Origin of the sequence: Pseudacidovorax sp. NFM-22 (assembly GCF_021401245.1) — a bacterium.
Lineage (GTDB): Bacteria > Pseudomonadota > Gammaproteobacteria > Burkholderiales > Burkholderiaceae_C > Xenophilus.
Genome location: NZ_JACBFY010000002.1, coordinates 54,576 through 278,768, shown reverse-complemented (window position 1 = coordinate 278,768; position 224,193 = coordinate 54,576). Strand labels below are relative to the sequence as shown.

Here is a 224,193-nt window from a genome sequence, read left to right as displayed (position 1 = left end):
CTGGGTGCGCCCCCCTCCAAGCCAAAGGCGCGAGAGAGGGGGGAGCCGCGAAGCGGCATGGGGGGAGCCCTCTCATGTTTTGTTGTCCATCGCCGAACGCAAACCGTCCGAGAGCAGGTTGAAGGCGATGGAGGTGATGAAGATCATCACGCCCGGCAGCGCCGCCACCAGCGGTTGCGTATAGATCGCGGTGCGCAGCGTGTTGAGCATCAAGCCCCATTCCGGCTCCGGCGGCTTCACGCCCAGGCCCAGGAAGGAGAGGCCCGAGGCCAGGATCATCGACACCGCCACCAAGCTGGTGGCGTACACGAAGATGGGCCCGAGCACATTGCCCAGCACATGCACCCGCACGATGGTGAAGCCGCTGGCACCCGAGGCGCGCGCCGCCTCCACGTAGTCGCGCCCGCGCACCTGCGTGGTCACGGCCTCGGCCACGCGCGCGATCTGCGGGATGAACACGATGGTCAGCGAGATCAGCGAATTGGTGATGCCCGCGCCCAGCGTGCCCGACAGCGCGATGGCCAGCAGCACCGACGGGAAGGCATAGAACACGTCGATGGTGCGCATGATGGCCGTGTTGACCAGCCCGCCCGCATAGCCCGCCAGGATGCCGATGCCCGAGCCGACCACGAAGGCGCACAGCACCGGCGCGATGCCCATGAACAGCGACAGCCGCGCGCCCACGATCAGGCGCGACAGCAGGTCGCGGCCCAGCTCGTCGCTGCCCAGCGGCAGGCCGGGCGTGCCTACCGGCTTGAGGCGCTTGAACATGGAGGACTGGTACGGATCGGCTGGCGCGAGCCAGGGGCCGAGGAGGGCCATCAGCACCAGCAGCAGCACCACGAGGGCGGCGGCCATGGCCACCGGGTCGCGCACGAAGCGCGCACCCACCGAGGCCCAGTAGCCGCGCGTGCGCTGCGCCGGCAGCGGCTGAACATCGGCGGGAGATGAAAGAACGGCAGACATCGGTTCAGCTCCGGGCGATGCGCGGGTCGAGCAGCGTCTGCAGCACGTCCACCGCCAGGTTGAGCAGCACGAAGAACAGCGCCAGCACCAGGATCGTGCCCTGCAGCAGCGGCAGGTCGCGCTGGAAGATGGCGGTGTTGAGCAGGAAGCCCGTGCCGGGCCAGGAGAACACCGTCTCGATCAGGATCGAGCCGCCCAGCAGGTAGCCCAGCTGCAGACCCATCACCGCCAGGGCCGTGGGCGCCGCGTTCTTGACCACGTGGCGAAAGACGCCGAACTGCGTCAGCCCCTTGGCCTTGAGGCCGACGATGAATTCCTGCGCCAGCAGCTCGGCCACCAGCGCCCGCACCGTGCGCGCGATGATGCCCATGGGAATGACCGACATGGTCAGTGCCGGCAGCAGCATGAACTGCACGTGGGCCCAGTCCCAGGCCCATTCGCCGGAGCCGCCCGGGCCGGCACCGGTGGCTGGCAGCCACATCAGCTGCGACGAGAACACGATGACCATCACCATGCCCAGCCAGTAGTGCGGCGTGCTCACGCCCAGCACCGACAGCAGCGAGGCCAGGCGGTCGATGACGGAGTTGCGGAAGTAGCCCGCCACGAAGCCGAACAGCGAACCGAGCAGGAAGCCGATCGCCGTGGCCAGCACCGCCAGCCGCAGCGTGTTGACCACGGCGCGCATCACTTCGCCTGCCACCGGCCGGCTGGTGGCGATCGACATGCCGAGGTCGCCATGCAGCGCCCGCCAGACCCAGCGCACGAACTGCTCCGGCAGCGGCCGGTCGAAGCCATAGACCGTGCGCAGCTGCGCCTGCAGCTCGGCCGAGGCATCGGCCGGCAGCACTGACACCAGCGGATCGCCCGGCGCGATGTGCACCAGGGCAAAGCACACCAGCGTCACGCCCAGCATGATGGGCACGGTGTAGAGGATGCGTCGGAGCAGGTAGGCGAGCATGGCGGGGTCGTTCAGGCCGTCTCGGTGAAGCGGCGGCAGGCCGTCACTGCATCTTCATCGTGGCGATGTCGATGAACCAGCTCTTGGGTTGCACCACGTTCTGCACCTTGGGCGAGAGGGCACGCGGGCCCACGTCGTGCGCGACGAAGAGGAAGGGCGCCTCGTCCACCACGCGGGCATGCAGCTCGGCCAGGGCGGCGTCGCGCGACTTGTCGTCGAAGCTGGTGCGGGCCTTCTCGACCAGGGCGTCGGTCTTGGGGTCGCTGTAGTAGCCCCAGTTCTGTGCCACCGGCGGCTGGGCCTTGGTGCTGACGAAGCGCACCATGGCGAAGAAGGGGTCCATGGTGGCGGCGCTCACGTTGGTGGCATGGGCGCCGTGCGCGCCCGGATCCTTGGCGCCCAGGCGCCAGCCGGAGAACAGGGTGTTCCACTCCACCACGTCGAAGTCCACGTCGAAGTAGCAGTCCTTCAGGCTCTGCTGGATGAACTCGTTCATGGGCAGCGGCTGCATCTGGCCCGAGCCGGAGGCCGAGGTCTGCACCTTCACCTTCGCCGGCTTGGCGGCCGAGTAGCCGGCCTGCTGCATCAGCTTCTGGCCGGCGGCCACGTCGTACTTGATCTGGAAGGTGGGGTGGCCGCGCCACGGGTCGCCCGGCTCGGCGATGCCGGTGGCCTCGACCATCATGCCGCCCAGCAGCTCCTTGAGGGCCGCGCGGTTGAGGCACAGGTTGGCGGCCTGGCGCACCTTGAGGTCCTTGAAGGGCGAATCGGGCAGCAGCGAGAACTGCCAGGGCCACAGGTGCGGCTGCAGGTTGGAATACACCTTGAAGCCGCGCTGCTTGATGGTGGCCAGCGCATCGGGCGCGGGCGCCTCGATCCAGTCCACCTGGCCCGACAGCAGGGCGGCGGTGCGCGAGTTGGCCTCGGGCAGCGGCAGCAGCACCACGCGGTCGATCTGCGGGCGGCGGGCGGCGTCCCAGTAATCGGGGTTCTTCACCATCTCCAGACGTTCGCGCGGCACGAACTTGGAGGCCTTGAACGGGCCGGTGCCAGACGGATCGGCAGCAAACGCGGTCCAGGCCTGCTTGGCGCGCTCGGCCTTGTCGGTCACGCTGGCCGGCACGGCGTCGAACTTCTTCTGCCAATGGGCCGGCGAGGCCATGAACAGGTTGGTGAGGTTGATCGGCAGGAAGGAATCGGGCTCGCTGGTGGTCAGCTCCACCGTCAGGTCGTCGACCTTGCGGGCGGTGCGCAGCGTGGGCATGCGCGAGGCCGTGACGCCGATCTGGGCGGGGTCGTACTGCGGGGCGGCCTTGTCGAGCACCTTGCCCACGTTCCAGACGACGGCGTCGGCGTTGAAGGGCGTGCCGTCATGGAACTTGACGCCGGGGCGCAGCTTGAAGAGCCACTTGGTCTTGTCCTTGGCATCCACCGCCCACGACACCGCCAGGTCGGGGATCACCACGCTGGGCTTGGTAGCCGAGCTCAGGTCCCACTGCGTGAGGCTGTCGTACATGGGGATGCCGGTGAAGCGGTTGCCTTCGTAGCCCTGGTCGGGCTGGCCCGAGGTGCGCGGGATGTCGGCGGCCGTCATGGCGATGCGCAGCACCTTCTCCTGCGCATGGGCAGCGCCCAGACCGAGGGCGAGGGCAGCAGCCAGCGCGCTGGCGCGCAGGGCGGAGACACGGAAGGACGGACGGGCGGGGCAGGGCATGGAGCGGCCTCGAAGGTTGAGAGATGCCTCTGCATTGCAAAGCGCGTGCCTGCCCGCGTGAATCGGTAATAGCTATTTTTGTATCGATAGTCGATACGTTTCGTCGTCGCGGTGCATGGCCGCACCGCGGCGGGTGCGTGGTGGGCGGACGTGGTGCGAAGCGGGTGAAAGAAGAGCGGCAGCGAGGCGACGCAGCCCCGGTGCGCGCCCCATCGCCCCCACCCGTTCGGGCTGAGCCTGTCGAAGCCCTGGCGCGGCTCGCCCTCAGCCCCTCAATGCGGCAGCGCGCTCGCAATGGCGCGCGCGCACTCGATCACCATCGGCGCCAGCTTCTTCTGCGCCGCCTCCAGCGTCCAGCGGCTGGTGGGCGGTGAGACGTGTACGGCGCCATGCGGCCGGCCGCGCCGGTCCACGATGGGTGCGGCGATGCCCATGTCGCCGAGGAACAGTTCCTCGTCGTTGGTCGCATAGCCCAGCTTGCGGCAGGCCGCGATGCGCGCCTGGATGGCGGCGATGCCGGTCAGCGTGGCGGGCGTGCGTGCCACGCGCGTGGAGCCCTGCAGCAGCGCGCGCACCTGATCGTCGGGCAGGCAGCTCATCCAGGCGCGGCCGCTGCTGGTGCAGTACATGGGAATGCGCATGCCCACCGGCGTCAGCACCGGGATGAACTGCGTGGTCATGCGCTGCGCCACATAGAGCATGTCGAAGTCCAGCGGTTCGGTGAGGCTGGCCGTCTCGCCGCTGGCGCTGGCCAATTGCGCGAGGTAAGGGTTGGCCGCCTGCACCAGTGGATGGCTGGCCACGTAGTTGAAGCCGATGTCCATGCTGCGCGCCAGCAGGCGGAAGCGCCGCGTCTGGCCGTCCTTGCCCACGTAGCCCAGCACCTGCAGCGTGTGCACCGTGCGCTGGGCCGAGGCGCGGGTCATGCCGGTGCGCTCGGCAATCTCGGCCAGCGTCATGGTGCGGTGCGCGGCGTCGAAGCTGCGCAGCACCGCCAGGCCCTTCTCCAGCGACTGGTTGTAGAGCGGGTCGGCCGCATCGGCAGCCGGTGCGGCAGCGGCGGGGACGGTGCGGGGGCGTCGGGCGGGCGGGGCCATCGGGGCGAGGCGGAAAGGAACCATCGATTCTGCGCGAGGCAAGGCCCGTGCCGGGCCCGATGGGACAATCCCGCGCCATGACCGACACCCTCACGATCACCCGACCCGATGACTGGCACCTGCACGTGCGCGACGGCGCCGCCCTGCGCGACGTGGTGCCGCACACCGCGCGCCAGATGGGCCGCGCGCTGATCATGCCCAACCTGCGCCCGCCGGTGACCACCGCCGAGCAGGCTCTGGCCTACCGCGACCGCATCCTGGCCGCCGTGCCCGAAGGCGAGCAGTTCGAGCCGGTGATGTCGCTCTACCTCACCGACAAGCTGCCGCCCGAAGAGATCGCCCGCGCCGCCGCCGCGGGCGTGCGGGCCCTCAAGCTCTACCCGGCCGGCGCCACCACCAACAGCGATGCCGGCGTCACCGACATCCGCAAGACCTACGCCACGCTCGAGGCCATGCAGAAGCACGGCCTGCTGCTGCTGGTGCACGGGGAGGTGACCGACCCGGCCATCGACCTGTTCGACCGCGAGGCCGTCTTCATCGACCGCGTGCTGCGCCCGCTGCGCGCCGACTTCCCCGAGCTGCGCATCGTGTTCGAGCACCTGACCACGCGCGAGGGCGCGCACTATGTGCGCGACGAGGGTGGCGACCACACGGCCGCCACCATCACGGCGCACCACCTGCTCTACAACCGCAACGCCATCTTCACCGGCGGCATCCGGCCGCACTACTACTGCCTGCCGGTGCTCAAGCGCGAGGAGCACCGCCAGGCGCTGGTGCAGGCCGCCACCAGCGGCAGTCCGCGCTTCTTCCTGGGCACCGACAGCGCACCGCATCCGGCGCACCTGAAGGAGCACGCCACCGGCTGCGCCGGCTGCTACACGGCCCTGTCGGCCATCGAGCTGTACGCCGAGGCCTTCGACCAGGCCGGGGCGCTCGACAAGCTGGAAGGCTTCGCCAGCTTCCACGGCCCCGACTTCTACGGCATGCCGCGCAACACCGACACCATCACCCTGCGCCGCGAAGCCTGGACGCTGCCCGAGACGGTGCCCTTCGGCGAGGCCACGCTCAAGCCGCTGCGCGGTGGCGAGACGGTCGGCTGGAGGCTGGCATGAGCACGGCGCCGCTGTCCGGCGGCAAGGTGATGCTGCTGGTCGACGCCGACAACGTGTCGGCCGACGTGATGGAGCAGGCGGTGCGTGGCGTGCTGGCCGAGCATGGGCACCTGCATGTCCGGCGTGCCTACTGCACGCCCGAGGTGGCGCTGCGGCAACAGGGCCTGTTCAAGCGCCTGGGCATGCGGCCCATTGTCAACCTGGCGGCGGGTAAGAACAGCACCGACATCGCGCTGGCGGTGGATGCGCTGGATCTCGCCATCGCCGAGCGGCCGCAGGTGGTGTACCTGGTGTCCTCCGACTCCGACTTCGCCCCGCTGGTGCTGCGCCTGCGCGAGAAGGGCTGCCGTGTCTGCGGCATCGGCCAGCGAGGCAAGACGGGCGACGAGACGCGGGCCGCCTACGACCATTTCATCGACCTGGTCCACAAGGGGGGCGAGGCGGTCGCGGTGGCCGCACCCGGCCCGGCGGCGACGCTGGCGCGTCCGCCTGCCGCACGCAAGGTGGCGGCGAAGAAGGCGCCCGCGGCCAGGAAGACGTCGCGCCGCGCCGCTGCCGTGCCTGCGGCCGAGCCAGCGCCCGCACCGGCGCCGGCAATGCAGCCGTTACCGGCACCGGCACTGGCCCCTGCGCCAGCGGCGGCGCCCGCCAGGAAGAAGGCGAGTGCGTCCCCTGCCGCCAGGAAGACGCGCAGCGCCGGCACCCGCGGCGAGCGCGTGATCGAAGCGGCGCCACCGGCCGAGGCGCCGGCCGTCGCACGCAAGACGGCTTCGGGCCGCCAGGACGCCTTGGTGGATGCCGACGCCATCCTCGGTGCCGTGCCCGCCCTGCGCGGCGGCGCCGAAGTGGCCCTCAACGACGTGGCCCAGGCCCTGCGCGCTGCGCGGGTGCTGGGCAAGAACGCCAGTTCGATCAAGCTCTTCGACAAGCTGCCGGCGGACTTCCAGGTGCTGCATCAGCCCGACCGCATCCGCTGGAAGGGCGCGGCCGGCCGTTGAGCCCGCTGCCGGCCATCGACTGGGCCCACCCCGGGCTGGCCTTCTGGCGCCGCTGGGGCGAGCCGGCGCATGCCGGCGCCATGCGGGCGGTGCACGAGGGGCTGCAGGCGGTGTCGGCCCCGCCGCAGCCCACCTTCGTGCCGCAGTCGGCGCTGCCGCCGGACGAGCCCTACGAAGCCTTCATCCACCGCACCGGCCGCGTGCCGACGCGCGACAACCTGCACGACTTCTTCAACGGCCTGGTCTGGCTGGCCTTTCCGCAGGCCAAGCGCCAACTGAACCGGCTGCAGGCGGCGGAGATCGCGACGCGCGGCATCGGTCCGGTGCGCGGCCGGCTGCGCGATGCCATCACGCTGTTCGACGAGCACGGCGCGGTGCTGCAGGCACCGCCCGCCCTTTGGGCCGCCCTGCAGGCGCGCGACTGGCGCCGGGCCTTTGTCGATCTGCGGCCCCTGTGGGCTGAAGCGCGCCTCACGGTCTTCGGCCATGCGCTGATGGAGAAGCTGATCGCCGGCCAGAAGTCCGCCACGGCGCATCTGCTGCTGGGCCCGGACCCGCACGATCCCTCGCTGCCGGCCGACGACGGGCGCCTGTCCGATGCGCTGGCCGCCGACTGGCTCGTGCGCAAGCCCTTCACCCCGCTGCCCGTGGCCGGCGTCCCCGGCTGGCACCCGGGGAACACGAACTTTTGCTTTTATGATGACTCGGAGGTCTTCCGACCTCGCCGCGCTGCAGACCCAGAACAACTTACAACGGTGCGGCATGCCGTGATGCTTGAAGCGGGCCGGGGGGCCCCCAACTTCACGGCGTCCCTTCCTCCCACGGAGAAACCGACTTGAAACGCATCTTCCTGTTCGTGCTCACGAACGTCCTGGTGGTCGCCGTCCTCGGCGTTGTCGCCAGTCTGCTCGGCGTCAACCGCTACCTGACGTCCAACGGCCTCAACCTCGGCGCGCTGCTCGGCTTCGCGCTCATCATGGGCTTCGGCGGCGCGATCATCTCGCTGCTGATCTCCAAGCCCATGGCCAAGATGAGCGCCGGCGTGCGCATCATCAACGAGCCCCAATCGCCCGACGAGGCCTGGATCGTCGCCACCGTGCGCAAGTTCGCCGACCAGGCCGGCATCGGCATGCCCGAGGTCGGCATCTTCGAAGGCGAGCCCAATGCCTTCGCCACCGGAGCCTTCAAGAACTCGTCGCTGGTGGCCGTCTCCACTGGCCTGCTGCAGAACATGACGCGCGACGAGGTCGAGGCCGTCATCGGCCACGAGGTGGCGCACGTGGCCAACGGCGACATGGTGACGATGACGCTGATCCAGGGCGTGATGAACACCTTCGTCGTGTTCCTGTCGCGCGTGATCGGCTACTTCGTCGACAGCTTCCTGCGCCGCGGCGACGACCGCGAGAACAGCGGCCCCGGCATCGGCTACATGGTCACGACCATCGTGCTGGACATCGTGCTGGGCTTCGCCGCCGCCATGGTGGTGGCCTGGTTCTCGCGCCAGCGCGAGTTCCGCGCCGACGCTGGCGCCGCCAAGCTGATGGGCCGCAAGCAGCCCATGATCAACGCCCTGGCCCGCCTGGGCGGCCTGCCCGCCGGCGAACTGCCCAAGGCCGTCGAGGCCATGGGCATCACCGGCAGCATCGGCAAGCTGTTCGCCACGCACCCGCCCATCGAAGAGCGCATCGCTGCGCTGCAGGCTGCGCAGCAGGGCTGATGCAGCGGGGGCCGGGGCGCGAGCGCCCCTGGGCCGCTGACCAAGAGAAAGGCGCCTCCATCGAGGCGCCTTTTTCGTGGGCGGGCGTCGTTCAGTGGCGGCGCCCAAGGGTCCGATGGACTGCCGTTTTCAGCGCGGATCGAGCACAGACGCCCGCTTGCTGCGGCGATTGATACGAGCCTCATCAATCGCGTCGAGTTGCTGGCCAACCTGCGGTGCCCGCTGCCTCAGCAAGTTCGTGTCGACGGCATCGAGGAGTTCGATCCGATGCTCCTTGAGGAGCCTGCGCCCCACTTGGCTATGCGCCAACGTGTAGATGTCCTGAAGCCTGCGGCCGATACGGTCCTTCGAAGCCGGGTCGTCGGCAAGCCGTACCAAGGCGGCGGATGCCACCTGGATTGCCCAAAGGGCCTGGGTCAGGACATGTGGCCCCTTCGCCTCGATGAGGCCGACGGCGTTCTGGGCTCTTGATTCGAGGACGTCGAATGGGTCCATTACCCGAATCCGCCGGCCAGCCCGCCACTCGACTTCGACGCTGTTCCGGATGACGCGCTCCGTGAAGATGGTCGACTTCTTCAGACCCTCCACGGTGTACAGCTTGTGCAGCACATCGATATTGCGTTCCTTGCCATTCGGCGCCGGCAACCGGAGTTGGGCGACGATCGCGGTTCGGCTTGTCGAGTGGGGCATTTCGACGCGGGCATGGATGGCATCGGCCAGTTCTTTTGCGCGGGTCACTTTCCCTAGCGCGTCGCCGTCGTTGGAGATGGCCACGCCCCCGTCGGTCTCGATGCCGAAGCGGCTCATCCAGAAGCCGAGCGCCTGGCCGCCGACCAGGATCATGTCTGTCCCCATGTTCGAGAGGAGCAGGTCGACCGAGGCTTCGTCCAGCGGCGCTTCGTCGGTTGGCAGAACGGGTTCGGTCGCCATGGGCGTCAGTAGGGCGAGTCGATCAGCTTGAGGCTCTGAGCCTTGCCACCCGAGAACCAGCTGAGTTGCGCCTGCGTCACCCTGCCGTCGGTTGCGGCCACAATGTCTTGCTGCTGCCGCTGGCGCTTGAAGGCCCAGAGATTGGCATCCCCAGTACCCTGGCCGGACGCTCTCAAGAGCGAGGTGACTTGACCGACGGTGAGTCCGCATGACTCGAGCGAGGCGCCGAGCTTGGCCCAATGCTCTATCTGTTGAGCGGTCGAGCGCGACTGCACCGCGCCCTCGGCGCGCGCGGCCTCGTACAGATTCGCCTCGACGCGGATGGAGTTGGATGGCATGCGTGGTAAGTTACCACGCATTCCGGGTTGCGTGCGGTCTGCGATGTCTTTGATCGGGCGCCCCGCGCCCTGGGTTCAGGCCTCGCTTGCCGCGGGAGCCGCAGCGGCCGCGCCCTTGCCGGGCTGCTTGCCCAGCACCCGCCGCGCTTCGCCCAGGTCCATGCCGTACATGGCGGCGAAGGCCTCGACCGTGGGCTGGCCGCTGGCCTCGAAGGCGCGCTGCAGCGCCTCGCGCCGGGCCAGTCGGCGGCCGTGTTCGGTGAAGGCTTCGTCGATCAGGGCCAGGGCATCCGGCTGCGCCACGCGCACCTGCTGCACATAGTCCATGCGTTCCAGGCCGCTGGCGCCGATGGCGTCGGCCAGGCGGGCCACCAGTTGCGGGCGCAGGTCCTCCTGCGTGCGGCCCTGCCGGCGCTTGAAGAGTTCGACGATGGCATGGTGCACGTGGTCGGGCGCCAGCTCCTCCACCGGCTGGCCGTCCAGGTCGTGGCGCGGGACGCGGTTGGCGATGGCGTCCAGGTAGCGGGTGGAGCGCGCATGCTGGCCCAGCGCCACCTTCAGCTCGTCGCCCGGCAGCACTTCGGCATGGCGGGCCAGCAGGTCCTCGTAGATGCCGCGCTTGAGCGGCAGGAAGCGCGCGCCGAACAGGTGGGGATACAGGCCAGCCAGCGTCTCCAGCAGCGGATGCACCTTGCGGCCGGCGTTGCGCTGAGCCGCGTTCTGGCCCTTGGCCGGGTTCTGGCGCTGGGCCTGCGGCTGGCGCTCGGGCTGGGTGCCGTCGGCGGCGGGTCGGCCCGCACCACCGTTGCCCTGGCCACGGCCGCCGCGGCGGCGCCGTTGGCCACGTTCACCGCGTTCTTCGCCGCGTTCGCTGCGTTCACCGCGCGTGAGGCCGGCTTCCGGGGTCGGGGCCGGCCCCGCAGCTGCTGTGCCGTCCGCGGTCGGCGCGGCGTCGGTGTTGCCGGCAGGGGCATGGCCGGCGGATGCCGATGCAGCGCCGCTGTCCGGCGTGGACGCGCTCGAAGCGGCTGCCGGGGCCGACGCTGCGGCGGTGGGCGTGGCGTCGGCGCTCGAAGGCGCGGCATGCGCGGGCGTGTCGTGGAACGGCGTGTCGTTGTGGTCGCTCATATCGGTCGCAAAGCGCCTGCGCCAGGGCAGGCGTGAAAAAGAGGATGAAAAGACTCAGGCGGAGGCGCGCAGGCCCCCCGCCAGCTGGCGGGCGATCAGCAGCCGGAAGGGCAGCAGCATGCCGGCGCCGACGGCCAGCTTGACCGCCAGATCGCCGACGGCCCAGCTGAGCCACGGATCGGACGTGCCCGCGAAGGCCACGCCCCAGAAGATGGCCGTGTCGAGCACGGCGGCCAGCAGCGTGGCGGCCAGCGGCGCGCGCCACCAGCGTCCGCGCCGCAGGCGGTGGAAGACGCCGATGTCCAGCAGCTGCGAAGCGATGAAGGCCAGCCCCGAGGCCGCGGCGATGCGCGGCGGCGCGAGCAGCGCCGACATGGCCACCGCCACCGCGAAGCCGACCCAGGCCACGCGCCGGGCCAGGGTCGGGCCATGCAGCCGGTTGACCACCTCGCTCACCAGGAAGGCGGCCGGGTAGGTGAAGGCGCCCCAGGTCAGCCAGTCGTTGATCGGGAACTGCACCAGGACGTTGGAGGCCAGCACCACGGCCGCCATGGCGGCGATGGCCGGCGCGAGCGAGCGCCACGGGGTGAAGGCGGTGCGCACATTCATGCCGGCACCCGCTGTGCTTCGGCCTCGGCCGCGACGGCGCGGGCCACGGCCTCGGCCACCTTGATGCCGTCCACGCCGGCCGACAGGATGCCGCCCGCATAGCCCGCGCCTTCGCCGGCCGGATACAGGCCGGCCAGGCCGGGGCACTGCAGCGTCTCGCCGTCGCGGGCGATGCGGATGGGCGAGGACGTGCGCGTCTCCACGCCGGTCAGCACCGCATCGTGCAGGTCGTAGCCGGGCAGCTTGCGCGCGAAGGCCGGGAAGGCCTCGCGCATCGCCTCGATGGCATAGCCGGGCAGGGCGGCATGCAGGTCGCCGGGCAGCACGCCCGGCTTGTAGCTGGGCACCACCTCGCCGAGCGCGGTGGAGGGCCGGCCCGCCACGAAGTCGCCCAGCAGCTGGGCCGGCGCGCAATAGTCTCTGCCGCCGAGCACGAAGGCCTGCGACTCCAGCCGCCGCTGCAGCTCGATGCCGGCCAGCGGATGCGGCTTGCCGCGTGCGGCCTCCTGCAGCTCGGGCGACAGCGGCAAGTGCTGGTAGTCGGTCGGGTAATCGCGCGGCTCGATGCCCACCACGATGCCCGAGTTGGCATTGCGTTCGGCGCGCGAATACTGGCTCATGCCGTTGGTCACCACGCGGCCGGGTTCGCTGGTGGCGGCCACCACCGTGCCACCGGGGCACATGCAGAAGCTGTAGACGGCGCGGCCATTGTTGGCGTGGTGCACCAGCCGGTATTCGGCCGCGCCCAGCGCCGGATGGCCCGCATGCCGGCCCCAGCGGGCGCGGTCGATCAGGCCCTGCGGATGCTCGGCGCGGAAGCCGATGGAAAAAGGCTTGGCCTCGATGGGCGCGCCACGGGTGTGCAGCATGCCGAAGGTGTCGCGGGCGCTGTGGCCCAGGGCGATCACCACATGGTCGGCGCGCAGTTCGTGCACCTGGCCGCTGGCCTGGTCGATGGCGGTGACGCCGCGCACCCGGCCGCCCTCGACCTGCAGGTCGGTCACGCGGTGCTGGAAGCGGATCTCGCCGCCCAGGGCAATGATCTCGGCGCGCATGGTCTCGACCATCTTCACCAGGCGGAAGGTGCCGATGTGCGGATGCGCCTCCCACAGGATGTCCTCGGGCGCCCCGGCCTTGACGAACTCGTTGAGCACCTTGCGGCCCAGGTGGCGCGGGTCCTTGATCTGGCTGTAGAGCTTGCCGTCGGAGAAGGTGCCGGCGCCGCCCTCGCCGAACTGCACGTTCGACTCCGGATGCAGGTTCTTGCGCCGCCACAGGTCCCAGGTGTCCTGCGTGCGCTCGCGCACGGCCTTGCCGCGCTCCAGCACGATGGGCCGGAAGCCCATCTGCGCCAGCAGCAGCGCCGCGAAGATGCCGCAGGGCCCGAAGCCCACCACGATGGGCCGCAGCCGGCCCTCGGGCGCGCGCACTGGCGCCACGTAGCGCATGTCGGGCGCGCGCTGGATGTGGGGGTTCTTGGCGTGGCGCTGAAGCAGCGCGGCTTCGCCGGCCGGATCGGCCAGCGCCACGTCCACGATGTAGACGGTGAGCAGCTCGGCCTTGCGCGCATCGAAGCTGCGCTTGTGCACCGAGTGCGTGGAGATGTCGGCAGGCGCGACGCCCAGCGTGGCGGCGATCAGGGCCGGCAGCGCCTCGGGCGCGGGGTCGAGGGGAAGCTTGAGTTCGGAAAGACGGATCATCGGCGCGGGGCCCGTGGTGATCGGGCAGAGGGCGGTGAAGGGCGCGATTGTCGCCGAGGTGCGAGGGCTGTGTCGTGCAGCCGCTCGAACGGGTCGATGCGCCGGCGACCGTCCCGCCGCGACAGCGGGGGCGCACATCGTACGCAAGGCAGCGCGCGGGGCTCCGCTCGCGACGTTGAGCGGCGTGCGCTCCGGTCGTCGATCAAGGGATGATGGCGGCCCCGTCCACTTCATCGACGCCTGGAGCGGCAAGGAGCAAAGGATGCAGATCAAATGGCTGGAGGATCTGGTCGCGTTGGCGCAGACACGCAGCTTCACGCGTGCGGCCGAGTTGCGGCATGTCACGCACCCGGCCTTCGGACGCCGGATCCGTGAACTGGAGCGGTGGGCGGGCGCACCGCTCGTGGCGCGTGGAGGTTCGCCGGTGACGCTGACGGCGGCCGGGGAGCGGCTTCTGCATCATGCCAGGCAGACGGTGGACGGCCTGGCCGCGGCACAACGCGAGCTGCGCAGCGGCACGAGCCACGGGCAGCCGGTGTTCACGCTGGGAACCGGACGCACGCTGGCGCGCACCATCGCTGCCGACTGGCTGTGGCGGGTGCGGGGGCTGACGGCCGAGGCGATGGTCCATGTGCGCACCGGTTCGATGGCCGATGCGCTGCATCGGTTGGAGCAGGGCGAGATCGACTTCATGCTGAGCTACCACCATCCGCTGATCGCCTTGCGCCTGCGGCCCGCCCAGCACCTCCAGCACACGGTGGCGCACGACCGGCTGGTGGCGGTGTCGCGCGCACAGGCCAGCGGCCAGCCCCTGTTTCGCCTGGACGGCAGTCGACCGGCGCCCTTTCTGGCATATGCCGGCACGCTGGCGCTGGGCCACCTCGTGTCCGACCACTTGGCCAATCATGCGCAGGCACCCCGGCTGAGGCAGATCCTCGAGGCCGACTCGGCCGATGCCTTGCTGGAGTACGTGCGCAAGGGCCTGGGCGTGGCATGGCTGCCCTGGTCGCTCGCGGTGGGGGCCTGCCAGGAGAAGAAGATCGTGCCGCTGGGGGGCAAGGCGATGGAAATCGGGTTCGAGGTGCGCATGGTCCGCGACAAGCGCCGCCTGTCGCCCGTGGCGGAGCGGCTTTGGGAGGCCGTCGTGCCTGTCTGAGCGGCCTGCCTTCGCTGCATCGAGCGCGCAGAAGGCACGAGGTCGTGCCGATCGGGCACGGCCGACGGGCGGGCCGGCAGAAGAATCCGGGTTCTCGGAAACAAGACAGGAGACACCATGCCACCCCTTCGCCGACTTCGGGCGCTCATGCTGCCCGCCCTTCTCGCCGCGCTCCTGCTGCCGGCCGCACGGGCGCAGACGGATCCCTATCCCAGCCGGCCCATCACCCTGGTGGTCGGGTATCCGCCCGGCGGCAGCACGGACCTGACCGGCCGGGCGGTCGCGGACCAGCTGGGCAAGGTGCTCGGCGTCCCCGTCGTCGTCGAGAACCTGGGCGGTGCCGGGGGCACCATCGGTGCGCAGAAGGTCGTCCGGGCCGCGCCCGATGGCTACACGCTGCTGCTGGGCGCGAACAACGAGATCGCGATCGCCCGGCTCGTCTCGCCCGCAGTCAAATACACGCCGCGGGACTTCACGCCGATCGGCCTGGTGGCGTCGCAGCCGATGGTGCTGGTGGCTTCGACCGCCAGCGGCATCCGCAGCGTCGACCAGTTGCTGCAGGCCGTCCGGGCACGCCCCGGCCATTACAGCTATGGCAGCTCGGGCGTCGGCACGGCGCTCCATCTGGCCGGCGAGATGCTCAAGCAGCAGGCCGGGCTGTTCATGACGCACATTCCCTATCGCGGGGTGGGGCCCCTGACCACCGACCTGATCGGCGGTTCGCTCGATCTCGGCGTCTTCGTGCTGTCCAGCGGCCTGCCGCAGATCCGCAGCGGCAAGGTCGTGGCCCTGGGCCTGACGCAGAAAGACCGGTCTGCCGTCGCCCCCGACATTGCCCCGCTGGCCGACCATGCGGCCCTTAAGAACATCGACATCGGCGTCTGGTTCGCGTTGATGGCGCCGCCGCAGCTGCCCGCACCCGTCGCCGCGCGCCTGCGGTCGGCCCTGGCCGAGGCCCTGAAGGCGCCGGAACTGCGCAAGAAGCTGGAGGACAGCGGCTCCTCGATCACGCCGGTGGCCGTGGACATGCCCACCTTCCTGGACGCCGAAACCGCCAAATACCAGCGGATCGTCGACTTCGCGAAGATCCGCGAATGAGCCCCGCTTCAACCCCACTGTCTCCGCCCGACATCGCTGCCTGGCGTGCCGGCAATACCGGCGTCGAGGGCGTCTGGCACTTCGAATCCGGGCTGCCAGGGCCGCGCGTCATGGTCAGTGCCCTGGTGCATGGCAACGAACTGTGCGGCGCCTGGGCCGTGCTGGGTCTGCTCCAGGCGGGCGTGCGACCGGTGCGCGGCGGGCTCACGCTGGCCTGGTGCAACCTGGAGGCCTTCGACCTGTTCGACGCGCACCGGCATGACGCCTCCCGCTTCGTCGACGAGGACATGAACCGCCAGTGGACGGTGGAGCGCCTAGCCGACGGGCGCTCCCGGGAGCGCCGGCGGGCCGCGGCGTTGCGGCCGTTCGTCGAAGCCGCGGACTGGCTGCTCGATCTGCATTCCATGCACGAGCCGGGGCCGGCGCTGGCCCTGGTCGGCCTGCAGCCGCGCAATCTCGCCCTGGTCCGGCAGATGCGTGCCCCGGCGCACGTGGTGGTGGACGCGGGACACCAGGACGGCGTGCGCATGCGCGACTTCGGCCGATTCGGCGCCTCCGATGCGCAGCAGCCCGGCACCCGCTCGCTGCTCGTCGAATGCGGGTTCCATGTCGATCCGGCGAGCCTGAGGGTGGCGCGCGACCAGTGCGTGCGCTTCCTGGACGTGGCCGGCACGCTGCCGCGCGCGGCAGCCGATGGCCTGTTGGCCGGTTGGCGCCAGCCCGATGCCCCGAGGCAGTGGGCCTTGCATGTCACCGGTGCGGTGGTGGCCCGCAGCGAGCGCTTTCGCTTCTCCGAGGACTTTGCCGGCCTGCCGCTGGTTCCGCGCACCGGCACGGTGATCGGGGACAACGACGGCGAACCGGTGACCACGCCCTACGACGACTGCGTGCTGGTCATGCCTTCCACCCGGCAGGCGCGGGCCGGCGTGACCGTGGTGCGTTTCGCCCGTCGCGAACCGCTGGACTGACGCCTGCGGAGGCTGGGGGCCGCGCAGCGCACCCAGCGGCGCTGCGCACGCACCTGCTCAGGCCGGCAGGAAGCCTTCCACCGACAGGTAGCGCTCGCCGGTGTCGTAGTTGAAGCCCAGCACCACCGCGTCGGCCGGCAACTCGGGCAGCTTCTGGGCGATGGCCGCCAGCGTGGCGCCGGAGGAGATGCCGACCAGCATGCCTTCCTCGCGGGCGCAGCGGCGGGCCATCTCGCGCGCCGGCTCGGCGTCGACCTGGATGATGCCGTCGAGCAGGTCGGTCTTCATGATCTGCGGCACGAAGCCGGCGCCGATGCCCTGGATCGGGTGCGGTGCCGGGCTGCCGCCGGACAGCACCGGCGAGGCCACCGGCTCGACGGCGAAGACCTTGAGCTTGGGCCACTTCTTCTTGAGCACCTGCGCGCAGCCGGTGATGTGGCCGCCGGTGCCCACGCCGGTGATGATCGCGTCGATGCCGTCGGGGAAGTCGGCCGCGATCTCCTCGGCCGTGGTGCGCACGTGCACGTCGACGTTGGCCGGGTTGTTGAACTGCTGCGGCATCCAGGCGCCGGGCGTGCTGGCCACCAGTTCCTCGGCGCGGGCGATGGCGCCCTTCATGCCCTTTTCCTTGGGCGTCAGGTCGAAGCTGGCGCCGTAGGCCAGCATCAGGCGGCGGCGCTCGATGGACATGCTCTCGGGCATCACCAGCACCAGCTTGTAGCCCTTGACGGCCGCCACCATGGCCAGGCCGACGCCGGTGTTGCCGGAGGTGGGCTCGATGATGGTGGCGCCGGGCTTGAGGGCGCCGGACTTCTCGGCGTCTTCGATCATGGCCAGGGCGATGCGGTCCTTGATGGAGCCGCCCGGATTGCCGCGCTCGGACTTGATCCACACCTGCTGCGTGGCATTGCCGAAGAGCTTGTTGATGCGCACGTGCGGCGTGCGGCCGATGGTGTCGAGGATGCTGCTGGCTTTCATGGCGTCGTCATCTCCTTGGAAGGTTCGGGCGGACAGGAATGGAACCGGCCATTGTGGCGAGATTCGGCCGCGCGCCTGTGTCGGCGGCTTTCCCGCGGCGGCGATCACGGATAATCGCGCCCGTGAAGCACGCCAGACCGCCGCTGGTGCAATCGCCGAAAGGCGGCACTGGAGGAACGTCCGGACTGCACAGGGCAGCGCAGGAGCTAACGGCTCCCCATCGCGAGGTGAGGATCAGAGCAACAGAGACGAGCCGATTCAGTTCGGGTGAAACGGGCAATCTCTGCGCGCAGCAATACCAAGTAGGTGAACGTCGAGGCGGCCCGCTGAGTTCACGGGTAGGTAGCATCGAGCCGTCCGGGTGACCGGCGGCCCAGACAGATGGCGGTCACACCGCGGGCAACCGCGGTGCACAGAATCCGGCGTATCGGCGCGCTTCACAACTTACACCCCCACGAAACGCCAGCTTGCTGGCGTTTCGTCTTTGTGGCGGCCGTGGGGCGCGCTAGAAGCGCTCGCTGGCCCGCAGCAGCCGCCACTGTCCCGGTGCCAGTCCTGCCAGCGGCACGCGGCCGATGCGCAGCCGGCGCAGGCCGACCAGCCGCAGCCCCGCGCGGTCGCACAACTCGGCGACGCGGTGGGCATCGGCACCGGCGATCACCAGCCGCAGTCCTGTGGTGCCGCCACCCTGGCGCGCAAGGCTGGCGGCGGCGGGGCGCAGCGCCGCCAGTTGCGCTGGCTGCGGCTCGCCCTGCACCTCGGCCAGGAACTCGTGCTCCACCAACCCCGCCTCGTCCACCAGCCGGCGCCAGACGCCGCGCACCTGCGTGTGGACGACCAGGCCGCTGGCCGCATCGCCCAGCGCGGCGGCGCAGTGCTGCTGCATGAAGAGGCCCGGCGCCGTGGGCGCCTGCGGATGGGCATCGACGCGTTGGTCGACGGCCCAGTCCTGGGCATCGGCCGGCACGCCCGCGGGCTTGTGCCACAGCAAAGTGGCGGGAGGCAGGGCACGCGGCTGCGCGCGCTCGTCGACCTCCACCTGCTGGCCCGGCGTGACGCGCTGCTGCGGCGCCACGGCCGGCTGGCCATCCACGCGCACGGCGCCCTGGGCGATCAGCATTTCGGCATCGCGCCGCGAGCAGCCGCGCAGGGCCGCCACGCGCTTGGCCAGGCGCTCGCCGTCTTCGGGGGCCGGGGGGGCGGAAGCGGCCGCGCTGCGGGCTGCGTCCCTGCGTGGCGGCGCATCGTCCGGCCGGCGCGCGGCGCGCACGCGCGGTGGGCGATCGGGCGGGTTGTTCATTCGGGTGCGAAGCTGGAGGGCTGCGGCGCCGGCTCGGAGGCGCGCACCAGGATGCGCTCGATGTGCGCCTCCAGCGAGCGCGCGGCCACCGGCCACAGGTGGCGCGGCGTGTCGGCGTAGGCCATCTCCAGCCAGTCCTGCGGCGTGCCGCTGGGCTTCTTGCGCATGGCGGCGGCGATCTTCGCCTCGCGCTGCAGCCGGTGGGCCTTGAGCCGGGCGATGGCGGTGCGGGCCGCGCCCAGCACGTAGCCGTGGGCCGGCAGGATGTGCTCGACGTGGAAGGCCGCGCAGGCTTCGTCCAGCCGGTCCAGCGACTCGAGGTAGTCGCTCATGTTGCCGTCCGGCGGATCGATGACGGTGGTGCTGCCGTTGAGGATGTGGTCGCCCGAGAAGAGCAGGCCGTCCTCCTCCAGCACCACGCAGAGGTGGTTGGCCGCATGCCCGGGCGTGTGCAGGACGCGCAGCGTGTGTGCAATGCGCTGGCCGCTGCCGTCGTCGGCCGGGCCGCCTTCGAGCTTGAGGCTCTCGCCGTCCGCCAGGGCGCGGTCGGGCGTGAAGCGCGCGGTGGGCCGGGCGGTGGGCGCCGAGGGCAGGCCCAGGATGGGCGGGCGCTTCTCGCACAGCGCCTGCAGCGGCAGCGCGCCAGGCGAATGGTCCGCGTGCGAGTGAGTGCAGACGATGGCGCGGATGTCGCCCTGGGTGGCGCGCCAGAGCCGGCCGATGTGGTCGAAGTCGTTCGGGCCCGGGTCGATCACGATGTAGCCGCTGTCCCGGTTGCCCACGAGGTAGCTGTTGGTGCCGGGGCCGGTCATCACGCTGCCGTTGGGCGCTGTGAGGCGCTGCACGTTGTGCAGCAGCGGCACGGGGGCCTCGTGCTGCCAGTCGAGCGCATGGCCGATCTGGCCGTCGGGGCAGACCAGGGCCAACTCGCCGTACGGCGACTCGTGCTCCATGTAGCGCGCTTCCTCGCCCTTGAGCAGGCCGGCGCGCGGGCAGCTGCTCCACAGCGGACGCTCGCCAGCGCAGGCTTCGAGCACCGCATGCACGTTGGGAAAGGTGGCCAGCCGCTGCAGCGTGCGGATGGTGGGAAAGATGATGTCGAAGCGGCCGGCGGCATGGCGCTCCAGCGCGTCGGCCGGGCGAACCCAGCTGGGCTCGAATTGCTCGGACTCGTCGGCCTGCGGCGTCTGGCCGGGCGGCATGCGGGCCACCAGGAAGAGCACGTCGAAGCGCTTGGGCAGGTCGCGGTCGGTGATCCAGTGCGCGAAGGCGAACACGCGGTCGGTGGCCAGCCGCAGGCCGCGCTGCGCGCACTGCTGCGCGAAGGGCACCGCCGGCGGCGTGCTGCGGTCCATAGCGGCGACCTCGGCGGCGCTCACGGGGCGGCCATCGGCATGCTCGGCCAGCAGCACGCCCAGTTCCTCGAAGGCCTCGCGCACCGCGGCGATGGCGTGGGTGAGTTGCACCCGGGGCTGGGTGCGGCGGCGCAGGGCGATGCGGCGGGTGTCGGTGTCCTCCTCGTCCACGCGACCGCCGGGGAAGACGTAGGCGCCAGGGGCGAAGCTGGCCGTGGCGGAGCGCCGGGTCATCAGCACCTCCATGCCCAGCTCGGTGTCGCGCAACAGCAGCACGGTGGCGGCCGCCCGTGCAGGGGCCGGTTCGCGTGGGGGATGGAGTTGCTGGGAGAGCCGGGGCATCGCCGCATTATCAGCAGCGCGGTCGATGCGCGCATGCCCGTCGTCGCGGCCTTGTCGGCGCGATGGCATGATGGCCGCTTTGCCCCGAAGCCGGGCGGCGCGCCCGGCTGCCGCCGGCCCCGGCCGACGGGCCCCGAGGAGAGCCGGATGGATCTGACCCGCGCCACGGACGCGCCCTGGTTGCTGCGCTGCGTGCGGCCGATGGGGGGCGCTGCAATCGATGTGCTGGTGCAGGCGGGACGGATCGCCGCGATCGGCCCTGAACTCGCCCCACCCGCCGGCACGCCGGAAGAAGAGGGCGGCAACGCCCTGCTGCTGCCGGGCCTGGTGGAGTCGCACACCCACCTCGACAAGACGCTCTGGGGCCTGCCCTGGTACCGCAACGCGGTGGGCCACCGGCTGATCGACCGCATCGAAAACGAGCGCGAATTCCGCGCCGCCAGCGGCCACGACGCCGCCACGCAGTCGATGCGGTTGGCGCGCGCCTTCCTGGCCGCCGGCACCACGCGGCTGCGCAGCCATGTGGACATCGACACCCAGGCCGGCCTGCGCCACCTGGCGGGCGTGCAGCGCACCGCCGCGGCGCTCGCGCCCTGGCTGCAGATCCAGACCGTGGCCTTTCCGCAGTCCGGCCTGCTCGGGCGACCCGGCACCGCCGAGCTGCTGGGCGCCGCACTGGCCGAGGGCGCCGATGTGCTGGGCGGCCTGGACCCCTGCGCCATCGACGGCGACCCGGTGCGTTCGCTCGATGTGCTCTTCGGCCTGGCCGAGCGCCATGGCAAGCCGCTGGACATCCACCTGCACGAGCCGGGCGCCATGGGCGCCTTCTCGCTCGGGCTGATCCTGGAGCGCACCGCCGCGCTGGGCATGCAGGGCCGCGTCGCGGTGAGCCATGCCTTCTGCCTGGGCGATCTGCCCGCGGCCGACGTGCAGGCCCTGCTGGCGCGCCTGGCCGAACTGGACGTGGCCCTCATCACCAGCGCGCCGCCCTCGCGGTCCGTGCCGCCGCTGCTGGCCGCCCGCGCCGCCGGCGTGACGGTGGCCGGCGGCAACGACGGCATCCGCGACACCTGGACGCCCTACGGCCGCCCCGACATGCTGGCGCGCGCCATGCAGATCGGCCTGCGCTACAACCTGCGCCGCGACGACGAGATCGATGAGGCGCTGGCGTGCGTCACCACTGCCGGCGCGCGGGCCTGCGGCTTCGCGGCCTACGGGTTGGCACCAGGCTCCCGGGCCGACCTGGTGCTCGTCGAGGCCGAGACGGCGGCCGAGGCGGTCGTGGCCCAGCCGCCGCGCCGGCTGGTGGTGGCGGGCGGGCAGATCGTCGCGCGTGACGGCGAAGTGCTGGCCGGACTTCCCGGCGGCTGAGGCCGATCGCTGGCGTCGCTGTCGATGTCCCTGCGCGCTGCGCGGGCCGTGCCCGCCTCGGGCCGCCGCCGATAATCCGCCGATGCGAATCCGCTTCACCAAGATGCAGGGCGCGGGCAACGACTTCGTCGTGCTCGACGAGACCGCCGGCCCCCTCGGCCTGACGCCCGGCCAGTACCGATTCCTGGCCGACCGCCATTTCGGCGTCGGCGCCGACCAGATCCTCAGCGTGCGGCCCTCGCCCGCCGCGGGCGTGGACTTCCAGTACGTCATCCACAACGCCGATGGCGGCGAAGTCGAGCAATGCGGCAACGGCGCGCGCTGCTTCATGCGTTTCGTGCGCGAGCGCGGTCTGACCGACAAGGACGTGGTGCGCGTGCAGACGCTGTCGGGCGTGATCGCGCCGCGCATGACAGCCGACGGCCGCGTCACCGTCGACATGGGCCCGCCGGTCTTCGAGCCCGCGCGCGTGCCCTTCGACACCGCGGGCCTCGACCCGCAGCCCGACGGCGGCTGGCACACCTGGCACCTGGCGCTCTCCGCCGAGGCGGACGGGCCCATCGTGCCGGTGGCCGTGCTCTCCATGGGCAACCCGCATGCCGTGCAACTGGTCGACGACGTCGAGACCGCGCCGGTGGCCGAGCAGGGCCCGCGCATCGAGCACCATCCGCGCTTTCCGCAGCGGGTCAACGCCGGCTTCCTGCAGGTGGTGGACCGCACGCACGTGCGCCTGCGCGTGTTCGAGCGCGGCGCGGGCGAGACGCTGGCCTGCGGCACCGGCGCCTGCGCGGCGGTGGTGGCCGGCATCCGCCTCGGGCGGTTGGACCGCCGCGTTGACGTCGAGACCCGCGGCGGCATCCTCACCATCGAATGGGCCGGCGGCGAGGCCGACTCCGTGCTCATGACCGGCCCCGCCGTCACCGTCTTCGCGGGCGAGATCGACGTGCCCGACGAACTCTGACGCTTTTTTCTTCTTTTTTTGGTGCGGCGCCGACGGCCCGCATCCACCGACCGCCTGCCGCCATGAATCCCATCACCGAAGACGACATCGCCAACTACCTGGCCAACACGCCCGACTTCTTCGAGCGCCATGCCCAGTTGCTGGCCGAGGTGCAGCTGACCAGCCCGCACGGCCAGCGTGCCGTAAGCCTGCAGGAGCGCCAGGCCGAGATGCTGCGCGAGAAGATCAAGGCGCTGGAGCACCGCATCATGGACATGGTGCGCCACGGCACCGAGAACGTGGTCACGGCCGACCGGCTGCAGCGCTGGACGCTGTCGCTGCTCACCTGGCGCGACCTGCGCGGCCTGCCCTGGGAAATCATCAAGGGTCTGCACCAGCAGTTCATGGTGCCGCAGACGGCCATCAAGCTCTGGGACCTGGACCCGGCCTACGCCGCAGAGGGCTACAGCCAGGGCGTGAGCGACGACGTGAAAGCCCTGGCCACCTCGCTGACCACGCCCTACATCGGCCTCAACGCGGGCTTCGAGGCCACGGCCTGGCTCAACGAGCCGCAGCAGGCCCAGTCGCTGGCGCTGATCCCGCTACGCACCGCCGCCGACGCGCCGGCCTTCGGCCTGCTGGTGCTGGCCTCGCCCGATCCGCAGCGCTACAACGCCGAGATGGGCACCGACTTCCTGGAGCGCATCGCCCAGTTGGCTTCGGCCGCGTTGTCGCGCCTGCGTCCTTGAGGCGCACGGCTCGCGCCGGGGGAGGGCGACGCGTGGGGCTCGTCCTTGCCGTCCTGGGCCTGGTGGCGGGCATGGCGATCCACATCGTGGTGACGCGGCACGGCGCGCACGTGCTGGCCAACCCGCCGTCGCGCGATGCCGACGCGGCGCTGGTGCTGGGCAACCGGGCCTTCATCGACGGCGCGCCCAACCCCTGCCTGGCCTCGCGCGTCGATGCGGCGGTGGCGCTGGCCCAGGCGGGCCGCGTCAAGCGGCTGGTCATGAGCGGCGGCGTGGACCATGAAGACGGCCGCATCGAGGCCGAGGCCATGGAGGGCCTGGCCCGCGCGGCGGGCTACACCGGCCCGGTGCTGCGCGAATCCGCCTCGCAGTCGACGCGCGAGAACCTGCGGCTTTCGCGGCCTGTGCTCGAAGCCGCCGGCGTGCGGCGCGTGATCGTCGTTACCGAGCCCTCGCACCTCTGGCGTACCCGCCAATTGGCGCGCGGCAGTGGCTTCGAATCTGCCTTCGACGTGCAGTACGCCGCCGCCCCCGCGCCCTGCCGGCGCTGGGACCGCGCCGCGCGTGCGTCGCTGCGCGAGGTGGCGGCGGTCGTCAACAATGCCCTCCGTGGTGACTACTGATCCTTCGTCCACCGCGGATGCCGACCGCGCCCTGGTCGACCGCTACCTCGCCCATGTGCGGGTGGAGCGGCGCCTCGCCGAGCGCACCGTCGAGCTGTATGCGCTGCACCTGGCCGAGCTGCTGCAGCGCGCGGCCGATGCCGGCCTGCCGCTGCAGCGCGTGGCCACCGCCCACATCCGCCGCTGGATGGCCCAGTTGCATGGCGCCGGACGGGCGCCGCGCGGCATCGCGCTGGTGCTGTCGTGCTGGCGCAGCTTCTACCGCTGGCTGGGCCGCGAGGGCCTGGTGCCGGGCAACCCGGTGCAGGACGTGCATGCGCCCAAGGCGCCGCGGCCGCTGCCGAAGGCGCTGGGCGTGGACGATGCCGTGCGCCTGGCCGAGCACCAGCAGCCCGAGGCCGATGCCTGGACCGAGGCGCGCGACCGCGCCATCGTCGAACTGCTCTACGGCTGCGGCCTGCGCGTGAGCGAGCTCACTGGCCTGGACCGCGACCCTTCCGCCGAGGCGCGCGGCTGGCTCGACCTGCCCTCGGCCGAGGTGCATGTGCTCGGCAAGGGCGGCAAGCGGCGCAGTGTGCCGATGGGCGGCCCGGCCGTGCAGGCCGTGGGCGCCTGGCTGGAGCAGCGTGCGCTGCGGCCGGTCGATTCGCCCGCGCTCTTCGTCGGCCTGCGCGGCGGCCGCTTCGGCCCGCAGGCCGTCTGGCAGATGCTGCGAGCGCGCGGCATCCAGGCCGGGGTGGCAGCGCCCGTGCATCCGCACATGCTGCGCCATTCCTTCGCCAGCCACCTGCTGCAATCCAGCGGCGACCTGCGCGCTGTGCAGGAGCTGCTGGGCCACGCGAGCATTTCCACCACCCAGATCTACACGCGGCTGGATTTCCAGCACCTGGCCAAGATCTACGACGCCGCGCACCCGCGGGCGCATGCGCGCACCGGCCGCGACGACGACAAGAAACCCGACACCCCATGAAAGTCCTGCGCCTCAAGCCCGGCAAGGAGCGCTCGCTCCAGCGCCGCCATCCCTGGATCTTCGACGCCGCCATCGCCAAGGGCGGCGGCGATGCGGGCGAGACGGTGCGCATCGAATCGCACGACGGCCGCTTCCTGGCCTGGGCAGCCTGCAGCCCGGCGTCCAAGATCCGCGCCCGCGCCTGGAGCTTCGACGAGGGCCAGCGCATCGACGCCGCCTTCTTCGCCGCCCGCTGCCAGGCCGCCGTGCAGGCGCGCGGGCTGTTCGACATTGCAAGCGACGGTCAGCGCCTGGTGCATGGCGAGGCCGACGGCCTGCCCGGGCTGATCGTGGACCGCTACGGCGACACGCTGGTGGCGCAGTTCCTGTCGGCCGGCGTCGAGCGCTGGAAGGCGGTGCTGGCCGATGCGCTGCTGGCCGCCACCGGCCTGACGAAGCTCTACGAACGCTCGGACGCCAGCGGCCGCGAGCGCGAGGGGCTGCCTGCGGTCACCGGCTGGCTGCGCGGCGAAGGCCCGACCGAGATCACCATCCAGGAACACGGCTGGCGCCTGAGCCTGGACGTGGCCACCGGCCACAAGACCGGCTTCTACCTCGACCAGCGTGACAGTCGCCGGCGTTTTTCGGAGCTGGCGCGGCACCGGCGCTTCGCCCGCGTGCTGAACTGCTATTGCTACACCGGCGGGTTCACCGTCGCCGCGGCGCAGGGGCTGGCGGCGGCCGGGGCGCTGCAGGGCGCCGAGCTGGTGTCGGTCGATTCCTCGCAGCCGGCGCTGGACCGGGCACGGGCGCACCTGGCGCTGAACGGCTTCGAGGCGGCCAACGCCCAGTTCCTGGATGCCGACGTCAACCAGACGCTGCGCCGCTTCATCGACGAGGGCCGGCAGTTCGACGCCATCGTGCTCGACCCGCCCAAGTTTGCGCCCACCGTGGCGCATGCGGACCGCGCCGCCCGCGCCTACAAGGACATCAACCGGCTGGCCCTCAAGTTGCTGCCGCCGGGCGGCGTGCTGCTGACCTTCTCGTGCTCGGGCGGTATCGGCGCCGACCTGTTCCACAAGATCGTGGCCTCGGCCGGCATCGACGCCGGCGTGGACGGCTACATCGCCGAGCGCCTGGGCGCGGCGCCCGACCATCCCATGACCATCCAATTCCCGGAGGGCGAGTACCTCAAGGGCCTGGTGGTGGTGCGCAAGTAGCCGCATCCGCAAAGAGCGCCGGCCGGCCGAGTTTTTGCGGCCGGCCTAAACTTTCGCCCCTTCCCCGTTTCCACCGTCGTCCCCGACATTCCCGGAGCGTTTCCATGGCCCTCATTCCCGCCACCATCCTCACCGGCTTCCTCGGCTCCGGCAAGACCACCCTGCTCAAGCGCGTGCTGACCGAGTCGCACGGCCACAAGATCGCCGTCATCGAGAACGAGTTCGGCGAGGAGAACATCGACTCCGACATCCTGGTCACCGAGTCGAAGGAGCAGATCGTGCAGATGAGCAACGGCTGCGTCTGCTGCACCATCCGCGAGGATCTGCGCGAGGCGCTGCAGCTGCTGGCCGCCAAGCGTCGCAAGGGCCTGCTGGACTTCGACCGCGTGATCATCGAGACCACCGGCCTGGCCGACCCCGGCCCCGTCGCCCAGACCTTCTTCATGGACGACGAGATCGCCGAGAGCTACCTGCTCGACTCCATCGTCACGCTGGTGGACGCCAAGCATGCCGCGCAGCAGCTCAACGACCGCCAGGAGGCGCGCCGCCAGGTGGGCTTCGCCGACCAGATCTTCCTGTCCAAGACCGACCTGGTGAGTGAGGAAGACACCGAGGCGCTGATCCACCGCCTCAAGCACATGAACCCGCGCGCGCCCATCGAGAAAGCGCACTTCGGCGAGGTGGCCATCGCCAAGGTGCTGGACCTGCGCGGCTTCAACCTCAATGCCAAGCTCGACATCGATCCCGACTTCCTGAAGGCGGACGACCACGACCACGCGCATGACCATCACGACCATGACCACGAGCATGGCGAGCACTGCGACCATCCCTCGCACCAGCACGACCATGGTCACGGCCACCACCATCACGTGGACGACGACGTCAAGAGCTTCGTCTACCGCGCCACGCGGCCCTTCGACCCGGCGCGGCTGGAGGACTTCCTGGGGGCCATCGTCAACATCTACGGCCCGCGCATGCTGCGCTACAAGGGCGTGCTCGACATGAACGGCACGCAGCGCAAGGTGATCTTCCAGGGCGTGCACCAGCTCATGGGCAGCGACCTCGGCCCCGAATGGGGCGAGGGCGAAGCGCGGGAGAGCCGGATGGTGTTCATCGGCATCGATCTGCCCCGCGACATCCTGGAGCAGGGTCTGGATCAATGCCTGGTGTAGGACGTTCGCGCTAGGCCGATCGCCGTCACCTTTTTGCAGGGTGCTTTCTCTATACAATCGCGCGCCTGTTGCGGTCCGCCACCCTCGGCGCTGCCCGTCAGGCAGGGAAGACCGCAGCCAGTGAAGGAGCCCGCCACGTGAAGAAAACCGCCCCGGCCAGCGCCGGCCTCGATGCCAAGACGCCGGTCGCCGTCGATGCAGTGCCGTCCCCCGATGCGCTGCCTCCGCGGGCGCGTCCTTCGGCCCGGTTGTCGCAATTGACCGTTCCGTCCATGCCTCAGGCGGTGGCCTCCACCGCACCCAAGGCCAGTTTCTCAACGACCATGTCCACGGCCCTCGTTCCCCCGCCCCTCCTGTCCGTCAAGAAGGACCCCAAGCTCGCGAACAACTGGAAGACCAAGCCGGTCGAGGAGCTGACCGATGCCGAAGTCATCGCGATGCCCGACAGCGAGTACATGAACGACACGCAGCTGGCCTTCTTCAAGCTCAAGCTGCAGCAGCTCAAGCAGGGCATCCTCGACAACGCCGGCGAGACGACCGAGCACCTGCGCGAGGACACCGTGGTCGTGCCCGATCCGGCCGACCGCGCCACCATCGAGGAAGAGCACGCCCTGGAGCTGCGCACCCGCGACCGTGAGCGCAAGCTGCTCAAGAAGATCGAGCAGTCCATCGCCCGCATCGACGCCGGCGACTATGGCTACTGCGACGAGACGGGCGAGCCCATCGGGGTCGGCCGCCTGCTGGCCCGCCCGACGGCCACGCTCTCGCTCGAGGCGCAGCAGCGCCGCGAGCTCAAGCAGAAGATGTTCGGCGACTGAGTTCGCACGGCAGGCCGGGCCGGGTCCGGCCTGCGCAGCCCGCAACGACGCCAGCCTTCACCCACTTTCTCGCAGCACGGGGCATGTCCAAGGACGACGCGGGAGGCCTGTTCTCCAAGGTCGCCAAGTTCGTGCGCAACCCGCTCAAGGACTGGTCCGAGCTCGAAGGCACGCCCGGCGCGGGTGCCTCCGACTTCGGCTACAGCCGGGAGGCGCTCAAGGAGCTCATGGAGCGCCGGCAGCGCAACGACTTCGTGCGCCGGCGCGAGTTCGACATGCTGCGCAAGCTGCGTCAGCGCGGCGGCACTGAAGACCCCGGCAACATCTCCTCGTCGCTGCCCTCCAGCGACCGCATGACCGACCGGCGTGCGCTCACGCTGCGCAAGATCGACGAGATCGAGGCGCAGATGTCTCAGCAGTGGTGGACCTCCGAATCCGCCGCCACCGTCCCCGATGGCGCCGACACGGTGCCGGCCGGCACCCCTGCGGGGGATGCCTCTTTGGCCGAGCACCACGCGCGCGCCTATGCCGATACCGCGCCGGTCGTGCCGACCGATCTGCAGCCGCCGCGTGAGGCCATGGCGCCTGCGGCGCCCGAAGTGCTGCTGCCGTCCTTCTCCACGCACCGGCCGGCGTACACCGCGGCGCCGCGCCTGGCCTTCGACACGCCCCTCGAAGAAGCGGCCGTCCGCTTCGCTCAGGGCGATGACCCCGGCGCCGAAAGCGCGCTGCGGCAGGCCCTGGTGCCCGGCAGCGCCTTTGCCGACCAACTCCAGACCTGGCGCGCCCTGCTCGACTTCTACCGCGCCACGGGCGACGCGGAGCGCTTTGCCGAGGCGGCTGCCCCCTATGCCGAGCGCTTCGGCCTGCCGGTACCGGCCTGGGTGTCGCTGCGGACGCTGGCGCGGGATGCGCGCACGGGCGAGGTGGCGCAACGCCTGGATGCGCGCACGGAGACCGACTGGCAGGCGCCCGCCCGATTGGACCGCCCGGCGCTGCTGGCGCTCACGCAGGCCCTGTCGCGGGCGAAGGGCAGCGTCTGGCGCCTGGACTGGCGCGGCCTGGGCCAGATCGAGGCAGATGCCGTGCAGCCGCTCACGACGCTGGTCACGCACTGGGCGCTCTCGCCAGTGCAGATGGGTTTCCTGGGCACCGATGACTTGCTGGCGGTGCTGGCTGCCGCCACCCCGTTGGGTGAGCGCGGCGTCGACGCGGGCTGGTGGAGCCTGCACCTGGCCGTCCTTCGCCTGCTCAATCGCCTGGACGACTTCGAGCTGGTGGCCCTCAACTACTGCATCACCTACGAGATCACGCCGCCCTCGTGGCAGGCGCCGCGCGGCACCGTGGCGGAGATGGGCGACGCGGGGCTGTCCAGCACCCGTGCCGCGCTGGATCCGGCGGCGGCGCGGGGCGCCTTCCTGGCCGGCGAGCTCGCGGGGGCCGACAGCCTGCCCTGGTCCAGTATCGAGGAGGCGCTCGACCGGGCCGGTGCCGGCCCCGAGATCGACTGCGCCGCGCTCGTGCGCATGGACCTGGCGGCCGCCGAGGCCCTGCGTGCCCGGCTGGGTGCCCGGCCGGGCCTGCGGCTGCTGGCGGTGCATGGGGTGCTGGCCGAGTTCCTGCGGCTGACCGGCGTGGATCGCTGCGCCGTGGTCGTGCCCCGCGCGGGCTGACGGCCTGGGCCTGGGAGCGGCGGCCAGGGCTGCGCCGACAGAAAAAATCCCGCGCCGCCCTTGTGCAGCCCCGGAACGCCCCCAGGTGGCTGCGATGGAACAATTTCATGGAACCACCATCGTCAGCGTGCGCCGCAGCACGCCGCAGGGCGAGCAGGTCGCCATCGGCGGCGACGGCCAGGTGACGCTGGGCAACATCGTCTTCAAGGGTTCGGCGCGCAAGGTACGCCGGCTCTACCAGGGCAAGGTGATCGCCGGGTTCGCGGGTGCCACGGCCGATGCCTTCACGCTGTTCGAGCGCTTCGAGGCCAAGTTGGAGAAGCACCAGGGCCAACTCTCCCGCGCCGCCATCGAGCTGACCAAGGACTGGCGCACCGACCGCGTGCTGCGGCGCCTGGAGGCGATGCTGGCGGTGGCCGACCGCACCACCTCGCTCATCATCACCGGCAATGGCGATGTGCTGGAGCCCGAGCAGGGCATCGTGGCCATCGGATCGGGCGGCGCCTATGCCCACTCGGCGGCCAAGGCGCTGGTCGAGAACACCGATCTGTCGGCCGAGGATGTGGTGCGCAAGTCGCTGGAGATCTCCGGCCAGCTGTGCATCTACACCAACATGCACCACACGATAGAAACACTTTGACCACCCCCAGGCTGCGCGCTTCGCGCTCCGCCAACCCCCTGCGAGGGGGCGCCGCCGGCGGCCTGGCGAAGCCAGTTCCGCGGCGGCCGCTGGCGTGGCCTGCTCCGCGGCCGTCTGACCGCGCCAAGGCGCATCTTTTTCCGTGCCGTGTGCGGCGCGTGCTTCATTGAATGGATAGGAACCCGATGTCCGCCATGACCCCCCAGGAAATCGTGTCCGAGCTGGACAACCACATCGTCGGCCAGAAGGAGGCCAAGCGGGCCGTGGCGATCGCGCTGCGCAACCGCTGGCGCCGCCAGCAGGTCGACGAGAAATTGCGGCCCGAGATCACGCCCAAGAACATCCTCATGATCGGCCCCACCGGCGTGGGCAAGACGGAGATCGCCCGCCGGCTGGCCCGGCTGGCGGACGCGCCCTTCATCAAGGTCGAGGCCACCAAGTTCACCGAGGTGGGCTACGTGGGCAAGGACGTGGATTCGATCATCCGCGACCTGGCCGAGGTCTCGGTCAAGCGCACGCGGGAGGCCGAGGTGGCCAAGGTGCGGGTGCGCGCCGAGGACGCGGCCGAGGAGCGCATCCTCGACGCACTGCTGCCCGCCGCCCGGGATGCAGAAGGCCGCGTAGTGGCCAGTGACAGCGCAAACGCCACCCGCCAGGCCTTCCGCAAGAAGCTGCGCCAGAAGGAGCTGGACGACAAGGAGATCGAGATCGAGGTGGCCGAGGCGCGGCCCGCGATGGAAATCATGGGCCCCGCCGGCATGGAGGAGATGGCCGAGCAGCTGCGCGGCATGTTCAGCCAGCTGGGCCAGGGCCGTCGCAAGACGCGCAAGCTCAAGATCGCCGAGGCGCTGCGCCTGCTGACCGAGGAAGAAGCCGGCAAGCTGCTCAACGAGGAGGAGATCCGTGCCCAGGCGCTGGTCAACGCCGAGCAGAACGGCATCGTCTTCATCGACGAGATCGACAAGGTGGCCACCCGCAGCGAGGCGCAGGGTGCCGACGTCTCCCGCCAGGGCGTGCAGCGCGACCTGCTGCCGCTGGTGGAGGGCACGGCCGTCACCACCAAGTACGGCGTGGTGCGTACCGACCACATCCTGTTCATCGCCAGCGGCGCCTTCCACCTGGCCAAGCCCAGCGACCTGATCCCGGAGCTGCAGGGCCGGCTGCCGATCCGCGTGGAGCTGCAGTCGCTGTCGGTGGCGGATTTCGAGAGCATCCTCACGCAGACCCGCGCGTCGCTGGTCAAGCAGTACGAGGCGCTGCTGGCCACCGAAGGCGTCACGCTGGCCTTCACGCCGGACGGCATCACCCGGCTGGCGACCATCGCCTTCGAAGTGAACGAGCGCACCGAGAACATCGGCGCGCGGCGCCTGTCGACCGTGATGGAGCGGCTGCTGGACGAGGTGAGCTTCGACGCGGCCAAGCTCTCGGGCCAGACGGTGAGCATCGATGCCGCCTATGTGGATGCACGGCTGGACATGCTCAGCAAGGACGAGGATCTGTCGCGTTTCATTCTCTGAGCGCGCGAAAGACTCTTGACAGTTCGACGGCCCGGGTGGCGACGCCCGGGCCGTTGCCTTTTGATGCAGGCCTGGGCCTACACCAGCTAACGCGGAACTTCCACTGTGGTAGCTAAGTGCTTCATCAGCAAAGAGAAATGAGGGCTGAAGCCGCAGGAAAGTTGTGCTCTAAGTCATTGATTCCATTACAAAAAATACCTCGTAACAGTCGATTGGCGGCAGGTGTTTCCTGCTACAGTGCAAAAAAGTGCAGGAAAGTGGGAAAACGTGGGTTAGGCCCCGTCCTACTCGGCAGTTCGCCGACCGCTTTTTCGGGAGTTATGGGTTCGTGTTTCAGGGCACGTCATCGCTGAATCTGGATGCCAAGGGGCGGCTGTCGATGCCTGCCCGGTATCTGGACGCCCTGCGCACGGAGGCCGGTGGTCAGATCACCGTGACCCGCAATCCCGACGGTGGCCTGAACCTGTACCCCCGCCCGGTGTGGGAAGAGGCGCGCGCCAGCCTGGCGGCGCTGCCGTCCTCCGAGCAATGGCTCAAGCGCTTCTACCTGGGCAGCGCCTCCGACGTGGAACTCGACGGCACCGGCCGTGTGCTGATCTCGCCCGAGTTGCGTGAGCTCGCGGGCATCACCCGCGACGTGCTGCTGCTCGGCGTGGGCCACCGCTTCGAGCTGTGGGACAAGGCGGCCTACCAGGCCAAGGAAGCCGCGGAGATGATGGAGAACATCCGCAACTCCGAGGCGGCCCGGATGCTCAAGCTGTGACCCAGATGGCCGCATCCTTCCTCCACACAACCGTGCTGCTCGAAGAGGGCGTGCGCGCCGTGCTCGGCGATGCGCCGGCGCCCGACGGCACCTTCGTCGACGCCACCTTCGGTCGCGGCGGTCATTCGCGGCTGCTGCTGGAGCGGCTGGCGCCAGGCGCCCGCCTCGTGGCCTTCGACAAGGATCCGGAGGCGGTGGCGCAGGCCGGCACCATCGCCGACCCGCGCTTTTCCATCCGGCACCAGGGCTTCACCCACCTGGGGGAGCTGCCACCCGGCAGTGTGGCCGGGGTCCTGATGGACCTCGGCGTCAGCTCCCCCCAGATCGACAACCCCGCCCGGGGTTTTTCTTTTCGTTTGGACGGCCCGCTCGACATGCGCATGGATCCCACGCGCGGCCAGAGCGTGGCCGACTGGCTGGCCACAGCCGAACCACAGCAGATTGCAGAGGTGATCCGTGACTATGGCGAAGAACGGTTTGCTGTTCAGATTGCAAAGGCGATTGCTGCTCGCCGACAAGAACGGGGCGCAATTTCAACCACCGCCGAGCTGGCCGAGCTCGTGGCTGGCACGGTCAAAACCCGCGAGCCGGGCCAGAACCCTGCAACGCGCACATTTCAGGCTCTTCGGATTTTCATCAACGCCGAGCTTGAAGAGCTGCAACAGGCGCTGAGCGCCAGCCTGTCGGTGCTGGAGCCGGGAGGGCGGCTGGCGGTGATCAGCTTCCATTCGCTGGAAGACCGCATCGTCAAGCAGTTCATCGCCGAGCACTCCAAGGAGGTCTACGACCGCCGCGCGCCTTTCGCCGCGCCCAAGCCCATGAGGCTGCGTGCGCTCGAGCGCATCAAGCCCTCGGCCGAAGAAGTGGCGGCCAACCCGCGTGCGCGCAGCGCGATCCTGCGCGTGGCCGAGCGCACCGAGGTGCCGGCGTGATTACCCGGTTGAACCTCCTGCTGCTGCTGGCCGTGATCGGCACCGCGCTGCTGCTGGTGCACACCCAGTACCAGTCGCGCCAGCTCTACGGCCAGTACTACCGCGCCCAGGCCGAGGCCCGCACGCTGGAGACCGAGTACGAGCGCCTACAGGTCGAGCGCCGCGCGCAGGCCACGCCGCTGCGCATCGAGACGCTGGTCAAGGACAAGCTCAAGATGCGCACCACCACGCCCGCCATCACGCTGTACGTGCGGGCGGATGGCACGGTGATCCCCGCCGTGCCGCCAGCACCGCCCGTGGTGCCCGCCGGTGCGCCGGCCGCCGCACCCAGGAGCACGCGATGAGCCGCGGCCCTTCCGTCCGCTACACGACCAGCCCGCTGCTGGCCAGCAAGACGCCGGTCTGGCGCAGCAAGTTCATCGTGGCCGCCATCGCGATGGGCTTCGTGGTGCTGGCCGGCCGCGCAGCCTATGTGCAGGTGATCGGCCAGGACTTCTTCCAGCGGCAGGGCGAGGTGCGCTTCACCCGCACCATCGAGCTGCCCGCCAGCCGCGGCCGCATCCTGGACCGCAACGGCCTGATCCTGGCCTCCAGCGTGATCGCCCCCAGCGTGTGGGCGATTCCCGAGGACATCGACCGCAACGATCCCGAGACCCGGACCAAGCTGCGCCGCGTCGCCCAGTTGCTCGGCATGAAGCCGCAGGACCTCGACCAGAAACTGGCCGACGAGGACAAGAGCTTCGTCTGGATCCAGCGCCAGGTCGACGAGCCCATCGCCAAGGAGATCGCTGCGCTGGGCGTCAAGGGCCTCTACCAGACCCGCGAATACAAGCGCCAGTATCCCGAGGGCGAATCCGCCGCGCACGTGGTGGGCTTCACCAACGTCGAGGACCACGGCCAGGAAGGCATCGAGCTGGCCTTCGACAAGGACCTGGGCGGCAAGCCCGGTTCGCAGCGGGTGATCAAGGACCGCCTGGGCCGCGTGGTCGAGGGCGTGGGCGAACGCGTGCCGCCCCTGGACGGCAAGGACATCCAGCTGTCCATCGACTCCAAGGTGCAGTTCTTCGCCTACCAGAAGCTGCGCGACGCCGTGACCAAGCACCGGGCCAAGGCCGGCAGCGTGGTGGTGCTCGACGCCGTGACCGGCGAGGTGCTGGCGCTGGCCAACTACCCCAGCTACGTGCCCGACAAGCGCCGCAACCTCACCGGCGAGCAGTTGCGCAACCGTGCCATCACCGACACCTTCGAGCCCGGCTCGACCATGAAGCCGATCACCGTGGCCATGGCGCTGGAGGCCGGGCGCGTCAAGCCCAGCACCATCATCGACACCACGCCGGGCCGCTACCAGATCGGCGGCTTCACCATCAGCGACACCCACAACTATGGCGTGCTGACGGTGGAGGGCGTGATCCAGAAGTCCAGCAACGTCGGCGCCCTCAAGATCGCGCAGAAGATGAGCCCCAGCGAGATGTGGGAGACCTACACCGCGCTGGGCTACGGCCAGAAGCCGCAGATCACCTTCCCCGGTGCCGCGCCGGGCCGCCTGCGTCCCTGGAAGACCTGGAAGCCCGTCGAGCAGGCCACCATGGCCTACGGCTACGGCCTGTCGGCCTCGCTGCTGCAGATGTGCCATTCGTACACCGCCTTCTCGCACGACGGGAAGGTGCTGCCGCTGACCATGCTCAAGAGCAACGAGGAGCCGCCGGGCGTGCGCGTGTTCTCGCCCTCCACCGCGGCGTCCATCCGCAAGATGCTGCAGATGGCCGCCGGCCCCGGCGGCACCGGCCAGCTGGCGCAGACCGTGGGCTACTCGGTGGGCGGCAAGTCGGGCACCGCGCGCAAGCAGGTCGGCAAGGGCTATGCGGCAGGCAAGTACCGCGGCTGGTTCACCGGCATGGCGCCCATCGACAAGCCGCGCATCATCGTGGGCGTCATGATCGACGAGCCGAGCGACGGCAACTTCTACGGCGGCACCGTGGCCGGCCCGGTGTTCAGCGAAGTGGTGCAGCAGACGCTGCGCATGATGAACGTCGCGCCCGACCTGGCCGTCAAGCCGCTGGTGCTCACCCAGGGCGTGGACGAGAGCTTCTGATGGCGCTGCACCGTCTCCACTCCCCCGACGAGGCCGCCGCCTGGTTGTCCGCGCGCGTGCGCGGGCAACTGCAGGTGGACAGCCGCGCCGTGGGCGCGGGCGACGGCTTCATCGCCTGGCCGGGCGCGGCCACCGACGGCCGGCGTTTCGTGCAGTCGGCATTGGCGCAGGGCGCCGCCGCCTGCCTGGTCGAAGCCGACGGCAGCGAGGCCTACGACTTCGCCGACGAGCCATCCGTGGCCGCCTACGAAGGTCTGAAGGCCGCCACCGGCCCCATCGCTGCTGCCTGGTGCGGCCGGCCGGCCGACGCCATGACGTTGCTGGCCGTCACGGGCACCAACGGCAAGACCTCCACCGCCTGGTGGCTGGCCCAGGCGCTCGAAGGCAGCGCCTTCGGCCCCTGTGCCGTCGCTGGCACGCTGGGCATCGGCGTGCCGCCGGCCGTCGACTACAACGGCCTGACCACGCCCGACCCGGTGACGCTGCACCGCGCGTTGCGCGACCTGGTGGCGCGGGGCGTCAAGGCCTGCGCCATGGAGGCCTCGTCCATCGGCATCGCCGAGCGGCGGCTGGACGGCCTGCGCTTCGACGTCGCCATCTTCACCAACTTCACGCAGGACCACCTGGACTACCACGGCGACATGGCGAGCTACTGGGCGGCCAAGGCCGAGCTGTTCCGCTGGCCGGGCCTGCGCGCGGCCGTGGTCAACATCGACGACCCGCAAGGGGCGCGGCTGGCCGGCGAGCTGCTCGACATGGCGCTCACCGAGTTGTGGACCTGCTCGGCCGCGGGCGCGCCTGCGCGCCTGTCGGCCCGCGATGCCGGCCACGGTCCGCAGGGCCTGCGCTTCCAGGTGGTGGAGCAGGGCGGCGCCGAGGCCCTGGTCGCCACCACGCTGGTGGGCGACTACAACGTGGCCAACCTGCTGGGCGTGATCGGCACGCTGCGCGCGCTCGGCATGCCGCTGGGCGACGCCGCCGCGGCCTGCGCCCGCCTGGGCAGCGTGCCCGGCCGCATGGACGTGGTCCCGGCCGATGCCGGCCTGCCCCTGGTGGTGGTGGACTATGCCCACACGCCCGATGCGCTGCAGAAGGCGCTGGCCGCGCTGCGCCCCTTCGCCGCAGCGCGCGGCGGCCGGCTGTGGTGCGTGTTCGGTTGCGGCGGCGACCGCGATGCCGGCAAGCGCCCGCTGATGGGCGCGGTGGCCGAGCAGGGCGCCGACCGCGTCGTGGTCACCAGCGACAACCCCCGCAGCGAATCGCCGCAGGCCATCGTCGACCAGATCGTGGCCGGCCTGGCCGCGCCGCAGGCGGCCCGCGTGGTGGTCGACCGCGCCGCCGCCATCGCCAAGACCCTGGCCGGGGCCGCCGCACAGGACGTGGTGCTGCTCGCCGGCAAGGGCCATGAGGACTACCAGGAAGTCGCCGGCCGGCGACTTCCCTTTTCCGACCGCGCCCAGGCGCAGGCGGCGCTTGCCGCCAGGAGCCGGTCGGCATGAACGCTTCGATGGAATTCTTGTTCACGCTGTCCGAGGCTGCCGGCTGGGTGCCGGGTGCGCGCGTGGTGGGTGAGGGCAGCCGCGCGGTCGCGCGGGTGCACACCGACTCGCGCACGCTGGTCGCGGGCGACCTCTTCGTCGCGCTGCGCGGCGAGCGCTTCGACGCGCACGACTTCCTGCCACAGGTGCAGGCCCAGGGCGGCATCGCCGCCGTGGCCGAGCCCGGGCGTCTGGCGCCGTTGGGCCTGTCCGGCCTGGAAGTGCCCGACACCCTGGCCGCGCTGGGCGCTATCGCCGCCGGCTGGCGCGCCCGCTTCACGCTGCCGCTGGTGGCGGTGACGGGCAGCAACGGCAAGACCACGGTCACGCAGATGGTCGCGTCCATCCTGCGCGCCGCCGCGCCGCAGGCCAGCCTGGCGACACAGGGCAACTTCAACAACGAGATCGGCCTGCCGCTGACGCTGATGCGCCTGCGGCCCGCGCATCGCCTGGCCGTGGTCGAGCTGGGCATGAACCATCCGGGCGAGATCGCGCGGCTGGCCGCCATCGCCCGGCCGACGGTGGCCCTGGTCAACAACGCGCAGCGCGAGCACCAGGAATTCATGGCGACGGTCGAGGCCGTGGCGCGCGAGAACGGCTGCGTGCTGCAGGCGCTGTCGGCCGGCGGCACGGCGGTCTTTCCGCACGGCGACGATTACACGGCGCTCTGGCGTGGCCTGGTGCCGGCCGGTGCCGGCTGCCTGCTGTTCGGCGAATCGCCCGAGGCCGACGTGTCGCTCGCCGAGGCCGAGTGGGACGGCGAGGCCTGGCGCTTCGTGGCCCGCTCGCCCGCCGGCAGGGTGCAGGCGCGTCTGGCCATTCCCGGCCGGCACAACCTGCGCAATGCGCTCGCCGCCACGGCCTGCGCGCTGGCCGCCGGCGTGACGCCCGAGGCCATCGGCGCCGGCCTGTCGGCCTTCGAGCCCGTGGGTGGCCGTTCGCGGGCGCAACTGCTGCAGCGCCCCGATGGCCGCCGTCTCACGCTGGTGGACGACAGCTACAACGCCAATCCCGACTCGGTGCGCGCCGCCATCGACGTGCTGGCCGAACTGCCCGGCCCGCGCCTGCTGGTGCTGGGCGACATGGGCGAGGTCGGCGACCAGGGGCCGCGCTTCCATGCCGAGGTGGGCGACTGGGCGCGCCAGCGCGGCATCGACGCGCTGTTCGCGCTGGGCGATGCCAGCCGCTACGCGGTGGACGCCTTCGGCGCGGCCGGTCGCCACTTCGAGGCCATCGAGGCCCTCAACGCCGCGGCGCTGGCCCAGGCCGGCGCCGCATCGAGCGTGCTCGTCAAGGGTTCGCGGTTCATGAAGATGGAGCGCGTGGTGCAGGCCCTGGTGGCCGGCGCCGCCGGCTCGAACAACAACAAGGAGCCGGTCATGACGCATGACACGGACGCCCGCCCATGCTGATGAGCCTGGCCCAATGGCTGCAGACGCTGTCGCCCGAACTCGGTTTCCTGCGCGTCTTCCAGTACCTCACCTTCCGCGCGCTGATGGCCGCCCTGACCGCGCTGGTGGTGGGCCTGGCCGCCGGTCCGGCGGTGATCCGCCGGCTGCGCGCCCTCAAGATCGGCCAGCCGGTGCGCGGCTATGCCATGGAGACGCATCTGGCCAAGAGCGGGACGCCCACCATGGGCGGCGTGCTGGTGCTGTTCGCCATCGCCATCGCGACGCTGCTGTGGTTCGACCTGTCCAACCGCTTCGTCTGGATCGTGCTGTGGGTGACGCTGGGCTTTGGCGCCATCGGCTGGGTGGACGACTGGCGCAAGGTGGTCAACAAGGACCCGGAGGGCATGCGCTCGCGCGAGAAGTACATGTGGCAGTCGCTCATCGGCCTGGTGGCAGCCTTCTACCTGCTCTTCTCCATCTCCGAGAGTTCCAACTGGCGCGTGCTGGAGCTGTTCGGCAACTGGGTGCGCTCCGGCTTCGCGATGGACTTCCCCACCAAGACCAACCTGCTGGTGCCCTTCTTCAAGGAGATCAGCTATCCGCTGGGTGGCATCGGCTTCGTCATCCTCACCTACCTGGTGATCGTGGGCGCGAGCAACGCGGTGAACCTCACCGACGGCCTGGACGGGCTGGCCATCATGCCGGTGGTGATGGTGGGCTCGGCCCTGGGCGTGTTCGCTTATGTCACGGGCAATGCGATGTATTCGCGCTACCTGCTGTTCCCCTCCATTCCCGGTGCGGGCGAACTGCTGGTGTTCTGCTCGGCCATGGCGGGCGCGGGCCTGGCCTTCCTGTGGTTCAACACCCATCCGGCGCAGGTCTTCATGGGCGACGTGGGCGCGCTGGCGCTCGGCGGTGCCCTGGGCACCGTGGCCGTGATCGTGCGGCAGGAGATCGTGTTCTTCATCATGGGCGGCATCTTCGTGGTCGAGGCGATCTCGGTCATGGCCCAGGTGAGCTGGTTCAAGTACACCAAGCGCAAGTACGGCGAAGGCCGTCGCGTGCTCAAGATGGCGCCGCTGCACCATCACTTCGAGAAGTCCGGCTGGCGCGAGACGCAGGTCGTGGTCCGCTTCTGGATCATCACCATGCTGCTGTGCCTGGTGGGCCTGTCCACGCTCAAGCTGCGTTGAGGCCGGGACGACCATGAAGCATCTCGCCGACCTGCATGTGCTGATCCTGGGCCTGGGCGCCTCGGGCCTGGCCATGGCGCGCTGGTGCGCCCGCCATGGTGCGCATGTCACGGTGGCCGACACGCGCGAGGCGCCGCCGCAGCTGGCCACGTTGAAGGCCGAATTGCCGCAGGTGCGCTTCGTCGGTGGGCCGCTCACGGCCGCGCTGGTCGAGGGGCAGCCGGTGCGCGCCGTCTACCGCTCGCCGGGCCTGTCGCCTGCCACCCTCGCGCCCGTGGTCGACGCGGCGCGCGCCATCGGACTGCCGGTGGGCGGCGAGCTGGACCTGTTCGCGCAGGCGCTGGCCGACCTGCGGCTGCCACCGGAGGCAGCGCCCGGCGAAGACGCCACGGAGGAAGATGCCGCGCCCGATGTGCCCGGCGATGCCGAGGCGTCCGCCGCCGTGCCCGCGTCCTCCACCGACGCGGCAGAAGCCGTCGTGGACGTCGCCGCTGAGCCCTTCGACGACGGCGAAGCCGCGGCCTTGCCGTCGGCAGTGGCGGCCGACGATGCCGCCGCGGACGACGAGCCGACCGACGAGGCGCCCGCCCCCCTGCCCATCGCGCCGCCGCCGGCCCCCGAGCCCGGCTACCGCCCCGCCGTGCTGGCGATCACCGGCACCAACGGCAAGACCACGGTGACCTCGCTCACCGGCCAGCTGGTGGAGCGCGCCGGCAAGACCGTGGCCGTGGCCGGCAACATCGGCCCCTCGCTGCTGGACACCCTGTCGGAGCGCATGGACGCCGACGCCCTGCCGCAGGTGTGGGTGCTCGAGCTTTCCAGCTTCCAGCTCGATGGCGTGCAGGGCTTCGAGCCCGCCGCCGCCGCGGTGCTGAATGTCACGCAGGACCACCTGGACTGGCATGGCGGCATGGAGGCCTATGCCGCCGCCAAGGCGCGCGTCTTCGGCCAGACCGGCCTCATGGTGCTCAACCGCGACGACGTCCGTGTGATGGGCATGCTGCCCGCGCCAGTCAAGGTGCGGCTGCAGCGCCCGCAGCTGCGCGCCCATGTAACCTTCGGCGCCGACCTGCCGCAGCGTCCCGGCGACTACGGCATCGAGCGCGTCAACGGCCTGGCCTGGCTGGTGCGCGCGCACGAGGCCGACGAGACCCTCAAGCGCCGCCGCCGCGCCGCGGCGCAGGAAGAGATCCACCTGCAGCGCCTGATGCCCGCCGATGCGCTGCGCATCCGTGGCCAGCACAACGCGCTGAACGCCCTGGCCGCCCTGGCGCTGGCCAGCGCCGCCGGCTGCGCGCTGGCGCCCATGCTCTACGGCCTGCGCGAATACCGTGGCGAGCCGCACCGCGTGGAGCCCATCGCCATCGTGGACGAGGTCGAATACTTCGACGACAGCAAGGGCACCAACGTGGGCGCCACGGCGGCCGCGCTGCAGGGCCTGGGGCTGGAGCGCAAGCTGGTCGTCATCCTGGGCGGCGACGGCAAGGGCCAGAACTTCTCGCCGCTGGCGCCGCTGGTGCGCCAGTACGTGCGCGCCGTGGTGCTGATCGGCCGCGACGGCCCCGCCATCGGCGAGGCCCTGGCCGAGACCGGCGTGCCGCTGCTCGCCGCCGCCACGCTGCCCGAGGCCGTCGGCCTCTGCGCCGACCAGGCCCAGCCCGGCGACGCCGTGCTGCTGTCGCCCGCCTGCGCCAGCCTGGACATGTTCCGCGACTACGCGCACCGGGCGGACGTGTTCCGCGAGGCGGTCGAGGCGCTGGCCGACGAGGAGGCCTACGAATGAGCGCCGCCCGGCCGTTCCGCAGGCGCTCGCATCCGCAGTGCGCAGCACGGAGGATTCCAGAATGAGCGCCCGCCTGCCCGCCGCCGCCACGCCCAACGAGGGTGGCAGCCGCTTCTTCGGCTGGTTCCGCCGTGCCGCCAAGAGCGGCATGGACGCCCTGCCCATGCACCTGCCGGTGCGCCTGGGCGGCGCCGACATCGCCCAGACCCGCGCCGCGCCGGTGCGTGTGGCCGGCTTCGACCAGCCGCTGGTGTGGGTCACCATCGCGCTCTTGATGTGGGGCCTGGTGATGGTGTTCTCGGCCTCCATCGCCATGGGCGACAACCCGCGCTTCAACCGCGTCGGCGGCTACAGCGAGTCCTATCACCTGATCCGCCACGCCATCTCGCTGGTGTTCGCCTTTGTCGCTGGCCTGATCGCCTTCCAGGTGCCCATGCGCACCTGGGAGCGCACGGCGCCGTGGCTGTTCGTGGTGTCGCTGCTGTTGCTGGTGGTGGTGCTGATCCCGCACGTGGGCATCAACGTCAATGGCGCTCGCCGCTGGCTGCCGCTGGGTTTCATGCGCTTCCAGCCTTCGGAGCTGGCCAAGGTGTCCATGGTCTTCTATGCGGCCAGCTACATGGTGCGCAAGATGGAGATCAAGGAGCGCTTCTTCCGCGCCGTGCTGCCCATGGGCGTGGCCGTGGTGGTGGTCGGCATGCTGCTGCTGGCGGAGCCCGACATGGGCGCCTTCATGGTGATCGCCATCATCGCCATGGGCATCCTGTTCCTGGGCGGCGTGAATGCGCGCATGTTCTTCCTGATCGCCATGCTGGTGGTCGTGGCCTTCGCCACCATGGTGGCGGCCAGCCCTTGGCGGCGCGAGCGCATCTTTGCCTACCTCGACCCGTTCAGCGAGGAGCATGCGCTGGGCAAGGGCTACCAGCTCTCCCATTCGCTGATCGCCATCGGCCGCGGCGAGATCTTCGGCGTCGGCCTGGGCGGCAGCGTCGAGAAGCTGCACTGGCTGCCCGAGGCGCACACCGACTTCCTGCTGGCCGTGATCGGCGAAGAGCTGGGCCTGGTCGGCGTGCTGATCGCCATCGCGCTCTTCCTGTGGCTCACCCGCCGCATCATGCACATCGGCCGCCAGGCCATCGCGCTGGACCGCGTGTTCGCCGGCCTGGCCGCGCAGGGCGTGGGCGTGTGGATGGGCTTCCAGACCTTCATCAACATGGGCGTGAACCTGGGCGCGCTGCCCACCAAGGGCCTGACCCTGCCGCTGATGAGCTTCGGCGGCTCGGCCATCCTGATGAACGTGGTGGCGCTGGCGGTGGTGCTGCGCGTCGACTACGAGAACAGAGTCTTGATGCGAGGGGGCCGCGTATGACCGGCGCCCGCACCGCGCTCGTGATGGCCGGCGGCACGGGCGGCCACATCTTCCCGGGCCTCGCCGTGGCGGAAGAGCTGCGCGCCCGCGGCTGGCGCGTGCACTGGCTGGGCGCGCCCGGCAGCATGGAAGAGCGCCTGGTGCCGCCGCGCGGCTTCGCCTTCGAGCCGATCCAGTTCGGCGGCGTGCGCGGCAAGGGTCCGCTCACGCTGGCGTTGCTGCCGCTGCGCCTCTTGCGCGCCTTCTGGCAGAGCTTCAAGGCCGTGGGCCGCGTCCAGCCCGACGTGGTGGTCGGCTTGGGCGGCTACATCAGCTTTCCGGGCGGCATGATGGGCGTGCTGCGCGGCCGTCCGCTGGTGCTGCACGAGCAGAACTCGGTGGCCGGCCTGGTCAACCGCGTGCTGGCGCGCATCGCCGACCGCTGCTTCAGCGCCTTTCCCGACGTGCTGCCGAATGCCGCCTGGGTGGGCAATCCGCTGCGCGGGCCCTTCCTGTCGCAGGCCGCGCCGGCCGAGCGCTTCGAAGGCCGCAGCGGCCCGCTCAAGCTGCTGGTGGTGGGCGGCAGCCTGGGCGCCAAGGCGCTCAACACCGTGGTGCCGCAGGCCCTGGCCCGCATCGCGCCGGCCGAGCGGCCCGTGGTGCTGCATCAGAGCGGCGAAAAACAGATCGACGAGCTGCGCGCCAACTACGCCGCTGCCGGCGTCGAGGCCGAGCTGGTGCCCTTCATCGACAACACGGCCGAGGCCTTCGCCGCGGCCGATCTCATCGTGGCGCGCGCCGGCGCCAGCACCGTGACCGAGATCGCCGCGGTGGGTGCCGCCGCGCTCTTCGTTCCCTTTCCCTTCGCGGTCGACGACCACCAGACAACCAATGCCCGCTTCCTGGCGGACGCGGGCGGCGCCTGGCTGGTGCAGCAGACCGATCTCACGCCTGAACTCTTGTCCGACCTGATCCAGAAGACGACGCGCGCCGAGCTGCTCGAGCGCGCGCAGCGCGCCCATTCGATGCGCAAGACCGATGCCGTGGCCCAGGTGGCCCTGGCCTGTGAGGAGCTGGTCAAGCCATGAAGCACGCGATCCGCCACATCCATTTCGTCGGCCTGGGTGGCTCGGGCATGAGCGGCATCGCCGAGGTGCTGTTCAACCTGGGCTACGGCGTGTCGGGCTCGGACCTGGCCGACAGCGCCACGCTGCGCCGCCTGGCCGATCTGGGCATCCGCACCTTCGTGGGCCACGATGCCGCCAACATCGCCGGTGCCGATGCGGTCGTGACCTCCACTGCCGTGCAGGCCGACAACCCCGAGGTGATCGCCGCCCGCGCGAAGAAGATCCCGGTGGTGCCGCGCGCGCTGATGCTGGCCGAGCTGATGCGCCTGCGCAGCGGCATCGCCATCGCCGGCACCCACGGCAAGACCACCACCACCAGCCTCGCCGCCAGCGTGCTGGCCACGGCCGGGCTGGACCCGACCTTCGTGATCGGCGGGCGCCTGAACAGCGCCGGCGCCAATGCGCGGCTGGGCCAGGGCGAGTACATCGTGGTCGAGGCCGACGAGTCCGACGCCTCCTTCCTCAACCTGCTGCCCGTGATGGCGGTCGTCACCAACATCGACGCCGACCACATGGACACCTATGGCCACGACTTCGGCCGGCTGCAGAAGGCCTTCGTCGACTTCCTGCACCGCATGCCCTTCTACGGCACCGCCATCCTGTGCGTGGACGATCCGGCCATCCGCCAGATCCTGCCGCAGGTGACCTGCCCGGTCACCAGCTACGGCTTCAGCGAGGACGCGCAGGTGCGCGCCATCGACGTGCGGGCCGTGGGCGCGCAGATGCACTTCACCGCCCAGCGCCGCAACGGCGTGGTGCTGCCGGACCTGCCGGTGGTGCTCAACCTGCCGGGCGAGCACAACGTGCGCAATGCGCTGTCGGTGATCGCCATCGCGGTCGAGCTGGGCCTGCCCGACGAGGCGGTACAGCGCGGCCTGGCCGAGTTCAAGGGCGTGGGCCGGCGCTTCCAGCGCTATGGCGAGGTGGCTGCCGCCAGCGGCGGGCGCTTCACGCTGATCGACGACTACGGCCACCACCCGGTGGAGATGGCCGCCACCATCGCGGCCGCGCGCGGCGCCTTCCCGGGCCGGCGGCTCGTGCTGGCCTTCCAGCCGCACCGCTTCACCCGCACCCGCGACTGCTTCGAGGACTTCGTCAAGGTGCTCGGCGGCGCCGATGCGGTGCTGCTGACCGAGGTCTACGCCGCCGGCGAGGCGCCCATCGTGGCCGCCGACGGCCGCAGCCTGGCGCGCGCACTGCGGGTGGCCGGCAAGGTCGAGCCGGTGTTCGTCGACGACGTCCGCGCGCTGCCGCAGTCGGTGCTGGACAACGCCCGCGACGGCGACGTGGTGCTGTGCATGGGCGCCGGCTCCATCGGCGCGGTCGCTGGCCAGGTGGTGGAACGCGCCCAGCAACCAGGACAGCCTGCATGAACCCGCAGTTCGTCTTTCCCCCGTTGCCCGACGCCGCCGACATGGGGCGCGTGGCTGTGCTCTTCGGCGGCCGCTCGGCCGAGCGCGAGGTGTCGCTGATGTCCGGCACCGGCGTGCTGCAGGCGCTGCGCTCGCTGGGTGTGGACGCGCATGCCTTCGACCCCGCCGAGCGCGAGCTGGCCGAGCTGCGCCACGAAGGCTTCGACCGCTGCTTCATCGCGCTGCACGGCCGCCACGGCGAGGACGGCACGGTGCAGGGTGCGCTCGAACTGCTGGGCATTCCCTACACCGGCTCGGGCGTGATGGCCTCCAGCGTGGCCATGGACAAGACCATGACCAAGCGCGTGTGGCTGGCCGAGGGCCTGCCCACGCCGCGCCATGTGCTGCTGCAGGCCGACGGCCAGGCGCGCGAGCGGGTGCGCGAGGTGCCCGACAACCTGGGCCTGCCGCTGATCGTCAAGCCGCCGCACGAGGGCTCGTCCATCGGCGTCACCAAGGTGCAGGGCTATTCGCAGATGCAGGAGGCCGTGCAGCTGGCCGCGCGCTACGACCCTGAGGTGCTGTGCGAGGAATTCATCGACGGCGACGAGCTGACCTGCGCCGTGCTCGGCACGGGCGCTGGCGCCGTCGCGCTGCCGGTGATCCGCATCGCCGCGCCCGAGGGGGCCTACGACTACCAGAACAAGTACTTCACCGACGACGTGAAGTACCACTGCCCGGCCGGCCTGCCCGACGCGCTGGAGGCGCAGGTGCGCCAGCTGGCCATCGCGGCCTACCGCAGCCTGGGTTGCCGCGGCTGGGGCCGGGCCGACTTCATGGTGCGCGCACGCGACCAGCAGCCCTTCCTGCTGGAGATGAATACCTCGCCCGGCATGACCAGCCATTCGCTGGTGCCGATGGCGGCGCGCGCTGCGGGCCTGAGCTACGAGCAGCTGTGCCTGCGCATCCTGGCCCAGGCGGCGCTGGACACCCGGCCCGTCCCCAAGGAAGGTGCCTGACCCATGGCCGACGGCATCGCAGTCCCGCTGGACGTGCGCCTCATGAACCTCACGGCGACCGTCCTGTACGCGCTGTGCGGGCTGATGCTGCTCGCCGCCGGCGGCTGGTGGGTGCTGCGCCAGCCCTTCCTGCCGCTGGGTGTGATCCGTGTGGATGGCGACGTGACGCACAACAACCCGATCACCCTGCGCGCCAACGTCGCGCCGCGGCTGGCGGGCAACTTCTTCACCGTGGACCTGCAGCGCGCCCGCGTGGCCTTCGAGTCGGTGCCCTGGGTGCGCAAGGCCGTCGTGCGGCGCGAATTCCCGAACGCGCTGCGCGCCACGCTCACCGAGCATGTGCCGGCCGCGCTGTGGGGCGCCGAGGACGAGTCCCGCATGATCAACACCTTCGGCGAGGTCTTCGAGGCCAACACCGACGAGGCCGGCGACGACCTGCCGCGGCTGGAAGGCCCCGACGACCAGGCCAGCCAGGTGCTGGGCATGTACCGCGAGCTGGCCCCGGCCTTCGACGGCAGCGGCCTGAAGCTCACCGAGCTGCGGCTGTCCACCCGCGGTGGCTGGCAGGCGGTGCTCGACTCCGGCGCCACCGTGGAGATCGGCCGCGGCACGCCCGAGGAGGTGGTGGCGCGCGTGCGGCGCTTCCTGCTCAGCGCCCGCCATGTGGCCGCCCAGTACGGCCGCAGCATCGAATCCATCGAAAGCGCCGACCTGCGCCATGCCGACGCCTATGCGGTGCGCATCCGCGGCGTCACCACCGTCTCGGCCGATGCACCTGCCGCCGCCGCGGCACGGCGGCGCTAGGCCCGACGCACAGACAGACAGAACGAACGAGAGCCCCGAGGGAACACTCACACATCATGGCCAAAGACTACAAGGACCTGGTCGTCGGACTCGACATCGGCACCGCCAAGGTGATGGCGGTGGTGGCCGAGGTGCTGCCGGGCGGCGAGCTCAAGCTCGCCGGCCTGGGCGTGGCGCCGTCCAACGGCCTCAAGCGCGGCGTGGTGGTCAACATCGACGCCACCGTGCAGAGCATCCAGCAGGCGCTCAAGGAAGCGGAGCTGATGGCCGACTGCAAGATCGGCCGTGTCTACACCGGCATCACCGGCAGCCACATCCGCGGCATCAACTCCAGCGGCATGGTGGCCGTGAAGGACCGCGAGGTCAGCACCACCGACGTGGCCCGCGTGGTGGAGACGGCGCGCGCCATCAACATCTCCAGCGACCAGCGGCTGCTGCTGGTGGAGCCGCAGGAATTCGTGATCGACGGCCAGGACGTGAAGGAGCCGATCGGCATGAGCGGCATGCGCCTGGAGGCCAAGGTGCACATCGTCACCGGCGCCCAGAGCGCGGCCGAGAACATCATCAAGTGCGTGCGCCGCTGCGGCCTGGAGGTGGATCAGCTGATGCTGAACCCGCTGGCCTCCAGCCTGGCGGTGCTCACCGAGGACGAGCGCGAACTGGGCGTGTGCCTGGTGGACATCGGCGCCGGCACCACCGACGTGGCCATCTTCACCAACGGCGCGATCCGCCACACGGCCGTGATTCCGATCGCAGGCGACCTGATCACCAGCGACATCGCCATGGCGCTGCGCACGCCCACCAAGGACGCCGAGGACATCAAGGTCGAGAACGGCTTCGCCAAGCAGCTGCTGGCCGACCCCGAGACGCAGGTCGAGGTGCCGGGCCTGGGCGACCGGGGCCCGCGCATGCTGAGCAAGCAGGCGCTGGCCGGCGTGATCGAGCCGCGCGTGGAAGAGATCTTCCAGTTGGTGCAGCAGGTGGTGCGCGAGTCGGGCTACGAGGAAGTGCTCTCGTCCGGCGTGGTGCTCACCGGCGGTAGCGCCGTCATGCCGGGCATGGTCGAGCTGGGCGAGGACATCTTCCTCAAGCCGGTACGCCGCGGCATCCCGAAGTACGCCAGCGCCCTGTCGGACATGGTGGCCCAGCCGCGTGCCGCCACTGTCATGGGCCTGCTCGAAGAAGCCCGGCATGCACGCATGCGTGGCTACAAGGTCGCGCAAAAAAATGGTTCAGTGAAGACGGCCTTCGGCCGATTCAAGGATTTCATCGTGGGGAATTTCTGATGCACCACGCAGCACCTCAACCCCACCTCATCCATTTCAACGAGCGATGGCGACGTACGGGGCCGCCACCATCGCCGGAAGTGACCGCCGCTTCCACCTTCCGCACCACGCCCCCTACAACAAAGCCAACGTCAGTCAAGCAGCAACTGCAAGGATCCAGGAGTTCATGATGCCCATCGAAATGATCGAAGTCGAAGAGTTCAACCAAGGCACGCAGATCAAGGTGATCGGTGTCGGCGGCGGCGGCGGCAATGCCGTCTCCCACATGATGGAGCGGGGCGTCCAGGGGGTGCAGTTCGTCTGCGCCAACACCGACGCCCAGGCCCTCAACCGCTGCGGCGCGCCCAAGCTGATCCAGCTGGGCAACAACGGCCTGGGTGCCGGCGGCAAGCCCGACAAGGGCCGCGAGGCGGCCGAGGCGGCGGTGGACGAGATCCGCACCGCCATCGACGGCGCCCACATGCTGTTCATCACCGCCGGCATGGGCGGCGGCACGGGCACCGGCGCGGCGCCCGTCATCGCCCGCGTGGCCAAGGAGATGGGCATCCTCACCGTCGGCGTGGTCACCAAGCCCTTCGACTGGGAAGGCGGCAAGCGCATGAACAACGCCGAGTCGGGCCTGTCCGAACTCGAAGCGAATGTCGACTCGCTGATCGTCATCCTGAACGAGAAGCTGCTCGAGGTGCTGGGCGACGAGGTGACGCAGGCCGAGGCCTTCGCGCATGCCAACGACGTGCTGAAGAACGCCGTCGGCGGTATTTCGGAAATCATCAACGAGTACGGCGGCGTGAACGTCGACTTCGAGGACGTGCGCACCGTGATGGGCGAGCCCGGCAAGGCCATGATGGGCACCGCCTCGGCCAACGGCCCGGACCGCGCCCGCATCGCCGCCGAGCAGGCCGTGGCCTGCCCGCTGCTGGAGGGCATCGACCTGTCCGGCGCCAAGGGCGTGCTGGTGCTGGTGACGGCCTCGAAGGCCTCGCTGAAGCTGTCGGAATCGAAGCTGGCGATGAACACCATCCGCGCCTACGCCTCGCCCGAAGCCAACGTCATCTACGGCGCCGCCTACGACGACAGCCTGGGCGACGACATGCGCGTCACCGTGGTGGCCACCGGCCTGTCGCGCCCGGCCGCCGGCCGTGGCCAGCCCGAGCTGCAGGTCATCCGCACCGGCACCGACAACGTGGCCTTCCAGGTCCCGACCCTGGGCGGCGCGCTGGCCAGTGGCGTGGCCGCCGGCGCGGCCGGCCAGGCCAAGTACGACGGCATGGCCGTGCCCAGCGTGTGGCGCACCAACCGCACGATGGCCGCCGCCAAGGTGGATGCGCTGTCGTCGGGCGGGATGGACGATTTCGAGATCCCCGCCTTCCTCCGCCGCCAAGCTGATTGATGGGGCATACGGCTACTGCGCGCCCCGATCTTGCGCCTGCGCTTCTCGCCGTACCCAAGTACGGCTGCGATGCTCGGCGCAACCTCGGGGCGCTCGCTACGCCGTCTGACCCATCAATCGCCTGCGCTTGATTGCTGGCACCGGCAGCCTGCGGCTGCGGTGCGGAGTCCAAGCAGAAGCGCCACGCACCGGGTTCGATGCGCGGCGTTTTCGTTCGTCTTGCTTGCCCGCGGGCCCTTACGCCTCCTTACGGCTATCACGGTCATAGGCCGAAGAGTGGGGTTGGCGCGGGGTGGCCAAAATTACAATCCGCGCCGTGCTGCAACAACGAACCCTCAAGTCCATCACCCGCGCCGTGGGCGTCGGCCTGCACAGCGGCCAGCGTGTGGAGCTGACGCTGCGACCCGCGCCGGCGGACACGGGCATCGTGTTCCGGCGTGTCGACCTGCCCGAGCCGGTGGACATCCCCATGCGGGCCGAGTCGGTGACCGACACGCGCCTGGCGTCCACGGTCTCCACCGGGGGCGCGAAGGTGCAGACGGTGGAGCACATCATGTCGGCCTGCGCCGGCCTGGGGCTGGACAACCTCTACATCGACATCACCGCCGACGAGGTGCCGATCCTCGACGGCTCGGCCTCGTCCTTCGTCTTCCTGCTGCAGAGCGCCGGCATCGAACTGCAGAAGGCGCCGCGCCGCTTCATCCGCGTGCTGCGGCCCGTCGAGATCCGCGAAGGTGTCGGGGACCAGCTCAAGTGGGCCCGCCTGGAGCCCTACCACGGCTTCAAGCTGAGCTTCGAGATCGACTTCGATCACCGCGTGGTCAACGCGACCGGCCAGCGCTACGAGTTCGACCTGAGCGTGGGCCAGTACGCCCGCGACATCGCCCGCGCGCGCACCTTCGGCTTCACCAAGGAGGTCGAGTACATGCGCAGCAAGGGCCTGGCCCTGGGTGGTGGCCTGGACAACGCCATCGTCATGGATGACCACAAGGTGCTCAATGCCGGCGGCCTTCGCTACGACGACGAGTTCGTCAAGCACAAGATCCTCGACGCCATGGGCGACCTCTACATCGTCGGCAAGCCGCTGCTGGCGGCCTACAGCGCCTTCCGCTCGGGCCATGCGCTCAACAACAAATTGCTGCGCGAACTGCTGGCCCAGTCCGACGCCTACGAGATCGTGACCTTCGAGGACACGCGCCAGGCCCCCCGCGGCTTCGGCGAGATCGCCCGCGCCTGGTAAGGCGCACGCCCCCTTCGCATGCTGCTCTTCCGCTGGGTCATCCTTCTCTTGCTGCTGGTGGCGGGCGTGTGCTTTGCCTTCTATGCGGCCACCGGCCAGATGCGCTACCGGCGCCTGGGCTGGATCGTCTTCAAGTGGACCTTCCTCGCGGCGCTCGGCTTCTTCGCCGTGCTGATCGCCGAGCGCCTGGCCTGACCCGCGCAGGCCAGGCGGCCTTCACGCCGCGGGCGGTACCCCGTCGTAGGCGTTCTGCAGCAACCGGCGCAGCGCCGCGGCTTCCAGAGGCCGAGGATTCGGGTACTGGTTCTGCATCGCCAGCGCGCAGGCGCGGTCCAGGTCCTCTTCGCGCAAACCGATCTGCTTGAGCGCCACCGGCGCGCCGTGGCCGTGGGCGAGTTCGTACAGCGCCAGCGGGGCATCTTCCGCATTCAGGGCGCGGGCGATGCGCGTCACGGCCGCGGGTGCGGCCGGCGCGTTGTAGGCCAGCGCATGCGGCAGCACGATGGTGTGGGTCTCGGCATGCGGCAGGTTGAAGCTGCCGCCCAGCGTGTGGCACAGCTTGTGGTGCAGGGCCATGGCGACGCTGCCCAGCACGGTGCCGCACAGCCAGGCGCCGTAGAGCGCATCGGCGCGGGCCTGTCGATCACCGCTGTCGGCATGGATGGCGGGCAGGGCGCGGCCCAGTGCGGCCAGGCCTTCCTCGGCCATCAGTTGCGTCACCGGGTTGGCGTCGTCGGCATACAGGCCTTCGGCCGCATGGGCCATGGCATTGATGCCGCTGACCACCGACAGGCCCACGGGCAGGCCCAGGCTGAGCTGCGGGTCGTAGATCACGGTGCGCGGCAGCACGCGCGGGTCGCGGCCGGTGCGCTTCACGCCCTCGTCGGTGAGGCCGTAGATGGGCGTCATCTCCGAGCCGGCATAGGTGGTGGGCACGGCCAGGATGGGCAGGCCCGAATCCAGCGCGATGGCCTTGCCCAGGCCGATGGTGGAGCCGCCGCCCACTGCCACCGCGCAATCGGCGCCCAGGCGCTGCGCCACGGCGCGGGCCTCGCGCGCGGCCGCCATGGGCACATGCATGACCGCGCCGTCGAACACACCCGCGGCCCGTTCGCCGAGCAGGTCGGCCACCTGTTCGGCCTGGGCCCGCTGCGGGGGCGTGCACAGCACCAGTGCCTTGCGCGCGCCCAGCGCATCGACTTCCGCCGCGACCTTCGCGAGCGTGCCGTTGCCGAACAGCACGCGCTGCGCCCGGCTTTCGTAGACGAAGGGCTTCATTCGGCGACGATGTTGCGGGCCTTGATCAGACGGCCCCAGCGGGCGCTTTCGCTGCGAACGAGCTGGTTCATGGCTTCGCGCGAGCCGGCCACCACCTCGAAGCCGCCCTCGGCCAGGCGCTTGGCCACCTCGGGCTGGCGCAGCGTCGCGGTCACGTCGGCCGCCAGGCGGTCGAGCACCGGCTCCGGCACCTTGGCAGGCGCCACCATGCCGACCCAGGAATAGACCTCGAAGCCCTTGTAGCGCTCGGCCACGGCCGGCACGTCGGGCAGGGCCGCGCTTCGCTGCGGGGAGGTCACGGCCAGGGCGCGCAGCTTGCCGCTCTGCACCTGCGGCAGCACCAGCGGCAGGCTGGCGATCATCGAGTCCACATGGCCGCCCATCAGGTCGGTCATGGCCGGGCCGCCGCCCTTGAAGGGCACATGCGTGCCCTTGCCGCCGGCGGTTTCGAGGAAGAGTTCGGCCGCCAGGTGGTTGGAGCTGCCGGCCCCCACCGAGGCATAGGAGACGCCGTTGCCAGCCTTGGCGGCCGCCACATAGTCCTGCAGCGTCCGGTAGGGCGAGGCGGCCGGCACCACCAGCACCATGGGCGAACGGGCGATGTACGACACACCGGTGAGGTCGCGCTCGGTGGAATAGGTCAGCCGGGGATAGATGTGCTGCTCGGTGGCGTAGGAGTCGAACACCATCGCCACCGTGTGGCCATCGGGCACGGCCTTCGCCACCAGCGCCATGCCGATGGTGCCGCCGGCGCCGCCGCGGTTGTCGACGATCACCTGCTGGCCCAGGCGGGCGGCCAGCGGCTCCTGGATCTGGCGTGCCACCTTGTCGACCGTGCCGCCGGCCGCGAAGGGCACGACGAAGGTCACGAGGCGCGAGGGATAGGCCGGCTGTGCCAGCGCCGCATGGGCCGCGAACAGACCGAGGCCGAGTGCGAGGCCCTGGCCGAGGAGGCTGCGGCGGGAGGCGCCGCCGCGCGTTGTCTCTGCTTGGAACATGAGCGATTCCTGGTTCTTGTGAAGTGGATCGGATGCTATTCTTTGCGTGGCATCTGCAGAATCCGCTGCGTCTGCCAAACGCCTTTGCGAGGTCTGCACAGATGGAATCGATCCGCTTCGCCGAATCCCTGGCCGTCTTCGTCGACGTGGCCGAGGCCGGCAGCTTCTCGGCGGTGGCGCGCCGACGCGGCATGGTGGCCTCCTCGGTGGCCCGCCAGATCGATGCGCTGGAGCAGGACCTGAAGGTGCCGCTCTTCACCCGGTCCACCCGCGCGCTGGTGCCCACCGAGGCGGGCGTGCTGCTGCTGGAGCGGGCGCGCAAGATCCTGCGCGACATGACCGACGCGCGCAGCGAGGTCGTCTCGCTCGACCGCAGTGTGCAGGGCCTGCTGCGCGTGAGCTGCGTACCCGCCTTCGGCCGCCGGCATGTGGTGCCGCACCTGGGCTCTCTGTTCGAGCGCCATCCTGCGCTGCGGGTGGAACTGGAGTTGACGGAGCGCCTGGTCGACCCGGTGCTGGAGCGCTTCGACCTGGTGATCCGCATCGGCCCGCAGCCCGACAGCAGCCTGGTGGGCCAGCGCATCGGCAGCCAGCGCTACATCATGGGCGCCTCGCCCGCCTACCTGGCGCGCCACGGGCGGCCCGAGCGCTTCGAGGACCTGGCGCATCACCGGCTGATCGACCGCCAGCACAGCACCAGCGCCCGTGGCTGGCGCGAGCTGGACGGCTTCGACTGGAGCCAGCCGCCGCACTTCGTGCTGGAGAGCGACGACTGCGACTCGCGTCGGCATTGCGCGGCGCAGGGTCTGGGCATCGCGCTGATGCCCAACTGGGCCATCGGCGAGGACCTGGCCGCCGGCCGCATCGTCGAGCTCCAGCTCGAAGGCGCGCCGCGCCAGTCGGCCAGCGGCATCTACATGCTGCGGGCGGCGCCGCAGGCCAGCCTCAAAGTGCGGGCCTTCACCGAGCACCTGCTGGAGAGCATCGGCCGCTCCGCCAGCTGGGTGAGCGACACGGCCACGGCACTGCAGTAGGCGTGCCTCGACGCCAGGCGTCGACGCGACCCTTGGCGCCCGGGTCCTGCCCTCAATGCAAGCGACGGGCTGTTCGACGCACGCGTCCGGCCTTCAGCGCGATCGTCCGCCCTTGTAGAGCCCACTGGCCCGCGGCTGCAGCGTGGTGGCCCCACCGAGACGGGCCCGCACCCGGCCGACCTGCGCATGGGTGATGGCCAGCCCCAGCGCATCGGCCGCGTCGCTGCCGGGCAGGCCGGGCAGCTCCAGCAGCCGGCGCACCATCTCCTGCACCTGCGCCTTGGCGGCGCGGCCATGGCCGGCCACCGCCTGCTTCATCTGCGTGGCCGTGTACTCCGCCACCGGCAGGCCGTTGGTCACCAGGGCCGTCAGGCAGGCACCGCGGGCCTGGCCCAGCAGCAGCGTGGACTGCGGGTTGACGTTGACGAACACGATCTCCACCGACGCTGCATCCGGCTGGTAGCGCTGGCTGAGCTCGCCGATGCCATCGAACAGCACCTTGAGCCGCGCAGGCAGCGCCGTGGTCGCCAGGTGCCGCGTGCTGATGGTGCCGCTGGCCACGTAGCGCAGCGCATGGCCGTCCACATCCACCACGCCGAAGCCGGTCGTCTGCAGCCCAGGATCGATGCCGAGTACACGCACGTCAGCGTTCCTCGGCATCGAATGCCGTGCATAGCGTTTGGTACCCGCGCAACCGCAGGCGTCGCAAGGCCGCGGAGCAGGCCACGCCAGGGCACCCGAGGAACTGGCTTCGCCAGGCCTCCGGGTGCGCCCCCCTCCAAGCCGAAGGCGCAAGAGAGGGGAGGGCCGCGAAGCGGCGTGGGGGGTGCCTTCTGGTCTTCATGCGTTGAAGTACCAGCGGACGGAGTGGAAAAAGATGGGTGCGGCGAAGCACAGCGCATCCACCCGGTCCAGCAGGCCGTTGGCCCCGGTGATGCCCACGCCCTTGCGGCCCCAGTGCGGCACGCCGCGGTCGCGCTTGAGGGCCTTCATCACCAGGTGGCCCATGGAGCCCGCGACACAGGCCACCAGCGCGGCCACGAAGGCCTGCCAGAAGTGGAAGGGCGTGATGAACGAAAGCAGCGCACCCACGAAGCTGGCCACGCCCATGCCCACGCCCCAGCTGGCCCAGTTGAAGCTGCGGCTGACATGCGGCGCGATGGGCGCGCGGGGCCGCAGGATCTGGCGCAGCAGGCCGCCACGGCCGGGCGGCGCCGGTGGGCCGGCCTGGCTGTCGCTGCCGGAGGCGGCCAGGTGCCGGTAGATCAGGTGCTGCACCAGCATGCAGGTCTGCACCGTCGCGACCAGGAAAAACACCAGGAAGGCGTTCTTGCCGTCGTAGCCCGGAAACTGCAGCAACAGCAGCGCCGGCACATGCGACAGCCCGTAGACGCAGACCATGATGCCCCACTGCAGCTTGGCATTGCGCTCCAGGAAGTGGTCCGGGTCGTCCGCCAGGGCGGCGGCCGTGGGCAGCGCCAGGAAGGCGTAGACGGGGATGAACACCGTGAACAGGTCGAAGCGGGCCGTGCCCACCAGCACGAACTGGATCGGCAGGACCACGAAGAAGGCCAGCAGCAGACTGCGGTGGTCGCCGCGCCGTGTGGGCGAGAGGGTGATGAACTCGCGCAGCGCCAGAAAGGCGATCAGGCCGAAGAGCACCGTGGCCACCGTCTCGCCCAGCGCCCAGCCGATCCAGAAGATGATGACCATCACCCAGGTGGTGCGCAGCAGGGCGCGCAGGTGCACGAGCTCCTCTTCCCAGGCCTCCCCATGCACGGGATTGCGGCGCTCGCGCAGGCCCACGAAGAAGAGGGCGGCGCTGACCAGGGCCAGGATGCCGAAGACCAGCAGGAAGAGGGCGGCCACCTGCTCCGAGGGGCCGAGGTTGCGAAGGAAGCTTTCCATGGGGCGTCCTCCTTCCTACACGTCGCGCAGGGCGATCACGGCCTCGCGCGCCCGGTCGAGGAAGGCCCGACGCTCCTCGCCCGGCTCGATGCGGATCGGCGCGCCGAAGGTCACCGAGCAGAGGATGGGCACGGGCACCACTTCGCCCTTGGGCATCACGCGCTGGACGTTGTCGATCCAGGCCGGCACCAGCACCACCTCCGGGAACATCTGCGCCAGCGTGTAGAGGCCCGACTTGAACTTCTGCGGCACGCCCGTGTGGCCGCGCGTGCCTTCGGGAAAGATGATGATCGAGTCGCCGCTCTTCAGCGCCTCGATCAGCGGCTGCAGCGGCGCCATCGGGTCGGGCGGCGCGGCGCCGTCCTCGGCCGGTGCGGGCGTGCCGCCGCGCTCCACATAGATGGCGTTGAAGACCTCGGTGGTGATCCAGCGCTTGAAGGACGAATTGGCCCAGTAGTCGCGCGCCGCGATGGGCCGGGTGATGCTGCGCAGTTCGCCGGGCAGTGCGGCCCAGATCATGACCAGGTCGATGTGGCTCTGGTGGTTGGCGAAGTAGATGCGCTGCTCGGCCTTGGGCGGGCAGCCCCACCAGCGCGCCTGGGCCCCGGTGAGCAGGCGCGTGACGCCCAGCAGCAGGGCGCCCGTCAGCTTGGCAAGGTACATCGGTCGATGATACGGGCGGGGGTCAGGGCAGCTCGACCGCGCCCATGCGCGCAACGATGGTCGACGCCCTGCCATTGAGGTAGGGCGAGTAGGGCCGCTTCTCGTAGAACTTGGGGCTGGGCAGCATGACGGCCAGCCGCGCCGCCTCGCTGGCCGTCAGGCGGTCGGCGCCCTTGCCGAAGTAGTGGCGCGCCGCGGCCTCGGCACCGAAGACGCCTTCGCCCCATTCCACGCTGTTGAGGTAGATCTCCAGGATGCGGCGCTTGCCCAGGAAGAGCTCCAGCAGCTGCGTCAGCACCAGCTCCTGGCCCTTGCGCAGCAGCGTGCGCTCGCCCGACAGCAGCAGGTTCTTGGCCAGCTGCTGGCTGATGGTGGAGCCGCCGCGCAGCTGCGGCGGGCGGGTGGGCCGGCCCTGCGCGGCGGCACGGGCGGCCCGGCGCGCAGCCAGCTCCTCGGCGCGCGCGTTGCGCTGGCGGGCACGTTCGATGGCCTCCCATTCCACGCCGCCGTGTTCGACGAAGGCGGCATCCTCGCTGGCGATGACGGCGCGCTTGAGCGGATCGGCGATGCGTTCGTAGGGCAACCAGGTCTGGCTCCACTGTGCGCGCGGCCCGTCCTGCCGCGCGAGGCGCCACATCTCCGAGCGCTGGAAGCTGGTGGACTGCGGATCGAGCACCAGCATGAGCGCGATGCGCAGCAGGAAGAACAGCTGCAGCGCCACGCCCGCCAGCAGCAGACAGACCAGCCAGCGGCCGAGCGGACGCATCATGCGGGTTTGGCGTCGACCAGGGCGCGCAGCTCGGCCAGCACCGGCGCCGCATCGGGCCGCACGCCGCGCCACACGGCGAACGCCTCCGCCGCCTGCTCAACCAGCATGCCCAGGCCGTCGCGGCCGATGGCGCCGTGGGCCTGGGCCCAGCCGATGAAGCCGGCGGCGGCGGGGCCGTACATCATGTCCACGGCCAGGGCGCCCTCGGCCAGTACGCGGGCCGGCACGGGCACGCCGTCACCCGCCAGGCTGGAGGCGGTGCCGTTGACGACGATGTCGAAGCGGGCATCGCCCAGGCCGTCCAGGCCGGCGGCCTGAAGCTCGCAATCCGTGCCTCGGGCCAGGTGGGCATGCTGCGTCACCAGCGCCTCGGCCTTGGCGGCGGTGCGGTTGGCCACCACCAGGCGCGAAGGCGCCGCCTCGATCAGCGGCCCCATTACGCCGGCCGCCGCGCCACCTGCGCCGATCAGCAGCACCCGCGCGCCCGCCAGCGCGCGGCCGGCATGGCGCACGATGTCGGCCACCAGGCCGGCACCGTCGGTGTTGTCGCCGTGCACATGGCCGTCCTCGTCGAAGCGCAGGGTGTTGACCGCGCCGGCCAGACGGGCGCGCGCGCTCAGCCGTTCGCCGGCCAGCGCGGCGGCGTCGAACTTGCAGGGCACCGTCACATTGCAGCCGCCAGCGCGGTCGCCGGCCTCCTGCGCCTCGCGGCGGAAGTCGGCCACGGCCTGCGCGAAGACGCCCGGTGCGACCTCGCGGCGTCCGTAGTCCAGCGTCTGGCCGGTGAGTTGGGCGAAGCGGGCGTGGATCCACGGCGAGCGGCTGTGCGCCACCGGGTTGCCCATCACGCAGTAGCGGTCCATGGGGTTGTGATGCGGTCGAAGGAAAAAGACGGGGGACGGCTCACTGCGGCGTCGCGGACACCTGGGTCTCCAGCGTCTCGTCGCGGGTGAAGCGGAAGCGCGAGGGCAGCACGATCTGGTCGGCCTGGCGGCGCATGGCGTCGGTGAAGGGGCCGAAGTTGCCAAGACTGCGCACGATGGCCTGGGCGCGGCGGTCCAGGTCGGCATTGCCGGAGCTTTCCACCAGCTCGGTCGCCAGCAGGCGGCCGTCGTGGTTGACGGTGATCAGCAGCGTGAGCTGGCCGTAGAGCTTCTGGCCCCGCGCCTCGGGAAAGTTCAGCGTGCCGCGCGCCTCGATGCGCCGGCGCAGCGCATCCACGTAGCCGGCATAGGCCACTTCGCGGGTGGAGGGGCTGATGTAGCGGCGCTTGGGGCGGGCGTTCTCTTCGTTGACGCGGCGCTCGATCTCGGCGAGCAGGTCCAGCAGCTGGCGCCGGCGCTCTTCCTGCGCGGTGCTGTCGGTGGTCTGGCCGGTGCGGCTGGGGTCGGGCGCGGGCAGCGATGCCAGCTGCTTGCGCACGCGGGCCAGCAGCATCTGCTGCTGCTCCTGCAGCGCCTCGATGCGGCGCTGGGCGTCCTGGTCGGAATCGCCGACGGCGCGGAAGGCCGAGGGCGGCAGCGGGCTGGTGGCGCGGCCCCGCTCCAGGTCGCCTCCGCCGGCCAGCGTGGCCTGGGCCAGGGCCGCCGGCTTGGCCGGCAGGTCGGTCTGCGAACTGCGGGCGTTGACCAGGATGATCTCCAGCGGCGACTCCTGCAGCACGCGGTCGAAGGCGGCCGGGTCGGCCACGCGCACGCCCAGCACCGCCGCATGCACCAGCACCGACACACCCAGTGCCATGTGCAGCGGAGTCAGGTCGGCCAGGCGCATGGCGAAGAAGCGGGCAGGCTCAGGCCGCGGGGGCGGGCGCAGGGGCCTCGGGTTCGGCGTCGTTCACATCGACGGCGATGGTCAGCGCGCCGGTGGCGGCTTCTTCCTCGTCGGCCTCGGCATCGTCGGCGGCGGGTGAGGCCTCGGCGTCCAGGCGCTCGATCACGCTGCCGTTGACGGCCAGCGCGATCTCGTCGATGTCGCCCAGGCGCAGCCGCACGCGGGCGCCGCGCGGCAGGCCCTGGGCACCGATCACCGGCAGCACCAACGGCAGCGTGTCGGCGCGGGCCAGCGCCTCGCCGCCGCCGGCGTCGCGCACCAGCGTGGCCTCCAGCTCGCGGATGCCGTGCTGCTGCAGGTACTTGAGCGTCCAGAAGCGCTCCATGCCGGACTGGTAGGCGTTGTAGGTCGAGTACGCCGCGTCGAAGCCGGAGAGGATGGAGAACAGTCCCGCGTCCTTGGGCTTGAAGGGCGCGGCCAGCGCGGCCGTCTTGCCGTGGCGCGCGGCGGCAATGATCTGCCACTGGTTGACCAGGTCGGTGTAGCGGCGCAGCGGCGAGGTGCTCCACGCGTAGCTCTTCACGCCCAGGCCGGCATGCGGCAGCGCCTTGGTGCCCATGCGCACCTTGATGCCGGGCGCCAGGCTGGCCTGGCTGCGGTAGAGCGCGGGCACGCCCAGCTCGCCCAGCCAGCCGCCCCAGCTGCTGTTGGCCAGGATCATGGCCTCGGAGACGATCAGGTCCAGCGGCGCGCCGCGGCGGCGGGTGGTGATCTGCACGGTCTCGCTGCCGTCGGGCTCGGGCCGGTCCTCATGGCCGACCAGGCGGAAGTTGTAGTCGGGGCGGTTGAAGCTCTCGGGCTTGCCGCGCACCACTTCGCGCTGTGCCTTCAGCGTCTTGGCCAGGCGGAACAGGAAGGCCAGTGGCGCATGCAGGCGCTGCGCCTCCTCGGGGCCGCCGGTGGCGGCGGGCGCCTCCAGCCAGGCTTCGTCGATCACGGCGTCGAGCTGGTCGTGGCGCAGGTTGGCGACCACTGGCACGCGTTCGATCTTCGTCTCGATGCCCTGCAGCGCCAGCGTGGCCTCGTCGAAGCGGGCATAGAGCGACACCGCCGGGCGCGGCGCGCCTTCGAGCAGGGTGTAGGTCTGCACCACAGCGTCGGGCAGCATGGTGATCTTGTGGCCCGGCATGTAGACGGTGGACATGCGCGCGCGCGCCACCTGGTCCAGCGCGTCGCCGGGCGCGAGCGCCAGGCCGGGCGCGGCGATGTGCACGCCGACGGTCACGGTGCCGCTGCCCAGGCCCTGCACGGACAGCGCGTCGTCGATCTCGGTGGTCTGCGAGTCGTCGATGGAGAAGGCTTCCACGCCCTCGGCCAGCGGCAGGTCGTCGGCCACCGCGGGCGCGGTGAGCGCAGCCGGGAAGCCCGTGCCCTTGGGGAAGTTCTCGAACAGGAAGCGCTTCCAGTGGAACTGGTAGGACGAGTCGATGGCGCCGGCGGTCGTCAGCAGGTCCAGCGGCGGGCGCTGCGCGGTGCGGGCGGCCTCGACCACGGCCTTGTACTCGGGCGCGTTCTTGTCGGGCTTGAAGAGGATGCGGTAGAGCTGCTCGCGGATCGGCGCCGGGCAGCGGCCGGCCACCAGCTCGGCCGACCATTCGGCGATCTGGGCCTGGACGGCCTTCTTCTTCTCGATGGCGGCCAGCGCCTGCTGCACGATCTCGGCCGGCGCCTTGCGGAAGCGCCCCTTGCCGCTGCGGCGGAAGTAGTGGGGCGCGTCGAACAACGCGAAGAGGGCCGCGGCCTGCTGGGCCAGCGTGGGCTTGTCGCTGAAATAGTCGGCCGCGAGTTCGGCGAAGCCGAATTCCTCGTCGGACGCGAATTCCCAGGCCAGGTCCAGGTCCATCGTGGCGGCCAGCGCGCGCGCCTCGGCGATCAGCTCGGCGGGCGCCGGCTTGTCGAAACGCAGCACGATGTTCGCGCCCTTGACCTTGACGCGCTTGCCGCTTTCCAGCTCCACCTGCGCCGACGCTTCGGCCTCGGACAGCACACGGCCGCCGAGGTACTTGCCGGCTTCTTCGAACAACACAAACATCCGGCGATTGTCACACGCGCCCCGCGGCGCGCCGGGCACGCGACGGGCTCAGGCCGGCTGCAGGAAGGCGATCACGGCGTCCAGGTGGGCCGTCTCGAAATCGGACAGCGCATGGTCGCCGCCCTCGACCACGCGCAGCAGGCTGCCGGGGTAGCGCGCCGTCATCTCGCCCCAGTCCAGCACCTCGTCGCCTTTGGCGATCACGGCCATCAGGCGCTCAGGGTGCGGCAGCGCGCCGACCTGCAGGGCGCGCAGCTCGTCGATGTACTCGGGGCGGAAGAAGAAATGCGCCTCGGGGTCGTGCCAGGCGGTCTGTTCGCCGATGTACTTCTCGAGGTCGCGCGCCGGATCGACGGCCGGGTTGACCAGCACCGCGCGGCAGCCGGTGCGCGCCGCCAGCCAGGTCGCATAAAAGCCGCCGAGCGAGGAGCCGACCACTGCCATGCTGTCGCTGGGCCAGCCGGCGGTGCCCTGCGCGATCAGTTCCGCCGCCGCGCGCGGCGAGGGCGGCAACTGCGGGCACCACCAGTGCACCGCCGGATGCCGCGCCGCCATCCGCGCCGCCATCAGCCGCGCCTTGGCCGATTGCGGCGACGAGCGAAAGCCATGCAGGTAGAGCAGGTGGGTGGTCGACATTTGCCGCACTGTAGCGGCGCACGCGGATAATCGCGCGCCTCATGTCTGCCGTCTTCCAGCGCCCCTCGCTCCTGCGCCGCATCGCGCCTGTGTTCCAGGGCTTCGACGTGCTGCTGGTGCTCGCGCTGGTGGTGCTGGCCTCGACCGGCATGGTGGCCATGTATTCCTCGGGCTACGACAGCGGCACCCGCTTCTCCGACCATGGCCGCAACATGCTGCTCGCGGCCGGCATCATGTTCCTGGTGGCCCAGGTGCCGCCGCAGCGGCTGATGAGCCTGGCGGTGCCCCTGTATGCGTTCGGCGTCACGCTGCTGGTGGCGGTGGCGCTGTTCGGCGTCACCAAGAAGGGCGCCACGCGGTGGCTGAACGTGGGCGTGGTGATCCAGCCCAGCGAGATCCTGAAGATCGCCATGCCGATGATGCTGGCCTGGTGGTTCCAGCGGCGCGAAGGCCAGTTGCGGCCGCTGGATTTCGTGGTCTCCTTCGTGCTGCTCGCGGTTCCGGTCGGCCTGATCATGAAGCAGCCCGACCTGGGCACCTCGCTGCTGGTGCTGGCGGCCGGCCTGTCGGTGATCTTCTTCGCCGGCCTGCCCTGGAAGCTGATCGTGCCGCCGGTGATCGTCATCGCCATCGCCGTGACGCTGATCGTCTGGTACGAGCCGCAGCTGTGCGCCGACGGCGTCGACTGGCGCATCCTGCACGAGTACCAGCGCCAGCGGGTGTGCACGCTGCTCGATCCCTTCCGCGACCCGCTGGGCAAGGGCTTCCACATCATCCAGGGCATGATCGCCATCGGCTCGGGCGGCCTGGGCGGCAAGGGCTTCATGCAGGGCACGCAGACGCACCTGGAGTTCATTCCCGAGCGCACCACCGACTTCATCTTTGCCGCCTATTCCGAGGAGTTCGGCCTGGCCGGCAACCTGTTCCTGATCTGCGGCTTCATCTTCCTGATCTTCCGCGGCCTGGCCATCGCCTCGTCGGCGCCGACGCTGTTCTCGCGGCTGCTGGCCGGGGCGGTGACGATGATCTTCTTCACCTATGCCTTCGTGAACATGGGCATGGTCAGCGGCATCCTGCCGGTGGTGGGCGTGCCGCTGCCCTTCGTCAGCTATGGCGGCACGGCCATGGTCACGCTGGGGCTGGGGCTGGGCATCCTGATGTCGATCGCGCGCTCGCGGCGCCTGATGCAGACCTGATTCCCCGGTCGTCGCGCTGAGCCTGTCGCATCTGGCGAGCGCTTGCGCCGTCGGCCCCACGCCCCGATCCGGTTTCTACGCGCCGCGACTTGTCCGCAGCAGCCGCGCGCGCAGCGTTGGCATTGCCCCTGATCCCCGGCCTGCCGATCCGCGAGGACGGGGGCAGCGTCTGGAGGCGCGAGCAATAATCTGCCGATGATCTCCCGCGAACCCACCCTCGAGCGCCTGGCCACGGCGCAGCAGCTTTTGCTCACGCCCTTCGGGCTCGACGAGACGCACCTGGCGAAGGCCCTGGCCGAGATCCGCGCGCACAAGGTGGACGACGCGGACCTGTACTTCCAGTACACCCGCGCCGAGGGCTGGAGCCTGGAGGAAGGCATCGTCAAGACGGGCAGCTTCTCCATCGACCAGGGCGTGGGCGTGCGCGCGGTGAGCGGCGAGAAGACCGCCTTCGCCTATTCCGACGACATCTCCGAGGCCTCGCTGCTCGACGCCGCCCGCACCGTGCGTGCCATCGCCGCGGCCGGCAAGTCGGGCCGCGTCAAGGCGCCGGCCCGCAAGGTGGCGCCCAGTCGCCAGCTCTACGGCGGCATCGACCCCATCGCCACGCTCGACAGCACGGCCAAGGTGGCGCTGCTCGAAAAGGTCGAGAAGCTGGCCCGCAGCCGCGACCCGCGCATCGCGCAGGTCATGGCGGGCCTGGCGAGCGAATACGACGTGGTGCTGGTGGCGCGCGCCGATGGCACGCTGGCCGCCGACGTGCGGCCGCTGGTGCGCCTGTCGGTCACGGTCATCGCGGAGCACAACGGCCGCCGCGAGATCGGCTCCGGCGGCGGCGGTGGCCGCTTCGGCCTGGCCTACTTCGGCGACGAGCAGATCGCCGAGTACGTGGACCATGCCGTCAACTCGGCCCTGACCAACCTCGAATCGCGTCCGGCCCCGGCTGGCGAGATGGTCGTGGTGCTCGGCCCGGGCTGGCCCGGCATCCTGCTGCACGAGGCCGTGGGCCACGGCCTGGAAGGCGACTTCAACCGCAAGGGCTCCAGCGCCTTCAGCGGCCGCATCGGCCAGCGCGTGGCGGCCAAGGGCGTCACGGTGCTGGACGACGGCACCATCGCCGACCGCCGCGGTTCGCTCAACGTGGACGACGAGGGCAACCCCAGCCAGCGCAACGTGCTGATCGAGGACGGCATCCTCAAGGGCTACATCCAGGATTCGCTCAACGCGCGCCTGATGGGCGTGGCGCCCACCGGCAACGGCCGGCGCGAGAGCTATGCGCACCTGCCCATGCCGCGCATGACCAACACCTACATGCTGGGCGGCGACCGGCACCCCGACGAGATCGTCGCCAGTATCGACAAGGGCCTGTACGCCACCAACTTCGGCGGCGGTCAGGTCGACATCACCAGCGGCAAGTTCGTGTTCTCGGCCAGCGAGGCCTGGTGGGTCGAGAAGGGCAAGCTGCTCTATCCCGTGAAGGGCGCCACCATCGTCGGCAACGGCCCGGACGCACTGACGCGCGTGAGCATGATCGGCAACGACATGAAGCTGGACACCGGCGTGGGCACCTGCGGCAAGGAGGGCCAGAGCGTGCCCGTGGGCGTGGGCCAGCCCACGCTGCGCATCGACCGCCTCACCGTCGGCGGCACGGCCTGAACATAAATACAGCTTGGCAAGCCGTTTTCACGTGCTAGAGTCGCGCTCCATGTTCGCTCAACGCGCTTATTACTTTGCCTACTTTTGGTTCCCGGACTCCGGCGGACGAGAGGCGCGCGCGTAAACGCAACAACCCAACCCTCAAAAACCGCCGGTGCCAAAAGCCCGGCGGTTTTTTTTCGCCCCCCCGTTTTCCGTCACACACCAACCCACAAGAAGGATCGTTCCCATGAACAGCAGCAATGCCACCGCCAACCCCTGGTATGCGCCCGTCGAGAAAACCAGCCAGACCGACGACGAACGCATCAAGGACATCAACGTGCTGCCCCCTCCGGAACACCTCATCCGCTTCTTCCCCATCCACGGCACGGCCGTGGAGAAGCTGATCACCGACACCCGCCGCAACATCCACAACATCATGGCCGGTCAGGACGACCGGCTGCTGGTGGTGATGGGGCCGTGTTCCATCCATGACCCGGCCGCGGCCCTGGATTACGCCCGACGCCTGAAGGCCGAGCGCGAAAAGTACGCCGACTCGCTGGAGATCGTGATGCGCGTGTACTTCGAGAAGCCGCGCACCACCGTCGGCTGGAAGGGCCTGATCAACGACCCGTACCTGGACGAGAGCTACCGCATCGACGAGGGCCTGCGCATCGCCCGTCAGTTGCTCATCGACATCAACCGCATGGGCCTGCCGGCGGGCAGCGAGTTCCTGGACGTGATCTCGCCCCAGTACATCGGCGACCTGATCGCCTGGGGCGCCATCGGCGCGCGCACCACCGAGAGCCAGGTGCACCGCGAACTGGCCTCGGGCCTGTCGGCGCCCATCGGCTTCAAGAACGGCACCGACGGCAACATCCGCATCGCCACCGACGCCATCCAGGCGGCGGCGCGCGGCCACCACTTCCTGTCGGTGCACAAGAACGGCCAGGTCGCCATCGTGCAGACCAATGGCAACAAGGACTGCCATGTGATCCTGCGCGGCGGCAAGGCGCCCAACTACGACGCCACCAGCGTCGAGACCGCCTGCCGCGACCTGGAGGCCGCCGGCCTGCCGCCCACGCTGATGGTGGACTGCAGCCATGCCAACAGCAGCAAGCAGCACCAGAAGCAGGTCGACGTGGCGCGCGACATCGCGGACCAGATCGCCGGTGGCAGCCGCAAGGTCTTCGGCGTGATGGTGGAGAGCCACATCCAGGCCGGCGCGCAGAAGTTCTCGCCGGGCAAGGATGTGCCGTCGGCGCTGGAATACGGCAAGAGCATCACCGACGCCTGCCTGGGCTGGGACGATTCGCGCAGCCTGCTGGATGTGCTGTCGCAGGCGGTGAAGAAGCGTCGCGGTTGAATCAGATGAAGGAAGCCAGCGCGGGCCAGTGGTGCCGCACGGCGGCGGCCACCTCGCCCTGGGCGTCCATCAGCGTGAAGTCGGCGAAGTCGAAGCCCGGCGCGACGGCGCAGGCGGCCAGGGTGTAGTCGCCGGCGCTGTGCGTGGCCACGGGCTGCGCCGCCTGCCACTGGCCGGCGGGCACCACGTGCTGGGGGCGGCCGCCGTGGACGTCCACCGGGGCCAGGCGCACATGGGCCGGCGCCGTGCGGAAGGCGGCGTCGGCGGTCCACAGGGTGAGCGGCACGCCCTCCAGATGCACCCAGAGTTCGTCCGACAGCACCTGGTGCCAGCGGGAGTGCTGGCCGGCCTCCAGCAGGAAGTAGATGCTGGTCAGTGCTGCACGCGGTCCCCGGTGGTCGGCGGGCTGCACCGGGGTCGGTGCGCGGAACACCTCGCGGTACCAACCGCCCTCGGGATGGGACTGGAGTTGCAGCGTCTCGATCAGCTGCCGGGCGCGCGATGGGGCTTGGGCCATGGGGTGGGTTCTCCGGCGTTCAGGCGGCTTGCAATGCGGCGATCAGCTTGCCATGGATACGGCCAAAGCCGCCATTGCTCATGCACACCAGATGGTCGCCCGGTCGCGCAGCGGCGGCCACGGCCTCGACCAGGCTGTCGACGTTGTCGAAGCAGGCCGCGCGTTCGCCCATCGGCGCGAGCGCGCCGGCCACATCCCAGTCCAGGCCGGCCGTGTGGCAGAAGGCGAGGGCGGCGTCGCGCAGGCTGTCTGGCAGTTGGGCGGCCATGGTGCCCAGTTTCATGGTGTTGCTGCGCGGCTCGAAGATGGCCAGGATGCGTTCGCCCTGCCGCCCGTCAGCGTCCAGCCGCTGGCGCAGGCCGTCCAGCGTGGTCTGGATGGCGGTCGGATGGTGGGCGAAGTCGTCGTAGACGCGGATCGGCTCGCCGCCCGGCCGCGCCACTTCGCCGCGCAGTTCCATGCGGCGTCGCACATTGCGGAAGCGGCAGAGCGCCTCGGCGGCCTGCGCCGGCGTCACGCCCAAATGCTGGGCGGCGGCGATGGCGGCCAGCGCGTTGGCCTGGTTGTGCTGGCCGCTCAGCGCCCACTCGACGCGGCCGACGATCTCGCCGCCGCGCAGCACGTCGAAGGCATGGGCGGGGCCGCGGGCGCGCCACTGTGCCTCTGGCGCCTCGCCGAAGCGGGCGACCTCGCTCCAGCAGCCCTGGGCCAGTACCCGCTCCAGGCTTTGCTCGCCCGCGTGGACGACCAATCGGCCGGTGGAGGGCACGGTTCGCACCAGGTGGTGGAATTGCCGCTCGATGGCCGCCAGGTTGTCGAAGATGTCCGCGTGGTCGAACTCCAGGTTGTTCAGCACCGCCGTGCGCGGCCGGTAGTGGACGAACTTGCTGCGCTTGTCGAAGAAGGCGGTGTCGTACTCGTCGGCTTCGATGACGAAGGGGGCCCAACCGCCTGCCTGCGCCGCGGAGGCGATGGCCGCTGGTTCGGTCTGGCTCGACGCCGGGGTTTCGGCAGCCAGAAGACCCAGGCGCGCGGAGACGCCGAAGTCCAGCGGCACGCCGCCGACCAGGAAGCCGGGCTGCAGGCCCGCCTGGTCCAGCACCCAGGTCAGCATCGAGGTGGTCGTGGTTTTGCCATGGGTGCCGGCCACGGCCAGCACATGGCGGCCCTGCAGCACATGCTCGGCCAGCCACTGCGGGCCGCTGGTGTAGGGCGCGCCGGCGTCCAGGATCGCTTCCATCAGCGGGAACTTGGGACGGCCATCGGCCAGCCGCGCACGGGAGACGACATTGCCGATCACGAACATGTCGGGCGCGAGCGCCAACTGGTCCGCGCCATAGCCTTCGATCAGTTCGATGCCGAGCTCGCGCAACTGGGTGCTCATCGGCGGATAGACGCCCGCATCACAGCCGGTGACGCGGTGGCCGGCCTCGCGGGCCAGGGCGGCCAGTCCACCCATGAAGGTGCCGCAGATGCCGAGGATGTGAATATGCATCGCCGGATTCTAGGAAGGGCCGCAGGGCCGTCCGCCCCGGGGTCGGCCTCGCGGCGGCACAATGCGCCGATGGACTCCGCCAAGCGCGACATCGCTGCCGCTGCTGCCCGCCTCATCGTGGAGGAGGGGCTCGAATACGGCCCTGCCAAGCGCCGTGCCCTGCGCGACCTCGGCCTGCCGCAACGCACGGCCCTGCCCGGCAACGACGAGGTCGAGGAGGAGGTGCGCGACTACATCCGCATCTTCTGCGCCGATACCCAGCCGGCTGAATTGCAAGTGCTGCGACGTCTGGCACTGGAATGGATGGAGCACATGGCGGCCTTCAGGCCGCATCTCGGGGGCTCTGTCTGGCACGGGACCGCCACCCGCCTGAGCGACATCTATATCCAGCTGTTCTGCGATGACTCCAAGTCGGCGGAGATCGCGCTCATCGACCACCGCGTCGAGTACGAGCCCCGTACCGTGACAGGCTTCCACGGCGAGAGCGTCGAGGCGCTCAGCGTCCATGCCCGCAGCCGCGAACTGGGCACCGAAGTGGGGGTGCACCTGATGATCTACGACCTCGACGACCTGCGCGGTGCCTTGCGGCCCGACAGCCAGGGGCGCACACCCCGCGGCGATCTGGCGTCGGTCCGGCGCCTGGTGGAGGAAGGGCAATGACGGCCAACCGTCGGCAGTGGCTGGCGTATGGCGGTGCCGCCGCGGTGGCCGCCGGCGCGGGCCTGGCACTGTGGCGGCATCGTGAACAGCCGCAGGCCGGTGGGTCGGCAGCGGGGGAGGTCCCGGACGCGCTGTGGTCGCTGCGCCTTCCGCGGCCCGGCGGTGGCGAACTGGCCCTCGCGGCGCTGCGGGGCAAGCCGACGCTGGTCAATTTCTGGGCGACCTGGTGTCCCCCCTGCGTCGAAGAGATGCCGCTGCTCGACCGCTTCCACCGCGAAAACACGGCCAATGGCTGGCAGGTGGTCGGCATCGCCGTCGATCGCGCGGAGCCCGTGGACAAGTTCCTGGCGCGGCTTCCAGTCGGTTTCCCGATCGGCATCGCAGGCGCGCAGGCCCTGTCGCTGGTCAAGGCCCTGGGCAATGACAGCGGCGGCCTGCCCTTCACGCTCGTGCTCGATTCGGGCGGTGCCGTGTGTGACCGTAGAATGGGCAAGGTCGAGCCAGCGGATCTGCAGGCTTGGCAGCGCGCAGTGGTTCACGGCTAGAATCCGCGACCTTCTCGGCAGATGGCGTCAAAACGCCGACGTACGCCGACTTTCAAGCAAGTTCGATAGACGGCCTCCGCGGCCGGCGCTGGAGAATCATGGATCTGCGCAAACTCAAGACACTGATCGACCTGGTGTCTGAATCCAATATTTCCGAACTCGAGATCACCGAAGCCGAAGGCAAGGTGCGCATCGTCAAGGCGGGCGAAGCCGCCCCCGTTCAGTATGTCCAGGCGGCCATGCCCGCGGCCGCGGCGCCTGCCGTCATGGCGGCTGCCCCGGCAGCACAGGCTGCGGCGCCGGCCGCGGCGTCCGCTGAGGCGGCGCCGTCGGGCCATGTGGTGAAGTCGCCCATGGTCGGCACCTTCTACCGCTCCTCCAGTCCCGGCGCCGCCGCGTTCGTGGAGGTCGGCTCCCAGGTGAAGGAGGGCGACACCCTCTGCATCATCGAGGCGATGAAGATCCTCAACGAGATCGAGGCCGACAAGTCGGGCACCGTCAAGCAGATCCTCGGCGAGAACGGCCAGGCCGTCGAATACGGCCAGCCGCTGTTCATCATCGAGTGAGACGCTGAATGTTCAAGAAGATCCTCGTTGCCAACCGGGGCGAGATCGCTTTGCGGATCCAGCGCGCCTGCAGCGAACTGGGCATCAAGGCGGTCATGGTGTATTCCGAGGCCGACCGCGAGGCCAAGTACGTCAAGCTGGCCGAAGAGGCCGTGTGCATCGGCCCGGCGCCCTCGTCGCAGAGCTACCTCAACATGCCGGCCATCATCTCGGCTGCCGAGGTCACGGACGCCGAGGCCATCCACCCCGGCTACGGCTTCCTCTCGGAAAACGCCAACTTCGCCGAACGGGTGGAGCAGAGCGGCTTCCAGTTCATCGGCCCCACGCCCGAGTCGATCCGCATCATGGGCGACAAGGTGTCGGCCAAGCAGGCCATGATCAAGGCCGGCGTGCCCTGCGTGCCCGGCTCGGACGGCGAGCTGTCGGACGATGCGACGGCCAACAAGCGCATCGCCCGCGCCATCGGCTATCCGGTGATCATCAAGGCCGCGGGCGGTGGCGGTGGCCGCGGCATGCGCGTGGTGCACACCGAAGCCGCGCTGGTCAATGCGATCCAGATGACCAAGGCCGAGGCGGCCGCGGCCTTCAACAATCCCGCGGTTTACATGGAGAAGTTCCTCCAGAACCCGCGGCACATCGAGATCCAGATCCTCGCGGACAAGCACAAGAACGCCGTCTACCTGGGCGAGCGTGACTGCTCCATGCAGCGCCGCCACCAGAAGGTGATCGAGGAATCGCCGGCCCCGGGCATCCCGCGCAAGCTGATCGAAAAGATCGGCGAGCGCTGCGCCGCCGCCTGCAAGAAGATCGGCTACCGCGGCGCCGGCACCTTCGAGTTCCTGTACGAGAACGGCGAGTTCTATTTCATCGAGATGAACACCCGCGTGCAGGTGGAGCATCCGGTGACGGAGCTGGTGACCGGCATCGACATCGTGAAGACGCAGATCATGGTCGCCGCCGGCGAGAAGCTGCCCTTCACCCAGCGCCAGATCCAGCTCAAGGGCCATGCCATCGAGTGCCGGATCAATGCCGAAGACCCGTACAAGTTCACGCCGTCGCCGGGCCGCATCACCATGTGGCATCCGCCGGGCGGTCCCGGCGTGCGCGTCGATTCGCACGTCTACACCAACTACTTCGTGCCGCCCAACTACGACTCGATGATCGGCAAGCTGATCGTCTACGGCGACACGCGCGAGCAGGCCATGGCCCGCATGCGCACGGCGCTCAACGAGACGGTGGTCGAAGGCATCCTGACCAACATCCCGCTGCACCGCGAGCTGATGGTGGACGCCAAGTTCATGGCCGGCGGCACCAACATCCACTATCTGGAAGAGTGGATGGCCGCCCACAAGCGCTAGTCGGCGCGCGGCCCTGGGCGGGGCGACCCGCACCGGCGATACTTTGTGAAGACTTGCGCCGCGGCCCGGCCTTCCGGTCCGCGGCGCGTTCGTTATGGGGCTGCGCGGCATGGGCGCGCGGCCCGTTGAGGAAAGGCGATTCATGTTCGAACTGCGGCTCTTGGCGCCCGAAGACCGGGTCGAGGTGGTGGGCGATGCGCTCGATGCGCTCGATGCCCTCTCCGTCTCGGTGGAGGATGCCGATGCCCACACCGAGGCCGAGCAGGCCCTGTTCGGCGAGCCCGGCATGCCGCCGCCGCGCGAAGGCTGGCAGCGCTCGCGCGTGGTGGCCCTCTTCGACACCCGCGCCAAGGCCGACGAGGCCGCCGCGCTGCTGCAGGCGCAGGACTTCTTCGAAGGCTGCAGCCTGGCGGGCATCGCCGAGGTGCCCGAGCAGGACTGGGTGCGGCTGACCCAGTCGCAGTTCGCGCCGGTAGAGATCACCGGGAGCTTCTGGATCGTCCCGACCTGGCATGAGCCGCCCGCGCAGGCCGTGCAGGTGATCCGCCTCGATCCGGGCCTGGCGTTCGGCACCGGCACCCATCCGACCACGCGCATGTGCCTGCGCTGGATCGCGACCCAGCCGGCCGACGTGCTGGGTTCGCGCGTGCTCGACTACGGGTGCGGCTCGGGCATCCTGGCCATCGGCGCTGCGAAGTTCGGCGCTACGGAGATCGATGCCGTCGACATCGACGAAGCGGCCGTGGAATCGACCCACCTCAATGCCGATGCCAATGCCGTCGAGCTCTCGCCCGGCCTGCCCGAGCGGGCCCAGGGCGAATACGACACCGTGCTTGCCAACATCCTGGCCACGCCCCTGAAGGTGCTGGCGCCGTTGCTCTGCGCCTATGTGCGACCGGGCGGCCACCTGGTGCTGGCCGGCATCCTGGCGCCGCAGGCCGACGAGTTGAAGGAGGCCTATGCGCCCTGGATCGCGCTCGAGGTCGCCGACACCGAAGACGGCTGGATCCTGATGACCGGCCGCCGCGCGGCATGAGTCTTGTCACCCGCTGTCCGTCCTGCACGACCGCCTTCAAGGTGGTGCGCGACCAGTTGCGGCTGTCCGACGGATGGGTGCGCTGTGGCCGGTGCGGCGAGGTGTTCGATGCGCAGTCCGACCTGCGCGAGCAGTTGCCCGACGGCCGTTGGGTGGTGCTGGCGGCGCCCGCCTCCGGGGGCGCATGGCCTGCCGCGGAGCCGGGGGCTGCGGCGGGGGTGGGCGACGCGGAGTCGGCCTCTGCGATGCGGGACCCAGAGAGTGAGCCGGTGGACGACGATATGCCCGGCGCAGCGTCGCCCTCGCTGTCTGCCAACACTTCGCCGACCGCCCAGCCCTGGCCCTCTGTCGACTGGCTCGATCTGTCTGCAGGTGGTGCGACATCTGCGCCCCCGGCGGCCGAACGTGTCGAGCCCCGGCTGCCTGCGCGCGACCTGCTGGATCTGGCGCAGCCCGAAGACAGGGCGGCGTCGACGCAGGATGCCCAGGCGCCGTCGGCGTCCTCCACGCCCTCGGCCATCCCTGCGCGCCCGGCGGCCGACGCGGCGCAGGTCGGCCGCGTCCTGCGCCGCGGTCGCGCATGGGTGAATGCCGAGCCCACCGCGCTCGCCGCCTTCCTGCGGCCGGGGCGTGCTGCGGTACCGCCGCGCCCGGCCCCCCTCGAGCCCTCGCTGGAGGCGGATCCGCCGCCGGCCCCGGTCATCCCCACGCCGGATGCGGGCCTTGACCGCCCCTCGCCAAGCGCCGACGTCGACTTCGACGTCGACGTCGACGAAGCGCCAGGGCAGGCGCCCCCGCCGTTGGTCGAAGAGTCCCCGACGGCGGAATCGACCCCGCCGTCGTCCGCTCTGCCGATGGCCGATGAGCCTGCTGCTCGGGACGACCTGGCGGCGCCGCCGTTCACCCCCCTGCGCCCCAGCTTCCTGGACACGCCGGACGCGCCAGAGGAAGGCGAGGCGCCGCGGCGCCGCCGCTTCTGGCTGTGGTCGCTCGCCGCAGCGGGCCTGCTGATCATGCTGGGCGCGCAGGTGATGCGGCATGAACGCGACCAGTGGGCGCTGTCCCGGCCAGCCCTGCTGCCGTTGCTGACGGCCGTGTGCCAGGCGACGGCCTGCACGATCGAGGCACCGCGCCGCATCGACGACATCCGCGTGGATGGCTCCACGTTGATGCGCGACGGCGCGGAAGGCCGCTACCGGCTGGTCTTCACGCTGCGCAATGCGGCGCCGGTGGCCGTGGCCATGCCGGCGATCGAACTGTCCTTGCTCGACGGCTCCGAACGCCCGGTGCTGCGGCGCGTCGTCCAGCCGGCCGAGATGGCGCGTGCCGCCGTATTGCCGGGCCGTGCCGAAGAGGAGGTCGCACTGGCGCTCGAGTTGCACGCGGTGGCCGGCCGGCCGCTGCCTTCCGTGGTGGGCCACAGCGTGCTCGCCTTCTATCCCTGAGGCCGACGGTCACACCGTGCCCGCGGCTTTGCCTTGTCTCCCACCGCTTCTGCAGGATTGATCCCGCCATGGCTTCCGTGATCTGCGGCTCGCTCGCATTCGACACCATCATGACCTTCGAGGGCCGCTTCGCCGAGCAGATCCTGCCCGACCAGCTGCACATCCTGAACGTGTCCTTCCTGGTGCCCGGCCTGCGCCGGGACTTCGGCGGGTGCGCCGGCAACATTGCCTACAGCCTGAATGCGCTGGGCGGCCGCGCCCTGCCCATGGCGGCCGTGGGCAGCGATGGCGCCGACTACGTGCAGCGCCTGAAGGAACTGGGCGTGGGCACGGAGTTCATCCTGCAGCTGGACGACAGCTACACCGCGCAGGCCATGATCATGACCGACCGCGACAACAACCAGATCACGGCCTTCCACCCGGGTGCGATGCAGCAGGCCCACCTCAACCGCATCGAGGCACGCGAGGACATCCGCCTGGGCATCATCGCGCCCGACGGCCGCGAGGCGATGCTGCAGCATGCCGCGCAGTTCAAGGCTGCCGGCATTCCCTTCGTCTTCGATCCGGGTCAGGGTCTGCCGATGTTCGACGGTAAGGACCTGGCCCACTTCATCGATCAGGCGGACTGGGTCGTGGTCAACGACTACGAGGGCCGCATGCTCAGCGAGCGCACGGGCTGGAGCACGGCCGAGATCTCGCGCCGTGTGCGCGGCATGGTGGTCACGCTGGGCGCCGAGGGCTGCGACGTGTGGGTCGGCGGCGAGGCCACGCGCGTGGCGCCCGTGACGCCCGAGGCCGTGGTCGATCCCACCGGCTGCGGCGATGCCTGGCGCGGCGGCCTGCTCTATGGCCTGGAACAGGGCTGGGACCTGGTGCGCTGCGCCGAACTGGGCAACCGCCTGGGCGCCCTCAAGATCGCGCAGCGCGGCCCCCAGAACTACCAGGTCGACCGCGCCGCGCTGGGCCTCTGAGCGGCGCGCGACGCGGCAATAAAAAACCCGGCGCCTTGCGGTCGCCGGGTTCGGGCTTCGAAGGCCGCTGGCGCGGCGCTTCGTTCCGCCTCAGGGCTTGCTGGCCGTGGGGAAGGGCCAGGCGGCCTGCGGGCTCAGCGTGGTCTGTGCTGCAGGGGCTGCAGCGGCAGGCGCGGGCGCAGCCGCAGGGGCAGGCGCTTTCGCAGGGGCAGGCTTTTTGGCGGCAGCCTTCTTGGCAGCGGCCTTCTTGGCGGGGGCCTTGGGGGCCGCAGCCGTCTTGGCCGCCGTCGTCTTCTTGGCGGCGACCTTCTTGGCCGGTGCAGCCTTCTTGGCGGCGACCTTCTTCGCAGGTGCTGCGGCCTTCTTGGCGGCAACCTTCTTCGCCGGCGCTGCGGCCTTCTTGGCGGGCGCAGCCTTCTTCGCCGCGACCTTCTTGGCCGGTGCCGCCTTCTTGGCCGCAACCTTCTTTGCCGGCGCTGCCTTCTTGGCGGGTGCAGCCTTCTTCGCTGCGACCTTCTTGGCCGGTGCCGCCTTCTTGGCCGCAACCTTCTTCGCCGGTGCGGCGGCCTTCTTGGCCGGAGCCGCCTTCTTCGCCGCGACCTTCTTGGCCGGAGCGGCCTTCTTTGCAGCGACCTTCTTGGCCGGAGCCTTCTTTGCAGTTGCCATTTCTTTCTCCTTGATCAAGTTGGAAATCAACCTTCGAATTGCACGGGCCGCCCGTGTGCCTGCGGCCAGCGATCCGTGACGTCGGGGCACACCCCGCCACCACGAATGGGAAAGCCCCGGACGCCGCACTCTGGGGTGCGTCTGGCGTCCGGGGCGGGTCTCAGATCCATTCGTCCTTCAGGAAAGAGTCGTGCTCAGTCCCATGAGAGCGCACCACCCGACTGGTATTCGATCACGCGGGTTTCGAAGAAATTGCGCTCTTTCTTCAGGTCGATCATTTCGCTCATCCAGGGGAACGGGTTTTCCTCGTTCGGGAAGAGCGCTTCCAGGCCGATCTGCGTGGCACGCCGGTTGGCGATGTAGCGCAGGTAGCCCTTGAACATGGAGGCATTCATGCCGAGCACGCCGCGGGGCATGGTGTCTTCGGCATAGCGGTATTCGAGCTCGACGGCCTTCTGGAACAGGGCCTTGATCTCGGCCTTGAACTCGGGCGTCCACAGATGCGGGTTCTCGAGCTTGAGCTGGTTGATCAGGTCGATGCCGAAGTTGCAGTGCATCGACTCGTCGCGCAGGATGTACTGGTACTGCTCGGCGGCACCGGTCATCTTGTTCTGGCGTCCGAGCGCGAGGATCTGCGTGAAGCCGACGTAGAAGAAAAGGCCTTCCATCAGGCAGGCGAAGACGATCAGCGACTTCAGCAGCGTCTGGTCGGTCTCGGGCGTGCCGGTCTTGAAGTTCGGATCCATGATCGCGTCGATGAACGGGATCAGGAACTCGTCCTTGTCGCGGATCGACTGGACTTCGTTGTAGGCGTTGAAGATCTCGGACTCGTCCAGGCCCAGCGACTCGACGATGTACTGGTAGGCGTGGGTGTGGATCGCTTCCTCGAAGGCCTGGCGCAGCAGGAACTGGCGGCATTCGGGCGCGGTGATGTGCCGGTAGGTGCCCAGCACGATGTTGTTGGCGGCCAGCGAGTCGGCGGTGACGAAGAAGCCGAGGTTGCGCTTGACGATGCGGCGCTCGTCCTCGGTCAGGCCGTTCGGGTCCTTCCAGAGGGCGATGTCGCGGTTCATGTTGACCTCCTGCGGCATCCAGTGATTGGCGCAGGTGGCGAGGTACTTTTCCCAGGCCCACTTGTACTTGAAGGGCACCAGCTGGTTGACGTCGGTCTGGCCGTTGATGATGCGCTTGTCGGCGGCATTCACGCGGCGCGCAGCGGCAGTCGTGGCAGCACCGGGTTGCGCAGCAGCAGGAGCGCTGAAGCTGTGCGTGGCCAGCGCGGGCTGTGCAAAGGAAGCGGGGGAGGAAGGGGATGCCATCGACCGGCCTGCGGCCATGTCCGATGCATTCGACAGTGCGCCCGAATTGGAGGGCTTGACTTCGTCGTCCCAGGTCAACATAGAAAAATCCAATGCTCAATTATCAGAGCAACGACACGCGATTGAAAAGTTCTTCGGCTGTGTCGTTGCTGAATTTTGTTGTGCCTGGGCATCGGGTCTGTCGTCCGATGCCCCGACATGAAGGCATGCGTTCCTGCTTTGCGCAGGAACGCATGCATCAACGCGCGATGCGCGCTGCGATCACTGGCAGGCTTCGCAGCCCGGATCGTCGATGGCGCAGAACTTGATGTCGGTGGCGGGCACCGCGTTCATCTGCGCTTGCGCCGCGGCGGCTGCGGCTTCGAGTGCGCTGGGCGCGCTGGCTGCAGCAGCGGGCTGCATGGCCATGGACGAGCCGCCACCGGAGGACACGGCATTCAGGCGGCTCGATTGCACGGTCGACTTCTCGGCGTGCGTGGCGCTGATGGTGCGCAGGTAGTAGGTGGTCTTGAGGCCGCGCGTCCAGGCCAGCGTGTAGGTGTCGTGCAGCTTCTTGCCCGAGGCGCCGGCCATGTAGATGTTCAGGCTCTGGGCCTGGTCGATCCACTTCTGGCGACGCGCAGCGGCTTCGACCAGCCACTGCGGCTCGACCTCGAAGGCCGTGGCGTACAGCGCCTTCACGTCCTGCGGCACGCGGTCGATGGGGCGCAGCGAGCCGTCGAAGTGCTTGAGGTCCATGACCATCACGTCGTCCCACAGGCCCAGGCGCTTGAGGTCACGCACCAGGTAGTGGTTGATGACGGTGAATTCGCCCGACAGGTTGGACTTGACCGACAGGTTGCCGAAGCAGGGCTCGATCGAGGCGTCCACGCCGATGATGTTGGAGATGGTCGCCGTCGGCGCGATGGCCACGCAGTTGGAATTGCGCATGCCGTCCTGCTTGATCTTGGCGCGCAGCGCGTCCCAGTCGAGGGTGCGCGAGCGGTCCACCTCGACATAGCCGCCGCGGGCCTTTTCCAGCAGGTCGAGCGAGTCGATGGGCAGGATGCCCTTGTCCCACAGCGAGCCCTTGAAGCTGCTGTAGCGGCCACGCTCGGCGGCCAGTTCGGTGGAGGCCCAGTAGGCGTAGTAGCAGATCGCTTCCATCGACTTGTCGGCGAAGTCCACGGCCTGCTCGCTGGCATAGGGGATGCGCAGCTCGTACAGCGCGTCCTGGAAGCCCATCAGGCCCAGGCCCACCGGGCGGTGGCGCAGGTTCGAGTCGCGCGCCTTCTTGACGGCGTAGTAGTTGATGTCGATGACGTTGTCGAGCATGCGCATGGCGACCGAGATGGTCTTCTTGAGCTTCTCGTGGTCGACGCCGCCGTCCTTCAAGTGCTGCAGCAGGTTGACCGAGCCCAGGTTGCAGACGGCGGTCTCGGTGTCGCTGGTGTTGAGCGTGATCTCGGTGCAGAGGTTGGACGAGTGCACCACGCCCGCATGCTGCTGCGGCGAGCGCACGTTGCAGGCGTCCTTGAAGGTGATCCAGGGATGGCCGGTCTCGAACAGCATCGAGAGCATCTTGCGCCACAGGTCGGTGGCGGGCACCGTCTTGGCGGGCTTGATCTCGCCGCGGGCGGCCTTCTCTTCGTAGGCGACGTAGGCGCGCTCGAAGTCGGCGCCGAACAGGTCGTGCAGGTCGGGCACGGAAGAGGGCGAGAACAGCGTCCAGTTGCCCTTTTCCATCACGCGGCGCATGAACAGGTCGGGGATCCAGTTGGCCGTGTTCATGTCGTGGGTGCGGCGGCGGTCGTCACCCGTGTTCTTGCGCAGCTCCAGGAATTCCTCGATGTCCAGGTGCCAGGTCTCCAGGTACGTGCAGACCGCGCCCTTGCGCTTGCCGCCCTGGTTGACGGCCACGGCCGTGTCGTTGACCACCTTGAGGAAGGGCACGACGCCCTGCGATTCGCCGTTGGTGCCCTTGATGTGCGAGCCCAGGGCGCGCACGCGGGTCCAGTCGTTGCCCAGGCCGCCGGCGAACTTGGACAGCAGCGCGTTTTCCTTGATCGACTCGTAGATGCCGTCCAGATCGTCGGGCACGGTGGTCAGGTAGCAGGACGAGAGCTGCGAGCGCAGCGTGCCGCTGTTGAACAGCGTGGGCGTGGACGACATGAAGTCGAACGAGGACAGCACCTCGTAGAACTCGATGGCACGCGCCTCGCGGTCGATCTCGCCCAGCGCCAGGCCCATGGCCACGCGCATGAAGAAGGCCTGCGGCAGCTCGATGCGGCTCTTGCGCACGTGCAGGAAGTAGCGGTCGTACAGGGTCTGCAGGCCGAGGTAGTCGAACTTCAGGTCACGGTCGGCCTTGAGCGCGGCGCCCAGGCGGGCCAGGTCGTACTGCAGCAGCTTCTCGTCGAGCAGCTCGTTCTCCACGCCCTTCTTGATGAACTGCGGGAAGTAGTCGGCGTAGGCGGCGCCCATCTCGGCCTGTGCCACTTCGCGGCCCAGCACTTCCTTGACGATGGTGTGCAGCAGCAGGCGCGCGGTGGCGTAGGTGTAGTCGGGATCCTTCTCGATCAGCGTGCGGGCCGCCAGGATCGAGGCCTTGTAGACCTCGTCCAGTGGCACGCCGTCGTACAGGTTGCGCATGGTCTCGGCCACGATGGGCTCGGCCTTCACGCCATCGCCCAGGCCCACGCAGGCGGACTGCAGCAGCGATTGCAGGGCGCCCATGTCCAGCGGCACGCGCTCGCCGCCGTCAAGCACATGCAGTTGCGGCGCGGCGGCCGCAGCCGTCTGCTCGACTTGCTTGGAGCGCTCTTGCGCGCGGCGCTCGCGGTAGAGCACGTAGGCGCGGGCGACTTCCTGGTAGCCGCCGCGCATCAGGCCGAGCTCGACCTGGTCCTGCACGTCCTCGATGTGGAAGGTGCCGCCGCCCGGGCGCGAGCGCACCAGCGCGCGGACCACGGCCTGCGTCAGGCCCTCGACCGTCTCGCGCACGCTGGCCGAGGCGGCGCCCTGCGTCCCGTGCACCGCCAGGAAGGCCTTCATCATCGCCACGGTGATCTTCTCGGGCGCGAAGGGCACCACGGCGCCATTGCGGCGGATGATCTGATAGTGGGCGAGGGCGGGGGCCGTCGTGCCCGCCACGTCGCGGCCGGCGGGCATCGTCGGCAGGGGCTGGGCGGAGGCGGCGGGGGAGTTCAAGGCAGTCTGCATGCGGTTCCTCTTGAGGGGGCTTGGTGTTCGTCGATCAGGGCGCGGGCGGGCAGGGATCCATGCCGCCGCGTCGATGGAGGGGCACTATATCTGGTGTCCCGGGGGGAGCCAATGCACTACCGGTAGTGTTTGGTCGGGGCGCCGGGTCAAGCTTGACTTCCGGTGAAACCCCAGGATGCCGCGCCGGAGCCAAGCAGCAGTAGGTGGGTACGCGGCCGAGGCCGCAGCGATGCGGCTTGGCGGGCGATTTGGCGCGCAAACCCGCATGAACAGGGGCTTGGCGACGCCCGGCCATCCGGCCCGCCCCGGAGCGCTGGCGCCATCGCTCCCCGGGGTCCGATTGAAAAATTTAAGGAGCGGCCGGGAAGGCGATGGCGGTGCCCGCCAGCTGCCGCGCCAGGCGGGCCCAGTCGAAGCCCGGCCCCGGGTCGTATTTGCGGCCGGGAGCGATGTGTTCGTGGCCGGCGACGTAGGCGATCGGATAGCAGGCCGACAGTGCCCGCGCGAGCTGGGCCAGGGTCTCGTACTGCGCGTCTTCGAAGCGCTCGCCTTCAAGGCCTTCCAGCTCCACGCCCACCGAATCGTCATTGCAGCTGGCGCGACCCCGCCACTGCGAGACGCCCGCGTGCCAGGCCCGGTCGTCCGCGCTGACGAACTGCCAGAGTTCGCCATCGCGGCGGATGTAGAAGTGCGCCGAGACCTCCAGACCCCGGATCTGCGCAAAGTAGGGATGCGCGTCCCAGTCCAGCCGGTTGGTGAAGAGCTGCTGCACTTCCTCGCCGCCATAGTGGCCGGGCGGCAGGCTGATGGAGTGCACCACCAGGAGATCGATGCAGGCCCCCGCCGGACGGGGGCCGAAGTTGGGGGAGTCCAGCCGCCGCGCCGCGCGCAGCCAGCCACCGTCCCAGATGTCGGCGTCGGGCTCAGTCATCGTCGCCATGCGGCACCGCGATGCCCAGACGCGCGATGCGGTAGCGGATCTGGCGCAGGCTCAGGCCCAGGCGCGCGGCGGCGGCGGTGCGGTTGTAGTTGGCCTCGCGCAGCGCGCGCTCGACGATGCCGCGTTCCTGGTCGTCGAGGTACTGCTGCAGATCGGCCGGCACGGGGGGGTCTCCCGCCATCGCCGGCGATCCGGTGGGCGCGGCCTCCGGCACGGGAACGGCCGTCACGGCGCCCGGCGCTGGCATGGCAAAGAGCGGCATGGACAGGTCCTGCAGGCCGCTGCCGTCCGCGGCTTCGACGTCCAGCTGCAGCGTGTCGCCCTCGCTCAGGGCGACGGCCCGGTGTAGCAGGTTCTCCAGTTCGCGCACGTTGCCGCGCAGCGGATGCGATTCGAGCTTGAGCAGCACCTGCATCGTCATCCGCGGCACCGGCTGGCCGCTTTCCTCGGCGATGCGTGCCAGCAGGGCGGTGCACAGGGCCGACAGGTCCTCCCGGCGCTCGCGCAGCGGCGGCAGCCGCACCTCGATCACGTTGAGGCGGTAGAACAGGTCCTGTCGGAAGCGGCCCGCCAGCACCTCGGCCTGCAGGTCCTTGTGTGTGGCGCTGACGATGCGCACGTCCACCGGCTCCTCCTGCGTGCTGCCGATGGGCCGCACGCAGCGTTCCTGGATGGCCCGCAGCAGCTTGGACTGCATGGCCAGCGGCAGGTCGCCGATCTCGTCGAGGAAGAGCGTGCCGCCGCGCGCCGCCTGGAAGTAGCCGTCGCGGTCCTGCATCGCGCCGGTGTAGGAGCCCTTGCGCGCGCCGAAGAACTCGGCCTCCAGCAGCGCCTCCGGAATGGCGCCGCAGTTGACGGCGACGAAGGGGCCGCCTGCACGTTGGCTGCAGGCGTGCAGGGCGCGCGCCACCAGCTCCTTGCCCGTGCCCGATTCGCCGTGGATCAGCACCGGTGCCATGCCGCGCGCCACGCGCACGATGCGGGCCTTGACTGCGCGCATGGCGTCCGACTCGCCCACCAGGCGCGCCAGCGCGGCGCGGGCCGCGGGCGCAACGCCTGCCTCGGCCGGCGCTTCTTCGGCCGGCACGACCGGCGCGGACTCGCGTGGCGACGCGGGACGCGCCGGCGTGCCGCCCGGGCGCTCCTGCACGGCCGAGGCCACCACGCTGCGGAACTGCTTCAGGTCCACCGGCTTGGTCAGGTAGTCGAAGGCGCCGGCCTTGAGCGCCTCGACGGCGTTCTCGGCCGAGCCGTAGGCGGTCATCACGACGCAGCGTTCGCTGCGCTGGTGGCGCGCGATGCGCTGCAGCAGCTCCAGGCCGAGGCCGTCGGGCAGCCGCATGTCGGTGATCACGGCATCGAAGCGGTTGGCCTGCAGGTGCTGCCACGCCTCCTCCACGCTGCTGGCTGCTTCGACCAGGTAGCCCTCGCGCAGCAGGGTCAGTTCGTAGAGGGTGCGCAGGTCGGGCTCGTCGTCCACGACGAGGATCTGCGCCGGCGGCGATGCGGGAGAACTGCTCACCGAGCTATTGTGGCAAAGCGCCCGCCTGCGCTGGCGCGAAGCTCAGCAGGAAGGCATTGCCGGCCGGCACGTCGGGTGCGGGACGCAGGCGTTCGTAGCGGATGGTGGCTCCATGGCGCTCGCACAGCTCACGGCAGATGAACAGGCCCAGCCCGCTGGAGCGGCTCTCGGACGAGAAGAAGGGCTCGAACAGGTGGCGTTCCACGCCCTGCTCCAGGGGCGCGCCGTCGCTCCAGACGGCCAGGGTGGGCCGGCCGTCGCCTGCGGCGAAGGTGTGGACGCGGATGGATTCCTCGCCCGGCCCTGCATAGCGGGCGGCGTTGTCGAGCAGGTTGACCAGGATGCGCCGCAGGTGCTCCTCGTTGAAGCGCACCGCCGGCAGGCTTTCCACCAGGCGCAGGGCCGGCTGCGCGCGGCCGCTCTGGCGGCTCCATTCGTCGACCATGGCGTAGACGCTGGCGGCCAGGGGCAGGGCCGTTCCCTGGCCCAGGTCGCTGCCTTGCTGGCGCACGCGCGCGACGTCCAGCACCTCGTCGACGATGCGGCCGAGCCGGCGCGCGTTCTGCTGCACCATGGCATTGAGGCGCTGCTGGGCCGGCTCGGTCAGATCCTCCTCCAGCAGGGCGCTGGCCTGCGTGATGGCGGCCAGCGGATTGCGGATCTCGTGCGCGACGGCCGCCGACATGCGGCCCATCGCAGCCATCTTCTCGGTGCGGATGCGGGCTTCCAGCTGCCGCAGGTCCTGCAGGAACATCACGCAGAAGCCGCGGTCGCGGGCGCCGTCCACGGCCGTCAGCCGGGTGCGCACCCGCAGCTCGCGCGGCGTGGCCTGGGGCTGGGCGATCGGCAGGTCGGCGCCGAGGTCGGCCCTGTCCTCGAAGGTGCGCTGCGCAAGGCTGGCCAGCGGCTGCCACGCCGGATGGGCCATCAGCGAGCGCGGCAGGGAGCCGCGGTCCAGCCCACCTCCCAGCAGGGCATCGGCGGCCGGGTTGGCCGTGTGCACGCGGCCGGCCTCGTCCACCACCAGCACGCCTTCGGCCAGCGCCTCGATCACGAGGGCATTGATCTGCGCCTGCAGCTGGGCCGAATCCTGGCTGCGGCTGGCTCGGGCCTCCTCGCGGGCCAGCCGCAGCGCCAACTGGTGGGCCAGCAGCGACAGCACGAACAGGCCCGTGCCGGTCAGCGCCGCCTGGAGCAACCGGCCCGGCCCGTCGGGGCCGGCCGCGAGCTGGAAGCGCAGCGCCTCGGCCAGCATCAGCAGCGTGGCGGCCGAGGTGGTGGCCAGCCCGACCACCAGGCCCCCGGCCACGGCCGCCATGAGGACCGGAAGGGCCAGCAAGGGCGTGTAGTTGACCGTGGTGCCGGTCTGCAGTGCCTGAAGCAGTGCGAACACGCCCACGTCGAGGCCGATGCACAGCAGCCAGGTCATGCCCAGCCGCCGCAGCGGCAGGCGCGCGGGCGTACGCAGCCGGTCGGCCAGGGTGAAGGCGGCGTAGAGGGCCGTGATGGCCAGGGTCGGCGCGTGCGTGGACTGGCCCAGGGCGAAGGCAATGCCCTGCAGCGCCAGCAGCAGCAGCCCCACCGCCGGCCGGGCCGTCATGAAGCCCCGCCATACCCGCTGCAGGGCCTGGCTGCGCTCGGTGCGGGTTTCCAGCGCGGACCAGTCCGTGTTCGACGACGGAAAGTCCGTGTCCGGTGTCATGGCTCCGCGGCGTTGCGGTGCCGGTCGCTGCAATAGATGCCGTGGCGGCCGGTCACGGCGTCGGCGGCCGGCAGGTGCAGGCCGCAATGGGCGCAGCGCACCATCTGCTGCGGCCCCCGGACGGCCGGCCTGGCGTTGGGCTGGGGCGGCGGTGCGGCGTCCAGTTCTTCCTGGCGGTTGCGCCGCCAGATCCAGATGGCCACGGCCACCACAAGGGTCACGAGCAGGAATTTCATCAGGCGACGGGCCGGTGCAGCACCACTTCGAGCACGAAGCGCGAGCCCACGTAGGCCAGCAGCAGCAGCACGGCCCCCGCGTAGAGCACGCGCTTGGCCGTGCGGCCCCGCCAGCCGAAGCGGCTGCGGCCGGCCAGCAGGATGGCGAAGCTCAGCCAGGCCAGCAGCGAGAACACCGTCTTGTGGTCCCACTTCCAGGCGCGCACCTGCGGCCCGTAGAGCGTCTCGCTGAACAGCAGGCCCGCCAGCAGCGTGGCCGACAGCAGCACGAAGCCGGCGGTGACGAAGCGGAAGGTCAGGCGCTCCAGCGTCAGCAGCGGCAGGCCCGCATGCGGATCGGCCGCCTGGCGGATGCGCCGCTCTGCCCGCGTCATGAGCCAGGCATGCACCACGGCCGCGCCGAAGAGCCCGTAGCTGGCGATGCCGAGTGCCAGATGCAGCGGCAGCCAGGGCGAGGCATTCATGTGCAAGGGCGAACCCGGGAAAGCCGCGGCCAGGAGGGCGGCGAGGGCGCCCAGTCCGGCGAGCACGCGGCGCACCGTGAGGCCGGGGAAGAGCCGGCTTTCCACCGCATAGACCGTCATCACCAGCCAGGCCGTGATCGACAGCGCCGGTGCGAAGCCGAAGCGCGGCGTGCCGGGCAGCAGGCCGGTGGCCAGCGCTGCCGCGTGCAGCAGCCACGCGATGGCGACCACGGCCTGGGTGGCGCTGCGGTTGAGCTTGTGGGAGAAGGCGGCGGCCACGCCGTAGGCCGCGGCCGTGGCGATGCCCAGGGCCACGCTGAGTGGGGAGGGGCTCGCTAGAATCATCCGCTGAGTTTAGCCTTTGGGCCCCAGCGGACGGGGCCCGCCGGACACCCCGCCGTGCCCGCCCCGGACTCGGCCGCCGCCGCGGCGCCGCCGCTTCCTTCCCCAGCCTTCTTCCCCTCCCATCCATGGCCACCGCCCTCACCGACAAGTTCTCCCGCCTCGTCAAGCAGATGAGCGGGCAGGCGCGCATCACCGAAACCAACGTGCAGGACATGATGCGCGAGGTGCGCATGGCGCTGCTCGAGGCCGACGTGGCGCTGCCGGTGGTGCGCGACTTCGTCAACCGGGTCAAGGACAAGGCGATGGGCGAGGAGGTGATGGGCTCCCTCAAGCCCGGCCAGGCGCTGGTGGGCATCGTCAACCGCGAACTGGCGGCGACCATGGGCGAGGGCGTCTCCGACATCAACCTCAACGCCCAGCCGCCGGCGGTGGTGCTCATGGCCGGCCTGCAGGGCGCCGGCAAGACCACCACCACCGCCAAGCTGGCCAAGCACCTGATCGAGAAGCGCAAGAAGAAGGTGCTGACCGTCTCGGGCGACGTCTACCGCCCCGCGGCCATCGAGCAGCTCAAGACGGTGACGAAGCAGGCGGGCGCCGAGTGGTTCCCCAGCACGCCCGACCAGAAGCCGCTGGACATCGCCCGCGCCGCGCTCGACTACGCCAAGCGGCACTACTTCGACGTGCTGCTGGTCGACACCGCCGGCCGACTGGCCATCGACGAAGTGCTGATGGAGGAAATCAAGACGCTGCACGGCGCCTTGAATCCGGTCGAGACCCTGTTCGTCGTCGACGCCATGCAGGGCCAGGACGCGGCCAACACCGCCAAGGCCTTCAAGGACGCGCTGCCGCTGACCGGCATCATCCTGACCAAGATGGACGGCGACTCGCGCGGCGGTGCCGCGCTGTCGGTGCGGCAGATCACGGGCGTGCCCATCAAGTTCGCCGGTACCAGCGAGAAGATCGACGGGCTGGAGGTCTTCGACGCCGAGCGCCATGCCGGGCGCATCCTGGGCATGGGCGACATCGTGGCGCTGGTCGAGCAGGTCTCGGCCGGTGTCGACATGGAGGCGGCCAAGAAGCTCGCCACCAAGGTCAAGAGCGGCCACTTCGACCTGGAAGACTTCCTGGCCCAGTTGCAGCAGATGAAGCAGATGGGCGGCCTCTCCAGCTTCATGGACAAGCTGCCGACGCAACTGGCCGCCAAGGCCAGCGAGGCCGACCTGACGCGCGCCGAGCGCGACATCCGCCGCAAGGAAGGCATCATCCACAGCATGACGCCCACGGAGCGCCGCAAGCCCGAGCTCATCAAGGCCAGCCGCAAGAAGCGCATCGCCACCGGCGCGGGCGTGCAGGTTCAGGAGGTCAACCGCCTGCTCAACGAGTTCGAGCAGATGCAGGGCATGATGAAGAAGATGAAGGGCGGCGGCCTCATGAAGATGATGAAGCGCCTGGGCGGCATGAAGGGCATGCCCGGGATGCCGGGCATGGGCGGGCCTGGCGGGCCCAAGCTGCCCTTCTGAGGAGAAGAGCGGGGCGCCGGTTCACGCGGCGGCCCCGTTGATCCCAGTCCGTTCGGGCTGAGCCTGTCGAAGCCTGGCCGCAATCCCTTCGACCCATCCCTCTTCGGCAAGCCCTGAACCGCTCCCCCAAAAGAAAAACGCCCGCGAATTTCGCGGGCGTTTTGTTTGGGCGAGGCGCCGGACTCAGGCTGCCTTCAGGGCCAGCCGGTCCGCGTGGGCCCACGCGCGGCGCAGCACGGCCGGCGACCGGGACTCCTCGGGAATCAGCAGGTAGTGACGCTCGCGCATCGCGCCGCCGACATCGATGCGGCTCGTCAGCACGGCCATGGGAATGGCCAGCAACAGCGGCAGGCCGACGGGCATGAGCCACACCAGCGCGCTGGCGTCGATCAGCGCCACGCCGCAGGCCAGCACAGCCACCAGACCGCTCATCGGCGCCAGGCGGTTGAAAGCCTCGCTCCACGGCACGGCGGCCGCTTCCCGCGGGGGCGACTTCCACTCCAGCTTGAGGCCGGTCAGGGCGACGATCACGAACAGCGAGTGGGCCAGCATGCGCACGGGTGCCTGCACGATGGCCATGACGCTTTCCAGCGCGGCGCTCTTGAACAGGCTGAACGCACCGCCGAAGTTCTTCTGCTCACCGCGCATGAACACGGCGGCCACGCCCAGGATGCGGGGCAGGAACAGCAGGCACAGCGTCCAGATCCACAGGCCGGCCAGTTCCATGGGCAGCACGGCCCAGTCCTGGACCAGACGCGAGCCGGTCAGCCACAGGGCGGTGCCCAGGGTCATGAAAGCCAGCCACATCGGGGCGGACACATAGGCCATCGTGCCGGTCACGAACATGGCGCGGTGCACGGGGTGGATGCCGGGCTCGGCCATCAGGCGGGCGTTCTGCAGGTTGCCCTGGCACCAGCGGCGGTCACGCTGCAACTCGGCCAGCAGATCCGGCGGTTGCTGCTCGTAGCTGCCGACCAGGTCGGACACCAGCCAGACGTGGTAGCCGGCGCGGCGCATCAGGGCGGCCTCGACGAAGTCGTGGCTCATGATGCCGCCGGACATGCCGCCCGTGCCCTTGATCGGGGCCAGTGCGCAGTGCTCCATGAAGGGCGCGACGCGGATGATGGCGTTGTGGCCCCAGTAGTGCGACTCGCCCAGTTGCCAGAACTGCATGCCCAGGGTGAACAGGCGGCCGGTCACGCGGCTGGCGAACTGCTGCGCGCGGGCATGCAGCGTCACGTGGCCGATGGCCTGCGTGGCGGTCTGGATGATGCCGGCGGTGGGATTGGCTTCCATCAGCTTGACCATGCTGGTCAGGCAGTCGCCGCTCATGACGCTGTCGGCATCGAGCACGACCATGTAGCGGTAGTCCTTGCCCCAGCGGCGGCAGAAATCGGCCACATTGCCGGCCTTGCGGTGCGTGCGGCGGGTGCGCAGGCGGTAGTACACCTCCACCTGCGGCTTGTTCGGGCTGTCGGCGAAGGACTGGGCCAGGGCGGCGCGCAGTTCTTCCCAGGCGGCACGCTCGGCCTTGGCGATCTCGGGGTTGTAGCTGTCGGACAGCACGAAGACGTCGAACTGCTTCGCATGGCCGGTGTTGGCCACCGATTCGCAGGTGGCGCGCAGGCCGGCGAACACCGTGGCTACGTCCTCGTTGCAGATCGGCATGATGATCGCGGTGCGGGCCTCCGGGTTCATCGGATGGTCGACAACCTGCTTGGCCGACAGGGCGTACTTGTCGCCACGCACAGACACGTAGAAACCCATCAGCGCGGTCACGAAGCCGGTGACCACCCAGCCGGAGAGCAGGCCATACAGCGCGATCTGGCCGTATTCCAGGAAGGCGTTGTCATAGTCGGGCTGCACCTGGGCAAACAGAGCCGAGGCCAGCACGGTGCTGAACAGGGCCAGCATCGTGAAAGTCAGGCGACGGCGCTTGGCAGCGCGCTCCCAGGGCTGGACCGGACCGGCAGGCTGGGCGGCCGCGGCGGCACGACCCGCGCCCATCTTGAGCAGGAGGGCGGTGCCGATGCTGTTCCAGAAACCGCGCCAGGGGCGGGGCGTCATGGAACCGCGGTTGATCGGGGGCGCCGTGACGGCGTTGGGATGGCGTTCCTCGCGCGCGGCAGGGCGGCGCGGCTGGAACTGCTCGGGCGTCAGGACCTTCAGGTGCGAAAACTCGTTCGGTTTCATGGCGAGTCCTTACCAGTGCTGGAAATTCGAAAGGGGGGTCTCACCGATGGCGGGGAGGCGCTTGAAGACGCAGTCCGCGCTGGCGCTGGCGGCGACTGCCGGCGCGTGGGCCTGGCTCCGCGCCGAGCGGGCGCGCGCCGTCTGCGCGGTCTTGCGACGCAGGGCGTCACGCTGCGGACGCAGGATGACAGGGGGGGTGGTGAGGAGGGTCATGCAGGCTATAGGGCAATCCCCATGCCAGCACAACTTAGTTCTTGAAAATCAGCGAGTTACAGTGATTTTCTCGACTGATTCTTGGCGTTTCCGGCCGTCGCGGCCGTAATAGCGCCGAATCTGTCGCCACAGCCCGACAACTCGCCGAGGGGTGGCGGCCAATCCTTTTCAAATCAACGACTTAGCTCTGTCGCTCGTCGGCGACAGGCTCCGAAGCCCCGGCGACACCGTCGTTCTTGAAGTGGCCCGGCGTGAGCTCGTGCTTCTGAAGCAGCCGATAGAACTCGGTGCGGTTGCGGTCGGCCAGGCGCGCGGCATCGGCCACGTTGCCGTCGGTCAGCTTGAGCAGCCCGACCAGGTAATCGCGCTCGAAACGCTGCTTGGCCTCGGCATAGGTCTGCACCTCCACAGTCGGCACGCGCAGCGCCCGCTGTACCAGTGCCAGCGGGATCAGCGGCGAGCTCGACAGGGCGCACACCTGCTCCACCACGTTGTAGAGCTGGCGGATGTTGCCCGGCCAGGGGGCCGTGGTCAGGGCCTTGAGCGCCTCGGGCGCGAAGCCCGACAGCCGCTTGCCGTACTTGCCGGCCAGCTTCTGCAGGAAGTGGTTGGCCAGCAGCGGGATGTCCTCGCGCCGGGCCGACAGGGGCGGCAGCGTGAGCGTGACCACGTTCAGGCGGTAGTACAGGTCCTCCCGGAACTGGGCGGCGGCCATGGCCGCCTCCAGGTCGCGATGGGTGGCGGAGATGATGCGCACGTCCACGGCAATCGCCTGTGTCGCACCCACTGGGCGCACCGCGCGCTCCTGCAGCACCCGCAGCAGCTTGACCTGCAGGGCGGGCGGCATGTCGCCGATTTCGTCGAGCATCAGCGTGCCGCCGTCGGCCTGCTGGAACAGCCCCTTGTGGTTGGCGTGGGCGTCGGTGAAGGCGCCCTTGACGTGGCCGAACAACTCGGATTCGAGCAGCGCCTCGGGAATGGCCCCGCAGTTGACGGCCACGAAGGGCTTGCGCGCCCGGTCGCTGGCCTTGTGGATGGCACGGGCCAGCACTTCCTTGCCGGTGCCGGAGTCGCCACGCAGCAGCACGCTTGCGTCCGACTTGGCCACCATGCGCGCTTCGGCCAGCACCTCGGCCATCCGGCTGGAGCGGCTGACGATCTCGGCGCGCCAGCTCTCGTCGCCGCCTGCGGCCGGCGTGGCGGCGGGGGCGCCCAGGGCCATCGCCTGGCCGATCTTGTCGAGCAGCTCGCGGGCGTCGTAGGGTTTGGTGAGGTAGGTGAAGACGCCGCGGGATGTCGCCTCCACCGCGTCGGGAATGGTGCCGTGCGCCGTGAGCAGGATCACCGGCAGCGTCGGATGGCGCTTGCGGATCTCGTCGAACAGCTGCAGCCCGTCGCGTCCGGGCAGGCGCACGTCGCTGAGCACCAGCCGCGGATGCTCGATCTCCAGCTGCGTCAGCGCCGACTCGGCCGAGGTGACGGCCGTGACCTGGTAGCCCGCCGCAGCCAAGCGCAGCGACAGCAGCCGCAGCATGTCGGCATCGTCGTCCACGACCAGGATGCGGGCGCCGGTGGCGGCGGCTTTGGCGGTGTCGCTCATGGGCTTGCCTGGATCGGGTGGGTGCGGCCGGGCCGGCCGGTTCAGGGCGAGGGACGCGCCGCGCCGTTGGACGGGCGGCCGAAGCTGCGTTCGATGGCGCGCAGCGCCTCGATGCGGTCATTGAGGTGGTCGATGCGCCGCTGCGCCTCCTTGAGCTGCGCCACCTGCCGGTCGCGGTCGTCCTCGACGCGCCGCTGCTCCAGATAGCGGGCGGCCAGCACCCGTGCCAGTGGCTGCAGCGGCTGGGCCTCGGCCTGCGCGCTGCCGGCGACACGCTGCATCAGGGCCGTGGCGCGCGCCAGATCGGCGGGGTTGCGGGTCTGCGCCAGCGCCAGGGCGAGCTGCATCTGCAGGGGGGCCGAGTCGCCGGGGTCGCCGATGCGGGCGATCTCCGCGGCCGCCTCGCCAGACTGCAGGCTGCGGGCCCGGTCGGCGTAGGCCAGCATGCGGGACAGCGCTTCGCTGCTGGCACTGCCGTAGCCACTGGCTGCCATGCCGTTGCCGGCCGGCTGCATCTGGGTGGCTGGGGCGACGGGTTGCACTTCCACCGGCTGGACGGCCGGCCGGGTGGCCGGCACGGGTGGGTTGGCCGTGGTGGCCGGCGCAGGGGCCGGCACGCTCGGCGTGGGCGCTGGGGTGGCGCAGCCTGCCAGCACCCCGGCCAGGACCAGGGCAACGGCAAGGAGAGGGCTGCGGACGGACAAGGTCGTCATGGGCGTGGGGTCGGGAGGGGTCAGCCGCGCGGCAGGTCGATGCGGAATCGCGCGCCGGGGCCGGTGGGCAGCAGCGCAATGCGGCCACCATGGGCTGCAATGTACTCCTGCACGATGGACAGGCCGATGCCTGTGCCTTTGACCGTGTGCTCCGGCTGGCGCTCGCCGCGGAAGAAGGGCTCGAACACCCGGTCGCGGTCGTCCGGCGCGATGCCGGGGCCGGCGTCGCTGATCTCGATGCTGGCGGTGTCGCCGGTGCTGGAGACGACCAGCGCGATGGTGCCGCCGCGGGCCGAGAAGCGGATCGCGTTGGACAGCAGGTTGGCCACCGCCGTGCCCAGCTTGGCCGGATCGGCCATCACCGTCACCGGCTCGCCCTCCACGCGCACGGTGAGGCCGTGCGACTGCCACTGCAGCCGCTGGGCGTCGATCTGCTCCTGCACCAGCTTGACCAGATTGCAGCGCTCGCGCTTGAGCTGGCGGGCCTCGAAGGCGGCGGCATTGAAGCGCAGCAGCGCCTCGATCTGGCTTTGGAGCGACACGGCGTTCTGTTGCAGGATTTGCGCCACCTCGCGCTGGGCCGGGTTGAGTTCGCCGGTCACGCCGTCCTCCAGCAGCGACACGCCTTCACGCAGCGCCGCCAGCGGCGTCTTGAGCTCGTGCGACACATGGCGCAGGAAGCGCGCCTTGTCGGCGTCCAGCTCCATCAGCCGCAGGCGCAGCCAGTCCAGCTGCTGCGACACGCGCCGCACGTCGGCCGGGCCGCGGATGTCGATGGGCTCGTCCAGCCGGTTCTCGCCCAGGCGCACGATGGCGCGCTCCAGCCGCTTGAAGGGCCGCGCCAGCCAGATGCCGAAGGCCAGCGCCAGCGCCGCCGCCAGTCCGCTGGCGGCCACCACCTGCAGCGTCAGCCGGCGCCGCGCGGCCTCCAGCCGGTCGGCCAGGGCGTTGTTCTGGGCCTCGATCAGCATCTGCGCCTGCTGGGCGAGTTGGGTGTTGAGCGCATCCAGCTCGCGGAACTGCAGCGCCATCGAGCCCTCGCGGGCCAGGGCCGTCTCGGGCGCGCCGTTCATCAGATCCTCGATGGTGGCCATCTGGGCACGCCATTGCTGAGCCGATTGCGGGAGCAGCCCGTTGTCGACCAGCCGCTGCACCACGTTCTGCGCGTCCTTCTGCGCGTCGGCGAAGCGGCGGCGCAGCACGGCGTCGTTGAGCACCAGCGACTGGCGGCCCGAGCGTTCCATGGCCGCGCTGCGCTCGGCCAGCGACTGGGCGGCGCCCGAGAGCAGCAGCGCCCGGCGCGCCGCCTCGCGGCTCTGGGTGATGAGCTGGTCGTACTGGAAGACGGCGCGCAGCGCGACGCCCACCACCAGCGCCGTGACCACCAGAAAGGCGGCCAGCATCAACTGCTGGAAGGAGCCGCGGGCGCGTGGCCGGCCGGCCGACATCAGGCGGCCTGCGCGGCGCGCGTGGCGCCGGCTCCGTCATGCTCGTGCGTCAGCACCTCGCCGCGCAGGGTGTGCGACAGGGCCTGGGTGATCGTCACGTCCACCATCTGGCCCACCAGGCGGGCGGGCGCCTCGAAGTTGACGACGCGGAAGCAGTCGGTGCGGCCCATCAGTTCGGCCGGGTTCTTTTTGGAAGGCCCTTCGACCAGCAGCCGCTGCGTGGTGCCGACCAGCGCATCGGACAGCCGCCGGACGTTGTCGTCGATGGTCTTCTGCAGGTGCTGCAGGCGCGCGAGCTTGACCTGGTGCGGCGTGTCGTCGTGCAGCGCGGCGGCGGGCGTGCCGGGCCGCGGGCTGAAGATGAAGCTGAAGCTGGCGTCGAAGCCCACGTCCTCGATCAGCTTCATCATCTTCGCGAAGTCGTCCTCGGTCTCACCCGGGAAGCCGACGATGAAGTCGCTGGACAGGGCCAGCTGCGGCCGGATGGCGCGCAGCTTGCGGATGGTGCTCTTGTATTCCATGGCGGTGTAGCCGCGCTTCATCGCCATCAGGATGCGGTCGCTGCCGTGCTGCACCGGCAGGTGCAGGTGGCTCACCAGCTGCGGCACCTTGGCATAGGTCTCGATCAGCCGCGGCGTGAACTCGTTCGGGTGGCTCGTGGTGTAGCGGATGCGCTCGATGCCCGGGATCTCGGCGATGTACTCGATCAGCGTGGCGAAGTCGGCGATCTCGGCGGTGTCGCCCATCCTGCCGCGGTAGGCGTTCACGTTCTGGCCCAGCAGCGTGACTTCGCGCACGCCCTGGTCGGCCAGGCCGGCGACCTCGACCAGCACGTCGTCGAGCGGGCGGTTGACCTCCTCGCCGCGGGTGTAGGGCACCACGCAGTAGCTGCAGTACTTGGAGCAGCCTTCCATGATCGACACGTAGGCCGTGGCGCCCTCGACGCGCGCCGGCGGCAGGTGGTCGAACTTCTCGATCTCGGGGAAGGAGATGTCCACCTGCGGCCGGCGCTCGGCCTCGCGGCGGGCCAGCAGCTCGGGCAGGCGGTGCAGCGTCTGCGGGCCGAAGACCACGTCCACGTAGGGCGCGCGGGCGATGATGGCCTCGCCCTCCTGGCTGGCGACGCAGCCGCCGACGCCGATCTTCACGCCCTTGGCCTTGAGGTGCTGCACGCGGCCGAGGTCGGAGAAGACCTTCTCCTGCGCCTTCTCGCGCACCGAGCAGGTGTTGAAGAGGATCAGGTCGGCCTCGTCCACGTTCTGGGTGGGCTCGTAGCCGTCGGCGGCGGCGAGGACGTCGGCCATCTTGTCCGAGTCGTACTCGTTCATCTGGCAGCCGAAGGTCTTGATGAAGACTTTGCGGGACATGGTGGGGGCTTTCTGTGCAAAGGGGGCCTGCCGGGGGGCGCCGGAGGCTGGAATCGGATGGAGAGGCGTAGCGCAGCGGTGGCCGGCCGTGCCCCGCGGGCTGGGCGCTGGGGCGGCGCGCTCAGCTGCCTTCGTTGTCGGCCCGAGTGACGAAGGGCCAGATGTTGAGCAGCGGCTTGCCACTGGCCGTCGCGCGGTCGGTGGCAGCCTCGTCGGGCGAGAGGATCCAGATCTGCTGCACCTGCCCGGCAGCATCGCGCAGGTAGTTCACCGCCAGGTCCTGGCCCAGCAGCATGCTGCCGGTCACGACCATGTTCTGGGCATTGCGGATGCGCGTGCCGGGGGCCAGCACTTCCAGCCGGCCGTCGAGGTCGGCCTGCGGAAAGTCGAGCATGCGCAGGCGACCGCGCAATGTGCCGTCGGGGAAGTTGCGGCCGCCGACGGCCGCTTCGTTCTGGGTCTGGGCCTGCGCAGGCAGGGGCGAGAGAAGGGTCGCGGCGCCCAGACAGCTCAGGGCGGCGGCAAGCAGGAAATGTGGGAGGCTGCAGCGGTTCATGGGGTTCATCCAGAGGCTGGCGAGCGCGGATTCTAGGTGGCGGGGGCGTCTGCGCTCAGGTGCTGGTCTCGTCCCGCGCCAGGTCGCGGCTCAGGTGGCCGGTGTCCGCCCAGCCGACGAGCGAGAAGCCTTCGGGCGTCCACAGCAGGCGGTTGATGGCGGCATTGCGCAGCTCCCAGGTGCGCGGCGCCTGCAGGTCCTGGCCGGTGGCGGCGCGGTAGAGCACGTCCATCACGCCGCCATGGGCCACCAGCACCACCAGCTCGCCGGGATGCCGCGCCGCCAGTTCGGCGGCGACGGCCACGATGCGGTCGCGGAAGACCAGCAGGTTCTCGCCGCCCTCGGGTGCGAAGTCGGGCACGCGCTTGCGCCACTTGAGCGCCTGCTCGGGGAGCTCCGCCTCGATCTCGGCGAAGGTGCGACCCTCGAAGATGCCGAAGCCGCGCTCGCGCAGCCGGGGCTCGGCGATGAGTGGGGGCGCGTCGGGATGCGCCTCGGCGATGGCGCTGGCCGTCTGCCAGGCCCGTGCCAGGTCGCTGGCGTAGATGGCGGCGACGGGCTCCTCGGCCAGCGCGCGGCCCGCCTGCTGCGCCTGCCACTGGCCTTCGTCGTTGAGCGGGATGTCGAGTTGGCCCTGGATGCGGGTGTCGACGTTCCAGAGCGTCTCGCCGTGGCGCACGGCGATCAGGCGGGTGATGTCCATCGGGCAAGTGTCACCGAGAACGCGGCGGTGGGCGGGGCGCCTGCCCGCTCCCCACGCGGCGTTCAAGGGCGCGCGGGCGTCGGCGTCGCGGCAGCCGGCGCGGCCGTTGCTGGCTGCGGGGCGGCCTGCGTGGACACGGGCGGCTTCGTCTCGACGGTCACATCCACCCGCCGCACGGCCTGCGGCGGGTTGGGAAAGCCCTGCAGCGCCGCATGGAACATCACCGGCAGGATCCGCCGCGTGTCCGGGTAGGGGCCGTCGTGGCGTGCATGGGTTTCGTAGACGACCTGCCGGTCGGGCAGCGAGCGCATCACGATCGACACCTCGCGGCCGTACCAGGTCTGGTTGGGCGGCAGGGCGCCCGGGCCCCACCAGCCGCCGCCGTACCAGCCGGGGCGGCCATAACCCAGGCCCACGCCCCAGCGCGGACCCCAGCCAGGGCCCCAGCCCGGACCATCGAACCACGGGTCGGCCCAGGGCGACAGTTCCAGCTGCGAGCGGGCGCTCACCTGCACGGCATAGCGCGGATTGGCGTCGTCGCGCCGGAGGCCGGCGGCGGCCAGCGAGGGCTCGGCCAGGGTTTCCAGGTCGGTCTGGGCCGCGTCGTTCGCTTGCTGCGAGGGCAGGCGTTCGAAGCGGTAGGTGGCGCCCGGCGGAATCGGGGCCTTGGCATAGCTCTGGACGTTGTTGTCCACCACGTACGAGGTGGCGCAGCCCGCCAGGCCGATGGCCACGGCCGTCACGGCGGCCAGGCCTAAGAGTCGCAATGCGCCTTGCATGTCGTCGTCATCCCTGGGACCGTTGGCCGGCCCCTGTGTCGTTGTCGCATCGGCTGGACGCGCGGCGGCGCGTCGTGGCTGGAAATCGGCGGGAAGCGCGCGTCAGCCGAGGCTGAACACCTGCACCGCCGAGGGCATGGCGGGCACGGGCGGCAGTTCGGGCGGATCGAAGGCCCGGTCGCCGTCCTCGCTGGCCACGCCGGTCGGCTTCAGACCCTTGAAGTCGTGCAGGGTTCCGTCCAGCAGGTGTGAGGGCGCCACGTTCTGCAGGCTGTGCAGCATGTTCTCCAGCCGGCCGGGGTGCTTGCGCTCCCAGTCGCGCAGCATGTCGCCGACCACCTGGCGCTGCAGGTTCTCCTGGCTGCCGCAGAGGTTGCACGGAATGATGGGGAAGCCGCGGTGCTGGGCCCAGCGCACCAGGTCCTTCTCGGCCACGTAGGCCAGCGGGCGGATCACCACATGCCGGCCGTCGTCGCTCACCAGCTTGGGCGGCATGGCCTTGAGCTTGGCGGCGAAGAACATGTTGAGGAAGAAGGTGGCCAGGATGTCGTCGCGGTGGTGGCCCAGCGCGATCTTGGTGGCCCCCAGCTCGTCGGCCACGCGGTACAGGATGCCCCGGCGCAGCCGCGAGCACAGGCCGCAGGTGGTCTTGCCCTCGGGCACCACGCGCTTGACGATGCTGTAGGTGTCCTGCTCCTCGATGTGGAAGGGCACGCCCACCTGCTTCAGGTAGGCGGGCAGCACGTCCTCCGGGAAGCCGGGCTGCTTCTGGTCGAGGTTGACGGCGATGAGGTCGAAATGCACCGGCGCCCGGGCCTTGAGCTTGAGCAGGATGTCCAGCATGCCGTAGCTGTCCTTGCCGCCCGAGAGGCACACCATGACCTTGTCGCCCTCTTCGATCATGTTGTAGTCGGTGATGGCGCGGCCGACCTCGCGGCACAGGCGCTTTTCGAGCTTGTGCGTCTCGCGCTCGATCTTCGCGGCGGCCTGGTGGCTGGCGGCGGCGGGTGCGGGGGCTTCGGGTTCGGTCCAGACGGCGTTCATGGGCCGCGATTTTGCCCGGGGCGCCACATCCTCATGGCAGCGCGGACCTTCGGTGTCGTCATGCCCAAGAGCGCAGGGGTGCCTCCAGCGCCGATTCAGCCGTCGACTTCGCCGGGCACCCGCCGCCAATGCCTACGACGGAGAGTGCGGGCGGACGAAGCCCTGCTGCACCGCCACCTCCTGCAGGTTGCGCCGCACCCAGCGCAGCACCGGGTCGTCCGCCTGATGCCGGTGCCACTGCATCGCGATGCGCACGGGTGGTATGTGGATGGGGCATGTCATCAGCCGCAGCGGCAGGGTCTTCAACAGGCCCTTGGCGAAGGATTTCGGAAGGGTGGCGATGTGCGAGGTGCCGACCACGCATTCCGCCACGGCCGAAAAGGTCGGGACCCGCATCGCGATCCGTCGCACGACGCCCTGCATCTCGTACGCGACCTGATCCAGGGTCGGCAATCTTCCGTCGCCGAGCAGTGGCACGACGTGCCCCACCTTCTGGAAGGCCTTCAGCGAGAGGGTCCGGCCGATCAAGGGGTTCTCCGCCCACGCGATGCAGCAGAACGAATCCGACAGAAGCAGCTCGCTCGGGTGATGGCTGGCGACGGCGGAGGCGCCCAGCAGCACCAGGTCGACATGCTGGTCTTCCAGTTCGGGCGAGTCGTACCCCGAGACCGGCCGGACGGCGAATGTGAGCCGGGGCGCGGCCGTCTCGGCGATCCGGAACAAAGGCACCAGGACGGTACTGAACACATAGTCTGACGCCACGATCGTGATGTTCCGCTCCATGCGCAGAGGGTCCGTCTCGGGCCGCAGCTGTGTCAGCGCCTGCGCGCGCGAAAGGATGTCCCGCACGGGGTCGATCAGGGACTGCGCGAATGGCGACAGCACGTAGTGCCGGCCCTCCCGCAGCAGCAAGGGGTCCTGGAAGTAGTCCCTGAGCCTGGCCAGCGCGGCACTGGTGGCGGGCTGGCTGAGGTGCATCTGCTTTGCGGCCCTGCTGACGTTCCGGTGGGCCAGCAAGGCGTCCAGGCATGCAAGCAGATTGAGGTCCAGCCGGTTGATGCGCATCCGAGAACTATAGGACAGACAAATAGTTCGAATCCAAAAGAACAGTTTTTGTTTATGGCCGCCCGCTGGCACAGTCCCGTCCCGAAGAACGTCGATTGAACAGGAGACCCCATGCAGGATGAGCAGCAAAAGCCGGACGGCGATATCCAGGGCCGTCCCAAGACGCTGGCCGAGGCGCGCATCTGGATGAAGACCCGACTGCGCTCCCGGACCCACCCGATGAACGCGCTGGATGCGGACGAAGGCATCGACTTGATCGACCGCCTGCCCGGACTCGGCGGCGCCGAGTGGGCTGCTCATTGGCGCGAGGCCGGCGATGCCTGCAGCGCATCCGCTGAAAGGGCCGAGCAGGCGGGGTCGCTGGACGAGGCCTGCCGACTGTTCATGAAGGCGAGCGGCCTCTACTTCATGGGACGTTTCCCATGCCCGGATCACCCAGCCAAGCTGCGCTGCGCCGAGCTCGAGCGTGAAACCTACCTGAGGGCCGCCCGCCTCTGGAAGCTGCCGGTGCAGGTGGTGCGCATTCCATTCGCGGGCAGGGCGGGCGAGGGCGACACGATCACCGCATTGCTGCGCAGGCCCGCGAATGTCGAGCGTCCTCCCGTCGTGGTCATGTGGGGAGGTGTCGATGCCTGGAAGGAGCAGATGACCCAGGCCTGCGACGCCCTGCTGGCCTTGGGTATCGCGACGGTCGCGATGGACAACGCCGGCACGGGGGAGTCGCCGGTCAAGGGTGTGCAGGACGCCGAGCGGCAGTTCACGACGGTGTTCGACTGGATCGCCACCCAGTCCGACCTCGACGGCCAGCGCCTTGCGTGCCTGGGTCGTTCCTTCGGCGGCTACTGGGCCACCAAGCTGGCCCTGCTTTACCCCGACAGGCTGCGGGGCGCGGTGAATTGGGGCGGCGGCGCGCACTACATGTTCCAGCCCGACTGGATCGGCGCCTCGCGCTACCCGGACAGCTACCTGATGGGGCTCGTGGAGACCCGCTGCCGCATGCTGGGTGCCCGCAACGACGACGAGTACCTGGCGTTCTTCAAGCGCCTGTCCTTGCTCGACCAGGGCCTGCTCGACCGCCGCAGCGCACCGTTGCTGCTGGTCAACGGGCGCGAGGACAAGCAATGCCCGATCGAGGATCTGCACTTGCTGACCGAACACGGCAATCCCAAGCATGTGCGCCTGTTTCCGGGCGGGCACATGGGCCTGACGCCGCAGACCTTGCCCACCATCGTCTCCTGGCTGGCGGGGCAACTGGGGGTTGCGGGATGACCGGGTCGCTCAAGCTGGAGGTCTTCGGCGCGGAGTCCGCGCCAGCCATCGTCCTGCTCCATCCCATCGCGACCCGCGCCGAGGTGTGGGGCCTGCAGGTTCCGATCCTGGCGCGGCGCTTCCGGGTCATCGTTCCGGATTTGCCCGGACATGGCGGCTCTGCGCCGCTGCCGCCGGGGGCGGCGTTGCATGACTACGCCGCTGCGGTCCTGGGCGCACTCGAACCCTTCGGCCTGAACGAGTTTTCCGTGGCAGGCCTGTCGTTCGGAGGCATGGTGGCCCAGGCGATGGCGCTCGTGGCCCCGTCCCGGATCCGCCGACTGGTGCTTGCCCATTGCGGCGCGGTGACACCTGCGCCGGTGATCGCCCTCTGGCAGCAGCGGGTGGCGGACGCACAGGCCGGCGGCATGGCGCAGCAAGTCCGTCCGACGCTGGACCGCTGGTTCACGCCGGACTTCCTGGGCCGTGCGCCCGCGGCGAGCGACTGGATTGGCCGCATGGTCGCCGACACCGCTCTGGCGGGCTACATCGCGGCCGTCCATGCCATCTGCGGCCTGGACCACGTCGCGTCGCTGGCGCGGTTGCAGATGCCGACGCTCGTCATCGCGGGGCAGAAGGACATGGCTGTTTCCCCGGCGGTCTCGCAAGCGCTGGCCGCGGGCATCCCGGGGGCCGAGTTCCGGTTGATGGGCGACGCCGCGCACATGAGCCATGTCGAGCAGGCGGCGACGTTCACCGAGACGCTGGACGCCTTCCTGCAACCTTGAAGTACCGGCCCACCGGGCGCAGAAAGAGGCCGCCAGGCATGGCGGACCCCCCATTGGAGACACCATGTCCAACTCTGGAATCAGCAGAAAGTCCTTCCTCTTCACACTGGCCGCCGCAGCCTGCCTGGGCGGCGTGCCGCCGGTGCTGGCGCAGGAGCGCGACAACCGGGTGACGCGCATCATCGTTCCCTTCGGTACGGGCGGTGCGCCCGACATCGTCGCCCGCCTCCTGGCCAACGTCCTGGATCAGCGGACGGCAAAGACCTTCATCGTCGAGAACCGTGCGGGCGCCAATGGAAACATCGGTGCCGACATCGTGGCCAAGGCGCCGCCGGATGGTCATGCCCTGCTCCTGCATGGTCCTTCCCTGGCCATCAACCCCAGCATCTACAAGAAGCTCCCGTTCGATACGGAACGCGACCTGCGGCCGGTGGTGGAAGTCTGTGCGGCCGAAGGCATGCTGTTCGTCGTCAATGCGGCGAACCCCGCCAAGACGCTCGCCGACTTCATCGCGGCGGCCAAGCGGCCGGGCGCCAAGCTGGCCTATGCCTCTCCCGGTGTGGGGAACGCCTTTCACCTGGCCGCCGAGAACTTCCTCAATGTCGCCGGCGTGCAGGCGGTCCATGTTCCCTACAAAGGCGCAGGAGAGGCCGTCACCGCACTGATGGCCGGAGACGTGCAGTTCCTGATCGGCTCGGCGCCCAGCGTCGGGCCGCAGTTGCAGGCGGGTCGCCTGAGGGCCCTGGCATTCGCGGCCAAGCGCCGGAGTGCGGAATTCCCGAACGTTCCTACTTTTGCCGAAAGCGGTCTGCAGGGGCTGGAGATGACGCTGTGGTACGGCCTCTTTGCCCCACGCGGAACCCCGGACGCCGTCATCGCCGCCCTGAATGCCGACGTGCGAGCCGCGCTCGGTGATCCGGGCATGCGTCAGGTCCTGGCGCAGCAGGGCTTGGTGCCGGTGGGCGGCGAGCCGGGTCAGCTCGCGGAGCTCCTGCACAGCGACATCAGCCGCTACGGCATGCTCGCGAAGCGCGCCGGAATCCAGCCGGAATGAGCACGATGGAATCCCACAAGACCGAAGCGCGGGAAGACCGGCTGCCGCCGCTTCCCGAGGCGCAATGGACGGACGCGCAGCGGGCGCAGGCGCAAGAGATCATCGCGGGCCCGCGCGGCAAGCTGATCTCTCCCTTTGTCCCGCTTCTGCGAAGCCCGGAACTCATGGGCCACTGCCAGCGCATGGGCGAATACCTGCGCTACCGGAACACCATCGGACAGCGGCTGACCGAGCTGGCGATATTGGTCACCGCGCGCTTCTGGGACCAGGGCGCAGAGTGGGCGATCCACGCCCCGATTGCGCAAAGCGAAGGCGTCGACAGTGCAACGATCGACGCCATCGCTCACCACGCAACCCCCTCTGCAATGCCGCGGGACGAGCAGGTGGTCTACGAGGTCTGCACCGAGATCCTGCGGGACAGGGCGCTGAAGGACGCCACCTGGGCAGCGTCCGTCGCCCTGTGGGGAGAGCAGGGCGTCATGGACCTGGTCGGCACCGTCGGCTACTACAGCCTGCTGGCGATGGTCATGAACGCTGCCCAGACACCTGCGCCCGCCACAGGCGCTTCATTGCCCATTGCCAGGGCATGAGGTGAGTGGGAGGCCGCCGCCGAAGTGTGCTGCCGGTGGCCGGCCTTCTTCTTGTTCCGGCCGCGCGGGTCTTGCCGGCTCAGTGGCCTTCGCCCGAGCTCACCAGTGGCCGGTCTCGACGCGGATCGCGACCTCGCAGTCGTCGAAGATTTCCAGCTTGGCGATCTTCACGCGCACACCCAGCACGCCGGGCAGCTGCATCAGCCGGCCGGCAACCTGGCCGATCAGGCTTTCCAGCAGGTTCACATGGTGCGCGGTGCACTCCTCGATGATGATCTTGCGCACCTTGCGGTAGTCGAGCACGTGGAAGATGTCGTCGTCCTGCGGCGCCAGCGGCTGCGGGCCCAGGTTGAGTTCGGCATCGACGCGGATCGGCTGCGGCGCGGTCTTCTCGCTGTCGAGGATGCCCAGGTTGGCATCGAAGCGCAGGCCCGTGAGCGTCAGGCGCTGCTGGCCGAGGAGGGGGGCGGTCATGGAGGTGCTCGTCACATCAAGGAGAAGTCGCGCTCGAAGCGCATCAGGTGCTGGCCGCCATCGACCAGCAGCGTGGTGCCCGTCATCGAGTTGTTTTCGAGCGCGAAGCGCACCGTGGCCGCCACGTCCTGCGGCGTCGAGGAGCGGCCCAGCGGTGACAGGCGGTGCAATTGCTGGAAGCGCTCGTCGCTCAGCATGTGGCTCGTGAGCGTGAGGCCCGGCGCCACGCCGACGACGCGCACGCGTGGCGCCAGCGCCAGCGCCAGTAGCGGCGTGGCCGCTTCCAGCGCGGCCTTCGACAGCGTGTAGCTCAGGAAGTCGGGGTTCGGGTTCCACAGCTTCTGGTCCAGCAGGTGGACCACGGCGCCGTGGCCGTCGCGTTCGTCCAGGTGCTGGCGCAGGGCCTGGGCCAGCAGGATGGCGGCCCCGGTATTGCTGCGCAGATGGGCCTCCATCGCGGCATAGCCGAAGCTGGCGGCATCGTCGTGCTCGAAGCGCGACGCGCTGTGCACCACGGCGTCGAGCCGGCCGAACTCGGCCACCACCTGCGGCACCATGGCGCGCACGGCGGCCTCGTCCTCCAGCTCGGCGCTGATGATGGCGGCGCGGCCTGAGAGCCGGGCGCAGTCGGCGGCGGTGGCCTGGGCCTCCTCGCGCGAGCTGCGGTAGTGCACCGCCACCTGCCAGCCTCCCGCCGCCAGGGCCAGGGCGATCTCGCGGCCGAGCCGGCGGCCGGCGCCGGTCACCAGCACGGTACGCGGTTCACTGGCAGGGGGAAGGGCACTCATGGATGGGGGGCGATGAAAGTGGAGCGGGCGTCCTGGCAGGCGCGGCAGGACGGCAAGTCCACCGGCGCCGGACCGCCCGCGCGTTGCAGGGAGAATGGGTGCCGTGAGCACCCCGACGACCCCGCCCAGTGTACCGACCGCCTCTTCCTCCTCTGCTGCCTGTGCAGCGCTGGTGAGGCGCGCCATCGAGCGGGACGGCGGCTGGCTGCCCTTCGACCGCTTCATGGCGCTGGCCCTCTACGCGCCCGGCCTCGGCTACTACGCGCACGGCAGCCGCAAGTTCGGCCACCTGCCGCAGTCGGGCAGCGACTTCGTGACGGCACCCGAGTTGTCGCCGCTGTTCGGCCAGAGCCTGGCCGTGGCCGTTGCCGACGCCTTCGACCACACCGGCACGGACGAAGTGTGGGAGTTCGGCGCCGGCAGCGGCGCGCTGGCCGCGCAGCTGCTGGAAAGCCTGGGCGAGCGCGTGGCGCGCTACACGATCGTCGACCTCTCCGGCGCGCTGCGTGCCCGCCAGCAGGAGCGCCTCGCGCCCTGGGCCGGCCGCGTGCGCTGGGTCGATGCGCTGCCCGATGCCATCGAAGGCGTGGTGGTCGGCAACGAGGTGCTGGATGCCATGCCGGTCCAGCTGCTGGTGCGGCGCGCCGGCCAGTGGCTGGAGCGCGGCGTGACCGTGCAGCCCGACGGCACCTTCGGCTGGGAGGACCGCCCGACCGCGTTGCGCCCGCCCGTCGAGCCCGATGGCCCGCAGGACTACCTGACCGAGGTGCATCCGCAGGCCCGCGCCTTCATTGCCACGCTGGCCGAGCGCCTCAAGCGTGGCGCCGCCTACTTCCTGGACTACGGCTTTCCCGAGTCCGAGTACTACCACCCCCAGCGCCACATGGGCACGCTGATGTGCCACCAGGCCCACCGCTCCGACGACAACCCGCTGGTGGCCGTGGGCGACAAGGACATCACCGCCCACGTCGATTTCACCGGCGTGGCCCTGGCCGGTCAGGACGCCGGGCTGGAGGTGCTGGGCTACACCAGCCAGGCGCGCTTCCTGCTCGACTGCGGCCTGGCCGAGCGCATGATGGCAGCGCCGCTGGCCGAGCGCGCCCTGGCTGCCCGCCTGATCCACGAGCACGAGATGGGCGAGCTGTTCAAGGTGCTCGCCTTCGCCGCCGGCGAATCGTGGGATGCCGTCGGCTTCCGCCAGGGCGACCGCAGCCATACGCTCTGATCCTGATCCCTCTTTCCATCTCCCTTGACCGCACCGCGCCTGTCCGCCCGCCCATGAACGACCTGCTCCGTACCGCCCACGCCCTGGCCGACGCCGCCGCCGCCCAGTCGATGGCGCATTTCCGCCAGCCGCTGGACATCATCACCAAGGCCGACGAAAGCCCGGTCACCCTGGCCGACCGCGCCGCCGAGCAGGCCATGCGCGACATCCTGGCGCAGGCCCTGCCGCAGGACGGCATCTACGGCGAGGAACACGGCCAGCAGAACCTGGACGCGGCCCGCGTGTGGGTGCTGGACCCGATCGACGGCACGCGCAGCTTCATCACCGGCTCGCCGCTGTGGGGCACGCTGATCGGCGCCCTCGAAGGCGGCCGGGTGGTGCTGGGCCTGGTGGACATGCCGGTGCTTGGCGAGCGCTGGGTGGGCCAGGACGGCGTGGCCATGCGAAACGGCCAGCCGGTGCGCGTGCGCGACTGCACGCAGCTGGCGGACGCGCGCATCTTCACCACCTCGCCCGACATCTTCTCGGCCGCGGACTGGGCCGCCTTCGACCGCCTGAGCCGCCAGTGCGCCATGCGCCGCTTCGGCGGCGACTGCTACAGCTATGCGCAACTGGCCGGCGGCACCATCGACCTGGTGGTCGAGGCCGGCCTGCAGCCCTACGACTACCTGGGCCCCGCCGGCCTGGTGGAGGCCGCGGGCGGCGTCATCACCGACTGGGCGGGCCAGCCGCTGGGCCTGCATTCCGACGGCCGCGTCGTGGCCGCCGCCACGCCCGAGCTGCACCGGCAGGCCCTCGCGGCCCTGGCCGGCTGAGCCCGTCACGCCTGCTCGCGGATGCTGCGCTGGCTGCTCGTCACCATGCTGGCCCTGCTGCTGCTGCAGGGCCTCACGGGCTGGCTGCGCAAGCTGGGCTTCGGTCGGCTGCCGGGCGATTTCGAATTCAAGCTCTTTGGCCGCACGTGGCAACTGCCCATCGCGAGCACCGTGGTGCTGAGCATGATCGCGGCCGGCGTGGCGCGCTTGCTCTGAGCCTCCTCTTCTCTTTCAACGATCCAAGGAAACCCCGCGCATGAAAGCCTGCGTCGACATCGGCGGCACCAAGGTGGCGGTGAGCCTGGCCAAAGCTGGCAGTACCGACCTGATCGCCCGGCAGAACGCGCCGACGGCCAAGACCGGCGACAACGAGGCCGTGGCGCGGCAGGTGATGCAACTCATCGAGGCCGCCTGCGCCGAGGCCGGTGTGCCGGTTCCCGAGGTGGACCAGGTGGGCGTGTCGTCGGCCGGCCCCTTCGTGCTGCAGGGCGGCGCCATCGCCCTGGCCACGCCCAACATCTGCGGCGGTCTGGCCGGCCCCGACCGCGGCCTGCCCAACGACTGGACCTTCGCGCCCATCGAGGCGCCGCTGGCCGCCCGCTTCGGCCGCGTGCGGGTGGAGAACGACGCCGTGGCCGCGCTGGAGGCCGAGCGCCGCTGGGGTGCGCTGCAGGGCCAGGACCACTGCGCCTACGTCACCTGGAGCACCGGCGTGGGCGTGGGCCTGTGCGTGGACGGCCGCACGCTGCGCGGCAAGAACGGCAACGCCGGGCATGCCGGCCATCTGTTTGTGAGCGATGACGACAACGAGGCCCTGTGCGGCTGCGGCAACCGCGGCGACGTCGAATCGCTCGTGGCCGGCAACGCCATCGCCCGACGCTTCGGCGTTGACGCCGCGGCGCTCTTCGGCGCCGCCCAGCAGGGCGATGCGAAGGCCCTGGCCACCGTGGACGCGCTGTGCCGCGTCATGGGCCGGCTGCTCTACAACCTGGTGGCCGCGCTGGACCTGTCGCGCATCAGCCTGGGGGGCAGCGTGTTCTGGCACAACCGTGACTTTCTGCTGCCGCGCCTGCAGGCGCAGCTGGAGGGCCGCCTGCCCTCGCTCACCGACGGCGTGCAACTGGTCGCCGCAGGCCTGGGCGACAAGGTCGGCGACTACGCGGCGCTGGCGCTCGTCGACTGAACCGGCGAACCGCGTCCGACAGCAGCCAACAGCCAGCAGCCGGCAGCCAGCAAAAGCGTCCGATTGGCCAATGCCGGGGGTTCACCAAAGTCCGTTCGGGCTGAGCTTGTCGAAGCCTGGCGCAAGCCCTTCGACAAGCTCAGGGCGAACGGCAGAACGGCAGAACGGCAGAACGGCCGAACAGGCAACCGACTGCATGGGGCCAGCGGGTCGTCTTCAGCGCCCGCAACCCCGCCCTCAACCGGCCGTGGCGTCCCCGGGTGGCGCAAACTGTGCCAGCACCTGCGCCTCGGTCATCACCGGCGTCTGGTTGGCCAGGTCGTAGAAGTCCGGTTTCTTGTCGATGTAGATCTGCTGCGTGATCTCGAAGTCGTCCGTGTCGAACAGGCCGGCCGGCACGAAGAACTCGCCCGTGGGCAGCAGCTTGTAGTACAGGTGCGTGCCGCAGCGGTGGCAGAAGGCGCGCTCGGCCCAGTCGGACGAGGCGAAGACGCCGATCTGGTCGGCGCCCTCGAAGCGCACGCCGGTGCCGCAGTGCACCGCCAGCATCGGCCCGCCGCCGCCCCAGCGGCGGCAGTAGCCGCAATGGCAGGCACCGATTTCGCGGGCGTCCGGCGCGTCGACGCGCACGGCGCCGCAGAGGCATTGGCCTTTCATGGTCGTCCTTTCTGTGTGGGAAAGCCCGGCGGATGCCGGCCGCAGCGTGCCACTCTAGCGGTGGATCGCGACCGCCGGACCGATGGCCACAGCCGGTGTCGGTCGACTGTCAGGCCGCGCGCCGCGCCCGCGGTACAGCGACGGCGTGCGCCAGCTCGCCCAACCGCTTCAGGCCCGCGGCCAGCGCCGGCGACCAGGGCAGGCCGCAGTTGATGCGCACATGCCCGTCGCAGCGCGCGCTGTTGGAGAACAGCGTGCCCGGCGCCACGAGGATGTGCTCGGCCAGCGCCGCGTCGAACAGCGCCTGGGCCTGCGTGCCGGGCGGCAGCTCCACCCACAGCTGGAGCCCGCCGGGCGGCAGGTTGATGCGCGTGCCGGCCGGGAAGTGCGCGGCGATGGCATCGGCCGTGCGCTCGCGCTGCAGCCGCAGCGTCTCGCGCAGGCGGCGCAGGTGGCGGTCGTAGGCGCTCGTGGCCATGAACTCGCCCACGGCCCATTGCGACAGCTCCTCGTTCATCCGCGTCTGGGCGAACTTGAGCATCTCCACCCGCGCATGCCAGCGGCCGGCGTGGATCCAGCCCAGCCGCAGCCCGGGCGCCAGCACCTTGTGCATCGAGGCGCAATGGATCACGCCGCCCTCGGTGTCGAAGGACTGGATGGCGCGCGGCACGGCGTCCGCGTCCAGCAGCTCGGTGTAGGTGTCGTCCTCGATCAGCGCGGTGCCGTGCGCGCGGCACAGCTGCACCAGCCGTTGCTTGTGGGTGTCGGGCATGACGCTGCCCAGTGGGTTCTGCAGGTGCGGCACCACCACCACGGCCCGGATGCGCTCGTAGGTGCGCAGGGCCAGCTCCAGCGCCTCCAGCGACAGGCCGGTCTGCGGGCTGGTGGGAATCTCCAGCGCGCGCATGCCCAGGCTTTCGAGCGCCTGCAGCAGGCCATAGAAGGTGGGCGACTCGACGGCCACCGTGTCGCCGGGCTGGGCGACGGCGCGCAAGGCCAGGTTGAGCGCCTCGATGCAGCCGTTGGTGGGCAGCACCTCCTCGGGCGCCAAGTGCATGCCGCCGCGCAGCGCCCGCCGAGCCACCGCCTCGCGAAAGGGCGTGCGGCTGCGCGAGGGCGAGGCCTGCGTCAGCAGCTGCGGCCGCTGGCGCAGGCTGCGCATCATGGCCGTGCGCAGGGCCTCGGCCGGGTAGAGCTCGGGCGAGGCGCGGGCGGAAGACAGGTCCAGATGCACCTCGCCCCAGCGGCGGCGGGTCACGAAGTCCGACACCGTCTGGTGGATGCCGACGAACTGCGCCGGATCGGGCGGCCGGTCGGCGGTGGGCTCGTCCATGGGCACCATGGCCAGGCGGCGCGGCTGGCGCACGAAATAGCCCGAGCGCTCGCGCGCCTCGGCAAAGCCGTCGCCTTCGAGCGTGCGGCAGACCTGCAGCGCGGTGGACAGGCTCACGCCGTGCAGCTTCATCAGCTCTCGCAACGAGGGCAGGCGCTCGCCGGGCTGGAGCGTGCCGTCGCGGATGGCCTGGGTGTAGTGCTGGGCCAGCTGGCGGTAGCGGGGCAGGGGGGACATGGCTGCGATGGTGCGTCGCCGGCGCATATCGGAACAGATGCAGTTGGGCGGCGAATCGACCATAACAGAACGCTTTTCGGCGCAGCTGTTGTGGTCGATGTCCGCGACGGGTGTGCCTGTTTTGCAGGCAGTGTCAGGCCTACGCTGGAGGCCACTTCAACGCACCGACCGAGGACCTGCCATGACCGCCCGCCCCGCCGCCTTTTCTGCCGCCGATCCGGCCCGCATCGCCCCGGGCGAATGCCTGCTGTTGCCGGTGAGCCGCGGCACGCTGCTCTTCGCCGTCGAAGGCCATGTGCGGGTGGTGGAGGCGCCGCGCTGGGTGGCGGAGCAGATGCTGGCCGTGTCGCAGAACCTGGCGCCCGGCCAGGCGCATCAGGTGGATGCGGAGGGCTGGGCGCAGGTGATGGCGCTGGAGGGCGCCGCGGCGCGCGTCGTGCAGCTGGCGCCGCCGGAGGACGAAACGGGCTTCGTGGCCCGGCTCCACGCGCTGTGGCGTTCCGCCCTCGGGCGGCTGGCGCGCCCGGGTGCGCTCGGTGCGCTCAGATGAACATCCCGCCCGAGACTTCGACGCGCTGCGCCGTCATCCAGTGGTTGCCCGGCCGCAGCAGCGCGGCCACGGCGCCGCCGATGTCGTCGGGCAGGCCGACGCGACCCTGCGCGGTCTGCGTGGCGATGGCGGCATTCATCTGCGCGTTGTCGCGCACGAGGCCATCGCCGAAGTCGGTCGCGATGGCGCCCGGAGCAATCGTGTTCACGGCGATGCGGCGCGGGCCCAGTTCCTTGGCCAGGTAGCGCGTCAGCACCTCGATGCCGCCTTTCATGGCGGCGTAGGCCGCATAGCCCGGCAGCGAGAAGCGCGCCAGGCCCGAGGACACGTTCAGCACATTGCCCCCGTCGGCCAGCAGCGGCAGCAGCGCCTGCGTGAGGAAGAAGGGGCCCTTCAGATGCGTGGCCATCAGCTCGTCGAACTGCGCCTCGGTGGTGGCCTCGAAGCTGGCGTGGATGCCCATGCCGGCGTTGTTGAGCAGGATGTCGAACTGCGTGCGGCCCCACGTGGCGGCGAGCGTTTCGCGCACGGCGGCGGCAAAGCCGGCGAAGGTGTCGGCCCGCGATACGTCCAGCGGCAGGGCCACGGCGCGCCGGCCCAGGGCCTGCACCTCGCGCACCACGGCCTCGGCCTCGTCGGCGCGGCTGCGGTAGGTGATCAGCAGGTCGACGCCGTCGCGGGCGAGGTGCAGGGCGGCGCTCTTGCCCAGGCCGCGGCTGCCGCCGGTGATGAGGGCGATGCGGGGCGTCGAAGTGGTGGTGGTGTCGGTCATGGCTGCTTCCTTGTGGGGAGAGGTGGATGGGATGACTGGCACTTTAAGAAGATGCAATCGCCGGAAAAAGCCGCAGAAAATGACTTCACTGTCTTTTCTGGGTGACCAATGGACCTCAATTCCCTGCGTGTGTATGTCCAGGTGGCCGAACTGGCCAGCTTCACCCGAGCGGCCGAGCGACTGGGCCTGACGCGGGCGCGCGTGTCGGCCGTCGTGCAGCAGCTGGAGGCGACGCTGGGCACCCGGCTGCTGCAGCGCACGACCCGCACCGTGCGCGTCTCGCCCGATGGCGAAGCCTTCCTGGAGCGGGCGCAGGCGCTGCTGGCGGAGGCGGAGGACCTGCAGTCGCTGTTCAACCGCCAGCCCGGGTCGCTGCGCGGGCGCATCCGTGTCGATGTGCCGCTGCAACTGGGCGCACGCGTGGTGCTGCCGAACCTGCCCGCCTTCCTGGCCGTCCATCCCCTGCTGGAGGTGGACCTGGGCAGCACCGACCGCCGGGTGGACCTGGTGCACGACGGCTTCGACTGCGTGCTGCGCGTCGGCGTGCTGCAGGAGTCGGGGCTGGTGGCGCGGCCGGTCGGGCAGATGGTGCAGGCCAACCTGGCCTCGCCCGCCTACCTGGCAAAGCACGGCCACCCGCGCAGCCTGGACGATCTGCGCCAGGGCCACCGGTTGGTGCGCTATTCATCGCGCCTGGCGGGCTGGCCGGCCGTGTGGGAATACGAGGAGGACGGTGAGCCGCGCAGCTTCGAGATGCCGGCGGTGATCACGGTGAACAACACGCTGGCCTACGAGGCCGCGTGCCGGGCCGGCCTGGGGCTGATCCAGGCGCCGGTGCTGGGCCACCGGGACGCGCTGGCGCGCGGAGAACTGGTGGAGGTGCTGCCCGAATGGCCCGCGCCGCCGCTGCCGATCACGCTGCTCTATGCGCACCGGCGGCAGGTGCCGCGCCGGCTGCAGGTTTTCATGGACTGGCTGGCCGGCCTGGTCGGCCAGGCCCTGGCCGAGGACGACGCGGCCCGTCGCCCCTGACCGCCCCGTGCGGGGCGGCGATCAGCCCACGCCCGGCGCGTCGCGCAGCGCGTCCAGGAAGGTCCGGCGCCACCAGTGCACGTCCTGCTCGCGGATGCGCGACAGCAGCTTCTGGTGGCGGGCGCGGCGCTCTTCCAGCGGCATGTGCAGCGCCTGCTGGATGGTCTCGGCCGTGCCGTGGGTGTCGTAGGGGTTGACCAGCAACGCTTCCTTCAGCTGCTCCGCGGCGCCCGCGAAGCGCGAGAGCACGAGCACGCCCGGGTCGGCCGGATCCTGGGCAGCGATGTATTCCTTGGCCACCAGGTTCATGCCGTCGCGAAGCGGCGTCACCAGGCCCACGGCCGCGGCGCGACACAGGCCGGGCACCCGCTTGCGGGCCACCGTGCGGTGGATGTAGCGCACCGGCATCCAGTCCAGCTCGCCGTAGTCGCCATTGATGGCGCCGCACAGCGATTCCAGCTCGCGCCGGATGTCGCCGTAGGCGTCGACATCCTCGCGTGTTGGCGAGGCGATCTGGATCAGCGTCGCGCTGCGGTGGTTCTCGGGATAGCGCGCCAGCAGCTCACGGAAGGCCCGCGCCCGCTGCGGGATGCCCTTCGAGTAGTCGAGCCGGTCGATGCCCAGCAGCAAGCGGCGCTGCGAATACTCGCGCCGCACCGTCTCGTGCATGTCGCGCGCTTCCTTGGCATGCGTGAGGGCCAGGAACTCGTCCACGTCGATGCCGATGGGAAAGGCGCTGGCCCGCACCGTCTGGCCCCAGGCGCGGAAGTTGTCGTTCCCCAGTGCCTCGCCATGCGCCTCGTTGCTCACGTAGCGCTCGAAGTGCTGCACGTCCTGCTGCGCCTGGAAGCCCACCACGTCATAGGCGAACAGCGAGCGCATCAGCCACTCGTGCTGCGGGATCGCCGCCAGGATGATCTGCGGCGGCAGGGGGATGTGCAGGAAGAAGCCGATCTTCTGCTTGCAGCCCATGGCGCGCAGTTCCGCCGCCAGCGGGATCAGGTGGTAGTCGTGCACCCAGAGGATGTCGTCCTCCTGCAGCAGCGGCATCAGCTTGCGCGCGAACAGCTGGTTCACGCGGCGGTAGCCGCCGATGAAGCCGGCATCGAAGTTCGCCAAGTCCAGCCGGTTGTGGAACACCGGCCAGAGCACCTTGTTGCTGTAGCCGAGGTAGTAGGCGTCGTGGTCCTCGCGGCACAGGTCCAGCGTGGCCAGCGTCACCTTGCCGGCCTGGTGGCGGTGCATCTCGCCTTCGCCGGTGGGCCCGTCCTCGACGATGGTGCCGCTCCAGCCGAACCAGAGGCCGCCTGTCTGCTGCAGGGATTCGCCCAAGGCCACTGCCAGGCCGCCTGCGGCCACCTTGCGCGGGTCTGCCACGCGGTTGGAAATCACGACCAGTCTTGCCATGTCTCTTTGCTTCTCCTCGTCGGTTGTGCAGCGCCTCAGCGGGGCGCCGTCCCTGGGCCGGCCAGCGCGTCGGCCGCCTGCTTGAGCCATTCGTACACGGCAGCCGGACCATCGACCCGCGCCGTGGCGCGCGTGCTGCCCGGTCCCACCTTGATACCCAGCCCGCCGTAGGCCTGGGCCACCGCGAAGCCGCTCTCGTCGGTGGTGTCGTCGCCGAAGAAGAAGGGCTTGCGATCGAGGAAGGGTGCTTCCTTCAGGTACGCGGTGATGGCCGTGCCCTTGTTGGTACCGGCCGGCTTGATCTCGACCACGCACTTGCCGTGCAGCAGCTCGAACTCCGGCCGGTCGCCGACGGTTTCGGCCATGGTGTCCAGGCAGAGTTGCTCCAACTCAGGCGCGAGGCGGTAGTGCAGCGCCACCGCAGCCTGCTTGCGCTCGACCAGCAGGCCGGTGTGGCGGTTGGCCAGCGCGTTGGCTGCGGCAATGACTTCGGACAGGTCGGTGGGCGCACGTTCCATCAACTGCCCCTCGGCATCGCGCCGGTGCGCGCCGTGCTCACCGGCGGTGGGCAGACGCAGGGGGGCGAGAAAGCGGTCGAGCACATCGACAGGCCGGCCGGAGACGATGGCCACGGCGCCCTCCAGGGCGTCGTGCAACTGGGCCAGCAGCGGCACCAGGCCGTCCGGCACCTTGACGGCCTCGGGTGTCTCCGCGATGCCGACCAATGTGCCGTCGAAGTCCAGGAACAGGGCGGCGTCGCGCCCTGGCAGGAAAGGCATTTGCATCGACTGGACCTTAGCAGCCAAGGGACGGGGGCTGCGTCGGCCAATGCCGCGCGGTGCTGAGGGCGCAGGGACGATGATCTGCCCTCGCGCCAATGGGCGCAGTCCGATACCAGTCCGTCAGTGAGGAGGGAGTCTGTGAAAGCTGCTGGAAACCGCCCCATGTCCATCAAGCCACTCACGCGGGTGGCCGCGCGAAGGCGTGGTGTGCAGGGGCCTTCGCGATCACTTTGGTGGCCCGTCGTGCGCAAACTCTTTGCCACGCTCCAGGAAGTGCCGATCGCGGCACTGAGCGCGCTGTCTGTCATGGCGGGCGCTGCGATGGTGCACCGCTATTGCGTCTTGATCGGCTACGGCCCGGAGGCGAGCGTGTCGATCAGCTTCGGGGCGGCTGTTGCGCTGGTCGTGCTGCTTGGCTTGGTAAGCCTGGGGATTCTTCTGCAAGCGCCGGCCTGGATGCCTCCCCTGTACGAACTCCCGCGCCTGGGCTTCAAGGAGGCCGTAGTCACGCAAAGCGTGGCATTCCTGAGCCTCTTCGTATGGGCCATCGCCACGAGCACGCCCTCCGCGTGGGAATGGATCGTGGGCTTGGCCATTGCCCTTGTCGTGTTGGCTGGTGTGCTGGTCAGCCTCGTGCGGGCAAAGGGAGCGGGATGGCGCCGCGCCGGCCTCGGTGTGCTGGCGGCTGGTATGGGCTGTGCGCCTGCACTCGGGGCGTTGATCGTGATTCTGAAACTCGGCGTGTTTGACCCTGAGGTGCCTGCGTGGGGTTTCTGGCTCGCGACGTTGGCAGTACTGGGCCTGATCATCGTGATCAACGCCCTCCCTGGGCTGGGAAAAAACGCTGCTTTCGTCAGTGCCGCCCTGGTGGTCGTCGGGCTTGTTGTGATCGGGGTTGCTGGCCGATCCGGCTTCATTGCCAAGAGTGCCGCCACGGCGGTCGGCCTGAGGATCGACGGCGAATCGCAGCTGCGGGTCAACCGCGCGGCCTGCCTGACGCTGCTGTCTGCGGTGCCCGTGCGCAAGGGCGACTCGCCCTTCAAGCTGGCCGACGAAGCGGCCGGCGCGGGCTGCCGCGAGTACGGCAATGCCGTGACGGCCCGCGTCGATCTGCGCGGCGGCGGCCGCTGGGTGCTGCAGGTGCACAGCATCAACGGCTGGGACGCGGAGCCCGCAGCGCCGCGGGTGTCGGTGGCGGACAGTGCCGTGGAGCTTGTGCTGCGCCCCATGCCCGACGTTGCCGCACCACCCTCGGGATCAGCCCGTCATCCCTGAAATCGCCGCCTCGCGCGCCGCCTGCACCGCCTGCCCGATCTGCGGGCCCTTGGCGCCGCGGGCCAGGGCTTCTCGGGCGATGGGCTCGGTGGCCACGGCCTGCACGGCGGCCAGCACGGCCAGCAGGCGCTCGCGCGGGGCATAGGGCCGCTCCTCGAAGCCCAGGCGGCCGCGCGCATCGCATTCGCAGGCCAGCAGGGCGTCCGCGAAGCGCTCGGGCCGGCGCAGGGCGTCGCAGCGCTCCAGCAGGCGCAGCAGGGCGGCGGGGCCCAGCTCGCCGCTGCGGTGGATGTTGCCGTGCTCGCGCGCGACCACGTCGGCCAGCTCGCGCACCTCGGTGGGCACGCGCCAGCGCTCGCACAGGCCGGTCAGCAGGCGGGCGCTGCGCTGTTCGTGGCCGATGTGGCGCGGCAGCACGTCGGCGGGCGTGGTGCCCTTGCCCAGGTCGTGCGTGAGGCAGGCGAAGCGCACGGGCAGTGGGGCCTGCAGCCGGGCGCTCATGTCCAGCACCATCATCAGGTGCACGCCGGTGTCGACCTCGGGATGGTGCTCGGCGCGCTGGGGCACGCCCCACAGGCGGTCCACCTCGGGCAGCAGCACGCGCAGCGCGCCGCAGTCGCGCAGCACCTCGAACATGCGCGAGGGCTTGGGTTCCATCAGGCCGCGGGCCAGTTCCTGCCAGACGCGCTCGGGCACCAGCGCATCGGCCTCGCCGGCCTCGACCATGCCGCGCATCAGCGCCAGGGTTTCGGGCGCCACACTGAAGTCGGGCAGCTTGGCCGCGAAGCGCGCCAGGCGCAGGATGCGTACTGGGTCTTCGCGGAAGGCGTCGGTCACATGGCGCAGCACCTTCTGCTGCAGGTCGCGCTGGCCGTGGAAGGGGTCGACGAGCGCGTCGGTGCGAAGTGGCTCGATGTCGGCCAGATCGGCCGGCAGGGCGATGGCATTGATGGTCAGGTCGCGGCGGGCCAGGTCCTCGTCCAGCGTGACCTCGGGCGCGGCATGGACCACGAAGCCGCGGTAGCCCGGACCGCTCTTTCGCTCGGTGCGGGCGAGGGCGTATTCCTCCCGCGTGTCGGGATGGAGGAAGACCGGGAAGTCACGGCCCACTGGCAGGTAGCCATCGTCCAGCATCTGCTGCGGCGTGGCGCCGACGACCACCCAGTCGCGGTCGCTGCCCGGCCGCCCCCGCAGCGCATCGCGGATGGCGCCGCCCACAAGAAACTTCTGCATCGGGGCAGTGTAGGGGCGGGCGCATCGCTGATCGGTGGCGCTGCCGCCTGCCCGCTGGGTCGCTCTGTCGCTCAGCGGCTGAGTGGCTCAGCTGCGCGAGGTGCGGTAGGGCTCGTCCATCGGGACGAAGTCGTGTTCGGCCAGCGCCTCGTCGATCCAGGCCTTCACGCCGGGCAGCGCGTAGAGGCGGTCGATGTAGGCATCGACGGCGGCGGGTACGGGCAGCGCATAGGTGCGGAGGCGCGTGGCCATCGGCGCGTAGTACGCATCGGCGATGCCGAAGTCGCCAAAGAGCATGGGACCGCCGTGCCGCTGCAGCAGGCCTTCCCACATCTGGCAGATGCGCGCCAGGTCGGCGGCGACGCCTGGCTCCTCGCGCATCAGGCGGGCACCCACCTCGGGCAGCGAGGCCTCGATGTTCATGCCGCAGTGGTTGCGCAAGGCGCCAAAACCGGCGTGCATCTCGGCGCAGAGGCTGCGGGCATGCGCCCGGGCCGCGGTTTCGGCCGGCCAGAGTTGCTTCTCGGGAAAGCGCTCGGCCAGGTACTCGGCGATGGCCAGCGTGTCCCACACGACGATGGGCCCGTCGACCAGCACCGGCACCTTGCCGGTCGGGTTGAGGGCGCCGACCACGGCCTTGAAGCGCGAGTCGGCCTCGAAGCTGTCGAAGCGCACCATCACCTCCTCGAAGGCGATGCCGGCCTGCTTCATCAGCACCCAGGGGCGCATGGACCAGGACGAGTAGTTCTTGTTGCCGATGTAGAGCTGGAGCGTGGACACGGGGACCTCCGAGGGGGTGAGAGAAAGCGGGGCGGCAGCCATGCTAGGGGCGATCCCCGCGCGCATCGATGCAAAAAACGACGGCGATTGATGCGTGCCGTGCCGTGTCGCCGCCGTTGCCTGGATGCCTCCGGCGCGTGGGCGCCATTCAGTTCCTTGGTGGGCGACCCCGCTCCGCGCGGGCCTTGGGATCGCCGCCCGCAGTCGGCCTCGTCGTCGTGTTGGCGCGATCGTTGCCGCGGGGCGGCCCGGCCCTGCGGCTCACCCAGATCACCAGCCGCGGCATGGCCTGCAAGACGGCGAGGCCGAGCAATGCGCTCAGGATGGCCGTCACCTCGCGCCCCAGTCCGCAGGCCATGCCGATGGCGGCCGTCATCCACAGGCCGGCGGCGGTGGTCAGGCCTTCCACATGCTCCTCGTCGCGGCCTCGCTTGAGGATGGTGCCGGCGCACAGGAAGCCGACCCCGGCGACGAGGCCCTGGATCACGCGGCTCATGTCGGCCGGTTCGATGCCGGCCTGCTGCGGCACCAGCACGAACAGCGCCGAGCCGATGGCCACCAGCATGTGCGTGCGCACCCCGGCGGCCTTGCCCTCGTACTCGCGCTCGAAGCCCAGCAGCAGGCCCAGCAGCGCCGCCAGCAGCAGCCGCACCACGATGCGCACCAGCTGGGCCAGGTCGGGCACGTCCGAGAACTCGGTGGCCAGCGTGTCGGCGACGACGTCCATCCAGTCCATGGCGCTTCGGGCGGGTCAGCGGATCAGGGCAGGTCCTTGTTGGGTTCGGGCTCCGTCGGGTTGCGCGGGCCCACGCTGCCCAGGCGGTCCTTGATGGACTGCGGCCGGCCGTAGATCAGCGCCGCGTAGTTGGTGGTGTTGGCGATCACCTTCTTCACGTAATCGCGCGTCTCGGCAAAGGGGATGTTCTCGGCCCAGATGGCGGCGTCGAGCACCGGCCCATTGCGCCAGTTGCGCGGCCGGCCCGGGCCGGCGTTGTAGGCGGCCGCGGCCAGCGCCATGGAGCCGTCGAAGTCGTCCAGCGCCAGCTTGAGGTAGTTGGTGCCGATGGTGATGTTGGTCTCGCGGTCGGTGATCATGTCCGGCGAGTAGGGCAGGCCGATCTTGCGGGCGGTCCAGCGTGCGGTGGCGGGCATCACCTGCATCAGGCCCGAGGCGCCGACGCCCGAGCGCGCATCCATGATGAAGCGGCTTTCCTGGCGGATCAGGCCGTAGACGTAGGCCGGGTCCAGGCCGATGTCCTGGCTCTTGCGCAGCACCGTGTCGTGGAAGGGCATGGGAAAGCGCTGCACCGCGTCGATGACGCCCTTGGTGCGCTCGCTGGTGTTGATGCAGCGGTCCCACACCTCGCGCTGGCAAGCCAGGTCGGCGGCGGCCAGCAGCGCGCGGTCGTCCATGCCGCCGCGGTCGTGCAGGTTGGTGGCGTAGTTCCACTCGCGCACGCCCTCGGGGCGCAGGCCCATGGCGATGGCGTAGAGGCCGCGTTGCAGCGAGGGGTTGTTCTGCGCGGCGGCGCGCTCCTCGGGCGTGAGGGGCGCGGGTGGCGTGGGCACCTGGGCGCGCTGGCCCAGTTCTTCGAGCGCGAGCAGCTCGTAGAAGCCGCGCGTGCCGGCGATGGTCTCCAGCAGCGTGCGGGCCTCCTGCTGGCGGCGTTCGCCGCCCTGGGCCAGCAGGGCGCGGGCGCGCCAGTAGGTCCAGGTCGGGTCCTGCTGCGCGTCTTCGCTCATGGCGCGGACGGCGGCGTCGACCTCTTTCCACTGGCCCATGCGCAGCGATGCGCGCACCTTCCAGCCGAGCATGTCGTCGGTGAGGTCAGCGTTCTTGCTGACGTTGGCGAAGTAGCCGAAGGCCTGCGGCGAGAGCTTCTGCGCGGCCTGGCGGCCGATGCTGCCCCAGACCCAGTTGCGCTCTTCGGGGCTGAGCATCGGGCCCCATTTGCTGTCGAGCTGCGCGGCGGCGGTGTCGGGATCGGCCACGGCCATGCGCAGCAGCGCCAGCACGACCATCTCCTTGCGGCCGCGCGAGGCGGCCGAGGCCGCGCCAAGCAGGAACTTGACCGCGCTGGCATTGACCTGGTCGAAGGTGGGCAGCGCCTCGAGCGCGACGAGGTTGATGGCGGCGCGGGCGGCGCCGGGGCGATTGGCCTCCATGGCGATGCGCGCCTTCTTCCAGGCGTCGGACTTCGGCATGGCGCCCGCGGCGATCAGCCGGTCGGCGGCGGTGAGGCAACCGTCGTCCAGATCACGTTGCGCCAGCCAGTTGCGGCGCACCTGCTCGACCTGCGCCGTGGTGGCGCGGCCGCTGCGCAGCGCATCGACCAGCACGGCATAGCACTGCACCTCGCGGTCGTCGTTCATGCGGAAGGCCGCATGCGCGGCGGCGAACTCGTCCCACGCGCGGCGCTGGCCCATCAGCAGCAGCCAGTCGTTGCGCAGGCGGTCTTCCTGGTAGGTGCCGGGATAGCGGGCAAAGAAGGCGTTGACCTCGTCGCTGCTGGCGTCGCCCAGGCGCGCCTTCAGCTCCCAGTAGGCGGCCCAGGGTTCGAGCGCATGGCCGCGGGCCTGCGGCAGCAGGGCCGTGAGGCGGGCCTTGTCGCCGCGCTGGAAGGCCTGCTTCATCTGCAGCAGCACATCGTCGTTACGGTTGGCCTGCGCGCAGGCCGGCGGTGCGAGGGTGGCGGCCACCAGGGCCAGGGCGGCGAGCCAGCCGCGGCGGGGTGACAAAATGCCTTGAAACTGCATCGAAGGATTATGGACAAAGCACACGGTGAAGAACGCGCGGGCACGGCGGCCTTTCTCAAGTCCCAGGTCCGCGCGGCGCTCATCGAGCAACGCCTGGCGATGCCCGACCGCCTACAGCGCGCCGACCTGCTGCAGCGCGTGATGCGCTTCTGGCTGGTGGGCCGGCCCGACACGGTGATCGGCGCCTACTGGCCCATCAAGGGCGAGTTCGATCCCCTGCCGGCGCTGCACCGCTGGAAGGAGGACGGCGAGCTGATGGAGGAGCCCCAGCGCCGCCGCATCGGCCTGCCGGTGGTGGACCGCGAGACCAAGACGCTCACCTTCCATGTCTGGTACCCGGGCTGCCCGATGGAGAACGACGCCTACGACATCCCCAAGCCCAAGGACACCGAGCTGATCGTGCCCACGCTGCTGTTCGTGCCCTGCCTGGGCTACAGCGCCGGTGGCTATCGGCTGGGCTATGGCGGCGGCTTCTACGACCGCACGCTGGCGGCGCTGGAGCCGCGGCCCTTCACCGTGGGCCTGGGCTTTGCCAACGGCTTCGTCGACGACTTCGAGCCCGAGGCGCACGACGTGCCGCTGGACGCGATCCTCAACGACAACGGCGTGGTCTGGCCGGTCGGCTGACCGTCCGCCCGGGGGGGCGTAGGGGCGCCTCGGTTTCGCTGGACGGGCGATGTCGCCGACCGCGCAGACGTGCCGCGCGGCCGGTGTTCAGTCCAGTTCCGTGAGCGTGTCCGGGTCCGGCCCGTCGCCGATGGTCTTGCGCGTGATCGCGGCCTGCCCGCGCAGCCAGTCGCAGAAGGCGCGGATCTCCGGCCGCGCGGTGCTGCGCGGTGCCACCAGCAGCCAGTACGCCATGGGCGAATCCATGCGCTGGCGCGGCAGCACCTCCACCAGGTCACCGCTGGCCAGGCTCTCCGCGATGAGCGGGCTGCGCGCCAGCACCACGCCCTGGCCCGACAGGGCGGCCTGCACCATCTGGTAGGCATAGTTGAAGTACAGCCAGCGCCGCGGCTGGGTGCGGGCCAGGCCGTTGGTCTCGAACCAGCGGCGCCAGGTCAGCCACTCCAGGTGCGAGCGATGTGCGTCGCCGGCCTCGATCAGCGTGAAGCGGGCGATGTCGGCCGGCTCGCGGATGGCCGGGCTGCTCTTGATGAGCCAGGGGCTGGCCACTGGCATCAGCGTCTCGCCGAAGAGGCGCACCGCGCCCGCCGGCATGGCCTCGGCGGGGCCGTAGCGCAGCGCCATGTCGATGTCGACCAGCTCCAGGTCCACCGCCACGTCGCTGGCATCGATGCGGATGTCGATGTCCGGATGCTCCTGCTGGAAGGCCTCCAGCCGCGGGATCAGCCACATCGATGCGAAAGAGGCGAAAGTGGTCAGCGCCACGCTCTTGCGGCCGGCGCTCTGGCGGATGAGCCGCACCGCGCCGTCGATGCGCGGCAGCGCCTGCTGCGTGGCCAGCAGCAGCTGCGCCCCCGCACTGGTCAGCTCCACGGCCCGGGTGTGGCGCAGGAAGAGCGGCACGCCCACTTCCTCCTCCAGCGACTGGATCTGGCGGCTGACCGCGGACTGGGTCAGCGCCATCTCCTCGGCTGCGGCGCGGAAGTTCAGGTGCCGGGCCACGGCCTCGAAGGCGCGCAGGTAGCCGGCGCCGATGGGCCGGGTGCGCAGGTGGGTCTGGGAGTGCTGCATGGGGGGGACGAGCCGGATGAGCCAATGGCGATTGATGCGTCGCCGGCATCAGTAGCCTAGCGCGTTTTCATTGGACCGGCCGCGCCTTGCTGCGGATGATCGGTTCCCGACGCAGACGTGGCGCAATGGGCGACACGCTGCGCGACGAGGAGAACCGCCATGACCGCCGCCACCCTGAGCCCCACGACCCGCGAAGCTCTGATCGCCGCGCCCGCCGCCGCGATTCCGCCGGCCGTGCGACGCGGCGCCTGGCAGCTCAAGGCGGGGCAGGCCATCAGCCTGCGGGCACAGAGCCGCAGCGTGCTGCGGCTGCGGCAGGGCCGCGTGTGGGTCACCCGCGATGCCACGGCCCAATGGGGCAGCGAAGACCTGGTCGTCGGTCCCGGCGAATCGCTGGTGGTCGAGGCCGGCCAGCGCATCGTGATGGAGCCCTGGGACGGCTTCGGCGCGACCTACACCTGGGATCAAGACTAACCCCCAGGCTCTGCGCTTCGCGCGCCGCCCACCCCCTTTCAGGGGGCACATCCTGCGGCCCGGCGAAGCCGGTTCCGCGGATGTTCCCGCGTGGCCTGCGGCGCGCTCTCAGGCTTGAATGTCGAAGCCGGCGCGCATGTGCAGGAAGCGCTCCACCGCCGGGACGCCTGAGAGGCTGATCAATGCAGCAAGCGCATCGAGGTCGTCGGTCTGCGCATAGCCCATGTCGAAGCGGTGGTAGCGCCGTTGCAGCAGCACGCCTTCGTGCAGGATGCGCACGTCCTGGTGACGAATGTCGCCGACGATGCGGCCCATCAACGGCTCGAGCGCCGCGCGTGGGCCTTCGAGGTGCTGGAAGAAGCGCAGGCCATCGAAGACCAGCAATCCGCTCACGCCCATCCGCGCGTTGTGCGGCCGGGCCGTCGACAGGATCTGTCCCACCACGGTGGGGGAGGTCTGGGGATCGAGTTGGCTGGTGTAGAAGAACTCGTAAAGGCTGTGGGCGTCAGCAGGCATCGCCACCCACTTTAGGGCGCCGGCCGACGTCCAGCGGGGTTGGACGAATGTCAAAAGACACAGGGCGACTGTCTATATTGGGCGACCTCCAACCCTTGCATCTGCCCGATGTCGGTGTCCCATTCGGCCTGTGGCCATCCGTGCAGCGAATGCCGCCTGCGCAGCCTTCCCGCCTTTCTTGCCCTTTCCGAGCCCGAGCGCCACGCCGTCGCCGAATGGCGGACCGGAAGCCGCCGCGCTGCCGCTGGCGAACGCATCATTGCCGAGCACCTGCGCAGCGACCAGCTCTACACGCTCTACTCCGGCTGGGCCTTCCGCTACAAGACGCTCGGCGATGGGCGGCGGCAGATCCTGAACTTCCTCTTGCCGGGCGACCTGCTCGGCCTGCAGGACGAGTTTGCCGATGGCCGCACCCATGGGGTGGAGGCCGCCTCGGACGTGGTGCTGTGCACCTTTCCCCGTGACCGGCTGTGGGACTTCTTTCTGCAGCATCCCAAGCTGGGCTACGACATCACCTGGCTGGCCGCGCGCGAGGAGAAGATGGTGGACGACAACCTCGTCACCACCGGCCGCCGCACGGCGGCTGAGCGCGTCGCGATGCTGTTGATGCATCTGTACCGCCGTGCCCAGCACCTGGGCATGACGGAAGGCGACAAGGTGGAGTTCCCGTTCCAGCAGCAGCACATCGCCGATGCGCTCGGCCTGTCGCTGGTGCACACCAACAAGACGCTGCGCAAGCTGCAGCGCCTGGGCCTGCACCGGCTGGAAGGTGGCTGGCTGGAGATCCTGGAGCCCCACGCGCTGGCGGCGCTGGGCGACTACTTCGAGCGGCCGATGCGGCCGGTCCCGTTGCTTTAAAGCTCACCCCGTTTGGACTTCCTCACTGCGTGTGGAAGTCCCATCCCCCTCAAGGGGCGCACCCGGCGGCCGGGCGAAGCCCGTTCCGCGGGTGCACTGGCGTGGCCTGCTCCGCGGCCCTTTGATCGGGGTGGCGGCGCCAGTCTCATAGCCGTGTGGGCGGTGCGTCACTGCCGTGGAAAACTGACACGCTGTGCAGCCCGCTGCAGCCTCAAGGCGTGAGCGCGATGAGGTCCTGGCGGTAGCTTTCGATGCGCTGCGCCGCCCGTTCGCGTTGCGCGGGGCTCATCGCCGCGTGGAGCTGGGCGGTGTTGCGGCAGCCTTCCTGCGTCAGCGCGTCCTGCTGCGTGCGCCATTCGCCCGGGGGCGGCTCGAAGACGCGCATCACCAGCGCATGCACGCGTTGCTGCGCCTCGGCGGCCGGCAGGCCGGGCTGCTGTTGCAGACCTCGCAGCAACGCCATCACTTCGGCTTGGCGCGCACGGCGCACGTTGTCCAGCTTCTGGAGGCTGAAGGCCGATTGGCGCACCGCCTGCCGCAGCAGTTCACGCTGGCGCGAGTCCAAGGGGCCGTAGAAGTCCTCGTAGCGGTCCAGGAAGGTGTCGTAGCGCTTGTCCTGCACCTCGGCCGGCAGCAGGCGCAGCCACTCGCGGCGGAACTCGCCGTTGATGCGGGTGAACTTGCGCTCCAGCACCTGCAACTGGGCGGGCGACAGGCTCTGGGCCAGCGTGGTCGCCTCGGGCTCGGCGCGCATGGCCAGCGCCAGCAGGCGCGCCTGTACGGCCTCCGACATGGCGCAGACCTGCGCGGCCGTGATGTCGCCGCGTGCCAGGTCCCGGGCCTGAGCGGCCAGGGCGACGAAGCGGGGCAGTTCCTCGCGGCGGTGCCACTCCTGCAACCCGGCCAGGGCCGCCTTCACCTGCAGGCTCTGGGCGCCGTCGAAGTCCAGGTAGCCGTCCAGCCACCAGTAGCTGATCTCGGGCAGGTTGTTGTAGGCCAGGCGCACCGCGCTGCAGCCGCCGAGCACGAAAGCCAGCAGCAGCGCGCCGATAATCCGCGCCACTTTTCGCAGGCCTCCGGCGCCGCTACGCGGCCCTCGTTGCAGGCCGCCTTCCGCTCCTTCGCTCGCTGCCGCAGCAGCACCGACCATGACCATTGCACCCACCACGTCCAGCCTTTCCTCGATCGCCGTCGATGTCGTCGTCATGGCCGCCGGCAAGGGCACGCGCATGAAGAGTCGCCTTCCTAAAGTGTTGCATCGATTGGCCGGCAGGCCGCTGCTTGCCCATGTGCTGCGTACGGCCGCCGGCCTGGGCGCGCGGCGCGTGGTGGTGGTCACCGGCCACGGCGCAGACGAGGTCGAGGCCGCCATCCCCGCCTGGCAATTGGGCGCCGACGTGCGCTGCGTGCGCCAGTCGCCGCAACTGGGCACGGGCCACGCCGTGCAGCAGGCCGTGCCGGCGCTGGCCGGCGACGGCGTGGTGCTGGTGCTGTCGGGCGACGTGCCCCTGATCGGCGAGGACACGCTGCGCGCCCTGGTCGAGGCCAGCGGCGGCGAGCGTCTGGCCTTGCTCACCATCGACCTGCCCGATCCCACCGGCTATGGCCGAGTGCTGCGCGACACGAGCGGCGGCGTGCGGGCCATCGTCGAGCACAAGGATGCGACCGAGGCCCAGCGCCAGGTGCGCGAGATCTATTCGGGCGTGATGGCGGCGCCAGCCCGCGCGCTGGCCGGCTGGCTGGCGCGGCTGTCCAACGACAACGCCCAGGGCGAGTACTACCTGCCCGACGTGGTCGGCATGGCCGTGGCCGAGGGCCTGCCCGTGGTGGCGCAGAAGACCACCGACGCGCTGCAGGTGGCCGGCATCAACAGCCCCGCGCAACTGGCCGCGCTGGAGCGCGACTGGCAGCGCCGCCAGGCCGAGCGCCTGATGGACGCCGGCGTGCGCCTGGCCGACCCGGCGCGCTTCGACCTGCGTGGCGAGCTGGACTGCGCCGCCGATGTCGAGATCGACATCAACTGCATCTTCGAAGGCCGCGTGAGCCTGGGCGAGGGCGTGCGCATCGGCGCGCACTGCGTCATCTCGGATGCGCGCATCGAGGCCGGTGCGGTGATCCATCCCTACACCCACATCGCCGGCGAAGCGGCCGGCGTGGTCGTGGGCGCGGGCGCGCTCATCGGCCCCTATGCCCGCCTGCGCCCCGGCGCGCAACTGGGCCGCGAGGTGCACATCGGCAACTTCGTTGAGGTGAAGAACTCGACCCTGGCCGACGGCGCCAAGGCCAACCACCTGGCCTACCTAGGCGACGCCACGGTGGGCGAGCGCGTCAACTACGGCGCCGGCAGCATCACCGCCAACTACGACGGCGCCAACAAGCACCGCACGGTGATCGGCGACGACGTGCACGTGGGCAGCAACTGCGTGCTGATCGCGCCGGTGACGATCGGTGCCGGCGGCACCATCGGCGGCGGCTCGACCATCGGCAAGAGCACCGAGCCCGGTGCGTTGACGGTGGCCCGGGCGCGGCAGGTGAGCTTCGCGAACTGGAAGCGGCCGGTGAAGGGCGCGAAGAAGCCCTGACGGCATGACCGACTCCCTCTCCCCTCGCGGGAGAGGGCGGGGGAGAGGGGGCCGCAATGCGGGCGCCCGGCTCGACTGAGGCGAAGCATCCGCCCCTCTCCTCCAATCCCCTGGCGCGCGGGGAGAGGGGTTTGCCGCGCCAATGCAACGGACATGCCCTATTCCAGCGGCACCCGCGGCTCGAACTTGGCCCGGCGCACGCTGAAGAAGGCCTTCACGTTGCGCACGTTCGCATCGCTGGTGAACAGACGCTGTGCCAGCGCCTGGTAGGCGGGCATGTCGCGCACGGTGACGATGAGCACGAAATCCGGGCCGGGCGAGACGCGGTAGCACTGCTGCACCGCCTCGTCCGGGGCAACGCGCGCCTCGAAGGCGGTCAGGGATTGCTCGTCCTGCCGGTCCAGCGAGATCTCCACGATGGCCGTGAGCGTGGCGCCCAGGCGGTCGGCGTCCAGCAATGCCACTTGGCGCGCAATCAGGCCCGACTGGCGCAGGCGCTGCACGCGCCGCAGACAGGTGGGGGGCGACAGGTGCAGGTCGGCCGCCAGCTGCTGGTTGGTGCGGGAGGCATCGCGCTGCAGGGCCTCCAGCAGACGCCGGTCAATGGCATCGAGGTTCAAAAATTCCATGATCGATGCTCGAATGAAGGTTTAATCCACTCCCCTGAGGTAACGGAATAAACAGTCAATCAATGCAGAAAAACGAAAGCAACGTTCATTCTGCCTCGCCTAGCATCGTCCACCTCGGCAGCACGCCTGCTGCTCCCACCTCCTGGAGACCTCCCCATGTGCGGCATCGTCGGCGCAGCCTCCCATCGCGACATCGTTCCCCTGCTGGTGCAGGGCTTGCAGCGGCTGGAATACCGCGGCTATGACTCCTGCGGCGTGGCCGTGCATGCGGGCGGCGGCCTGGGCCGGGCGCGCACCACCTCGCGCGTGGCCGACCTGCTGACGCAGGTGAGCACCGAGCACATCCAAGGCCAGACCGGCATCGCCCACACGCGCTGGGCCACGCACGGCGCGCCGGCCGTGCACAACGCGCATCCGCATTTCAGCCATGGCGTGGGCGAGCTGCCCAACAGCCAGCGGCCGCCGAGGATCGCGCTGGTGCACAACGGCATCATCGAGAACCACGAGAGCCTGCGCGTGCAGTTGCAGGCGCGTGGCTACGTCTTCGCCAGCCAGACCGACACCGAGGTCATCGCCCACCTGATCGACAGCGCCTACGACGGCGACCTGTTCGAGGCCGTGAAGACCGCCGTGGCGCAACTGCATGGCGCCTATGCGATCGCCGTCATCTGCCGCGACGAGCCGCACCGCGTGGTCGGCGCGCGCGCCGGCTCGCCGCTGGTGCTGGGCGTGGGCCAGGGCGAGAACTTCCTGGCCAGCGACGCCATGGCGCTGGCCGGTGTGACCGACCAGATCGTCTACCTGGAAGAGGGTGATCTGGTCGACCTTCAGCCCGGCAAGTACTGGATCGCCGACCGCCACCACAAGCGCGTCGAGCGGCGCGTGCGCACCGTGCATGCTCACAGCGGCGCGGCCGAGCTGGGTCCGTACCGCCACTACATGCAGAAGGAAATCTTCGAGCAGCCGCGCGCCATTGCCGACACGCTGGAAGGCGTCGAGGGCATCGTGCCCGAGCTGTTCGACGGTGCCGAGGTGGACGGCCAGCCCGGCGCCAGCGCCTACCGCGTGTTCCAGGAGATCGACCAGGTGCTGATCCTGGCCTGCGGCACCAGCTACTACAGCGGCTGCACCGCCAAGTACTGGCTGGAGGGCATCGCCGGCGTGCCCACGCAGGTGGAGATCGCCAGCGAATACCGCTACCGCGATTCGGTGCCCAACCCGCGCACGCTGGTGGTCACCATCAGCCAGTCGGGCGAGACGGCGGACACGCTGGCGGCCCTGCGCCACGCGCGCAGCCTGGGCATGGCGCAGACGCTGACCATCTGCAACGTGGCCACCAGCGCCATGGTGCGCGAATGCAAGCTGGCCTACATCACGCGCGCCGGCGTGGAGATCGGCGTGGCCTCGACCAAGGCCTTCACCACGCAGCTGGCCGGGCTCTTCCTGCTGACGCTGGCGCTCGCCCAGTCCAAGGGCCGGCTGAGTGAGGAGGACGAGGCACGCTACCTGAAGGAGATGCGCCACCTGCCCGTCGCGTTGCAGTCGGTGCTGGCGCTGGAGCCGCAGGTGGTGGCCTGGGCCGAGGACTTCGCGCGCAAGGAGAACGCGCTCTTCCTGGGCCGCGGGCTGCACTACCCCATCGCCCTGGAAGGGGCGCTCAAGCTCAAGGAAGTGACCTACATCCATGCCGAGGCCTATGCCGCCGGCGAGCTCAAGCACGGGCCCCTGGCGCTCGTCACCAGCGAGATGCCCGTCGTGGCCGTGGCGCCCAACGACGCGCTGCTGGACAAGCTCAAGAGCAACCTGCAGGAAGTGCGCGCCCGCGGCGGCGTGCTCTACGTGCTGGCCGACGGCGACACGCACATCGAGAACAGCGAGGGCCTGCACGTGATCCGCATGCCCGAGCACTACGGCCGCCTGTCGCCGCTGCTGCACGTGGTGCCGCTGCAGCTGCTGGCGTATCACACGGCCTGTGCAAGGGGGACGGATGTGGACAAGCCGCGGAACCTGGCGAAGAGCGTGACGGTGGAGTGAGGGGGCAAGTCTGGAACACTCTCGTCAGGAGCGTACTGTCCATAGCTCGTGCCAACACTTCGACGGCCTCGACCCATTCAAGCGGCTCCTGCGGCCGTACACGCTGCCCCCAAGTATTCGCCTGCAGATCGTCCTGGACAGGACGAGACCCACAACATACCGAACACGTCCTGCTCGCCGGCTGCCAGAACCAGGGCCGTACTCATTGAGCAAGCCTAGGGTTGGCCTGACCACCCGTGCCGGTTGATCTGGCTCGGCCATGGCACGGAGCTTGGAAGCCGTGCATGGCGGCGATGAAGCGCCTGTCGCCCCTGGGGCGGCTGGCTGTCATGGTCGATGTCTCACTCGACCCCTGGTCGGCCCGTGTCTCAGCCGCGGTGTTCTCCCAGTCCCGCCGCTGGGTGCAGGCGTGTCGTAGATGTTGGCCTTGCCTGCGGTGGCGAACTCCTCCCGCACGAGGCGAAGGGCTTCAGGTCGTCAGGCCCAGCAAATTCGACAGGGGTTACGGTGGTAAGCCAGCGGCCTGGAGTTGACCGTCCGATTGAAGACATGCGGGCCAGCCGGCCGCCGCGGCTGTCGGCGAAGTCGAGCACTACGGCTTGTATGGTGCTGAACATCGTGCTGCGGTAGCTTCCCAGTGAGGGCCGGCGCGCCTGTGGCTGGGCGTGAGCATGACCACCCGCGTTTCGTCGGCGCGCAGCGCCGGTCGCCACCCTGAGTGCCGCGACCAGCGCGTCTACCAGAGGCTGCAGTTGCCGGTTTCGGCTGCCTACATGCCGAAGCCGTACAAGGCGCGGGGGTTCTCCACCAGGATCCGGTGCCTCTCTTCCGCCGAGAACCACTGCGACAGCAGTTCCAACAGGGCCCCATCGTCCGGCTTGCGGGCGCCCTCGGTCACGTGGGGCCAGTCGGTGCCCCAGACCAGGCGGTCGACGAACCGCGCGGCCAGCCTTTGCACGCATGCGCCGAGTTCCTCGAAATCGGCCGAGTGGGGAGAGGCGATGTAGGGGGCCGACAGCTTGAGCCAGATTCGGCCGGTGGAAAGCAGGCGGATGAGCAACGCTTCGATGGCGGGCCGCAGTTCCGGATCCGTGTCCAGATGGGCGTAATGGTCGATGACGACAGGCACCGGCAAGCGGGCCAGTCGGTCGGCCAAGTCCACCAGTGTGCGCGCCTGTGCATGGATCTGGACATGCCAGCCCAGAGGGCGGATCAGCGCGGCCACGGCTTCGAGCATGCGCTCATGCGTGGCGCCGGCCTGTACGAGGTTGAACCGCACGCCCACGACGCCCGCTTCCTCCAGCTCGCGCAACTGCGCCGGCGTGGTCGTCGGATCGATGACCGCAACGCCTCTGGCGCTGCCGCCCAGGGCCTTCAAGCCGGCCACCAGCACACGATGGTCCAGCCCGTAGCTGGACGGCTGCACCACGACGTTGCGGGACAGGCCCAGGCGCCGCTGAAGCGCCCGGTAGTCTTGCGGTGTCGCGTCCGGGTGGGTCAGCACGCCGGGGCCGACGTACGGCCACGCGTTGTCGAACAGATGCATGTGGCAGTCGCAGGCGCCCTGCGGCACGGCAAAGGCCGGTCGGGCAGCGCCGGTCGAGAAGGGTGCGTTCAGCCCATCGTGCTGTTCGGGCGCGCTGGAGGCCGGGTTCATTTCTTCAGCTTGGCTGCGTCGTTCCAGAAGGCGTACGACTTGGCCAGTTCGGCGCTGGACTGGGGCAGGTCGGTGGGCGCCAGATCGAGCGACATCTCCTTGATCCGCGCCTGCACCTCGGCATCCTTGAGCACGGTACGCAAGGCGGCATTGAACTTTTGGGCCAGCGCCGGCGACAGCCCTTTGGGCGCGAAGAAGGCATTGAAGCTGTTGACGTTGACGCCCGTGAAGCCCAGCTCTTCGAAGGTCGGCACGTCGGGCAGCAGCGACGAGCGCTTGCCGCCCGAGATGGCCAGGATGCGGACCTTGCCGCCCTGCGCCATCTGCACACCTTCCGGTTCGCCGGTGACGCCGGACGCGAGCTGCCCGCCGATGAGCTGGGGCATCATCTGCGCCGAGCCGCCGAAGGCGATGGCCTCCATCTTCACGTTGGCCTTGCGCGTGATGGCGGCGCCGATGATGTCCGGCACGCCACCCTGCAGCGGCACCCCGTAGTTGCCCTGCTGCGGGTCCTTGCGGACCAGCTCGACGAACTCGGGCAGCGTCCTGGCCGGGCTGGTCAGCGGGACGGCGAACGTCCACTGGAAGCGCGCCACCTGGCCCACCGGCACGAAGTCGCGCACCGCGTCGTAGCCGGCTGTCGGCGTGATCAGGGGAACGACCACCACCGAATGGTCCAGCGCCAGCAGAAACGTCGAGCCGTCGGCCGGTGCCGCCTTGACGGCCGCGGTGCCGATCAGCCCGCTCGCGCCGGGCCGGTTGTCCACGATGACGGTCTGGTTCAGTTCCTTGCTCAGCCTGGGTCCCAGCAGGCGCGCGAGCGCATCCGTGGCTCCGCCGGGTGCGAAGGGCACGACGATCCGGATGGGGTTCTTGAAGTCCTGCGCGCCGGCGGCTGCCGCCATGAGGGCCGCCATGGCGCCCACGATCAGGGTTCTCTTGTTCAGCATGGGTGATGTCTCCTTGTGTTGTGTTCCGATGCAGGGTGTCAGTCGACCTTGGCGCCGGTGTCCTTGATGACCTTGGCCCAGCGGTCCCCTTCGCGCTTCATGTAATCCAGGTATTCGTCGGCGCTGCCGCCGAGGACGACCGAACCCTGCGCGGTGAGCCGCTCCTGCGTCGGCTTGTCGGCCAGCGTCTTCCTGAGCGCCACGCTCACCGCGTCCACCACCTCCCGGGAGGCGCCCTTGGGCAGCATCAGCCCCTGCCAGGCGCCCATGTCCATGGTCGTCTTGCCCGTCGCCTCGCGGATCGTGGGAACCTCCGGCGCCAGGGCCGAGCGCTTCTCGCTCGTGATCGCCAGGGCGCGCAGGGCGCCGCTCTTCACATGTGCGATGGCTTCGTTGATGGGCAGGAACATGAACTGCGTGGTGCCGGCGAGCAGGTCGGCCACGGCGGGCGCACTGCCCTTGTAGGCCACATGCGTGGCCTGGATGCCCGTCTCCTTGGCGAAGAGTGCGGCGCCCAGATGCAGGAGCGCGCCGGAGCCCGAGGAGCCGTAGTTCATTTCACCCGGCTTCGTCCTGGCCAGCGCAACGAACTCGCCGACGCTCTGCGCGGGCACCTTGGGGTTCACCACCAGCAGCAGCGGGATCGTCGCGGTGAGCGAGATGGGCGTGTAGTCGGCATAGGGGTCGAAGCCCGGCTTGGCGTACAGCGAGGGCGCGAGCACGACGGCCGAGGTCGCATAGAACATCGTGTAGCCGTCCGGCGCGCCCCGCTTGGCCTCCACCGCGCCGAGGTTGCCGCCGGCCCCGCCCTTGTTGTCGACCACGACGGTGCCGCGCAACTGCCTGCCCAGTTCCTGCGCCACGATGCGGGCGTTGATGTCGGCCGAGCCGCCGGCGGCGAATGCCACCACCATGCGGATGGGCTTCGAGGGGTAATCGTCGGCCGCCTGAGCGTGCGACAGGGGCAACAGGAGGGCGGCGCAGGACAGCGCCAGGGTGAGGAACTTGCGCATGGGGTTGTCTCCGTGGTGATGGAAAGCGCTCAGACGAGGCCGAGGCGCTTCAGGGCGTCCGTCAGGTTGAGCAGGTCCGCCGTCATCGCGCCCTGCTCGATGGCCTTGCGCTGGCCGGCTTCCTTTTCCTCGCGCGCCAGGCTGCTGTGGATGGCCGAGGCCACCTCGTCCTTGGGCACCACGGCGATGCCGTCGCGGTCGCCCACGATGATGTCGCCGGGGTGGATGAGAACGTCGCCGAAGGTGACGGGCACGTTGAGCTTGCCGGGCTGGTTCTTGCCCGTCCCCTTGATCGACAGGCCGCGGCAGAAGACGGGAAAGCCCAGCTCGATGATGAGGTTCGCGTCGCGCACGCAGCCGTTGATGACCAGGCCGGCGATGCCGACCTTCATGGCCTGGATCGTCAGCACGTCGCCCCAGGGGCCGGCCTCCATGAAGCCCTTGGCGTCGACCACGAGCACGTCGCCCGGGCTGGCCTTCTGCACGGCGTAGTGCAGCATGAGGTTGTCGGCGGGCCGGCAATCGACGGTCAGTGCCGGCCCCGCCAGGCGGGTCGTGGGATCGATCGGCTTGATGCCCTGGTCGAGCGCGCCTTTGGCGCCCTGGGCCTCGTACACGGTGGCGGCGCCGAGGTCGCGAAGCTGCTTGATCTGGTCTTGGGTGGCCAAGATGTTCTCCAAAAAGATAGGGGCGAAAACGGGCGGACCGGGCGCCGTCGGCATCCAGTCCGCAGGAAAGAGAAAGGGGTTCGCTAAGCGGTGGCGGTGGCGGTGGCGAGCAGCCAGTCGAGCGCCTGTTCGACGGTCGGATCGGCGGCAGGCAGCGGCGTCTTCTCGAGTGCCGCGACCGTGGCCTCGAAGCGTTGCGCCACACCCGGCAGAACGACGGAGGGCAGGCCCTGCGCGCTCAACTCGCCCTGCGCGTCGTGGACCTCATGCGCCCGCCGCCGGGCATGCACCACGTGCGTTCGCACCAGCATGTCCATGAACGATCGCAGGGGGGTCTGGTCGATGTCGGCCAACTGGGCGTACAGCTCGCTGCGCACGCCCTGTTTCTCGGCGCTGGTCAGCAGCTCGACACACAGCGCTTCCAGGCCTTTGGTGAAGACGCTGCGCAGGATCTTGAGCGAGATGGCGTCGCCGGCCTTGGCCCTCTCGATCACCTGCACACGGCCGCCGGCCTGCTCCAGGATGGCCTTGAAGTCGGCCGCTCCCGCGCCGGACACCAGCAGCGGCGTGCGGACCCTGTTCAACGAGATGGCGCTCATGATGGCCGTGTCGACGTACTGGACGCCGGACGCCGCGGCCTTCGATGCGGCCTCGCGCTTGACGGCAGGACTGGCGGTCGTGAAGTCCGCGACCGATGCGCCGTCTGCCAGATGCGGCAAGGCCGCTTCCAGCGCCGGCAGTGCCGTCGTGCCGGTGACGCAGGAGAACACCCATTGCGCCTCGCCCAGCCATGCGCCCGGACCGGGATGGATGGGCACGCCCAGGGTGGCGGCGAGTGCGTGGGCCGCGGCCGAAGGCCGGGCCTCGCAGACGCTGAGTTCGAAGCCGGCGGCATGGAGCGGGGCTGCGAAGCAGCGGCCGACTTCGCCCAGGCCAATGATTGCAATGCGCATGAAGGCGGTTCCTTGAAAGTACAAAAATAATACAAATAAAGAAAATGGGCGGCAATGCATTCGAGGGTTTCACCTAGGAAAGCTATGATGCTGCGCTCCGGGGAGAACAAAAAAAGTACATATCTCCGGAGTTCGTGCGTCGTGCGCGGGCGTTGGAGGCGGGTGTCTAGAATCCCGCGCCCAACGACAATCCCGGACATGCAAGGCAGAGACAAGGCATACGAGGTCCTCAGGCAGCGCCTGGTCGGCGGCCACTACAGCCCGGGCACTCAACTCAAGGAAGAGCCGCTCGCGCGCGAGCTGGGATTGAGCCGTACCCCCGTGCGGACGGCGCTCAGGCGCCTGGTGGCAGATGGCCTGGCCACCGACAGCGCCGGGCAGGGGATCCACGTGGCGGAGTGGTCCGAATGGGACATCGAGGAGACGTTCCAGCTGCGGATGCTGCTCGAGCCCTACGCCTCGTCGCTCGCGGCGCAACGCGGTGGCGACGCACTGGTCGCCCGGCTTACCGAGAGCAACGACCGCATGGCGGCCGCCATTGCCGCTGGCGATGCGCAGCACATCGCCACCATCCAGGACGCCAATCGCACATTCCACCGGGCCTTGCTGGAGGCCTCCGGTTCATCGCGGCTGCGCGCGATGCTGGAGACGATGATCGACATGCCGGTCATCGTCCGTTCGTTCTACATCTACACCACCGCCGAACTGGAGCAGAGCCTGCATCACCACCGCGACCTCACGCTGGCGGTCATTGCACGCGATGGAGAGCTGGCGCGGCAGGTCATGCAACTGCACCTGCGGATGTCCTACCACCGCTTCATGAAGCACCGCGACGAATTCGCGCGTGCGCGCACCCGGGCTGCCGCCACGCCGCGTGGCGAGACGTAGACGCGCGCATCGATGTCCCGTTCCCGCGTCGGCTTCCGTCAAGTGATGTGATGACGGCACCGCCCGGTGCCGCGCCAGCCTGACCGTCAGCGGCTTCGTGCCTGCCGGCGGGCGAGGCGCAGAGGGCCCCGCCTTGCGCCCTCACATCAGCGCGAGGGCCGCTGGTAGCCGCCTTCGATCCACGCGGCGGCGCTGTCGATGGTCAGCTTGAAGGTCGGCGGCACGCGCGCTTCGCCCAGCGCGTCGCCTGCCTCGTCCATCGCGCGCAGGATGGCGTACGGGTTGTCCTCGTCCGGCACGATCTGCAGCGACACCCGGATGCGCTCGGAGCCCGCGCCGACGCTCACGCTCTTGTTCAGCCGGGCATGCAGTTGCTGCTCGTGCCGGCGCAGCACTTCGTTGGCGGTCTTGACCAGGGTATGGAAGGCGGCCGTGTCCAGGGGCTTGGGGTTCTTCTTGTCGCGGCCCATGGTCCAGGGGCCGACCAGCGCCGGCTCCGCATCGCCCTGCCGCGTCATCGACACCGCCCAGCCGTCGTCGTCTTCGTTCTTGATCACGCGCGCGGTCCAGCGTTCGTCGCTCCATAGCGTGGGCTGCTGGATGGGGGCGGTGGGTTCGGTCATGGGCACAGCGAAGGTCGGGCAAGAGGGTGGGGCGCCGCCACGAAGCAGCCACGCAGAGGGGTGTGCGGCAGGGCCGGCGCGGAGGAGCGCACGTTGTCGTGCGCGTGGCGCACGGCTGTCGCGGCTTCCCGGGGGCCGGACATCTTAGTCGCCCCCATCACGCCCTCGGACGCAGCGGGAACGTCGCCTCCTCGATGCGCCAAACCGTCCTTGCGCATCGTGCGGCGCGCTGGCGAACGTCCGGGGCGAAATGCCGGTCCGCCGCTTCGTCGGCGGTGAGTCGGCGGTCGAGCAGGTCGGCGATGGCTGCCTGCAGGCGACTCATCGCACCTGCAGCACGATCTTGCCGGCGATGTGGCCGGCGGCCGCGCGCTCGTGCGCCAGCCGCGCATCGGCCAGCGCATAGCTGCTGTCGATGTGGACGCGCACCGCCCCGGCATCCAGCAGCGCGGCCAGTTCGGCCAGCTGGGCGCCACTGGAGCGCACCTGCGTCGTCGACACGGTGACGCCCAGCCGGGCCGCCTCGTCCGCGCCCGAGTAGCCCAGCGGGAAGATGGGAAACAGGGCGCCGCCTTTTCGAAGCGTCCGAAGGAACCGGCCCGTGCCGGGGCCGCCCACCGCGTCGACCACCAGATCCACATCGTGGACGACGTCTTCGGCGTTGGACTTCCGGTAGTCGATGAATTCGTCGGCCCCCATTTCGCGCAGCAGCTGCTCGTGCCGGCCGGAAGCCACGGCGATCACCCGCGCGCCTTTCCACTTGGCGAGCTGCACCGCGAAATGGCCGACCCCGCCTGCTGCGCCGTTCACGACCACGGTCCGGCCCGCCAGCGGCACGGGTTCATGCCGATGCGGCTGAAGCGGGTTGGGCTCGTCGTGGCCCTGCCCGATCAGGAACTGCCAGGCGGTCAGCAAGGACATCGGCGCGCCGGCGGCGTGCAGATGATCCACGTCCGCAGGCTTGATCGCGACCTCCGAGGCCGCTGCATTGACGTACTCCGCATAGGCCCGGCTCGTGCCCGCCAGCCCACTCGGGAATCGCACCATCGCGTAGACCTCGTCGCCCACGGCGAAGTCGGTGACATCGCTGGCAACGGCGGCCACGGTGCCCGACACGTCGGTGCCCAGGATCAGGGGAAAGCTCACCTTCGGCCGCCACTCCGGCGGGAGCGTCTTGTAGCCCTCGCGCAGGTACCAGTCGGGGGGATTGAGGCCCACGGCGTGGACCTGGATCAGCACTTCGCCGGCCTGGAGCTGCGGCATGGGCGCGTCCTCGTATCGAAGTACGTCGGGGCCGCCGAACCCGTGGAGCTGGATGGCCTTCATCGTTTGGGTCGTCATGGTGATGTCCTTTCACCGTTTGCTTCGAACGGAATGCGTGGGAGGGAAGGCTCAGTGTGGAACAGCGACGTGGGTTTGATAATCCCGCACGAAATCACTTCAAAAGTGCCATGACGGAACAACTGAGCCTGGAGCGGCTGACGGGCATCGTGGCGTCCGCGAAAGCGGGCTCGCTCGGCAGCTTCTCGGCGGCGGCCAGGGCCCTGTCCGTGTCGCCATCGGCCGTGGGCAAGACGATCCAGCGGCTGGAGCAGCAGTTGGGATTGCGCCTGTTCACCCGCACGACGCGATCACTGGCGCTGACGCCCGAGGGCCGCGACCTCCACGACAAGGCACTGCGTCTGCTGCAGGCGGTGGAGGACGTGGTCCAGTCGGCCGCAGCCGCCCAATCCGAGCCTTCCGGCACGCTGAAGATCGCGGCGTCGCTGCCCATCGGCACGCGTCTTCTCGCGCCCGCCTTGCCCGAGTTCCGTCGGCGCCATCCGAAGGTCGCCATCGACCTGCGGTTGAGCGACCACTTCATCAACCTCGTCGAAGAGGGCATCGATGTGGCGATCCGCATCGGGCCGCTGGCCGACTCGCGCCTCGTGGCCCGCACCCTGGCGCCGGTGCGGCTGCAGGCCTACGCATCGCCGGCCTATCTGCAGGCCCGGGGCACGCCCCTCAGGCCTGAAGATCTGTCCCAGCACGACTGCGTGAACTTCCGCTACCAGACCTCGGGCCAGGTCATGCGCTGGAGCTTCCGCGTGGGCGGCCGGACCGTGGAGCTCACGCCCGAGGCCGGCATCGTGGTGGACGTGAGCGATGCCGTGGTGGAGGTGCTCACCGCAGGGGGCGGTATCGGCATGGCTGCTTCGTGGATCGCCGCGCCGCACGTCCGGCGCGGCGCCCTTGTGCCGCTGCTGACGGAGCATGCCGTCGAGAGCTCGGTCATCACCGCCGTCTGGCCCGAGAGCCGGCGGGGACATCCCAACGTGAAAGCCTTCGTCGCCTTCCTGGAAGAGATGTTCGGTCGGCCTTAGGAAGGTCTTCCGATCGACCGCCTCGACTGCCGGGGGCCGATGGCTGCTCCGCGTCGCCTTGCGGCAGCGTGGCCACGGGCCGAGCGACGTCGTCACAATGGCCGCATGCCCATCGCCTCCCATTTCTCCGGCAGCTATGCCGAAGCCCGCCGCAAGTTCTTGGATGCCGCGCAGGACCGGAAGGCGCGCATCCAGTCCATCGAACTGCCCGGCCACCGAGGTGCCCTGGGCGAGGTGCTGGCCATGGACGTGGCGCGGCTCGGACCGGCGCAGGCGAGCCGTCTGATCATCGTCAGCGCCGGCACCCACGGGCCGGAGGGCTTCTGCGGCTCCGGCTGCCAGGTCGCGCTGCTGCGGGACGACGACCTGCTGCGGCGGCTGGACGAATCGGGCCTGGGGCTGCTGCTGGTGCATGCCGTCAATCCCCATGGCTTCTCGCACCTGCGGCGGGTCAACGAGGACAACATCGACCTCAACCGCAACCATGTGGACTTTGCGCGGCCGCTGCCGGTCAATGCCGACTACGCAGCCGTCGATGCGCTCGCCCTTCCGCCCAACTGGCCGCCCACGGCCGAGCAGGACGCCGCCCTGGCGGACTACATCGCCCAGCATGGGATGGCGGCCTATCGCGCGGCCCTCAGCCGCGGCCAGTACACGGTGCTGGACGGCCTGTTCTACGGCGGCACGGGACCCAGCTGGAGCAACCGCACGATCCGCGCGCTGCTGCGCGAGCATGCGGCCACGGCCACGTACCTGGCCTGGATCGACGTGCACACGGGCCTGGGCCCGTGGGGGCATGGCGAGAAGATCTTCCCCGGCCGTGCGGCCGGCCTGCCGCTGGCGCGGTCGCTGTGGGGCGCGGACGTGCTGGCCATGTTCGAGGCCGGGTCGGCGTCGCCGGACGTGTCCGGGCCGGTGGTGAGTGCCGCCTACGACGAATGCCCGCAGGCCCTCTTCGCGCCCATGGGTCTGGAGTTCGGAACGCTGCCGGACCAGCAGGTGCTGGACCGCCTGCGGGCCGACTGCTGGCTGCACCGGCATCCCGAAGCCGACGACGTGCAGCGCCGCGCCATCCGCCGCGATGTGCGGGACGCCTTCTACTGCGACGACGATGCCTGGAAGGGCATGGTGCTCGGCCAGGCGCGGGTGGTGATGCTGCAGACCATGCTCGGACTTGCGCGCGCCGCCTGAAGGGCTTCGCTCACCGGACAGGGCCGGCCGCAGCGCCCGAAGCGGCCGCCGCCATGCCGGCCGCCAGCGGCGCGTCGACGACGGCCTGCCATCCGCGCCCGTCCGGCCCCAGCGCCAGCAGCACGAAGCCGGCGCCCAGCGACAGGTTCTTGAGAAAGTCCCAGAACAGGCTGCGCGCGCGGCCATCGGCGTGGCGCCAGAAGTCGCCCGGCTGCCAGAAGCGTTTGAACAGCACAGCCGTGGCCACGCAGTACGCCGCGAGCAGCAGGGCGGCTGCCCGGTCGGCCACGCCCGTCACCACGCCCAGGCTGCACAGCACCTCGACCGCCAGGCCCACCGCGATGGCCGCGCGGGCCAGCCAGCGCGGGCGGAAGACCTCCTGCGCCTGCTGCACGGCATGGCCGAAGCCCAGCAGCTTGTCGAGCGCGCTGAAGGGCAGGAAGGGCAGCACCATCGCGCACCGGGCGCCCAGCGTGGCCCAGTCCACCGCCGTCACAGCCGGTCCTTCAGCCGGTCGGCCACGCGCAGCGCGTTGGCGATGAGGGTGAGCGTGGGATTCACCGCGCCGATGCTGGGGAAGAAGCTGGCGTCGGTGACGTAGAGGTTGTCCACCTCGTGCGCGCGGCAGTCCAGGTCCAGCACTGAGGTGGCCGGGTCGGTGCCGAAGCGGCAGGTGCCGGCCTGGTGAGCGGTGCCCGACAAGGGGATGTCCTTGCCCAGGTGCAGCGAGCGCTCCACCAGCACCGCCGGCCAGCCGATGGCCGACAGCACCTGCTCCAGCTTGGCCTTCAGGCGCCGAAGTGCCTCGGCGTTGGTGGGACGCACATCCAGGTGCACCTGGCCGTCGCGGTAGTACACGCGGTTGTCGGGGTCGGGCAGGTCTTCGGCCTGCAGCCAGAAGTCCATGGAATGGCGGGCCAGCTCGTCGAAGGGCATCTCGGGCAGGTGCTTCATCAGGCCAGGCAGCGGCGCCTCGCCCTTGATCTGGTCGGCATGGCTGGTGGCGCACATCTGGATCAGGCCGAGGGGATGCTCCCAGTCGTCGCTGCCGAAGTAGAAGTCGCCGAGGGCCAGCGTCTTCTGGAAGACGGTGTCGTTGACCTCCTTCATGACCGCCATGACCACCGACATCTCGTGGCGCATGTAGTTGCGTCCCACCTGGTCGGAGCCGTTGGCCAGCCCGCGCGGATGGCGGTCGCTGGCCGAGCGCAGCAGCAGCAGGGCCGACGAGAGGGCGCCGCAGGCCACCACCACCGTGCCCGCCGAAAAGCGCTCTTCGCCGCCATTGCGCCGCACCACCACCTCGCTCACGCGGCGGCCGCGGGCATCGGTCTCTAGCCGCTCCACATAGGCGCCGGTGAGCAGCGTGACATTGGCGTGGTCGCGCAGCATGGGGTCGATGCACACCACCTGCGCATCGGCCTTGCCGTTGAGCAGGCAGGGAAAGCCGTCGAAGTAGGAGCAGCGCATGCAGGTGCTGGTCGGCGTGGCGAAGCCGTCGGCCTGCTGGTCGAGCAGGATCCCCAGCGGCAGGTGGAACGGGTTCAGTCCCTGTGCGCGCAGGCGTTCGCTCAGCTCGGCGATCTTGGGCTCGTGCTGGACGGGCGGGAAGGGGTACGGCGTCGTGCCGGGGTCCAGCGGGTCGTCGCCGCGCAGGCCGTGCACGTGGAAGAGGGCCTCCGCCTCGTCGTACCAGGGCGCGAAGTCCGCAGAGGTCAGCGGCCAGGCGGGCGAGAGGCCACCGTGGTGCTGCACCTCGCCGAAGTCGCGCTCGCGCAGGCGCAGCAGCGCGGCGCCGTAGACCTTCGAGTTGCCGCCCACGCAGTAGTGCAGCTGCGGCGCGAAGCGGTGGCCATCGCGGTCCACCCAGGATTCGCGGGCCTGGTAGCGTCCCTCGACGAACACGGCCTGGGGGCTCCAGTTGGCTTCCTCGCGCCGCAGGTACTGGCCGCGTTCGAGGACCAGGATGCGCTTCCCGGTGGCGGCCAGCCGATGCGCCAGGCTGGCGCCGCCGGGGCCGCTGCCGATGACGATGAGGTCGTAGTGCGAATGCGGCGAAGTCATGCGGGCCCTGGTGCGTTGCGATGGCCGCAGTCTCGTGAGGCGGCGGCGACACCGCGCTCGGCGCAGCGGCACTGTGCCCGTCAGCCGGAATGGACAGGTGGCCGACCGGGCACTGACCGGCGCCTGCACCAGGCCGGGCGTTTCCCGATGCTTCGCAGCCCCGCCCCCTTCGCGTGCGCCGTGCCCCGCCGTGGGGCCGCTCGTCCGGTACGCCGCCCTCATGCCGTGCAAGCAGGTGCCTGGTCACCCACGCGCACGGGACCATGGACGGGCACGAGTCCTGCATGCAGGGCGGGCCTCGCGCGCTGCGCCTGCCTCGATCACTGAACACGCCAGCGCAGCGTCTCGCCGTTAAATGTCTTATTGACAGAACAATAAAACGGCTCCTACGATCTTTTCCCATGTCCTCGGCGCTGCCGCTTCCCAAGTACCACCGCATCTACCTCGTGCTCCGGCAGCAGCTGGAGGAGGGCGCCTTCGAAGCGGGACTGCCGGGCGAGCATGCGTTGATGGGGCAGTTCGAGGTCTCCCGCGTCACGGTGCGCAAGGCGCTGGAGCGCCTGTCCGACGAGGGCCTCATCAAACGCGAGCCCGGCCGCGGCACCCGACCCACCACGGCCAATGCCTCCGTCGCCGCGCCCGACCGCACGCCGCTCACCGGCCTGCTCGAGAACCTCGTCACCATGGGCCTGAAGACCTCGGTGAAGGTGCTCGACGTGGCGGGCATCACCGCCTCCGAGGCGGTGGCGCAGGCGCTGGCCATTCCGGTCGGGGCCGAGGTGCAGAAGGCCGTGCGGGTGCGCAGCACGCGCGAAGGGCCGCTGTCGCTCATCACCACCTACGTGCCCCAGGCGCTGGCCAAGGGCTTCGGCCGCCGCGAGCTGGCGCGCAAGCCCATCCTGCTGCTGCTGGAAGAGTCGGGCGTGCGCGTGGGCCGGGCCCACCAGACCATCTCGGCCCGCCTGGCCGACGCCCACATGGCCGAGCACCTCGACGTCTCGGTCGGCACGGCGCTGCTGGCCGTGCGCCGCCTCATCTACGACGTGGATGACCGGCCCGTGCAGTGGCTGCACGGCCTGTACCGGCCCGACCGTTACGAGTACCAGATGGAGCTGTCCCGCGTTGGCGACATCGACGCCAAGGTGTGGGTCAGCAAGGACGCTTCCGCCCGCTTTTCCTGACATCGACCCACGAAGGAGTTCGCCGTGACCCAGCCCACCCGCAACCGTCGCCAGTTCATCGCCCAGTCGGCCGCCGCCGCGTCCGCCCTGGCCCTGCCGACCATCGGCGGCGCCCAGCCGCGCAGCATCAAGGTCGGCGTGCTGCACCCGGTCACCGGGGCGCTCGCCTATTCGGGCCAGCAATGCCGGGCCGGCGCGCTCATGGCCATCGAGGACATCAACAAGGCCGGTGGCATCAAGTCGCTCGGCGGTGCGCGCCTCGAAGCCCTGCTGGGCGATGCCCAGTCGCAGCCGCAGGCCGGCGCCGCCGAGGTCGAGAAGATGAACGAGGCCGGCGTGTCCGCCGTGGTCGGTGCCTTCGCCTCGGCCATCTGCCTGGCCACCACGCAGGCTGCCGCCAAGTACAACCTGCCGCACATCGTGGACGTGGGCGTGGCCGACCAGATCGTCGAGCGCGGCCTGAAGAACACCTTCCGCTTCGGCCCCGGCTACAAGGCCGTGACCGACCTGGCCATGGCCAACCTGCACGTGCTCAACAGCGTGGCGGGCAAGCCGGCCAAGACCGTGATGATCATCCACGAGGAGTCGCTCTTCGGCACCGGCACGGCCAACCTGCTGTCGCGCGAGCTGCCGGGCTATGGCTTCGAGGTGAAGGAGGTCATCAAGCACGCCAACCCGACGCGCGACTTCAACAACATCGTGCTGCGCATCAAGTCCGTCAACCCGGACATCGTGATCCCGGCCAACTACTACAACGAGTACGCGCTGCTGGTGCGCACCATGCAGCAGCAGCGCGTGGTGCCCAAGGCCATCTACTCGGTGCTGGGCGGTGCCGCGTCGAGCTACAAGTTCGTGCAGGAGTTCCCCGATGCCTCGCACGGCATCATCGACTGCAACCACTGGTTCAACCCCAAGGACGCACGCGCCCAGGCGCTGAAGAAGCGGGCCGAAGCGCAGAAGCTGTACTTCAGCTATGAGCTCTTCATGACCTACACCAGCATGATGCTGCTGGCCGATGCGCTGGAGCGGGCCAAGTCCAGCGAGCGCGCCGCGCTGATCGACGCGCTGGAGAAGAGCACCTTCTCCGACCACTTCATGCCCTACGGCCCCACCAAGTTCGTCAACGGCCAGAACCAGGGCGGCCGCCCGCTGATGACGCAGGTCATCGACAAGGACATCAAGGTCATCATCCCGCGCGAATACCGCGAGGTCGAGCCGCTCTTCCCGCTCAAGGCCTGAACGGCACCGCCACGGGTCCTCTTCCAATGTTCGATCTGTCGATCGTGGTGCCGTCCGTGCTGAACGGACTCACCACCGGGGCGGTGTACGCCCTCATCGCCCTGGGGCTCACGCTGATCTACGGCGTGCTGCACATCATCAACTTCGCGCACGGGGCCTCGCTGATGCTGGCCCTCTATGCCGTGTACTGGCTGCGCGCGCAGTTCGGCATCGACCCCTACCTGGCGCTGCCGCTGGTGGTGGCGGGCATGTTCGCGCTGGGCTACGCACTGCAGCGCGGCATCATCAACCGCGCCAGCCACGGCAAGGACGAGAACATCCTGCTGGTCACGCTGGGGCTGTCGATCGTGATGGAGAACCTGGCGCTGCTGTTCTTCCGCTCCGACACGCGCACCATCGACACGCCCTACACGCTGACCACGCTGCAGATCGGCCCGGCCTTCATCGCGCTGCCCAAGCTCATCGCCTTCGGCGGTGCGCTGGCCGGGGCGGCCGTGCTGCTGTGGATCGTCAAGGCCACCGACCTGGGCCGCGCGATCCGCGCGGTGGCCAAGGAGAAGCAGGGTGCGCGGCTCATGGGCATCGACGTCGACCATGTCTACGCGATGAGCTTCGGCATCGGCCTGGCCTGCCTGGGCGCGGCCGCCTGCTTCCTGCTGCCGGCCTACTACGTCAACCCGCAGGTGGGCGGCGGCTTCGTGCTGGTGGCCTTCACCATCGTGGTGCTGGGCGGCATGGGCAGTTTCACGGGGGCACTCGTGGGCGGCCTGCTGATCGGCGTGGTCGAGTCGCTGGGCGGCCTCTTCCTGGGCGAGTCGCTGGGGCAGATCGGCATCTTCCTCATCTTCATCGCGGTGCTGCTGTTCCGTCCCCAGGGCCTCTTCGGAAGCAAGGCATGAAATCGGTTCTCCTCATCGTGGTGTTCGCCCTCGTGGTGGGCGCCATCCCGCTCGTGACCACCTCGGGGGTCTGGCTCAACTTCGTCATGATGGCGCTGTACGCGGGGCTGCTGGCGCAGGCCTGGAACATCCTGGGCGGCTTCGGCGGACAGTTCTCCTTCGGTCATGCGCTGTTCTTCGGCTTCGGCGCCTATGTGCAGGCCATCGCGCAGCTGCAGTGGGGCTTCAACCCCTGGGTGGCGCTGGTGGCCGCGGCCGGCGTCTCGGCGCTGGTCGGCCTGGGGGTGGGGGCGCTGAGCTTTCGCTATGGCCTCAAGGGCTCGTACTTCGCACTGGTCACGCTGGCCTTCGCGGAGGTGTGCCGCATCCTGGCGCTGTCGCTGCCCTTCACCGGAGCAGGCGTCGGCCTGATGGTGCCGCTGCGCGAATCGGTGGCCAACATGCAGTTCGGCTCGCGGGTGGGCTACCTGTACGTGATCCTGTCCATGGTGGTGGCCGCCCTGCTGGTCAGTGCCTGGCTGCGGCACTCGCGCTTCGGCGCCTACCTGCAGGCGGTGCGCGACAACGAGGACGCGGCCCGCGCAGCCGGGGTCGATCCGCTGCGCGTCAAGCTCGGCGCCATCGTGCTGTCGGGCGGCTTCATGGGCCTGGCCGGTGCCTTCTATGTGCAGGTGTTCCAGTACATCGACCCGGGCATCGCCTTCGGCTCCACCGCCTCGGTGGAGGCGCTGGTGGCCGCCATCGTGGGTGGCATGGGCACGGTGTGGGGCCCGCTGCTGGGTGCCTTCGCGCTGCATGTGCTGGCGGACCTGACCCGCAACCTGTTCGGCGAGCTGCCGGGCATCAACATGGTCATCTATGGCTGCGTGCTGGTGCTGATCGTGATGTTCCTGCCGCGCGGCATTGCCGGCGTGGGGCAGAACGTGCGCCGGCTCTGGAAGGGAGGCCGCGGTGGCTGAACATCTGCTCGAAGTCGAAGGCGTCTCCAAGACCTTCGGCGGCCTGCGCGCCGTGCGCGAGGTCTCGCTGGCGGTGCCGGCGGGCTCGCTCACCGCGCTGATCGGCCCCAACGGCGCCGGCAAGACGACGCTGTTCTCGCTGATGTCGGGCTTCCAGCGCCCGGACACCGGCCGGGTGCGCCTGGGCGGGCGCGACATCACCGGCCAGGCGCCGCATCTCAATGCCCGCATGGGCATGGGCCGCACCTTCCAGATCGTGCAGCCCTTCGCCGCACAGACCGTGCGCGAGAACATCGCCGTCGGTGCCCACCTGCACCATGCCGGCCGTCGCGAGGCCCTGGCCAGCGCCGAGGCCGTGGCCCAGCGCGTGGGCCTGGCGCCGCAGCTGGACAAGCCCGCCTCCGACCTGACCGTGGCCGGCCGCAAGCGGCTGGAGCTGGCGCGGGCACTGGCCACGCGGCCACGCCTGCTGCTGCTCGACGAGGTGCTGGCCGGCCTCAATCCGCAGGAGATCGCCGAGATGCTGCCCGTGGTGCGCGCCATCCGCGAGGAGGGCGTCACCGTCCTCATGATCGAGCATGTGATGCAGGCCGTGATGAACCTGGCCGAGCATGTGTGGGTGCTGGCCCAGGGCGAGCTGATCGCCGAGGGGCCGCCGCAGGTCGTCACGCGCGACCCCAAGGTGGTCGAGGCCTACCTGGGCCATGGCACGGCCGCCCGCCTGCAGCGCGGCGTGGCCGCACAGGCGGAGGTGCAGGCATGAGTGCGCAGGCCATCGAGACGCAGGCCGTGCGCGGCGCCGGCACGCCCGCCGCAGAGACCCTGCTCGACGTGCGCGGCCTGCGCGGCGGCTATGGCCGCATCGAGGTGCTGCGCGGCGTGGACCTGCAGGTCGCGCGTGGCGAGATGGTGGCCCTGCTGGGCAGCAACGGCGCCGGCAAGACCACCTTCAACCACACGCTGTGCGGCCTGGTGAAGCCCTGGTCGGGCTCGGTGCGCTTCAACGGCGTGGAGCTGGGCGGCGCGCACTACCGCGAGGTGGTGCGTGCGGGGCTCATCCAGGTGCCCGAGGGCCGCAAGATCTTCCCCAACCTGAGCGTGATGGAGAACCTGGAGCTGGGCTCCTTCACCCGCGCCCGGGCGCGCCGCGCACAGAACCTGGAGAAGGTGTTCGGCATCTTCCCGCGGCTCCAGGAGCGCACCGCGCAGCTGGCCGGCACCATGAGTGGCGGCGAGCAGCAGATGCTGGCCATCGGCCGCGGCCTGATGGCCGAGCCCGAGCTGCTGATCCTGGACGAGCCCTCTCTCGGCCTGTCGCCGCTGCTGGTGGAGGAGATGTTCTCGCTCATCGGCCGCCTGCGCGGCGAAGGCCTGGCCATCCTGCTGGTGGAGCAGAACGTGGGCCAGGCGCTGGAGATGGCCGACCGCGCCTACGTGATCGAGAACGGCAGCATGCGCTTCTCGGGTCGGCCAGAGGAGCTGCTGAACTCCGACGCGCTGCGCCGCGCCTACCTGGGGGTATGAAATGGAGAAGCACCCCCCATGCCGCTTTCGCGGCTCCCCCCTCTCTTGCGCCTTCGGCTTGGAGGGGGGCGCACCCCGAGGCCTGGCGAAGCCAGTTCCTCGGGTGCCCTGGCGTGGCCTGCTCCGCGGCCATTCGATCATTGGCGTCGCGCCAGTCTCCTGCGGCGTGGGTGGCGCGCAGCACCACGGATCACTGACATGAACCCACCCCAGACTCTGGCGCAGAAGCTCATCGCGCACGCCGCCGGCGTTCCCGCGGTGCGCGAAGGCGAGATCGTCAATTGCCGCGTGGACCTGGCCATGTTCCACGACTCTTCCGGCCCGCGCCGGCTCAAGCCCATGCTGGAGGAGCTGGGCGCGCGCATCTGGGACCCGTCCCGCGTGGTGCTGGTCATGGACCACTTCGTGCCCGAGGCCGACGACGATGCGCGGCGCATCGTGCGCATCGCGCGCGACTGGGCGGCCGAGCAGGGCCTGCCTCATGTGCACGACAGCCAGGGCATCTGCCATGTGGTGCTGCCGCAGAAGGGGCACCTGCGCCCCGGCCTGTTCTGCGTCGGCGGCGATTCGCATTCGCCCACCGGCGGCGCTTTCGGCAGCTACATGTTCGGCATCGGCAGCACCGAGATGCTGGGCGTGGTCGTCACCGGCGAGATCTGGGTCAAGGTGCCGCGCACCCTGCGCATGCGCTGGCAGGGCCGGCTGGCCGACGGCGTGTGCGCCAAGGACATGATGCTGCACATGATCGGTCGCCTGGGCATGAACGGCGGCGACTACCAGGCGGTGGAGTTCGCGGGCGACACGGTGCGCGGCCTCTCGATGGCCGAGCGCATGACGCTGTCCAACCTGAGCGCCGAGCTGGGCGCCCAGGCCGGCCTGGTGGCGCCCGACGCCACCACCGCCGCCTGGCTGCGCAATGTGGGCGTGACGGTGAGCGACGAAGACCTCGCCCGCTGGCAGACCGACGAGGGCGCCGCCTGCGTCGACCACGACTTCGACGCGAGCGAGCTGGTGCCCATGGTGGCGCTGCCTCACAGCCCGCAGAACGGCCGCACGGTCGATGCCGTGGCCGGCGAGCCGGTACAGCTCGCCTACATCGGCGCCTGCACCGGCGCCAAGCTGGAGGACCTGCAGGCCGCCGCCCGCGTGCTGGCCGGCCGCCGCATCGCCGCCGGCATGCGGCTGCTGGTGGCGCCGGCCAGCGTGCACGACTGGCAGCGCGCCGAGGCCACGGGCGTGGCCCGGGTGTTGCGCGACGCGGGCGCCGAGCTGCTGCCCAGCGCCTGCGGCGCCTGCGCCGGCTACGGCCAGGCCATCCAGGGCGCGACGCGGGTCATCTCCAGCACGGCGCGCAACTTCAAGGGCCGCATGGGCTCGGCGCAGGCCGAGGTGTTCCTGGCCTCGCCCTACACCGTGGCGGCCTCGGCGCTGCGCGGGCGCATCACCGATCCGCGCGATGTGCTGGCAGATGCGCGGGGTTCCGAAGCCGCATCGACATCGCCTGGCACCCCGTCATGACCCAGCTTCCTCTCCCCGACAACGAAGCGCCGGCCGGCCACCGCGTGTGGCGCCTGGGCGCCAACGTCGACACCGACGCGCTGGCCCCCGGCCACGCCATGAAGTTCGGCATGGACGTCATCGCGCGCCATTGCCTCGAATCGATGCGGCCTGAATTCGCCGCCCAGGTGCGCCCCGGCGACGTGGTGGTGGCCGGGCCGGGCTTCGGCATCGGCTCCTCGCGCGAGCAGGCCGCGTCCGTGCTCGTGGCCCTGGGCGTGCGCGCCGTCATCGCGCCCAGCTACAGCGGCCTGTACTTCCGCAATGCCTTCAACGTCGGCCTGCTGCTGCTGACCTGCGCCGACGTGGACGCCCTGCAGGAAGGCGAGCGCATCGGCCTGGCCGTGGACGACCCCGACCAGCCCCAGGTGCGCGCCGCCGACGGCCGCGTGCTCGCCTGCGAACCCGTGCCCGCCTTCCTGATGGCGCGGGTGCGCGCGGGCGGCCTGCTCAACGAACTCAAGCAACGCTTCTCCAAGGAATCCCATGTCTGAAGCCACACTCGATCCCGTCACGCTGGCGGTGCTCAAGGGGCGACTCGAGCAGATCGCCGACGAGATGGACGCGACGCTCTACCGCAGCGCGTTCAATCCCATCATTGCCGAGGCGCACGACGCCTGCCACGGCCTGTACGACGGCGACAGCGGTGACACGCTGGTGCAGGGCAAGTCGGGCCTGCCGGTGTTCGTGGGCGCCATGGCCTTTGCCGTGCGCGCCGCCAAGCGCGCGGCCGACGCCCTGGGCGGCATGCGCGAAGGCGAGGTCTGGCTGTTCAACGACCCCTACGAGGGCGGCACCCATGCCAACGACTTCAAGCTGGTGCGCCCGGTGTTCCGCGACGGCCGGCTGCTGTGCTTCCTGGCCTCGGCCGCGCACTGGCACGACGTGGGCGGCGCGGTGCCGGGCAACTACAACCCGGCGGCCACCGAATGCTGGCAGGAGGCGGTGCAGATCCCGCCGGTGCGCATCGTGCAGGGCGGGCAGATCAACCCCGACGTGCTGGCCATCCTGCGGGCCAACACCCGGCTGCCCGACAGCCTGTGGGGCGACCTCAACGGTCAGCTGGCCGCGCTGGAGCTGGGCGCGCGCCGCCTGGCCGAGCTGCTCGATGCCTATGGCGACGCCGTGGTGCTGCAGGCCCTGCAGGCGCTGCGCGAGCGGGCCCGCCGGCTGATGCGGGCGCAGATCGCCTCGCTGCCCGACGGTGTCTACAGCTTCTCGGATGTGCTCGACAACGATGGCGTGGTCGACGAACCCCTCACCATTGCGCTGGACATGACGGTGCAGGGCGAGCGGCTGGTGCTGGACTTCTCGCGCAGCTCGCCGCAGTGCCAGGGCCCCGTCAACATCTCGCGCGCCACCGCGGTGGCGGCCTGCTACGTGGCACTCAAGCACCTGTTCCCCGAGGTGCCGGCCAATGCCGGCGTGCTCGACGCGGTCGAGTTCGTCATGCCCGAAGGCCTGGTCATCACGGCGCAGCGGCCGCGGCCGGTGGGTGGCTACACCGAGACCATCCTGCGCATGATCGACGTCATCTTCAGTGCCGCGGCGCAGGCCGATCCGCGCCGCGCCGTGGCCCAGGCCTACGGCACCATCAATGCGCTGTCGATCGCCGGCCATCGCAGCGAGGGCGCGCGCAGCGGCCAGCGCTGGGTGATGTTCAGCTTCTTCGGCGGCGGCCACGGCGCCCATGCGGGCGGCGACGGCCTCAACCACGGCAACGCGCCGATCTCCACGGCCACCATCCCGCCGCTGGAGATCCTGGAGGCCGCCTATCCCGTGCGCTTCACCGAATGGGCGCTGCGCCCCGGCTCGGGTGGCGACGGCACGCACCGCGGCGGCCTGGGCGCCATCTACGAGATCGAGCTGCTGGAACGCCAGGCGCAGGCCTTCGTCTTCGGCGAGCGCGGCAAGTCCGCGCCCAAGGGGATCGCCGGTGGCGGCGACGCGCAGGCCAACCGCTTCAGCTGGCATTCGCAGGGCGCGTGGCACACGCCGCCCATGGTGTCGAAGATGCTGGGCATCACTCTGGAGCGCGGCGACCGCGTGCGGCTCGAGACCCCCGGCGGCGGTGGCTGGGGCCCGCCCGAGGCGCGCAGCGCCGACGAACGCGCGGTGGATGCCCGCCGCGGCTATCTGGCCGACGCGGCAGACGCGGCCAACCCAGGAGAACAGCAATGAGCGACGCGCGCACCCGTGTCGTCGGCGTGGACGTCGGCGGCACCTTCACCGACCTCTTCGTGCTCGACGAGGCTGCCGGCACCGCCGAGATCGTCAAGGTGCCCTCTACCCGCGGCGAAGAGTCGGTGGGCTTCATGAACGGCATCGCGCGCGTGGACGACCGCGGCGCGCAGAGCCTGGCCACCATCATCCACGGCACCACCGTGGGCACCAACGCGCTGCTGGAGCGCAAGGTGGCCCGCACGGGCCTGATCACCACCCGCGGCTTCCGCGACGTGCTGGAGATGCGCCGGCGTGACCGGCCCCAGACCTGGGGCCTGCGCGGCGGCTTCGAGCCGGTGATCGAGCGTGCCCTGCGTCTGGAGGTGGACGAGCGCGTGCTGGCCGACGGCCGCGTGCACACGCCGGTGGACCTGGACCAGGTGCGCGCCGCCGCCCGCCAGCTGCTGGAGCAGGGCTGCGAGGCCGTGTGCGTGTTCTTCATCAACACCTATGCCAACCCGAGCAACGAGCAGGCCGCCGTGGCGGCGGTGCGCGCGCTCTGGCCCAACGACCACGTGACGGCCGCGGCCGAGGTGCTGCCCGAGATCCGCGAGTTCGAGCGCGCTTCCACCGCCAGCCTCAATGCGGCGCTGCAGCCCGTGGTCGGCCGTTACCTGGAGCGGCTGGACGGCGACCTGCGCGCGCGCGGCTTCGGCGGCGAGTTGCTGATCGTGCAGAGCAACGGCGGCGTGATGTCGCGCCGCACGGCGGGCGAACTGCCGGTGCGCACGGCGCTTTCCGGCCCGGCGGCGGGCGTCATCGCCTGCGCGGCCATCGCCACTGCGGCGGGCCATCCGGACGTGATCACCGGCGACATCGGCGGCACCTCCTTCGACGTGTCGCTCATCGCGGGCGGGCAGGCGGCGCTGGCCTCGCAGACCAGCATCGACTTCGGCCTGGTGGTGCGCTCGCCCATGATCCAGATCGAGACCATCGGCGCCGGTGGCGGCTCCATCGCCAGCGTGGATGCCGGCGGCATGCTGCAGGTCGGGCCCGAGTCCGCCGGCAGCGTGCCCGGCCCGGCCTGTTATGGCCGCGGCAACGAGCGGCCCACCGTCACCGATGCCAACGTGCTGCTGGGCCGCATCGCGGCACAGCGCCCGCTCGGCGGTGGCCTGCTGGGCGCGCTGGATGTCGAGAAGGCCCGCGAGGCCATCCGCCGCCACGTGGCCAAGCCGCTGGGCCTGGATGTGCTGGCCGCGGCCGAGGCCATCCTCACGGTGGCCAATGCCAAGATGGCTGGCGCGATGCGGCTGGTCTCCATCGAGCGCGGCCACGATCCGCGGCGCTTCGCCTACATGCCCTTCGGCGGTGGTGGCGGCCTGCATGTGTGCGCCATGATGCGCGAGGTGGGCGTGGTCACCGGCATCGTGCCGCGCTACCCGGGCGTGACCTCGGCCCTGGGCTGCGTGATGGCCGACATGCGCCACGACGCGGTGCAGACCCTCAACCAGGACCTGGCCGCCATCGACTTCGCCGCGCTGCGCGAACTGCGCGCCGGCTTCGAGTCGCGCTGCCGCGCCCGGCTGGACAGCGCCGGCGTCGCCTTCGAATCGGTGCGCGAGGAACTGGTGCTGGACATGCTCTATCAGGGCCAGACCCACACGGTGGCCGTGCCGGTGCGCGCCGACGCGCTCGATGCCGACGCGGCGCGCGCCGCCTTCGAGGCCGCCTACCGCGCCGAGTTCGGCCGCGTGCTCGACGGCATCGGCCTGCGCGTGATGAACCTGCGCTACGCCCTCATCGGCGTGCGGCCCAAGTTCGACCTGTCGGTGCTGGCACCGCGCGGCGAAGGCCGCACCGAGCCGCTGGGCGAGCAGCCGGTCTATTTCGGCGGCGACTGGGTGCAGGCACGCCGCTACGCGCGGCTGGAGCTGCCGGTGGGCGCGCGCATCGCCGGCCCGGCCATCCTCGAACAGGCCGACACCACCGTGTGGCTCGAACCCGGCTTCGAGGCCGTGGTCGATGCCCTGGGCAACCTCATCCTTCGCCAGCCATGAAAACCGCCCTGGTCATCATCGACCTGCAGAACGACTTCCTCGACCCTCGCGGCGCCTACGCCCGCGGCGGCTGTGCCAACCCGGCCGCGCAGGTCCTGCCCGAACGCGTGCTGCCGCTGGCCCAGGCCGTGCGGGCGGCCGGCGGCCTGGTGGTGGCCAGCCAGTTCACGCTGTGGCCCGGCGTGGGCGGCGCGCCCATGATCTCGCCGCACCTGCTGGCGCTGCGGCCCTTCCTGCGCCAGGGCGACTTCGCGCCCGGCAGCTGGGGCCAGGCCAATGTGGACCTGCTGCAGCCGGCCATCGACGCCACAGTGCACAAGGTGGCGTACTCGGCCTTCTTCAACACCCAGCTCGACTGGCTGCTGCGCAAGAACGGCATCGAGCGCGTGGCGGTGTGCGGCATCGTCACCAACGGCGGCGTGGCCAGCACCGTGCGCGATGCGCACATGCGTGACTACGACACCTGGGTGGTGGCCGACGGCTGCGCCGCCTTCAAGCCCGAGACCCATGCCACGGCGCTGGCCGACATGGCCACCGTGGCCCATGTAGTGGACAGCGCCGACTTCGGCGCCCGGGTGCTGGCATGAGCGTCGCTGCCGCAGGCGCTGCTGCTGCGCCGGACAGCATGGCCCGCGTGGTGGTCGAGCCCGGCTTCGAGGCCCCTGTACAGACCGACGTGCTCATCGTCGGAGCCGGCGCCTGCGGCCTCACGGCCGCGCTGCTGCTGGCCGACCTGGGCGTCGACGCCGTGGTGCTGGAGCGCGATGCGCAGCCCAGCGGCTCCACCAGCCTGTCTTCCGGCTTCATCCCGGCGGCCGGCACGCGCGCGCAACGCGCGCTGGGCGTGGACGACAGTGCCGAGCGCTTCGCCGAGGACATCCAGGGCAAGGCCCACGGCACCGCGGCCCAGGCCCTGGTGGCCGCCTACACCCAGGCCATCGCGCCGGCGCTCGACCATCTCGAAGCGCGGCACGGACTCCAATGGGAGGTGCTCACGGGCTTTCTCTATCCCGGCCACAGCCGCCACCGCATGCACACGCTGTCCGCCCGCACGGGCGTGGCGCTGGAGCAGGCGCTGGAGGCCGCGGTGGCGGCAGCCGGCGTGCCGGTGCTGACCGAGGCGCAGGCCACCGAGCTGGTGGTCGACGCCGGGCAGCGCGTGCTGGGCGTGCGTGCCCGCCGGCCCGACGGCAGCGTCGAGGCCGTGGGCTGCCGGGCGCTGCTGCTGGCCTGCAACGGCTATGGCGGCGCGCCTGCGCTGGTGCAGCGCTTCATTCCCGAGATGGCCGAGGCCACCTTCGGCGGCCACACCGGCAACGACGGCACCGCGCTGCACTGGGGCGAGGCGCTGGGCGCGCACCTGGCCGACATGCGGGCCTACCAGGGCCACGGCTCCTGGGCCGTGCCGCATGGCGTGCTCATGACCTGGGCGCTGATGGTCGAGGGCGGCGTGCAGATCAACCGCGAAGGCCGGCGCTTCCACGACGAGTCGCAGGGCTACTCCGAGGCTGCGTTGCATGTGGTGGCGCAGCCCGGCGGCATCGCCTGGGCCGTGTTCGACACGCCGGTGCATGCGCTGGCGCAGGGCTTTCCGGACTTCGTCGAGGCCGAGGCGGCGGGTGCCGTGCGGCGTGCCGATTCGGTGGCCGCATTGGCGCAGGTCATCGGCTGCGAGGCCGACGTGCTGGCCGCCACCCTGGGCGCCTGGACACCGGGCGAGCCCGACGCCTTCGGTCGCCGCCTGCCGCGCCGTCTCGAAGCGCCGTTCTACGCCGTCAAGGTGACCGGCGCGCTCTTCCACACGCAGGGCGGGCTGGACATCGATGCCCGCACCCGCGTGCTCGACGCCGGTGGCGCGCCGCTGCCCAACCTGTGGGCGGCGGGCGGTGCAGCCCGCGGCGTCTCCGGCAACCACGTCAGCGGCTACCTGTCGGGCAACGGCCTGCTCAGCGCCGTGGCGGGCGGCTACATCGCCGCGCACGACATGGCGGCCTTCCTGCGCACATCCACACCTGCATGACCGAGACAAGCTCTTCCACTTCCTCCTCCGGGCGCACCGGCCTGGCCGCGCGCCTGGCCCGGCCCGAGCCGCTGCTGTGCCCCGGCGTCTACGACGCCTTCAGCGCCCTGCTGGCCGAGCAGGCCGGCTTCGAGGCGCTGTACCTGTCGGGCGCCTCCATCGCGTACACGCGGCTCGGCCGCTCCGACATCGGGCTCACCACCTTCACCGAAGTCTGCGACACGCTCGCCCACATCACCGAACGGGTGCGCACGCCGGTCATCGTCGACGCCGACACCGGCTTCGGCAATGCGCTGAACACGCAGCGCACCGTGGCCGGCCTGGAGCGCGCCGGCGCCGCCATGATCCAGCTGGAGGACCAGGGCTTTCCCAAGCGCTGCGGCCACCTGGACGGCAAGACCGTGGTGCCCGTCGCCGAGATGCAGGGCAAGCTGCGCGCCGCGCTGGACGCGCGCCGCAGCGCCGACACGCTCGTCCTCGCCCGCACCGACGCGCTGGCCGTGGAGGGCTGGGACGCCGCCATGGACCGGGCCGAGGCCTACCTCGAATGCGGCGCCGACGCGCTCTTCATCGAGGCCCTGCGCACGCCCGAGCAGCTGGCGAAGGCCGCGCAGCGCTTCGCAGGCCGCGTGCCGCTGCTGGCCAACATGGTCGAAGGCGGCAAGACGCCGATCACGCCGGCCGACGAGCTGGGCCGGCTGGGCTTTCGCATCGTCATCTTCCCCGGCGGCACGGTGCGCGCGCTGGCGCATGTCATGCAGGGCTACTTCGCCAGCCTGCGCACGCACCAGACCACCGAGCCGTGGCGCGCGTCGATGCTGGACTTCGACGGGCTCAATGCCGTGATCGGCACGCCCGAGTTGCTGGCCCGGGGGCGACAGTACGAGGGCTAGGGCGCGCCGCCGGGCCCGCCCGCGGCCGGTGCACCTGCGCTCATGACTGTGCCGGCCAGGAGGCCAGGGCGATGCCCGTGTACCAGGTCGGCACGGCCTCGTAGAAGTGCGTGCGGCAGCCGCGTCCGCCGGCCGCGCCGTGCGCCACCAGCCAGTTGCGGATTTCCTCGGCGCCGTTGCCGGCTTCGTTCACATGGTCGGTGGCGTGGCGCAGCAGGGCCGCGGTGTCGCCGCCTTCCAGCAGCCTGAGCAACTCGCGGTCGAAGGCTTCGTTGACCATGCCCATGCGGGGCGTGGCCACGTCATGGCTGATGCCGCCTGTGGCCAGCACCGCCACGCGCACGTCGGCGGGGTAGGAGTCGATGGCCGACCGCAGCATGTGGCCCCACTGCAGGCTGCGCCGCATGGTGGGCAGGGGCGGCTGCACGCAGTTGATCAGCAGCGGCACCAGGCGCACCTTCTGCTCCAGCCCGGCCAGCAGCAGCGGGGTCAGCACGCCGTGGTCCAGCGTGAGCTGCATGGAGAACGAGGGATCGAAGTCGTGCTCCAGGGCCTCGCCCAGCAAGTGCGCCCCGAAGGCGGCGTCGCCTTGCAACGCCAGCCGCGGCGCCTTCAGCCAGTGCTCCGCCGGTGCCGGCCAGCGGCTTCCGGCGCCGATGCAGAACGCCGGAAAGTTGTCCAGGAAGAAGTTGTGCAGGTGGTCGTCCGAGACCAGCACCAGAACATCCGGTCGGACGGCGGCGATGGCTTCGCCCAGCGCCTTGAAGGCGTCGTACACGCGCTGGCGTGTGGCGTCGTCGACGGCCTCTGGCAGGTTGAGCATCACGGGGGTGTGGCTGGCGGCGAAGGCGCCGACGAACTCAGCCATGGGAAGCCTCCTCGCGCACATCGCGCAGAGACTGCAGGAACGCCTGCTCCGGCATGTGCACCCCCAGTGCGTGGGCACGCAGCAGATAGGGGTTGGCGCCGGCCAGATAGAGCGCGCCGATGGCGTTGTCGCGGATCTGCGCCTTGCGCTGTTGGGGAAGATCGATCGGGTCCATGTACCGCAGAGGGTCGGCCAGGTATTGCTGCAGATGGCCTTCCTTGTGGTGGACATCGAACAGCACGCGATTGATCCAGTAGCTTTCGGGCGTGGGCATGCTGAGCTGCCAGTTGCGCACGGCCATCACAGGCCCTCCTGCGCGTGGGCAAGCGTGGCGGGGCGCCGCGGGATCCCGGCATCGCCTGGGGCTGTGGGGTCGGTCATGTCCATGGGTCTTCTTGTCTGCGAGGTGGCCCCGGGCCTGACCTGGCTGGCCTGCCTTGGGGAATGCAGGCATGGTAGGAGCGGGCTTGGGCGCAGGCTTGCCTGCGGCTGCGCCCGGTCTTGACCGGGTGTGCGGGCGCCGGGCCTGCCGTGGCGTGCCGCGCCGCGTACCGAAACCGTCTCCGGGGCGTCGATTTGCCTGGGCCTGTCCTTGTTGTTGACCACGACGGGGCTTGGCCCTGCGCGGCGTTGACGCGGGGCCCTGCGGCTCCTTCCAATCGCTGCCATCGCAACAGGAGACAACCAGATGGGACAGCAACGAAGAGCGCTCATCGTCGGCGGTGGCATCGCCGGCATGGCCTCGGCCATCATGCTCGGCCGCATCGGCGTCAGCGTGAAGCTGATCGACCTGGACCCCGGCTGGCGCGTGTACGGCGCCGGCATCACCATCACCGGGCCGACCCTGCGGGCCATGAAGCAGCTGGGCATCTACGAGCAGGTGGCCGCGCAGGCCTACGTGGGCCATGGCATCCGGGTCTGCAACGTGGCCGGAATGCCGGTGGACGAGGTGGCCACGCCCATTGCGCCCGAGGCTGGTGTGGCCGGTTGCGGCGGGATCATGCGCCCCGTGCTGCACCGTATGCTGTCCGAGCAGGTCAGGGCGTCGGGTGCCGAGGTCGTGCTGGGCTGTACCGTCAGCGACATGGCCGACCACGATGGCGGCGCCCTCGTGCGCTGCAGCGATGGCAGCGTCGAGCGCTTCGACCTCGTGATCGGTGCCGACGGCCTGTTCTCGCGGGTGCGGCAGTTGCTGTTTCCGCATGCCGAGCCACCGCGCTACATGGGCCAGTATGTGTGGCGCACCGTCGCGCCACGGCCGGCTGGGCTGAACCAGCGGCATTTCTTTCTTGGCGGCCCGCACAAGGTGGGGCTGACGCCGGTCTCGGCCGACGCCATGTACATGTTCCTGCTGGAAGCCCGCACGGACCGCCAGAACGTCGCCGACGCCGACCTCGCCCCCACCTTGGCGCGGCTGCTGGCCAACTACGGCGGCCCGCTGCAGGACATCCGCGAGAGCCTGTCGGATCGCTCGCCGATCATCGTCCGCCCCTTGGAAGCCTTCCGCCTGCCCAGCCCCTGGTCGCGCGGCTGTGTGCAGCTGATCGGCGATGCCGCGCATCCCACCACGCCGCAGCTGGCTTCCGGCGCGGGCCTGGCCATCGAAGATGCGCTGGTGCTGGCCGAGGAACTCGCGGCGACGCGCGATGTTCCGGCCGCCCTGCGCCAGTTCATGGCGCGGCGGTATGCCCGCTGCCAGCTGGTCGTCGACAGCTCCTTCGCGATTGGCGACAAGGAGCGGGCGGGCGCGCCTGCGCAGGAGCAGACCGCCATCCTGGCGCGCAGCCTCGCCAGCCTGGCCGAGGAGATCTGAGTGCCGCAGCGCGCCCCCCGCGGTGTCGCCGGGGCGCGCATGCATGAACAAGTGGCGGTGCCGGCGTCGCGCACCGTGATTCGGAGAACGCGCACTCGCCAGGCCTCTGCGGAGGCCGACCCACGAAGGAGACAACTTTGACGTATGCAACCTCGGTCTGGTACATGGCCGCGTGGAGCGACGAGATCACCATCGGCACGCTGCGACATCGCAAGCTGCTGGACCAGGATCTCGTCCTGTTCCGCGACGACCAGGGCAGGGCGCACGCGCTGCACGACCGCTGTCCCCATCGCTTCGCGCCCTTGCATCTCGGAAACTGCACCGCGGCCGGCACCCTCCAGTGCAAGTACCACGGGCTGGAGTTCGACAGCCAGGGCCAGTGCGTGCACAACCCCCACGGAAACGGGAGCATCCCGCGCAACGCGCGCGTTCGCAGCTATCCGCTGGTCGAGCGCCACGGCATCGTCTGGGCCTGGTTCGGCGAGCCGGAGTTGGCGGACCCCGCCGCCATTCCCGACTATGGCCACGCCGATGCGGCCACGGCGTGGGTGGCGCGGCGCTACCTGCACGTCAAGGCCAACTACGTCCTCGAAACCGACAACATCCTGGACCTGAGCCACATCCAGTACCTGCACCCATCCACGCTGGGGACGGCCGCCGTGTCACAGGCCCAGACCGAGGTGGTGCTGGAAGGGGAGACGGTGTGGTGCCGCCGGACGATCCGCGGCGAGACCCCCTCGCCCTTCCTCGCCCGGAACTTCGGTCTGGCGCCGGGCGAGCCGGCCGATCGGTGGCTGGATGTGCGCTGGGACGCCGCTTCCAGCCTGCTGTTGCTGGTGAGCATGTCGGCGGCCGGAGCGGGGCGTGACCGCGGCCGGACCATCGCCATACCGCACATCTTCACGCCCGAGACACGCACCACCACGCACTACTGGTTCGCTTCCGCATTCAGCCGCGCCGATGGCGACGATGGCCAGGCCCGTGCCGACGCCCATGTCGAGGGCCTGCTGCATCCCTTCGCCACCGAGGACATGCCGATGCTCGAAGCCCAGCAAAGCCGGATGGGCGATGCCGACTTCTGGTCGCTGCGGCCGGTGCTGATGGCGACCGACGCTGCCGCCGTGCGGGCCCGCCGGCTGCTCGACACGCGGATCCAGCGCGACAACCAAGCCGTGGCGCTTCGTGCATGACGGGCTTCGTCCCAGGGCGAGCTCAAACGCTGACAAGGCCGCCGTCGTGGGCGGCACACAAAGGAGACTTATGAAAGCCGCATCCATCCTGACCCAGGACGTCCCCCACCCTGGAGGCGCCTCCTCCGGATTCGCCGCCCTGGCGCCTTCTTCCACCGAGGGCCGCAAGAGTTGGCTGGTTGCTCTTGCCGCCATGTACGGACTGATATTCGGCCCCAGCGCCATCCTGGTGACGGGCTTCGGCGTGCTCGCGGGGCCGGTGGCGCGCGGCTTCGGCTGGACGATGGGCCAGGTGTCGTCGGCCGTGAGCGTGATCGCGCTGTCCATCGTGGCGATCGCGCCGCTGCAGGGCTACCTGATCGATCGCTACGGCGCGCGGCGTGTCGTGCTGGGGTCGGTGGTGGCCTTTGCGGCTTCGCTGCTCGCCATGTCTTCCCTGCCGGCCGATCTGCTGGTCTTTCATCTGGCCTGGGGCCTGATGGCACTGGCCGCCGTCGGCCTGTGGCCAGCGGCGTACCTCAAGGTGGTCAGCGGCTGGTTCGACCGCCGCATGGGGCTGGCCATCGGAATCGCCAACGCCGGCATTCCGGTGGGCGCCGTCCTGGTGTCGCCCATCGCGGCCTACGTGATCGAGGGCTGGGGCTGGCGCACCGCCTTCATGGCGCTGGCCGGCTGCGTGGCGACGACCTTCCCCGTGCTCTACCTCGGCTTTCACGAGCGCGGCCAGCAGCGCGCTGCGGTCCGTGCGCCGTCGGGCGTGGGCGGCGCCACGGCCATGCGCGACCTCTGGCGCGACCACGACTTCCGTCTGCTGGTGGGCAGCTTCCTGCTGATCGGCTTCACCGGCACGGGCATGGTCGCGAACCTGGTGCCGCTGCTGATCGAAGCGGGGCTCACGTCGAAGGCGGCGGTCGGCCTGATGTCCGTGTATGGCCTGTCCTCGCTGGTGGCCCGCCTGGTGACCGGTGCGTTGCTCGACCGGATGTTCGCCAGCCGCCTGCTCAACGTCTTCGTGGCGGGCGCCCTGGCGGCCTCGCTGATCCTTGCGGCGCAGGCCAGCGGCGCCCTGCTGGTGGTGGCGGTGGTGCTGATCGGCTTCATCATGGGCGCCGAGTTCGACATCCTGGCCTACGTGCTGCGCCGCTACTTCGGCCTGGCGGTGTTCGGTCGCGCTTTCGGTGCGATCTTTGCGGTGTTCCAGTGCGGCGCGGCGCTGGGTGCGGCCTTTCTTTCGCTGAGCCTGCAGCGCTGGGGCAGCTACCGGCCCGGCATGCTGGCCTTTGCGGCGGCACTGGCGGCCTCCATGCTGATCGTGCACCGCCTGCGGCCCTACCGCATCAACGTGTTCGGACAGCCGGTCGACGCGCCCAGATGAGGCCTGCACCGCCCGGCGGGCGGTGCGGTCTCGCATCCTCTCAGGGTGCCGGAAGCGCAGGCGCGGCGTGCGCCTGCCGCCGGAAGTCGCGCGGCGATACGCCGTGGCGCTGCTTGAAGGCGCGGCTGAAGTGGGCCACGTCGTTGAAGCCCCAGTAGTAGGCGATCTCGCCGATGGACCGGGCCCGCAGGGCTGGCGACGCCAGATCGGCACGGCAATGCTCCAGCCGGTGCGACCACACGCGCTTCATCAGGGGCTCGCCACTGTCCTCGAAGAGCTCGTACACGTAGCGGGTCGACAGCCCGACCGATTCGGCAATGGTGCTGGCGTCCAGGGCACTGTTGCGCAGGTTGTCGCGCAGATAGTCCATGACCCGCTGCCGGTGGATCGCCCGGATGCGCGAGGGCGCGGCGTCGAGCTGGCGGGCGGTGGTGGCAAGCGCCGCACTCAGCGTGTGCGGCAAGGCGTTCGCCAGCTGGTCTGCCTGGTGCTCGTCCAGGCTGTCCGCACAGGCGAAAAGCTGGTCGACGAAGCTGGCGAACAGTCCGGCTGCGCCCTCGCGGCAGGGCACGGCGGTGGCCGTCATCGTCTCGGCCTCGGGCAGCACCCGCCGCAATGCATCGGGCTCAAGATAGATCGAGTGCGTGAAGATGTGCTCGGTCCGGATCGAGAAGGGGCGGGACGGATCCACGAGAAACAGGTCGCCTGCCGATACCGTGGAGGACCGGCCATCCTGCGACACATGCGCCGTGCCCTCCCGCTGCAGGGTCACCAGCCAGCGCGTCGGTCGCGTGAGCTGCTGCGAGCGCGTCAGGTGGGGTGAAAAGCGCAGCGCGGCGAATCGCAACTTGCGGCCGCAATAGGCGGTGATCTGGCTGCTGAACTGCGCTCTTTCGGGTTGCTCCACCGCGAGATCCACCGCGAAGAGCCGATGCATGGCGTCGGAAAACTGCAGAGGTCCAGGCTGGCCCTCGATCGAGATCTTCTGGTAGGGGCTCATGGCAGAACGCACGCGGTCATAGGCAAGCGCCGGATGGTGTTGGACGTCTTGACCAGCGTCAATGCCGAGAACCCGCACGGACGTGCCGCCAGCGCTTGTCTGGCTGCGCGGCTCGCAGCGCGGACGCCCGCCGTGATCGGCACACCCGGGTCCGCAGACGCTGCCGGCGCGCGCATTCGTGATGAGCGGCCCTGGCGCGCAAGCCCATTCAGAATGTCGGCCATCGTCCATTCCTGCGAGGCCGCCATGCCGCACATGCTCCTGATCGTCGAACCGCTGGGCCAGCGCGCCGGGCGCAGCCGTCCCGAAGGGGAGGCCGCGTACCAGCGCATGCTGGACTTCGGCGCCGAACTGCAGGAGGCCGGCCTGCTGATCGCCCGCGAGTCGCTGGGCACCGCCGCGCGGCGGCTCACCCGCCGGGCCCAGGACGTGCAGGTGCTGGACGGCCCCTTTGCCGAGGCCAAGGAGATGGTGGGCGGCTTCTTCCTGCTCGACACCGAGGACGAGGCCGTGGCGCTGCATTGGGCCGGGCGCTGCCCGGCCGCGGAATGGGCCACGGTGGAGATCCGCGGCGTGGGGCCGTGCTACGCCTGAGCCGCCGCCCGGCGGCTCAGGGGCGGATTGCTAGGTAGTTTCCCGGTATCTGTCGATTCCGGGCCGGCCGGATCGTCGTAGGCATGAAGGCAGCGAAAGGCGCTGCCGCCCCACCAGGAGAAAGCTGCCATGCGATTCATGATCCAGGTCCGCGCGACGGACACCAGCGAGCGCGGCGACAAGCCCGGCCCCGAGTTCGCCCAACTCTTCGAGGACATGGGCGCCTTCCACGAGGAGATGGCCCGCGCCGGCGTGCTGCTCGACGGCGCCGGCCTGCGCCCCAGCCGCCAGGGGTGGCGCCAGCGCTACCACGCCGATGGCCGGCGCGAGGTCATCGACGGGCCCTTCGCCGAGACCAAGGAACTGATCGCCGGCTACACGCTGATCCAGGTGCGCTCCGAAGAGGAGGCCCGCGCCTGGGCCAGCCGCTTCCCGGCCCCCTTCATCGGCATCACCTGCGAGATCGAGGTGCGCCGCTTGTACGAGGAGGCCGATTTCGGACCCGGCGGCGACATGGAGATCGGCCGCTGAGGCGGCCGTGCCGAGGAGTCGCCCGCCATGAGAATCGTCGTCTTCGTGTTGATCGGCCTGGCCGTGCTGGTGCTGGCCGTGTTGGCCTATGCCGCCACCCGCCCCGCCACCTTCTCGGTCGAGCGCCAGCTGCGCATCCAGGCCAGCCCCGAGCAGCTGTGGCCGCTGGTGAGCGAGCTGCAAGGCTTCAACCGCTGGAATCCCTACGCCCGCAAGGACCCGCAGATGCGCAGCCACTACAGCGGCCCGCCGACGGGCGTGGGCTCGCGCTACGACTGGGAAAGCAGCAAGGTCGGCACCGGCAGCATGACGCTCACCGGCCAGCAGCCCGGCCGCGCGGTCCAGCTGCAGCTGGACTTTCTGAAGCCCTTCGAAGGCCACAACCAGGCCGAGTTCCTGCTCGAGCCGGCGCCAGGCGGCGGCTCGACCGTGCACTGGCGCATGCACGGCCCGGCCAACCTGACCGGCCGCGTCATGGGCCTCTTCATCGACATGGACCGCATGGTGGGCCGCGACTTCGAGGACGGCCTGCAGAACCTGAAACAGATCGCGGAGGCCCGGGCATGAGCGACCAGCAACACAGCATCGACATCGACGCCACGCCCGAGCGGATCTGGGCCTGCCTGTTCGATCCCGTCGCCTTCCGCGACTGGGCCAGCGCCTTCTGCGAAGGGGCGCACTGCGAGGGCGACTGGTCGGAAGGCAGCCGCATGCGCTTCCTCGATCCCGACTGCAGCGGCATGGAGGCCGTCGTCGAGCAGCGCCGGCCGCCCGCCCATCTGAGCCTGCGCATCCTGGGCGAGTTGCGCGAGGGCCAGCCGACGACGCCGCCCCTGCCCGACGCTGCCCCGATGCACGAGCGCTATACCCTCGCCCCGCTTTCCGAGGGCGGCACCCGCCTGCAGGTGCGGCTGGAAGGCTGGAGCGACGAACATGCGGCCATGCTCGATGGCATGTGGCCGAAGGCCCTGCAGCGGCTCAAGGCGCTGGCCGAATCGCTGCCCACCCCCTGAAAGGAATCCACGATGCACAAGCAGATCTTCATCAACCTGCCCTGCAAGAGCCTGCCGGCCAGCAAGGCCTTCTTCGAGGCGATGGGCTACCGCTTCAACCCGCAGTTCACCAACGAGCACGGCGCCTGCCTGGTGCTGGGCGAGAACCTCTTCGCCATGCTGCTGACCGAGGACTTCGCGCGCGGCTTCACCGCCAAGCCGCTGGTGGATGCGAAGGCCGCCACCGAGGTGCTGGTGTGCCTGTCGTGCGAAAGCCGCGAGGAGGTGGACAGCCTGGTCGCCAAGGCGCGCGCCGCCGGCGCCGCGGTGCCGCGTCCGCCGCTGGACCATGGCTTCATGTACGGCCATGGTTTCGAGGACCTGGACGGCCACATCTGGGAACTGGCGTACATGAGCGGCATGCCGCCCGCACCCTGAGCAAGGAGATCGCCATGGAGATGCTGAACAAGCTCACGCCCTTCATCTGGTACCCGCAGGGCGCGGAGGACGCGGTGGCCCACTACCTGCGCGTCTTCGGCCCCGGCAGCGGCCGCGTGCTGCACACGCAGCACTGGGGCGAGAACGCGCCCGGGCCGGCCGGCACCGTCATGCTGCAGCACGTCGAGCTGCTCGGCATGCAGATGACGGCCTTCAACGGCGGGCCGCACTTCAAGCTCAACGAGGCCTTCTCGCTCACGGTGGCCTGCGAGGACCAGGCCGAGATCGACCACCTCTGGGAGCAGTTGCCCGCGGGCGGCGGTACGGCGCTCGCCTGCGGCTGGGTACGCGATGCCTGGGGCCTGTCGTGGCAGGTCATTCCCGCGGCCTGGTTCCGCATGGTCAACGACCCCGACCCGGCGCGGGTGCAACGCGCGTTCCAGGCCGTGTGGGGCATGCAGAAGATCGACCTCGCGGCCCTGCAGCGGGCCTACGAGGGCGCCTGATGACCTGATGCCGATGCCCCAGCGCCATGCCGACACCGCCGCCGCCACCTGGCGCATCGAGCGCGGCCGCCTCGTGGGCGCCGCAGCGAAGTTGCTGCGCGACCTCGACGAGGCCGAGGACTGCGCGCAGGATGCGCTGCTCGCCGCCCTCGATGCCTGGCCGCGCGATGGCCAGCCGGCCAACCCGGCAGCCTGGCTGATGACCGCCACCCGCCACAAGGCGCTGGACCGCCTGCGCCGCCGCGCCATGCAGGAGCGCGAGCATGCGCAACTGGCGGCCGACGACGAGGCCCTGGGCGCGCAGGTGGTGCCCGACTTCGCCGACCAGCTCGATGCCGCGCGCGACCAGGCCGAGATCGGGGACGAGCAGCTGCGGCTGATCTTCATCGCCTGCCACCCGGTGCTGCCGCGCGAATCGCAGGTGGCGCTCACCCTGCGCCTGCTGGGCGGGCTGGAGACGGCGGAGATCGCCCGCGCCTTCCTGCTGCCCGAGGCCACGGTGGCCCAGCGCATCGTGCGCGCCAAGAAGGCGCTCAAGGGCCAGCCCTACGAGCTGCCCGATGCAGAGGAGCGGGCCCAGCGCCTGGGCGCCGTGCTGGCCGTGGTCTACCTCATCTTCAACGAAGGCCACAGCGCCGGCAGCGGCGCCAGCCTGCTGCGCCCGGCCCTGTGCGACGAGGCGCTGCGGCTGGCGCGCCAGCTGCAGCACCTGCTGCCGCAGGAGGCCGAGGTGCACGGCCTGGCCGCCTTGCTGGAGATCCAGGCCAGCCGGCTGCCGGCCCGCCTCGATGCGCAGGGGCGCCCCGTGCTGCTGCCCGACCAGGACCGCCGGCGCTGGGACCGGCTGCTGATCCAGCGCGGCCTGGCGGCGCTGGTATCGGCGCAGGCGCTGGACCCGGGCGGGCCCTACACGCTGCAGGCCGCCATCGCGGCCTGCCATGCGCGCGCGGCCCGCGCCGAGGACACCGACTGGCGCGCCATCGTGGCCGGCTACGACCGTCTGCTGGCCCGCCATCCCTCGCCGGTGGTGGCGCTCAACCGGGCCGTGGCCCTGAGCTTTTCCGACGGGCCGGCGGCGGCGCTGCCACTGCTGGACGAACTCGCCGCCGATGCGCAGCTGCAGCGCTACCCCTACCTGGCCGGCGCGCGGGCCGATGTGCTGGAACGGCTGGGCCGCGTGGCCGAGGCGCGGGAGGCCTACCGTCTGGCCGCCGAACTCACGGACAACGAAGTCCAGCGCGCGTTGCTGACCGAGCGCATGAACCGTCTGGCCCTGTGATGGGCTGCGCGTGTGTGCGCCCGGGCCAGGCGCTCAACCGCCCACCGTGTGCGAACCCGTCGGCCCGTCCAGCACGTCGCGCACCTTGCGCGCCAGGTCCACCAGCCGGTAGGGCTTCTTGATGATCTCGAACTCCGCGGGCGCCACCGGGTCCAGGCTGCCCAGGTCGCGGTCGAAGCCGGTGGTCAGCAGCACGCGGGCCGAGGGCCGCAGCTTCTGGATCTCGCGCGCCAGGGTGTAGCCGTTCATGCCGCCGGGCATCACCACGTCCGAGAAGAGCAGGTCCGGCTGCTCGAAGGGCGCGAGGCTGCGGAACAGCGTGAGCGCCTCCTGCGCCGAGGTGGCCATGCGCACGGTGTAGCCCAGGCCTTCCAGCATCTCGCGGGCGAGCAGGCCGACCTCCTCGCGGTCCTCCACCAGCAGGATGCGCTCGTCGCCGCCGCGGTAGTGGGCCTGCACGCCGCGCACCGCGGCGGTGGGCCGCGCCTCGACGGTGGGGAAGTACATGCGCACCGTGGTGCCCATGCCCACCTCGGAATAGAGCGTCACCGTGCCGCCCGACTGCTTGACGAAGCCGTACACCATCGACAGGCCCAGGCCGGTGCCCTTGCCTTCCTCCTTGGTGGTGAAGAAGGGGTCCATCACGCGGCCGAGCAGCGCCTTGTCGATGCCGTGGCCGGTGTCGGTGACCGACAGCGTGGCATAGCGGCCCGGCGGCAGGCCGGCGAAGGCCGTGGCGTCGTCCTCGCCCACCTCCACGCTGGCCGTCTGAAGCGTGAGCGTGCCGCCCTCGGGCATGGCATCGCGCGCGTTGACCAGCACGTTGAGCAGCGCCACCTCGAGCTGCGTCGGGTCGAGCTGGCAGTTGCCGATGTTCTCCTCCAGTCTGAACTCCACGCGGATCTGCTCGCCCAGCGTGCGCACGGCCAGGTCGGTCATGTCCTTGGTCACGGCATTGAGGTTGATGACGCGCCCGCGCAGGCTCTGCTTGCGCGAGAAGGCCAGCAGCTGGCTGGTGAGCCTGGAGGCCTTGCTCACCGCCTCGCGGATGTTCTCCACGCCGCGGCGCACATGCTCGGGGTCGAGCTTGTTCATGCGCCCGCGCAACTCCAGCAGGTCGAGGTGGCCCGACATCACCTGCAGCAGGTTGTTGAAGTCGTGCGAGATGCCACCGGTGAGCTGGCCCAGCGCCTCCATCTTCTGGGCCTGGGCCAGGCCGTCCTCGGCATCGCGACGCCGGCTCACGTCCAGCTGCGAGGCGAAGAAGTACACCAGTTCGCCGTTCGGGTTGAAGACCGGCGAGACGAACAGCGCATTCCAGAAGGTGCTGCCGTCCTTGCGGTAGTTGAGCAGCTCGATCTGCACCTCGGTGCGGCTCTCGATCGCCTCGCGGATCACGGCGACCGAGGCGCGGTCGGTGCCCGGCCCCTGCAGGAAGCGGCAGTTGGTGCCCATGATCTCTTCCGGCGTGTAGCCGGTCATCGAGAGGAAGGCGCGGTTGGCGAAGACGATGGGGTTGTCGGGCTGCCGCGGGTCGGTGACCAGCATGGGCATGCGCGTCATCTCGATGGCGGCGAAGAAGATGTCGTCCTTGTGGTCCTGCACCTCGCGTGGGCCGCCTTCGGCACGCACGGGCTTGCGGTCATCGTTGAAGGGGGGCTTTTCGGGGGTACGGGTCACGGGCGGGGCCTCCGCGGATTGCGTTGCGGCGGGATCGTCCGGCGGACGAGGGCGCAATCCGTGTAGGACGGCAGTCAGAGCCGCCGTCTGGCGACCGGGTCCTACGGCCGCGCGGCGTGGCGGCCGAACCCAAACGTCGGCGCCCGCGCGCTTGCGCGGGGCTGGCGGGTGCGCGGGGGTGGCCTCAGCCGGGCATGCCCAGCCGCGTGCGCACCGCGGCGGCGTCGGGCAGGAACTCGATGCCGCGCACCGTGCCCTGGTCGAGCACGAGCAGGGTCAGCGTCCCCGCCTTGCGCGGCAGGGCGGCCGTGATCTGGGCATCGCGCACCAGGCCGACCGGGAAGGGCAGGTCGCGCATCTTGGGCAGCGCGAACATGCGGGTGATGACCGCCGGCATGCCGCTGATGTCGGCCAGGTACACCAGGCGCTGCTGGGCCAGCACCTCCGGATGCGCCTTCAGGGCCTCGGTGGCGACATCGCCCGCCGCCTTGTCGGCCGCGAAGAGCACCAGCCGGGTGCTGGCGTCCACCACCACGGGGCGGTCGAACTGGTCGTTGACCGAGAGGGGCGGCAGGGCGCTGCCCACGGCCAGCTCGGCCTCCGCGGCGCTGGCCGCGGGCAGCAACGCGACCGCGAGCAGCGCAGCGCCCGCGCGCAGGGCGTGGCGACGGGTGGCCGCTGCGTCCAGGGCCAGCGGAAGGGAGGAGGGGGTGGATCGTTGGGTCATGCGAAAGGACAGAGGGGAGGTGCGGGTGCGGGCAGGCCGCAGAGGCAAGGCCGCCCAGCATAGGCGCCCGGCCCTGCCCCAACCTGAATGGCCCCGCGGCGCCTGTCAACGCCGAGTGCGCGTGCTTCGGCAGGACGCGCGGACCTGACGGATTCGTCCAGCCTTCTCAGGCCGGCAGTCGCGCCCCGGCCTCGCGCCGGTTGACCTCGTGGAACAGCCCGCGCAGCCAGCGGTTGGCGGGGTCGTTCTGCATGCGCCGGTGCCAGAACTGCTGCACCTGCAGCGGCGGCGGCTTGAAGGGCAGGGCCAGCGTGCGCAGCGGGATGTGCCGGCCCACGGCAGTGGCGATGTCCTGCGGCACCGTGGCCACCAGCTCGGTGCCGGGCAGGAGGGCCAGCAGGCTCATGAAGTGCGACAGCTCCAGCGTCACCTGCCGCTGCCAGCCCTTGGCGTCGAGGAAGCGCTCCAGCAGGTGCTCGCGGCCGTCGGGGCGCACCACCACGTGCCGGGCTGCCAGGTACTGCTTGAGCGTGAGCCGTTCGCCCAGCGCCGTGTTGGCGGCGCTGGTGATGCATTCGTAGGTGGTGGTGAACAGCGACTGCTGGAAGTAGCCCGCCTTCTGCAGGTCCGGAAAGAAGCCGATGGCGAGGTCGGCCTCGCCCTTCTCCAGCGCATCGGCCGCCGCGGCCCGCGCGCGCGAGACCGCATGCAGCCGCACCCCCGGCGCCTCGTGCTGCAGCCGGCGCAGCACGCCGGGCAGGAAGGCCACCTCGCCGATGTCGGGCGTGAGCACGGTGAAGCTGCGCTGCGCCTGCGCGGGCTCGAAGTGGGGCGACTGCAGGATCTCCTGCTGGATGGTCTGCACCACCCGCCGCACCACGGGCGCCAGCTGCTGCGCCCGTGGGGTGGGCTCCATCTGCGCGGCGGTGCGCACGAACAGGGCGTCGTCGAACACGCCCCGCAGGCGGGCGAGCGCACCGCTGGTGGCCGACTGGCTCAGGCCCATGGCTTCGGCCGCACGGTTGACGCTGCGCGTCTGCATCAGGGTGTCGAACAGAACGAGCAGGTTGAGGTCGACCGAACGGATATCCATGAAACCGATTTTAGGAATCGGCCGGATCGTCTGTACAGGATCGGGACCGCTTCCTACGATCCGCCGCAACAGCAACGACGCTGGCTGCCCGTTCCGCAAACGGCGGCCGCGCGATGGAGACAAGACCATGAGTTCCCCTTGGATCGAGGGCCTGCGCAGCGTGGCCCTGTTCGTGCCCGACCTCGCCCGTGCCGAGGCCTTCTACACCCAGACCTGGCACCTGGCCGTGGCCCACCGCGGCGAGGGTGTGCTCTACCTGCGTGGCACCGGCGACGACGCCTACCTGCTCGCCCTGCACCAGGGCGGCGATGCGCCGCAGGTGCGGCAGGTGACGCTGCGCGCCCGCAACCGCGAGGCGCTCGACACCTTGTGCGAGACGGCCGTGGCGGCCGGCGGCACGTTGCTCGCTGAGCCGCATGCGCTGACCAAGGACCCGGCCGGCGGCATCGGCATGAAGTTCAAGGACCCGCATGGCCGCGTCTTCCAGGTGGTGCACGGCGACGCGCGCCGCGAGGCCGACCCGCCCCAGGCCGATATGCCCATCCGCCTCACCCACGCCGTGCTCAACAGCCACGCGGTGGACGACACCAAGGCCTTCTTCGAGCAGGCGATGGGCTTCCGGCTGGCCGACCGCACCGGGATCATGGCCTTCATGAACTGCAACCGGGACCACCACACCCTGGCCATCGGCATCACCGACAACGACGCGCTCAACCACATCGCCTTCCTGATGCCGGACTTCGAGTCGGTGATGCGCGGCGGTGGCCGCATGAAGGACGCGGGCCACCCGATCCAGTGGGGCCCCGGCCGCCACGGCCCCGGCAACAACCTCTTCAACTACTTCATCGATCCCTTCGGCGTGGTCATCGAATACACGGCCGAGGTGGAGCAGGTGGACGACAGCTACGTCTCGCGCGGGCCCGAGCACTGGAAGTGGCCGCCCGGCCGCATCGACCAGTGGGGCATCGCGCCCATGCCCGGCCCCGAGCTCAAGGCGGCGCAGCGGCAGGTGATGTTCGCGCCGGCCTGAGCGGCACCCGCGCCTTTTCTCTTTTCCTTCTCTCTTTCTCCTGCACGGCGTTCCATGAAGTTCACCACCTACCTGCGCGATGGCGCACCCCGCCTGGCCCTCGTCGAGGGCGACATGCTCATCGACCTGAACGATGCCGACGGCCGCATTCCGTCCGATCTGCGCGCCGCCCTGGCCGCCGGCATCGACCTGCCGGCCCTGGCCGCCGCCTGCGCCAAGGCCGGCGCCGCCCGTGTGCCGATGGCCGGCGTGCGCCTGGCGCCGCTGGTGCCCGAGCCGGGCAAGACGGTCTGCCTGGGCCTGAACTACTTCGACCATGCCAAGGAAGGCGGGCGCGAGAAGCCGGACTACCCCTGGTTCTTCTTCCGCGGCGCCAGCTCGCTGATCGCCCATGGCGATGCCGGCGTGGTGCCGCGCGTGTCGGCCCGCTTCGACTATGAAGCCGAGCTGGCCGTCGTCATCGGCCAGCGCGTGCCGCGGCATGTAAAGGAGGCGGATGCGCTGCAGTACGTCTTCGGCTACGCCTGCTTCAACGACATGAGCGTGCGCGACTACCAGAAGCGCACGCCGCAGTGGACCATCGGCAAGAACTTCGACGCCACCGGCGGCTTCGGCCCGGTGCTGGTCACGGCCGACGAACTGCCGCCCGGCGCCGTGGGCCTGCGCATCCAGGGCCGCCTCAATGGCGAGGTCATGCAGGACGCCAACACCACCGACATGATCTTCGGCGTGGCCGAGACCATCGCGCTGCTGGCCGAGGTGCTCACGCTGGAGCCGGGCGACGTGATCGTGATGGGCACACCCGCCGGCGTGGGCCAGGCGCGCACGCCGCCGGTGTGGATGAAGCCCGGCGACACCTACGAGGTGGAGATCGAGCGCGTGGGCCTGCTGGCCAACCCCATCGTCGCGGAAGCGCAGGCATGACGACCCCGCCCGTCTACGACGTCGCCATCGTCGGCTACGGCCCGGTGGGGCAGGTGGCGGCCGGGCTGCTGGGGCAGCGGGGCTTCAAGGTCCATGTGTGCGACCGGCTGACGGAGGTCTACCAGATCCCCCGCGCCATCGCGCTGGACCACGAGATCATGCGGGTCTTCCAGCAGCTGGGCGTGGTGGAGGCCATCGCGCCCTTCACCGAGCCCTTCTCCAACTCGGAGTACTTCGGCGTGGACGGGCAGCTCATCCGGCGCATGACCATGCTGCCGCCGCCCTATCCGCAGGGCTACACGCCCTCGCTGGTCTTCACCCAGCCGCCGGTGGAGCGGGCGCTGCGCGAGCGCGTGGCCCGCCTGCCCAACGTGACGGTGGAACTGGGCGTGGAGATGACCGGCATCGCGCAGGACGGGCAGGGCGTGCAGCTCACGCTGCAGCGCGAGGGCCGCAGCCACACCGTGCAGGCCCGCTACGCCATCGCCTGCGACGGCGGCAGCAGCGGTGTTCGCACCCAGCTGGGCCTGCCGCTGGAAGACCTGGACTTCGACGAGCCCTGGCTGGTGGTCGACGTGCTGCTCAACGAGGCCGGCATGGCCCGCCTGCCCGCCGTGAGCGTGCAGTACTGCGAGCCCGAGCGGCCCTGCACGCTGGTGCTGGGCCCGGGCAACCACCGGCGATGGGAGATCTCGCTCAAGGCCGGCGAGGACCCGCGCGAGATGGCCACGTCCGAGGCCACCTGGCGGCTGCTGTCGCGCTGGATCGGCCCCGAGCATGGCGAGCTGTGGCGGCAGGCCAGCTACCGCTTCCATGCGCTGGTGGCGGCCGACTGGCGCCGAGGCCGCGTCTTCCTGGCCGGTGATGCGGCTCACATGCAGCCGCCCTTCCTGGGCCAGGGCATGTGCCAGGGCATCCGCGATGCGGCCAACCTGGCCTGGAAGCTGGGCGCGGTGCTGGCCGGCGAGGTGCAGGGCCAGGCGGCCGAGGCGCTGCTGGACAGCTACGGCCACGAGCGCCGCGCCCATGTGCGCGAACTCACCAGCCGCATCAAGCACGTGGGCGCCGTGATCTGCGAACGCGACACCGACCGGGCCCGCGAGCGCGACCGCCGCTTGCTGGCCGAGGCCGGCGGGCAGGTGCGCGACACGCCGCGGCAGGACATCCTGCCCGGGCTGGAGACGGGCCTGCTGGCGCAGCAGTCCGCCAGTGGCCGCGGCAGCCTGTTTCCCCAACCCTGGCTGCGCACGGCGCAGGGCCCGCAGCGCATGGACGTGCTGCTGGGCCACGGCTGGCGCCTGGTGCTGGCGGCTGGCGTGCCGCAGCCCGAGGGCGGCTTCGACGGCCTGCGCTGCCTGAGCCTGGGCGAGCAGCCCGAGACTGAAGGCGTGGTGCGCGACTGGTTCGCGCGCCATGGCACGGTGGCCGCGCTGGTGCGGCCCGACCACTATGTGTTCGGCACCGCCGCGCGGGCCGAGGACATCGGCGCCCTGCTGGACGAGGCCGCCACGCGCCTCGGCCTGACCACGGCCTGCGCCGCCTGAGCGCGCCCTGCCGCAATGCCACGGGCAGGCTGACGATTCGACGACGACAAGAACCACAGACGGAGACAACGCACCATGAACCGACGCCAATTCCAGCAGGCCCTGGCCGCCCTGGCCCTGCCTTTCGCCGCACCCGCGGTGCGGGCCCAGTCCTGGCCCGACAAGCCCGTGCGCTTCGTGCTCTCGCAGCCCGCGGGCTCGGGGCCCGACATCCTGGCGCGCCAGATCGGCGACCAGCTTTCGCGCCTGTGGCAGCAGGCCGTGATCATCGACAACCGCCCGGGCGGCCAGAACGTGATCGGGGCCCAGGTGGCGGCCCGCGCCGCGCCCGACGGCTACACGCTCTACTACGCCACCACCGCGGCCATGGTGACCAACGTGTTCACCTTCAAGTCGCTGCCCTACGACCCGGCGCGCGACTTCGTGCCGGTGCGGCTGGTGGGCCGCAGCCCCTTCGTGCTGGCCGCTGCGGCCAGCTTTCCGGCCAAGGACCTGCCCGACCTCATCGCCCGCGCCAAGGCCCAGCCCGGCCTGCTGGCCGCCGGCACCGAAGGGCCCAAGACCTTCTCGGGCATGGTGCTCGACAGCATGGCCGCCACGGCCGGCATCAAGCTCAACCAGGTGCCCTACACCAAGGCGCCCGAGGCGCTGCAGGACCTGCTGGGCGGCCGGCTGCAGCTGGTGTGCCTGCCCGAGGCGGCCCTCACCGCCTACCTGCAGGGCGGCCAGGTGCGTGCGCTGGCCGTGAGCACCGCCAAGCGGCTGCCGCAATGGCCGCAGGTGGCCACCATGGGCGAAACGCTGCCGGGCTTCGAGTTCACCGGCTGGAACGGCGTCTTCGCGCCAGCCGGCACGCCCGCTGCGGTGGTGACCCGCATCAATGCCGACCTGGACAAGGTCATGGCCCAGCCCGAGATGGCGCAGCGCCTGGCCAGCCTGGGCACGATGGCCGAAGGGCCCATGAGCCCGGCCGAGTTCGCGGGCTTCATGAAGTCCGAGCGCGAGCGCTGGGCCGTCGCCGTGAAGGCCATCGGCCTGCAACCCGAGTGAGCGCCGCACACGGACAGCCCGCGCCGAGACGGAGACCTCTTTCGCCATGACCGCTTCCCTCACCCTCGACCAGGCCCAGCGCCTGCTGGCCGCTGCCCTTGCGCGTTCGCGCGAACGCGGCTTCAAGCCCATGGCCGTGGCCGTGCTCGACGGCGCCGGCCACCTCAAGGCCTTCGCCGGCGAGGACGGCGCCAGCATGTTCCGCTTCGATGTCGCACGGGCCAAGGCCTGGGGCGCCGTGGGCATGGGCGTGGCCAGCCGCGCACTGGCCGAGCGGGCCCGCGACAACCCCAACTTCTTCGTCTCGCTGTCGGCGACGGCGCAGGGCCGCTTCCTGCCGCAGACCGGCGCCGTGGTCATCAAGGACGCGTCCGGCACGGTGATCGGTGCCGTGGGCGCCAGCGGCGGCACCGGCGACGAAGACGAGCTGATCTGCATCGCGGGCGTGGAGGCCGTCGGGCTGCAGTGGGGCTGAGCGCCTGAGCGCGGCGGCCTGAAGATCCGCGCCGCAACCTGCCTCAGTCGGTGGCTTCGGCGCACTCCAGCGCGGCCACCGTCTCGCGCAGCCAGCCGCCGATCTGCGCCAGCCGCTTCGGGTCGGCGGCCTGGGCGCGCAGCACGCCGCAGTTCATCACATAGTGCAGGCCCTCGATGGGGCGGCCGAAGGGCACGGCCATCGCCACGATCTCGGGCCGGAAGTCGGCGGAGCTGCACCAGCCCTGGCGCCGGCAGTCGGCCATGGCCGCGCTGGCCGCCGGCCACAGCTGCGCGAAGGCCTCGGGCTGGGCCAGGCGCAGGCGGTGCAGCAGGGCTTCGCGCGCAGGGCGGTCCACGCTGGCCAGCCAGGCCCGGCCCATGGCCGTGTGCAGCATGGGCATGGGGGCGCCGGTGTCGGGTGGCAGCAGGCGTGCGTCGGTCTGCCAGGCGGTCTCGACATAGACCATGCTGGTCTCGTGCGGCAGGCCCAGCGACACGGCGCCGCCGGTGCGCGCGGCCAGTGCCAGCATGGCCGGCCGGGCACGGCGCCGCAGCGGCAGGCCCGACAGCATGGGATAGGCGGCGGCCAGCACGGCCGGCGCCAGGCGGTAGCCGGCCGTGGCCTCGTCGCGCCGCAGATAGCCGCGTTCCATCAGCGTGTGCACCAGCCGCTGCACGGTGTTGGGCGCGAGCCCCAGTCGCCGCGCCAGCGCGCGGATGCCCAGCGCGGGCTCGCCGGGCGCAAAGCTGCGCAGCAGGTCGATGCCATGGGCCAGCGTGCGGGCGAAGCCGCCGTCGCGCGGATCGTCCTGCGCGGCCGCCGGTCCGTGGCCCACCAGCCAGGCGGGCGCAGGCGGCATGGCTGGTGGCTGGCCCGCGCCATCGCGCAGCAGGGCACGCTGCCAGTCGGCCTCGATGGTGCGTGCCAGCTGCACGAGGCGCGGGCCGATCTCCCGCTGCAACGCGCGCGGCGCCAGCCGGCGCGCGGGCAGGCCGGCGTTGAGCAGCAGGTGCTCGCCCTGCAGCGTGATGCGCAGCGGCACGGCCACTGCGTGCACGTCGGGCAGCCAGTCGCCTTCGGAATGGCAGAAACCTTGCGCGGCCCACTGCCGCTGGGCTTCGCGCAGCACGTGGTCGAAGCGGCTGGCTTGCGCGCCGTCCACGGCGGCGAGCGCCACGCGGGCTGCTTCGCGTTCCGCTGGTGTCGCCGTGGCCAGCCAGGCGCGGCCGATGGCCGTGTCCAGCAGAGGCAGCGGTGCGCCCAGGTCGGGCTGGAAGGTGAGGGGGTCGTTGTTGCGCCAGGTCTCCACATAGACCATGCGGTGCCGGTCGCGCACGCCCAGCGACACCGAGGCGCCCAGCGCATCGGCCAGCTGCTTCATCGGCAGCCGGGCGATGCGCCGCAGGCCCAGTTGCGCCAGCAGCGGATAGCCCAGCGTCAGCGCGCCGCTGCCCAGCCGGTGGCCGCGGCCTTCGCCAGCGGGCACCACGAGCCCGCGGCTGGCCAGTGTGGTGGTGAGCCGGGTGATGGTGGCGCGGGCGAGGCCGGTGCGCTGCGCGAGGGCCGCATTGCCCAGCACGGCGGGCGCGTCGGCAAAGGCCTCCAGCACGTCCAGGCCGTTTGCCAGCGTGGTGGCGAAGCGCGGGTCGGTGGTCGGCATGGGGGCAAGAGCGGCCTGGATGCGGGATGGCGTCTGTCCAATATAGCGAAACAGCGTTTGGCGCCGGACTGGCGCCTCCCTAGTCTTCGGGCCCTGCCGCACCCCGAGGTGCCGGCCACCACCGGAGACAACGACATGCTCAAGCAACTGATGGCCGCCACGCTGGCGGCCGGCCTGGCGCTGGCCGCCCCCCTCGCCGCGGCGCAGGCCGCCTATCCCACCAAGCCGATCCGGCTGGTCGTGCCCTTCGCGCCCGGCGGCTCGGCCGACGTGGTGGGCCGCCTCATCGCGGAGGAACTGCGCGCCGGCCTCGGCCAGCCCGTGGTGGTGGACAACCGCCCCGGTGCCGGCGGCAACATCGCGGGCGACATGGTGGCCAAGTCGCCCGCCGACGGCTACACGCTGCTGCTGGCGGCGGCCGGCCCCATCGCCATCAACCCCAGCCTGTATGGCCGCATGCCCTACAACCCGGCGACCGACCTGGCGCCCGTGGCCCTGCTGGCGCGCGACCACCAGCTGATGGCCGTCACGCCCTCGGTGCCGGCGCGCGATGTGCGTGAGTTCATCGCCTATGCCAAGGCCAACCCGGGCAAGGTGTCCTTCGGCTCGCCGGGCAACGGCACGCCGGCGCACCTGGGGGGCGAGCTGTTCAACCAGATGGCGGGCACGCAGATGGTCCATGTGCCCTACAAGGGCAGCGCCCCGGCCATGAACGACCTCATCTCGGGCCAGATCACCGTGATGATCGACAACATGCCCGCGCTGCTGCCGCAGGTGCAGTCCGGGCGGCTGCGGGCCCTGGGCGTGGCCAGCCCTGCACGCGCGAGCGGCGCGCCGGACATTCCCACCGTGGCCGAATCCGGCCTCCCGGGCTTCAACGTCACGGCGTGGAAGGGGCTGATGGCGCCGGCCGGCACGCCCAAGCCCATCGTGGCGAAGCTCAACGAGGTGGCCGTCGCGGCCGTGGCCAAGCCCGAGATCCGCAAGCGCCTGGTGGACCTGGGCGCCGAGCCCGGCGGCGGCAGCCCCGAGGACTTCGGCGCGCTCATCGCCAGGGACAGCCGCAGCTGGGCGGCGCTGGTCAAGTCGACCGGCGCGCGGGTGGACTGAGGGATGGCCGACACCTTCGATCCCCAGCAGGGGCCGCTGCACGGCCTGCGCATCCTGGACATGGCCACGGTGGTGGCTGCCCCCTTCGCCGCCACGCTCTGCGCCGACCTGGGCGCCGAGGTGACCAAGCTGGAGCTGCCCGACGGCAGCGATGCCCTGCGCTCGCTCGCGCCGGTCGAGCCTGGCCATGCGCTGTACTGGAAGGTGCTCAACCGCGGCAAGCGCGGCATCACGCTGGACGTGCGCACCGACGCCGGCCGCGCGCTGTTCCTGCGCCTGGTGGCCGGCATGGACGTGCTGGTCGAGAACTTCCGCCCCGGCACGCTGGACCGCTGGGGCCTGGACCTGGCGACGCTGCACCGGGCCAACCCGCGGCTCATCGTGCTGCGGCTCACCGGCTTCGGCCAGACGGGGCCCTATGCCGGCCGGCCCGGCTTCGCGCGCATCTTCGAGGCCATGGGCGGGCTGGCCCACCTGACCGGCGAGGCGGACGGCCCGCCGCAGCATGTCAACTTTCCGCTGGGTGATTCGATGGCGGGCCTGTTCGGCGCCTTCGCCATCGCCGCCGCGGCCGCCGAGCGGGCGCGTTGCCCCGATGCGCCCGGCCGCGAGATCGACCTGTCGGCCACCGAGGCGCTGCTGCGGGTGCTGGAGCCGCTGGCCGTGGAGCGCGAGCGCAGCGGCCAAGCGCGCCAGCGCAGCGGCGCCCGCGCCACCTACACCGCGCCTTCCAACATCTACCGCACGAAGGACGGGGACTGGATCACGCTGGTGGGCTCGTCCGACGCCATCTTTCGCCGGCTCTGCGCGGCCATGCAGGCGCCCGACATGGCGGCCGATCCGCGCTTCGCCACCAACCCGCTGCGGGTGCGCCACCTCGATGCGCTGGACGGCCGCGTGGCCGCCTGGTGCGCCGCGCACAGCCATGACGAGCTGCGGGCTGCACTCGACGCGCACTCGGTGCCCTTCTGCAAGGTCTACGACATCGACGACGTGCTGGCCGACCCGCACTTCGCCGCGCGCGGCGCCATCGTGCGGCTGCCCGATGCCGACCTGGGCTCGGTGCCCGCACCGGCCGTGGTGCCGCGCTTCGGCGGCCATGCGCCGCAGCCCCCGCGCACCGGCCCGGCCGTGGGCGAGCACAACGCCGAGGTCTTCGGCGCGCTGGGCCTCACGGCCGAGGACCTGCGCGGGCTGCGCGCGGCCGGTGCGCTGTGAGGCGCTGGCGCCCTTTCTTCTTTCCCTACTTCTTCCTGCCGCCGACACGACCATGATCCGCGACACCGCCGCCTTCGACGAAACCCTGCAATCCCTGCGCCGCTATGTGCGCGAGCGCCTGATCCCTCGCGAGGCCGAGGTCGAGGCCCGCGACGAGGTGCCGGCCGACCTGGTGGAGGACATGGCGCGCTTGGGCTTCTTCGGCTGGTCCATCCCCGAGGCCTGGGGCGGTATGGGCATGACGACCGAAGAGCTGGTGCTGGCGGCGATGGAACTGTCGCAGGCCTCGGTGGCCTTCCGCGCGCGCGTGGGCACCAACACCGGCATCGGCTCCGAGGCGCTGGTGGCGGACGGCACGCCGGCGCAGAAGGAGCGCTATCTGCCGCTGCTTGCCAGCGGCCAGTTGACGGGCGCCTTCGCGCTGACCGAGCCCGAAGCCGGCTCCGACGCCACGGCGCTCAAGACCACGGCCGTGCGCGACGGCGACCACTATGTGCTGAACGGCACCAAGTGCTTCATCACCAACGCGCCCATCGCCGGCCTCTTCACGGTGATGGCGCGCACCGATCCGCAGGACGCGAGCGCGCGGGGCATCAGCGCCTTCCTGGTGGAGCGGCACATGCCGGGGCTGTCCACGGCCACGCCGTATCGCAAGATGGGCCAGGCCGGCTCGCCGGTGTCGGAGGTGCATCTGCAGGATTGCCGCGTGCCGGCCAGCCATCTCATCGGCGGGACGGAGGGAACGGGCTTCAAGACGGCGATGAAGGTGCTGAACAAGCAGCGCATCCATCTGGCGGCGTTGTGCACGGGCCCGGCGATCCGCATGCTGGACGAGGCCATCGCCTGGACGGCGCAGCGCCGGCAGTTTGGGCAGCCGGTGGCGGCCTTCCAGCTGGTGCAGGCGTTGATCGCCGACTGCCAGACCGAGATCCAGGCGGCGCGGGCGCTGATCCTGCAGACGGCGCGCGAGCGCGATGCGGGGCGGGACGTGACGCTGCAGGCGTCGATCTGCAAGTACTTCGCCTCCGAGATGTGCGGCCGCGTGGCCGACCGATGCGTGCAGATGCTGGGCGGCACGGGCTTCATCCAGGGTCACCCCATCGAGCGCTTCTACCGCGATGTGCGGCTGTTCCGCCTGTACGAGGGCACGAGCCAGATCCACCAGCTGAACATCGCCAAGCGGACGATTGCGGCGGCGGGGTATCGACTGGGGGATTGAGGGGGCGGTGGTCCGCGTCGACCGGTCGTGATTGCTGGGCTTCGGGCTTTCGGGCTGTGGGTGTTCGGTGCTTGGCGCTCGCTGTTCGTTGCTCGGCGGTTTATGGGGGCGCACGGAGAGTCGAGGTGCGAGTGCCGCGAGGCTAAGCCGGCAGAGGGCGCCGGCATGCGCGCTCCCGGTGCACGCTCGCGCTGACCGGCTGGCCTCACCACACGGGTGCCCGCTCTCCACCGACGTGCTTGCCGCACTGCACGGCGCCGCGAATGGCACCTCCGCACGCACACCGGCACCCTCCGCCTCGACGCTGCGCCTGAACGGCCGGGTTCGGCCGCCCGGGTCCTCACTCCGTTCGCCCTGAGCTTGTCGAAGGGCAGAGCGGCGCGCGGCGCATATGCCCGGCGGTGCTTGAGTCGCCTGCTTGCTGCCCATAGGGACGGGGCTTCGACAGGCTCAGCCCGAACGGTCTGGGGTTGACTGGTCTGCCTTATCTCGAAACGCCAGGACCTTATGAACCAGGACCAGGACCAGGGCCCGGGGACCCCAGTACCCCAGGACCCCAGGACCCCAGGACTCAAGGACTCAAGGACTCAAGGATTCAAGGACTCAAGGACTCAAGGACTCAAGGACTCAAGGATTCCACGGCCCTGATGGCCTTAAGTCCCCACGACCTGAACGGGGGAGGGCTCGCGCGCAGCGTCGAGGCGGAGGATGCCGGTATGCGTGCGGAGGTGCCATTCGCGGCGCCGTGCAGTGCCCAAGGCGCGTCGGTGGAAAGCGAGCACCCGTGTGGTGAGGCAAGCCGGTCAGCGCGAGCGTGCACCGGGAGCGCGCATGCCGGCGTCCTCTGCCGGTTAGAACCCCGGGCGTGAGTGCATCCCGGGCGTGAGTGCATCCCGGGAGGAACCAGCGCTACCGGATCACCTGCCGCGCCCGCAGACCTTCCAGGTCGCTGCCCTGCAACCCCAGCAACTCGCCCAGCACCTCGGCCGTGTGCTCGCCCAGATGCGGCGGCGGCTGGTGGACGGGCGCGCGCTGGCCGTCGAAGACGTAGGGCGGCGCATGCACGCCCTGCGTGCCGGCTTCGCTGTCCTCGAAGCTGTGCCACAGCCCCACCTCGCGGGTGCGGGCCGAGCCGAGCGCTTCGTACAGCCCCAGCACCTCGCCGCATGGAATGCCGGCCGCGTTCATGCGTTCGATCAGCTGCGCCCGCGGATGCTTGGCGATCTCGGCCAGCAGGATCGGCAGCAGCACGGCGCGGTGCTTCGAGCGCTCGGTGTTCTGCGCGAAGCGCGGGTCCTGCGGCAGGTCGGGACGTTCGATCACGGCCTCGCAGAACTTGCGGAACTGGCCGTTGTTGCCCACCGCGATCACCACCGGCCCATCCGCCGCGTCGAACACACCGTACGGCACGATCGACGGATGCGAGTTGCCGAACTTGGGCGGGTCGGCCTGTTGCATCCAGGCCGTGAGGCCGTAGTAGGACGTGATCATCATCCCGCCGTCGTACAGCGACATCTGGATGTGCCGGCCGCGCCCCGTGCGGTGGCGCTCGTGCAGCACGGCCAGGATGGCCTGCCCCGCGTACATGCCGGTGAACATGTCCACCGCCGCGATGCCGAACTTGAGCGGGCCCTGGCCCTCCTCGCCGTTCATCGCCATCAGGCCGGTCTCGCCCTGGATCACCAGGTCGTAGCCCGGTCGCGCGCGTTCCGGCCCCAAGGCCGAATAGCCGGCGATCGAGCAGTAGATGAGGCCGGGGTTGAGCGCCTTCAGGTCCTCGTAGCCCAGCCCCATCTTCTCGGCACCGCCGTGCTTGAAATTCTGGATCAGCACATCGCTCTTCGCCGCCAGCTGCCGCGCCATGTCGCGGCCCTCGGGCGTCTGCAGATCGATGGCCACCGAGCGCTTGTTGCGATTGCAGCTGTTGAAGTAGGTGGTGTTGTGCTGGCCGATGCGCAGGCCCCAGTCGCGCGTGTCGTCGCCGCGGTCCGGATGCTCGACCTTGATCACCTCCGCGCCCAGGTCCGCCAGCGCCTGCGCGCACAGCGGGCCCGCCATCACGCGGGACAGGTCCAGCACACGCAGGCCGGCGAGCGGGGCGGGAGAGAAGGACGTCATGGCGGGCGGGGCTTCAAGTGCCTTGCTTCGGGATGTTCAGGCTCTGCAGCAAGGGCAGCCAGCGGTCCGATTCGGTCTTGACGAAACGGTCCAGCTCTTCCGGCGTGCTGCCGCGCGGCTCCATGCCGATGGCGCGCGCGCGGGTCACGAACTCGGGGTCGGCGATGACCTGGTTGACGGCCTTGTTCAGCTTGTCGATGGCCGCGCGCGGCGTGCCCGACGGCACCGAGAACGAGTACCAGAGCGTGGCCACCATGTCGTAGCCCATCTCCTTGAAGGTGGGCGCATCGGGCACCTGCGGCAGGCGCTGGTCGTCCATCACGCCCAGCACGCGCAGCTTGCCGGCCTTGATGTAGGGCAGCGAGCCGGTGATGGACGTGCCATGGATGTCGATCTGCCCACCCAGCAGTGCCTGCAGCGCCGGCGCATCGCCGTTGAAGGGGATGTGCGTGGTGCTGAAGCCCTGCGCCCGCTCGAAGGCGATGGGCGCCAGGTTGGTCAGGATGGAGGCGCCCGGCGAGCCGCGGTTGATCTTGCCGGGGTTGGCCTTGGCATAGGCCACCATCTCCTTGATGTTCTTGTAGGGAAGGTCGGTGCGGCCCACGATCACCGAGGGCTGGTAGGCGATCTGCGTGACCGAGGCGAAGTCCTTGGCCGGGTCGTAGGGCAGCTTGTCGTACAGCGCGATGTTGTTGGCCAGCGTGCCCAGCGACGAGACCAGCACCGTCTGGCCGTCCGGCTTGGAGCGGGCCACGTAGTCGGCCGCCAGGATGCCGCTGGCGCCCGGCTTGTTCTCGATGATGACGTTCATGCCGTGCTTGTTCAGCTCCTGGGCCAGGATGCGGCAGTACTGGTCGGTGCCGCCTCCGGCGGCGAAGGGCACCACGATGCGGGTGACGTTCTGCTGGGCGAGGGCTGGGCTCAGCGCGCAGGCGCCGAGCAGCAGGCCGGCCAGGAAGTGGCGGCGGTGGGTCATGGCTTGTCTCCGTGTCCTTGGCCCTGTCTCGGGCGTGGCGGCCAGTCTAGGGGGACGTCCACGGACCTTGATCTCGATCAATGAAAAGATGCTTTCCGACTCCTGCACATTGGCCGGCGGCGGTGCTGCCGACACTGCTCGGATGCAGCCGCCGCACCCCGACATCCGCCGCCTGGGCACCACGCGCGACCAGCTGGGCGAAAGCCCCTGCTGGGACGCCGAGGCGCAGGCCCTGTGCTGGATCGATGCATTGGTCGGCACGGTGCACCGCCTGGTGCCGGCCACCGGCATGCTGGCATCGCACGCGCTGCCCGCGCCGCTGGGCGCCATCGCGCCCGCACAGGGCGATGCGGTGGTGGTGGCGCTGCGCCATGGCTTCGGCCGCTACGACTTCGGCACGCGCCAGCTGACGATGCTCGGCGACATCGGTCTCTCGGATGTCGACGTGCGGCTGAACGACGGCAAGTGCGACGCGGCCGGCAACTTCGTCGCCGGCACCATGCACATGAACCGGCCCGAAGGCGCGTCGGTGCGCGGAGGCCTCTACCGCCTGCGGCCCGAGGGCCGCGTGGAGCAGCTGGCCGACGACATCGGTTTTGCCAATGGCCCCTGCTTCAGCCCCGACGGCCGCACGCTCTACGTGGCCGACAGCCTGGCCCGCGTGATCTGGGCCTACGACTACGACCCGCAGGGCCCGCTGGCCAACAAGCGCTGCTTCGTCGAGACCCACGGCTTCGACTCCGGCCCCGACGGCGCCACGGTCGATGCCGAGGGCTTCGTCTGGAGCGTGCTGGTGCGCGCGGCGCAACTGGCGCGCTTCTCGCCCGATGGCATGTTGGAGCGGTGCGTGCCGTTGCCGCTCACGTACCCGACCAGCCTGTGCTTCGGCGGGCCGGGGTATGCACAGCTCTACGTGACCAGCATCTCGCGCAGCGCCCGGCTGGAAGGCCGACTGCCGCAGGACGGCGGGCTGTTCGTCGTCGAGGGGCTGCCCGCGGTCGGGCTGCCGACGCGGCGCTTCGGTGGCTGAGCCGCCGACGTCGTCTTCATCACCGGCCGCTCAGCCGGCCGCGATCTTCAGCAACTGCACCAGCTTGGCGGCCTGCGGCGGGCTCAGGCGTGACAGCGTGGCGTCGCTCACGCCGGCGGCGGCATCCGCCAGCCGCTCGTAAAGCGCGAGGCCCTCGGGGCTCAGCGAGACCAGCACGCGGCGGCGGTGCGTGGGATCGTCGCGGAACTGCACCAGGCCGCGCGCCGCCAGGCGGTCGGCCACGCCCTTGATCGTGGCGGCGTCCATCGCCGTCATGCGCCCCAGCCGGTTCTGCGAGCACTCCTGCACCTGGGCCAGCATGGAGATCACTGCCCATTGCGTGGGCGTCAGCCCATCCAGGGCCTGGGTCAGCAGTTCTGCATTGCGCTGATAGAGCACGCGCAACAGAAAGCCGACCTGTTCTTCGAGTCGATAGCTCATGAAAGGCATTGTGCTTTTCCGTGCCATGCCGGTGCGTCGGCCCTGGCTCGGAATCTGCTAAGTCGCAGCGTCCCATTGTTTGCATGCAAACAATGAAAGCGGCATGGCGAGGCTGCGGACGGTGCTCGCTCCTGTGCAATCTGATTCCAACTCAATCATCGCGAGGGTTCCATGACGAAGATACAAGGATGGTGCGTGACCGGCCTGGCGTCGGCCATCACGGCACTGCTGGCCGCCTGCGGAGGGAGTGGCGGTGGCGGCGTGAGCTTTGTGCCCACCGCCTCGGCGCCTGCGCCCGCGCCGGGCGGCTCTTCATCGACCGCGCCGGCGCCAGCGCCGGCCCCTGTGGCGAGCTTCGAGGCCCAGTGCAGTGCACTGGCCGGGCTGCCGCTGGCCAACGGAAAGCTGGTCAGCGCGGTTTACACGGCGGGCGTGACCAACACGGCAAGCCCCGCATCCTCCACGCCCGACCACTGCCTGGTGCGCGGCGAGCTCAACCCGCGCACCGGCGTCGATGGCAAGCCCTACGCCATCCTCTTCGAACTTCGCCTGCCCAAGGACTGGAACCAGCGCTTCTTCTACCAGGGCGGCAGCGGCGTGGACGGCAGCGTGCCGGCGGCACTGGGCGCCTATCCCGGTGGCGGGGCCACGCGCAACGCGCTGCTGGATGGCTATGCGGTCGTGACCACCGACTCGGGCCACGAGGCGCCTTTCGACATGAGCTCGAACGTCACCTTCCTCTTTGCCGTCGACCCGCAGGCGCGCGACGAGTACGGCGACAAGCAGCTGCCGCTGGTGGCCGGGTCGTCCCAGGTGGTGATCAAGCAGCTGTATGGCATGCAGCCCAGCCGCTCCTACTTCGTCGGCTGTTCGAACGGCGGGCGCCAGGCCATGGTCGCGGCCCAGCGCTATCCGCAGCTGTTCGACGGCATCGTGGCCGGCGCGCCGGGCTTTCGCCTGACGGCGGCGGCGCTCGAGGGCTCGATCTTCCGTGCCCAGGCTGCGGCGGCCGTGGCGCCGCTGGGCACCGATGGCAAGCCCGACATCTTCAATGCACTCACGAGTGCAGAGAAGGAGACGGTGCGCAACCGCATCCTCGCCAGCTGCGACGCGGCCGATGGTGTCACCGACGGCATGGTCAGCAAGCCGAGCGCCTGCAACCCCGATCCGTCCCAGTGGGTGTGCACCGGCGGCGCCACCAGCAACTGCCTCAGCGCCGACAAGGCCGCCTATGTGAAGAAGTTCTTCGAAGGCGCGAAGACGTCGACGGGTCGCCAGATCTACGGACCCTGGCCCTATGACCCCGGCATGATCGACACCGCCGGCACGCCCGCCCAGCTGTACTACGCCATCTTTGCGGGTGAGGCCTCGCACGTGTACACCACGCCGCCGACGGTCACGCCCGACCTGCTCGGCTACGCCCGCACGGCCGACCTGGATGCCGAGTACGCCAAGATCTTCGATGTGTCCGGCATCTACACGCGCTCCGGCCACGAGTTCACGGATGCGGATTCGGCCGACATGGACGCCTTCCGCGCGCGGGGCGGGAAGATCCTCTCCTTCAACGGCACGGCCGACTGGGCCTTCTCTTTCACCGACCTGGCCAAATACCAGGACCGCGTGATCGCCCGCTACGGCCGCACCGAGGCCGACAAGTTCGCCCGTGCCTTCGCCGTGCCCGGCATGAGTCACTGCAGCGGAGGCGCATACGGCACCGACCAGTTCGATGCCTTCGGCGCGGTGGTCAAGTGGGTCGAGCAGGGCCAGGCACCCGATGCGATGGTCTCCACGGCACGTGCCGCCGCCGGCGTGGCCTGGCCGGGCCGCACCCGGCCGCTGTGCCCGTATCCCAAGGAGGCGGTCTACAACGGCTCGGGCAGCATCGAGTCGGCCAGCAGCTTCAGCTGCCAGTGACGAGCCTGCGGGGGCTGCTCCGGCCCCCGCGCGGTCGGGCCCGGGCCAGCCCGCCTACTTGCAGCTGAAGTTCTCGGCCTTCTCGCTGTCGCCGGAACCGTTGTAGCGGGCCACCAGCGGATAGGGGCACAGGGGGCGCGTGCGGTCGGCCGCCCAGTCGGTGGGCAGTTCGCTGTTCACGCCGCCGGCGTTGCCGGCGCCGCGCGCGCTGGCCACGATGCGGTCTGGCGCCACGCCCTGCTCGACCCACTTGACCAGGGCGTCCAGCGCGTCGTATTGGTCGGTCGAGATGCCGCCGCTGCTGTGGTTCATGCCCGGCACGCGGAAGAATCGGACGAAGCGCGCGGCCTTGCCCTTGTTCTCGGCATCGAGTTCTTCGTACCAGCGCTTGGTGTCGTCGATCGAGAACGGCCCGTCCGACATGCCCTGCACCACGATCATCTTGGCCCCGCGGTCACGCAGCGTGTCGAGCTTCGTGGGGTTGGGTGGCGTCATGAAGGACCAGGCGCTTTCGGTGTAGAGCGAATTGGTGGCGAAGAGCTTTGGATAGTCCAGGTCGAAGTTGTAGTTGAAGGCGAAGGCCCGCGTGTTGTTCACGACGCTCGCATCCGGAGGTACCTGGAAGATGATGCCCACGGCCACCGGATCGCGCCCACCGCCCACGGAGTTGTTGAACTTCCAGCTGGCCCAACTGCTGCCGGCCAGGCCCGGGTCGTAGGGCTGCGTGGCATAGAGCTGCTCGCCCCGGCTGTTGACCGGGCCGTAGTACATCGCGTCGATGGCGCTCTTCTGCGCGCCGGTCAGGCAGGTGCCGTCGCGTGCGCCCACGCAGGTGGGCACGTCGCGGAAGAGATTGAAGGCAGTGCGGCAGGCCTCCACGTCCTGCACCAGGCCATCCTTCACGCCATCCAGCGCGTCGCAGCGGTCGTTGATCTTCTGCGCCACCAGCTTGCGTTCGGCCACGGTGAAGGCCGTGGACAGGTCGTTCTCGTCGGTGGCCACCTTGCGGAACTGCTGCGCGCTGTAGAGCTGGGCCGCGGCCGCCTTCGGAAGGTCGAATCCGGGCGAGTTGGCCAGCACGCCGTCGTACTCGGCCGGCAGGCGCGCGGCCGTGACCATGGCATGGCGGCCGCCGTTGGACGTGCCGCCCACATACGAGCGGTCGGGGCCCTTGCCGTAGGCCGCCTTGATGAGGGCCTTGGCCATGGGCGTGAGCTTGCGCACCGCGCCGTAGCCGTAGTCGATGCGGGCCTCCGGGTCGAGGCCGAACAGCGGGTTCTGCGCGCTGCCGTGCCCGGCGTCGGAGGAGATCACGGCAAAGCCGTTGTAGAGCGCATTGGTCAGCGGCCCGCCGCTGCCCACCGCACCCGTGGCATTGGCGACCGAACCGTCGGTGCCGCCGTTGCCCTGGTACAGGTAGCGGCCGTTCCAGGCCAGGGGCAGGCGCATCTGGAAGCCGACCGCATAGGTCTGGCCGTCCACGGGGCTGACGCGTTCGAACATCTTGCCGGTGACGACGCAGTGCGCGCCGATGTTCTTGCCCGCCACCGTCAGGCTCCCGGCCGCGGCTGTGGTCACGCTGGTGATGGTGGTGTTGGCAAAGCTGAAGCCGGACAGCGACGTGCAGTCGCCCTGCAGCGCAGCGCCCACGGCAGCAGTCAGTTGCGGCAGGGCAGGGTCGGTCGGCGTGGCCGGCCCCGCCGCGGGGGGCGCGGCGGGTGCGGGGGCGGGTGCCGCGGTGCTGGGCACGAAGGCCAGCGAAGACGAACCACCACCGCCGCAGGCCGCCGCCAGGGCCGCGGCGGCAAGCGGCAGGCTCAGCCGGCCAAGGGTCGCGAAGGACATGTCTCTTTCTCCTCGAAATAGTTCATTTGAATAATCAATATAGAGTCGGAGTGGAGACGATGAATCGCGTGGAAACCCTTGTGGGAGTGCCGTTTCTGCAGGATCGGGTGCCTTTCCGACTCACGGGCAGGTGCTGCCTTGCGGCAGCAGTGCCGTGATCTGCTGCACGTCGACCAGGCCGATCACGCCGTCGCCATCGGCGTCCAGTCGGGCCTTGTAGGTGCTGTCGCCCGTCCGCGATCCGCTGGCCTGCCTGGCCTGGGCCAGGTCGCGGCACAGGGAGGTCTGCAGGTCCTCGAACGGCGCCTGCGCCTCGCTGCCCAGGTCGACCGTCTGCTCCGTGCTCGTGCCTTCGAAGCGAGCGACCAGTTGCTCGGCGCCGGTGGACAAGGCGGGCGTGGGCACTGCGCATCGCGCGATGCCGTGCGCGTCGGTGGTGGCCTGGCACACGGTCTCGCCCTGGGCGGTGGCGAAGCTCACCGTCTTGCCAGCCACCGGGCCCCAGCCGTTGACGAGGCGGGCCGCGATGCGGTTGGGACTCGGGCTGCCGGCGATGAAGTCGATCGCGCTCACGCGCCACACCGGCACGGCCGTGTCCGGAGCCTTCTTGGCGAGCCAGGCGGCGGTGCATGAATAGCCGATGGCCATGGCCCGCAACAGCTTCTCGTTACCGATCACAAACTGGCTGGGGGACTTCAGGCCCTGCTCGCGGATCTTGTAGATCAGCGAGCGGGAGCCGTCCCAGTAGATGTGGGGGTTGGAGGCCGTGTCGACCTTCAGCGTCTTGATGAGTGCATAGGTGCGTTCCATCGAGTGCAGATAGGCCTGGATCAGGGCCACGTTGTCGGTCACCAGCGACGAGCCGCCCGAGACGAACAGCTTCACATCCTTGCCGCCGTCCTTGGCGCGCACCACGTAGCCGGTGGTGCCCGCGGTGTGGCCTGGGGTCGACAGCACCGTGATCGTGCGGCCGCCCACCACGATGTCGTAGGGATCCTGCACCATCGAATCCAGCTTGACGGGGTCGTAGGCCTTGTTGATCGCGTCGGCCGAGCCCAGGTAGATCGGCGCGCCGGTAGCGGTCTTCAGCGCCAGTGCGCCGCCATCGTGGTCGGAATGCCCGTGAGTCACCAGCACCCCATTCAGCGGCAGGGTGGGCGACAGGCCGAGCTGGGCCAGGGCGGGCAGGTCGTAGTCGCGCATCTCCTGGGCGTTGTTGCCCGCGTCGATCATGACGATGCCGTTGGCATCGCGCAGGATGTACTGGCCGACGTACTCGGTGCCGATGTACCAGACGTCGTCGAACAGCTGCGTCAGCGGCACCCGGATGCTGTTCTTGGCGCGTTCGGCGAGCACGATGGCGTTGTTGTCGTCGGACAGGTTGCAGTAGAAGGCGCGCCAGGGATAGGCCATCTGCGGATCGCCCCCGGTGTTCAGGCGCGAGGCCTCCATGTGTCGTTCGAACTCGGTCTGCTGCACGGCGGGCAGGCCAGGTTCGGCGGGGGGCGCCGGTGTGGGCGCGGGGGCGGGCGCCGGGGCCGGTGCGGCGCCCAGTGCCAGCAGTGCGGGGTTGGCGCCGCTGCCGCCACCGCCGCCGCAGGCCGCGATGGCCAGTCCGCCGACGAGTGCGGCGACGGCCGCGCCGCGCACGGTTCTCTTCTTGCTGTTCTTGTCCATGATGTCTCCTCTTGGTGCTGGGGGGCGCACGCAGGCCGTCCTCGCCGCGTGGGGCGGCGAACGGCGGGTGCAAGGTGAAGGGCAGCACGCAGGTGCTGCAGGTGCTGCAGGTGCCGCGGGCGGCCGGCGCTGCCGGCCTTAGGCAATCAGTCGACGGACACCTTGGCGTCCTTGACGAGCTGGGCGTACTTGGCGGTGTCGCCGCGGATCTGCGCGGCCATCTGCTCGGGCGTGTTGCCCACGGGCTCGGCGCCGATCTCTTCCATGCGCTTGCGGAAGTCGGGCGACTGGATGATCTTCACCATCTCGGCATTGAGCCTGACCACGATGTCGCGCGGCGTGCCCTTGGGTGCCAGCACGCCGAACCAGGTGCCCTGGTCGAAGTCCTTCAGGCCGGACTCCGCCAGCGTGGGCACGTCGGGCAGCGCGCTGGAGCGCTTCGCGGTGGTCACGGCCAGGGGCCGCAGCTTGCCGGCACGGATGTGCTGGATGACCGGGGTGATGGTGTCGAAGGACATGTCGACCTGGCCGCCCAGCAGGTCGGTGGTCAGCGGCGCGCTGCCCTTGTACGGCACATGCAGCAGCTCGACGCCGGTCTGGCTCGCGAACTGCGTGCCGATCAGATGCTGCACGGTGCCGTTGCCGTTGGAGCCATAGGACAGGCGGCCCGGTGCGGCCTTGGCCTGGGCGACCAGGGCCTTCACATCGGTGGCGCTGCTCTTGGCGTTGACGACCAGCACGTTGGGCACCAGCGCGATGGTGGTCACGGGCTCGAAGCTTTTCTCGAAGTCGTAGGGCAGCTTGCGGTAGACGCTCGTCGCGATGGTGTGGTGGACGGCCCCCATCAGCAGCGTGTAGCCGTCGGGCTTGGCCTTGGCCACGAAGTCGGCGCCCACCGTGGCCCCCGCGCCGGGCCGGCTTTCGACCAGCACAGGCTGCCCCAGGGTCTGCGACAGCTTGTCGGTGAGCGACCGTGCCAGCACGTCCGAGCTGCCGCCGGGCGGGAAGGGCACGATCAGGCTGATGGGCCGTGAAGGCCAGTTCTGTGCACCGGCCAGCGTTGTGGCCAGGGCCAGGGCCGTGGCGATTCCCGCCGTGCGAAGGATGCGGCTCTTGCTCATGTTGTCTCCGTTTCGGTTGTGGACTCAAGGGTAGGCAGGCCGTCCCATCACGGCATGCCTGTGCAGTGAAGGCTTTCTTAACCGCTGTTCAACAGTGGCGCGCTCACAGCGGTGCCACCCGCAGCAGGTTGGTGGTGCCCGGCGTGGCGAAGGGCATGCCGGCGGCGATCACGACGAACTGGCCCGCCGTGCCGAAGCCGCCGCGCAGGGCGGTGTCCACCGCCACTTCGGTCATCTCCGACACGCTCTGCACTTCATGGCAGAGCACGGCATGGACCCCCCAGGCAAGGGCCAGCCGGCGTGCGGTGGCGGTGCGGGGCGTCATGCCGATGATGGGTGCGTCGGGCCGTTCTCGCGCCATGCGCAGTGCCGAGTGGCCGGAACTGGTGTAGGCGACGGCTGCCGCAGCCCGCAGCAGGCCTGTGACGTCGCGCAGGGCTGCGCCGATCGCATCGGCAACGCGGGCCTGGGGCAGGGCGCGCGAGGCGTCGATGCCCGGCCGGAACGCCGCATCGCGTTCGGTGTGGTGGACGATGCGGTCCATCATGCGCACGGCCTCGACCGGATGGTTGCCGCTGGCCGATTCGGCCGACAGCATCACCGCATCGGCGCCTTCGTAGATGGCGGTGGCCACGTCCGACGCCTCGGCGCGCGTGGGCACGGGGGCAGCCACCATCGATTCGAGCATCTGCGTGGCCACGATCACCGGCTTGCCGGCGTCTCGGCAGGTCCGCACGATGCGCTTCTGCAGGGCGGGCACCTGTTCGGCCGGCAGTTCCACGCCGAGGTCGCCGCGCGCCACCATCACGGCATCGGCCTCGGCCACGATGGCCTCCAGGCTGGCGATGGCCGCGGGCTTCTCCAGCTTGGCCACGATACCGGCCTGCCCGCCCACCAGGGCGCGCAGTTCCGCGATGTCCTCGGGCCGCTGCACGAAGGACAGGGCGATCCAGTCCACGCCAAGCTGCAGCCCGACCGCCAGGTCGGCGCGGTCCTTGGCCGTGAGCGCGGACAGCGGCAGCACCACGCCGGGCACGTTCACGCCCTTGCGGTCGGACAGGCGCCCGCCCGTCACGACCCGCGTGTGTGCGAAGCCCGGGCCGCAGGCTTCCACGCGCAGCCGGATGCGACCGTCGTCGAGCAGCAGTTCGGTGCCGGCACTGAGCGCCTCGAAGATCTCCGGATGGGGCAGGGCGACCTGCGTGGCATCGCCTGCCGTGTCGGCGTCCAGCACCAGGCTGAAGCGCGCGCCGTCGGCCAGCGTCACCGGGCCGGCAGCGAAGGTGCCGATGCGCAGCTTGGGGCCCTGCAGGTCCATCAGAACGCCGATGGGGCGCCCGGTCTGGCGCTCGATCTCGCGGATGGCCGCCAGGCGTCGCTGGTGGTCCTGCGCCGTGCCATGGCTGAAGTTCAGGCGGAACACATCCGCACCTGCGTCGAAGAGCGCGCGGATGCGCTCGGGATGGTCGCTGGCGGGTCCCAGCGTGGCCACGATCTTGGCCTGTCGGTGTCGTCTCATGGGCGTGCGTGCGGACGGGCCGCGTCGTTGGACTCGCCGTGCGGCGGCAGCACCAGCACGGCCCGGAAGTCGTTCACGTTGGTGCGGGTCGGGCCCGTGACCACGGCATCGCCCAGCGCCTCGAAGAAGGCATGGGCATCGTTGTCGTCGAGCCGCTCGCGCGGGCGCAGGCCGGCCGCATGGGCGCGGGCCAGCGTCTGCGGATCGATCACGGCGCCGGCGATTTCCTCGATGCCATCCACGCCGTCGGTGTCGGCCGCCAGCGCATGGATGCGTGGATGCCCCTGCAGCGCCAGGGCCAGCGCGAGCAGGAACTCCACGTTGCGCCCGCCCCGCCCGTGGCCGCGCAGGCTCACCGTGGTCTCGCCGCCCGAGAGCAGCACGCAGGGCGCCATGAAGGGCTGGTCGCGGCGTGCCACCTGCAGCGCCATGGCGGCCATGACCTTGGCCACGTCGCGCGACTCGCCCTCGATGGCATCGCCGAGGATGTGCACGGCGATGCCGGCGCGCCCGGCCGCCTGGGCCGCGGCTTCGAGCGCCCGCTGCGGCGTGACCGCCATGCGGTTCTCGATGGGGGGCAGGCGGGGATCGTGCGGCTTCGGCGTCTCGGCCTCGCCCGTGCGCAGCAGCGCCAGGGCGGCCTCGGGCACGGCGATGCGGTGCCGGTGGAGGATCTCCAGGGCCTGCGCACAGTCGCTTGGATCGGGCACCGTAGGGCCGGACGCGATGTCCGCCGGGTCGTCGCCCGGCACGTCCGACAGCAGCAGGTTGACCACCCGCGCGGGCCGGCAGGCCAGCGCCAGGCGGCCGCCCTTGATGCCGGACAGGTGTCGCCGCACGCAGTTCATCTCGGCGATGGAGGCACCGCTGGCCAGCAGCTGGCGGGCGATGGCCTGTTCGTCGGCCAGGGTCAGCCCCGGCAGCGGCCAGGGCAGCAGGGCCGAGCCGCCGCCGGAGACCAGGCACAGCACCACGTCCTCGGGCCCCAGGCCCTGCACGGCCGCCAGCAGGGCCGCGCTGGCGGCCAGGCCGGCGTCGTCCGGCACGGGATGGGCGGCCTCCATCACGCGGATGCGGCCGCAGGGCGCGCCATGGCCATAGCGCGTGACGACCACGCCCGAGAGTTCGCCGGCCCAGTGGCCGTCGACCACCTGCGCCATGGCCGCGGCGGCCTTGCCGAAGCCGATCACCACGGTTCTGCCCGCGGGCGGCGACGGCAGCATCGCCGGCAGGCACAGGGCCGGCTGGGCGGCGGCGACGGCGGCGTCGAACATGCCGCGCAGCAGGCGCGGCGGATCCTGCAGCGCAGGCTGCATGGCATCTCCTTGGCGAAGGGAAGGGGAAGGGCCTGCCGCGCTGCCGTGTGGCGGCGGCGGGCCTCAGGCGCCGCGGCGCCGCGCGGTGCGCAGTGCCGCGGACGGCGGCGGGCTCAGGCCGCCTTGCGCGCGGGCGAGCCGGCCAGCTGGCGGCAGACGGCCTCGGTCACCTGGGCCGTGGTGGCGCTGCCGCCCAGGTCGCGGGTGTGCAGGCGCACGTCCGCCGTGACCTGCTCGACGGCCTGCATGACGCGGGCGGCGGCCTCGTGCTCGCCCAGGTGCTCCAGCAGCATCACCACCGACCAGAAGGTGCCCACCGGGTTGGCCAGCCCCTGGCCCATGATGTCGAAGGCCGAGCCGTGGATGGGCTCGAACATCGAGGGATAGCGGCGCTCCGGGTCGATGTTGCCGGTGGGCGCGATGCCCAGGCTGCCGGCCAGCGCGGCGGCCAGGTCGCTCAGGATGTCGGCATGCAGGTTGGTGGCGACGATGGTGTCGAGCGTGGCCGGCTTGTTGACCATGCGCGCCGTCATGGCGTCCACCAGTTCCTTGTCCCAGGTGACGTCGGGAAACTCGGTCGCCACCTCCGCGGCGATCTGGTCCCACATCACCATGGCGTGGCGCTGCGCGTTGCTCTTGGTGACCACCGTCAGCAGCTTGCGCGGCCGCGACTGGGCCAGGCGGAAGGCGAAGCGCAGGATGCGCTCCACGCCCACGCGGGTCATGATGGACACGTCGGTGGCCGCCTCGATGGGATGCCCCTGGTGCACGCGCCCGCCCACGCCCGAGTACTCGCCCTCGGAGTTCTCGCGCACGATGACCCAGTTCAGGTCCTGCGGCCCGCAGCGCTTGAGCGGCGCGTCGATGCCCGGGAGGATGCGCGTGGGACGCACGTTGGCGTACTGGTCGAAGCCCTGGCAGATCTTCAGGCGCAGGCCCCAGAGCGTCACATGGTCGGGGATGTGCGGATCGCCGGCCGAGCCGAAGAGGATGGCGTCCTTGCCGCGCAGCGCCGACAGGCCGTCCTCCGGCATCATCACGCCGTGCTCGCGGAAGTAGTCGCCGCCCCAGCCGAAGTCCTCGAACTCGAAGCGGAAGGCCGTGCTGCCCTCGGCCAACGCCTCCAGCACCTGCCGCCCCGCGGGCACGACCTCCTTGCCGATGCCGTCGCCGGGAATGGTTGCGATCTTGTAGACCTTCATGCTGTCTCCGCTGCAGTGATGGATTGCGATGAGGGCACTGTAGGCAATGCACGCCTCGGCGAACGCCGCTACAGTCAACCCGCTTTTAACCTGGGGTCAAGGATGGTGGCATGAGCGGCAGGATTCTTCCGGGCGACATCGGCTTCTTCTCGGCGCTGGCGCGTGCGGGCAGCCTGAGCGCGGCGGCCCGGGAACTCGGCATCACCACGCCCGCGGTCAGCAAGCACCTGGCGCAGATGGAAGCGCGCCTGCAGGTCGCGCTGGTCAACCGCACCACCCGCCGCATGAGCCTCACGCCCGAGGGCGAGACGCTGCTGGCCGGCGCCCGCCGGGTGCTGGCCGAGATCGATTCGCTGGACGAGCTGCTCTCGGGCACGCAGGCCCAGCCGCAGGGGCTGCTGCGGGTCAATGCCACGCTGGGCTTCGGCCGCAGCCATGTGGCACCCGTCATCTCCCGCTTCGTCCGGCAGTACCCCGACGTGGAGGTGCAGCTGCAGCTGTCCGTCAATCCACCGCCGCTGACCGACGACGCCTACGACGTCTGCGTGCGCTTCGGCGCGCCGCCCGAGGCCCGCGTGATCGCCCGGCATGTGGCGGCCAACCGGCGGCTGCTGTGTGCAGCACCGGCCTATCTGGCCCGGCACGGCCACCCGCGCAATCCGGCAGACCTGGTGCGGCACAACTGCATCGGCATCCGGCAGGGCGAGGAGGCCTATGGCGTCTGGCGGCTCGCCAGCCATCGCACGCGGGGCAAGGCCGCCGAGTCCGTCAAGATCCGCGGCAACCTCACGACCAACGACGGCGAGATCGCCGTGGCCTGGGCGCTGGCGGGCCACGGTATCCTGATGCGGGCCGAATGGGACATCCGCCGCTACCTGGACAGCGGCCGGCTGGTGCAGGTGCTGCCGCAGTTCGACACGCCCGATGCCGACATCTATGCGGTCTATCCGCAGCGGCACCAGCACTCGGCGCGCGTGCGCGCCTTCGTCGACAGCCTGGCACTGCAGCTCAACGGCAGCGCCGGCACATAGGCACCCGCCTCAGAGATCGGCCGGCGCGTCGTCCTGCAGCGCCTCGGCCACGAAGTCCACGAAGGCCCGCACCTTCAGCGGCAGCGCGCGGTTCTGGCGGAACACCGCGAAGATGCCGTTGGAGAAAGCCCGCACCGCGAAGCGGTACTCGGGCAGCAGGCGCACCAGCGTGCCGTCCTGCAGGTTGCTGCGCACCGTGGGCTCGGACAGCAGCGCCACGCCCATGCCGCCGAGCGCCGCCAGGCGCAGCATCTCGCCGTTGTTGGCGCTGAGCACGCCCTGGATCGCCAGCTCCTGCTGCACGCCCTGTTCGTCCACGTACTTCCAGCTGGTGGCCTCGTGCTCGCGCCGGTAGGTGAGGCACCGGGCCTGGGGCAGGTCGTTCGGGTGCCTGATGCGCGAATTGGTCTTGAGGTAGGCGGGGCTGGCCACCAGCACCTCGTCGCTGGAGAGCAGCCGCTTGATGACGAAGCCGGAGTCGTTGGATTCGCCGGTGCGGATGTCCACGTCGAAGTCGTGCTCGACCAGGTTGACCGGGTGTTCCGACAGCTCGATCTGCACCTGGATGTCCGGATAGCGCTGCGCAAAGCGCGGCAGCAGCGGCGCCACCACGCGCAGGCCGATGTGGGTGCGCGAATGCACGCGCAGCCGGCCCTCGGGACGCTGGCGGGCATTGCGCGCGGCCTGCTCGGCATCGGCCATGGCCTCCAGCACGCCCTCGGCGCGTGAGAGGAAGGCCTGGCCGGCTTCGGTCATCTTGAGGTTGCGGCTGGTGCGGTCCACCAGCTGCACGCCCAGCTCCTCCTCCAGTGCGCTGATGCGCCGCGAGATGGTGGCGGGCGACAGGCTCAGGCTGCGCGCCGCGGCCGACAGGCTGCCCTTGCGCTGGGTGGTGACGAAGATGCGCAGCGAGTCGAGGGCCTTCATTTCGAAAGACGCAAAGAAGGTGTGCGCATGACGGTGCGCTGGCAGGCCGGGGCGTTCCTAGCATTGATCCACGTCACGAACCAACGATCAGGAGCAACGGCCATGGACTTCGGAATCTTCATTCTGATGCAGCAGCGGAACAAACATAAGACCTCGCACGAGATCCTGCGGGACGCCGTCGAACAGACGCGTCTGGCGGACGAGCTGGGCTTCGGCGCGGCATGGTATGCCGAGCACCACTTCAGCAACTACGGCATGTGCTCGTCGCCCCTGACGATGATCGCGCATTGCGCGGCCGCCACGCGCCGCATCCGCCTGGGCACGGGCATCGTGGTGGCGCCGCTGTACACGCCGGCCCGCCTGATCGCCGACGTGGCGATGGTGGACCAGCTGTCCAACGGCCGGCTCAATCTGGGCATCGGCTCGGGCTACCAGCACTTCGAATTCGAGCGCTTCGGCGTCGCGCTGGAGACGGCCAAGGCCCGCACCTTCGAGATGCTCGACATGCTGGAGCTGGGCCTCAAGCAGCCCAAGTTCAGCTACGACGGCCAGTACTACCAGCAGCCGATGAGCGCCATCAGCCAGCGTGCGGTGCAGCAGCCCGGCCCGCCGATGTGGATCACCAGCGTGGACCCGAGCTTCGTCGCCCGCGCGGTGCGCGGCAACCACCATGTGTTCGTCTCCGGCGGCGACGGCGGCCTGGAGAAGCTGGCCGGCACCCGCGCCCTTATCGACCGCGTGGCCACGCAGGAGGGCAAGGACCCGGCCGCCGTGCCCGTGGGCCTGCTGCGCGCCGCCTACGCCAGCAACGACAAGGACGAGGTCGAGAAGTACCTGGACTGCGCCCGCTACCAGCGCCGCATCGCCGTGAGCCTCAAGCGCCGCACCGCCCAGATCGCCGACGACTACCAAGTCGAGGAAGGCATCGTCGAGGGCGAGCCCACGCTCGACGAGATGCGTGCCCTGCTGCCCGTGGGCAGCATCGACACGGTGATCGAGCGCGTGGTCAACGAGATCCGCACGCTCAAGCCGGTGCACTACTGCTTCCAGACCCAGATGGGCGACTTCGACCATCCGACCATGCTGCGCCAGCTGCGCACCTGGGCCGAGGTCATCATCCCGACCGTGCAGCAGGAGATCGCCAACGACCCGCCGCACCGCGCCGCCGCCGCCCAGCCCGAACTGGCCACGGCCTGAGCCGCACGCCGAAGGCCCGCCATGACCGCGCTTGCCACCGCCGAACGCACCCGGCCCGCCATCGAGCCCACGTTGCTGCGCCAGCACCTGGGCTGCTTTCCGACCGGCGTGGCCATCGTCACCACGCGCACGGCCGAGGGCCGGCCCGCGGGGCTGACCTGCAACAGCTTCAGTTCGGTTTCGCTGGAGCCGCCGCTGGTGCTGTTCAGCCTGCGCAAGGCCAGCCGGCTGCTGGAGACCTTCCAGCAGGCCGAGGGCTTCGCCATCCACATCCTGGGCGAGCACCAGGACGCGCTGTCGGGCCGCTTCGCCTCCAGCAAGATCGAGCACAAGTTCGAGGGCGTGGCCTGGCGCGAAGGCGAGCTGGGCATGCCGCTGCTGGACGACTGCCTGGCCAGCTTCGAATGCCGCCTGTTCGCCGCCCATGACGCGGGCGACCATGTCATCTTCATCGGCGAGGTGCACCACCTGGGCGCCGGCACCGGCGAGCAGGCGCTGGTGTTCTACAAGGGCGCCTACATGCGCCTGGCCGAGTCGCTGCGCCACCGCGTGGTGCAGGGCGGCATGGGCGACGCCGACGTGGACGAGGCCTACCGCACGCTCTACGGCCGGCTGCTGCGTCTGGCCTGCGAGCGGGCGGACGAGGACGAGATCGACGCCATCGAGGCGGCCGCCGCGCTGATCGAGGGCCACCCCGAGGATGCGCCGCTCAAGGCCCGCATCGACTCGGCCAGCGCCTTCTTTGGTGCCATCGCCGCCGCCGGCCACAACGACGCGCTGATGCTCATGGCCCAGACCATGACCACGGTGCTGCGCGAGCGCATGACCCATGTGCTGTCGGTGCGTGCGCGGCCCGACCTGTACCCGCTGCGGCGCGCCGTGGTGCGGCATCTGCGCGCCCGCGATGCCGAAGGCGCCGCCGCTGCGCTCGATGCGCTGATCGACCAGCTGCGCCGCGGCTGAGTGCCGCCCCTTCCGCCCCCATGGCCCGTACGCCTGGGGCGGTCCGAATGAGAGAGACGAGGAGACACGATGTCCATCGACTACGCCGCGTTCCGGCGTGAACTGGAGGCCTTCGCCCGCGAGGCCTGCCCGCCCGAGATCCGGGCCGTGGTGGCCGCCGGCCAGAAGATCACCAAGCGCGAATACCAGGCCTGGCAGAAGATCCTGAACGACCGCGGCTGGGGCGCACCCAGCTGGCCGGTGGAAGTCGGCGGCACCGGCTGGGACATCCGCCAGCGCCTGATCTTCGAAGAGGTGATGGCCGAGAACGACTGCCCGCCGCTGTACCACCATGGCCTGGGCCACATCGGCCCGGTCATCATCCGCTTCGGCACGCCCGAGCAGAAGGCGCGCTTCCTGCCGCGCATCCTCGATGGCGCGGACTGGTGGTGCCAGGGCTATTCGGAGCCGGGTTCGGGCTCCGACCTGGCCTCGCTGCAGACCAGCGCCCGCCGCGACGGCGAGCACTGGGTGGTCAATGGCCAGAAGATCTGGACCTCCCACGCGCACGAGGCCAGCATGATCTACATGCTGGTGCGCACCTCCAAGGAGGCCAAGAAGCAGGAGGGCATCTCGCTGCTGCTGGTGCCCATGGACACGCCCGGCATCACCGTGCGGCCCATCCGCACCATCGACGGCTGGCACCACCTCAACGAGGTCTTCTTCGACGAGGTGCGCGTGCGCGCCGACAACCTCATCGGCGAGGAGGGCAAGGGCTGGACCTGCGCCAAGTTCCTGCTGGAGCGCGAGCGCCTGCCCCCGGCCAACGTGGCACGGCTGGCACTGATGCACCGCCAGGTCTCGGCGCTGCTGCAGCAGGCCGCGCAGGCGGCCGGCATCCGGCGCGACTTCGGCGTGCTGCAGCACAAGCTGCTGCTGTGCGAGGCCGAGCTGCAGGGTGCCCGCGTGATGATGGCCAGTGCCACCGACGACCTGATCCACCAGCGGCCGCTGGGCGTGCAGCCCTCGGCCATCAAGATGACCTGCGCCGACGTGGCGCAGCGCCTGACCACCATCGCCCTCGATGCGGTCGGCCCCGAGGCCGCGCACCGCTTCCTGGCCGAGGCCGGCGGCGAGGAGCTGCCCGCTGCCACCTGGATCCAGAACTACATGTTCACCCGCGCCCGCACCATCGCCGGCGGTACCTCCGAGGTGCAGCGCAACGTGATCGCCAACGCGCTGCTGGGAGCCTGAGCCCATGTCGAACCACTTCTCCCCGCTCTTCCCCGGCATGCTCTTCGACGCGGCCGACCGCTTTGCCCAGGACCATGTGCACAGTGCCACCCTGCCCGGCGACCCGGTGCGCGAACTGGGCTGGACCGCCACGCTGGTGCCTGAGGCCGACGGCGGCGTTGGCGGCACGCTGGCCGACCTCGCCAGCGTGGTCGAGGGCCTGGCCGCCCAGGGCCTGCAACTGCCCGTGATCGAGACCTGCGCCGTGGTGCCGCTGCTGCTGCGTGCCGCGCCGGCCGAGGTGGCCGGGCCCTGGCTGCAGGCCGTGGCCGAGTCCGAGGTGCAGATCGCGCCGCTGGCCGCGCTGTCGGCCCTGCCCGAAGACAGCACCCTGCGGGCGGTGCGCAGCGAAAGCGGCTTCGTGCTCGACGGCCGCGTGGACGGCGTGGATGCCACGCTGCCCGCCAGCCATTGGCTGGCCGTCGCCACGCTGGACGGCGCACCCGCGCTCTTCCTGGTCGATGCGGAGCGCATCGGCGCCCCCGCCGCCCGCTACCGCACCATGGAAGGCCGGCAGGGCGCGGACTTCCGGCTGGACGGCGTGTCGGTCCCCGCGACGGCGCTGCTGGCGCAGGGCGAGCCGCTGCGCGCCGCGCTGGCCGACACGGGCGACGCGGCCCTGCTGCTCACGCTGGTCGACACGGTCGCCGCGCAGGCCGCACTGATCCGCCACACGATCACCCACCTGCAGGAGCGCCGGCAGTTCGGCGTGGCGCTCGCCACCTTCCAGGTGCTGCGCCACCGCGTGGCCGACATGTATGTCAAGGCGCAGTGCGCCCAGGGTCTGGTGGTGCATGCCTTCCAGGCGCAGGAGTCGGGCGCGCCCCAGCTGCGCCGCACGCTGCAGCTGGCCAAGCTCTCCATCGCCGAGACGGCGCGCGCCGCGGCCGAGGCGGCCATCCAGATGCACGGCGGCATGGGTCTGAGCGAGGAGGTGCTGGCCACCCGCCTGGCCCAGCGGCTGATCGCTTCGGAGTTCCGCTACGGCGACCGGCTGACCCAGCTCGCCGTGCTGCTGCATGCGGCCCCCGCTTCCTCCACCCCTTCTTCTGCCAACACCCTCCCTGGGAGCGCGCGATGAGCATCCACCTCGAAGTCTCCGAATACATCGCCGTCGTGCGGCTGGACAAGCCGCCCGTCAACGCCCTCGACCGCGCCTCGCGCCGCGACCTCATCGCCGCCTTCGACGAGATCTCCGAACGCAGCGACGTGCGCGTGGCCATCCTCACCGGCACCGGCAAGGCCTTCTGCGCCGGTGCGGACCTCAAGGACCGGCCGAACGCCGACAAGGCCGGCGACTTTCTCGACCACAACCGCTGGACGCGCGAGACGGGCAACGCCATCCGCGAATGCGCCAAGCCGGTGATCGCGGCCATCAACGGCCCGGCGCTGGGCGCGGGCTTCGGCCTGATGGCGGCCTGCGACATCTTCCTGGCCAGCGAGGACGCGACCTTCGCCATGCCCGAGATCAACGTCGGCCTGGCCGGCGGCGTCTCGATGCTGCGCACGCTGGTGGGCCGCTCGTTCACGCGGCGCATGTTCTTCACCGGCATGAAGGTCTCGGCCGCCGAGCTGTACCGCCGCGGCGTGCTCGACGAGGTGGTGCCGGCCGAGCGGCTGATGCCGCTGGCCATGGAGATCGCGCAGGACATCGCCTCCAAGGCGCCGCTGGCCGTGGCCTATGCCAAGCAGGCCGCCAACATGATGGACCTGATGCCCCAGCGCGACGGCTACCGCGTGGAGCAGAACTTCACCATGGCGCTGTCGCGTACCGAGGACGCCAAGGAGGCCCGCCAGGCCTTCCTGGAGAAGCGTCCCCCGGTCTACAAGGGGCGATGAGATGGTGCGTCGATCAGCACTGACCGGCCTTCGTCCCGGCGCGATGCGTCGTGGCACCGCGAGGCGGCACGAGCCCCTCTCCCCTTGCGGGAGAGGGGTTGGGGAGAGGGGGCGACTGCCTTCCTACGACCTTGCGCCCTGCGAAGGCCCCAGTCCCCTCTCCCCCGCCCTCTCCCGCAAGGGGAGAGGGAGCCGGACCGCGCGCCACCGCGGGCGGCATGCCGGCGTGTTCTGCCGCGGAGGTGCCGCATGACCGCCGCGCTCGACGTTGGCCACGGCCTGGAGGCGCTGTTCGCGCCGCGTTCCATCGCCATCGTGGGCGCGTCCGACGACGTGACCAAGATCGGCGGCCGGCCGCTGCAGTTCCTGCGCAAGTACGGCTTCGCCGGCGCGATCTATCCGGTCAACCGCAAGGCGGCCGAGGTGCAATCGCTGCGCGCGTATCCCGACGTGGCCGCGCTGCCCGAGGCGCCCGAGCTGGCTGTCATCGCCGTGCCGCCCGAGGGCGTGCCGCAGGCCGTGCGCGACTGCGCCGCCCGCGGCGTGAAGGCGGCCGTCGTGCTCTCGGCGGGCTTCTCCGAGATGGGCGAGGCCGGGGCCCGGCTGCAGGCCGAGATCGGCCGCATCGCCCGCGACACGGGCCTGCGGGTGGTGGGCCCCAACTGCCTGGGCGCCATCGGCGTGCCGGCCAGGAGCATCGCCACCTTCTCGGTGGCGCTGGAGTCCGCCTTTCCGGCGCCGGGGCCCGTGGGCATCGTCTCGCAGAGCGGCAACCTGGGCAGCTACACGCTGCGCCTCGCGTCCGAGCGGGGCCTGGGCATCAGCCGCATGCTGACCACCGGCAACGAATGCGACGTGGACATCGCGGATGCCATCGCCTCGGCCGCGGCCGACCCGGGCACCCGCGTCATCCTCTGCTGCATGGAGACCTGCCGCGACGGCGACAAGCTGCGCCGCGCGATGGCCCTGGCCCGCGCCGCGGGCAAGCCCCTGGTGGTGCTGAAGGTGGGCGTCTCCGAAGCGGGCAGTGCCGCCGCGGCCTCGCACACCGGCGCGCTGGCGGGCTCCGACGCCGTGTTCGACGCCGTGCTGCGCGAGGGCGGCGCCCTGCGCGTGCCCAGCATCGAGCAACTGCTGGACGTGGGCCATGCGCTGGCCGTGCTCGGCGAAGTCCGCCTGCCCGCGGGCCGGCGTATCGCGGTGCTCACGGCCTCGGGCGGCTTCGGCGTGCTGCTGGCCGATGCGGCCAGTGCCGAGGGCCTGACGCTGCCGCGCCTCGCCGAGGCCACCCAGCAGCGCATCCTGCAGGCGGTGGCCTTTGCGGCGCCGGCCAATCCGGTGGACATGACGGCCCAGGTCTCCAGCCGGCCCGAAGTGCTGGCCCAGGTGCTGGACGCGGTGGCCGCCGATCCGGTCTGCGACACGCTGCTCTTGCAGTCGGCCAACGCCTTCCATGTGCCGCGGCTGCGCGACGTCTTCCTGGCCGCGCTCACGCAGATGCGCGAGCGGCATCCGCAGCGGCTCATCGTGCTGTGCGCCCGGGCACCGGCGGACGTGCGGCGGCAGCTCGATGCGTTGGGCATCCCGGCCATCGAGGGCATCGACGCCGCCTGCGCCACCGTGGCGGCTTTGGCGACGCTGGGCACGCAGTCTGCGCAACAACCGACCGCCGAAACGATGCCACGCGCGCCCCTCACGGCCGAGGCCTTCGCCACCGAGGCCAGCGCCAAGGCAGCCCTGGCCGCCGCCGGCCTGCCGGTGCTGCGCGAGGTGGTCGCCACCACGCGCGACGAGGCGGTGACCGCGGCGCGCGCCATCGGCTTTCCGGTGGTGCTCAAGATCGTGTCGCCCGACATCGCCCACAAGACCGAGGTGGGCGGCGTGGTGGTGGGCGTGCGCAGCGAGGGCCAGCTCATCGACGCGCACGACACCCTGCTCGCCCGCGTGGCCGACAAGGCGCCCCATGCCCGCATCGACGGCGTGCTGGTGGCGCAGATGGCGCCGGCCGGCTGCGAGTTGATCCTCGGCACCAAGACCGACCCGGTCTTCGGGCCCATGGTCATGGTCGGCCTGGGCGGCATCCATGCCGAGATCTGGAAGGACGTGGCCCTGCGCCCCGCACCGGTCGATGCGGCGGGTGCCGAGGCCATGCTTCGCTCGCTCCAATCCTTCGCGCTGCTCGATGGCGCGCGCGGCCGGCCCAAGGCCGACGTGGCCGCCGCAGCCCAGGCCATCGCCGCGCTGTCGCGCTTTGCCGCCCGGCATGCGGACGATGTGGCCGAGATCGACATCAACCCGCTGGTGGTGCTGGACGCCGGCCAGGGTGCCTTCGCGCTCGATGCGCTGCTGGTGCCCACCTCCAAGACCCAGAAGGACGTTCACGCATGACCGCATTCCTTTCCTCGTTGGCGGGCCGCACGGCCTTCATCAGCGGCGCCGGCCACGGCATCGGCCGTGCCACGGCGCTGGCCCTGGCGGCGCGCGGCGCCGTCGTCGGCATCAACGACCTCAAGGCCGAGTTCGTGGAAGACGCCGTGGCGGCGGTGCGCGCCGCGGGCGGCCAGGCCATCGGCCTGCCCTGCGACGTCTCCACCCGCGACGGCATGCGCGAGGCGGTGCGGCGTTTTGCCTCCGACGCCGGCCGGCTCGACGTGATGGTCAACAACGCCGCCTGGGTGCGCTACCAGACGGTGGCGGAGATCACGCCCGAGGTCATGGACCGCATGGTGGAGATCGGCTTCAAGTCGGTGATCTGGGGCATCCAGTCCGCGGCCGAGGCCATGGATGCCGAGCGGGGCGGCGCCATCGTCAACGTGGCCTCCGTCGCGGCCTTCAAGTCGCCGATGCGCTCGGTGGTCTACAGCGGCATCAAGGCCGGCGTGCTGGGCATCACCCGTGCCGCCGCGGCTGACCTGGGCGCACGCCGCATCCGCGTCAACGCGGTGGCACCCGGCGCCGTGCCCACCGAAGGCACGGTGCGCAACCGCAATGCCGAGCTGGATGCCAGGCGCATCGCCCGCACGCCGCTGGGCCGGCTGGGCACGGTGCAGGACATCGCGGACGCCATCGTCTTCCTCGCCAGCGACGAGGCCCGCTTTCTCAATGCAGAAGTGCTGCGGCTGGACGGCGGTGCCTCGGAGACCTCGCTGTGAGCGCGCCGTCCAAGGCCTTCGCGCCGACGCGGCTGCAGAACGTCTACCTGGTGGCCGAGCAACCGGCCGCGCTGCATGCCTTCTACAGCGAGGCCCTGGGCCTGTCGCTCAAGTTCGCCGATGGCGAGCGCTGGTACCAGTACGGCGTGGGCGGCGGCAATGTCTCGCTCGCCTGCCGCGAGGAGGCGGCGCCCGCCACCTCGGGCGCGGTGATGGTGTTCGAGGTCGCGGACTTCGATGGTGCCGCCGAGCGCATCGCGGCGGCGGGTGGCGAAGTGCTCGGCCTGCGCGACATGGGAGCGCACGGCGCCGTGCTGTCGCTGCGCGACCCCGAGGGACATGTGGTGCAGCTCTTCCGGCGTGCGCCGCCTGCGAATGCCGCACCGATGGCCACGGAGGCTTCATCCATTCACCCTGAGCCCTCATCCGTTCGCCCCGCGCTCTCATCCGTTCGCCCTGAGCTTGTCGAAGGGCAGGGCGGCGCGCAGGCGGACGATGCGACCCGGCTTCGACAAGCTCAGCCCGAACGGTCGAAGACAGAGTAGCCCGCCGGTGAATGCCCCTTTCAAGGACGCCACAGCCGCGCTGCAGACGCTGCTGGACCGCGAGGCCATCCGCGACTGCCTGTACCGCTACTGCCGCGGCATCGACCGCTGCGACGAGGCGGCGCTGCGCTCGGCCTACTGGCCCGATGCGACCGACTGCCACGGCGCCTGGAAGGGCAGCGCCACCGGCTTCATCGACCAGGCGCTCGCCAAGCTGCGTCAGGGCGGCCGGCGGGTGCACCAGATCAGCAACATCCTGATCGAGGTGGCGGGCGACACGGCGGCGGTCGAGAGCAGCTTTCTCGCACTGCAATCGACGGCGGCACAGCCCGGGCGCGAGACCTTCCTCTGCGGTCGCTATGTCGACCGCTTCGAGCGCCGCCAGGGCGAATGGCGCGTCGCCGACCGCACGGTGGTGTACGACTGGATCGAGGAGCGCGCGCGGCCCGAGCTGGCGCAGGGCGATGCGCAGCTCTTCGGCATGCGCCAGCCGACGGCGGCGATGGCGCCGGCCGATCCGATCTATGCGCTGCTGGCGGCGCTGCACGCGCCGACGCGCGGATGACGATCCGCGTGCACCCGAACGCGCCGAACAACGGGCCCGGCCGAGACGAGGCTGGAAGCGGCTTGGCCAACGCGGCCAGCGGGCCCTTCAGCGCCGCAGCGTCGCGGCATGTGCTCGTCACGGGCGCAGCAGCCGGCATCGGCCGCGCCACCGCCCTGCGGCTCGCGCGCGACGGCTGGCACTGCGTGCTGGTCGATGCCGACGCCTCGCGCCTCGCGCAACTCGTTGCTGATTGGCCGGCCGATGCGCCGTCGCCGCGCATCCACCCCGTCGACCTGTGCGACGCCGCGCAGATCGCCGCGCTGGGCGCGGACATGCCACCGCTCGACGCGCTGATCAACAACGCCGGCATGTCGGCCGGCGGACGCGATGCGCTCAACGCTGGGAGCGAGCGGCTGCTGGCCCTCAACCTCGATGCGCCTGCGCGGCTGGTGCAAGCCTGCGCCGACCGCCTGCGGCCTGGCGCACGCGTGGTCAACGTGGCCTCCGGCGCGGGCCTGCGCGCGATTCCCTGGCGCGGGCTCTACAGCCCCAGCAAGGCCGGCCTCATCGCCCAGACTGCCGCCCTGGCGCAGGCGCGCCCCGACTGGACGGTCACCGCGCTGGCCCCGGGCTTCGTGCGGACCGAACTGGTGCAGCAGCTGATCGACAGCGGCCGACTGGTGCCCGCGCAGGCCACGGCCAAGATCCCGCTGGGCCACATGGCCGAGCCCGAGGACATGGCCGAGGCGCTGTGCTTCCTGGCAGGGGAGGGCGCCCGGCCGCTGTCGGGCCAGCTGCTGGTGCTGGATGGCGGCTCGTCGGTGTCCGGCGGCAGCCAGCCGCTGCCACCGGCCCAGGCGCCGCTGCCGCCGCTGGACATGGCCTGCACGCCGCGCGACGCCGGCACGTCCACCGGCACGGGTGGCTATCCGGCCGTGCTCGATGCGAGCCTGATGACGGCCGCGCCGGGCCAGTGGCTGGCGACCTTGCAGGCCGCCGCACGGCGCTTCCGGCACGCGCACACGGCCCAGGCCAGCCTCACGCTGCTGGTGCCGGCCGCGATGCCCGCGCTGCCCTGGGCGCAGGCCGGCGATCCGGCGGCCGCCCGCATGCTGCTGCACACGCTGGCCGCCGAATGGGGCAGCCAGGGCATTCGCATCAATGCACTGGCCATCGACGGGCCCGGCGTGGATGCCGCCGCGCAGGCACTGCTGGCCTTCGTCGCCGGCCCGCGCTCGCGCTTCCTCACCGGCCAATGGCTGCGGGCCGCCGCACCGCCGACGACAACGATCCACGACCAGGAGACATGACCATGAACGAGCCGATCTGCAACCGCCGGCACCTGCTCACCGCTGCCGCGCTGCTGAGCCTGCATCCCGCGATGGCCCACGCCCAGTCCGGCGCCTGGCCGCAACGCCCTCTCAAGCTGGTGGTGCCCGGCCCGCCCGGTGCCGGCTCCGATATCTTCGCCCGCCTGCTGGCCGTGAACCTGCAGGAAGCCCTGGGCCAGCCGGTGGTGGTCGACAACCGGGCCGGCGCCAACGGGCTGATCGGCAACGAGGCCGTGGCGCGCGCCGCGGCGGACGGCTACACGCTGCTGCTGTCGCCGTCGTCCGCCATCGCCATCAATCCGGTGATCCAGCCGCGCATGCCCTACGACGCGCGAAAGGACCTGCAGCCCGTGGCACAGGTGGGATCGGCCGGCGTGCTGCTGGTGGCGCACCCCGCCACCGGGCTGCGCTCGCTGGCCGACCTGGTGCGCGCCGCGCGGGCGCAGCCGGACCGCATCGCCTACGGCTCCTGGGGCAGCGGCTCCACCGGCCACTTGGTGATGGAGGGCATCAAGGCCGAATACGGGCTGGTCATGCCGCATGTGCCGTACAAGGGCGTCTCGCCGCTGGTGGCCGACCTGCTGGCCAACACCATCGGCGTGGGCTTCGTCGACATCGCGTCGCCCGTGCCGCACATCCGCGCCGGCAAGCTCGTGGCCCTGGGCTGCACCGGCTCCGCCCGCGGCCCGGCCCTGCCCGAGCTGCCCACGCTGACCGAGCAGGGCTACCGCTTCGACGTCGATGGCTGGTACGGCGTCTTCGTGCCGGCCGGCACGCCACCGGCGGTGGTGCAGCGGCTCAACCGCGAGATCAACCGCATCCTGGCGACGCCCGAGGTGGTACAGAAGTTCGCGGCGCAGAACATGCCGCGGCCCCCGCTGAAGTCGGCCGAGGAATTCAGCGCGACGGTCTGGCGCGACATGGACAGCTGGCAGGCGCTGGCGAGGACGGCGCGGCTGCGGGTGGAGTGAGGGGGGGACGGCGCCGCGCCCGCGTGGCTGCAGCCCGCTGCGCGATCCGCTCAGCCGACTTCTTGCCAGGAATGGCGAAGTGCAGCCTGTCTGGATGGATGTGCGCCGGGAATCCAGTGTGCCTGCAGGGGCGGGGGTTTTTTAGGGGCGACTTCTTTGCAAATGCTATGGCAGGAGTTTGGGGAATTTCGCCTTAAGCCACTCCCAATAAGACGGCGGCATCTTCATCCTGACTTCCGATTCATCGCTGGCCTCGTCGTAGTAGATCAAATAATCCTCTCCATACTTGATTGGCAGCGGTCCCTGGCTGGTCAAAATGGGCATGAACGTCCTTTCTGCCCAAAGGCCACCATCCATGAACAGGATTCGCATCCTGACTTGACCGGTATCCATGAGGTTGTAGTTGATATGGTTTCGGGTGCTGCAAAGCTGTATCTGGACCGACTTACCCTTGAACGAATGCACGCCGCCGCCCAACTCTTTGGTGAATTCGTCGCATGCTCCGTATTGCTGCGGAAACACGATGGAACCGAAAACCACGCCTGCCCCAAGGATCATCAGAGAAGCCGCCATCCGGCGATAGATGGTCTTCAGCCATCCCAATCGGCTGACTTGGATGTATATCAAGGAAAATGCGGCAGCGGCCGCCATCCAGCCAAAAGGCCGAACGAAAGGGTCCAACAGCCCGTCGAGCCCATTTTTTGGATTGATATGCACATAAAGCAGCTTGTAAGCCGTGAAGAATATAGCCGCTGTTGCCAAACAGAGAAGCCATCGAAGGCCGGCTATTAATATTTTGTATATCCAACGCATATCAATGACTTGGAGTTAGCGCTGGTAATTTCGCATATTTCGTCAAGATCAATGGTTATAGGCTTCACAAGTTTTATCTTCCTCATATCGGAGAAAATAGTGAAGTCGCCGCCACGATTCTTCAGATGGCGCCAAGTCTCAAAGTCTCGGTTTCGAACCGGATAATATACCTGTTTTGCCAATAGGCTACTACCCGTGTCTAATGGCCGGTCCAAATTTTTCGGCACGGGGGGAAGGTATATTTCTGCGTGGTTGCCAGTTTCTTTTTCCAGCAGGCTTGCAGCATATGATTCCGCAGAAATTATCACGCCATAACGATTCCAGTGTCCCAAATACTGGGAGGTTTGCGTCTCGTTGTTGAACGAGTAAAAGTCCTTTGCATACACGTAGATATGTGACACGTTTACGGTGGTCTGTGTGCACTTCATCTGGCCTTCATTGCCATATCGCATATACCGGCGGGTATGAACGGTGGCGTGAGCGACCGCTGCGTAAAAATAGAAGTTCGCCAGCGATGCAGCCAGATCGTTCATTATCTGAGAATTCTTTATCTTTGCTTTTGATATCTCTAATATTCCTCCCAGCACATCCACCATCGTCACTCTAATTCTCTGGAATTGAAAATCCCGGTGAAGATTTTGGACGCCCTGCTCTGAATAGCTCAACGTGTCCAATGGGCTGGGGCAAGAATTATTGTGCTTGTCGACGAATCTCTTAAGCACCTTTTTAAGTGCATCCCTCGATTTATTGTTATATATATTTTCGGGTGCATTGATGTCGGCGTCCTTGAGCGCATCAAATTTGCTTCTCACCTGCCCGAAACTCAATATCCACTCCAGTTTGAAAGTGTCGGTATCCAGAAATTGAAGAGGCTCGATATCCGCCGAACCATCCTTGATCACATGGGATTGACCCCGGAACCAACGGTTGGCGCAATAGGCTGCCTTCGTGAATCCCATGGCTTTCATGCCGGTGGGCAAATCCAGCATATCGAACGGCGGCACAACGGGGCAATTTTCCTTTTTATCGGAGATGTTTCCGTTCGAATTTCGCGGCGAAAGGTTCCGGACTACCTGCTGCGCCAGCATGGTTAGCGCCCTTTGCCGCACCATTGCCACTGATTCCGGGGTGGGATGGCGGCGGGGCTGAAGGGGGAGGAGCAACGCCTGCAATCGGCGGCGGGTTTTTGAGCATTTCTATGGACGTCTGGGTCTGGATGGGGCGGCAACCAAAGCCTGCCTCATTGACCGTCCACTTCAAGCCGAACAGCTGAGCTTCAGGTTTCAGATATGGGTGTCTGTCCCGGTGGAGTTCGTCAGAATACCGCTGAAGGCTTGAGATAATGTTTCCGAGCATTGACTTTTCGGGGCCTGTTGGAAGGGGCTGGCGGTGCCTTGACCCTATCCATATTCGCTTGGCATGCGCTACTGGGCGATGCCAAAAATTCCCGTCTCTGCCCAATCTTCTTTTGACATCAGTCCTACGCCCGGGCCGATGCCACTACTCCCGTGAAACCAGTGTCCGCGTATTCAGCCGGTCCTTCCGAATGCATTGGGCCGACCAAGCCATTCGATCTGGGCGGTTTGCTCGCGCCCATCGCCGGCGCGAGCGCTGTTGCCAGCACGGCGAGCACCCTGAAAAGCCGCGCGAAAAGGCCTTGCAGGTCAAGTGCACCATGGTCTGCAGCAGCCATCGGCGTTGTAGTCCGCCGCCCATGGCCCGTGGCCCTACTGCGGCCAGCACCGCGATCCATGCTGTTGTTGTGCTTCCGGTGGCGAACTCCAGGCTCCAGCGAATCGCTGGGAACGCATCGCAAGGGAAGCTGGTAGCGCGTCAGGCGGCTATGCGTTGTGACGCAGCCCGCTCAACCGCCCTCGCGCAACGCCGCCAGCAGCGCGTGCGTGTCCAGCGGCTTGGCTACATGCGCGTCGAAGCCGGCCTCCAGCGCACGGTCGCGGTCCTGCGGACGGGAGAAGGCGGTGAGCGCGACGCAGCGCACGCGTGGATGGCCGGCCTCGGCCTCCAGTCGGCGCAGGGCCCGCACCAGTTCGTAGCCGTCGCGCCCGGGCAGGCCGATGTCGCTGACCAGCAGGCTGGGCCAGCGCTCGCGCATGGCGGCCAGGGCGCTGTCGTGGTCGTGCACCACGCGCACCTGCGCGCCAGCCTCGTGCAGCACCACCTGCAGCATTTCGGCGGCATCGGGGCTGTCCTCCACGGCCAGGACCTCCTGGCCGGCGAGGGGCTGGTCGCGGTGGCTCGCCGGGCCGCTCTCGGCCGAGGGTTCGGTGCTGGCGGGCTGCGCGGGCATGTCCTCCGGCGCCACATCCAGCCGCACCACCAGCCGGGCACCGCGGCCTTCGCCCTCGCTGAAGGCCTGCACGGCGCCGCCGTGCAGCTCGGCCAGGCGCTTGACGATCGACAGGCCCAGGCCCAGGCCACCATGGAGCCGGTTGTCGGGTCCGTCGCTCTGGGCGAAGCGGTCGAACAGGTGGGGCAGGAAGTCGGGCGCGATGCCCTTGCCCTGGTCCCGCACCTCCAGCGTCAGCTGCCGGCCTTCGCGCCGCAGCGCCACGTCGATGCGCCCGCCGTTGCCCGAGAACTTGATCGCGTTGTTCAGCAGGTTCCACACGATCTGCTGGAAGCGCGTCGGGTCCAGCCAGGCGCTCTGCCGCGCATCGGCATCGGCCTGGGGCAGCACGCGCAGCGCGCGCGCGGCGATGTCCTCCTTGAGCGCGTCGATGGCCGCATGGGTGAGTTCCACCGGGTCGGTCCACTCGCGATGCAGCCGCAGCTTGCCGGCATTGACGCGCGAGACGTCGAGGATGTCCGAGATGATCCGGCTCTGCGCCTTGACGCTGCGGGCGATGGCGTCGAGCGCCTTGGCCATGAGGTCGGGCCGGCCGCCATGCTTCTGCAGGATGTGCACCCAGCCGCTGATGGCATTGAGCGGCGTGCGCAGCTCGTGCGAGAGCACGGCCACGAAGTCGTCCTTGGTGCGGCTGTGGCGCTCGGCCATGGCGCGGGCGGCCTGTTCGCGCTCCAGCACCTCCTGGCGCGCGCGTTCCAGCGCCAGCCGGTCGGAGATGTCCACCGCCACCGCCACGAGCAGCCCGGTGGCGCCGTGCGGCGACAGGCTCCAGGCCAGCGGCACCTCGTGGCCGTCGGCATGCAGCAGCGGGAACTCGGCGCGCCACACGCTGCCGGGGCTGCCCCCCTGGGCGGCCGCGGCCTGGGCCACGAAGGCCTGCACCTGGGCCGCCGCGCCGGGCACGGCCAGGGCCGCGAGCTGCTGGCCGATCAGCGCCTCGGGCGCGCGGCCCAGCTGCGTGGCCAGGGCGGGATTCACGTCGTCCAGCCGGCCTGCGGCATCGAGCAGTGCCATGCCGTCGGGCACCTGGTTGTAGATGGCGCGGAAGCGGCTCTCGCTCTGGCGCAGCCGGTCCTCGGCGCTGCGCGCGCGGATCAGCGCCTGCAGCGTGGCCACGAGCACCGCGGGCTCGGCCGGGTGCACCAGGTAGGCGTCGGCGCCGGCATTGAGGCCGGCCACCTTGTCGCGGTCCTGGACGAAGGTGGCCGACAGGTGGATCACCGGCAGGCTGGCGGTGCGCGGGTCCTCGCGCAAAAGCCGGCAGACCTCGAAGCCGTCCACGTCGGGCAGGTGCACGTCCAGCACCAGCGCCGACATGCCCTGGGCGGCCAGCGCCAGTGCCTGGCCCCCGGAGGCGGCCTCCTCGGTGGCGAAACCGGCCGCGCGCAGCGTGCGTGCGGTGGAGTAGCGCGTGGTCGGATGGTCATCCACCACCAGGATGCGGTGGGCACCCCGGTCGATGGTGGTGTGGATCACACGGGTGGTTTCCACGCGACCTCCGGCTGATCGGCAGGCGCGCCCGTGCGCGCGGGCGCCGGCGCATCCGGCAGCTGCATCGGCAGGGTGAGCCAGAAGGTGGAGCCGCGGCCCAGTTCGCTGTCCACGCCCACCTCGCCGCCCAGCAGGCCGGCCAGCTGGCGGCACAGCGCCAGGCCCAGGCCGGTGCCGCGCAGGCGCTTCTGCACCGGCGAATCCACCTGCGAGAAGTCGTCGAACACCGAGGCCTGGTGCTCCGCGGCGATGCCGATGCCGGTGTCGCTCACCGAGAAGCGCACCCGGTCCTCGCCGAGGCGGCAGGCCGCCACGCGCACCTCGCCCTGGGGCGTGAACTTGAGGGCGTTGGAGACGTAGTTGCGCAGGATCTGCGAGAGCTTGCGGTCGTCGGTGTACAGCCGCGGCAGGTCGGCCGGCTCCTCGAAGGCGAGGGTGACCTGCTGGTTCTCCAGCATGGGCCGGAACATGCCGCGCAGCGCCGAGAACAGGTCGACCATCTCGAACCAGGCCGGCGAGATCTCCACGCGGCCGGCCTCGATCTTGGCCAGGTCGAGCAGGTCGTCCACCATCTCGGCGAACTCGCGTGCCGAGGTCTGGATGAACTGCACCTGCCGGCGCTGCTCGTCGGACAGCGGGCCGTCCACCTCGTCGCTCAGCAGCCGCGCAATGCTGCGGATGGCATTGACCGGCGTGCGGAACTCGTGGCTCATGTGCGACAGGAAGCGGCTCTTGAGTTCGGTGGCGCGCTTGAGGGCGATGGCCTGTTCGTCCAGCTCGGCATAGAGGGCGACCACGCCGCGGTTGGTCTCTTCCAGCTCCTCCCGCAGCAGGGCGGCCTCGGCTTCGGCGGCCTGCAGGCGCTGCTGCAGCTGCAGCACCCGCGCGTCGGCTTGCGGAGATTCGGTCATGGGCCCTCCTTGGGGCGCAGCGCGACGACGCAGGCATCGTCACGGCCGCGGGCATAGTCGGCAAAGATGCGCGCCGCCAGCAGCGTGGGCTCGCGCGCGAGCAGGGACGCCAGGGCGGCGCCCGGCCAGCGGGTCTGCACGCCGTCGCTGTGCAGCAGGGCCAGCGCATGCGGTGGCCGCGTCGCAGGGGTCATGTCGAAGCGGCGCACCTGCAGCCCCAGCGTGCCGTGGGCCGTCGCCAGGGCCTTGTCGGCCGTGCCCGAGACCAGCCGGCCCGCCACATTGCCGGCGCCGGTGTAGCGCAGCGCCTCGCCGTCCATCCACAGGCCGAACACGGCCGCGCCCCGGGTGGTGCGCAGGCGCTCGTGCACGGACTGCATCGTCGCCGCGCCGTCGTCGAAGGGGCGGCTGGCAAAACCCTCCAGCGCCGCCTGGGCGGCGACCTGCGCGTCGGGCCCGTGGCCCAGCCCGTCGGCCAGCAGGGCCGCGGCGCGATGGCCGTCGAAGGCCAGCATCCAGGCGTCGCCGCAGGCGGTCTCGCCGCGCACCGGCACGCACACGGCGCCCCAGTCGAAGGCATCCGTCCGGGCCGGGGCGGCCACGGCCGTGCCCGTGCGTGGCCGCACGCGGGCCAGGCAGACGGTGCCCATGCCGGGCAGCGAATGGAGGTCGAACGCCTCGCTCTGCCGCGCGATGGCGCCCAGCCCGGTGCCGGCCGTGGCGGTGGTGGAGAAGCCGTCGCGCATCGAGCGCGCCAGGTCGGGCATGCCCGGGCCGCGGTCCACGGCGATCAGCTCGATGTCGCCCAGCGCGTCGCGCGCGGCCACCAGCAGCTGGCCGGCCTGCGCATGCTTGGCCAGGTTGGTGCCCAGCTCGGTGGCCACCAGGGCGGCGCGGGCGGAGTCGTGCTCGGGCCAGCCGCGCTCGGCCGCCAGGCGCCCCACATGGCGCCGGGCCTCGCCGACGAAGCTCAGGTCCTCGATGGGGAACGCGCGGTGCGTCCAGCCGCGGATCACTTCCACTTCACGATGCTCACGCAGGTGCCCTGGCCGGGCGTGGACCGGATGTCGAATTCGTTCACCAGCCGCTTGCTGCCCGGCAGGCCCAGGCCCATGCCGGCGCCGGAGGTGTAGCCGTCGGACATGGCGAGGTCGATGTTGGCGATGCCGGGGCCTTCGTCCTCGAAGCGCAGCTGCAGGCCGCGGCGCACGCCTTCCTGCAGCACGGCCCAGTGCATGCGGCCGCCGCCGCCGTGGATCAGCGTGTTGCGCGACAGCTCGCTGGCGGCCGTGACCATCTTGGTCTGCTCCACCAGCGAGAAGCGCAGTTCCTGGCACAGGGCGCGCACCGTCTGCCGGCTGGCGACGATGTGCTGCTCGCTGGCCAGCGGCAGGGTGCCGGTGGGTTCAGGCGCCAAGGCGGGCTCCCTGCTGGGCGCGCAGCCGCTCGAGCAGGGCCATGCCGCGCTCCACGTCCAGGGCGGTGCGCACGCCGTCGAGCGACAGGCCCAGCTCGACGAGGGTGATGGCCACGGCCGGCTGCATGCCCACCACCACCGCGGTGGCCGAGAGGATGCGGGCCGTGCCCGAGATGGTGCTGAGCATGCGGCCGATGAAGGAATCGACCACCTCCAGCGCCGAGATGTCGATCAGCACGCCGGAGGCGCCGGTGGCCGCGATGCGGTTGGCCAGGTCTTCCTGCAGCGCCAGGGCGGTCTGGTCCTGCAGGTCGATCTGGATGGTGACCAGCAGGGTCTGGCCCATCCGCAGGATCGGGATGCGGTCCATGGGGTTCAGGCCTCGCGGCTGATGCGCCAGCCGTTGGTCTTGAGGGCCTGCGCCAGCGCGTCGGCCAGCGTGGCCTTGGTGACGATGCCCTGCAGGTCGATGCCCAGGTGCACGATGGTCTGCGCGATCTGCGGGCGGATGCCGCTGATGATGCAGTCGGCGCCCATCAGGCGGATGGCCGTGACGGTCTTGAGCAGGTGGCGGGCCACCAGCGTGTCCACCGTGGGCACGCCCGTGATGTCGATGATGGCCAGGGCCGAGCCGGTGTCCACCACCGTCTGCAGCAGCGTCTCCATGACGACCTGGGTGCGGTTGCTGTCCAGCGTGCCGATCATGGGCACGGCCAGCACGCCGTCCCACAGCTTGACCACGGGGGTGGAGAGTTCGAGCAGGTCCTCCTGCTGGCGGCGGATGACGTCCTCGCGCGACTGCTGGAAGGTGTCGGCCGTGTGCTGCGCCAGGCGGTCGATCAGGGCGGAGAGCGTCCACAGGGCGCTGCCCATGGCGGCCGGGTCCTGCGCGAAGACCTGCTGAAGGCGGCCGAAGAGGGGCTTCTTGAGCCCCAGCACGAAGACGCTGGTGGCGCCGGCCGAATCGCCCTTGGCGGCGCGGCTGGCCGACAGCTGCTCCAGCGTGCGCCGCAGCGCCTGCCAGGCGGGGCCCTGGAGCGACTGCGCATCGCCCCCGGCTTCGAGGGCGCTGCGCAGGCCGTCGGCGACGGCCGTGGCCTCGGCCTTGGCGCTGGCATGCAGGCCGCCCTGCGTGGTGGCCTGGAGCTCGCGCATCCATTCCTCGACCACGGCGGTGGCATCGTCTTTCAAGGCACGGACAAGGGCCGCGGTTTCCGGGTTCATGGGGGGCCCTCCGTTGGGATGCTCCCTTGTTGGGATGGGGATTCGGGAGCGCCAAAAAGTGTAGGAAAGGGTGACAGCCGCTGCTGTCAGCCGATGCCTCTTTTGCGCCCTTGGCCCACACGCGCAGCGCATGCCGTCCGTCATCGCCCGGCCCGCACCCGTGCCACGGGACGGACCTGCCCGGGCGGCAAGGCCGGTCCGGGATGCCGGCCGTCCGGGTCTTCAGGCGCCGGCCGGCAGGGCCGCGAAGTCCAGCGCCTGCGGGTCGGTCAGCGCGTCGAAGCCCAGGCCGCGCGCCATCACCTGCTCGCACACCCGTGCCATGCGCTCGCCATGGCGGATGAAGATCGACACCAGCGTGGGGTCGAAGGCCGCACCACTCTGCGCGTGCAGCAGGCGCAGCACCTCTTCGGGCTTCATGCGCGCGCGGTAGCGGCGCTCGCTCACCATCGCATCGAAGAAGTCGACCAGGGCCGTGATGCGCCCCGGCAGCGGAATGGCGTCGCCCCGCAGGCCGCGCGGGTAGCCGCCGCCGTCCCAGCGCTCGTGGTGGGTCAGGGCGATCTCGGCGGCCAGGCGCAGCAGCGGCAGGTCGGAGCCGCCGAGGATCTCGGCGCCCATGATGGTGTGGGCCTCCATCTGCCGGTGCTGGTCCGACGAGAAGTGCCCCGGGTGCTTGAGCAGCGCATCGGCCACGCCGATCTTGCCGACGTCGTGCATGGGCGCGGCCTGCCGCAGCAGCAGTGCGGCCTCGGGGCTGCAGCCGGCCGCCAGGGCCAGGGCCCAGGCCAGGAAGCCCACCCGCACCATGTGCGCGGCCGTCTCGCCATCGCGGAAGCGCGCGGCGCGGGCCAGGTGGTCCAGCACTTCGCGCGGCTCGGCGGGGCCGCCCTGGGCGAGCACACCCGGGCAGCAGTCGATGCCCGCGGCGGCCACGGTGTCCGCCCCCGCGCCTTCGTCGGCGCCCGGGGCCGGGCCTGGGCCTGCACAGGCGCTCGGCAGCGCGGCCGCCAGTTGGGCGACCGCGTCCATCTGCGTTTCGGCTTCCGTGCCCGCGCCGGCGTCCGCCTGCGCACCGTGCAGTTCGATCGCGTCCAGCCGGTAGCCCTGGCCGTACACGGGCGTGAGGCGCAGCGGCCCCTGGCCGTCCAGCCGCAGCTTGCGGCGCAGGCGGCTGATGTGGGTGTCCACCGTGCGGGTGGTCACGTCCGCCGTCTTGCCCCAGACGCGGTTGAGCAGGTGTTCGCGCGACAGCAGCACGCCCGGGTTCTGGAAGAGGTAGACGGCCAGGTCGAATTCCTTCTGCGTCAGGTCGACCGGCGTGCCGTCGACGGCGATGCGGTGCTGCACCAGGTCCACGCGGTAGCCGTTCAGCTCCAGCACCTGGGGGCCGCGCGTGCGGGCGCGGCGGCTCAGCGCGCTGATGCGGGCCAGCAGCTCCGCCGGGCGCGCGGGCTTGACGAGGTAGTCGTCGGCGCCGCTGTTCAGGCCCTCGACCACATGCGCCTCCTCGTCGCGCGAGGTCAGCACGATGGCCGGCGGCTGCACGCCCGGGCGGTTGCGCAGCCAGGTCAGCACGTCGCCGCCGGTGCCGTCGGGCAGCGTCCAGTCCAGCACCAGCAGGTCGTAGCGGCGCGAGCCCAGCTCGCGGATCAGCTCGCCGGTGCTGCCGAAGCTGGTCACCTGATGGCCGCCGTGGCTGAGCCACAGGGTGGCCAGGTCCCGCTGATCGGGGTCGTCTTCCAGGAGGGCGATGTTCATGCGGGCTGGGAGTGGGGTTGGGGACGGTCCTGGGATTGGACGGCCGAGGGGGCGGCCAGATCGTGACGGGACTGCAAACTCCCGCCAGGAGCGGCCTCGTCCAGCCAGCGGGTGAGCCGCACGGTGCTCACGCCGTCGTGGTGCAGGTAGTCGACCCGGTCGCAGGCCTTGTGGATGATGGTCAGGCCGAAGCCGCCCTCGGGGTAGTCGTCGAAGTTGGTGGGCAGCTCGTCCTCGGGCGGCACGTAGGGCTCGCCGATGTGGATCAGCGACACCTCCAGCGCGTCGGGCTGCCGTTGCACCAGGGCCTCCACCGGCGCCTGCGGCAGCCGCCCGCGCGTGTGGCGCACGATGTTGGTGAAGGCTTCCACCACCGCCACGGTGAACAGGCCGCTGGCCGGCGAAGTCTGGCCGGCCTCGGCCAGGCCGCGGTCCACCAGGGCACGCAGGGCGCCGATGGCCGCCGGCTCGGCGGGCAGTTCGAGGCGCTGCACGGGCTGCTGCGGGTCGAACACCCGCACGGTGGCCAGCGTCACGTCGTCGGTCAGCATGGTGCCGGCCAGCAGCTGCTGGCGCATGCGGTGCAGCATGGCGGCCGGCGTGGCATGGTGCCGGGCCAGCCGGCGGAAGGCGGCATGCACCTGCTGCACGCCCACGCGCTCGCCGTCGCCCAGGCGGGCGTCGCACAGGCCGTCGGAATGCAGCAGCAGGGCGTCGCCCGGGCCCACGGGCCGGCTTTCCTGCGTGAAGCGGGTGTCGGCCAGCACGCCCAGCGGCGGATGCTGGTTGCGCAGCAGCGCCACGGCGCCACCCGGGCCGATGTGCATCACCTCCTCGTGGCCGCAGCCGCACCAGGTGAGCAGGCCGCGCGCCAGGTCGATGCGCACGTAGGCCAGGGTGACGAAGGTCTCCAGCGCCTGCAGGTGCGGTGTCATGGCCGCGTGCACGGCGTTGAGGATGTCGGCCGGCTCGGGTGTGGCGTCGCGGGCGGCGGGCTGCATCATCAGCTCCACCAGCGAGCGGCTGAACTGCATCTTCACGGCCGCGCCCAGCAGCGCGGCATTGACGCCCTTGCCCATCACGTCGCCGGCGATCAGGTCCACGCAGCGCGGGCCCGGGCGCATCACCTCGAAGAAGTCGCCGTCGATGTCCTGCGAAGCATGGTTGAAGCTGCTCAGCCACAGGCCCGGCAGGTCCACGGCGGGCGCGGCCACCAGCAGCGAGGCCTGGATGCGGGCGCTGATCATCACCTCCAGCTGGCGCGCGGCGCGCAGGTCCTCGCGGTGCTGGCGCTGCTCCTCGATGTCCTCGACGATGCCGATGAGGTAGAGCACGCGGCCCCGGTCGTCGCGCGCGAGCGAGGCGGTCAGCCGCACCCACAGCGGCCGGCCGGAGGCACGCACCAGCCGGGCCTCCAGCCGCAGGCTGGTGCTGGCGCCGTCGAACAGCTGGGCGGTGCCCTGCATCACGGCGGGCGCGTCCAGCGGATGCAGCAGGCCCTGCAGCGGCAGGCCCAGCAGCGCGGCGGCATCGCGGCCCAGCAGGCGGCACAGCGTCTGGTTGACGCGCACCAGCTGCTGCTGCCGCTCGTCCAGCAGGAAGATGCCCACGGCCGCCTGCTCGAAGGTGGCGCGGGCGCGCACCTCGCTGTCGCGCAGGGCGCGCTCCACGCGGCGCTGCTCCGAGATGTCGCGCATGGTGGCGGTGAACAGCGTCTGCGCGCCGGCACGCACCGCCACCACCGTGGCCTCCACCGGGAAGTGCTGGCCGTTGGCGCGCAGCCCCATCACGTCGATGCGGCCGCCCCCATGCATGCCCACGCCGGCGCCGCGAAGGGCGTGCATCGCGCGCTGGCGCATGGCGCGCCGGGCCTCGCCGGGGGCCAGCAGGCGGTGGATGGGGCGGTGCAGCGCCTGCTCGCGCGGCAGGCCGAACATGCGTTCGGCAGCGGGGTTGAAGTCGACCACCTTGCCGCGGGCGTCGGCGGTGACGACGGCGTCGAGTGCGCTGTCGAGCACGGCCTGGTGCCGGGCCTGGGCGGTGCTCAGGGCCGCCTCGTTGGCGCGCTGGTCGGCGATGTCGGTGACGAAGCCCAGCACATGCATGGCCTCCTGGCCGGCGCGCGTCACGGGCAGGGCCACGCCGCGCAGCAGCATCCACTTCCAGCGGCCGTCGGCGCAGCGCACGCGGGCCTCGCAATGCAGGCTGGCGAGCTCCCGGCGCAGGTGGCGGGCGAGCCGGTCCGCCAGCGTGTGCCGGTCCTCGGGATGCAGCAGAGCCAGCCAGGCGGCGCTGTCGTAGCGGCATTCGGCCGGCGGCTCGCCGCGCATGGCGGCCCAGCGCTCGCTCAGGTCGACCCGGCCGTCGGGCAGCCGCCATTCCCACAGCGCGTCGCCCGACGCCGCCAGCGCGCGGCGCCAGCGCTGGGCGCGCTGCTCGCCCTGCGCATGCAGGCGGGCCAGGGTGGCGCGTGCCCTGTGCTGGCTCGCGATGCTGTGGCGCAGCGCACGCAGCGCCACCAGCACGATGGCCAGCGTGAACAGGGTCAGGCCGACGCCCGGGCGGATCTGGCGCAGCAGGTGCTGCAGCAGCGGCTGGCGCGGCTGGACGACCCGCACCTTCAGGGCCCGCTGCGGCAGCCATTGCTCGGCGGCCGGGTCGCCCGGGTCCACGGCGCCGGCCCGGGTGCCGGCCGGCCAGGGCGCGTTGGCGCTGGCCGACAGCACTTCGCCGGCGGGGCCGGCCAGCAGGGCCCAGCCGCCGCGCTCCTGGGCCAGCGCATCGGTCAGCCGGTCCAGGCTGTCGGCCTGCAGCAGGGCCACGGCCCAGCCGCGCTGGCCCGGCAGCACGCGCAGCACCGGCACGACGCCGGCCGGTGCCCGCTGCGCGAGCAGGGGCGGCAGGGCCGCCGCGGGCAGCCGCCGGCCGACGCACGGGTCGCAGGCCGACGCCGTGGCCGGCAGGCCCAGGCTGGCCAGCGGCAGCCGCAGCGGGGGGGCGCCGTCCTGCGCCAGGCGCGCGCCGTGCGCGTCGAGGGCGAGCACGGCCAGCAGCTCGTGGTCCCACGGAGGCCGCAGGCCTTCGCCGGCGGCCTCCGGCAAGGCGGGTGTGTCGGCCGTGCCGGCCGGCCAGGCGGCCGCCAGGGCCTGCGTGGCGGCTTCCGCCCGGTCCAGCCGGGCCTCCACCAGGCTGGCGAGCGCCGTGGCATGCAGCCGGGCGTGTTCCTGCGCTTCGTCGTGCAGGTTGTTCCAGCCCTGTGCCACCCGGGCGGCCATCGTCAGCAGCACCGCGACGGCCACCAGCAGGCCCACCCAGCGCAGCTGCTGCTCGCGCCGGCGCAGGGCGCGTTCCAGGGCGGCGTCGGGGCCGGCCTCGGCGCGCGCGTCCGGCGCTGGGTCCGGACCCGCCTCAGCCGAAGGAGGCGATGGCATCCTGCCGGTCCGGGAAGATCTGGAACACGCGGTTCATGCGCATCAGCGCCAGCAGCGCCTGCACCGTGGGCGTGAGGTTGCACAGCCGCAGGTCGCCGCGCCGGGCGTTGAGCTGCCGCAGGCAGGAGATCAGCGCGCCCAGGCCCGAGCTGTCGATGAACTTCACGCCCTGCAGGTCGAACACCACCCGCGTCGCCGTGGGGCCGACCAGGGCCTGCACGGTCTCCTTGAACTCGCGCACGTTGCTGGCGTCGAGGTTGGCCTCGCGCAGGGCGATCACGACGATGTCGTGTCCGGCGTGGTGGCTGCTGATTTCCATGGTGGCGTGTCTCCGTCGCGGGCGGGGGCGATCAGGCCGTCGAGGGCGGCCTCCAGTGCATCGAGGGCCTGGCGGATGCCGGCCGGGTCGGTCTGCCCTTCGGCATGGCGCGCCAGCTCGCCCAGCGCGGCGAAGCCGTAGCTGCCGGCGGCACCGGCCAGGCGGTGCAGCGCCTGCTGGCGGCCCTGGGCATCGGCAGCCTCCAGGATGGCCGCCCGGCGCTGGGGCAGGCCGTCGAGGAAGCGGCGGCGCAGCGCCGCGTAGGCGGGCCCGCCGCGGTCAGCCCCGGGGCCCACGGCCGTGCTCCCAGTACATGCGGATGTCCTGCGGCAGGCGCACGGGGTCGAAGGGCTTGACGATCACGCCGGTGGCGCCGTGGCGCAGCAGCTCCTCCAGCTGTTCGGGCATCGCCTTGGCCGTGAGGAAGACCACCGGCACGCCTTCCATGCCGGGCAGCTGCCGCAGCTGCTGCAGGGTCTGCGGGCCGGACAGCTGCGGCATCATGACGTCCAGCAGCACCAGGTCGGGCCGGAAGCGGGGGGCCGCCTGCAGCGCCTCGGCGCCGCTGCCCACCGCGCAGACCTCGTAGCCGCCGATCTGACTGAGGCTGAAGTCGAGGATGTAGCGGATGTCGTCGTCGTCCTCCACGCACATCACGCGCCGCAGCGCGTCGTCGCCGTCGAGGGGGGCGTCGATCCGAACGCCGTCGGCTTCGCCTGCGGTGCAGGCACTCTTCGGAACAGCCGGGTGAATGCTCATGGCATCGCCCTCGCGCGGACCGGCTGCGGGACCGGTTCGGCCGGGAACCAGACGTCGAAGGTGGAGCCGACCTCGCCGGCGCCGGGCGCGTAGCCGATGCGCCCGCCCATGCGCTGCACCAGCAGCCGCGCCAGGTGCAGGCCCAGGCCGGTGCCGCCCGGCCCGCGCTGGTCGCCGCCCTCGGCCTGGGCGAACTTCTCGAACAGGTGCGAGCGGAACGCCGCCGGCACGCCCCGGCCCTGGTCGGTGACGGCGATGCGCTGGCCGTCGCCGGTGTCGCTGAGCTCGATGAGCACCGTCTGGCCGGGCGCCGAATGCTTGATGGCGTTGGAGATCAGGTTGGCCAGCACCTGCAGCAGGCGGTCGGCATCCACGCTGGCGCCGCGGCCGGTAACCGGCGTGGTGGCCGGGCAGCGCAGCCGCAGCTGCACGCCGGCACGCGCCGCATAGGCCTGCGCGGCGCTCACGGCCTCGCCGGCCAGCGGGGCCAGCGCCTGCGACTGGCAATGCAGGGTCATGCGGTCGCCTTCGAGCTTGGCCAAGTCCAGCACGTCGTCGATCAGCTTGCCCAGGCGCTCGCCGTTGCGCTGCGCGGCGGCCACCAGGGGCTGTGCGGTCGGCGGCAGCCGGCCGGCCACGCCCGAGGCCAGCAGGCCGACGGCGCCGAGGATGGAGGTCAGCGGCGTGCGCAGCTCGTGGCTGACGCTGGCCAGGAATTCGTCGCGCATGCGCTCGTTGCGCAGCGCCTCGGTCAGGTCGCGCAGGACCCAGGTGGTGCGCACGGCGCCGGCCTCGCACCAGCGGCTGGCGCTGGCCTGGGCCCAGAAGCCGTCGCCGTCGGCCGTGCGCAGCCACAGGCGCTCGCCGGTGGCGAGCTGGCCG

General features: G+C 70.4%; 211 protein-coding genes and 1 other RNA gene (1 of these 212 cut by a window edge). 113 read left to right on the top strand and 99 right to left on the bottom strand.

The window, feature by feature from the left end:
- Positions 1-72: 72 nt before the first annotated feature.
- The 4 genes from L0984_RS07005 to L0984_RS06990 form a co-directional block, all read right to left on the bottom strand.
- Positions 73-966 (bottom strand): ABC transporter permease, encoded by an 894-nt coding sequence (locus L0984_RS07005; protein WP_234193026.1) that lies wholly within the window; start codon positions 964-966, stop codon positions 73-75.
- 4 nt (positions 967-970) lie between these two features.
- Positions 971-1,924: an ABC transporter permease gene (locus L0984_RS07000; protein ID WP_234193025.1), complete on the bottom strand. Its 954-nt coding sequence runs from the start codon at positions 1,922-1,924 to the stop codon at positions 971-973.
- A 43-nt stretch (positions 1,925-1,967) separates the two neighbouring features.
- Positions 1,968-3,638, bottom strand: coding sequence for an ABC transporter substrate-binding protein (locus L0984_RS06995; RefSeq protein WP_234193024.1), 1,671 nt, complete (start codon positions 3,636-3,638; stop codon positions 1,968-1,970).
- A gap of 272 nt (positions 3,639-3,910) precedes the next feature.
- Positions 3,911-4,735, bottom strand: a complete 825-nt coding sequence (locus L0984_RS06990) for an IclR family transcriptional regulator (protein ID WP_234193023.1) — start codon at positions 4,733-4,735, stop codon at positions 3,911-3,913.
- Positions 4,736-4,812: 77 nt separating this feature from the next.
- On the opposite strand from L0984_RS06990, the gene pyrC reads away from it, so the two are divergent.
- From pyrC to htpX, 4 genes are read left to right on the top strand one after another with little or no spacing between them, the layout of a single operon-like run.
- Positions 4,813-5,847, top strand: coding sequence for a dihydroorotase (pyrC, locus tag L0984_RS06985; protein WP_234193022.1), 1,035 nt, complete (start codon positions 4,813-4,815; stop codon positions 5,845-5,847).
- Positions 5,844-6,845: an NYN domain-containing protein gene (locus L0984_RS06980; RefSeq protein WP_234193021.1), complete on the top strand. Its 1,002-nt coding sequence runs from the start codon at positions 5,844-5,846 to the stop codon at positions 6,843-6,845. The genes pyrC and L0984_RS06980 overlap by 4 nt, the downstream gene beginning before the upstream one ends.
- The gene (locus L0984_RS06975; RefSeq protein ID WP_234193020.1) at positions 6,842-7,684 is read left to right on the top strand and encodes a DUF3025 domain-containing protein; all 843 of its coding nucleotides are present in this window, start codon (positions 6,842-6,844) and stop codon (positions 7,682-7,684) included. The genes L0984_RS06980 and L0984_RS06975 overlap by 4 nt, the downstream gene beginning before the upstream one ends.
- Positions 7,681-8,562: a protease HtpX gene (htpX, locus tag L0984_RS06970; RefSeq protein ID WP_017761873.1), complete on the top strand. Its 882-nt coding sequence runs from the start codon at positions 7,681-7,683 to the stop codon at positions 8,560-8,562. Before L0984_RS06975 ends, htpX begins: the two co-directional genes overlap by 4 nt.
- Before the next feature lie 129 nt (positions 8,563-8,691).
- On the opposite strand, the gene L0984_RS06965 is transcribed toward htpX, so the two are convergent.
- The 5 genes from L0984_RS06965 to L0984_RS06945 form a co-directional block, all read right to left on the bottom strand.
- Positions 8,692-9,492: a hypothetical protein gene (locus L0984_RS06965; protein ID WP_234193019.1), complete on the bottom strand. Its 801-nt coding sequence runs from the start codon at positions 9,490-9,492 to the stop codon at positions 8,692-8,694.
- 5 nt (positions 9,493-9,497) lie between these two features.
- On the bottom strand, positions 9,498-9,830 hold the full coding sequence (locus tag L0984_RS06960) for a ParD-like family protein (RefSeq protein WP_234193018.1): 333 nt from the start codon (positions 9,828-9,830) through the stop codon (positions 9,498-9,500).
- 75 nt (positions 9,831-9,905) lie between these two features.
- Positions 9,906-10,958 carry a ProQ/FINO family protein gene (locus L0984_RS06955; RefSeq protein WP_234193017.1) on the bottom strand — a complete coding sequence of 351 codons (1,053 nt, stop codon included), beginning with the start codon at positions 10,956-10,958 and terminating at the stop codon, positions 9,906-9,908.
- Positions 10,959-11,012: 54 nt separating this feature from the next.
- Positions 11,013-11,567: a VUT family protein gene (locus L0984_RS06950; RefSeq protein WP_370645907.1), complete on the bottom strand. Its 555-nt coding sequence runs from the start codon at positions 11,565-11,567 to the stop codon at positions 11,013-11,015.
- Complete coding sequence (locus L0984_RS06945) at positions 11,564-13,267, bottom strand: NAD(P)/FAD-dependent oxidoreductase (RefSeq protein WP_234193016.1); 1,704 nt, start codon at positions 13,265-13,267, stop codon at positions 11,564-11,566. The genes L0984_RS06950 and L0984_RS06945 overlap by 4 nt, the downstream gene beginning before the upstream one ends.
- 262 nt (positions 13,268-13,529) lie before the next feature.
- Here L0984_RS06945 and L0984_RS06940 point away from each other — a divergent pair, with 262 nt between their 5' ends.
- From L0984_RS06940 to L0984_RS06930, 3 genes are all read left to right on the top strand, one after another.
- Entirely contained in the window at positions 13,530-14,423 is an 894-nt protein-coding gene (locus tag L0984_RS06940; protein WP_234193708.1) for a LysR family transcriptional regulator, read from the top strand.
- 117 nt (positions 14,424-14,540) lie between these two features.
- Positions 14,541-15,521: a Bug family tripartite tricarboxylate transporter substrate binding protein gene (locus tag L0984_RS06935; protein ID WP_234193015.1), complete on the top strand. Its 981-nt coding sequence runs from the start codon at positions 14,541-14,543 to the stop codon at positions 15,519-15,521.
- Complete coding sequence (locus tag L0984_RS06930) at positions 15,518-16,489, top strand: succinylglutamate desuccinylase/aspartoacylase domain-containing protein (RefSeq protein WP_234193014.1); 972 nt, start codon at positions 15,518-15,520, stop codon at positions 16,487-16,489. The genes L0984_RS06935 and L0984_RS06930 overlap by 4 nt, the downstream gene beginning before the upstream one ends.
- Before the next feature lie 57 nt (positions 16,490-16,546).
- Here L0984_RS06930 and cysK read toward each other — a convergent pair whose 3' ends face one another.
- Entirely contained in the window at positions 16,547-17,467 is a 921-nt protein-coding gene (gene cysK, locus L0984_RS06925) for a cysteine synthase A (protein WP_234193013.1), read from the bottom strand.
- Positions 17,468-17,591: 124 nt separating this feature from the next.
- Here cysK and rnpB point away from each other — a divergent pair.
- Positions 17,592-17,910: RNase P RNA component class A (gene rnpB, locus L0984_RS06920), an RNA gene on the top strand.
- Positions 17,911-17,972: 62 nt separating this feature from the next.
- Here rnpB and L0984_RS06915 read toward each other — a convergent pair.
- Complete coding sequence (locus L0984_RS06915; protein ID WP_234193012.1) at positions 17,973-18,767, bottom strand: S4 domain-containing protein; 795 nt, start codon at positions 18,765-18,767, stop codon at positions 17,973-17,975.
- Positions 18,764-20,464, bottom strand: a complete 1,701-nt coding sequence (locus L0984_RS06910) for an MBL fold metallo-hydrolase (RefSeq protein WP_234193011.1) — start codon at positions 20,462-20,464, stop codon at positions 18,764-18,766. The genes L0984_RS06915 and L0984_RS06910 overlap by 4 nt, the downstream gene beginning before the upstream one ends.
- 147 nt (positions 20,465-20,611) lie before the next feature.
- Here L0984_RS06910 and L0984_RS06905 point away from each other — a divergent pair, with 147 nt between their 5' ends.
- The 28 genes from L0984_RS06905 (at position 20,612) to L0984_RS06770 (ending at position 51,589) form a co-directional block, all read left to right on the top strand.
- Positions 20,612-21,835 (top strand): amidohydrolase family protein, encoded by a 1,224-nt coding sequence (locus L0984_RS06905; protein WP_234193010.1) that lies wholly within the window; start codon positions 20,612-20,614, stop codon positions 21,833-21,835.
- Between the two features lie 82 nt (positions 21,836-21,917).
- Positions 21,918-22,796 (top strand): diaminopimelate epimerase, encoded by an 879-nt coding sequence (dapF, locus tag L0984_RS06900; protein ID WP_234193009.1) that lies wholly within the window; start codon positions 21,918-21,920, stop codon positions 22,794-22,796.
- Positions 22,797-22,858: 62 nt separating this feature from the next.
- A complete protein-coding gene (locus L0984_RS06895) occupies positions 22,859-23,524 on the top strand; it encodes a DUF484 family protein (RefSeq protein ID WP_234193008.1) in 666 nt (221 codons plus the stop codon).
- A gap of 32 nt (positions 23,525-23,556) precedes the next feature.
- Positions 23,557-24,147, top strand: coding sequence for a YdcF family protein (locus L0984_RS06890; protein ID WP_234193007.1), 591 nt, complete (start codon positions 23,557-23,559; stop codon positions 24,145-24,147).
- The gene (locus L0984_RS06885) at positions 24,125-25,117 is read left to right on the top strand and encodes a tyrosine recombinase XerC (RefSeq protein WP_234193006.1); all 993 of its coding nucleotides are present in this window, start codon (positions 24,125-24,127) and stop codon (positions 25,115-25,117) included. The genes L0984_RS06890 and L0984_RS06885 overlap by 23 nt, the downstream gene beginning before the upstream one ends.
- A complete protein-coding gene (locus tag L0984_RS06880; RefSeq protein ID WP_234193005.1) occupies positions 25,114-26,316 on the top strand; it encodes a class I SAM-dependent rRNA methyltransferase in 1,203 nt (400 codons plus the stop codon). Before L0984_RS06885 ends, L0984_RS06880 begins: the two co-directional genes overlap by 4 nt.
- Positions 26,317-26,420: 104 nt before the next feature.
- Positions 26,421-27,488, top strand: a complete 1,068-nt coding sequence (locus tag L0984_RS06875) for a CobW family GTP-binding protein (protein ID WP_234193004.1) — start codon at positions 26,421-26,423, stop codon at positions 27,486-27,488.
- A 200-nt stretch (positions 27,489-27,688) separates the two neighbouring features.
- A complete protein-coding gene (gene dksA, locus L0984_RS06870) occupies positions 27,689-28,306 on the top strand; it encodes an RNA polymerase-binding protein DksA (RefSeq protein ID WP_043117155.1) in 618 nt (205 codons plus the stop codon).
- Positions 28,307-28,389: 83 nt separating this feature from the next.
- On the top strand, positions 28,390-29,979 hold the full coding sequence (locus L0984_RS06865) for a hypothetical protein (RefSeq protein ID WP_234193003.1): 1,590 nt from the start codon (positions 28,390-28,392) through the stop codon (positions 29,977-29,979).
- 94 nt (positions 29,980-30,073) lie between these two features.
- Positions 30,074-30,619 carry an ATP-dependent protease subunit HslV gene (gene hslV, locus L0984_RS06860; RefSeq protein WP_234193002.1) on the top strand — a complete coding sequence of 182 codons (546 nt, stop codon included), beginning with the start codon at positions 30,074-30,076 and terminating at the stop codon, positions 30,617-30,619.
- A 185-nt stretch (positions 30,620-30,804) separates the two neighbouring features.
- Positions 30,805-32,136, top strand: coding sequence for an ATP-dependent protease ATPase subunit HslU (hslU, locus tag L0984_RS06855; RefSeq protein ID WP_234193001.1), 1,332 nt, complete (start codon positions 30,805-30,807; stop codon positions 32,134-32,136).
- 328 nt (positions 32,137-32,464) lie between these two features.
- Positions 32,465-32,899, top strand: coding sequence for a division/cell wall cluster transcriptional repressor MraZ (gene mraZ / locus L0984_RS06850; protein WP_076510862.1), 435 nt, complete (start codon positions 32,465-32,467; stop codon positions 32,897-32,899).
- A gap of 5 nt (positions 32,900-32,904) precedes the next feature.
- Complete coding sequence (gene rsmH, locus L0984_RS06845) at positions 32,905-33,831, top strand: 16S rRNA (cytosine(1402)-N(4))-methyltransferase RsmH (RefSeq protein ID WP_234193000.1); 927 nt, start codon at positions 32,905-32,907, stop codon at positions 33,829-33,831.
- Positions 33,831-34,175 carry a cell division protein FtsL gene (gene ftsL, locus L0984_RS06840; RefSeq protein ID WP_234193707.1) on the top strand — a complete coding sequence of 115 codons (345 nt, stop codon included), beginning with the start codon at positions 33,831-33,833 and terminating at the stop codon, positions 34,173-34,175. The genes rsmH and ftsL overlap by 1 nt, the downstream gene beginning before the upstream one ends.
- Complete coding sequence (locus tag L0984_RS06835) at positions 34,172-35,923, top strand: peptidoglycan D,D-transpeptidase FtsI family protein (protein WP_234192999.1); 1,752 nt, start codon at positions 34,172-34,174, stop codon at positions 35,921-35,923. The genes ftsL and L0984_RS06835 overlap by 4 nt, the downstream gene beginning before the upstream one ends.
- The gene (locus tag L0984_RS06830) at positions 35,923-37,422 is read left to right on the top strand and encodes a UDP-N-acetylmuramoyl-L-alanyl-D-glutamate--2,6-diaminopimelate ligase (RefSeq protein WP_234192998.1); all 1,500 of its coding nucleotides are present in this window, start codon (positions 35,923-35,925) and stop codon (positions 37,420-37,422) included. The genes L0984_RS06835 and L0984_RS06830 overlap by 1 nt, the downstream gene beginning before the upstream one ends.
- Positions 37,419-38,873, top strand: a complete 1,455-nt coding sequence (locus L0984_RS06825; RefSeq protein ID WP_234192997.1) for a UDP-N-acetylmuramoyl-tripeptide--D-alanyl-D-alanine ligase — start codon at positions 37,419-37,421, stop codon at positions 38,871-38,873. The genes L0984_RS06830 and L0984_RS06825 overlap by 4 nt, the downstream gene beginning before the upstream one ends.
- Complete coding sequence (mraY, locus tag L0984_RS06820; RefSeq protein WP_234192996.1) at positions 38,867-40,045, top strand: phospho-N-acetylmuramoyl-pentapeptide-transferase; 1,179 nt, start codon at positions 38,867-38,869, stop codon at positions 40,043-40,045. The genes L0984_RS06825 and mraY overlap by 7 nt, the downstream gene beginning before the upstream one ends.
- Before the next feature lie 13 nt (positions 40,046-40,058).
- Positions 40,059-41,828 carry a UDP-N-acetylmuramoyl-L-alanine--D-glutamate ligase gene (gene murD, locus L0984_RS06815; RefSeq protein ID WP_234192995.1) on the top strand — a complete coding sequence of 590 codons (1,770 nt, stop codon included), beginning with the start codon at positions 40,059-40,061 and terminating at the stop codon, positions 41,826-41,828.
- 61 nt (positions 41,829-41,889) lie between these two features.
- Positions 41,890-43,197, top strand: a complete 1,308-nt coding sequence (gene ftsW / locus L0984_RS06810) for a putative lipid II flippase FtsW (protein ID WP_370645906.1) — start codon at positions 41,890-41,892, stop codon at positions 43,195-43,197.
- On the top strand, positions 43,194-44,264 hold the full coding sequence (gene murG, locus L0984_RS06805; RefSeq protein ID WP_234192994.1) for an undecaprenyldiphospho-muramoylpentapeptide beta-N-acetylglucosaminyltransferase: 1,071 nt from the start codon (positions 43,194-43,196) through the stop codon (positions 44,262-44,264). The genes ftsW and murG overlap by 4 nt, the downstream gene beginning before the upstream one ends.
- Positions 44,261-45,676 (top strand): UDP-N-acetylmuramate--L-alanine ligase, encoded by a 1,416-nt coding sequence (gene murC / locus L0984_RS06800; RefSeq protein WP_234192993.1) that lies wholly within the window; start codon positions 44,261-44,263, stop codon positions 45,674-45,676. Before murG ends, murC begins: the two co-directional genes overlap by 4 nt.
- Positions 45,673-46,674: a D-alanine--D-alanine ligase gene (locus L0984_RS06795; protein WP_234192992.1), complete on the top strand. Its 1,002-nt coding sequence runs from the start codon at positions 45,673-45,675 to the stop codon at positions 46,672-46,674. Before murC ends, L0984_RS06795 begins: the two co-directional genes overlap by 4 nt.
- Before the next feature lie 3 nt (positions 46,675-46,677).
- Positions 46,678-47,478, top strand: a complete 801-nt coding sequence (locus tag L0984_RS06790; protein ID WP_234192991.1) for a cell division protein FtsQ/DivIB — start codon at positions 46,678-46,680, stop codon at positions 47,476-47,478.
- Between the two features lie 56 nt (positions 47,479-47,534).
- Positions 47,535-48,764, top strand: coding sequence for a cell division protein FtsA (gene ftsA / locus L0984_RS06785; RefSeq protein WP_017759904.1), 1,230 nt, complete (start codon positions 47,535-47,537; stop codon positions 48,762-48,764).
- Between the two features lie 169 nt (positions 48,765-48,933).
- Complete coding sequence (ftsZ, locus tag L0984_RS06780; protein WP_234193705.1) at positions 48,934-50,154, top strand: cell division protein FtsZ; 1,221 nt, start codon at positions 48,934-48,936, stop codon at positions 50,152-50,154.
- 316 nt (positions 50,155-50,470) lie between these two features.
- On the top strand, positions 50,471-51,394 hold the full coding sequence (gene lpxC, locus L0984_RS06775; protein WP_234192990.1) for a UDP-3-O-acyl-N-acetylglucosamine deacetylase: 924 nt from the start codon (positions 50,471-50,473) through the stop codon (positions 51,392-51,394).
- Between the two features lie 18 nt (positions 51,395-51,412).
- On the top strand, positions 51,413-51,589 hold the full coding sequence (locus tag L0984_RS06770; protein WP_017759907.1) for a hypothetical protein: 177 nt from the start codon (positions 51,413-51,415) through the stop codon (positions 51,587-51,589).
- Between the two features lie 21 nt (positions 51,590-51,610).
- Here L0984_RS06770 and L0984_RS06765 read toward each other — a convergent pair whose 3' ends face one another.
- Complete coding sequence (locus tag L0984_RS06765; RefSeq protein WP_234192989.1) at positions 51,611-52,672, bottom strand: maleylacetate reductase; 1,062 nt, start codon at positions 52,670-52,672, stop codon at positions 51,611-51,613.
- Positions 52,669-53,670, bottom strand: a complete 1,002-nt coding sequence (locus L0984_RS06760; RefSeq protein WP_234192988.1) for a tripartite tricarboxylate transporter substrate binding protein — start codon at positions 53,668-53,670, stop codon at positions 52,669-52,671. Before L0984_RS06760 ends, L0984_RS06765 begins: the two co-directional genes overlap by 4 nt.
- Positions 53,671-53,771: 101 nt before the next feature.
- Here L0984_RS06760 and L0984_RS06755 point away from each other — a divergent pair, with 101 nt between their 5' ends.
- Positions 53,772-54,704 (top strand): LysR family transcriptional regulator, encoded by a 933-nt coding sequence (locus tag L0984_RS06755; RefSeq protein WP_234192987.1) that lies wholly within the window; start codon positions 53,772-53,774, stop codon positions 54,702-54,704.
- Positions 54,705-54,797: 93 nt separating this feature from the next.
- Here L0984_RS06755 and ruvC read toward each other — a convergent pair whose 3' ends face one another.
- The 8 genes from ruvC to L0984_RS06715 form a co-directional block, all read right to left on the bottom strand.
- Positions 54,798-55,346, bottom strand: a complete 549-nt coding sequence (ruvC, locus tag L0984_RS06750) for a crossover junction endodeoxyribonuclease RuvC (protein ID WP_234192986.1) — start codon at positions 55,344-55,346, stop codon at positions 54,798-54,800.
- Between the two features lie 198 nt (positions 55,347-55,544).
- Entirely contained in the window at positions 55,545-56,612 is a 1,068-nt protein-coding gene (locus L0984_RS06745; RefSeq protein WP_234192985.1) for a phosphatidate cytidylyltransferase, read from the bottom strand.
- A 15-nt stretch (positions 56,613-56,627) separates the two neighbouring features.
- Positions 56,628-57,275 (bottom strand): lysophospholipid acyltransferase family protein, encoded by a 648-nt coding sequence (locus tag L0984_RS06740; RefSeq protein ID WP_234192984.1) that lies wholly within the window; start codon positions 57,273-57,275, stop codon positions 56,628-56,630.
- A 22-nt stretch (positions 57,276-57,297) separates the two neighbouring features.
- Complete coding sequence (gene mtgA / locus L0984_RS06735) at positions 57,298-58,041, bottom strand: monofunctional biosynthetic peptidoglycan transglycosylase (RefSeq protein WP_234193704.1); 744 nt, start codon at positions 58,039-58,041, stop codon at positions 57,298-57,300.
- Positions 58,041-58,907: a shikimate dehydrogenase gene (gene aroE / locus L0984_RS06730; RefSeq protein ID WP_234192983.1), complete on the bottom strand. Its 867-nt coding sequence runs from the start codon at positions 58,905-58,907 to the stop codon at positions 58,041-58,043. Before aroE ends, mtgA begins: the two co-directional genes overlap by 1 nt.
- A 40-nt stretch (positions 58,908-58,947) precedes the next feature.
- Positions 58,948-59,814 (bottom strand): energy transducer TonB, encoded by an 867-nt coding sequence (locus L0984_RS06725; RefSeq protein WP_234192982.1) that lies wholly within the window; start codon positions 59,812-59,814, stop codon positions 58,948-58,950.
- A gap of 19 nt (positions 59,815-59,833) precedes the next feature.
- Positions 59,834-61,906 (bottom strand): ribonuclease catalytic domain-containing protein, encoded by a 2,073-nt coding sequence (locus L0984_RS06720; RefSeq protein WP_234192981.1) that lies wholly within the window; start codon positions 61,904-61,906, stop codon positions 59,834-59,836.
- Between the two features lie 48 nt (positions 61,907-61,954).
- Positions 61,955-62,542 (bottom strand): YqiA/YcfP family alpha/beta fold hydrolase, encoded by a 588-nt coding sequence (locus L0984_RS06715; protein WP_234192980.1) that lies wholly within the window; start codon positions 62,540-62,542, stop codon positions 61,955-61,957.
- A 41-nt stretch (positions 62,543-62,583) separates the two neighbouring features.
- Between L0984_RS06715 and rodA the strand changes: the two genes are divergently transcribed.
- The 3 genes from rodA to L0984_RS06700 all read left to right on the top strand — a co-directional run bounded on the left by rodA (position 62,584) and on the right by L0984_RS06700 (position 66,739).
- Positions 62,584-63,738 carry a rod shape-determining protein RodA gene (gene rodA, locus L0984_RS06710; protein ID WP_234192979.1) on the top strand — a complete coding sequence of 385 codons (1,155 nt, stop codon included), beginning with the start codon at positions 62,584-62,586 and terminating at the stop codon, positions 63,736-63,738.
- A gap of 195 nt (positions 63,739-63,933) precedes the next feature.
- On the top strand, positions 63,934-65,394 hold the full coding sequence (gene tldD / locus L0984_RS06705) for a metalloprotease TldD (RefSeq protein WP_234192978.1): 1,461 nt from the start codon (positions 63,934-63,936) through the stop codon (positions 65,392-65,394).
- A gap of 229 nt (positions 65,395-65,623) precedes the next feature.
- Entirely contained in the window at positions 65,624-66,739 is a 1,116-nt protein-coding gene (locus tag L0984_RS06700; protein ID WP_234192977.1) for a 3-deoxy-7-phosphoheptulonate synthase, read from the top strand.
- A 1-nt stretch (position 66,740) separates the two neighbouring features.
- Here L0984_RS06700 and L0984_RS06695 read toward each other — a convergent pair whose 3' ends face one another.
- On the bottom strand, positions 66,741-67,256 hold the full coding sequence (locus L0984_RS06695) for a cupin domain-containing protein (RefSeq protein ID WP_234192976.1): 516 nt from the start codon (positions 67,254-67,256) through the stop codon (positions 66,741-66,743).
- A gap of 19 nt (positions 67,257-67,275) precedes the next feature.
- A complete protein-coding gene (gene mpl, locus L0984_RS06690; RefSeq protein WP_234192975.1) occupies positions 67,276-68,751 on the bottom strand; it encodes a UDP-N-acetylmuramate:L-alanyl-gamma-D-glutamyl-meso-diaminopimelate ligase in 1,476 nt (491 codons plus the stop codon).
- 69 nt (positions 68,752-68,820) lie between these two features.
- Here mpl and L0984_RS06685 point away from each other — a divergent pair, with 69 nt between their 5' ends.
- From L0984_RS06685 to L0984_RS06655, 7 genes are all read left to right on the top strand, one after another.
- Entirely contained in the window at positions 68,821-69,411 is a 591-nt protein-coding gene (locus L0984_RS06685; protein ID WP_234192974.1) for a hypothetical protein, read from the top strand.
- A complete protein-coding gene (locus L0984_RS06680; RefSeq protein ID WP_234192973.1) occupies positions 69,408-69,956 on the top strand; it encodes a TlpA family protein disulfide reductase in 549 nt (182 codons plus the stop codon). The genes L0984_RS06685 and L0984_RS06680 overlap by 4 nt, the downstream gene beginning before the upstream one ends.
- A gap of 98 nt (positions 69,957-70,054) precedes the next feature.
- Positions 70,055-70,522, top strand: a complete 468-nt coding sequence (gene accB, locus L0984_RS06675; RefSeq protein ID WP_017759072.1) for an acetyl-CoA carboxylase biotin carboxyl carrier protein — start codon at positions 70,055-70,057, stop codon at positions 70,520-70,522.
- 8 nt (positions 70,523-70,530) lie between these two features.
- Complete coding sequence (gene accC / locus L0984_RS06670; RefSeq protein WP_017759071.1) at positions 70,531-71,880, top strand: acetyl-CoA carboxylase biotin carboxylase subunit; 1,350 nt, start codon at positions 70,531-70,533, stop codon at positions 71,878-71,880.
- A gap of 142 nt (positions 71,881-72,022) precedes the next feature.
- Positions 72,023-72,916, top strand: a complete 894-nt coding sequence (gene prmA, locus L0984_RS06665) for a 50S ribosomal protein L11 methyltransferase (RefSeq protein ID WP_234192972.1) — start codon at positions 72,023-72,025, stop codon at positions 72,914-72,916.
- 41 nt (positions 72,917-72,957) lie between these two features.
- Positions 72,958-74,361, top strand: a complete 1,404-nt coding sequence (locus tag L0984_RS06660) for a DUF3426 domain-containing protein (RefSeq protein WP_234192971.1) — start codon at positions 72,958-72,960, stop codon at positions 74,359-74,361.
- Positions 74,362-74,429: 68 nt separating this feature from the next.
- Positions 74,430-75,332, top strand: a complete 903-nt coding sequence (locus tag L0984_RS06655) for a carbohydrate kinase family protein (RefSeq protein WP_017758056.1) — start codon at positions 74,430-74,432, stop codon at positions 75,330-75,332.
- Between the two features lie 90 nt (positions 75,333-75,422).
- On the opposite strand, the gene L0984_RS06650 is transcribed toward L0984_RS06655, so the two are convergent.
- Positions 75,423-75,998 carry a histone gene (locus tag L0984_RS06650; protein ID WP_114801318.1) on the bottom strand — a complete coding sequence of 192 codons (576 nt, stop codon included), beginning with the start codon at positions 75,996-75,998 and terminating at the stop codon, positions 75,423-75,425.
- A gap of 194 nt (positions 75,999-76,192) precedes the next feature.
- The gene (locus L0984_RS06645; protein WP_234192970.1) at positions 76,193-77,398 is read right to left on the bottom strand and encodes a ribonucleotide-diphosphate reductase subunit beta; all 1,206 of its coding nucleotides are present in this window, start codon (positions 77,396-77,398) and stop codon (positions 76,193-76,195) included.
- On the opposite strand from L0984_RS06645, the gene L0984_RS06640 reads away from it, so the two are divergent.
- Positions 77,334-77,519 carry a hypothetical protein gene (locus L0984_RS06640; RefSeq protein WP_234193751.1) on the top strand — a complete coding sequence of 62 codons (186 nt, stop codon included), beginning with the start codon at positions 77,334-77,336 and terminating at the stop codon, positions 77,517-77,519. The two genes, L0984_RS06645 and L0984_RS06640, sit on opposite strands and share 65 nt — an antisense overlap.
- 59 nt (positions 77,520-77,578) lie before the next feature.
- On the opposite strand, the gene L0984_RS06635 is transcribed toward L0984_RS06640, so the two are convergent.
- The 6 genes from L0984_RS06635 to L0984_RS06610 form a co-directional block, all read right to left on the bottom strand.
- Positions 77,579-80,518 (bottom strand): ribonucleoside-diphosphate reductase subunit alpha, encoded by a 2,940-nt coding sequence (locus tag L0984_RS06635; RefSeq protein ID WP_234192969.1) that lies wholly within the window; start codon positions 80,516-80,518, stop codon positions 77,579-77,581.
- 349 nt (positions 80,519-80,867) lie between these two features.
- On the bottom strand, positions 80,868-81,458 hold the full coding sequence (ampD, locus tag L0984_RS06630; protein ID WP_370645904.1) for a 1,6-anhydro-N-acetylmuramyl-L-alanine amidase AmpD: 591 nt from the start codon (positions 81,456-81,458) through the stop codon (positions 80,868-80,870).
- Positions 81,442-82,980, bottom strand: a complete 1,539-nt coding sequence (locus L0984_RS06625) for a sigma-54-dependent transcriptional regulator (protein ID WP_234192967.1) — start codon at positions 82,978-82,980, stop codon at positions 81,442-81,444. Before L0984_RS06625 ends, ampD begins: the two co-directional genes overlap by 17 nt.
- Before the next feature lie 4 nt (positions 82,981-82,984).
- Positions 82,985-84,682, bottom strand: coding sequence for a sensor histidine kinase (locus L0984_RS06620; protein WP_234192966.1), 1,698 nt, complete (start codon positions 84,680-84,682; stop codon positions 82,985-82,987).
- A complete protein-coding gene (locus L0984_RS06615; RefSeq protein WP_234192965.1) occupies positions 84,679-84,918 on the bottom strand; it encodes a PP0621 family protein in 240 nt (79 codons plus the stop codon). Before L0984_RS06615 ends, L0984_RS06620 begins: the two co-directional genes overlap by 4 nt.
- Entirely contained in the window at positions 84,918-85,727 is an 810-nt protein-coding gene (locus L0984_RS06610; RefSeq protein WP_043116104.1) for a cytochrome C assembly family protein, read from the bottom strand. Before L0984_RS06610 ends, L0984_RS06615 begins: the two co-directional genes overlap by 1 nt.
- Positions 85,728-85,852: 125 nt before the next feature.
- Between L0984_RS06610 and ffh the strand changes: the two genes are divergently transcribed.
- Complete coding sequence (gene ffh / locus L0984_RS06605; RefSeq protein WP_234192964.1) at positions 85,853-87,247, top strand: signal recognition particle protein; 1,395 nt, start codon at positions 85,853-85,855, stop codon at positions 87,245-87,247.
- Positions 87,248-87,430: 183 nt separating this feature from the next.
- Here ffh and mdoH read toward each other — a convergent pair whose 3' ends face one another.
- The 11 genes from mdoH to L0984_RS06550 all read right to left on the bottom strand — a co-directional run bounded on the left by mdoH (position 87,431) and on the right by L0984_RS06550 (position 98,928).
- Positions 87,431-89,440, bottom strand: coding sequence for a glucans biosynthesis glucosyltransferase MdoH (gene mdoH, locus L0984_RS06600; protein ID WP_234192963.1), 2,010 nt, complete (start codon positions 89,438-89,440; stop codon positions 87,431-87,433).
- A 9-nt stretch (positions 89,441-89,449) separates the two neighbouring features.
- On the bottom strand, positions 89,450-89,653 hold the full coding sequence (locus L0984_RS06595; RefSeq protein ID WP_234192962.1) for a hypothetical protein: 204 nt from the start codon (positions 89,651-89,653) through the stop codon (positions 89,450-89,452).
- Between the two features lie 181 nt (positions 89,654-89,834).
- On the bottom strand, positions 89,835-91,253 hold the full coding sequence (locus tag L0984_RS06590) for a sigma 54-interacting transcriptional regulator (protein ID WP_234192961.1): 1,419 nt from the start codon (positions 91,251-91,253) through the stop codon (positions 89,835-89,837).
- Positions 91,254-91,294: 41 nt separating this feature from the next.
- The gene (locus L0984_RS06585) at positions 91,295-91,966 is read right to left on the bottom strand and encodes a hypothetical protein (RefSeq protein ID WP_234192960.1); all 672 of its coding nucleotides are present in this window, start codon (positions 91,964-91,966) and stop codon (positions 91,295-91,297) included.
- Positions 91,967-91,986: 20 nt separating this feature from the next.
- A complete protein-coding gene (locus tag L0984_RS06580; protein ID WP_234192959.1) occupies positions 91,987-93,414 on the bottom strand; it encodes a sensor histidine kinase in 1,428 nt (475 codons plus the stop codon).
- The gene (miaB, locus tag L0984_RS06575) at positions 93,414-94,781 is read right to left on the bottom strand and encodes a tRNA (N6-isopentenyl adenosine(37)-C2)-methylthiotransferase MiaB (RefSeq protein WP_234192958.1); all 1,368 of its coding nucleotides are present in this window, start codon (positions 94,779-94,781) and stop codon (positions 93,414-93,416) included. The genes L0984_RS06580 and miaB overlap by 1 nt, the downstream gene beginning before the upstream one ends.
- Before the next feature lie 121 nt (positions 94,782-94,902).
- Positions 94,903-95,337, bottom strand: coding sequence for a hypothetical protein (locus L0984_RS06570; protein WP_234192957.1), 435 nt, complete (start codon positions 95,335-95,337; stop codon positions 94,903-94,905).
- A gap of 55 nt (positions 95,338-95,392) precedes the next feature.
- Entirely contained in the window at positions 95,393-96,040 is a 648-nt protein-coding gene (locus L0984_RS06565) for a histidine phosphatase family protein (protein WP_234192956.1), read from the bottom strand.
- A 62-nt stretch (positions 96,041-96,102) separates the two neighbouring features.
- Positions 96,103-96,819 carry a DUF4136 domain-containing protein gene (locus L0984_RS06560; RefSeq protein WP_234192955.1) on the bottom strand — a complete coding sequence of 239 codons (717 nt, stop codon included), beginning with the start codon at positions 96,817-96,819 and terminating at the stop codon, positions 96,103-96,105.
- Between the two features lie 102 nt (positions 96,820-96,921).
- Entirely contained in the window at positions 96,922-97,863 is a 942-nt protein-coding gene (ttcA, locus tag L0984_RS06555) for a tRNA 2-thiocytidine(32) synthetase TtcA (protein WP_234192954.1), read from the bottom strand.
- Between the two features lie 132 nt (positions 97,864-97,995).
- On the bottom strand, positions 97,996-98,928 hold the full coding sequence (locus tag L0984_RS06550) for a LysR family transcriptional regulator (RefSeq protein ID WP_234192953.1): 933 nt from the start codon (positions 98,926-98,928) through the stop codon (positions 97,996-97,998).
- Positions 98,929-99,039: 111 nt separating this feature from the next.
- On the opposite strand from L0984_RS06550, the gene L0984_RS06545 reads away from it, so the two are divergent.
- From L0984_RS06545 to L0984_RS06530, 4 genes are all read left to right on the top strand, one after another.
- The gene (locus tag L0984_RS06545) at positions 99,040-100,197 is read left to right on the top strand and encodes an alpha/beta hydrolase family protein (protein WP_234192952.1); all 1,158 of its coding nucleotides are present in this window, start codon (positions 99,040-99,042) and stop codon (positions 100,195-100,197) included.
- Complete coding sequence (locus tag L0984_RS06540) at positions 100,194-100,964, top strand: alpha/beta fold hydrolase (RefSeq protein ID WP_234192951.1); 771 nt, start codon at positions 100,194-100,196, stop codon at positions 100,962-100,964. The genes L0984_RS06545 and L0984_RS06540 overlap by 4 nt, the downstream gene beginning before the upstream one ends.
- 64 nt (positions 100,965-101,028) lie before the next feature.
- On the top strand, positions 101,029-102,018 hold the full coding sequence (locus L0984_RS06535; protein WP_234192950.1) for a Bug family tripartite tricarboxylate transporter substrate binding protein: 990 nt from the start codon (positions 101,029-101,031) through the stop codon (positions 102,016-102,018).
- Between the two features lie 5 nt (positions 102,019-102,023).
- Positions 102,024-102,608 carry a carboxymuconolactone decarboxylase family protein gene (locus tag L0984_RS06530; protein ID WP_234192949.1) on the top strand — a complete coding sequence of 195 codons (585 nt, stop codon included), beginning with the start codon at positions 102,024-102,026 and terminating at the stop codon, positions 102,606-102,608.
- 99 nt (positions 102,609-102,707) lie between these two features.
- Here L0984_RS06530 and L0984_RS06525 read toward each other — a convergent pair whose 3' ends face one another.
- Together L0984_RS06525 and L0984_RS06520 are read right to left on the bottom strand one after the other, a co-directional pair.
- Positions 102,708-103,082, bottom strand: a complete 375-nt coding sequence (locus L0984_RS06525; protein WP_234192948.1) for a dihydroneopterin aldolase — start codon at positions 103,080-103,082, stop codon at positions 102,708-102,710.
- Positions 103,083-103,093: 11 nt separating this feature from the next.
- A complete protein-coding gene (locus L0984_RS06520) occupies positions 103,094-103,870 on the bottom strand; it encodes an SDR family oxidoreductase (protein WP_234192947.1) in 777 nt (258 codons plus the stop codon).
- Positions 103,871-103,964: 94 nt separating this feature from the next.
- Between L0984_RS06520 and L0984_RS06515 the strand changes: the two genes are divergently transcribed.
- From L0984_RS06515 to L0984_RS06500, 4 genes are read left to right on the top strand one after another with little or no spacing between them, the layout of a single operon-like run.
- Positions 103,965-105,095, top strand: coding sequence for a class I SAM-dependent methyltransferase (locus tag L0984_RS06515; RefSeq protein ID WP_370645903.1), 1,131 nt, complete (start codon positions 103,965-103,967; stop codon positions 105,093-105,095).
- Positions 105,096-105,148: 53 nt separating this feature from the next.
- A complete protein-coding gene (gene hisN, locus L0984_RS06510) occupies positions 105,149-105,910 on the top strand; it encodes a histidinol-phosphatase (protein ID WP_234192946.1) in 762 nt (253 codons plus the stop codon).
- A 21-nt stretch (positions 105,911-105,931) separates the two neighbouring features.
- Entirely contained in the window at positions 105,932-106,126 is a 195-nt protein-coding gene (locus L0984_RS06505) for a DUF2905 domain-containing protein (protein WP_234192945.1), read from the top strand.
- A gap of 40 nt (positions 106,127-106,166) precedes the next feature.
- Positions 106,167-107,093 carry an ROK family protein gene (locus L0984_RS06500; protein WP_234192944.1) on the top strand — a complete coding sequence of 309 codons (927 nt, stop codon included), beginning with the start codon at positions 106,167-106,169 and terminating at the stop codon, positions 107,091-107,093.
- Positions 107,094-107,330: 237 nt separating this feature from the next.
- Here the strand turns inward: L0984_RS06500 and L0984_RS06495 are convergent, their stop codons facing one another.
- Both L0984_RS06495 and L0984_RS06490 read right to left on the bottom strand, forming a co-directional pair.
- Entirely contained in the window at positions 107,331-107,750 is a 420-nt protein-coding gene (locus tag L0984_RS06495; protein ID WP_234192943.1) for a GFA family protein, read from the bottom strand.
- A gap of 109 nt (positions 107,751-107,859) precedes the next feature.
- Positions 107,860-109,320, bottom strand: coding sequence for an aminotransferase-like domain-containing protein (locus L0984_RS06490; RefSeq protein ID WP_234192942.1), 1,461 nt, complete (start codon positions 109,318-109,320; stop codon positions 107,860-107,862).
- A gap of 181 nt (positions 109,321-109,501) precedes the next feature.
- Here L0984_RS06490 and L0984_RS06485 point away from each other — a divergent pair, with 181 nt between their 5' ends.
- The gene (locus L0984_RS06485; protein WP_234192941.1) at positions 109,502-109,870 is read left to right on the top strand and encodes a hypothetical protein; all 369 of its coding nucleotides are present in this window, start codon (positions 109,502-109,504) and stop codon (positions 109,868-109,870) included.
- Here L0984_RS06485 and L0984_RS06480 read toward each other — a convergent pair.
- Positions 109,863-110,642: an SDR family NAD(P)-dependent oxidoreductase gene (locus L0984_RS06480; protein ID WP_234192940.1), complete on the bottom strand. Its 780-nt coding sequence runs from the start codon at positions 110,640-110,642 to the stop codon at positions 109,863-109,865. The two genes, L0984_RS06485 and L0984_RS06480, sit on opposite strands and share 8 nt — an antisense overlap.
- A gap of 108 nt (positions 110,643-110,750) precedes the next feature.
- On the opposite strand from L0984_RS06480, the gene L0984_RS06475 reads away from it, so the two are divergent.
- Entirely contained in the window at positions 110,751-111,674 is a 924-nt protein-coding gene (locus L0984_RS06475) for a LysR family transcriptional regulator (protein WP_234192939.1), read from the top strand.
- A gap of 21 nt (positions 111,675-111,695) precedes the next feature.
- Here L0984_RS06475 and otsA read toward each other — a convergent pair whose 3' ends face one another.
- Positions 111,696-113,081 carry an alpha,alpha-trehalose-phosphate synthase (UDP-forming) gene (gene otsA, locus L0984_RS06470; protein ID WP_234192938.1) on the bottom strand — a complete coding sequence of 462 codons (1,386 nt, stop codon included), beginning with the start codon at positions 113,079-113,081 and terminating at the stop codon, positions 111,696-111,698.
- A 35-nt stretch (positions 113,082-113,116) separates the two neighbouring features.
- Entirely contained in the window at positions 113,117-113,866 is a 750-nt protein-coding gene (otsB, locus tag L0984_RS06465) for a trehalose-phosphatase (protein ID WP_234192937.1), read from the bottom strand.
- A 159-nt stretch (positions 113,867-114,025) separates the two neighbouring features.
- Between otsB and L0984_RS06460 the strand changes: the two genes are divergently transcribed.
- Positions 114,026-115,138, top strand: a complete 1,113-nt coding sequence (locus L0984_RS06460) for a hypothetical protein (protein ID WP_234192936.1) — start codon at positions 114,026-114,028, stop codon at positions 115,136-115,138.
- Here L0984_RS06460 and L0984_RS06455 read toward each other — a convergent pair.
- The 4 genes from L0984_RS06455 to L0984_RS06440 form a co-directional block, all read right to left on the bottom strand.
- Positions 115,121-116,371 (bottom strand): multifunctional CCA addition/repair protein, encoded by a 1,251-nt coding sequence (locus tag L0984_RS06455; RefSeq protein ID WP_234192935.1) that lies wholly within the window; start codon positions 116,369-116,371, stop codon positions 115,121-115,123. The genes L0984_RS06460 and L0984_RS06455 overlap by 18 nt on opposite strands.
- Before the next feature lie 87 nt (positions 116,372-116,458).
- The gene (locus L0984_RS06450; RefSeq protein WP_370645902.1) at positions 116,459-117,151 is read right to left on the bottom strand and encodes a glutathione S-transferase family protein; all 693 of its coding nucleotides are present in this window, start codon (positions 117,149-117,151) and stop codon (positions 116,459-116,461) included.
- 148 nt (positions 117,152-117,299) lie between these two features.
- Complete coding sequence (locus L0984_RS06445; RefSeq protein ID WP_234192934.1) at positions 117,300-117,887, bottom strand: MgtC/SapB family protein; 588 nt, start codon at positions 117,885-117,887, stop codon at positions 117,300-117,302.
- Positions 117,888-117,910: 23 nt separating this feature from the next.
- Complete coding sequence (locus tag L0984_RS06440; protein ID WP_234192933.1) at positions 117,911-119,908, bottom strand: lytic transglycosylase domain-containing protein; 1,998 nt, start codon at positions 119,906-119,908, stop codon at positions 117,911-117,913.
- Between the two features lie 9 nt (positions 119,909-119,917).
- Between L0984_RS06440 and L0984_RS06435 the strand changes: the two genes are divergently transcribed.
- Complete coding sequence (locus L0984_RS06435; RefSeq protein WP_114801292.1) at positions 119,918-120,535, top strand: 5-formyltetrahydrofolate cyclo-ligase; 618 nt, start codon at positions 119,918-119,920, stop codon at positions 120,533-120,535.
- A gap of 87 nt (positions 120,536-120,622) precedes the next feature.
- Here L0984_RS06435 and L0984_RS06430 read toward each other — a convergent pair whose 3' ends face one another.
- Complete coding sequence (locus L0984_RS06430) at positions 120,623-121,606, bottom strand: LysR substrate-binding domain-containing protein (protein WP_234192932.1); 984 nt, start codon at positions 121,604-121,606, stop codon at positions 120,623-120,625.
- 159 nt (positions 121,607-121,765) lie between these two features.
- Between L0984_RS06430 and L0984_RS06425 the strand changes: the two genes are divergently transcribed.
- On the top strand, positions 121,766-122,080 hold the full coding sequence (locus L0984_RS06425) for a DUF2917 domain-containing protein (RefSeq protein ID WP_234192931.1): 315 nt from the start codon (positions 121,766-121,768) through the stop codon (positions 122,078-122,080).
- A gap of 108 nt (positions 122,081-122,188) precedes the next feature.
- On the opposite strand, the gene L0984_RS06420 is transcribed toward L0984_RS06425, so the two are convergent.
- Complete coding sequence (locus L0984_RS06420) at positions 122,189-122,596, bottom strand: BLUF domain-containing protein (protein WP_234192930.1); 408 nt, start codon at positions 122,594-122,596, stop codon at positions 122,189-122,191.
- A 108-nt stretch (positions 122,597-122,704) separates the two neighbouring features.
- On the opposite strand from L0984_RS06420, the gene L0984_RS06415 reads away from it, so the two are divergent.
- On the top strand, positions 122,705-123,454 hold the full coding sequence (locus L0984_RS06415; protein ID WP_234192929.1) for a Crp/Fnr family transcriptional regulator: 750 nt from the start codon (positions 122,705-122,707) through the stop codon (positions 123,452-123,454).
- A 211-nt stretch (positions 123,455-123,665) separates the two neighbouring features.
- Here the strand turns inward: L0984_RS06415 and L0984_RS06410 are convergent, their stop codons facing one another.
- Entirely contained in the window at positions 123,666-124,517 is an 852-nt protein-coding gene (locus tag L0984_RS06410) for a DUF6279 family lipoprotein (RefSeq protein ID WP_234192928.1), read from the bottom strand.
- An 85-nt stretch (positions 124,518-124,602) separates the two neighbouring features.
- Here L0984_RS06410 and glmU point away from each other — a divergent pair, with 85 nt between their 5' ends.
- Positions 124,603-126,036 carry a bifunctional UDP-N-acetylglucosamine diphosphorylase/glucosamine-1-phosphate N-acetyltransferase GlmU gene (glmU, locus tag L0984_RS06405; protein ID WP_234192927.1) on the top strand — a complete coding sequence of 478 codons (1,434 nt, stop codon included), beginning with the start codon at positions 124,603-124,605 and terminating at the stop codon, positions 126,034-126,036.
- Between the two features lie 158 nt (positions 126,037-126,194).
- Here glmU and L0984_RS06400 read toward each other — a convergent pair whose 3' ends face one another.
- The gene (locus L0984_RS06400; RefSeq protein ID WP_234192926.1) at positions 126,195-126,665 is read right to left on the bottom strand and encodes an Lrp/AsnC family transcriptional regulator; all 471 of its coding nucleotides are present in this window, start codon (positions 126,663-126,665) and stop codon (positions 126,195-126,197) included.
- A gap of 156 nt (positions 126,666-126,821) precedes the next feature.
- On the opposite strand from L0984_RS06400, the gene glmS reads away from it, so the two are divergent.
- The gene (glmS, locus tag L0984_RS06395) at positions 126,822-128,699 is read left to right on the top strand and encodes a glutamine--fructose-6-phosphate transaminase (isomerizing) (RefSeq protein WP_234192925.1); all 1,878 of its coding nucleotides are present in this window, start codon (positions 126,822-126,824) and stop codon (positions 128,697-128,699) included.
- 769 nt (positions 128,700-129,468) lie between these two features.
- Here the strand turns inward: glmS and L0984_RS06390 are convergent.
- The 5 genes from L0984_RS06390 to L0984_RS06370 form a co-directional block, all read right to left on the bottom strand.
- Positions 129,469-130,356: an amidohydrolase family protein gene (locus tag L0984_RS06390; RefSeq protein ID WP_234192924.1), complete on the bottom strand. Its 888-nt coding sequence runs from the start codon at positions 130,354-130,356 to the stop codon at positions 129,469-129,471.
- Complete coding sequence (locus tag L0984_RS06385) at positions 130,353-131,306, bottom strand: tripartite tricarboxylate transporter substrate-binding protein (protein WP_234192923.1); 954 nt, start codon at positions 131,304-131,306, stop codon at positions 130,353-130,355. Before L0984_RS06385 ends, L0984_RS06390 begins: the two co-directional genes overlap by 4 nt.
- Positions 131,307-131,344: 38 nt before the next feature.
- Positions 131,345-132,319, bottom strand: coding sequence for a Bug family tripartite tricarboxylate transporter substrate binding protein (locus L0984_RS06380; RefSeq protein WP_234192922.1), 975 nt, complete (start codon positions 132,317-132,319; stop codon positions 131,345-131,347).
- 29 nt (positions 132,320-132,348) lie between these two features.
- Complete coding sequence (locus L0984_RS06375; protein ID WP_234192921.1) at positions 132,349-132,987, bottom strand: 4-carboxy-4-hydroxy-2-oxoadipate aldolase/oxaloacetate decarboxylase; 639 nt, start codon at positions 132,985-132,987, stop codon at positions 132,349-132,351.
- Between the two features lie 83 nt (positions 132,988-133,070).
- Positions 133,071-133,940 (bottom strand): NAD(P)-binding domain-containing protein, encoded by an 870-nt coding sequence (locus L0984_RS06370; protein ID WP_234192920.1) that lies wholly within the window; start codon positions 133,938-133,940, stop codon positions 133,071-133,073.
- A gap of 198 nt (positions 133,941-134,138) precedes the next feature.
- Between L0984_RS06370 and L0984_RS06365 the strand changes: the two genes are divergently transcribed.
- Complete coding sequence (locus tag L0984_RS06365; protein WP_234192919.1) at positions 134,139-134,828, top strand: GntR family transcriptional regulator; 690 nt, start codon at positions 134,139-134,141, stop codon at positions 134,826-134,828.
- Between the two features lie 146 nt (positions 134,829-134,974).
- Here L0984_RS06365 and L0984_RS06360 read toward each other — a convergent pair whose 3' ends face one another.
- The 3 genes from L0984_RS06360 to L0984_RS06350 all read right to left on the bottom strand — a co-directional run bounded on the left by L0984_RS06360 (position 134,975) and on the right by L0984_RS06350 (position 136,792).
- Positions 134,975-135,451 (bottom strand): hypothetical protein, encoded by a 477-nt coding sequence (locus L0984_RS06360; protein WP_234192918.1) that lies wholly within the window; start codon positions 135,449-135,451, stop codon positions 134,975-134,977.
- Positions 135,452-135,608: 157 nt separating this feature from the next.
- Positions 135,609-135,776, bottom strand: a complete 168-nt coding sequence (locus tag L0984_RS06355) for a hypothetical protein (protein ID WP_234192917.1) — start codon at positions 135,774-135,776, stop codon at positions 135,609-135,611.
- Positions 135,773-136,792, bottom strand: coding sequence for an NADP-dependent oxidoreductase (locus tag L0984_RS06350; protein ID WP_234192916.1), 1,020 nt, complete (start codon positions 136,790-136,792; stop codon positions 135,773-135,775). Before L0984_RS06350 ends, L0984_RS06355 begins: the two co-directional genes overlap by 4 nt.
- Positions 136,793-136,902: 110 nt before the next feature.
- On the opposite strand from L0984_RS06350, the gene L0984_RS06345 reads away from it, so the two are divergent.
- Together L0984_RS06345 and L0984_RS06340 are read left to right on the top strand one after the other, a co-directional pair.
- Positions 136,903-137,814 carry a LysR family transcriptional regulator gene (locus L0984_RS06345; RefSeq protein ID WP_234192915.1) on the top strand — a complete coding sequence of 304 codons (912 nt, stop codon included), beginning with the start codon at positions 136,903-136,905 and terminating at the stop codon, positions 137,812-137,814.
- A 105-nt stretch (positions 137,815-137,919) separates the two neighbouring features.
- Positions 137,920-139,005 (top strand): M14 family metallopeptidase, encoded by a 1,086-nt coding sequence (locus L0984_RS06340; protein ID WP_234192914.1) that lies wholly within the window; start codon positions 137,920-137,922, stop codon positions 139,003-139,005.
- 10 nt (positions 139,006-139,015) lie between these two features.
- Here the strand turns inward: L0984_RS06340 and L0984_RS06335 are convergent, their stop codons facing one another.
- Together L0984_RS06335 and L0984_RS06330 are read right to left on the bottom strand one after the other, a co-directional pair.
- The gene (locus tag L0984_RS06335; RefSeq protein WP_234192913.1) at positions 139,016-139,501 is read right to left on the bottom strand and encodes a DoxX family membrane protein; all 486 of its coding nucleotides are present in this window, start codon (positions 139,499-139,501) and stop codon (positions 139,016-139,018) included.
- On the bottom strand, positions 139,498-141,069 hold the full coding sequence (locus tag L0984_RS06330; protein ID WP_234192912.1) for a GMC oxidoreductase: 1,572 nt from the start codon (positions 141,067-141,069) through the stop codon (positions 139,498-139,500). Before L0984_RS06330 ends, L0984_RS06335 begins: the two co-directional genes overlap by 4 nt.
- Positions 141,070-141,470: 401 nt before the next feature.
- On the opposite strand from L0984_RS06330, the gene L0984_RS06325 reads away from it, so the two are divergent.
- The 13 genes from L0984_RS06325 to L0984_RS06265 all read left to right on the top strand — a co-directional run bounded on the left by L0984_RS06325 (position 141,471) and on the right by L0984_RS06265 (position 155,564).
- A complete protein-coding gene (locus L0984_RS06325; RefSeq protein ID WP_234192911.1) occupies positions 141,471-142,250 on the top strand; it encodes a GntR family transcriptional regulator in 780 nt (259 codons plus the stop codon).
- 24 nt (positions 142,251-142,274) lie between these two features.
- Positions 142,275-143,489 carry an ABC transporter substrate-binding protein gene (locus tag L0984_RS06320; RefSeq protein WP_234192910.1) on the top strand — a complete coding sequence of 405 codons (1,215 nt, stop codon included), beginning with the start codon at positions 142,275-142,277 and terminating at the stop codon, positions 143,487-143,489.
- Positions 143,490-143,515: 26 nt separating this feature from the next.
- A complete protein-coding gene (locus L0984_RS06315; protein ID WP_076503263.1) occupies positions 143,516-144,388 on the top strand; it encodes a branched-chain amino acid ABC transporter permease in 873 nt (290 codons plus the stop codon).
- On the top strand, positions 144,385-145,347 hold the full coding sequence (locus L0984_RS06310) for a branched-chain amino acid ABC transporter permease (protein ID WP_234192909.1): 963 nt from the start codon (positions 144,385-144,387) through the stop codon (positions 145,345-145,347). The genes L0984_RS06315 and L0984_RS06310 overlap by 4 nt, the downstream gene beginning before the upstream one ends.
- Positions 145,340-146,110, top strand: coding sequence for an ABC transporter ATP-binding protein (locus L0984_RS06305; RefSeq protein WP_234192908.1), 771 nt, complete (start codon positions 145,340-145,342; stop codon positions 146,108-146,110). Before L0984_RS06310 ends, L0984_RS06305 begins: the two co-directional genes overlap by 8 nt.
- Entirely contained in the window at positions 146,107-146,871 is a 765-nt protein-coding gene (locus tag L0984_RS06300) for an ABC transporter ATP-binding protein (RefSeq protein WP_234192907.1), read from the top strand. Before L0984_RS06305 ends, L0984_RS06300 begins: the two co-directional genes overlap by 4 nt.
- A 198-nt stretch (positions 146,872-147,069) precedes the next feature.
- Positions 147,070-148,389: a 3-isopropylmalate dehydratase large subunit gene (locus tag L0984_RS06295; protein ID WP_234192906.1), complete on the top strand. Its 1,320-nt coding sequence runs from the start codon at positions 147,070-147,072 to the stop codon at positions 148,387-148,389.
- Positions 148,386-148,922: a LeuD/DmdB family oxidoreductase small subunit gene (locus L0984_RS06290; RefSeq protein ID WP_234192905.1), complete on the top strand. Its 537-nt coding sequence runs from the start codon at positions 148,386-148,388 to the stop codon at positions 148,920-148,922. Before L0984_RS06295 ends, L0984_RS06290 begins: the two co-directional genes overlap by 4 nt.
- Positions 148,915-150,609, top strand: a complete 1,695-nt coding sequence (locus L0984_RS06285) for a hydantoinase B/oxoprolinase family protein (protein ID WP_234192904.1) — start codon at positions 148,915-148,917, stop codon at positions 150,607-150,609. The genes L0984_RS06290 and L0984_RS06285 overlap by 8 nt, the downstream gene beginning before the upstream one ends.
- Positions 150,606-152,651, top strand: coding sequence for a hydantoinase/oxoprolinase family protein (locus tag L0984_RS06280; RefSeq protein ID WP_234192903.1), 2,046 nt, complete (start codon positions 150,606-150,608; stop codon positions 152,649-152,651). The genes L0984_RS06285 and L0984_RS06280 overlap by 4 nt, the downstream gene beginning before the upstream one ends.
- Positions 152,648-153,238, top strand: coding sequence for a cysteine hydrolase family protein (locus L0984_RS06275; RefSeq protein WP_234192902.1), 591 nt, complete (start codon positions 152,648-152,650; stop codon positions 153,236-153,238). Before L0984_RS06280 ends, L0984_RS06275 begins: the two co-directional genes overlap by 4 nt.
- A 38-nt stretch (positions 153,239-153,276) precedes the next feature.
- Positions 153,277-154,671: an FAD-dependent oxidoreductase gene (locus L0984_RS06270; RefSeq protein WP_234193701.1), complete on the top strand. Its 1,395-nt coding sequence runs from the start codon at positions 153,277-153,279 to the stop codon at positions 154,669-154,671.
- A complete protein-coding gene (locus L0984_RS06265; protein ID WP_234192901.1) occupies positions 154,668-155,564 on the top strand; it encodes an isocitrate lyase/PEP mutase family protein in 897 nt (298 codons plus the stop codon). The genes L0984_RS06270 and L0984_RS06265 overlap by 4 nt, the downstream gene beginning before the upstream one ends.
- Before the next feature lie 40 nt (positions 155,565-155,604).
- On the opposite strand, the gene L0984_RS06260 is transcribed toward L0984_RS06265, so the two are convergent.
- Positions 155,605-156,432: a 2,3-dihydroxyphenylpropionate 1,2-dioxygenase gene (locus L0984_RS06260; RefSeq protein WP_234192900.1), complete on the bottom strand. Its 828-nt coding sequence runs from the start codon at positions 156,430-156,432 to the stop codon at positions 155,605-155,607.
- On the bottom strand, positions 156,425-156,733 hold the full coding sequence (locus L0984_RS06255; RefSeq protein WP_234192899.1) for a subunit of meta cleavage enzyme: 309 nt from the start codon (positions 156,731-156,733) through the stop codon (positions 156,425-156,427). Before L0984_RS06255 ends, L0984_RS06260 begins: the two co-directional genes overlap by 8 nt.
- A 387-nt stretch (positions 156,734-157,120) precedes the next feature.
- Here L0984_RS06255 and L0984_RS06250 point away from each other — a divergent pair, with 387 nt between their 5' ends.
- The 3 genes from L0984_RS06250 to L0984_RS06240 all read left to right on the top strand — a co-directional run bounded on the left by L0984_RS06250 (position 157,121) and on the right by L0984_RS06240 (position 160,810).
- Positions 157,121-158,245, top strand: coding sequence for an FAD-dependent monooxygenase (locus tag L0984_RS06250; RefSeq protein ID WP_234192898.1), 1,125 nt, complete (start codon positions 157,121-157,123; stop codon positions 158,243-158,245).
- Between the two features lie 137 nt (positions 158,246-158,382).
- Positions 158,383-159,435, top strand: coding sequence for an aromatic ring-hydroxylating dioxygenase subunit alpha (locus tag L0984_RS06245; protein ID WP_234192897.1), 1,053 nt, complete (start codon positions 158,383-158,385; stop codon positions 159,433-159,435).
- 70 nt (positions 159,436-159,505) lie between these two features.
- Positions 159,506-160,810: an MFS transporter gene (locus L0984_RS06240; protein WP_234192896.1), complete on the top strand. Its 1,305-nt coding sequence runs from the start codon at positions 159,506-159,508 to the stop codon at positions 160,808-160,810.
- A gap of 40 nt (positions 160,811-160,850) precedes the next feature.
- Here L0984_RS06240 and L0984_RS06235 read toward each other — a convergent pair whose 3' ends face one another.
- Positions 160,851-161,888: a helix-turn-helix domain-containing protein gene (locus tag L0984_RS06235; protein ID WP_234192895.1), complete on the bottom strand. Its 1,038-nt coding sequence runs from the start codon at positions 161,886-161,888 to the stop codon at positions 160,851-160,853.
- 168 nt (positions 161,889-162,056) lie between these two features.
- Here L0984_RS06235 and L0984_RS06230 point away from each other — a divergent pair, with 168 nt between their 5' ends.
- The 7 genes from L0984_RS06230 (at position 162,057) to L0984_RS06200 (ending at position 166,150) form a co-directional block, all read left to right on the top strand.
- Entirely contained in the window at positions 162,057-162,404 is a 348-nt protein-coding gene (locus L0984_RS06230; RefSeq protein ID WP_234192894.1) for a YciI family protein, read from the top strand.
- Positions 162,405-162,533: 129 nt separating this feature from the next.
- Positions 162,534-162,935, top strand: coding sequence for a YciI family protein (locus tag L0984_RS06225; protein WP_234192893.1), 402 nt, complete (start codon positions 162,534-162,536; stop codon positions 162,933-162,935).
- Between the two features lie 27 nt (positions 162,936-162,962).
- Positions 162,963-163,502 carry an SRPBCC family protein gene (locus tag L0984_RS06220; protein ID WP_234192892.1) on the top strand — a complete coding sequence of 180 codons (540 nt, stop codon included), beginning with the start codon at positions 162,963-162,965 and terminating at the stop codon, positions 163,500-163,502.
- Entirely contained in the window at positions 163,499-163,948 is a 450-nt protein-coding gene (locus L0984_RS06215; protein ID WP_234192891.1) for an SRPBCC family protein, read from the top strand. Before L0984_RS06220 ends, L0984_RS06215 begins: the two co-directional genes overlap by 4 nt.
- A gap of 12 nt (positions 163,949-163,960) precedes the next feature.
- Positions 163,961-164,365 carry a VOC family protein gene (locus L0984_RS06210; protein ID WP_234192890.1) on the top strand — a complete coding sequence of 135 codons (405 nt, stop codon included), beginning with the start codon at positions 163,961-163,963 and terminating at the stop codon, positions 164,363-164,365.
- Positions 164,366-164,379: 14 nt separating this feature from the next.
- Positions 164,380-164,871: a VOC family protein gene (locus tag L0984_RS06205; protein WP_234192889.1), complete on the top strand. Its 492-nt coding sequence runs from the start codon at positions 164,380-164,382 to the stop codon at positions 164,869-164,871.
- Positions 164,872-164,884: 13 nt separating this feature from the next.
- Complete coding sequence (locus L0984_RS06200; protein ID WP_234192888.1) at positions 164,885-166,150, top strand: RNA polymerase sigma factor; 1,266 nt, start codon at positions 164,885-164,887, stop codon at positions 166,148-166,150.
- Positions 166,151-166,183: 33 nt separating this feature from the next.
- Here the strand turns inward: L0984_RS06200 and L0984_RS06195 are convergent, their stop codons facing one another.
- From L0984_RS06195 to L0984_RS06185, 3 genes are all read right to left on the bottom strand, one after another.
- Positions 166,184-167,830, bottom strand: coding sequence for a histidine kinase famiy protein (locus L0984_RS06195; RefSeq protein ID WP_234192887.1), 1,647 nt, complete (start codon positions 167,828-167,830; stop codon positions 166,184-166,186).
- Between the two features lie 184 nt (positions 167,831-168,014).
- Positions 168,015-168,557, bottom strand: coding sequence for a hypothetical protein (locus tag L0984_RS06190; RefSeq protein WP_234192886.1), 543 nt, complete (start codon positions 168,555-168,557; stop codon positions 168,015-168,017).
- Positions 168,558-168,723: 166 nt separating this feature from the next.
- The gene (locus L0984_RS06185; RefSeq protein WP_234192885.1) at positions 168,724-169,650 is read right to left on the bottom strand and encodes a LysR family transcriptional regulator; all 927 of its coding nucleotides are present in this window, start codon (positions 169,648-169,650) and stop codon (positions 168,724-168,726) included.
- Positions 169,651-169,777: 127 nt separating this feature from the next.
- Here L0984_RS06185 and L0984_RS06180 point away from each other — a divergent pair, with 127 nt between their 5' ends.
- From L0984_RS06180 to L0984_RS06160, 5 genes are all read left to right on the top strand, one after another.
- Positions 169,778-170,680, top strand: a complete 903-nt coding sequence (locus tag L0984_RS06180) for a VOC family protein (RefSeq protein ID WP_234192884.1) — start codon at positions 169,778-169,780, stop codon at positions 170,678-170,680.
- Positions 170,681-170,734: 54 nt separating this feature from the next.
- Positions 170,735-171,604 (top strand): fumarylacetoacetate hydrolase family protein, encoded by an 870-nt coding sequence (locus L0984_RS06175; protein ID WP_234192883.1) that lies wholly within the window; start codon positions 170,735-170,737, stop codon positions 171,602-171,604.
- Positions 171,601-173,148 (top strand): bifunctional 3-(3-hydroxy-phenyl)propionate/3-hydroxycinnamic acid hydroxylase, encoded by a 1,548-nt coding sequence (locus L0984_RS06170; RefSeq protein ID WP_234192882.1) that lies wholly within the window; start codon positions 171,601-171,603, stop codon positions 173,146-173,148. The genes L0984_RS06175 and L0984_RS06170 overlap by 4 nt, the downstream gene beginning before the upstream one ends.
- Positions 173,149-173,223: 75 nt before the next feature.
- Positions 173,224-174,198, top strand: a complete 975-nt coding sequence (locus L0984_RS06165) for a Bug family tripartite tricarboxylate transporter substrate binding protein (protein ID WP_234192881.1) — start codon at positions 173,224-173,226, stop codon at positions 174,196-174,198.
- A 46-nt stretch (positions 174,199-174,244) separates the two neighbouring features.
- Positions 174,245-174,673: a GlcG/HbpS family heme-binding protein gene (locus L0984_RS06160; protein WP_234192880.1), complete on the top strand. Its 429-nt coding sequence runs from the start codon at positions 174,245-174,247 to the stop codon at positions 174,671-174,673.
- Positions 174,674-174,716: 43 nt separating this feature from the next.
- On the opposite strand, the gene L0984_RS29935 is transcribed toward L0984_RS06160, so the two are convergent.
- Positions 174,717-176,336: an IclR family transcriptional regulator gene (locus L0984_RS29935; protein ID WP_370645900.1), complete on the bottom strand. Its 1,620-nt coding sequence runs from the start codon at positions 176,334-176,336 to the stop codon at positions 174,717-174,719.
- 135 nt (positions 176,337-176,471) lie between these two features.
- On the opposite strand from L0984_RS29935, the gene L0984_RS06145 reads away from it, so the two are divergent.
- The 3 genes from L0984_RS06145 to L0984_RS06135 are packed head-to-tail and all read left to right on the top strand — an operon-like array spanning position 176,472 to position 179,883.
- Complete coding sequence (locus L0984_RS06145; protein ID WP_234192879.1) at positions 176,472-177,446, top strand: Bug family tripartite tricarboxylate transporter substrate binding protein; 975 nt, start codon at positions 176,472-176,474, stop codon at positions 177,444-177,446.
- A gap of 3 nt (positions 177,447-177,449) precedes the next feature.
- The gene (locus L0984_RS06140) at positions 177,450-178,664 is read left to right on the top strand and encodes a CaiB/BaiF CoA transferase family protein (RefSeq protein ID WP_234192878.1); all 1,215 of its coding nucleotides are present in this window, start codon (positions 177,450-177,452) and stop codon (positions 178,662-178,664) included.
- Between the two features lie 52 nt (positions 178,665-178,716).
- A complete protein-coding gene (locus L0984_RS06135; protein WP_234192877.1) occupies positions 178,717-179,883 on the top strand; it encodes an acyl-CoA dehydrogenase family protein in 1,167 nt (388 codons plus the stop codon).
- 909 nt (positions 179,884-180,792) lie between these two features.
- On the opposite strand, the gene L0984_RS06130 is transcribed toward L0984_RS06135, so the two are convergent.
- Together L0984_RS06130 and L0984_RS06125 are read right to left on the bottom strand one after the other, a co-directional pair.
- Complete coding sequence (locus tag L0984_RS06130) at positions 180,793-182,001, bottom strand: CaiB/BaiF CoA transferase family protein (RefSeq protein WP_234192876.1); 1,209 nt, start codon at positions 181,999-182,001, stop codon at positions 180,793-180,795.
- Between the two features lie 13 nt (positions 182,002-182,014).
- Positions 182,015-182,977 (bottom strand): Bug family tripartite tricarboxylate transporter substrate binding protein, encoded by a 963-nt coding sequence (locus L0984_RS06125; protein WP_234192875.1) that lies wholly within the window; start codon positions 182,975-182,977, stop codon positions 182,015-182,017.
- Between the two features lie 142 nt (positions 182,978-183,119).
- On the opposite strand from L0984_RS06125, the gene L0984_RS06120 reads away from it, so the two are divergent.
- On the top strand, positions 183,120-184,007 hold the full coding sequence (locus L0984_RS06120; protein ID WP_234192874.1) for an SMP-30/gluconolactonase/LRE family protein: 888 nt from the start codon (positions 183,120-183,122) through the stop codon (positions 184,005-184,007).
- Between the two features lie 30 nt (positions 184,008-184,037).
- Here the strand turns inward: L0984_RS06120 and L0984_RS06115 are convergent, their stop codons facing one another.
- Entirely contained in the window at positions 184,038-184,448 is a 411-nt protein-coding gene (locus tag L0984_RS06115) for a MarR family winged helix-turn-helix transcriptional regulator (RefSeq protein ID WP_234192873.1), read from the bottom strand.
- A 171-nt stretch (positions 184,449-184,619) separates the two neighbouring features.
- On the opposite strand from L0984_RS06115, the gene L0984_RS06110 reads away from it, so the two are divergent.
- Complete coding sequence (locus L0984_RS06110) at positions 184,620-186,362, top strand: tannase/feruloyl esterase family alpha/beta hydrolase (protein ID WP_234192872.1); 1,743 nt, start codon at positions 184,620-184,622, stop codon at positions 186,360-186,362.
- A gap of 54 nt (positions 186,363-186,416) precedes the next feature.
- Here L0984_RS06110 and L0984_RS06105 read toward each other — a convergent pair whose 3' ends face one another.
- The 6 genes from L0984_RS06105 to L0984_RS06080 all read right to left on the bottom strand — a co-directional run bounded on the left by L0984_RS06105 (position 186,417) and on the right by L0984_RS06080 (position 195,042).
- A complete protein-coding gene (locus tag L0984_RS06105) occupies positions 186,417-188,207 on the bottom strand; it encodes a tannase/feruloyl esterase family alpha/beta hydrolase (RefSeq protein ID WP_234192871.1) in 1,791 nt (596 codons plus the stop codon).
- A gap of 120 nt (positions 188,208-188,327) precedes the next feature.
- On the bottom strand, positions 188,328-189,884 hold the full coding sequence (locus L0984_RS06100) for an MBL fold metallo-hydrolase (RefSeq protein ID WP_234192870.1): 1,557 nt from the start codon (positions 189,882-189,884) through the stop codon (positions 188,328-188,330).
- Between the two features lie 146 nt (positions 189,885-190,030).
- A complete protein-coding gene (locus tag L0984_RS06095) occupies positions 190,031-191,005 on the bottom strand; it encodes a Bug family tripartite tricarboxylate transporter substrate binding protein (protein WP_234192869.1) in 975 nt (324 codons plus the stop codon).
- A gap of 103 nt (positions 191,006-191,108) precedes the next feature.
- Positions 191,109-192,524 (bottom strand): pyruvate kinase, encoded by a 1,416-nt coding sequence (pyk, locus tag L0984_RS06090; protein ID WP_234192868.1) that lies wholly within the window; start codon positions 192,522-192,524, stop codon positions 191,109-191,111.
- Positions 192,521-193,840 (bottom strand): glycerate kinase type-2 family protein, encoded by a 1,320-nt coding sequence (locus tag L0984_RS06085; RefSeq protein WP_234192867.1) that lies wholly within the window; start codon positions 193,838-193,840, stop codon positions 192,521-192,523. Before L0984_RS06085 ends, pyk begins: the two co-directional genes overlap by 4 nt.
- A gap of 113 nt (positions 193,841-193,953) precedes the next feature.
- Positions 193,954-195,042: a tartrate dehydrogenase gene (locus L0984_RS06080; RefSeq protein WP_234192866.1), complete on the bottom strand. Its 1,089-nt coding sequence runs from the start codon at positions 195,040-195,042 to the stop codon at positions 193,954-193,956.
- A 110-nt stretch (positions 195,043-195,152) separates the two neighbouring features.
- On the opposite strand from L0984_RS06080, the gene L0984_RS06075 reads away from it, so the two are divergent.
- Positions 195,153-196,073 carry a LysR family transcriptional regulator gene (locus L0984_RS06075; protein WP_234192865.1) on the top strand — a complete coding sequence of 307 codons (921 nt, stop codon included), beginning with the start codon at positions 195,153-195,155 and terminating at the stop codon, positions 196,071-196,073.
- Between the two features lie 9 nt (positions 196,074-196,082).
- Here the strand turns inward: L0984_RS06075 and L0984_RS06070 are convergent, their stop codons facing one another.
- A complete protein-coding gene (locus L0984_RS06070) occupies positions 196,083-197,000 on the bottom strand; it encodes a LysR family transcriptional regulator (protein WP_234192864.1) in 918 nt (305 codons plus the stop codon).
- A gap of 102 nt (positions 197,001-197,102) precedes the next feature.
- Here L0984_RS06070 and L0984_RS06065 point away from each other — a divergent pair, with 102 nt between their 5' ends.
- The 11 genes from L0984_RS06065 (at position 197,103) to L0984_RS06015 (ending at position 208,817) form a co-directional block, all read left to right on the top strand.
- Entirely contained in the window at positions 197,103-198,197 is a 1,095-nt protein-coding gene (locus tag L0984_RS06065; RefSeq protein WP_234192863.1) for an LLM class flavin-dependent oxidoreductase, read from the top strand.
- Positions 198,198-198,218: 21 nt separating this feature from the next.
- Positions 198,219-199,160, top strand: a complete 942-nt coding sequence (locus L0984_RS06060) for a flavin reductase family protein (protein ID WP_234192862.1) — start codon at positions 198,219-198,221, stop codon at positions 199,158-199,160.
- A 69-nt stretch (positions 199,161-199,229) separates the two neighbouring features.
- Positions 199,230-200,393, top strand: coding sequence for an acyl-CoA dehydrogenase family protein (locus tag L0984_RS06055; RefSeq protein ID WP_234192861.1), 1,164 nt, complete (start codon positions 199,230-199,232; stop codon positions 200,391-200,393).
- 4 nt (positions 200,394-200,397) lie between these two features.
- Entirely contained in the window at positions 200,398-201,513 is a 1,116-nt protein-coding gene (locus L0984_RS06050; RefSeq protein ID WP_234192860.1) for an acyl-CoA dehydrogenase family protein, read from the top strand.
- Positions 201,510-202,271: an enoyl-CoA hydratase/isomerase family protein gene (locus L0984_RS06045; protein WP_017759044.1), complete on the top strand. Its 762-nt coding sequence runs from the start codon at positions 201,510-201,512 to the stop codon at positions 202,269-202,271. The genes L0984_RS06050 and L0984_RS06045 overlap by 4 nt, the downstream gene beginning before the upstream one ends.
- A 249-nt stretch (positions 202,272-202,520) precedes the next feature.
- A complete protein-coding gene (locus tag L0984_RS06040) occupies positions 202,521-204,659 on the top strand; it encodes an acetate--CoA ligase family protein (RefSeq protein ID WP_234192859.1) in 2,139 nt (712 codons plus the stop codon).
- Positions 204,656-205,423 (top strand): SDR family NAD(P)-dependent oxidoreductase, encoded by a 768-nt coding sequence (locus L0984_RS06035; protein ID WP_234192858.1) that lies wholly within the window; start codon positions 204,656-204,658, stop codon positions 205,421-205,423. Before L0984_RS06040 ends, L0984_RS06035 begins: the two co-directional genes overlap by 4 nt.
- On the top strand, positions 205,420-205,968 hold the full coding sequence (locus L0984_RS06030) for a VOC family protein (protein ID WP_234192857.1): 549 nt from the start codon (positions 205,420-205,422) through the stop codon (positions 205,966-205,968). Before L0984_RS06035 ends, L0984_RS06030 begins: the two co-directional genes overlap by 4 nt.
- Before the next feature lie 7 nt (positions 205,969-205,975).
- Positions 205,976-206,533 (top strand): nuclear transport factor 2 family protein, encoded by a 558-nt coding sequence (locus L0984_RS06025; RefSeq protein ID WP_234192856.1) that lies wholly within the window; start codon positions 205,976-205,978, stop codon positions 206,531-206,533.
- Positions 206,534-206,595: 62 nt separating this feature from the next.
- A complete protein-coding gene (locus L0984_RS06020) occupies positions 206,596-207,825 on the top strand; it encodes an SDR family NAD(P)-dependent oxidoreductase (protein ID WP_234192855.1) in 1,230 nt (409 codons plus the stop codon).
- Between the two features lie 2 nt (positions 207,826-207,827).
- A complete protein-coding gene (locus tag L0984_RS06015) occupies positions 207,828-208,817 on the top strand; it encodes a Bug family tripartite tricarboxylate transporter substrate binding protein (RefSeq protein ID WP_234192854.1) in 990 nt (329 codons plus the stop codon).
- Positions 208,818-208,982: 165 nt separating this feature from the next.
- Here the strand turns inward: L0984_RS06015 and L0984_RS06010 are convergent, their stop codons facing one another.
- The 14 genes from L0984_RS06010 to L0984_RS05945 all read right to left on the bottom strand — a co-directional run.
- On the bottom strand, positions 208,983-209,534 hold the full coding sequence (locus L0984_RS06010; protein ID WP_234192853.1) for a hypothetical protein: 552 nt from the start codon (positions 209,532-209,534) through the stop codon (positions 208,983-208,985).
- A gap of 71 nt (positions 209,535-209,605) precedes the next feature.
- Positions 209,606-210,802: a DUF6402 family protein gene (locus L0984_RS06005; RefSeq protein ID WP_234192852.1), complete on the bottom strand. Its 1,197-nt coding sequence runs from the start codon at positions 210,800-210,802 to the stop codon at positions 209,606-209,608.
- 692 nt (positions 210,803-211,494) lie between these two features.
- Positions 211,495-213,489: a hybrid sensor histidine kinase/response regulator gene (locus tag L0984_RS06000; protein ID WP_234192851.1), complete on the bottom strand. Its 1,995-nt coding sequence runs from the start codon at positions 213,487-213,489 to the stop codon at positions 211,495-211,497.
- Positions 213,471-214,400, bottom strand: coding sequence for a sensor histidine kinase (locus tag L0984_RS05995; protein WP_234192850.1), 930 nt, complete (start codon positions 214,398-214,400; stop codon positions 213,471-213,473). The genes L0984_RS06000 and L0984_RS05995 overlap by 19 nt, the downstream gene beginning before the upstream one ends.
- The gene (locus L0984_RS05990) at positions 214,397-215,422 is read right to left on the bottom strand and encodes an ATP-binding SpoIIE family protein phosphatase (protein ID WP_234192849.1); all 1,026 of its coding nucleotides are present in this window, start codon (positions 215,420-215,422) and stop codon (positions 214,397-214,399) included. Before L0984_RS05990 ends, L0984_RS05995 begins: the two co-directional genes overlap by 4 nt.
- Positions 215,413-215,817 carry an anti-sigma regulatory factor gene (locus L0984_RS05985; RefSeq protein ID WP_234192848.1) on the bottom strand — a complete coding sequence of 135 codons (405 nt, stop codon included), beginning with the start codon at positions 215,815-215,817 and terminating at the stop codon, positions 215,413-215,415. Before L0984_RS05985 ends, L0984_RS05990 begins: the two co-directional genes overlap by 10 nt.
- Positions 215,807-216,187: an STAS domain-containing protein gene (locus tag L0984_RS05980; protein ID WP_234192847.1), complete on the bottom strand. Its 381-nt coding sequence runs from the start codon at positions 216,185-216,187 to the stop codon at positions 215,807-215,809. Before L0984_RS05980 ends, L0984_RS05985 begins: the two co-directional genes overlap by 11 nt.
- 5 nt (positions 216,188-216,192) lie before the next feature.
- Positions 216,193-217,041 carry an STAS domain-containing protein gene (locus L0984_RS05975; RefSeq protein WP_234192846.1) on the bottom strand — a complete coding sequence of 283 codons (849 nt, stop codon included), beginning with the start codon at positions 217,039-217,041 and terminating at the stop codon, positions 216,193-216,195.
- Between the two features lie 222 nt (positions 217,042-217,263).
- On the bottom strand, positions 217,264-218,802 hold the full coding sequence (locus L0984_RS05970; protein ID WP_234192845.1) for an HD domain-containing phosphohydrolase: 1,539 nt from the start codon (positions 218,800-218,802) through the stop codon (positions 217,264-217,266).
- Complete coding sequence (locus L0984_RS05965) at positions 218,799-222,233, bottom strand: PAS domain S-box protein (protein ID WP_234192844.1); 3,435 nt, start codon at positions 222,231-222,233, stop codon at positions 218,799-218,801. The genes L0984_RS05970 and L0984_RS05965 overlap by 4 nt, the downstream gene beginning before the upstream one ends.
- Entirely contained in the window at positions 222,211-222,552 is a 342-nt protein-coding gene (locus L0984_RS05960) for an STAS domain-containing protein (protein WP_043115079.1), read from the bottom strand. Before L0984_RS05960 ends, L0984_RS05965 begins: the two co-directional genes overlap by 23 nt.
- Entirely contained in the window at positions 222,510-222,848 is a 339-nt protein-coding gene (locus L0984_RS05955; RefSeq protein ID WP_234192843.1) for an Hpt domain-containing protein, read from the bottom strand. The genes L0984_RS05960 and L0984_RS05955 overlap by 43 nt, the downstream gene beginning before the upstream one ends.
- Positions 222,832-223,311, bottom strand: a complete 480-nt coding sequence (locus L0984_RS05950; protein WP_234192842.1) for a response regulator — start codon at positions 223,309-223,311, stop codon at positions 222,832-222,834. Before L0984_RS05950 ends, L0984_RS05955 begins: the two co-directional genes overlap by 17 nt.
- On the bottom strand, positions 223,308-224,193 hold the 3' portion of the coding sequence (locus L0984_RS05945; RefSeq protein ID WP_234192841.1) for a sensor histidine kinase. Its footprint extends 578 nt past the window's final position; 886 of the gene's 1,464 nt are visible here — the last part of the coding sequence; its start codon lies beyond the right edge, outside the window — the gene reads right to left on this strand; the stop codon is at positions 223,308-223,310. The genes L0984_RS05950 and L0984_RS05945 overlap by 4 nt, the downstream gene beginning before the upstream one ends.

Bases quoted from the DNA above. Each gene is read 5' to 3' on its own strand.
- L0984_RS06365 (WP_234192919.1), top strand. From the start codon at position 134,139: ATGCAAGGCAGAGACAAGGCATACGAGGTCCTCAGGCAGCGCCTGGTC.
- prmA (WP_234192972.1), top strand. From the start codon at position 72,023: ATGTTCGAACTGCGGCTCTTGGCGCCCGAAGACCGGGTCGAGGTGGTG.
- L0984_RS06075 (WP_234192865.1), top strand. From the start codon at position 195,153: ATGAGCGGCAGGATTCTTCCGGGCGACATCGGCTTCTTCTCGGCGCTG.
- L0984_RS06080 (WP_234192866.1), bottom strand. From the start codon at position 195,042: ATGAAGGTCTACAAGATCGCAACCATTCCCGGCGACGGCATCGGCAAG.
- L0984_RS06120 (WP_234192874.1), top strand. From the start codon at position 183,120: ATGCAGCCGCCGCACCCCGACATCCGCCGCCTGGGCACCACGCGCGAC.
- L0984_RS06270 (WP_234193701.1), top strand. From the start codon at position 153,277: ATGGCCCGCGTGGTGGTCGAGCCCGGCTTCGAGGCCCCTGTACAGACC.
- L0984_RS06685 (WP_234192974.1), top strand. From the start codon at position 68,821: ATGGACTCCGCCAAGCGCGACATCGCTGCCGCTGCTGCCCGCCTCATC.
- L0984_RS06220 (WP_234192892.1), top strand. From the start codon at position 162,963: ATGAGAATCGTCGTCTTCGTGTTGATCGGCCTGGCCGTGCTGGTGCTG.
- otsB (WP_234192937.1), bottom strand. From the start codon at position 113,866: ATGCAAATGCCTTTCCTGCCAGGGCGCGACGCCGCCCTGTTCCTGGAC.
- L0984_RS06895 (WP_234193008.1), top strand. From the start codon at position 22,859: ATGAATCCCATCACCGAAGACGACATCGCCAACTACCTGGCCAACACG.
- rodA (WP_234192979.1), top strand. From the start codon at position 62,584: ATGTCTGCCGTCTTCCAGCGCCCCTCGCTCCTGCGCCGCATCGCGCCT.
- L0984_RS06515 (WP_370645903.1), top strand. From the start codon at position 103,965: ATGGGTGCCGTGAGCACCCCGACGACCCCGCCCAGTGTACCGACCGCC.
- L0984_RS06340 (WP_234192914.1), top strand. From the start codon at position 137,920: ATGCCCATCGCCTCCCATTTCTCCGGCAGCTATGCCGAAGCCCGCCGC.
- L0984_RS06355 (WP_234192917.1), bottom strand. From the start codon at position 135,776: ATGAGTCGCCTGCAGGCAGCCATCGCCGACCTGCTCGACCGCCGACTC.
- L0984_RS06655 (WP_017758056.1), top strand. From the start codon at position 74,430: ATGGCTTCCGTGATCTGCGGCTCGCTCGCATTCGACACCATCATGACC.
- L0984_RS06700 (WP_234192977.1), top strand. From the start codon at position 65,624: ATGAACAGCAGCAATGCCACCGCCAACCCCTGGTATGCGCCCGTCGAG.
- ftsZ (WP_234193705.1), top strand. From the start codon at position 48,934: ATGCCCATCGAAATGATCGAAGTCGAAGAGTTCAACCAAGGCACGCAG.
- rsmH (WP_234193000.1), top strand. From the start codon at position 32,905: ATGGCCGCATCCTTCCTCCACACAACCGTGCTGCTCGAAGAGGGCGTG.
- L0984_RS06645 (WP_234192970.1), bottom strand. From the start codon at position 77,398: ATGTTGACCTGGGACGACGAAGTCAAGCCCTCCAATTCGGGCGCACTG.
- L0984_RS06215 (WP_234192891.1), top strand. From the start codon at position 163,499: ATGAGCGACCAGCAACACAGCATCGACATCGACGCCACGCCCGAGCGG.
- L0984_RS06915 (WP_234193012.1), bottom strand. From the start codon at position 18,767: ATGAACAACCCGCCCGATCGCCCACCGCGCGTGCGCGCCGCGCGCCGG.
- L0984_RS06480 (WP_234192940.1), bottom strand. From the start codon at position 110,642: ATGACCGACACCACCACCACTTCGACGCCCCGCATCGCCCTCATCACC.
- L0984_RS06370 (WP_234192920.1), bottom strand. From the start codon at position 133,940: ATGCGCATTGCAATCATTGGCCTGGGCGAAGTCGGCCGCTGCTTCGCA.
- L0984_RS06830 (WP_234192998.1), top strand. From the start codon at position 35,923: ATGGCGCTGCACCGTCTCCACTCCCCCGACGAGGCCGCCGCCTGGTTG.
- L0984_RS06745 (WP_234192985.1), bottom strand. From the start codon at position 56,612: ATGGAAAGCTTCCTTCGCAACCTCGGCCCCTCGGAGCAGGTGGCCGCC.
- L0984_RS06050 (WP_234192860.1), top strand. From the start codon at position 200,398: ATGTCGAACCACTTCTCCCCGCTCTTCCCCGGCATGCTCTTCGACGCG.
- mraY (WP_234192996.1), top strand. From the start codon at position 38,867: ATGCTGATGAGCCTGGCCCAATGGCTGCAGACGCTGTCGCCCGAACTC.
- L0984_RS06380 (WP_234192922.1), bottom strand. From the start codon at position 132,319: ATGCGCAAGTTCCTCACCCTGGCGCTGTCCTGCGCCGCCCTCCTGTTG.
- L0984_RS06865 (WP_234193003.1), top strand. From the start codon at position 28,390: ATGTCCAAGGACGACGCGGGAGGCCTGTTCTCCAAGGTCGCCAAGTTC.
- L0984_RS06760 (WP_234192988.1), bottom strand. From the start codon at position 53,670: ATGTTCCAAGCAGAGACAACGCGCGGCGGCGCCTCCCGCCGCAGCCTC.
- L0984_RS06980 (WP_234193021.1), top strand. From the start codon at position 5,844: ATGAGCACGGCGCCGCTGTCCGGCGGCAAGGTGATGCTGCTGGTCGAC.
- L0984_RS06255 (WP_234192899.1), bottom strand. From the start codon at position 156,733: ATGGCCGTGCGCAACTGGCAGCTCAGCATGCCCACGCCCGAAAGCTAC.
- L0984_RS06635 (WP_234192969.1), bottom strand. From the start codon at position 80,518: ATGCAGACTGCCTTGAACTCCCCCGCCGCCTCCGCCCAGCCCCTGCCG.
- L0984_RS06495 (WP_234192943.1), bottom strand. From the start codon at position 107,750: ATGAAAGGCCAATGCCTCTGCGGCGCCGTGCGCGTCGACGCGCCGGAC.
- mpl (WP_234192975.1), bottom strand. From the start codon at position 68,751: ATGCATATTCACATCCTCGGCATCTGCGGCACCTTCATGGGTGGACTG.
- murD (WP_234192995.1), top strand. From the start codon at position 40,059: ATGAAGCATCTCGCCGACCTGCATGTGCTGATCCTGGGCCTGGGCGCC.
- L0984_RS06945 (WP_234193016.1), bottom strand. From the start codon at position 13,267: ATGATCCGTCTTTCCGAACTCAAGCTTCCCCTCGACCCCGCGCCCGAG.
- L0984_RS06260 (WP_234192900.1), bottom strand. From the start codon at position 156,432: ATGGCTGAGTTCGTCGGCGCCTTCGCCGCCAGCCACACCCCCGTGATG.
- L0984_RS06960 (WP_234193018.1), bottom strand. From the start codon at position 9,830: ATGCCATCCAACTCCATCCGCGTCGAGGCGAATCTGTACGAGGCCGCG.
- L0984_RS06105 (WP_234192871.1), bottom strand. From the start codon at position 188,207: ATGTCCTTCGCGACCCTTGGCCGGCTGAGCCTGCCGCTTGCCGCCGCG.
- L0984_RS06280 (WP_234192903.1), top strand. From the start codon at position 150,606: ATGAGCGACGCGCGCACCCGTGTCGTCGGCGTGGACGTCGGCGGCACC.
- L0984_RS06390 (WP_234192924.1), bottom strand. From the start codon at position 130,356: ATGAACCCGGCCTCCAGCGCGCCCGAACAGCACGATGGGCTGAACGCA.
- L0984_RS06935 (WP_234193015.1), top strand. From the start codon at position 14,541: ATGCCACCCCTTCGCCGACTTCGGGCGCTCATGCTGCCCGCCCTTCTC.
- glmU (WP_234192927.1), top strand. From the start codon at position 124,603: ATGACCATTGCACCCACCACGTCCAGCCTTTCCTCGATCGCCGTCGAT.
- L0984_RS06615 (WP_234192965.1), bottom strand. From the start codon at position 84,918: ATGAAATTCCTGCTCGTGACCCTTGTGGTGGCCGTGGCCATCTGGATC.
- L0984_RS05975 (WP_234192846.1), bottom strand. From the start codon at position 217,041: ATGAACCCGGAAACCGCGGCCCTTGTCCGTGCCTTGAAAGACGATGCC.
- L0984_RS06290 (WP_234192905.1), top strand. From the start codon at position 148,386: ATGACCCAGCTTCCTCTCCCCGACAACGAAGCGCCGGCCGGCCACCGC.
- L0984_RS06640 (WP_234193751.1), top strand. From the start codon at position 77,334: ATGTCCGATGCATTCGACAGTGCGCCCGAATTGGAGGGCTTGACTTCG.
- L0984_RS06790 (WP_234192991.1), top strand. From the start codon at position 46,678: ATGGCCGACGGCATCGCAGTCCCGCTGGACGTGCGCCTCATGAACCTC.
- L0984_RS06955 (WP_234193017.1), bottom strand. From the start codon at position 10,958: ATGAGCGACCACAACGACACGCCGTTCCACGACACGCCCGCGCATGCC.
- L0984_RS29935 (WP_370645900.1), bottom strand. From the start codon at position 176,336: ATGCCGACCACCGACCCGCGCTTCGCCACCACGCTGGCAAACGGCCTG.
- ftsW (WP_370645906.1), top strand. From the start codon at position 41,890: ATGAGCGCCCGCCTGCCCGCCGCCGCCACGCCCAACGAGGGTGGCAGC.
- dapF (WP_234193009.1), top strand. From the start codon at position 21,918: ATGCGAATCCGCTTCACCAAGATGCAGGGCGCGGGCAACGACTTCGTC.
- L0984_RS06400 (WP_234192926.1), bottom strand. From the start codon at position 126,665: ATGGAATTTTTGAACCTCGATGCCATTGACCGGCGTCTGCTGGAGGCC.
- L0984_RS06725 (WP_234192982.1), bottom strand. From the start codon at position 59,814: ATGCGCCTGGCCGACCTGACTCCGCTGCACATGGCACTGGGTGTGTCG.
- L0984_RS06210 (WP_234192890.1), top strand. From the start codon at position 163,961: ATGCACAAGCAGATCTTCATCAACCTGCCCTGCAAGAGCCTGCCGGCC.
- L0984_RS06185 (WP_234192885.1), bottom strand. From the start codon at position 169,650: ATGGATATCCGTTCGGTCGACCTCAACCTGCTCGTTCTGTTCGACACC.
- L0984_RS06430 (WP_234192932.1), bottom strand. From the start codon at position 121,606: ATGCAGCACTCCCAGACCCACCTGCGCACCCGGCCCATCGGCGCCGGC.
- L0984_RS06585 (WP_234192960.1), bottom strand. From the start codon at position 91,966: ATGACGACCTTGTCCGTCCGCAGCCCTCTCCTTGCCGTTGCCCTGGTC.
- pyk (WP_234192868.1), bottom strand. From the start codon at position 192,524: ATGAGACGACACCGACAGGCCAAGATCGTGGCCACGCTGGGACCCGCC.
- L0984_RS06040 (WP_234192859.1), top strand. From the start codon at position 202,521: ATGACCGCCGCGCTCGACGTTGGCCACGGCCTGGAGGCGCTGTTCGCG.
- L0984_RS06500 (WP_234192944.1), top strand. From the start codon at position 106,167: ATGAAAGCCTGCGTCGACATCGGCGGCACCAAGGTGGCGGTGAGCCTG.
- L0984_RS06545 (WP_234192952.1), top strand. From the start codon at position 99,040: ATGCAGGATGAGCAGCAAAAGCCGGACGGCGATATCCAGGGCCGTCCC.
- L0984_RS06265 (WP_234192901.1), top strand. From the start codon at position 154,668: ATGACCGAGACAAGCTCTTCCACTTCCTCCTCCGGGCGCACCGGCCTG.
- L0984_RS06620 (WP_234192966.1), bottom strand. From the start codon at position 84,682: ATGACACCGGACACGGACTTTCCGTCGTCGAACACGGACTGGTCCGCG.
- L0984_RS05965 (WP_234192844.1), bottom strand. From the start codon at position 222,233: ATGCCATCGCCTCCTTCGGCTGAGGCGGGTCCGGACCCAGCGCCGGAC.
- L0984_RS06240 (WP_234192896.1), top strand. From the start codon at position 159,506: ATGAAAGCCGCATCCATCCTGACCCAGGACGTCCCCCACCCTGGAGGC.
- L0984_RS06095 (WP_234192869.1), bottom strand. From the start codon at position 191,005: ATGAGCAAGAGCCGCATCCTTCGCACGGCGGGAATCGCCACGGCCCTG.
- murG (WP_234192994.1), top strand. From the start codon at position 43,194: ATGACCGGCGCCCGCACCGCGCTCGTGATGGCCGGCGGCACGGGCGGC.
- mdoH (WP_234192963.1), bottom strand. From the start codon at position 89,440: ATGAAACCGAACGAGTTTTCGCACCTGAAGGTCCTGACGCCCGAGCAG.
- L0984_RS06885 (WP_234193006.1), top strand. From the start codon at position 24,125: ATGCCCTCCGTGGTGACTACTGATCCTTCGTCCACCGCGGATGCCGAC.
- L0984_RS06125 (WP_234192875.1), bottom strand. From the start codon at position 182,977: ATGACCCACCGCCGCCACTTCCTGGCCGGCCTGCTGCTCGGCGCCTGC.
- L0984_RS06475 (WP_234192939.1), top strand. From the start codon at position 110,751: ATGGACCTCAATTCCCTGCGTGTGTATGTCCAGGTGGCCGAACTGGCC.
- L0984_RS06565 (WP_234192956.1), bottom strand. From the start codon at position 96,040: ATGGACATCACCCGCCTGATCGCCGTGCGCCACGGCGAGACGCTCTGG.
- L0984_RS07000 (WP_234193025.1), bottom strand. From the start codon at position 1,924: ATGCTCGCCTACCTGCTCCGACGCATCCTCTACACCGTGCCCATCATG.
- L0984_RS07005 (WP_234193026.1), bottom strand. From the start codon at position 966: ATGTCTGCCGTTCTTTCATCTCCCGCCGATGTTCAGCCGCTGCCGGCG.
- L0984_RS06570 (WP_234192957.1), bottom strand. From the start codon at position 95,337: ATGAACCGCTGCAGCCTCCCACATTTCCTGCTTGCCGCCGCCCTGAGC.
- accB (WP_017759072.1), top strand. From the start codon at position 70,055: ATGGATCTGCGCAAACTCAAGACACTGATCGACCTGGTGTCTGAATCC.
- L0984_RS06715 (WP_234192980.1), bottom strand. From the start codon at position 62,542: ATGTCGACCACCCACCTGCTCTACCTGCATGGCTTTCGCTCGTCGCCG.
- L0984_RS06965 (WP_234193019.1), bottom strand. From the start codon at position 9,492: ATGGCGACCGAACCCGTTCTGCCAACCGACGAAGCGCCGCTGGACGAA.
- glmS (WP_234192925.1), top strand. From the start codon at position 126,822: ATGTGCGGCATCGTCGGCGCAGCCTCCCATCGCGACATCGTTCCCCTG.
- hisN (WP_234192946.1), top strand. From the start codon at position 105,149: ATGAACGACCTGCTCCGTACCGCCCACGCCCTGGCCGACGCCGCCGCC.
- otsA (WP_234192938.1), bottom strand. From the start codon at position 113,081: ATGGCAAGACTGGTCGTGATTTCCAACCGCGTGGCAGACCCGCGCAAG.
- L0984_RS06720 (WP_234192981.1), bottom strand. From the start codon at position 61,906: ATGTTTGTGTTGTTCGAAGAAGCCGGCAAGTACCTCGGCGGCCGTGTG.
- L0984_RS06085 (WP_234192867.1), bottom strand. From the start codon at position 193,840: ATGCAGCCTGCGCTGCAGGATCCGCCGCGCCTGCTGCGCGGCATGTTC.
- L0984_RS06505 (WP_234192945.1), top strand. From the start codon at position 105,932: ATGCTGCGCTGGCTGCTCGTCACCATGCTGGCCCTGCTGCTGCTGCAG.
- L0984_RS06160 (WP_234192880.1), top strand. From the start codon at position 174,245: ATGACCGCTTCCCTCACCCTCGACCAGGCCCAGCGCCTGCTGGCCGCT.
- L0984_RS06145 (WP_234192879.1), top strand. From the start codon at position 176,472: ATGCTCAAGCAACTGATGGCCGCCACGCTGGCGGCCGGCCTGGCGCTG.
- L0984_RS06835 (WP_234192999.1), top strand. From the start codon at position 34,172: ATGAGCCGCGGCCCTTCCGTCCGCTACACGACCAGCCCGCTGCTGGCC.
- L0984_RS06385 (WP_234192923.1), bottom strand. From the start codon at position 131,306: ATGCTGAACAAGAGAACCCTGATCGTGGGCGCCATGGCGGCCCTCATG.
- L0984_RS06285 (WP_234192904.1), top strand. From the start codon at position 148,915: ATGTCTGAAGCCACACTCGATCCCGTCACGCTGGCGGTGCTCAAGGGG.
- L0984_RS06550 (WP_234192953.1), bottom strand. From the start codon at position 98,928: ATGCGCATCAACCGGCTGGACCTCAATCTGCTTGCATGCCTGGACGCC.
- L0984_RS06435 (WP_114801292.1), top strand. From the start codon at position 119,918: ATGGACAAAGCACACGGTGAAGAACGCGCGGGCACGGCGGCCTTTCTC.
- L0984_RS06930 (WP_234193014.1), top strand. From the start codon at position 15,518: ATGAGCCCCGCTTCAACCCCACTGTCTCCGCCCGACATCGCTGCCTGG.
- hslU (WP_234193001.1), top strand. From the start codon at position 30,805: ATGTCCGCCATGACCCCCCAGGAAATCGTGTCCGAGCTGGACAACCAC.
- L0984_RS06065 (WP_234192863.1), top strand. From the start codon at position 197,103: ATGGACTTCGGAATCTTCATTCTGATGCAGCAGCGGAACAAACATAAG.
- L0984_RS06325 (WP_234192911.1), top strand. From the start codon at position 141,471: ATGTCCTCGGCGCTGCCGCTTCCCAAGTACCACCGCATCTACCTCGTG.
- L0984_RS06590 (WP_234192961.1), bottom strand. From the start codon at position 91,253: ATGAGCGACACCGCCAAAGCCGCCGCCACCGGCGCCCGCATCCTGGTC.
- hslV (WP_234193002.1), top strand. From the start codon at position 30,074: ATGGAACAATTTCATGGAACCACCATCGTCAGCGTGCGCCGCAGCACG.
- L0984_RS06695 (WP_234192976.1), bottom strand. From the start codon at position 67,256: ATGGCCCAAGCCCCATCGCGCGCCCGGCAGCTGATCGAGACGCTGCAA.
- ftsA (WP_017759904.1), top strand. From the start codon at position 47,535: ATGGCCAAAGACTACAAGGACCTGGTCGTCGGACTCGACATCGGCACC.
- L0984_RS06440 (WP_234192933.1), bottom strand. From the start codon at position 119,908: ATGCAGTTTCAAGGCATTTTGTCACCCCGCCGCGGCTGGCTCGCCGCC.
- L0984_RS05980 (WP_234192847.1), bottom strand. From the start codon at position 216,187: ATGGACCGCATCCCGATCCTGCGGATGGGCCAGACCCTGCTGGTCACC.
- L0984_RS06055 (WP_234192861.1), top strand. From the start codon at position 199,230: ATGTCCATCGACTACGCCGCGTTCCGGCGTGAACTGGAGGCCTTCGCC.
- L0984_RS06950 (WP_370645907.1), bottom strand. From the start codon at position 11,567: ATGAATGTGCGCACCGCCTTCACCCCGTGGCGCTCGCTCGCGCCGGCC.
- tldD (WP_234192978.1), top strand. From the start codon at position 63,934: ATGATCTCCCGCGAACCCACCCTCGAGCGCCTGGCCACGGCGCAGCAG.
- L0984_RS06525 (WP_234192948.1), bottom strand. From the start codon at position 103,082: ATGACCGCCCCCCTCCTCGGCCAGCAGCGCCTGACGCTCACGGGCCTG.
- L0984_RS05950 (WP_234192842.1), bottom strand. From the start codon at position 223,311: ATGAGCATTCACCCGGCTGTTCCGAAGAGTGCCTGCACCGCAGGCGAA.
- L0984_RS06350 (WP_234192916.1), bottom strand. From the start codon at position 136,792: ATGACGACCCAAACGATGAAGGCCATCCAGCTCCACGGGTTCGGCGGC.
- L0984_RS06535 (WP_234192950.1), top strand. From the start codon at position 101,029: ATGTCCAACTCTGGAATCAGCAGAAAGTCCTTCCTCTTCACACTGGCC.
- L0984_RS06345 (WP_234192915.1), top strand. From the start codon at position 136,903: ATGACGGAACAACTGAGCCTGGAGCGGCTGACGGGCATCGTGGCGTCC.
- L0984_RS06115 (WP_234192873.1), bottom strand. From the start codon at position 184,448: ATGAGCTATCGACTCGAAGAACAGGTCGGCTTTCTGTTGCGCGTGCTC.
- L0984_RS06740 (WP_234192984.1), bottom strand. From the start codon at position 57,275: ATGTACCTTGCCAAGCTGACGGGCGCCCTGCTGCTGGGCGTCACGCGC.
- L0984_RS06455 (WP_234192935.1), bottom strand. From the start codon at position 116,371: ATGCAGAAGTTTCTTGTGGGCGGCGCCATCCGCGATGCGCTGCGGGGG.
- L0984_RS05960 (WP_043115079.1), bottom strand. From the start codon at position 222,552: ATGGAAATCAGCAGCCACCACGCCGGACACGACATCGTCGTGATCGCC.
- L0984_RS06140 (WP_234192878.1), top strand. From the start codon at position 177,450: ATGGCCGACACCTTCGATCCCCAGCAGGGGCCGCTGCACGGCCTGCGC.
- L0984_RS06610 (WP_043116104.1), bottom strand. From the start codon at position 85,727: ATGATTCTAGCGAGCCCCTCCCCACTCAGCGTGGCCCTGGGCATCGCC.
- L0984_RS06680 (WP_234192973.1), top strand. From the start codon at position 69,408: ATGACGGCCAACCGTCGGCAGTGGCTGGCGTATGGCGGTGCCGCCGCG.
- L0984_RS06650 (WP_114801318.1), bottom strand. From the start codon at position 75,998: ATGGCAACTGCAAAGAAGGCTCCGGCCAAGAAGGTCGCTGCAAAGAAG.
- L0984_RS06360 (WP_234192918.1), bottom strand. From the start codon at position 135,451: ATGACCGAACCCACCGCCCCCATCCAGCAGCCCACGCTATGGAGCGAC.
- L0984_RS06135 (WP_234192877.1), top strand. From the start codon at position 178,717: ATGATCCGCGACACCGCCGCCTTCGACGAAACCCTGCAATCCCTGCGC.
- L0984_RS06490 (WP_234192942.1), bottom strand. From the start codon at position 109,320: ATGTCCCCCCTGCCCCGCTACCGCCAGCTGGCCCAGCACTACACCCAG.
- L0984_RS06825 (WP_234192997.1), top strand. From the start codon at position 37,419: ATGAACGCTTCGATGGAATTCTTGTTCACGCTGTCCGAGGCTGCCGGC.
- L0984_RS06420 (WP_234192930.1), bottom strand. From the start codon at position 122,596: ATGCCTGCTGACGCCCACAGCCTTTACGAGTTCTTCTACACCAGCCAA.
- L0984_RS06170 (WP_234192882.1), top strand. From the start codon at position 171,601: ATGACGACCCCGCCCGTCTACGACGTCGCCATCGTCGGCTACGGCCCG.
- L0984_RS06765 (WP_234192989.1), bottom strand. From the start codon at position 52,672: ATGAAGCCCTTCGTCTACGAAAGCCGGGCGCAGCGCGTGCTGTTCGGC.
- L0984_RS06110 (WP_234192872.1), top strand. From the start codon at position 184,620: ATGACGAAGATACAAGGATGGTGCGTGACCGGCCTGGCGTCGGCCATC.
- L0984_RS06200 (WP_234192888.1), top strand. From the start codon at position 164,885: ATGCCCCAGCGCCATGCCGACACCGCCGCCGCCACCTGGCGCATCGAG.
- ampD (WP_370645904.1), bottom strand. From the start codon at position 81,458: ATGGCGACGATGACTGAGCCCGACGCCGACATCTGGGACGGTGGCTGG.
- L0984_RS06275 (WP_234192902.1), top strand. From the start codon at position 152,648: ATGAAAACCGCCCTGGTCATCATCGACCTGCAGAACGACTTCCTCGAC.
- cysK (WP_234193013.1), bottom strand. From the start codon at position 17,467: ATGAAAGCCAGCAGCATCCTCGACACCATCGGCCGCACGCCGCACGTG.
- aroE (WP_234192983.1), bottom strand. From the start codon at position 58,907: ATGGACCGCTACTGCGTGATGGGCAACCCGGTGGCGCACAGCCGCTCG.
- L0984_RS06880 (WP_234193005.1), top strand. From the start codon at position 25,114: ATGAAAGTCCTGCGCCTCAAGCCCGGCAAGGAGCGCTCGCTCCAGCGC.
- murC (WP_234192993.1), top strand. From the start codon at position 44,261: ATGAAGCACGCGATCCGCCACATCCATTTCGTCGGCCTGGGTGGCTCG.
- mtgA (WP_234193704.1), bottom strand. From the start codon at position 58,041: ATGCGTCCGCTCGGCCGCTGGCTGGTCTGTCTGCTGCTGGCGGGCGTG.
- L0984_RS06130 (WP_234192876.1), bottom strand. From the start codon at position 182,001: ATGACGTCCTTCTCTCCCGCCCCGCTCGCCGGCCTGCGTGTGCTGGAC.
- L0984_RS06795 (WP_234192992.1), top strand. From the start codon at position 45,673: ATGAACCCGCAGTTCGTCTTTCCCCCGTTGCCCGACGCCGCCGACATG.
- L0984_RS06070 (WP_234192864.1), bottom strand. From the start codon at position 197,000: ATGAAGGCCCTCGACTCGCTGCGCATCTTCGTCACCACCCAGCGCAAG.
- L0984_RS06045 (WP_017759044.1), top strand. From the start codon at position 201,510: ATGAGCATCCACCTCGAAGTCTCCGAATACATCGCCGTCGTGCGGCTG.
- L0984_RS06415 (WP_234192929.1), top strand. From the start codon at position 122,705: ATGTCGGTGTCCCATTCGGCCTGTGGCCATCCGTGCAGCGAATGCCGC.
- L0984_RS06100 (WP_234192870.1), bottom strand. From the start codon at position 189,884: ATGGACAAGAACAGCAAGAAGAGAACCGTGCGCGGCGCGGCCGTCGCC.
- L0984_RS06460 (WP_234192936.1), top strand. From the start codon at position 114,026: ATGTCCATCAAGCCACTCACGCGGGTGGCCGCGCGAAGGCGTGGTGTG.
- ffh (WP_234192964.1), top strand. From the start codon at position 85,853: ATGGCCACCGCCCTCACCGACAAGTTCTCCCGCCTCGTCAAGCAGATG.
- L0984_RS06910 (WP_234193011.1), bottom strand. From the start codon at position 20,464: ATGCCCCGGCTCTCCCAGCAACTCCATCCCCCACGCGAACCGGCCCCT.
- L0984_RS06300 (WP_234192907.1), top strand. From the start codon at position 146,107: ATGAGTGCGCAGGCCATCGAGACGCAGGCCGTGCGCGGCGCCGGCACG.
- L0984_RS05995 (WP_234192850.1), bottom strand. From the start codon at position 214,400: ATGACCGAATCTCCGCAAGCCGACGCGCGGGTGCTGCAGCTGCAGCAG.
- L0984_RS06905 (WP_234193010.1), top strand. From the start codon at position 20,612: ATGGATCTGACCCGCGCCACGGACGCGCCCTGGTTGCTGCGCTGCGTG.
- L0984_RS06580 (WP_234192959.1), bottom strand. From the start codon at position 93,414: ATGTCGGCCGGCCGGCCACGCGCCCGCGGCTCCTTCCAGCAGTTGATG.
- L0984_RS06250 (WP_234192898.1), top strand. From the start codon at position 157,121: ATGGGACAGCAACGAAGAGCGCTCATCGTCGGCGGTGGCATCGCCGGC.
- L0984_RS06225 (WP_234192893.1), top strand. From the start codon at position 162,534: ATGCGATTCATGATCCAGGTCCGCGCGACGGACACCAGCGAGCGCGGC.
- L0984_RS06595 (WP_234192962.1), bottom strand. From the start codon at position 89,653: ATGACCCTCCTCACCACCCCCCCTGTCATCCTGCGTCCGCAGCGTGAC.
- L0984_RS06770 (WP_017759907.1), top strand. From the start codon at position 51,413: ATGCTGCTCTTCCGCTGGGTCATCCTTCTCTTGCTGCTGGTGGCGGGC.
- L0984_RS06540 (WP_234192951.1), top strand. From the start codon at position 100,194: ATGACCGGGTCGCTCAAGCTGGAGGTCTTCGGCGCGGAGTCCGCGCCA.
- L0984_RS06175 (WP_234192883.1), top strand. From the start codon at position 170,735: ATGAAGTTCACCACCTACCTGCGCGATGGCGCACCCCGCCTGGCCCTC.
- L0984_RS06990 (WP_234193023.1), bottom strand. From the start codon at position 4,735: ATGGCCCCGCCCGCCCGACGCCCCCGCACCGTCCCCGCCGCTGCCGCA.
- L0984_RS06310 (WP_234192909.1), top strand. From the start codon at position 144,385: ATGAAATCGGTTCTCCTCATCGTGGTGTTCGCCCTCGTGGTGGGCGCC.
- accC (WP_017759071.1), top strand. From the start codon at position 70,531: ATGTTCAAGAAGATCCTCGTTGCCAACCGGGGCGAGATCGCTTTGCGG.
- pyrC (WP_234193022.1), top strand. From the start codon at position 4,813: ATGACCGACACCCTCACGATCACCCGACCCGATGACTGGCACCTGCAC.
- L0984_RS06520 (WP_234192947.1), bottom strand. From the start codon at position 103,870: ATGAGTGCCCTTCCCCCTGCCAGTGAACCGCGTACCGTGCTGGTGACC.
- L0984_RS06295 (WP_234192906.1), top strand. From the start codon at position 147,070: ATGAACCCACCCCAGACTCTGGCGCAGAAGCTCATCGCGCACGCCGCC.
- L0984_RS06205 (WP_234192889.1), top strand. From the start codon at position 164,380: ATGGAGATGCTGAACAAGCTCACGCCCTTCATCTGGTACCCGCAGGGC.
- L0984_RS06190 (WP_234192886.1), bottom strand. From the start codon at position 168,557: ATGACCCAACGATCCACCCCCTCCTCCCTTCCGCTGGCCCTGGACGCA.
- L0984_RS06445 (WP_234192934.1), bottom strand. From the start codon at position 117,887: ATGGACTGGATGGACGTCGTCGCCGACACGCTGGCCACCGAGTTCTCG.
- L0984_RS06230 (WP_234192894.1), top strand. From the start codon at position 162,057: ATGCCGCACATGCTCCTGATCGTCGAACCGCTGGGCCAGCGCGCCGGG.
- L0984_RS06315 (WP_076503263.1), top strand. From the start codon at position 143,516: ATGTTCGATCTGTCGATCGTGGTGCCGTCCGTGCTGAACGGACTCACC.
- L0984_RS06485 (WP_234192941.1), top strand. From the start codon at position 109,502: ATGACCGCCCGCCCCGCCGCCTTTTCTGCCGCCGATCCGGCCCGCATC.
- ttcA (WP_234192954.1), bottom strand. From the start codon at position 97,863: ATGAACGCCGTCTGGACCGAACCCGAAGCCCCCGCACCCGCCGCCGCC.
- L0984_RS06060 (WP_234192862.1), top strand. From the start codon at position 198,219: ATGACCGCGCTTGCCACCGCCGAACGCACCCGGCCCGCCATCGAGCCC.
- L0984_RS06755 (WP_234192987.1), top strand. From the start codon at position 53,772: ATGGAATCGATCCGCTTCGCCGAATCCCTGGCCGTCTTCGTCGACGTG.
- L0984_RS06940 (WP_234193708.1), top strand. From the start codon at position 13,530: ATGCAGATCAAATGGCTGGAGGATCTGGTCGCGTTGGCGCAGACACGC.
- miaB (WP_234192958.1), bottom strand. From the start codon at position 94,781: ATGTCCCGCAAAGTCTTCATCAAGACCTTCGGCTGCCAGATGAACGAG.
- L0984_RS06330 (WP_234192912.1), bottom strand. From the start codon at position 141,069: ATGACTTCGCCGCATTCGCACTACGACCTCATCGTCATCGGCAGCGGC.
- L0984_RS05970 (WP_234192845.1), bottom strand. From the start codon at position 218,802: ATGAACATCGCCCTCCTGGAAGACGACCCCGATCAGCGGGACCTGGCC.
- L0984_RS06995 (WP_234193024.1), bottom strand. From the start codon at position 3,638: ATGCCCTGCCCCGCCCGTCCGTCCTTCCGTGTCTCCGCCCTGCGCGCC.
- L0984_RS06035 (WP_234192858.1), top strand. From the start codon at position 204,656: ATGACCGCATTCCTTTCCTCGTTGGCGGGCCGCACGGCCTTCATCAGC.
- L0984_RS06425 (WP_234192931.1), top strand. From the start codon at position 121,766: ATGACCGCCGCCACCCTGAGCCCCACGACCCGCGAAGCTCTGATCGCC.
- L0984_RS06180 (WP_234192884.1), top strand. From the start codon at position 169,778: ATGAGTTCCCCTTGGATCGAGGGCCTGCGCAGCGTGGCCCTGTTCGTG.
- L0984_RS06165 (WP_234192881.1), top strand. From the start codon at position 173,224: ATGAACCGACGCCAATTCCAGCAGGCCCTGGCCGCCCTGGCCCTGCCT.
- L0984_RS06875 (WP_234193004.1), top strand. From the start codon at position 26,421: ATGGCCCTCATTCCCGCCACCATCCTCACCGGCTTCCTCGGCTCCGGC.
- L0984_RS06015 (WP_234192854.1), top strand. From the start codon at position 207,828: ATGAACGAGCCGATCTGCAACCGCCGGCACCTGCTCACCGCTGCCGCG.
- L0984_RS06560 (WP_234192955.1), bottom strand. From the start codon at position 96,819: ATGCAAGGCGCATTGCGACTCTTAGGCCTGGCCGCCGTGACGGCCGTG.
- L0984_RS06530 (WP_234192949.1), top strand. From the start codon at position 102,024: ATGGAATCCCACAAGACCGAAGCGCGGGAAGACCGGCTGCCGCCGCTT.